199 protein-coding genes and 1 tRNA gene (2 of these 200 running past the window's edge) are annotated in these 230,686 nt (G+C 41.9%); 91 read left to right on the top strand and 109 right to left on the bottom strand.

Features of this window, described 5'->3' with window-relative positions; genetic code table 11:
• Together AC570H_RS17580 and AC570H_RS17575 are read right to left on the bottom strand one after the other, a co-directional pair.
• A protein-coding gene (locus AC570H_RS17580; RefSeq protein ID WP_497357220.1) for a Crp/Fnr family transcriptional regulator crosses the window boundary here: on the bottom strand, positions 1–287 show its 5' portion. The gene continues 277 nt to the left of window position 1, outside the view; only the first 287 of its 564 coding nucleotides appear in the window; the start codon lies at positions 285–287; the stop codon falls past the left edge of the window.
• 177 nt (positions 288–464) lie between these two features.
• Positions 465–989, bottom strand: a complete 525-nt coding sequence (locus tag AC570H_RS17575) for a 5' nucleotidase, NT5C type (RefSeq protein ID WP_497357218.1) — start codon at positions 987–989, stop codon at positions 465–467.
• Between the two features lie 237 nt (positions 990–1,226).
• Here AC570H_RS17575 and AC570H_RS17570 point away from each other — a divergent pair, with 237 nt between their 5' ends.
• The 9 genes from AC570H_RS17570 (at position 1,227) to AC570H_RS17530 (ending at position 8,123) form a co-directional block, all read left to right on the top strand.
• Complete coding sequence (locus tag AC570H_RS17570; protein WP_497357216.1) at positions 1,227–1,874, top strand: 30S ribosomal protein S16; 648 nt, start codon at positions 1,227–1,229, stop codon at positions 1,872–1,874.
• Positions 1,875–1,950: 76 nt separating this feature from the next.
• Positions 1,951–2,478: a ribosome maturation factor RimM gene (rimM, locus tag AC570H_RS17565; protein ID WP_497357214.1), complete on the top strand. Its 528-nt coding sequence runs from the start codon at positions 1,951–1,953 to the stop codon at positions 2,476–2,478.
• A 22-nt stretch (positions 2,479–2,500) separates the two neighbouring features.
• Entirely contained in the window at positions 2,501–3,175 is a 675-nt protein-coding gene (locus tag AC570H_RS17560; protein WP_497357212.1) for a hypothetical protein, read from the top strand.
• A gap of 271 nt (positions 3,176–3,446) precedes the next feature.
• Positions 3,447–4,181, top strand: coding sequence for a hypothetical protein (locus AC570H_RS17555; RefSeq protein WP_497357210.1), 735 nt, complete (start codon positions 3,447–3,449; stop codon positions 4,179–4,181).
• A complete protein-coding gene (locus tag AC570H_RS17550) occupies positions 4,171–4,371 on the top strand; it encodes a helix-turn-helix transcriptional regulator (RefSeq protein WP_497357208.1) in 201 nt (66 codons plus the stop codon). The genes AC570H_RS17555 and AC570H_RS17550 overlap by 11 nt, the downstream gene beginning before the upstream one ends.
• A 78-nt stretch (positions 4,372–4,449) precedes the next feature.
• Entirely contained in the window at positions 4,450–5,124 is a 675-nt protein-coding gene (gene trmD / locus AC570H_RS17545; protein ID WP_497357206.1) for a tRNA (guanosine(37)-N1)-methyltransferase TrmD, read from the top strand.
• Positions 5,125–5,261: 137 nt separating this feature from the next.
• Positions 5,262–5,609 carry a 50S ribosomal protein L19 gene (gene rplS / locus AC570H_RS17540; RefSeq protein ID WP_233165698.1) on the top strand — a complete coding sequence of 116 codons (348 nt, stop codon included), beginning with the start codon at positions 5,262–5,264 and terminating at the stop codon, positions 5,607–5,609.
• Positions 5,610–5,763: 154 nt separating this feature from the next.
• Positions 5,764–6,990 carry a Glu/Leu/Phe/Val dehydrogenase dimerization domain-containing protein gene (locus tag AC570H_RS17535; protein ID WP_497357203.1) on the top strand — a complete coding sequence of 409 codons (1,227 nt, stop codon included), beginning with the start codon at positions 5,764–5,766 and terminating at the stop codon, positions 6,988–6,990.
• Positions 6,991–6,992: 2 nt separating this feature from the next.
• Positions 6,993–8,123 (top strand): mechanosensitive ion channel family protein, encoded by a 1,131-nt coding sequence (locus tag AC570H_RS17530; protein WP_497357201.1) that lies wholly within the window; start codon positions 6,993–6,995, stop codon positions 8,121–8,123.
• Positions 8,124–8,392: 269 nt separating this feature from the next.
• On the opposite strand, the gene AC570H_RS17525 is transcribed toward AC570H_RS17530, so the two are convergent.
• The 5 genes from AC570H_RS17525 to AC570H_RS17505 form a co-directional block, all read right to left on the bottom strand.
• Positions 8,393–8,596: a hypothetical protein gene (locus AC570H_RS17525; protein WP_497357199.1), complete on the bottom strand. Its 204-nt coding sequence runs from the start codon at positions 8,594–8,596 to the stop codon at positions 8,393–8,395.
• Between the two features lie 11 nt (positions 8,597–8,607).
• On the bottom strand, positions 8,608–9,267 hold the full coding sequence (locus tag AC570H_RS17520; protein ID WP_497357197.1) for a phosphatidylserine decarboxylase family protein: 660 nt from the start codon (positions 9,265–9,267) through the stop codon (positions 8,608–8,610).
• 119 nt (positions 9,268–9,386) lie between these two features.
• On the bottom strand, positions 9,387–9,923 hold the full coding sequence (gene hpt, locus AC570H_RS17515) for a hypoxanthine phosphoribosyltransferase (protein ID WP_497357195.1): 537 nt from the start codon (positions 9,921–9,923) through the stop codon (positions 9,387–9,389).
• Between the two features lie 43 nt (positions 9,924–9,966).
• Complete coding sequence (locus AC570H_RS17510; protein WP_497357193.1) at positions 9,967–10,260, bottom strand: hypothetical protein; 294 nt, start codon at positions 10,258–10,260, stop codon at positions 9,967–9,969.
• A gap of 27 nt (positions 10,261–10,287) precedes the next feature.
• Positions 10,288–12,471 (bottom strand): biosynthetic peptidoglycan transglycosylase, encoded by a 2,184-nt coding sequence (locus tag AC570H_RS17505; RefSeq protein ID WP_497357191.1) that lies wholly within the window; start codon positions 12,469–12,471, stop codon positions 10,288–10,290.
• A gap of 119 nt (positions 12,472–12,590) precedes the next feature.
• Here AC570H_RS17505 and AC570H_RS17500 point away from each other — a divergent pair, with 119 nt between their 5' ends.
• The 3 genes from AC570H_RS17500 to AC570H_RS17490 are packed head-to-tail and all read left to right on the top strand — an operon-like array spanning position 12,591 to position 14,642.
• Positions 12,591–13,667, top strand: a complete 1,077-nt coding sequence (locus AC570H_RS17500; protein WP_497357189.1) for an Mrp/NBP35 family ATP-binding protein — start codon at positions 12,591–12,593, stop codon at positions 13,665–13,667.
• A gap of 34 nt (positions 13,668–13,701) precedes the next feature.
• Positions 13,702–13,947 (top strand): NifU family protein, encoded by a 246-nt coding sequence (locus AC570H_RS17495; RefSeq protein WP_497357187.1) that lies wholly within the window; start codon positions 13,702–13,704, stop codon positions 13,945–13,947.
• A 53-nt stretch (positions 13,948–14,000) separates the two neighbouring features.
• Positions 14,001–14,642 (top strand): peptidase associated/transthyretin-like domain-containing protein, encoded by a 642-nt coding sequence (locus AC570H_RS17490; RefSeq protein ID WP_497357185.1) that lies wholly within the window; start codon positions 14,001–14,003, stop codon positions 14,640–14,642.
• Between the two features lie 262 nt (positions 14,643–14,904).
• On the opposite strand, the gene def is transcribed toward AC570H_RS17490, so the two are convergent.
• The 5 genes from def to AC570H_RS17465 all read right to left on the bottom strand — a co-directional run bounded on the left by def (position 14,905) and on the right by AC570H_RS17465 (position 21,158).
• Positions 14,905–15,462, bottom strand: a complete 558-nt coding sequence (gene def, locus AC570H_RS17485; protein WP_497357183.1) for a peptide deformylase — start codon at positions 15,460–15,462, stop codon at positions 14,905–14,907.
• Positions 15,463–15,567: 105 nt separating this feature from the next.
• On the bottom strand, positions 15,568–16,797 hold the full coding sequence (locus AC570H_RS17480; protein WP_497357181.1) for a M16 family metallopeptidase: 1,230 nt from the start codon (positions 16,795–16,797) through the stop codon (positions 15,568–15,570).
• A 27-nt stretch (positions 16,798–16,824) separates the two neighbouring features.
• Positions 16,825–17,259 (bottom strand): hypothetical protein, encoded by a 435-nt coding sequence (locus tag AC570H_RS17475; protein ID WP_497357179.1) that lies wholly within the window; start codon positions 17,257–17,259, stop codon positions 16,825–16,827.
• A 240-nt stretch (positions 17,260–17,499) separates the two neighbouring features.
• Positions 17,500–18,852 carry an alpha-L-fucosidase gene (locus AC570H_RS17470; protein WP_497357176.1) on the bottom strand — a complete coding sequence of 451 codons (1,353 nt, stop codon included), beginning with the start codon at positions 18,850–18,852 and terminating at the stop codon, positions 17,500–17,502.
• 158 nt (positions 18,853–19,010) lie between these two features.
• Positions 19,011–21,158, bottom strand: coding sequence for a S9 family peptidase (locus AC570H_RS17465; RefSeq protein ID WP_497357174.1), 2,148 nt, complete (start codon positions 21,156–21,158; stop codon positions 19,011–19,013).
• A 209-nt stretch (positions 21,159–21,367) separates the two neighbouring features.
• Between AC570H_RS17465 and htpG the strand changes: the two genes are divergently transcribed.
• From htpG to AC570H_RS17430, 7 genes are all read left to right on the top strand, one after another.
• On the top strand, positions 21,368–23,254 hold the full coding sequence (htpG, locus tag AC570H_RS17460; protein ID WP_497357172.1) for a molecular chaperone HtpG: 1,887 nt from the start codon (positions 21,368–21,370) through the stop codon (positions 23,252–23,254).
• A 52-nt stretch (positions 23,255–23,306) separates the two neighbouring features.
• Positions 23,307–24,527: a metallophosphoesterase gene (locus AC570H_RS17455; RefSeq protein WP_497357170.1), complete on the top strand. Its 1,221-nt coding sequence runs from the start codon at positions 23,307–23,309 to the stop codon at positions 24,525–24,527.
• A gap of 115 nt (positions 24,528–24,642) precedes the next feature.
• Positions 24,643–25,332, top strand: coding sequence for a DUF4397 domain-containing protein (locus AC570H_RS17450; protein ID WP_497357168.1), 690 nt, complete (start codon positions 24,643–24,645; stop codon positions 25,330–25,332).
• A 304-nt stretch (positions 25,333–25,636) separates the two neighbouring features.
• The gene (locus tag AC570H_RS17445) at positions 25,637–28,285 is read left to right on the top strand and encodes an outer membrane beta-barrel protein (protein ID WP_497357166.1); all 2,649 of its coding nucleotides are present in this window, start codon (positions 25,637–25,639) and stop codon (positions 28,283–28,285) included.
• Positions 28,286–28,315: 30 nt separating this feature from the next.
• On the top strand, positions 28,316–28,906 hold the full coding sequence (locus tag AC570H_RS17440) for a TlpA family protein disulfide reductase (protein WP_497357164.1): 591 nt from the start codon (positions 28,316–28,318) through the stop codon (positions 28,904–28,906).
• A 27-nt stretch (positions 28,907–28,933) separates the two neighbouring features.
• A complete protein-coding gene (locus AC570H_RS17435) occupies positions 28,934–29,170 on the top strand; it encodes a hypothetical protein (RefSeq protein WP_497357162.1) in 237 nt (78 codons plus the stop codon).
• A 52-nt stretch (positions 29,171–29,222) separates the two neighbouring features.
• Positions 29,223–29,480, top strand: coding sequence for a hypothetical protein (locus AC570H_RS17430; protein ID WP_497357160.1), 258 nt, complete (start codon positions 29,223–29,225; stop codon positions 29,478–29,480).
• A gap of 4 nt (positions 29,481–29,484) precedes the next feature.
• On the opposite strand, the gene AC570H_RS17425 is transcribed toward AC570H_RS17430, so the two are convergent.
• The 3 genes from AC570H_RS17425 to AC570H_RS17415 all read right to left on the bottom strand — a co-directional run bounded on the left by AC570H_RS17425 (position 29,485) and on the right by AC570H_RS17415 (position 32,061).
• Positions 29,485–29,730 carry a hypothetical protein gene (locus AC570H_RS17425; RefSeq protein WP_497357158.1) on the bottom strand — a complete coding sequence of 82 codons (246 nt, stop codon included), beginning with the start codon at positions 29,728–29,730 and terminating at the stop codon, positions 29,485–29,487.
• 455 nt (positions 29,731–30,185) lie between these two features.
• On the bottom strand, positions 30,186–30,983 hold the full coding sequence (locus AC570H_RS17420) for a hypothetical protein (protein ID WP_497357156.1): 798 nt from the start codon (positions 30,981–30,983) through the stop codon (positions 30,186–30,188).
• A 10-nt stretch (positions 30,984–30,993) separates the two neighbouring features.
• On the bottom strand, positions 30,994–32,061 hold the full coding sequence (locus tag AC570H_RS17415; RefSeq protein WP_497357154.1) for a hypothetical protein: 1,068 nt from the start codon (positions 32,059–32,061) through the stop codon (positions 30,994–30,996).
• A gap of 148 nt (positions 32,062–32,209) precedes the next feature.
• On the opposite strand from AC570H_RS17415, the gene AC570H_RS17410 reads away from it, so the two are divergent.
• Positions 32,210–32,575 (top strand): helix-turn-helix domain-containing protein, encoded by a 366-nt coding sequence (locus AC570H_RS17410; RefSeq protein ID WP_497357152.1) that lies wholly within the window; start codon positions 32,210–32,212, stop codon positions 32,573–32,575.
• Here the strand turns inward: AC570H_RS17410 and AC570H_RS17405 are convergent.
• From AC570H_RS17405 to ffh, 4 genes are all read right to left on the bottom strand, one after another.
• Positions 32,572–34,110 carry a YifB family Mg chelatase-like AAA ATPase gene (locus AC570H_RS17405; protein ID WP_497357150.1) on the bottom strand — a complete coding sequence of 513 codons (1,539 nt, stop codon included), beginning with the start codon at positions 34,108–34,110 and terminating at the stop codon, positions 32,572–32,574. The two genes, AC570H_RS17410 and AC570H_RS17405, sit on opposite strands and share 4 nt — an antisense overlap.
• Before the next feature lie 156 nt (positions 34,111–34,266).
• Entirely contained in the window at positions 34,267–34,845 is a 579-nt protein-coding gene (locus tag AC570H_RS17400; RefSeq protein WP_497357148.1) for a toxin-antitoxin system YwqK family antitoxin, read from the bottom strand.
• Positions 34,846–34,872: 27 nt separating this feature from the next.
• Positions 34,873–35,610 (bottom strand): hypothetical protein, encoded by a 738-nt coding sequence (locus AC570H_RS17395; protein ID WP_497357146.1) that lies wholly within the window; start codon positions 35,608–35,610, stop codon positions 34,873–34,875.
• A 171-nt stretch (positions 35,611–35,781) separates the two neighbouring features.
• Positions 35,782–37,116 carry a signal recognition particle protein gene (gene ffh, locus AC570H_RS17390; RefSeq protein WP_497357144.1) on the bottom strand — a complete coding sequence of 445 codons (1,335 nt, stop codon included), beginning with the start codon at positions 37,114–37,116 and terminating at the stop codon, positions 35,782–35,784.
• Positions 37,117–37,323: 207 nt separating this feature from the next.
• On the opposite strand from ffh, the gene AC570H_RS17385 reads away from it, so the two are divergent.
• From AC570H_RS17385 to AC570H_RS17370, 4 genes are all read left to right on the top strand, one after another.
• Positions 37,324–37,686, top strand: coding sequence for a BlaI/MecI/CopY family transcriptional regulator (locus AC570H_RS17385; protein ID WP_497357142.1), 363 nt, complete (start codon positions 37,324–37,326; stop codon positions 37,684–37,686).
• Positions 37,683–39,968 (top strand): M56 family metallopeptidase, encoded by a 2,286-nt coding sequence (locus AC570H_RS17380; RefSeq protein WP_497357140.1) that lies wholly within the window; start codon positions 37,683–37,685, stop codon positions 39,966–39,968. The genes AC570H_RS17385 and AC570H_RS17380 overlap by 4 nt, the downstream gene beginning before the upstream one ends.
• Before the next feature lie 220 nt (positions 39,969–40,188).
• Entirely contained in the window at positions 40,189–42,561 is a 2,373-nt protein-coding gene (locus AC570H_RS17375; RefSeq protein ID WP_497357138.1) for a TonB-dependent receptor domain-containing protein, read from the top strand.
• A gap of 114 nt (positions 42,562–42,675) precedes the next feature.
• Positions 42,676–45,111, top strand: a complete 2,436-nt coding sequence (locus tag AC570H_RS17370; protein WP_497357136.1) for a DUF5916 domain-containing protein — start codon at positions 42,676–42,678, stop codon at positions 45,109–45,111.
• Positions 45,112–45,113: 2 nt separating this feature from the next.
• Here the strand turns inward: AC570H_RS17370 and AC570H_RS17365 are convergent, their stop codons facing one another.
• From AC570H_RS17365 to AC570H_RS17320, 10 genes are all read right to left on the bottom strand, one after another.
• Positions 45,114–46,106 (bottom strand): DUF3078 domain-containing protein, encoded by a 993-nt coding sequence (locus AC570H_RS17365; protein WP_497357134.1) that lies wholly within the window; start codon positions 46,104–46,106, stop codon positions 45,114–45,116.
• A 205-nt stretch (positions 46,107–46,311) separates the two neighbouring features.
• A complete protein-coding gene (locus AC570H_RS17360) occupies positions 46,312–46,638 on the bottom strand; it encodes a hypothetical protein (RefSeq protein WP_497357132.1) in 327 nt (108 codons plus the stop codon).
• Entirely contained in the window at positions 46,635–47,399 is a 765-nt protein-coding gene (locus AC570H_RS17355) for a hypothetical protein (protein WP_497357130.1), read from the bottom strand. The genes AC570H_RS17360 and AC570H_RS17355 overlap by 4 nt, the downstream gene beginning before the upstream one ends.
• Positions 47,400–47,448: 49 nt before the next feature.
• Positions 47,449–48,300 (bottom strand): glucosaminidase domain-containing protein, encoded by an 852-nt coding sequence (locus tag AC570H_RS17350; RefSeq protein WP_497357128.1) that lies wholly within the window; start codon positions 48,298–48,300, stop codon positions 47,449–47,451.
• A gap of 54 nt (positions 48,301–48,354) precedes the next feature.
• Positions 48,355–49,050 carry a glucosaminidase domain-containing protein gene (locus tag AC570H_RS17345; protein WP_497357126.1) on the bottom strand — a complete coding sequence of 232 codons (696 nt, stop codon included), beginning with the start codon at positions 49,048–49,050 and terminating at the stop codon, positions 48,355–48,357.
• A 63-nt stretch (positions 49,051–49,113) separates the two neighbouring features.
• Entirely contained in the window at positions 49,114–49,743 is a 630-nt protein-coding gene (locus AC570H_RS17340) for an O-methyltransferase (protein ID WP_497357124.1), read from the bottom strand.
• Positions 49,744–49,748: 5 nt separating this feature from the next.
• On the bottom strand, positions 49,749–50,165 hold the full coding sequence (ruvX, locus tag AC570H_RS17335) for a Holliday junction resolvase RuvX (protein ID WP_497357122.1): 417 nt from the start codon (positions 50,163–50,165) through the stop codon (positions 49,749–49,751).
• A gap of 206 nt (positions 50,166–50,371) precedes the next feature.
• Complete coding sequence (locus tag AC570H_RS17330) at positions 50,372–52,789, bottom strand: outer membrane beta-barrel protein (RefSeq protein ID WP_497357120.1); 2,418 nt, start codon at positions 52,787–52,789, stop codon at positions 50,372–50,374.
• A gap of 35 nt (positions 52,790–52,824) precedes the next feature.
• A complete protein-coding gene (locus AC570H_RS17325) occupies positions 52,825–53,262 on the bottom strand; it encodes a MarR family winged helix-turn-helix transcriptional regulator (protein ID WP_497357118.1) in 438 nt (145 codons plus the stop codon).
• Between the two features lie 99 nt (positions 53,263–53,361).
• Positions 53,362–54,060, bottom strand: a complete 699-nt coding sequence (locus tag AC570H_RS17320) for a hypothetical protein (RefSeq protein WP_497357116.1) — start codon at positions 54,058–54,060, stop codon at positions 53,362–53,364.
• A 255-nt stretch (positions 54,061–54,315) separates the two neighbouring features.
• On the opposite strand from AC570H_RS17320, the gene AC570H_RS17315 reads away from it, so the two are divergent.
• The 4 genes from AC570H_RS17315 (at position 54,316) to AC570H_RS17300 (ending at position 58,629) form a co-directional block, all read left to right on the top strand.
• Entirely contained in the window at positions 54,316–55,464 is a 1,149-nt protein-coding gene (locus AC570H_RS17315; protein WP_497357114.1) for a DNA polymerase III subunit, read from the top strand.
• 1 nt (position 55,465) lies between these two features.
• The gene (locus AC570H_RS17310; RefSeq protein ID WP_497357112.1) at positions 55,466–56,890 is read left to right on the top strand and encodes a PSP1 domain-containing protein; all 1,425 of its coding nucleotides are present in this window, start codon (positions 55,466–55,468) and stop codon (positions 56,888–56,890) included.
• Positions 56,883–57,350 (top strand): gliding motility lipoprotein GldH, encoded by a 468-nt coding sequence (locus AC570H_RS17305; RefSeq protein ID WP_497357110.1) that lies wholly within the window; start codon positions 56,883–56,885, stop codon positions 57,348–57,350. The genes AC570H_RS17310 and AC570H_RS17305 overlap by 8 nt, the downstream gene beginning before the upstream one ends.
• 82 nt (positions 57,351–57,432) lie before the next feature.
• Complete coding sequence (locus AC570H_RS17300; protein ID WP_497357108.1) at positions 57,433–58,629, top strand: thioredoxin family protein; 1,197 nt, start codon at positions 57,433–57,435, stop codon at positions 58,627–58,629.
• Between the two features lie 337 nt (positions 58,630–58,966).
• On the opposite strand, the gene AC570H_RS17295 is transcribed toward AC570H_RS17300, so the two are convergent.
• Positions 58,967–60,268 carry a UDP-N-acetylmuramoyl-tripeptide--D-alanyl-D-alanine ligase gene (locus tag AC570H_RS17295; protein ID WP_497357106.1) on the bottom strand — a complete coding sequence of 434 codons (1,302 nt, stop codon included), beginning with the start codon at positions 60,266–60,268 and terminating at the stop codon, positions 58,967–58,969.
• A gap of 89 nt (positions 60,269–60,357) precedes the next feature.
• On the opposite strand from AC570H_RS17295, the gene AC570H_RS17290 reads away from it, so the two are divergent.
• The 6 genes from AC570H_RS17290 to AC570H_RS17265 all read left to right on the top strand — a co-directional run bounded on the left by AC570H_RS17290 (position 60,358) and on the right by AC570H_RS17265 (position 73,366).
• Entirely contained in the window at positions 60,358–62,844 is a 2,487-nt protein-coding gene (locus tag AC570H_RS17290; protein ID WP_497357104.1) for a M14 family metallopeptidase, read from the top strand.
• A gap of 397 nt (positions 62,845–63,241) precedes the next feature.
• A complete protein-coding gene (locus AC570H_RS17285; RefSeq protein WP_497357102.1) occupies positions 63,242–66,208 on the top strand; it encodes a SusC/RagA family TonB-linked outer membrane protein in 2,967 nt (988 codons plus the stop codon).
• Positions 66,209–66,222: 14 nt separating this feature from the next.
• Positions 66,223–67,734 (top strand): RagB/SusD family nutrient uptake outer membrane protein, encoded by a 1,512-nt coding sequence (locus AC570H_RS17280; RefSeq protein WP_497357100.1) that lies wholly within the window; start codon positions 66,223–66,225, stop codon positions 67,732–67,734.
• A 401-nt stretch (positions 67,735–68,135) separates the two neighbouring features.
• Positions 68,136–71,204: a SusC/RagA family TonB-linked outer membrane protein gene (locus AC570H_RS17275; RefSeq protein WP_497357098.1), complete on the top strand. Its 3,069-nt coding sequence runs from the start codon at positions 68,136–68,138 to the stop codon at positions 71,202–71,204.
• 11 nt (positions 71,205–71,215) lie between these two features.
• The gene (locus tag AC570H_RS17270) at positions 71,216–72,631 is read left to right on the top strand and encodes a RagB/SusD family nutrient uptake outer membrane protein (protein ID WP_497357095.1); all 1,416 of its coding nucleotides are present in this window, start codon (positions 71,216–71,218) and stop codon (positions 72,629–72,631) included.
• Positions 72,632–72,733: 102 nt separating this feature from the next.
• A complete protein-coding gene (locus AC570H_RS17265) occupies positions 72,734–73,366 on the top strand; it encodes a hypothetical protein (protein ID WP_497357093.1) in 633 nt (210 codons plus the stop codon).
• A 71-nt stretch (positions 73,367–73,437) separates the two neighbouring features.
• Here the strand turns inward: AC570H_RS17265 and AC570H_RS17260 are convergent, their stop codons facing one another.
• Both AC570H_RS17260 and AC570H_RS17255 read right to left on the bottom strand, forming a co-directional pair.
• Complete coding sequence (locus AC570H_RS17260; protein WP_497357091.1) at positions 73,438–73,848, bottom strand: DoxX family protein; 411 nt, start codon at positions 73,846–73,848, stop codon at positions 73,438–73,440.
• 2 nt (positions 73,849–73,850) lie between these two features.
• A complete protein-coding gene (locus AC570H_RS17255; RefSeq protein WP_497357089.1) occupies positions 73,851–74,747 on the bottom strand; it encodes a S66 peptidase family protein in 897 nt (298 codons plus the stop codon).
• A gap of 39 nt (positions 74,748–74,786) precedes the next feature.
• Here AC570H_RS17255 and metG point away from each other — a divergent pair, with 39 nt between their 5' ends.
• A complete protein-coding gene (gene metG, locus AC570H_RS17250) occupies positions 74,787–76,895 on the top strand; it encodes a methionine--tRNA ligase (protein WP_497357087.1) in 2,109 nt (702 codons plus the stop codon).
• Positions 76,896–76,910: 15 nt separating this feature from the next.
• On the opposite strand, the gene AC570H_RS17245 is transcribed toward metG, so the two are convergent.
• Entirely contained in the window at positions 76,911–77,222 is a 312-nt protein-coding gene (locus tag AC570H_RS17245) for a hypothetical protein (protein WP_497357085.1), read from the bottom strand.
• Between the two features lie 125 nt (positions 77,223–77,347).
• On the opposite strand from AC570H_RS17245, the gene AC570H_RS17240 reads away from it, so the two are divergent.
• Positions 77,348–77,419 (top strand) — tRNA-Arg (locus AC570H_RS17240).
• A 138-nt stretch (positions 77,420–77,557) separates the two neighbouring features.
• On the opposite strand, the gene AC570H_RS17235 is transcribed toward AC570H_RS17240, so the two are convergent.
• Together AC570H_RS17235 and AC570H_RS17230 are read right to left on the bottom strand one after the other, a co-directional pair.
• The gene (locus tag AC570H_RS17235; RefSeq protein WP_497357083.1) at positions 77,558–78,886 is read right to left on the bottom strand and encodes an SWIM zinc finger family protein; all 1,329 of its coding nucleotides are present in this window, start codon (positions 78,884–78,886) and stop codon (positions 77,558–77,560) included.
• Between the two features lie 5 nt (positions 78,887–78,891).
• Positions 78,892–81,972, bottom strand: a complete 3,081-nt coding sequence (locus AC570H_RS17230) for a DUF6493 family protein (RefSeq protein WP_497357081.1) — start codon at positions 81,970–81,972, stop codon at positions 78,892–78,894.
• Between the two features lie 156 nt (positions 81,973–82,128).
• Here AC570H_RS17230 and AC570H_RS17225 point away from each other — a divergent pair, with 156 nt between their 5' ends.
• Both AC570H_RS17225 and AC570H_RS17220 read left to right on the top strand, forming a co-directional pair.
• Positions 82,129–82,875 carry a metallophosphoesterase gene (locus AC570H_RS17225; RefSeq protein WP_497357079.1) on the top strand — a complete coding sequence of 249 codons (747 nt, stop codon included), beginning with the start codon at positions 82,129–82,131 and terminating at the stop codon, positions 82,873–82,875.
• 199 nt (positions 82,876–83,074) lie between these two features.
• Positions 83,075–84,055, top strand: coding sequence for an alpha/beta hydrolase (locus tag AC570H_RS17220; RefSeq protein WP_497357077.1), 981 nt, complete (start codon positions 83,075–83,077; stop codon positions 84,053–84,055).
• Between the two features lie 29 nt (positions 84,056–84,084).
• Here AC570H_RS17220 and AC570H_RS17215 read toward each other — a convergent pair whose 3' ends face one another.
• The 3 genes from AC570H_RS17215 to AC570H_RS17205 all read right to left on the bottom strand — a co-directional run bounded on the left by AC570H_RS17215 (position 84,085) and on the right by AC570H_RS17205 (position 87,005).
• On the bottom strand, positions 84,085–84,834 hold the full coding sequence (locus AC570H_RS17215) for a DoxX family protein (protein WP_497357075.1): 750 nt from the start codon (positions 84,832–84,834) through the stop codon (positions 84,085–84,087).
• 23 nt (positions 84,835–84,857) lie between these two features.
• Positions 84,858–85,616, bottom strand: a complete 759-nt coding sequence (locus AC570H_RS17210; protein WP_497357073.1) for an oxygenase MpaB family protein — start codon at positions 85,614–85,616, stop codon at positions 84,858–84,860.
• A 360-nt stretch (positions 85,617–85,976) separates the two neighbouring features.
• Entirely contained in the window at positions 85,977–87,005 is a 1,029-nt protein-coding gene (locus AC570H_RS17205) for an adenylate/guanylate cyclase domain-containing protein (RefSeq protein ID WP_497357071.1), read from the bottom strand.
• 187 nt (positions 87,006–87,192) lie between these two features.
• On the opposite strand from AC570H_RS17205, the gene AC570H_RS17200 reads away from it, so the two are divergent.
• The 6 genes from AC570H_RS17200 to AC570H_RS17175 all read left to right on the top strand — a co-directional run bounded on the left by AC570H_RS17200 (position 87,193) and on the right by AC570H_RS17175 (position 98,429).
• Entirely contained in the window at positions 87,193–87,768 is a 576-nt protein-coding gene (locus AC570H_RS17200; RefSeq protein ID WP_497357069.1) for an RNA polymerase sigma factor, read from the top strand.
• 250 nt (positions 87,769–88,018) lie between these two features.
• Positions 88,019–89,176 carry a FecR family protein gene (locus AC570H_RS17195; protein WP_497357067.1) on the top strand — a complete coding sequence of 386 codons (1,158 nt, stop codon included), beginning with the start codon at positions 88,019–88,021 and terminating at the stop codon, positions 89,174–89,176.
• A 200-nt stretch (positions 89,177–89,376) separates the two neighbouring features.
• Positions 89,377–92,760 carry a TonB-dependent receptor gene (locus AC570H_RS17190; RefSeq protein ID WP_497357065.1) on the top strand — a complete coding sequence of 1,128 codons (3,384 nt, stop codon included), beginning with the start codon at positions 89,377–89,379 and terminating at the stop codon, positions 92,758–92,760.
• Between the two features lie 10 nt (positions 92,761–92,770).
• Positions 92,771–94,372 (top strand): RagB/SusD family nutrient uptake outer membrane protein, encoded by a 1,602-nt coding sequence (locus tag AC570H_RS17185; RefSeq protein ID WP_497357063.1) that lies wholly within the window; start codon positions 92,771–92,773, stop codon positions 94,370–94,372.
• Positions 94,373–94,374: 2 nt separating this feature from the next.
• Positions 94,375–96,408, top strand: coding sequence for a golvesin C-terminal-like domain-containing protein (locus AC570H_RS17180; RefSeq protein ID WP_497357061.1), 2,034 nt, complete (start codon positions 94,375–94,377; stop codon positions 96,406–96,408).
• Between the two features lie 2 nt (positions 96,409–96,410).
• On the top strand, positions 96,411–98,429 hold the full coding sequence (locus tag AC570H_RS17175) for an FAD-dependent oxidoreductase (protein WP_497357059.1): 2,019 nt from the start codon (positions 96,411–96,413) through the stop codon (positions 98,427–98,429).
• Between the two features lie 83 nt (positions 98,430–98,512).
• Here the strand turns inward: AC570H_RS17175 and AC570H_RS17170 are convergent, their stop codons facing one another.
• The 13 genes from AC570H_RS17170 to AC570H_RS17110 form a co-directional block, all read right to left on the bottom strand.
• Complete coding sequence (locus AC570H_RS17170) at positions 98,513–98,986, bottom strand: HAD domain-containing protein (RefSeq protein ID WP_497357057.1); 474 nt, start codon at positions 98,984–98,986, stop codon at positions 98,513–98,515.
• 66 nt (positions 98,987–99,052) lie between these two features.
• Positions 99,053–99,565, bottom strand: a complete 513-nt coding sequence (locus AC570H_RS17165) for a thermonuclease family protein (RefSeq protein WP_497357055.1) — start codon at positions 99,563–99,565, stop codon at positions 99,053–99,055.
• A gap of 228 nt (positions 99,566–99,793) precedes the next feature.
• Positions 99,794–101,068, bottom strand: coding sequence for a hypothetical protein (locus AC570H_RS17160; RefSeq protein WP_497357053.1), 1,275 nt, complete (start codon positions 101,066–101,068; stop codon positions 99,794–99,796).
• A gap of 3 nt (positions 101,069–101,071) precedes the next feature.
• A complete protein-coding gene (locus tag AC570H_RS17155) occupies positions 101,072–102,046 on the bottom strand; it encodes a hypothetical protein (protein WP_497357051.1) in 975 nt (324 codons plus the stop codon).
• Positions 102,047–102,052: 6 nt separating this feature from the next.
• On the bottom strand, positions 102,053–103,075 hold the full coding sequence (locus AC570H_RS17150) for a hypothetical protein (RefSeq protein ID WP_497357049.1): 1,023 nt from the start codon (positions 103,073–103,075) through the stop codon (positions 102,053–102,055).
• 36 nt (positions 103,076–103,111) lie between these two features.
• A complete protein-coding gene (locus AC570H_RS17145; RefSeq protein WP_497357047.1) occupies positions 103,112–104,182 on the bottom strand; it encodes a type I restriction endonuclease in 1,071 nt (356 codons plus the stop codon).
• Positions 104,183–104,185: 3 nt separating this feature from the next.
• Entirely contained in the window at positions 104,186–104,518 is a 333-nt protein-coding gene (locus AC570H_RS17140; RefSeq protein WP_497357045.1) for a YegP family protein, read from the bottom strand.
• A gap of 9 nt (positions 104,519–104,527) precedes the next feature.
• Positions 104,528–104,815 carry a membrane protein insertion efficiency factor YidD gene (gene yidD / locus AC570H_RS17135; RefSeq protein WP_497357043.1) on the bottom strand — a complete coding sequence of 96 codons (288 nt, stop codon included), beginning with the start codon at positions 104,813–104,815 and terminating at the stop codon, positions 104,528–104,530.
• Between the two features lie 2 nt (positions 104,816–104,817).
• On the bottom strand, positions 104,818–105,048 hold the full coding sequence (locus tag AC570H_RS17130) for a hypothetical protein (protein ID WP_497357041.1): 231 nt from the start codon (positions 105,046–105,048) through the stop codon (positions 104,818–104,820).
• Between the two features lie 3 nt (positions 105,049–105,051).
• Positions 105,052–105,279, bottom strand: a complete 228-nt coding sequence (locus AC570H_RS17125) for a hypothetical protein (RefSeq protein ID WP_497357039.1) — start codon at positions 105,277–105,279, stop codon at positions 105,052–105,054.
• A 225-nt stretch (positions 105,280–105,504) separates the two neighbouring features.
• On the bottom strand, positions 105,505–106,167 hold the full coding sequence (locus AC570H_RS17120) for a DNA-binding response regulator (protein WP_497357037.1): 663 nt from the start codon (positions 106,165–106,167) through the stop codon (positions 105,505–105,507).
• 12 nt (positions 106,168–106,179) lie between these two features.
• On the bottom strand, positions 106,180–107,841 hold the full coding sequence (locus AC570H_RS17115; RefSeq protein WP_497357035.1) for a tetratricopeptide repeat-containing sensor histidine kinase: 1,662 nt from the start codon (positions 107,839–107,841) through the stop codon (positions 106,180–106,182).
• A gap of 361 nt (positions 107,842–108,202) precedes the next feature.
• A complete protein-coding gene (locus AC570H_RS17110) occupies positions 108,203–108,442 on the bottom strand; it encodes a hypothetical protein (RefSeq protein ID WP_497357033.1) in 240 nt (79 codons plus the stop codon).
• A gap of 374 nt (positions 108,443–108,816) precedes the next feature.
• Between AC570H_RS17110 and AC570H_RS17105 the strand changes: the two genes are divergently transcribed.
• Together AC570H_RS17105 and AC570H_RS17100 are read left to right on the top strand one after the other, a co-directional pair.
• Positions 108,817–109,788 carry a hypothetical protein gene (locus AC570H_RS17105; RefSeq protein ID WP_497357031.1) on the top strand — a complete coding sequence of 324 codons (972 nt, stop codon included), beginning with the start codon at positions 108,817–108,819 and terminating at the stop codon, positions 109,786–109,788.
• Between the two features lie 39 nt (positions 109,789–109,827).
• Positions 109,828–110,532 (top strand): cell division protein ZipA C-terminal FtsZ-binding domain-containing protein, encoded by a 705-nt coding sequence (locus tag AC570H_RS17100; protein ID WP_497357029.1) that lies wholly within the window; start codon positions 109,828–109,830, stop codon positions 110,530–110,532.
• A gap of 69 nt (positions 110,533–110,601) precedes the next feature.
• On the opposite strand, the gene AC570H_RS17095 is transcribed toward AC570H_RS17100, so the two are convergent.
• The 3 genes from AC570H_RS17095 to AC570H_RS17085 all read right to left on the bottom strand — a co-directional run bounded on the left by AC570H_RS17095 (position 110,602) and on the right by AC570H_RS17085 (position 116,954).
• A complete protein-coding gene (locus tag AC570H_RS17095; RefSeq protein WP_497357027.1) occupies positions 110,602–113,130 on the bottom strand; it encodes a phosphocholine-specific phospholipase C in 2,529 nt (842 codons plus the stop codon).
• 118 nt (positions 113,131–113,248) lie between these two features.
• Positions 113,249–114,046 carry a CPBP family glutamic-type intramembrane protease gene (locus AC570H_RS17090; RefSeq protein WP_497357025.1) on the bottom strand — a complete coding sequence of 266 codons (798 nt, stop codon included), beginning with the start codon at positions 114,044–114,046 and terminating at the stop codon, positions 113,249–113,251.
• 526 nt (positions 114,047–114,572) lie between these two features.
• Positions 114,573–116,954 (bottom strand): TonB-dependent receptor, encoded by a 2,382-nt coding sequence (locus AC570H_RS17085; protein WP_497357022.1) that lies wholly within the window; start codon positions 116,952–116,954, stop codon positions 114,573–114,575.
• 109 nt (positions 116,955–117,063) lie between these two features.
• Between AC570H_RS17085 and AC570H_RS17080 the strand changes: the two genes are divergently transcribed.
• The 3 genes from AC570H_RS17080 to AC570H_RS17070 all read left to right on the top strand — a co-directional run bounded on the left by AC570H_RS17080 (position 117,064) and on the right by AC570H_RS17070 (position 120,976).
• Positions 117,064–118,737 carry a histidine kinase gene (locus tag AC570H_RS17080; RefSeq protein ID WP_497357020.1) on the top strand — a complete coding sequence of 558 codons (1,674 nt, stop codon included), beginning with the start codon at positions 117,064–117,066 and terminating at the stop codon, positions 118,735–118,737.
• A complete protein-coding gene (locus AC570H_RS17075) occupies positions 118,734–119,432 on the top strand; it encodes a LytR/AlgR family response regulator transcription factor (RefSeq protein ID WP_497357018.1) in 699 nt (232 codons plus the stop codon). Before AC570H_RS17080 ends, AC570H_RS17075 begins: the two co-directional genes overlap by 4 nt.
• Positions 119,433–119,512: 80 nt before the next feature.
• On the top strand, positions 119,513–120,976 hold the full coding sequence (locus AC570H_RS17070; protein ID WP_497357016.1) for a serine hydrolase: 1,464 nt from the start codon (positions 119,513–119,515) through the stop codon (positions 120,974–120,976).
• A gap of 6 nt (positions 120,977–120,982) precedes the next feature.
• Here AC570H_RS17070 and AC570H_RS17065 read toward each other — a convergent pair whose 3' ends face one another.
• Positions 120,983–122,653 carry a MutS-related protein gene (locus AC570H_RS17065; RefSeq protein WP_497357014.1) on the bottom strand — a complete coding sequence of 557 codons (1,671 nt, stop codon included), beginning with the start codon at positions 122,651–122,653 and terminating at the stop codon, positions 120,983–120,985.
• A 199-nt stretch (positions 122,654–122,852) separates the two neighbouring features.
• Between AC570H_RS17065 and AC570H_RS17060 the strand changes: the two genes are divergently transcribed.
• Genes AC570H_RS17060 through AC570H_RS17045 form a run of 4 tightly spaced genes read left to right on the top strand, consistent with a single transcriptional unit; the run spans position 122,853 to position 125,308 of the window.
• The gene (locus tag AC570H_RS17060; protein WP_497357012.1) at positions 122,853–123,407 is read left to right on the top strand and encodes a DUF2975 domain-containing protein; all 555 of its coding nucleotides are present in this window, start codon (positions 122,853–122,855) and stop codon (positions 123,405–123,407) included.
• A 4-nt stretch (positions 123,408–123,411) separates the two neighbouring features.
• Positions 123,412–123,618, top strand: a complete 207-nt coding sequence (locus tag AC570H_RS17055) for a helix-turn-helix domain-containing protein (RefSeq protein ID WP_497357010.1) — start codon at positions 123,412–123,414, stop codon at positions 123,616–123,618.
• Between the two features lie 32 nt (positions 123,619–123,650).
• On the top strand, positions 123,651–124,238 hold the full coding sequence (locus tag AC570H_RS17050; protein ID WP_497357008.1) for an ankyrin repeat domain-containing protein: 588 nt from the start codon (positions 123,651–123,653) through the stop codon (positions 124,236–124,238).
• 23 nt (positions 124,239–124,261) lie between these two features.
• A complete protein-coding gene (locus AC570H_RS17045) occupies positions 124,262–125,308 on the top strand; it encodes an acyltransferase family protein (RefSeq protein ID WP_497357006.1) in 1,047 nt (348 codons plus the stop codon).
• 20 nt (positions 125,309–125,328) lie between these two features.
• On the opposite strand, the gene AC570H_RS17040 is transcribed toward AC570H_RS17045, so the two are convergent.
• Both AC570H_RS17040 and AC570H_RS17035 read right to left on the bottom strand, forming a co-directional pair.
• Positions 125,329–126,024, bottom strand: coding sequence for a response regulator transcription factor (locus AC570H_RS17040; RefSeq protein WP_497357004.1), 696 nt, complete (start codon positions 126,022–126,024; stop codon positions 125,329–125,331).
• Positions 126,011–127,471, bottom strand: a complete 1,461-nt coding sequence (locus AC570H_RS17035) for a sensor histidine kinase (protein ID WP_497357002.1) — start codon at positions 127,469–127,471, stop codon at positions 126,011–126,013. The genes AC570H_RS17040 and AC570H_RS17035 overlap by 14 nt, the downstream gene beginning before the upstream one ends.
• 169 nt (positions 127,472–127,640) lie before the next feature.
• On the opposite strand from AC570H_RS17035, the gene AC570H_RS17030 reads away from it, so the two are divergent.
• Complete coding sequence (locus AC570H_RS17030; protein ID WP_497357000.1) at positions 127,641–128,090, top strand: protein-disulfide reductase DsbD domain-containing protein; 450 nt, start codon at positions 127,641–127,643, stop codon at positions 128,088–128,090.
• Between the two features lie 159 nt (positions 128,091–128,249).
• Here AC570H_RS17030 and AC570H_RS17025 read toward each other — a convergent pair whose 3' ends face one another.
• The 3 genes from AC570H_RS17025 to AC570H_RS17015 are packed head-to-tail and all read right to left on the bottom strand — an operon-like array spanning position 128,250 to position 130,378.
• Positions 128,250–129,512, bottom strand: a complete 1,263-nt coding sequence (locus AC570H_RS17025) for an RNA polymerase sigma factor (protein ID WP_497356998.1) — start codon at positions 129,510–129,512, stop codon at positions 128,250–128,252.
• 12 nt (positions 129,513–129,524) lie between these two features.
• A complete protein-coding gene (locus AC570H_RS17020) occupies positions 129,525–129,866 on the bottom strand; it encodes a YciI family protein (RefSeq protein WP_497356996.1) in 342 nt (113 codons plus the stop codon).
• A 50-nt stretch (positions 129,867–129,916) separates the two neighbouring features.
• Entirely contained in the window at positions 129,917–130,378 is a 462-nt protein-coding gene (locus tag AC570H_RS17015; RefSeq protein ID WP_497356994.1) for a carboxymuconolactone decarboxylase family protein, read from the bottom strand.
• A gap of 282 nt (positions 130,379–130,660) precedes the next feature.
• On the opposite strand from AC570H_RS17015, the gene AC570H_RS17010 reads away from it, so the two are divergent.
• Positions 130,661–131,497 carry a M23 family metallopeptidase gene (locus tag AC570H_RS17010; RefSeq protein ID WP_497356992.1) on the top strand — a complete coding sequence of 279 codons (837 nt, stop codon included), beginning with the start codon at positions 130,661–130,663 and terminating at the stop codon, positions 131,495–131,497.
• Complete coding sequence (locus AC570H_RS17005) at positions 131,497–131,889, top strand: bactofilin family protein (RefSeq protein ID WP_497356990.1); 393 nt, start codon at positions 131,497–131,499, stop codon at positions 131,887–131,889. Before AC570H_RS17010 ends, AC570H_RS17005 begins: the two co-directional genes overlap by 1 nt.
• A gap of 283 nt (positions 131,890–132,172) precedes the next feature.
• Here the strand turns inward: AC570H_RS17005 and AC570H_RS17000 are convergent, their stop codons facing one another.
• Both AC570H_RS17000 and AC570H_RS16995 read right to left on the bottom strand, forming a co-directional pair.
• Entirely contained in the window at positions 132,173–132,724 is a 552-nt protein-coding gene (locus AC570H_RS17000; RefSeq protein ID WP_497356988.1) for a DinB family protein, read from the bottom strand.
• Positions 132,725–132,769: 45 nt separating this feature from the next.
• The gene (locus AC570H_RS16995; protein ID WP_497356986.1) at positions 132,770–133,309 is read right to left on the bottom strand and encodes a Crp/Fnr family transcriptional regulator; all 540 of its coding nucleotides are present in this window, start codon (positions 133,307–133,309) and stop codon (positions 132,770–132,772) included.
• Positions 133,310–133,770: 461 nt separating this feature from the next.
• On the opposite strand from AC570H_RS16995, the gene AC570H_RS16990 reads away from it, so the two are divergent.
• The 3 genes from AC570H_RS16990 to AC570H_RS16980 all read left to right on the top strand — a co-directional run bounded on the left by AC570H_RS16990 (position 133,771) and on the right by AC570H_RS16980 (position 139,719).
• Complete coding sequence (locus AC570H_RS16990; protein ID WP_497356984.1) at positions 133,771–134,085, top strand: DUF6660 family protein; 315 nt, start codon at positions 133,771–133,773, stop codon at positions 134,083–134,085.
• Between the two features lie 76 nt (positions 134,086–134,161).
• Positions 134,162–138,526: a CusA/CzcA family heavy metal efflux RND transporter gene (locus AC570H_RS16985; RefSeq protein ID WP_497356982.1), complete on the top strand. Its 4,365-nt coding sequence runs from the start codon at positions 134,162–134,164 to the stop codon at positions 138,524–138,526.
• Between the two features lie 2 nt (positions 138,527–138,528).
• Positions 138,529–139,719, top strand: coding sequence for an efflux RND transporter periplasmic adaptor subunit (locus tag AC570H_RS16980; RefSeq protein WP_497356980.1), 1,191 nt, complete (start codon positions 138,529–138,531; stop codon positions 139,717–139,719).
• 40 nt (positions 139,720–139,759) lie between these two features.
• On the opposite strand, the gene AC570H_RS16975 is transcribed toward AC570H_RS16980, so the two are convergent.
• The 3 genes from AC570H_RS16975 to AC570H_RS16965 are packed head-to-tail and all read right to left on the bottom strand — an operon-like array spanning position 139,760 to position 142,655.
• Positions 139,760–140,473: a LytR/AlgR family response regulator transcription factor gene (locus tag AC570H_RS16975; protein ID WP_497356978.1), complete on the bottom strand. Its 714-nt coding sequence runs from the start codon at positions 140,471–140,473 to the stop codon at positions 139,760–139,762.
• On the bottom strand, positions 140,442–141,545 hold the full coding sequence (locus AC570H_RS16970; protein ID WP_497356976.1) for a sensor histidine kinase: 1,104 nt from the start codon (positions 141,543–141,545) through the stop codon (positions 140,442–140,444). Before AC570H_RS16970 ends, AC570H_RS16975 begins: the two co-directional genes overlap by 32 nt.
• Positions 141,546–141,548: 3 nt before the next feature.
• Complete coding sequence (locus AC570H_RS16965) at positions 141,549–142,655, bottom strand: sensor histidine kinase (protein WP_497356974.1); 1,107 nt, start codon at positions 142,653–142,655, stop codon at positions 141,549–141,551.
• 203 nt (positions 142,656–142,858) lie between these two features.
• On the opposite strand from AC570H_RS16965, the gene AC570H_RS16960 reads away from it, so the two are divergent.
• Both AC570H_RS16960 and AC570H_RS16955 read left to right on the top strand, forming a co-directional pair.
• Positions 142,859–145,222, top strand: coding sequence for a TonB-dependent receptor (locus AC570H_RS16960; RefSeq protein ID WP_497356972.1), 2,364 nt, complete (start codon positions 142,859–142,861; stop codon positions 145,220–145,222).
• Positions 145,223–145,311: 89 nt separating this feature from the next.
• Positions 145,312–146,037, top strand: a complete 726-nt coding sequence (locus tag AC570H_RS16955) for a sialate O-acetylesterase (RefSeq protein WP_497356970.1) — start codon at positions 145,312–145,314, stop codon at positions 146,035–146,037.
• Between the two features lie 95 nt (positions 146,038–146,132).
• Here the strand turns inward: AC570H_RS16955 and AC570H_RS16950 are convergent, their stop codons facing one another.
• The 4 genes from AC570H_RS16950 to AC570H_RS16935 form a co-directional block, all read right to left on the bottom strand.
• On the bottom strand, positions 146,133–147,455 hold the full coding sequence (locus AC570H_RS16950) for a DUF3472 domain-containing protein (protein WP_497356968.1): 1,323 nt from the start codon (positions 147,453–147,455) through the stop codon (positions 146,133–146,135).
• Positions 147,456–147,502: 47 nt separating this feature from the next.
• Complete coding sequence (locus tag AC570H_RS16945; protein ID WP_497356966.1) at positions 147,503–149,116, bottom strand: discoidin domain-containing protein; 1,614 nt, start codon at positions 149,114–149,116, stop codon at positions 147,503–147,505.
• 460 nt (positions 149,117–149,576) lie between these two features.
• On the bottom strand, positions 149,577–150,137 hold the full coding sequence (locus tag AC570H_RS16940; protein ID WP_497356964.1) for a hypothetical protein: 561 nt from the start codon (positions 150,135–150,137) through the stop codon (positions 149,577–149,579).
• A 38-nt stretch (positions 150,138–150,175) separates the two neighbouring features.
• The gene (locus AC570H_RS16935) at positions 150,176–150,655 is read right to left on the bottom strand and encodes a hypothetical protein (RefSeq protein WP_497356962.1); all 480 of its coding nucleotides are present in this window, start codon (positions 150,653–150,655) and stop codon (positions 150,176–150,178) included.
• A gap of 187 nt (positions 150,656–150,842) precedes the next feature.
• Here AC570H_RS16935 and AC570H_RS16930 point away from each other — a divergent pair, with 187 nt between their 5' ends.
• From AC570H_RS16930 to AC570H_RS16920, 3 genes are read left to right on the top strand one after another with little or no spacing between them, the layout of a single operon-like run.
• Positions 150,843–151,016, top strand: coding sequence for a DUF6496 domain-containing protein (locus AC570H_RS16930; protein ID WP_497356960.1), 174 nt, complete (start codon positions 150,843–150,845; stop codon positions 151,014–151,016).
• A gap of 2 nt (positions 151,017–151,018) precedes the next feature.
• Complete coding sequence (locus tag AC570H_RS16925) at positions 151,019–151,204, top strand: hypothetical protein (protein ID WP_497356958.1); 186 nt, start codon at positions 151,019–151,021, stop codon at positions 151,202–151,204.
• Positions 151,205–151,257: 53 nt separating this feature from the next.
• Positions 151,258–151,542, top strand: a complete 285-nt coding sequence (locus AC570H_RS16920; protein ID WP_497356956.1) for a hypothetical protein — start codon at positions 151,258–151,260, stop codon at positions 151,540–151,542.
• A 47-nt stretch (positions 151,543–151,589) separates the two neighbouring features.
• On the opposite strand, the gene AC570H_RS16915 is transcribed toward AC570H_RS16920, so the two are convergent.
• The 11 genes from AC570H_RS16915 to AC570H_RS16865 form a co-directional block, all read right to left on the bottom strand.
• Positions 151,590–152,234 carry a DUF6624 domain-containing protein gene (locus AC570H_RS16915; RefSeq protein WP_497356954.1) on the bottom strand — a complete coding sequence of 215 codons (645 nt, stop codon included), beginning with the start codon at positions 152,232–152,234 and terminating at the stop codon, positions 151,590–151,592.
• A gap of 249 nt (positions 152,235–152,483) precedes the next feature.
• Positions 152,484–153,206, bottom strand: coding sequence for a LytR/AlgR family response regulator transcription factor (locus AC570H_RS16910; protein WP_497356952.1), 723 nt, complete (start codon positions 153,204–153,206; stop codon positions 152,484–152,486).
• Between the two features lie 78 nt (positions 153,207–153,284).
• Complete coding sequence (locus tag AC570H_RS16905) at positions 153,285–153,770, bottom strand: hypothetical protein (RefSeq protein ID WP_497356950.1); 486 nt, start codon at positions 153,768–153,770, stop codon at positions 153,285–153,287.
• A gap of 10 nt (positions 153,771–153,780) precedes the next feature.
• On the bottom strand, positions 153,781–154,374 hold the full coding sequence (locus tag AC570H_RS16900) for a hypothetical protein (RefSeq protein ID WP_497356948.1): 594 nt from the start codon (positions 154,372–154,374) through the stop codon (positions 153,781–153,783).
• Between the two features lie 22 nt (positions 154,375–154,396).
• Positions 154,397–155,332 carry an NHL repeat-containing protein gene (locus AC570H_RS16895; RefSeq protein WP_497356946.1) on the bottom strand — a complete coding sequence of 312 codons (936 nt, stop codon included), beginning with the start codon at positions 155,330–155,332 and terminating at the stop codon, positions 154,397–154,399.
• Between the two features lie 63 nt (positions 155,333–155,395).
• A complete protein-coding gene (locus AC570H_RS16890; protein ID WP_497356944.1) occupies positions 155,396–156,142 on the bottom strand; it encodes a hypothetical protein in 747 nt (248 codons plus the stop codon).
• 184 nt (positions 156,143–156,326) lie between these two features.
• Positions 156,327–156,800 (bottom strand): hypothetical protein, encoded by a 474-nt coding sequence (locus AC570H_RS16885; protein WP_497356942.1) that lies wholly within the window; start codon positions 156,798–156,800, stop codon positions 156,327–156,329.
• 58 nt (positions 156,801–156,858) lie between these two features.
• Positions 156,859–157,533 carry a hypothetical protein gene (locus tag AC570H_RS16880; RefSeq protein WP_497356940.1) on the bottom strand — a complete coding sequence of 225 codons (675 nt, stop codon included), beginning with the start codon at positions 157,531–157,533 and terminating at the stop codon, positions 156,859–156,861.
• Positions 157,534–157,563: 30 nt separating this feature from the next.
• Entirely contained in the window at positions 157,564–158,226 is a 663-nt protein-coding gene (locus AC570H_RS16875) for a hypothetical protein (protein WP_497356938.1), read from the bottom strand.
• A gap of 30 nt (positions 158,227–158,256) precedes the next feature.
• Positions 158,257–158,955 carry a hypothetical protein gene (locus AC570H_RS16870; protein ID WP_497356936.1) on the bottom strand — a complete coding sequence of 233 codons (699 nt, stop codon included), beginning with the start codon at positions 158,953–158,955 and terminating at the stop codon, positions 158,257–158,259.
• Positions 158,956–158,983: 28 nt separating this feature from the next.
• Positions 158,984–159,742, bottom strand: a complete 759-nt coding sequence (locus AC570H_RS16865; RefSeq protein ID WP_497356934.1) for a hypothetical protein — start codon at positions 159,740–159,742, stop codon at positions 158,984–158,986.
• A gap of 327 nt (positions 159,743–160,069) precedes the next feature.
• Between AC570H_RS16865 and AC570H_RS16860 the strand changes: the two genes are divergently transcribed.
• Both AC570H_RS16860 and AC570H_RS16855 read left to right on the top strand, forming a co-directional pair.
• Positions 160,070–162,286, top strand: coding sequence for a tetratricopeptide repeat-containing sensor histidine kinase (locus AC570H_RS16860; RefSeq protein WP_497356932.1), 2,217 nt, complete (start codon positions 160,070–160,072; stop codon positions 162,284–162,286).
• A gap of 92 nt (positions 162,287–162,378) precedes the next feature.
• Complete coding sequence (locus AC570H_RS16855) at positions 162,379–165,450, top strand: ligand-binding sensor domain-containing protein (RefSeq protein WP_497356930.1); 3,072 nt, start codon at positions 162,379–162,381, stop codon at positions 165,448–165,450.
• A gap of 147 nt (positions 165,451–165,597) precedes the next feature.
• Here the strand turns inward: AC570H_RS16855 and AC570H_RS16850 are convergent, their stop codons facing one another.
• Both AC570H_RS16850 and AC570H_RS16845 read right to left on the bottom strand, forming a co-directional pair.
• Positions 165,598–165,756 (bottom strand): hypothetical protein, encoded by a 159-nt coding sequence (locus AC570H_RS16850; RefSeq protein ID WP_497356928.1) that lies wholly within the window; start codon positions 165,754–165,756, stop codon positions 165,598–165,600.
• A 98-nt stretch (positions 165,757–165,854) separates the two neighbouring features.
• On the bottom strand, positions 165,855–166,349 hold the full coding sequence (locus AC570H_RS16845; RefSeq protein ID WP_497356926.1) for a DUF1579 family protein: 495 nt from the start codon (positions 166,347–166,349) through the stop codon (positions 165,855–165,857).
• Positions 166,350–166,431: 82 nt separating this feature from the next.
• On the opposite strand from AC570H_RS16845, the gene AC570H_RS16840 reads away from it, so the two are divergent.
• The 3 genes from AC570H_RS16840 to AC570H_RS16830 all read left to right on the top strand — a co-directional run bounded on the left by AC570H_RS16840 (position 166,432) and on the right by AC570H_RS16830 (position 168,563).
• Positions 166,432–167,046 (top strand): hypothetical protein, encoded by a 615-nt coding sequence (locus AC570H_RS16840; protein ID WP_497356924.1) that lies wholly within the window; start codon positions 166,432–166,434, stop codon positions 167,044–167,046.
• Between the two features lie 462 nt (positions 167,047–167,508).
• Positions 167,509–168,072, top strand: coding sequence for a thiamine pyrophosphokinase (locus tag AC570H_RS16835; protein WP_497356922.1), 564 nt, complete (start codon positions 167,509–167,511; stop codon positions 168,070–168,072).
• The gene (locus AC570H_RS16830) at positions 168,069–168,563 is read left to right on the top strand and encodes a GNAT family N-acetyltransferase (protein ID WP_497356920.1); all 495 of its coding nucleotides are present in this window, start codon (positions 168,069–168,071) and stop codon (positions 168,561–168,563) included. Before AC570H_RS16835 ends, AC570H_RS16830 begins: the two co-directional genes overlap by 4 nt.
• Here the strand turns inward: AC570H_RS16830 and AC570H_RS16825 are convergent.
• From AC570H_RS16825 to AC570H_RS16800, 6 genes are all read right to left on the bottom strand, one after another.
• A complete protein-coding gene (locus AC570H_RS16825) occupies positions 168,560–171,874 on the bottom strand; it encodes a S41 family peptidase (protein ID WP_497356918.1) in 3,315 nt (1,104 codons plus the stop codon). The genes AC570H_RS16830 and AC570H_RS16825 overlap by 4 nt on opposite strands.
• Positions 171,875–172,433: 559 nt before the next feature.
• Positions 172,434–173,750 (bottom strand): M20/M25/M40 family metallo-hydrolase, encoded by a 1,317-nt coding sequence (locus tag AC570H_RS16820; RefSeq protein WP_497356916.1) that lies wholly within the window; start codon positions 173,748–173,750, stop codon positions 172,434–172,436.
• A gap of 34 nt (positions 173,751–173,784) precedes the next feature.
• The gene (locus AC570H_RS16815) at positions 173,785–175,608 is read right to left on the bottom strand and encodes a M61 family metallopeptidase (RefSeq protein WP_497356914.1); all 1,824 of its coding nucleotides are present in this window, start codon (positions 175,606–175,608) and stop codon (positions 173,785–173,787) included.
• A gap of 118 nt (positions 175,609–175,726) precedes the next feature.
• On the bottom strand, positions 175,727–176,854 hold the full coding sequence (locus AC570H_RS16810) for a hypothetical protein (RefSeq protein ID WP_497356912.1): 1,128 nt from the start codon (positions 176,852–176,854) through the stop codon (positions 175,727–175,729).
• 5 nt (positions 176,855–176,859) lie between these two features.
• Entirely contained in the window at positions 176,860–178,491 is a 1,632-nt protein-coding gene (locus AC570H_RS16805; protein ID WP_497356910.1) for an SLATT domain-containing protein, read from the bottom strand.
• Between the two features lie 352 nt (positions 178,492–178,843).
• Positions 178,844–179,959 carry a DUF4407 domain-containing protein gene (locus tag AC570H_RS16800; protein WP_497356908.1) on the bottom strand — a complete coding sequence of 372 codons (1,116 nt, stop codon included), beginning with the start codon at positions 179,957–179,959 and terminating at the stop codon, positions 178,844–178,846.
• Between the two features lie 233 nt (positions 179,960–180,192).
• On the opposite strand from AC570H_RS16800, the gene AC570H_RS16795 reads away from it, so the two are divergent.
• Both AC570H_RS16795 and AC570H_RS16790 read left to right on the top strand, forming a co-directional pair.
• A complete protein-coding gene (locus AC570H_RS16795; protein ID WP_497356906.1) occupies positions 180,193–180,510 on the top strand; it encodes a rhodanese-like domain-containing protein in 318 nt (105 codons plus the stop codon).
• A gap of 120 nt (positions 180,511–180,630) precedes the next feature.
• The gene (locus AC570H_RS16790; RefSeq protein ID WP_497356904.1) at positions 180,631–180,816 is read left to right on the top strand and encodes a DUF6358 family protein; all 186 of its coding nucleotides are present in this window, start codon (positions 180,631–180,633) and stop codon (positions 180,814–180,816) included.
• Positions 180,817–181,288: 472 nt separating this feature from the next.
• Here the strand turns inward: AC570H_RS16790 and AC570H_RS16785 are convergent, their stop codons facing one another.
• Positions 181,289–182,323, bottom strand: coding sequence for a dipeptide epimerase (locus AC570H_RS16785; RefSeq protein ID WP_497356902.1), 1,035 nt, complete (start codon positions 182,321–182,323; stop codon positions 181,289–181,291).
• Between the two features lie 158 nt (positions 182,324–182,481).
• Between AC570H_RS16785 and AC570H_RS16780 the strand changes: the two genes are divergently transcribed.
• From AC570H_RS16780 to AC570H_RS16760, 5 genes are all read left to right on the top strand, one after another.
• Positions 182,482–183,618 (top strand): hypothetical protein, encoded by a 1,137-nt coding sequence (locus tag AC570H_RS16780; protein ID WP_497356900.1) that lies wholly within the window; start codon positions 182,482–182,484, stop codon positions 183,616–183,618.
• A 334-nt stretch (positions 183,619–183,952) separates the two neighbouring features.
• A complete protein-coding gene (locus tag AC570H_RS16775) occupies positions 183,953–188,503 on the top strand; it encodes a DUF5977 domain-containing protein (protein WP_497356898.1) in 4,551 nt (1,516 codons plus the stop codon).
• Between the two features lie 26 nt (positions 188,504–188,529).
• Positions 188,530–192,198 carry an RHS repeat domain-containing protein gene (locus AC570H_RS16770; protein ID WP_497356896.1) on the top strand — a complete coding sequence of 1,223 codons (3,669 nt, stop codon included), beginning with the start codon at positions 188,530–188,532 and terminating at the stop codon, positions 192,196–192,198.
• A gap of 133 nt (positions 192,199–192,331) precedes the next feature.
• A complete protein-coding gene (locus AC570H_RS16765; RefSeq protein WP_497356894.1) occupies positions 192,332–192,724 on the top strand; it encodes a hypothetical protein in 393 nt (130 codons plus the stop codon).
• Between the two features lie 60 nt (positions 192,725–192,784).
• Positions 192,785–193,750 carry a hypothetical protein gene (locus tag AC570H_RS16760; protein ID WP_497356892.1) on the top strand — a complete coding sequence of 322 codons (966 nt, stop codon included), beginning with the start codon at positions 192,785–192,787 and terminating at the stop codon, positions 193,748–193,750.
• On the opposite strand, the gene AC570H_RS16755 is transcribed toward AC570H_RS16760, so the two are convergent.
• From AC570H_RS16755 to AC570H_RS16740, 4 genes are read right to left on the bottom strand one after another with little or no spacing between them, the layout of a single operon-like run.
• Entirely contained in the window at positions 193,733–194,362 is a 630-nt protein-coding gene (locus tag AC570H_RS16755) for a rhomboid family intramembrane serine protease (RefSeq protein WP_497359164.1), read from the bottom strand. The genes AC570H_RS16760 and AC570H_RS16755 overlap by 18 nt on opposite strands.
• Before the next feature lie 4 nt (positions 194,363–194,366).
• Complete coding sequence (locus AC570H_RS16750; RefSeq protein ID WP_497356890.1) at positions 194,367–196,109, bottom strand: M14 family metallopeptidase; 1,743 nt, start codon at positions 196,107–196,109, stop codon at positions 194,367–194,369.
• Positions 196,110–196,169: 60 nt separating this feature from the next.
• Positions 196,170–196,844, bottom strand: coding sequence for a putative outer membrane beta-barrel protein (locus AC570H_RS16745; RefSeq protein WP_497356888.1), 675 nt, complete (start codon positions 196,842–196,844; stop codon positions 196,170–196,172).
• A 16-nt stretch (positions 196,845–196,860) separates the two neighbouring features.
• A complete protein-coding gene (locus tag AC570H_RS16740) occupies positions 196,861–197,580 on the bottom strand; it encodes a hypothetical protein (RefSeq protein ID WP_497356886.1) in 720 nt (239 codons plus the stop codon).
• Positions 197,581–197,663: 83 nt separating this feature from the next.
• Here AC570H_RS16740 and pepT point away from each other — a divergent pair, with 83 nt between their 5' ends.
• The gene (gene pepT / locus AC570H_RS16735) at positions 197,664–198,917 is read left to right on the top strand and encodes a peptidase T (protein ID WP_497356884.1); all 1,254 of its coding nucleotides are present in this window, start codon (positions 197,664–197,666) and stop codon (positions 198,915–198,917) included.
• Here the strand turns inward: pepT and AC570H_RS16730 are convergent.
• Positions 198,914–199,600 (bottom strand): class I SAM-dependent methyltransferase, encoded by a 687-nt coding sequence (locus AC570H_RS16730; protein WP_497356882.1) that lies wholly within the window; start codon positions 199,598–199,600, stop codon positions 198,914–198,916. The genes pepT and AC570H_RS16730 overlap by 4 nt on opposite strands.
• 42 nt (positions 199,601–199,642) lie before the next feature.
• Positions 199,643–199,849 carry a YtxH domain-containing protein gene (locus AC570H_RS16725; RefSeq protein WP_497356880.1) on the bottom strand — a complete coding sequence of 69 codons (207 nt, stop codon included), beginning with the start codon at positions 199,847–199,849 and terminating at the stop codon, positions 199,643–199,645.
• An 86-nt stretch (positions 199,850–199,935) separates the two neighbouring features.
• Here AC570H_RS16725 and AC570H_RS16720 point away from each other — a divergent pair, with 86 nt between their 5' ends.
• From AC570H_RS16720 to tsf, 7 genes are all read left to right on the top strand, one after another.
• Positions 199,936–200,556: an HAD family hydrolase gene (locus AC570H_RS16720; RefSeq protein WP_497356878.1), complete on the top strand. Its 621-nt coding sequence runs from the start codon at positions 199,936–199,938 to the stop codon at positions 200,554–200,556.
• Between the two features lie 10 nt (positions 200,557–200,566).
• The gene (locus tag AC570H_RS16715) at positions 200,567–200,938 is read left to right on the top strand and encodes a hypothetical protein (RefSeq protein WP_497356876.1); all 372 of its coding nucleotides are present in this window, start codon (positions 200,567–200,569) and stop codon (positions 200,936–200,938) included.
• A 42-nt stretch (positions 200,939–200,980) separates the two neighbouring features.
• Positions 200,981–201,625, top strand: coding sequence for a DUF1579 domain-containing protein (locus tag AC570H_RS16710; RefSeq protein ID WP_497356874.1), 645 nt, complete (start codon positions 200,981–200,983; stop codon positions 201,623–201,625).
• A 493-nt stretch (positions 201,626–202,118) separates the two neighbouring features.
• A complete protein-coding gene (gene rplM / locus AC570H_RS16705; RefSeq protein WP_497356872.1) occupies positions 202,119–202,562 on the top strand; it encodes a 50S ribosomal protein L13 in 444 nt (147 codons plus the stop codon).
• Between the two features lie 16 nt (positions 202,563–202,578).
• Complete coding sequence (gene rpsI, locus AC570H_RS16700) at positions 202,579–202,965, top strand: 30S ribosomal protein S9 (protein ID WP_497356870.1); 387 nt, start codon at positions 202,579–202,581, stop codon at positions 202,963–202,965.
• A gap of 18 nt (positions 202,966–202,983) precedes the next feature.
• A complete protein-coding gene (gene rpsB, locus AC570H_RS16695) occupies positions 202,984–203,814 on the top strand; it encodes a 30S ribosomal protein S2 (RefSeq protein WP_497356868.1) in 831 nt (276 codons plus the stop codon).
• Between the two features lie 100 nt (positions 203,815–203,914).
• Complete coding sequence (tsf, locus tag AC570H_RS16690; RefSeq protein ID WP_497356866.1) at positions 203,915–204,760, top strand: translation elongation factor Ts; 846 nt, start codon at positions 203,915–203,917, stop codon at positions 204,758–204,760.
• A 119-nt stretch (positions 204,761–204,879) separates the two neighbouring features.
• On the opposite strand, the gene AC570H_RS16685 is transcribed toward tsf, so the two are convergent.
• Positions 204,880–206,082 (bottom strand): metallophosphoesterase, encoded by a 1,203-nt coding sequence (locus AC570H_RS16685; RefSeq protein WP_497356864.1) that lies wholly within the window; start codon positions 206,080–206,082, stop codon positions 204,880–204,882.
• A gap of 75 nt (positions 206,083–206,157) precedes the next feature.
• Between AC570H_RS16685 and nagA the strand changes: the two genes are divergently transcribed.
• The 4 genes from nagA to AC570H_RS16665 all read left to right on the top strand — a co-directional run bounded on the left by nagA (position 206,158) and on the right by AC570H_RS16665 (position 210,672).
• Positions 206,158–207,249, top strand: coding sequence for an N-acetylglucosamine-6-phosphate deacetylase (gene nagA, locus AC570H_RS16680; protein ID WP_497356862.1), 1,092 nt, complete (start codon positions 206,158–206,160; stop codon positions 207,247–207,249).
• 177 nt (positions 207,250–207,426) lie between these two features.
• Complete coding sequence (gene pyrH, locus AC570H_RS16675) at positions 207,427–208,134, top strand: UMP kinase (protein ID WP_497356860.1); 708 nt, start codon at positions 207,427–207,429, stop codon at positions 208,132–208,134.
• Between the two features lie 39 nt (positions 208,135–208,173).
• Positions 208,174–208,737 (top strand): ribosome recycling factor, encoded by a 564-nt coding sequence (gene frr / locus AC570H_RS16670; RefSeq protein ID WP_497356858.1) that lies wholly within the window; start codon positions 208,174–208,176, stop codon positions 208,735–208,737.
• Positions 208,738–208,920: 183 nt separating this feature from the next.
• Positions 208,921–210,672 carry an ABC transporter ATP-binding protein gene (locus AC570H_RS16665; RefSeq protein WP_497356856.1) on the top strand — a complete coding sequence of 584 codons (1,752 nt, stop codon included), beginning with the start codon at positions 208,921–208,923 and terminating at the stop codon, positions 210,670–210,672.
• A gap of 152 nt (positions 210,673–210,824) precedes the next feature.
• Here AC570H_RS16665 and AC570H_RS16660 read toward each other — a convergent pair whose 3' ends face one another.
• The 8 genes from AC570H_RS16660 to AC570H_RS16625 form a co-directional block, all read right to left on the bottom strand.
• Positions 210,825–212,117 (bottom strand): MFS transporter, encoded by a 1,293-nt coding sequence (locus tag AC570H_RS16660; protein WP_497356854.1) that lies wholly within the window; start codon positions 212,115–212,117, stop codon positions 210,825–210,827.
• A gap of 107 nt (positions 212,118–212,224) precedes the next feature.
• Entirely contained in the window at positions 212,225–212,620 is a 396-nt protein-coding gene (locus AC570H_RS16655; protein ID WP_497356852.1) for a group III truncated hemoglobin, read from the bottom strand.
• The gene (locus AC570H_RS16650) at positions 212,617–213,270 is read right to left on the bottom strand and encodes an alpha/beta hydrolase (protein ID WP_497356850.1); all 654 of its coding nucleotides are present in this window, start codon (positions 213,268–213,270) and stop codon (positions 212,617–212,619) included. Before AC570H_RS16650 ends, AC570H_RS16655 begins: the two co-directional genes overlap by 4 nt.
• Before the next feature lie 37 nt (positions 213,271–213,307).
• On the bottom strand, positions 213,308–213,943 hold the full coding sequence (locus tag AC570H_RS16645) for a thiamine phosphate synthase (RefSeq protein ID WP_497356848.1): 636 nt from the start codon (positions 213,941–213,943) through the stop codon (positions 213,308–213,310).
• Between the two features lie 119 nt (positions 213,944–214,062).
• Complete coding sequence (locus AC570H_RS16640; RefSeq protein ID WP_497356846.1) at positions 214,063–216,447, bottom strand: TonB-dependent receptor; 2,385 nt, start codon at positions 216,445–216,447, stop codon at positions 214,063–214,065.
• A 464-nt stretch (positions 216,448–216,911) separates the two neighbouring features.
• On the bottom strand, positions 216,912–217,451 hold the full coding sequence (locus AC570H_RS16635) for an AAA family ATPase (protein WP_497356844.1): 540 nt from the start codon (positions 217,449–217,451) through the stop codon (positions 216,912–216,914).
• Positions 217,435–218,052, bottom strand: coding sequence for a nicotinamide riboside transporter PnuC (pnuC, locus tag AC570H_RS16630; RefSeq protein ID WP_497356842.1), 618 nt, complete (start codon positions 218,050–218,052; stop codon positions 217,435–217,437). Before pnuC ends, AC570H_RS16635 begins: the two co-directional genes overlap by 17 nt.
• Before the next feature lie 156 nt (positions 218,053–218,208).
• Positions 218,209–218,730, bottom strand: a complete 522-nt coding sequence (locus AC570H_RS16625) for a hypothetical protein (protein ID WP_497356840.1) — start codon at positions 218,728–218,730, stop codon at positions 218,209–218,211.
• A 233-nt stretch (positions 218,731–218,963) separates the two neighbouring features.
• Here AC570H_RS16625 and AC570H_RS16620 point away from each other — a divergent pair, with 233 nt between their 5' ends.
• The 3 genes from AC570H_RS16620 (at position 218,964) to AC570H_RS16610 (ending at position 225,022) form a co-directional block, all read left to right on the top strand.
• A complete protein-coding gene (locus tag AC570H_RS16620) occupies positions 218,964–219,281 on the top strand; it encodes a peptidase associated/transthyretin-like domain-containing protein (protein ID WP_497356838.1) in 318 nt (105 codons plus the stop codon).
• A gap of 258 nt (positions 219,282–219,539) precedes the next feature.
• The gene (gene carB / locus AC570H_RS16615) at positions 219,540–222,437 is read left to right on the top strand and encodes a carbamoyl-phosphate synthase large subunit (protein ID WP_497356836.1); all 2,898 of its coding nucleotides are present in this window, start codon (positions 219,540–219,542) and stop codon (positions 222,435–222,437) included.
• 344 nt (positions 222,438–222,781) lie between these two features.
• A complete protein-coding gene (locus AC570H_RS16610; protein WP_497356834.1) occupies positions 222,782–225,022 on the top strand; it encodes a S41 family peptidase in 2,241 nt (746 codons plus the stop codon).
• A gap of 399 nt (positions 225,023–225,421) precedes the next feature.
• Here the strand turns inward: AC570H_RS16610 and AC570H_RS16605 are convergent, their stop codons facing one another.
• The 5 genes from AC570H_RS16605 to AC570H_RS16585 all read right to left on the bottom strand — a co-directional run.
• Positions 225,422–226,378, bottom strand: coding sequence for a DUF3137 domain-containing protein (locus AC570H_RS16605; RefSeq protein ID WP_497356832.1), 957 nt, complete (start codon positions 226,376–226,378; stop codon positions 225,422–225,424).
• Complete coding sequence (locus AC570H_RS16600; RefSeq protein WP_497356830.1) at positions 226,378–226,935, bottom strand: LemA family protein; 558 nt, start codon at positions 226,933–226,935, stop codon at positions 226,378–226,380. Before AC570H_RS16600 ends, AC570H_RS16605 begins: the two co-directional genes overlap by 1 nt.
• Positions 226,936–227,060: 125 nt before the next feature.
• Positions 227,061–227,522, bottom strand: coding sequence for a DUF4920 domain-containing protein (locus tag AC570H_RS16595; protein WP_497356828.1), 462 nt, complete (start codon positions 227,520–227,522; stop codon positions 227,061–227,063).
• A 529-nt stretch (positions 227,523–228,051) separates the two neighbouring features.
• Positions 228,052–229,428: a DNA repair protein RadA gene (gene radA / locus AC570H_RS16590; protein WP_497356826.1), complete on the bottom strand. Its 1,377-nt coding sequence runs from the start codon at positions 229,426–229,428 to the stop codon at positions 228,052–228,054.
• A gap of 496 nt (positions 229,429–229,924) precedes the next feature.
• Positions 229,925–230,686, bottom strand: partial view of an Rne/Rng family ribonuclease gene (locus tag AC570H_RS16585; protein WP_497356824.1) — the end only. It continues 789 nt past the right edge of the window; the window shows 762 of its 1,551 coding nt (coding positions 790–1,551); its start codon lies off the right edge, out of view; its stop codon occupies positions 229,925–229,927.

Raw genomic sequence — 230,686 nt, 5'->3', positions numbered from 1 at the left:
ATGGCATCTATGTAGTAAATATCCAATTTGCGCTGCATAAAGCTGCGGGGCGAGTTGGTCCACTCTCCTGTGCTACAAAAATACTCGCTTACCTCTTTGCCGTCTTTATAAAAATAGGTTCTTAAAATGCCTTTCTGGATAAAGTAGCTTCGGGTACAGATTTTATCGGCATCATGCACCATCTCGCCCTTTTTAAAGGATTTGATATGGATTCGAGTCGTGATTTCCTGCTTTAGCGCATCGCTCAGCTTAATGTATCGGCTAAAATGTGCTATGATTTCTTCCATCTCAACCAAAAGTAGCGAATTAAGAACGAAATACAGTTTGCAGGTTGTAGCTGGCAATTCACTATCCACGATACCTGTCATCCAGAGCGAAGCGAAGGATCTGTACTTGACATAGATTCCTCGTAAACTCGGAATGACAAATTTTTATAGCGTTCTAATGGCTAATCAACCAATGGACTAATGAACCAGTAACTTATCCAAAACCTGCGACCAGTTATCTACCCTTTCGTACTCGGTAACTAACAGGTTGTGCGGAGAAGTAAACAAAAGCGGACGGCCTTTAAAACCCATAAAGTTTTTGATCCTGTCGTCTATCATCACATCTACATTTACGATTTTATCGCCACAAAAGATGATATTTCTCCAGCTGATGAAAGGAAAATGCTCATTCAGCCAATCGAGCTTGTCTTCTAAAGAATTGCGGAACTCCATGGCGGCCGAAACGATATAAACTTCATGCTGTTCCTGTAGCCTTTTTACGGCTTCTACGCTTCCTTCAATTACTGGCAGGTTTCTGAAAAAGCCTTTTTCGTTAATGTAGTCGAACCATTTGTTGTTGATGTGCTCGGGCACGTGATGGTAGATTTCGTTGCCGGCATCTAATTTCAGGTCTAGCGGAATACCGTAGTCGCGATTGTAGAGTTCTATAAATTTGTGGATGGGATCGGCAAGGACTTCGTCCATATCTATGGCTATCTTCATGGCTCAAAGATGCTTAAAACGGATTAGAGTATTGTTAGCTGAATTTAAAATTTAGTTCCGCGTTATGCGTTTTGGGTATGTAGATGGCGTTCATCGCGGAAGCCAGACTTTTGGACTATTGACTTCGGACTAAGGGCTTTCTCATTAAACTTGCTAGTTATTAGTATTTTACTTACCTTTGCCTCCCCGCAAGCACGGTGCTTCCGGGAACTATGTTGAATACATAAACTTAAAAGAATGGCAACCAAAATCAGATTGCAAAGATTCGGTAAAAAAGGGAAACCTTTTTTCCACGTGGTAGTAGCGGATTCTCGCTCACCAAGAGATGGTAAATTTATTGAGCGTTTAGGTTCTTACAACCCGAACACCAATCCAGCCACCATCGAAATCGATTTCGAAAAATCATTAGACTGGGTAAACAAAGGTGCACAACCTACTGATACTGCCCGCGCTATCCTTTCTTACAAAGGTGTTTTGTACAAAAAACACTTAGAAGGTGGTGTTAAAAAAGGCGCTTTAACCCAAGAGCAGGCAGATGCTAAATTTGCAGCTTGGTTAGAGTCTAAAGGTGGTAAAATCGAAAACAAAAAAGAAAACTTGAGCAACAGCAAAAACGAAGCTAAAAAAGCAGCTTTAGCTGCTGAGGCTAAGAAAAATGCTGATCGCGCTGCAGCTATCGCATTGAAAAATGCACCAGTAGCTGAAGAAGTTGTTGAAGAAGAAGTAGCAGAAGAAGCTCCTGTAGCGGAAACTGCAACCGAAGAAACTCCAGCAGTAGAAGCAGAAGTTGCAACTGAAGAGGCTCCAGTAGCTGAAGCAGCGGCAGAAGAAGCTCCAGTAGCTGAGGCAACTCAAGAAGAAACAAAAGAAGAAGACAAAGCATAAGCATTGTTCTATTCTGATAGATAGCGAAGAACTGCAAAGTCCTTCGCTATTTTTTTAACCCCCACACCCATTCGCCATGCTAAAAGAAGAGGCATTTTATATCGGATACATTACCAAAACCAAAGGATTAAAAGGCGAGGTACAGCTTTATTTCGAGTTTGAAGATTATGAACAGCTAGACCTCGACGTGCTTTTTATAGACATGAACGGCAAGCTGGTTCCATTTTTTGTAGCAGCCCATAAACTGCAGACCAACCAAACCGGAACCTTTTATTTTGACGATGTAGACCATATTGACAAAGCCCAGCCTTTGGTGAAGAAAAAGGTTTACATGCCCCTGAGCAAAAAGCCTGAGCGCGAGGACGACGAATTCTACTACACCGACCTGAAAGGCTTTATCGCCATTGACGAAACCCTGGGCGAGCTGGGCGAAATCATCGAGGTTAACGAATATCCGCAACAGTTTGTCGCAACCGTTCATTACAAGAACCGTGATGTGCTTTTTCCGCTCAATGAAGATTTTATTGTTGAAATAGACGACGAAGAAAACACCTTGCACCTCGATTTGCCAGAGGGATTGCTGGATATTTATTTGGGTAATTAAAACCCTGCGGCTATCTTTAGGCATGATGAGATTTTTAGTCGCATTTGCTCTGATAGCCACTTTTTGCTTTGGTTGCAATAACAACGAAAACGTAAGAAGGATTACCTTGGATTCTTTGGTTGAAGACAAGCCTGCGCCAAAGACCGAATCGCCAAAAGACAGCATCATTGTAAAAGAGCAACCTAATTCTCCGGCAAAAGATTCTATAATGTTGGTGGCAAGCCGGGTGCTTCAAAGCCTCAAAAGCAAAGACTATCGCTCCTTCGCCAGTTATTTTCATCCCAAAGAGCCTGTGCTCTTCTCGCCTTATGGCCACATCAATGCAGCCAATAGCAAGAAATTGTTGGCGAAAGACTTCCTCGAATCGATTGAGAAAAACTGGACCTTAACCTGGGGCGTTTATGATGGCACCGGCGAATCGATGAAGATCAAAGTCGTTCCCTATATCGAAAAATTCATCTATGATGCCGATTACCTCAATGCCAAGCAAAGCGCATTTGATCAAGTCATCAAAAAAGGCAATTCCTTAAACAATCTTTCCGAGGTTTTTCCGAACCTACATTTTGTCGATTATCACATCGATGGAGTTGATCCGCAATACAACGGAATGGACTGGCGCAGCCTGCGTTTGGTTTTCAAAATGTACAACAACGAATATTATGTAGTGGCTATAATCCACGATCAGTGGACTATTTAAGCTCTTTTGTAAAATATTTTAATCTTTTTGTAAATTAAACTTGACATTAATGTCAATTATGCTTTACATTTGTTCAAGCAAGCTTGATATAATTGTTGTTTAACTCAAAAAAATTAAGGTGATGAAAAGTAAATATCTGTTTCCAACATGGGGTAGCTGGGTTGGATACTTGTTAGCCATCCCTGGCTTTGTTTTGGGCTATCTTAATATCATTCAAAAATATGAGATCCCCGGTTTTGGCCTTCGGATTCGGGAACAAAACCGAATATTTATGCCAGCCTTTGAGAATTTTACCAACGAATTGACCATCTTTTTGGTTATTGTTGGCCTGCTCCTTATCGCTTTTTCTAAAAGCAGGCGCGAAGATGAGCTGAATGCCAAACTCAGGCTTAACGCATTGTATTGGGGTGTAATGACTTATTATCTCTTTTATTTTGTGGGACTGGTATTTAGCCTGAGTGTAGGAGAAATCCCCTTTATTGGCGATCACGCTTCAGAGCTTAATCTCTTTACGCCACTTGTTATTTTTATTGGCCGGTTTTATTACCTCAAGTATGTGAAGAAAGACGGTTACCTGATCAGCAAGCCAAGGTTTCTGCCTCATACGCCATTTAGATTTATAGGTGTTTTGCTGTCGCTGGTTTGTTTTGTGCTAGTCATCCTCTTTGTGTTTTTCGATTCCCTAAAGAAATGGGAAGATGTGGCTGGTCCCATCAGTTATTTGGGCTTGTTAATCGGGTTGTTGCTATGGGCATTTTCGAAAAACCAAACAGAAGACGAGATGCTGATGCAACAGCGATTGGAAAGCCTGCAACTGGCGGTTTACGTTAACTGCGGCTTGTTACTGGTCGCTAATGTGTTGCTTTATTCGCTTAGCTTTTTATATTTTATGCTATTTGCACAGGTTTCTTTATTGCTCTATTTTGTGCTCAGGATGGAATATGTGAATTATAAAAATAACAGGTTGTTAAATGCTACAGATGGAGGAATAAGCCATGAAAAATAATATAAGAGTACAACGCGCGATAAAAAATATTACCCAAGCCGAACTGGCCGATCTGATCCAGGTTTCGAGGCAGACCATCAATACCATCGAATCTGGAAAATACGTGCCATCAACGGTACTCTCCTTAAAGATGGCCAGGGTTTTTGAGAAGCCGGTTGAAGAGATTTTCGAGTTGGAAGAGGGAGATTAATTGAGTTTGGAGTGGTGAGCTTGGAGTTTGATCGGCATCCGGCTCCCAACTCCCAACACAAAACTCTATATTTGCCCCATGCGTTTCGATATCATTTCTGTATTGCCCGATTTGTTGACCAGCCCTTTTGCCCACTCTATTCTGCAGCGCGCTCAAAAAAAGGGAATCGCCGAAATTGTGGTGCATAATTTAAGAGACTATGCCACCAACAAGCAAAAAAGCGTAGACGATTATCCTTATGGCGGCGGCAGCGGCATGGTAATGAGCATCGAACCTTTTGCGGCCTGCATAGAGAAACTGCAAGGCGAAAGAACTTATGATGAAGTGATCTTTATGAGTCCGGATGGTGAAACGCTGAATCAGACCATTGCCAACAGCCTTTCCATCAAGCAAAACATCATCATTTTGTGTGGCCATTATAAAGGCATAGACCAACGCATCAGGGATATTTATGTTACCCGTGAAATTTCTATTGGCGATTACGTACTTTCTGGAGGCGAACTGCCGGCTGCGGTTTTGGTAGATGCGATTACGCGGTTAATTCCGGGTGTACTGAACGATGAAACCTCAGCTTTGTCAGACAGTTTTCAGGGTGAACTATTGGACGCTCCTATCTATACCAGACCTGCCGATTGGCGTGGACATAAAGTGCCCGATGTGCTGTTGAGTGGACACGAGGCGAAGATTAACGAGTGGCGCCATGAGGAGGCCTTGAAGCGTACCGAACAACGCAGGCCCGACCTGTTGAAATAAGCCTCTAAAAATGTGGAAAAACCACAATTTGTTAGAAAATAAATTATTTTTAAACTTCGCTTTTATTTTTAAAATAAAATGTCTAATATTGCAATCCGATTTTGAAGAACCAAAAATCGGCTTAATAGCTTAAAATCATGGATTTAGTAAAATTTGTAGAAGAGCAGGTAATCGCGAAAAAAGAACTTCCTTCTTTCAAGTCAGGAGATACAGTGAGTGTTCACTATAAAATTCGCGAAGGAAATAAAGAACGTATTCAGATTTACCAAGGTGTTGTAATCCAACGCAACAGTGCTGGCGCAAACGAAACGTTTACTGTTCGTAAAATTAGTAATGGAGTAGGTGTTGAGCGTATCTTCCCTGTAAACTCTCCAAATATTGATAAAGTAGAAGTTAACGGTTACGGTAAAGTACGTAGAGCTAAATTGTTCTATCTACGTGAACTAACTGGTAAAGCTGCCCGTATCAAATCTTTAAGAAAATAATTAAAGTAAATAAAAAATATAACCTTCACGATTAGCTTCGTGGAGGTTTTTTTGTTTATATCTTTGCCGCACCAAATCATAAATCGAAATGAACCGTTAGGGGCAATTTTTTGAATGCTCCTGATCGTTTCATCCACAAAAAAAGATGAACCAGATGAAAGAACTGTTAAAAAAATACGAAGAGAAACAACCTGAAATTGTTTTCGAATGGAAAGATAAAGAATCGGAAGCCGAAGGATGGGTAGTGATCAACTCTTTGCGTGGCGGTGCGGCCGGTGGTGGTACGCGTATGCGCAAAGGCTTGGATAAACGTGAGGTAGAATCGTTGGCCAAAACAATGGAGGTTAAGTTCACCGTGTCTGGTCCGCCAATTGGTGGCGCAAAGTCGGGCATCAACTTCGATCCGGCCGATCCGCGTAAAAAAGAGGTATTGGAACGCTGGTACAAGGCGGTAATGCCTTTGCTAAAAAGCTATTATGGTACCGGTGGCGACTTAAATATTGACGAAATACACGAAGTTATTCCCATTACCGAGGGTTACGGCCTATGGCATCCTCAGGAAGGTGTAATCAACGGACATTACCAAGCCAGAGAAAACGAACGCATCCACCAAATTGGCCAGTTGCGCTATGGCGTTTCTAAAGTGCTCGAAGATTTAGAATATACGCCAGACATCAAAAGGAAATATAAAGTGGCCGATATGATTACCGGCTACGGTGTTTCCGAATCGATCAGGCATTTCTATGAAATCTGGGGTGGAGCTATTGCCGGTAAAAAAGCCATCATCCAAGGTTGGGGCAACGTAGCGGCCGCCGCTGGATACTACCTGGCGCAACAAGGCGTTAAAATTGTAGCCATTATCGATCGCGTTGGTGGATTGATCAAGCCGGAAGGTTTTAGTGCGGAAGAAGTAAAGGAATTGTTCAACAATCGGGTAAACAATACCTTAGTTGCCGACAACCTTATTCCTTTTGCCGAAGCAAACGAGCAGGTTTGGAACGTAGGTGCCGAAATATTTGTGCCTGCTGCGGCTTCTAGGCTGGTGCAACAGGCAGAGGTTGACCAAATGATCAAAGGAGGTTTAGAAGTGATCGCCTGTGGCGCCAATGTGCCTTTTGCCGATAAGGAAATCTTCTTTGGCAGCATTATGGAATATACCGATAACAACGTTGCCGTAATCCCCGATTTTATTGCCAACTGCGGCATGGCCAGGGTATTTGCCTATTTGATGCAGCGCAACATAGAAATGAGCGATGACGCGATTTTTTCAGATGCATCTTCGATTATCAACAATGCATTAAAGGCTATTTACGCTACATCGAACAAAAAAACGAATTTATCGAGCACTGCATTTGAAATTGCATTGAAACAACTAGTATAATAATGAACAGCGAATTTTTTGGACAGGTTTTTTGGGGCAATACCATTCAAGCTTATTGCCTTTTTGGTGGAATTCTTTTGCTTGGGCTTTTGTTCAAGCGGATTGTTTCGAAGTTGCTCAGCCAACTCCTGTTTAGGCTGTTCAGAAGATTTGCTGACGAAGTAAAAATAGATACGTTTATTGCGTTATTGCTTAAGCCAATAGAAACTTTTATAACATTGGTTTCGCTGTACCTGGCCGTTAATCAGTTAAAGCACCCGCTCGATGTAGGCTTTTGGCACTACCAAAAAGTAGTAGACAAGGTAAAGGTGGCCCAGGTATTTACAGTTGGAGAACTGTTCGATAAGATCTTCCTTTTCTTGATTATCCTGTCGTTCTTTTGGATCATTTTAAGGATCATCGACTTTGTGGCGCACGTATTTATGTACAGGGCCATGAAATCGAACAACAGGGCCGACGACCAGTTGGTGCCTTTTTTAAAGGAACTGTTTAAGTTCATCGTTTATTTTATTGGCTTCTTTGTATTGCTGGGCTACGTTTTCGAAGTCAATGCATTGAGTTTGATTACCGGTTTGGGCATTGGCGGTATTGCCATTGCATTGGCGGCCAAAGAGAGCCTCGAAAACCTGATTGGTTCTTTTACCATTTTTATGGATAAGCCCTTTACCGTGGGCGATTTGGTGAAGGTTGATGGCGTAGAAGGAACCATAGAAAAAGTAGGATTCAGGAGTACCGTATTGCGCAGTACAGATAAAACGACCATCATTATACCCAACAGGGCCATGATTGATGGCGTATTGGAGAACATGACCCGCAGAAACTACCGCAGGGTAAAATTCAATATCGGCATTACCTACGAAACCGATTCGGAAATGATCAAGAAAATTGTGGCTGATATCAACCAGTTTTTAAAAGACAATCCGCATACGACCGATGGAGTGGCTACCTTTGACAGTTTTGCTGATTCGGCATTGAATATCCAGATTTTATACCTGGTAGAGAACATCGAATTTAACGACTACCTTAAAATTAAGGAGGATGTTAATTTTAAACTGATCGAAATCGTGCATCAATATGGATCTGATTTTGCTTATCCAACACAGCGTACAGTAGGCGATACACCTAAGAAATAAATGGTCATTAGTCATTGGTTCATTAGCCATTGGTTCATTGCTGATTAGTCATTGGTAAACTGAAAACTGCAAACTGGAAATTTTCTTGTAACGCAGGCCTTAGGTTTTGCCCTATTAAGCAACAACCCGTCATGCTGGCTGACTGGCCCCCCAAAGAGGAAAGCATAATGCCGATACAAAGCGGTTTACGAAAAAACCCCTCTAGATTTTACATCGAGAGGGGCTTTTTTATAAGGATTTGTCATGCCGAACATCGATCCGGCATCTAACTATTTTGTTTTCTTTGTGGCAACAGGCTTAGCTACCGGTCTTCTTAATGCCGAAAGAGCCTTGTCGTTGCAACAAGATTTTCCTTTGCTCAAACAGGCTTTAGTCGCTTCTTTTTTAACTGGAGCCGTTGTTTTGGCCTTGGTTTGTGCCTGCACGCATAAGCCTGCAACCATCAATAATAAAGCTATGCTTAGTTTTTTCATAGTTTCTTTTTTTAGCTTAACTCTGCCAAAACAGTAATGCCGCCTTTTACTACCTGGTCTAATTGCAGGTTTACTTTGGTGCCGATAGGCAAGAAAATATCTACCCTAGAACCAAATTTGATAAAGCCGAACTGCTCGTTTTGTGCCACCTGATCGCCTTCTTTTACATACCAAACAATTCTACGGGCCAAAGCGCCGGCAATTTGCCTAAACAATACGGGGGTACCGTTTTTATGCTCAACCACTACGGTTGTTCTTTCGTTTTCGGTACTCGATTTAGGGTTCCAAGCCGCCAGGTATTTGCCCGGATGGTATTTGAAAAACTTTACGATCCCCGAGATCGGGTTACGGTTGATGTGTACGTTTACCGGCGACATGAAAATGGAAACCTGTAAACGCTTGTCCTTGAAATATTCGCCTTCTTCGGTCTCTTCAATTACCACAACCTTGCCATCTGCAGGGCAAATCACCAAATTATCGCCATTGGTAAAGGTTCTTTTCGGATTTCTGAAAAACTGAAGTACAATAATGAATAAAGCAAAAGATACGATATAGATTAACCAGCGAAGCCAGGCTAAATCGGCAAATTTATAGTCAACAAAGGCGTTGAGCAAAAAGATAAACAGAACAGTTAACGCAATGCTGGTATAGCCTTCTTTGTGTATGGTCATTGTTTTTAATTTTAATGGGGCAAAATTCGGAAAAAAAACCGGGAATTTAAGATTTTAGATTGACGAATTACAACAGGCGAATTATCTGGGCTCGCAATGTACCAGCCTATAGCGTAAATTTATATGGCTCTGTAAATGTCTTTCAAGTTTCGGCCAAGGCCGTCATAATCCAGTCCATAGCCTACCACAAACTCATTCGGAATTTCAAAACCCACATATTTTAACTCTTCGATAGGAGCTTTCAGTGCAGCGGGTTTCAGCAACAGGCTGCAAATGCTTACCGAGGCAGGTTTTTGCTCATAAACTTTTCCCAAGATGTACTGTAACGTTAATCCGGTATCTACAATGTCTTCTACCAAAATTACGTCGCGATTTTCCAGGTCACCAGGCAGGCCGAAGGTTTCTTTGATTTCTCCCGTGCTTTCGGTGCCGTGATAAGAAGCTACGCGGATGAAATTCACTTCACAGGCAATGTCAATCTCCTTTAGTAAGTCGGCCATGAACAAAAAACTGCCGTTAAGTACGCCAATAAAAACCGGACAGCGATTTTCGTAGTCTACATTAAGCTGAATGCCAATTAGTCGCGTACGCTTGTTAATGGCGTCGTTTTCGAGCAAAATCTCGAAATCTTTGTTGTTTACCTGTATTTTGTTCATCTGGTGGCCTGTTTATTATAGGCTTGTTTTGATTGAGCGGTTTTTATTCTATTTGATTGAGTATATCGGAAGCAATAGACTTTTCATAATCGACAACATCATTTTCATAAGGTGTATTTATAACGTTTAATAGATGTTGTTGGGCTTTTTCTATTTCTCCATTTGAAAACAACAACTCTCCCAAAACACAACTTGCACGGATAAAAAAAAGAGTACTTTTTTCTTTTTGAGCCTCAATGAGTATTTCGTTTAAAATGGTTGAAGCCCTTTCTGATTTTCCAAAATCCAAAAGACGTAAAGCTTTGTTGAATTGATTTTCTATATCAATGTTATCCATATATTTTGCGAGGTTGTTTATTTGAATCTAAGTGCCTCCATTTTCCTTTTTGGCTTTCTCCAATTCGCGTTCCTTTCGGCGTTGTTCCCTGCGTTCTTGGCGGATCTGTTTCTTGGTTTTAGCCGTATCCAGCTTAACGGCGGATTTAACAGCTGCTGTATCTTTTTTAGAGGAACCGCCACCAAATAAACGATCGAAAAGGCTTTTCCCCTTGTCTTGCGTTCCGGCAGGTGGCATCACTGCATCCTCGTCTACATCAACCGCTGCCGTGTCTATCGTTGTAGAATCTGGCAACAGGTATTGTCTCAAGCCTTCACGCAGGCGGACGTTGTAAAAGCCGTAGCCACTGGTATCTGCTGGAGTGAGGCCTCTTCTGGCCATGGTGCCTCCAATAAAATTGAAATAAGGCAACAAATAGCCCTTCAGGCTCCCATCACTCATAAACTTGTAGAGCGCCACTTTAGGTTTCGGAACAATATTGGCCAAGAAAATACCTTCGCCAATGCTCAGCTCCGATGGACTTTTGCCAAAATAATGCCGAGAGGCCTCGCCAATACCGTATACGTTCTGCCCCATTTCGATAATGTTGAAATACACCTCTAACATGCGCTGCTTACTTACCAATTTGTTGTTTTCGATAAGCCAAACAATCAATATTTCTTCCGCTTTGCGCGCCAGGGTTTTTTGCCTGCTTAAGAAAACGTTTTTTACCAATTGCATAGAAATGGTACTTCCGCCTCTTTTAAACCGCTTTTCTTTAAAGTTGACGGCAATAGATTTACGAATGGATTCTTCTACAAAACCATGGTGCCTAAAAAAAGATGGATCTTCTGAAGTAAGCAAAGCATTTTTAAAGTTTGGAGAGATGTCATCCAGCCTTGTGAAATTCGAGTTAGATTGACCAATGGTAATGTTGCGCATCGGCTTGCCATATTCGTATGGCGTATATACAAAATCGCTGTTGATTTTCTGTAGATTGGTTTTGCCCCATTTTACGATCTTAAAATCGGTTGGGGTGAGGGCCGAACTGAATTTTACGCTATCTGGAATAGAAGTATCCAAGTAGAAATTAAGGTTGTAGCGCAGCTTTCCCTTTACTTGTAGGCCTTCTAGCGATTCGAACAAGCCCAATGGAAACGAATCAAAAATAGCCTGGGCGTCCTGCTCTTCGGCGTGGAGCTTCATCTCATAGATTTTGTTGGGCGACAAGGTATACTTGATATAAGGATGGATAGAAGCCTTTTTGAGGAAAACAGTTGAGGTGCTGTCTAAACAGAGGTAATTTTCACCAATGAGCATATCGGCATCGATCTTAGCGTCTGGTACGATAATGTCGGCCGAAGAGATGCGTTTTTGATTGATCAACAGGTTTTTGATGCTCCAAGAGCCAGAAATTTTATAGTCGTCGCCACTGTAATCTGCATCCTTCATCTCGGTTCTTACCGTATCGAAATTGATCTTGGTATTCAGCTTACGCTCAATGTAGGGCAATTCTACCTTTTTGCCATCGGCATAAAGCATAATGTTGAGGCGTTTGCTGCCGGGGTTTAGCTTGCCGTTGATGTGCCAAGTGGCGGCGGTATCGTTTACGTTGATGTTCGATTTGAGTTCGCCCCCGTCAATGGTGGCCGAGGTGGTGAGGAACTTGAGTGATGCAGTATCGTTATCGTTCAGCTGCATCATAAAATTCTTGATCTGCATGTCGTCAGGAATTTTATAGAAGACCTGGTTCAGCAGGTTGCTGGCCAAATCGCTCAGCGCCACTTTGTTCGAGTTGCTGGTGCTGTCTTTCTTTTTTCTTTTGAGAATGAAATCGAGGTTGGTGAGCGAATCTTTGAGCACCACGTTTAATTTTCCTTCGTTCAGGTTGATTTCCGAAAGCTTTACATTGCCAAAAATAAGCGGAAACAATTTTACCCCAACCGTAATGTCTTTAATGGTGGCTAGGGTATCGCGATCTTTAGGCACTACCGAAATGCCTTGCATGTGTACCGAGCTGAGCCCGCTAAAACCTGCCGACCCTATTTTTACCTCAAGGCCATAGTCCTTGTCTGCTTTAGCAATGGCCTTGGCCATCATTTTTTTGAGCAATGCTTCCCGCTTGCTATAGGCCACGGCTCCCAAAGCGATGAGAACGAGTGCAAAAACACCTAAAACCCAGGCGCCAATCTTGATATATTTTTTAGGAATTTTGATTTTGGGTAGCTGCATAAACTAAAGTAGAAATTATTGTTAAACAAACGCTTACTGCAAATGTTTATTTCGTGTTAAAATTACAACAAAAAGGCCTATCACAAATTATTTATGCCTATGTTTTGTTAATTTTGGGGATGATAATTACCGAGGAGCAGGTTTTAGCCGCTTTGCGCCATGTAGAAGATCCGGATCTGAAAAAAGACCTGGTTACGCTCAACATGATCAAAGACCTAAAAATAGAAGATCAAACCATAGGGTTTACGTTAGAGCTGACTACACCGGCCTGTCCGATGAAAGACATGCTAAAAAACGCTTGTACAAATGCAGTTAAGCATTTTGTTGCTCCAGATGCCGAAATCAATATTAACGTTACCGCAAGGGTAACCAAGCCTTTAGATACTACGCAATTGAACGCAATTAAAAATATTATTCTGATTTCCTCTGGCAAGGGAGGAGTAGGCAAATCGACGGTTGCCAGTAATTTGGCTGTTACCTTGGCCAAAGACGGCGCAAAGGTTGGACTGATCGATGCCGACATCTACGGTCCGTCGGTGCCAATTATGTTTGGCCTGGTTGGCGCCAAGCCGAGTGCCCGGGAAACCGAAAACGGAAAGACCTTGATTTTGCCGATTGAAAAGTATGGCATTAAATTGCTTTCCCTGGGCTTTTTTGCAGATCCAGACCAGCCAGTGCCATGGCGCGGGCCAATGGCCTCAAACGCCATTAAGCAACTGTTTAACGATGCCGATTGGGGTGAACTGGATTACCTGATTGTAGACCTGCCTCCAGGAACCGGAGACATCCACATTACCATTAGCCAAAGCTTTCCGATAGCGGGTGCCGTTATTGTAACCACGCCACAACAGGTAGCATTGGCCGATACCAAAAAAGGCTTGGCCATGTTCAGGATGCCAGGCATTAATATTCCGGTATTGGGCGTGATTGAAAACATGTCGTACTTTACGCCAGCCGAGCTTCCAGAAAACAAATACTACATTTTTGGAAAAGATGGAGGCAAGGCATTGGCCGAACAGTACCAGGTTCCGTTTTTGGGAGAAATACCATTGGTGCAAAGCGTAGCGGCCGCGGGCGACAAGGGAGAGCCGATCGCAATGGATATGGAAAGTCCACTGGCTTTGGCCTTTACGGAAATTGCCGGAAGAATGGCACAGCAGATTTCTATCCATAACGTGCAGACCGCGAATTGCTAAAAATTTACTATTTTTATACTTTAAAAAATATAAGATGAGTTTAACGGAACAAGTAGAGCAAGCATTAGAAACCATTAGGCCGTATTTAATTGCCGATGGGGGAAATGTTGCCTTAGAAGAGATTACGCCGGACCACGTTGTAAAACTGAGATTATTGGGCAATTGCAGCTCTTGTAAAATGAGTTTTATGACCATGAAAGCCGGTATTGAGCAAGCGATAATGAAAGCCGTGCCAGAAATTACGGGTGTTGTATCTATTGATTTGGCCGAGCAGGAGTAGTTTTTTAACACATTTTAACTAGCCGATAAGCCTTTTACGAGTATTTTTGTAAAATGAAGTACAGTCTGACCGTCATATTGTTGCTGTTTACTGCGGTTGTTTTTGCGCAAGAAGGAAGCAAAAGCAATAAATTGGTGCAGTTTTCGGGTATCATTACCGAAACTGACAGCAACTCGGTTGTGCCTTATGTTACCATTACCAATTTAAGCAATAAGGAACAGAAATATGCCGCCAATTACCAGGGCTATTTCTCTTTTATTGTGCATCCCGGCGATACCGTGCAATTTTCTGCCGTAGGTTTTACCAGCAGGACATTTGTATTGCCAACCGAAATAGCCGATCATAAGTATACCGCAATGATCAAGCTCAAATCGGAAATCGTGTATTTAAAAACCGTTCGCGTTAACCCTTGGGCCACCATTGAAGAGTTCAATAAGGACTTTCTTTCCATGAAAGTGGCCGATGACGATATGGCGATTGCCAAGAAAAACCTTTCCAGAACCAGTATTCGGGGTATGGCGCTTACCTTGCCTAGAGATGCGCAAGAAATTAGCAACAGTAATTACCGCTATAATTTCGACCGTATGATCAATACGAATATGCGTCAAACCAATCCATTGCTCAATCCTTTTGCCTGGGGCAGGCTAATGCAAGAAATCTTTGCCGGCGATAAAGCCCGGAGCGAGGATAAGTAGTTCATTGTTCATTAGTCCGCTAGATTTGCAGCCCCTTGGAAGATTAGCTGATTGGTCATTGGCTAATTACCACTGTTTTGAAGCGCAATGTTTTTAATACCGATTAAAGGCTGTCCGGCTTTCCGCTGTATCTTTTTTGCTTTGATGGCAAAAAAGGATGTCGCTCCAATCTGGGCTATTTGACTTGGGTTTGTGCAAGCAAATTATAAATGGTTCTTTATCAATCGTATTGACTACAGACTTCAGACTATCGACTAAAAAACTACCTTTTCTTATTCTGTTTAGGGAAACGCATTTTGTAGTCGGTGCGGATGTTTCCTTTCGAAATGTTGTCTAATTTGCCTTTGATCAATTGCTTGCGCAAGAGGCTCAATTTATCGGTGAAGAGCTTGCCTTCAATATGATCATACTCATGCTGGATTACGCGTGCCGGAAAGCCATCTACTTTTTCTTCGTGCAATTGCCAGTTTTCGTCGTAATAACGGATCAGGATATTGGGCTTGCGCATCACATCTTCCCTAATTTCGGGAATACTTAAACAGCCTTCGTTAAAAGCCCAAGGTTCGCCGGTTTCTTCCAAGATTTCGGCATTGATGAATACCTTTTTGAATGGTTCTTCGTCCTCGTCTGCACGGGTATCCACTACAAACAACCTAATGGCCAAGCCCACTTGGGGAGCGGCCAAACCTACGCCATTGGCATTGTACATCGTGTCGAACATGTTGCTGATGAGCGCTTGCAAATCAGGGTAATCTTCGGCTATTGGTGCACAAACTTTCTTTAAAACAGGGTCTCCGTAGGCTACGATAGGTAATTTCATGATGCAAAAATACGAAAAAGATTTTATTTTGCGATTTTGGCGCTGAGTGTTAGCGCTTAATTAGCCAATTGGACTGGCATTTTTCAAACCCCTGCTCTTTGTTCCTTAATCCGTAGGATAGAAAACGAGGGAGCTCAGGTTCTTTTCGTCCAGCATTTCATCGGCAATACTTTTCATATCTGCCGTGCTTACTTCGCTTATTTTCTGAAAGACAGTGGTCAGGCTATCAATGCGGTCGTAATCAATCAGGCTTTTGGCCATCGAAATGATTAGGCCGATCCTGTTTTCTTCGCCCAGGGCAATTTGGCCTATAAATTTATTCTTGGCTTTGTGCAATTGGATCTCGGTAAGCGGATTGTTCCTGATCTTTTTAAACTCTTTAAAGATCAGGTTGGTGGCCTTGTCTACTTTTTCTTTGTCGGTGCCAAAATAAAGGGCAAAAATCCCGGTATCGCTCAAAGGGCTGTAATTAGTTTCGATGGTATAGGCAATGCCATGCTTTTCGCGCAATTGCAGGTTCAGGATCGAGCTCATGCCGGTGCCGCCTAGAATATTGTTGAGCAATAAAAGTCCGGTTTTATAGGGATGGTGCAAGGAGTAGGCCTGTATGCCCATCATGCAGTGCGCCTGCATAATCTGCTTATTGGCTACCGTGTTTTGCACAATGGCCTGGCCTGGCGCAATGCGACTGCGCTGGCCCGTATTGGCAGGGACTTCTCCAAAATGCTTGGTGCCGATTTTTACCAATTTGTTTAAACTGTAATTGCCCAAAACAGCTACCACAATCTGATCGGTGCGGTAGTGCTGCTTTATAAAATCGAAGATATCCTTTTGCCTTAATGCGTTTACGGTTTCGGGCGTACCCAAAATGTTGCGACCCAGGGTGTGGCCGGCAAAAAGCTGATCTTCAAAATCATCGTTAATGGCTTCTTCGGGCTGATCGAGGTAAGAGGTAATCTCATCGAGCACTACTCCTTTTTCCTTGTCCATCTCGTCTTCTGGAAAAGTAGAGTGGAAAACGATATCGTTAAAAAGCTCTAAAGTACGGTCTAGGTACGGGTGCAAAAAAGAAGCGTGGATGCAGGTGTATTCTTTGGTGGTATAAGCGTTCAAATCGGCCCCTACGCTTTCCAATCGGGTTAAAATCTGGTTCGTGTTGCGCTTTTCTGTCCGTTTAAAAATAAGGTGCTCAATAAAATGCGCCAAGCCCATTTGTTGATCTTCTTCATCTCTAGAACCCGTATTAATGATAATGCAGGCATGAGAAATAGGAGAAGCGGCGGGAACGTGCAACAACCTGATGCCGTTGCTTAAAGTATGAACATTATATTCCATTGATGGGCAAAGCTACGGCAATTTAAGTTATAAAATATCGGAGTCCTGTAAACTTAAGGCATCAACAACTTTGCTGGCGGTTGGCCTGCTCGTTACCAAACGAACAAAACTAAGTCCTGCAAAAAGCAGAAAAAATCCATTTCCACCTATTAAAAAAGCAACAATATTGGCCAATGCCCCAGCCTCTAAGAAAGCACACTTTATCAGAAAGGCTGTTTGGTATTGCATCAGCTTATGGTTTGTACTACTGGTCGTTTCGATATTGCCAATTTGTGCACTGAATATAGTCGTTCCCAATATTGTACTCAGCACACCAAATGCAGGTAACAGGAATTCTTGCAAGGCTTGGGGTTTTTCGAATGAAAGCGCATCTTGGTTAATCAATAAAGAAACTAAGGCAAAGCCAAATACAGCCATACAAAAAGAGGCATGGATCAGCTGCATAGTTTTGAGTTTTTGCATGTCGAGGTTTATTTAGGATGTTAAATCTCCCGTAAGGAATAACCACAAAATAGAAATTAATTGTGGTAAACAAAAAAGGGAATATTTTCACGTGCACTAAAATATTCCCTTATCATTAAAAATAAGACTAGAAACTGCTTAAATCTCTGTGAAATATCAAGTAGGCGGTGGAGACACCGCTCGCCAATGCTCGCTAGAGGCGAGTGTCTCTACCCACCTCATAGTGGTTTCTTATCAAATCTATTTTAAGGTCAGTTCTATTACCGGAATTTCGAAGTTTGGCTTTTTCTTTGGCAATTTCAGCACTAGGTTGCTGGTGGTAGATTTATTGGCATCAGTTAGCAATTCTGAGTTATCATGTAAAAATTGGGCATAAACTACCTTATCCCTATAGCCTTCGAGGGTAATGCTGCCATCTTTCGGATATTCAAATAAATGAATATATAGTTTCTTTGCCGCCTTATTATAGGTGAGCTTGGTACCTTCGGCAACTTTAAATTCGTTTGGCGCATAGCTGCAATTGTAAATAGATTTGGAGTTGGCATGCATCCAAATGCCCAAGCTGTCTAAGGCAGTTGTTGCCCTGTAGTCAAACTCGCCACGCGCCGTAGGGCCTACGTTCAATAGCAAATTACCACCATTAGCTACCGATGTAATCAAGAGGTCTAACAGTTGCCTATGCGTTTTCCAAGTGTTTTCATCACGATGGTAGCCCCAAGACCCAGAAAAGGTTTGACAGGTTTCCCAAACCTTTCCTCTATATTTTTCTAATTCTTTTGCGCTTACTTGCTCTGGAGTTTCAAAATCCTGCCCGTCTTCATATTCTTTTAAATCCAATCGATTATCTACTATAATGCCTGGCTGCAATTTCCTGATCTGCTTTAACAGCTCTACAGCGCCCCAATCATCTTTGCCCTTTCCATATTTTCCAGGGTAAGAGAAATCAAGCCATAGGATGTCTATTTTGCCATAATTGGTAAGGAGCTCGGTAACCTGGTTATAAAGATATTTACGGTATTTGGCCATATCTTTGCCTTTGTTTAAGGTCGCGTATTCGGCCTCATCCTCTTTTTGGAGTCGCTGAGGATGTAAGCCATCAATCGTAAAATCAGGATGGTGCCAATCGATTAATGAATAATAGAAGCCTATTTTAATGCCTTCCGCTCTAAAAGCCTCCACAAATTCCTTTACCAAGTCTCTTTTCGCTTGGGTGTTGGTTGCCTTATAATCGGTAAATTTACTGTCGAACAGCGTAAAGCCTTCGTGGTGTTTGGTGGTTAATACGGCATACTTCATGCCCGCCTTTTTAGCTTCCTTGGCCCAAACCTTGGGCTGGAAAAGATCTGGATTAAATTGCTTGAAGTATTTTTCGTATCCTTCGTTATCAATGCGTTCAGCATTCTTTACCCACTCGTGTCTTGCGGGTAAGGCGTATAAGCCCCAATGGATAAACATGCCGAATCTAGCTTCGGTCCACCATTCCATTCGTTTTACCTTGGCTGCAGGGGTTTCGGTGCCTATTTTTTTCTGTGAAAAAGCGCATGTAGAAATGCCGATCAAAAAAAACAGGGATAGTAATGTTTTTCTTTTCATAGTGATTTGGTTAGAGGATGCACTACAAGTATAAACAGAAGCTTCCATTTAAAATTTAATGGAATTGGCAAATGATTACGTGTTATGAGCCAGCATGTTAAAAGAAAAATCCCGACTGTTTTTGCCAGCCGGGATTTACTTTAATGCGATCGAAATCTTTATTTGTCTATTCCTTCGAGGGCGAACAAGAAGGCGTATTCAAGTGCTACATCTTTCAGGTAATCGAATCGGCCCGATGCGCCGCCATGGCCAAAATCCATATTGGTTTTGAGCAGGAGTACGTTTTTATCGGTTTTGGTAGCCCGTAATTTGGCTACCCATTTGGCAGGTTCGAAATACTGTACCTGGCTATCGTGAAGGCCTGTAGTAACCAAAAGATTTGGGTAGTTCTTTTTGGTTACATTTTCGTAAGGTGAATAGCTTTTCATATAATCGTAAGCCGCCTTTTGCTTTGGATTTCCCCATTCGTCAAACTCGTTGGTGGTGAGCGGGATGCTCTCGTCGAGCATGGTATTCACCACATCAACAAAAGGTACTTGAGAAATTACCCCGTTCCAAAGATCGGGAGCAATATTGATCACAGCACCCATCAGCAAGCCTCCTGCACTGCCTCCTTGCGCATATAAATGCCCTTTGCTGGTGTATTTTTGGGCAATCAGGTATTCGCCAGCGGCTACAAAATCGGTAAAGGTATTTTTCTTTTTCATCAGTTTGCCGTCTTCATACCATTGCCTACCCAATTCCTGTCCGCCACGAATGTTGGCGATGGCAAATACAAAGCCTCGGTTTAATAAACTTAGCCTATTAGATGAAAAACCGGCGTCCATGTTTGCGCCGTAAGATCCGTAGCCATACAGCAGCAAAGGCGCATTGCCATTTTTCTCGAATCCTTTTTTGTACACCAAAGAAATCGGGATTTTTTTGCCGTCGCTCGCGGTTGCATATACTCTTTCGGCCACATAATCTTTAGGATCGTAGCCTCCAAGTACTTCACGTTGCTTCATCAGCTTTTTGTCTTTGCTCACCATATCATAATCATAGGTAGATACCGGTGTGGTTAAGGAGGTATAAGTATAGCGCAAGGTTTTGCTGTTGTACTCTGGATTGGCACCAATACCCGCAGTGTAGGTGGCTTCGCCAAAATTGATGTAATGGTTGCTGCCGTCAGGTTTTTGAACACGCAGGTTAACCAAGCCATTCTTGCGCTCTGATAAAACGATATGGTCCTTAAACTCCTCTACTCCCTCTAAAAGCACATCGGTACGGTGCGGAATCAGTTCTTTCCAGTTTGCTTTGGCGGTTTGACCTATCGGACATTCCATTAAGCGGAAGTTCTTGGCATCGAGGTTGGTGAGGATGAGGAATTTGTCATCCAGGGCAATCACATCGTATAACACATCTTTCATGCGCGGCTGAAAACTCTTAAAGCTGCTTTCGGGCTGGTCTGCACTGATGAACAACGTTTCTGAACTCATTGTGGCCTGTGTAGAAATGTAAATCCATTTGTGGTTTTTCGATCGGCCTACGCCAATGTAGTTGGATTTGTCTTTTTCCTCATAAACGGTTACATCGCTTTTTACATCGCCATTTAAGGTATGGCGCTTAATTTTCTCGCTCAAAAGGGTAATTGGATTTTTGGCCGTATAGAACAAGGTTTTATTGTCGTTTGCCCAAATAACACTGCCTGTAGTATTGGCGATGGCATCTTTATAAGTCTCGCCGGTTTCTAGATTTTTAATGTAAATGGTGTATTGTCTGCGCGATACCTCATCAACCCCATAAGCCATTAGTTTATTGTCGGGACTAATGTTAAATCCACTTGCACTGTAATACGAATGCCCTTTGGCCATGGCGTCTACATCTAAGAGTATTTCTTCCTTGGCACTTAAACTCCCTTTTTTGCGGCAGTATTTAAAGTATTGTTGGCCTTCTTCGGTTCTTGAGTAATAATAATAGCCATTTTCAAATATGGGCAAGCTCTCGTCTTTTTCTTTGATCCGGCCCTTCATTTCTTTAAACAGGCTGGCCTGAAAAGCATCGGTACCTTTCATCATCGTATCTACATAGGCATTTTCGGCCTTGAGGTAATCGACCACTTTGGTGCTGTCGGGTCCTTTTTTAAAGTAGTCGATCATCCAATAGTAGTTGTCGGTTACGGTGTCGCCGTGCATTATTCTTTGGTGGGGCACGATGGCCGCTACTGGAGCTTTGGCCGTTGGCCATTGGTAAGGTTGCATTTTTTTTGGTGGATTTGAGCAGCCAGCCGCTGCGGTGAGCAACAACAAGCCTGCGGTAATTCGTTTCATATTTGTGATTTTAGGTTCATGCAATTTAAGAAAGCCAAACCATAGATGCAAGTCAGTTGCATAATAGTGCTTTGATAAACAATATCTTCTGTGAGATTGGCACATTTTTTAACCTGAAAGAAATTTGTTGCTGTCATTTTGGCCTGTTTGCTGTTTTGGAACAAGGCTTGATGGGACATAGCTATAATCAAAAAATTTAGAAATTAAATATGACAACAGAAAAAGGAAATATTTCCATACACACTGAAAACATTTTCCCGATCATCAAAAAATTCCTGTATTCGGATAATGAGATCTTTTTAAGGGAATTAGTTTCTAACGCAGTTGATGCGGTTCAAAAAATTAAAAGATTGGCAGCTTTGGGCCAATACAACGGCGAGCTTGGCGAACCTCTGGTAGAAGTAAAACTAGATGAAAAAGCCAAAACCATTACCATTAGTGATAATGGATTGGGCATGACCGCCGAAGAAATCAAAAAATATATCAACCAGGTTGCTTTTTCTGGTGCCAGCGAATTTGTAGAGAAGTTTAAAGACGCCAAAGATGCCAACGAAATCATCGGTAAATTTGGTTTGGGCTTTTATTCTGCATTTATGGTGGCCGATTTGGTAGAAATCCAAACCTTGTCTTACCAAGAAGGAGCTACAGCAGCCAAATGGACCTGCGACGGCAGTACCGAATTTGAAATTGCGGATGGCAGCCGTACCACCAGAGGTACCGATATCATCTTGCATGTGAACAGCGAATCTGAAGAGTTTTTAAGCGAGCACAAATTGCAAGAGATCTTGGATAAATACGCTAAGTTTTTGCCTGTTCCAATTAAGTTCGGCACCAAAACTACACAAGAAGAAGATGGTCAGGACGAGGAAGGCAAAGCCAAATACAAATCGGTTGAGGTAGACAATATTGTAAATACGACCAATCCAATTTGGACCAAGGCGCCTGCAGATTTGTCAGACGAAGATTACCTTGATTTTTACAAGCAACTTTATCCTTTTTCGGAAGAGCCTTTGTTTTGGATCCACTTAAATGTCGACTATCCGTTTAACCTAACGGGAGTGTTGTACTTCCCTAAAGTGAAAGACGATTTCGATATGCAGCGCAACAAGATCAAGTTGTTTAGCCGCCAGGTATTTATTACCGATGAGGTAAAAGACATCGTTCCAGAGTTCTTGATGTTGTTGCATGGGGTGATCGATTCTCCAGATATTCCGTTAAACGTATCGAGAAGCTTCTTGCAGGCCGATAGCAACGTGAAAAAAATCAACAGCTATATTACCAAAAAAGTGGCCGATAAATTAGCTGAGCTGTTTAATAAAGACCGTAAGGCTTACGAAGAAAAATGGAGCAATATTGGCCTTTTTGTGAAGTATGGCATGATTAGCGAAGAGAAATTTTACGATAAAGCCAAAGACTTCGCCTTGTTGACCAATACCCAAAAAGAGAACTTTACCCTCGAAGAATACAAGGAAAAAATCAAGGCTGAGCAAACCGATAAAAACGGTTCTTTGGTGTATTTGTACACTACCGATCCTGACAAACAAGATGGTTTTATACAAGCGGCCAACAAAAAAGGCTATGATGTATTGCTGATGAACACGGCTATTGATGGCCATTTTGTTAGCAGCTTGGAGCAAAAATTGGAGAAAACCTTGTTGAAGCGTGTGGATGCAAGCGTAACCAATCAGTTGATCGAGAAAGACGAATTGCACGAATCGGTATTGAGCGAGGAACAATCGGCCACGGTTAAATCGATTTTCGAAAAGGCCATTGTAAAACCGGGCTTCAATGTAGAAGTGGTAGGCTTAAGCCCAGACGATTCGCCAGTAACCATTACCATGGACGAGTTTATGCGCCGCATGAAAGACATGGCAAAAATGGGCGGGGGCATGAGTTTTTACGGCAATATGCCCGATAGCTATAAAGTGGCTATTAATGGAAACCACAAACTGGTTGGCAAAATTTTAGCTTCGGCTAACGAAGAAGAACAAAGCAAATATGCTAAACAAGCTGTAGACTTGGCCCTGCTTTCGCAAGGCATGCTCACCGGAGCAGAGTTGACAGATTTTGTAAACCGTAGCGTAGAGCTGATTTAATAATAAGAAAGGGTGTTTTAATCAAAACACCCTTTCGCTTTTAAGACCTTTTATGAGAAGAAGACTTCAACTGATCCCTGTTGCTATTTTTTTGATTATTTTCTGTTTGTTAAACTGGTATGTGCTGGCCGGCTTGCAGGTCGTGGCTCATCAGGCTTATGTGCCGGCGGTTTTCTGTTCGGTGGTAGGCATTGTGATACTGGCACTGGGCCTTTCCATTTTTAGCAGCAGCGGCAGAGAGCTTGGCACCTTCTTCAAGATTTCGGCCCATGCCTTTTTGGTGCTTTTGGTAAGCGAACTGCTATTTGCATTGGTGTTGTTGGCTGGCGATGTTTACCGCCTGTTGGTGGGAACCATTCACCTCATTGGCGGAGAGCGGTTTTTGTTGCCGGTCAGAAATCCTTATTGGGTAGACTTTGGCCTGGTGCTTTTCGGCTTAACAGTCTTGCTGTTTATTTATGGCATGTTGCGAGGCAAATACGCCTACCGAGTAATTAACCATACTTTATATTTCGATGAGCTCCCTCAGGCCTTTGATGGCTTTACCATTACCCAGATTTCAGATGTGCATTCGGGCAGCTTTAATAATCCGGCTGCGGTGCAGCGAGGGATCGACCTGATTAAACAACAGGATTCTGACCTGTTTGTATTTACGGGAGATTTGGTAAACAACAAAGCAGAAGAAATCAAACCTTGGTTAGGGCATTTTTCGCAGATTAAGGCTCGCTACGGACAGTTTTCGGTGTTGGGCAACCATGATTATGGCGATTATGTAAAATGGCCAAGCGAGGCCGCTAAAACGGCCAATTTGAACCAGCTTAAACAATACCATGCCGATTTGGGCTTCCGTTTGCTACTCGATGAACATGTAACCTTGCAAAAAGATGGCGAACATATCATTTTGGCGGGCATAGAAAACTGGGGCCTTGGTTTTGGAGAACGTGGCGATTTGCAAAAGGCATTGGCGCAAACAACTACAACAGAATTTAAGGTGCTGCTTTCGCACGATCCATCGCATTGGGAACAGCAGGTAAAAAACAATCCTTCAAAAATTCATTTGACCTTGGCTGGGCACACGCACGGCATGCAATTTGGCATAGAGGCCTTTGGCATTAAATGGAGCCCAGTAAAATTAAGGTATAGCCATTGGGCCGGTATTAAAGAAGAAAACGGAAGATACCTAAACGTAAACAGGGGCTTTGGCTTTATTGGCTTTTCTGGCCGTGTTGGTATTTGGCCAGAGGTAACGGTAATTACGCTCAAAAAAGGGTAAAATAAAAATTCATAAAAAAATTTAAGGTGCTTGTAGCGTTTCGGCAAAACGCTGCGTATAGGATAGGAATGTGTTAAAAAACATTCACCTATTGTTTACACCTAAAAATTAAATTATGAAACTAGTTAATTACAAAGTTCTTATTGCCGCTATCGCTCTCTCAGTTGGTTTTGCTTCTTGCTCTAAAATCAAGTCTACGCCTTTACAGATTTCGGGTCTAAGTCTTATTCATACTGTGCCTACTACAGAGAAGTTAGACGTCTTTATAGACAATGGAAAATTAACTAATACTGATTTTTCTTATGGAATGAAAACCGATTACCGCGATGTTTATTCTGGCAACAGAAAAATCGATGTGACTAAACAAGGCGCTAACGTAAGTTTAAAGGGAGAGATCGTAACTTTTGAACCCCAAATAGGTTATTCGCTTTTCGTGATTGATAAATTGGAGAATGTGAAATTCCTTTTTTTGAAAGACGACCTGACCACTCCGGCAACAGGAAAAGCCAAAGTACGTTTTGTAAACGTTAGTCCTGATTCTGATCCATTGGATTTGGCAATTGTTGGCAAAACAGATCCTTTAACTACCAATAAGGCATTTAAAGAGTTTGGTAATTTCGAAACAATTGATGCAGCGGCTACAGCAACCTTCAATATTAAAAATAAAGCTACTGGCGCTATTTTGGCTACATTAACCGATGTAAATATCCAAAGCGGTAAAATATACACCATTTATGCCAAAGGCTTAAAAGCCTCTGTTGATGGACCTACCGTATTCGGCGCTGCTATTTTTACACACCAATAAGACCACATAAGCTCCTGATTTGGGAGCTTTAGCCACAGATTAGCAGATTTTAGCCTTAAGTTGTGAAGAGGAAAAATGTTGCTGGTCTGTGGCTTTTTATTTTTACCGTCCCAAGTGAAATAGCCCAGATTGAAGTGTCTGGTATGACGATTATTTTGAGCTTAACTGCCCTTAATCGATGTTTCGGATATTGCGCTCCAAATAAACAGCCCTTAATTATTTAATAAAAAGTTAAAATAGGCAAAAGCTATTTTTTTAGTTGAAACTAAGCATTAAGTTTGTTCAGATAATTGCTTTAAGCTCAATGCCCATCTACAGATTTGCCTTTTTTTTATCAATTGCATTGAGCTGTGGCCTGTTCCAATTGCAGGCGCAAACCGTTCGCAAACTGAGCGGAAGCCTTATCGATACGGCCAAAAGGCCCATCAGCGAAGCCACTATCTTATTGATTGCCGGAACAGACACGCTAAAAACCACCAGTAATGTAGAAGGAAGTTTCGGTTTTAGGGGAATTAAAACAGAAAAGGTTACGCTAAACATCAGTATCCTCGGCTATGAACGCTACAGTGGCAGCTACAACTTAAAGGAGAAATCGGGTGAGCTTGACCCCATCATGCTAAAGGCTTCTGGCGAAATGATGCTGAAAGAAGTTGTAATCAGGCCTAAAGCCCAGCCTATCCGCATCAAAAAAGACACCATAGAGTACGATGCCGGAGCATTCAATGTAATGGAAGACGACAGGGTGACCGAACTCCTCAAACAATTGCCAGGCATGGAAGTTGACGATGAAGACAACGTGAAAACCATGGGCAAAGAGATGACCAAGCTCAGGGTAAACGGCAAGGATTTTTTTACGAACAACGTAAAAGACTTTATTAGCAAGCTACCAGCAAGCATTGTAGCCAAAATACAGGTGATAGATGACTATGGCGACCAGGCTAATTTTACAGGAATTAGGGTTGGCGAACCCGTTAAAATGCTCAATATTGTAACCAAGCCGGGGATGAATAAAGGCGTATTTGGCAATGTAGGCGCTACCGGCGGTACAAACGACCAGTTTGGGATGCAGGCCAACGGAAATATTTGGCAGGAACAAAAACAGATCGGCTTTAACGGAAGGTTTAACAATGCGAACAATGGCGCGGGCCGAAGCAAAACAATTAATGCATCGGGCAGTTATTTGGATAAGATTGGCAAGAACTTTAACAGTAACCTTGATTATAATTTTGGCAACGGCCAAAGCGATAACCAACGCGAATCTTTAATTGAAACCACCAATACCCTGGGCAGGATCTATAACAATACAGGGAGCCAGGGAAACAATAAAAACACCAACCATAACCTCAATTGGGGTTTGCAATCGACCACCAAAAAGCGGTTTTTCATTTTTAACCTTGGTTTGGCAAGCAACCAGAGCAGCAATAATGGCCAAAGCTTTTCGAAGCAAACAGGCGTAATTAAGCAGGATCTTAACGATATCAATCGGTCTTCGAACAGTTCGCCGAGCGTGAACGCCAATTTATCATGGTCGCAAAGGTTTGCCAAGACAAGAAACAACCTTTCTTTTAGCTTCAACGTGAATCGCAACGTAAGCAATGGTGACCAAGAAATTAATAGCCATACCACTTATTATGATCCCAATAGCGGGGCGATGGTGAAAGATTCGATTTTGAACAGGCTCATCGATAGTAAGAACAAAGGAAACAGCCTTGGGGGCGGGCTGAGCTTCAGTCAGATTTTGGGGAAGGCTAATGATACGATTGCTTCAAGAAGCCTGAATATGTCTTATAACTTCTCGGTAAATAACTCCGAAAATACGCTGCTCACCTATGTTTCTGATGAAGAGGGCAATTCGCATTATGTAGATTCGCTGAGCAACCGGTACCATTCTACTTCAATTTCACAGAGTGCGGGGATCAGCTATAGTTACAACTCGAAAAAACTGAGCTATAATTTAGGGATCAATGCGCAGCCCAACCTCATTAAAGGCCAGTACGAAGATAGGGAGCAAAGCATTAAAAACGCTACGCTCAACTATTCGCCTACATTTAACATGAGCTATCGCATATCGCCTTCCAACTCCTTCTCCATGTACTATAACGGCAATAATAGGGCACCGAGTTTTTATCAGCTGCAACCCGTAAAAAACACCCAAAACCTGCAGAATGTGGTGATCGGAAATCCAGACCTCAAGCCTGCATTTAGTCATGCTTTTAACTTGAGCTATAACTTGATTGGCTTAAAAACGGGAAGGTCTTTTCAAGTGGGTGGCGGAGTTTCTACGGTGCAGAACCAGATTGTAACCAACGTGGTTTTGTTGCGCGATACCCTGAACAGTTTGAAGCAGGAAACCCGTTATGAAAATACCAATGGCTCTTACAATGTAAACGGGAATTATTCGCTTACGCTTCCTTTTGGCAACCGAAAATATAATGTTTCTTTACGTGGTAGCCTAGGCTATTCGCAGAGTGTCTCTTTTACGGATAATGTGAAGCTGTTTAATCGTGGGGTTAATTATAACCAATCGCTTAATTCTGGCTACAATAATAAAAAAATCTCGATAAGCGGCAACATCAACTACAGCCTGAGCACCAATAATTACTCGCTGCAGCAGCAAAGCATCAAGAGCATTCAAAACTGGTATTTTAACCTCAATACACGGGCAACTCTGCTTAAGGGTTTTAGCATTGGCCTAAACGGATCTAAACGGATCAATTCTGGTTATGCATTGGGAAATAACAACCCATTGATTATTAATGCCAACCTGAGCAAAACCTTTTTCAAAAAGAAACTGGCTACGCTGAGCATACAGGGCTATGATTTGTTGAAACAGGGCAATAACCTGTCGCGCTTTGTGTCTGGCAACTCGATAGTAGACAGCCGAACCAACCAGCTTACCCGGTACTTTACTTTTAACCTGAACTTTAACCTGCAAAAGTTTGGCGCAAACTAAGCCAAACGAATAATCGTTATATTTGTGATAATGAAAAAGAAACCGGTTTTCTCGAAAAATAACATACTTAATGGCTTGTTTGTCGCTTTGCTGCTGCTCATTCTTTTTGTGCCCTCGGCAAAAGCGTTAGTCATTAGGGGGCTCATGGAAATCGGATTGTTTAGTCCGGAGACAACGACAAAGCCAATTGCTGCGGGAGCCGATTTATCTGGCCTTAAATTCAAAGATGCAAAAGGCAAAACCGTAAGCTTGGCCGATTTTGAAGGAAAGGTTATTTTTCTGAATTTTTGGGCTACCTGGTGTCCGCCTTGCCTGGCCGAAATGCCATCGGTAAACAAGCTCTATGAAAAATATAAGGATGATAGCGAAGTGGTTTTTTTGTTGGTAGATGCCGACAGCGATTTTGCCAAATCGCAGGCGTACATGGATAGGAAGAAATATGCACTGCCGGTATATGCCTTTGCCAGCAACCTGCCCGAAACTATTTTTAAAGGAACTTTGCCAACCACCATCGTGTTTGATAAAAAAGGACGCTTAAGCTATAAAGGCGAAGGTGCGGCAAACTATGCCAGCAACAAGTTTATCGCTTTTGTTGAACAGCTCAAAGCCCTGAAAAATTAAATTCCCCACAAGAATAATTACCTGCACATGGAATCATTTTATGCCAAAATAAACGGCATTATTTACGAAGTTATCCCTGAAGAGAGCGACACCTACACCATATTTAAATGGGGAACAGAATACATGCAGGTGCTTCGCAACAAGAACCTCAAATGGATGCGGATAGATTATAAAACAGACCTACCTATAGTAGAAGTGAACGATGAAGTAGAAGATGTTGGGAAGGCTATCGAAAAATGGCTAGCAAGCAAAGCTGCGCAATAAAAATTAATTAAATTTTCTATTTCTTATCTTTGTTGGCTTAAAAAATCAATTTATGCAGCCATTTGATATTGAAATTGGAGACGCCAGTTATGCGGTTTTTCCAGAAGGAAATAATACTTATACCATTTTTAAAAACGGGAAAGAATATGTGCAGATCCAAAAGGATACCGAATCCATTTGGCTAAAGCTTGATGAAAAGACGGAGGTTCCTATTTTTGAAGAGAATGCTGAAATCAATGAAATAGGGAAACAGATCGAAGCCTACAAAGAATTACCTGTAGAAGGCGACGAAGAGGATTTCGAAGAATAAAACATCATTCCTCCTCTTCCGTATTTCTGATGATGAGGTAATAAATTACATAAAGCCAGCCAAAAATTCCAGCCAAAATTGAAGTGAGTACGGAGTTGGTCCTCGTCCAACAGATTGCAATAGCCAAAGCACTTCCTATGCCGATGCCATTACCAATAGCGGTGTTGGAAACACTATTGTCTTTGGCAAAAAGGGCGGCAATGGAGCCGAAGAAAATTAAAATTGATAAGAGGACTGTTTTTTTGAGCATAATAAAAATTCGTTTAAACTAAGATAGCAGAAAAGCCTGACGAAATTTCGTCAGGCTTTTTTATCAATGCCATTTGCCGGTGCGTTGGTAATAAAGCGACAATGCCAGTAAAAACAGGCAAAGGACCGCGCCACAGAGGTAAAGGCCATACCTGATCAAATCTTTTCTTTTCATAAGCCATGGCAATTCTACTGTTTAACTATTCTGATTAAGTTTGTCTTTTCTTTATCTTGTCTGAAGATTTCGAAAATTTCTGCATAATTTCTTGCGTCTTTTTCTGTCACTTTCCTCATCGAATTTTCCATTACCATTCTTCTAGGTCTTTGCCATCCGATAATGGTGTATCTTTTGGCAACACCTTGAAAACTGCAAGAAACTTTACGAGTTTGCTTTGTTTCTGCTGGTCAAGATTAAGGGCAAAACTAAAGTCAATGTTTTAAATTCTTTAGAAGAATCTACCGCATGCCCTTGACTTCAATCGCTTTTCTATCTCTATCAAACGTGTCGAAAACCGCCTTGTATTTATCTGTATTATTTTCCTTAACCTCGGTTATCGAATGTTCAAACACCATTCTCCTAGGCACATTGGGGTTAGGAGCACCTTCGACGGTTGGAAGAACTTTTACAACGGCCGTAAAATTGACCATTTTGCTTTTCTTTTCTTTGTCCAACACCGGCGCAAAAGAAAATCCAATACCCTTTAACCCTTTGTCGAAGGTCCTATAAATGGAATCCGGATCCTGTGGAACCGTCTTTTTGACAAGGTATTTTTCTGTTAGCCTATCGCTAGACTTAAGAACCTGGCTAGGTGAGCCCCAGTTTAACTGCAGCGACTTGAAGTTATCGTTTGCAAAGCGGAGGGCTTTTATCAGGGAATCTACTTTAAATATTCCGGCTTTCTTAAGCTCTCCATCCTTGTAATCGTAAAATACGCCTTGGTTTTCGCCTGTTCGGAGGGCAAACATTACCCAGGTAGTGTCTTGTCCAACAACTTTTTGGCCTTTGGTCGTACCTTTCTCGTCAAGGTCAAGCTTATAGTATGTATTTGGCTTGTTTACCAAATATGCCATATCTGCTCCGCAATAAATGATACGCGTTGCTATTTCTACCTTCTGGAATGCGTCCTGAGACGGATCATAAAGGTTTGCCTTCCAACTAACATCGATCGCGCGGATAGGTTTTTTATGATTCGATATAAGCGAACATCCAACGAATGCCGTAAAAATCGGCAAAAAAACAAGGGTGTACTTCATTTTCATTAGTTTAATTATTCGTCAATTTCATGAAGTTTTCATCCCACGAGGCAAAACTGCTGAGTTCATCGGTTTCATGTTCTTGATTGTAAACACCGGCACTTATATTGAACTTTAGCTTATATTTCATAGTGGCGGTACCTGTATTATTGTTGATGGTGGTGATGGGAGTAGCACTAGTTAGGTCAACTGTAAAAAAGAAAGTCGATCCCGACTTACCGTGTGATTGGTGTACCAATGAGTGCCATGTCCTCGAAGTACCTACTACCTTAACTGCGCCCCTTTCAATGCTTGTATAGCGATAAATTGCAGCGTTGTGAAACTTCCATTTCAAATTAGAAACCTTAAGCAAGTCGCCGCCATCTGTCACAGTTTCTTCAGGCGTATGTCCCTCATCGACGCTAACAGGTGAACCCATGTCTATCTCTACATTACTGCCATTTCCTTCGCTACCACCGCCGCCACCACCGCCAGATGATGTACAGGATTGAAAAAGAAAGGTTTCAAAAACAGCAACTACATTTCCATCAGTATCACGAATAGTTTCTATTAAAAACCAGTCTGTACAGACAGGCTGTTCGCCTTCGCCTCCTCCGTTTTCTTCAGCCATAATCTTTCCACGTCCGGGATTGTTGTTTGCCTGCCTTTGAATTTCCAGTTTGCGATTGCCAAGATTGTATGCGCTTTGCACCTTGTCTTTAGAAACGTTATTAAAGAACTCTTTTTCTTCGTTATAAACGGTCAGTTTTTTGAAACTGTTGCCATTTTTGCTGATCATTAGCATATAACTGCCCTTGGCAGGATTGCCGTTGGCAAGCTTGAACGAAAGAGGTACGCTTAGCACTTCGGTGCCGTCACTTAGCTGGAAGCTTTTGGCATTGGTCCAATCTGCCTCTTGGCTAACCGGGCGCAGCTGGTTTTTGCTTGAAACAAGCACGAAAGAGGCTTTTGGGATATTCTTTACGTACCAGCTTTTTGCATCGGCTGCAAGTTCTGCCTGTGCCTGATCTTTTTTGCAGGCATAAAGGCTGAGACCCAATATTAAGGCCAGTCCCATCCTCACGAAATTGTTTTTCATAGCTATTTGTTTTTAGGTAAAATGCTGTTTTCCGTTTTTGTCGGGGACGGGACAAAAGTGTCCTAAAGGTTGCGAAGATTTTCCTAAAAACCTATCCATAAAAAGGATATTTTATCCAATAAATTGCTATTTTTAAAAAAAATACAATATGGTTGGTCTTAAAATACGTATGATCAGAGAAATGAGGGGCTACTCTCAAGAGTACATGGCTGATAAATTAGGCATGGCTCAGAATTCTTATTCAAGAATTGAAACTAACCAAACTAAGTTATCTACTGAGCTCTTGCAGAAGATTGCGACCATTTTAGGGGTATCGCCGATGGATATATTGAGCCAACAACCGGCAATTATCAATCTTCAATCCAATCAAGGCACCCAACAGGCTATTGGCCATGTAGATACGATCGTATCTGAAAACAAAGAATTATACGCAAAAATGATGGAAGCGAAAGATGCTGAAATTCAACGGTTGCAAAAGATGGTAGATACTTTATTGGAGAAATTAAAGGGCTAGCCGGCCCAGGTTTCCCGATCTAAACTTCTATAATGGATGGCTTCGGCCAAGTGTTCGATAGCTATGTTTTCACTTTCATCCAAGTCGGCAATAGTTCTGGCCACCTTTAGAATGCGGTCATAGGCTCTTGCCGAAAGTCCCAGCTTTTCCATCGCCATTTTAATTAGCTCTTGTCCTGTTTCGCCGATGATGCAGAGTTGCCTTACAGTGTTCGAACTCATTTGCGCATTGGCGTGCAAGTTCTCCTGGTAGCGAAAACGTTCGTTTTGTATGGCCCTGGCCTTAATTACTCGAGCTCTTATGACGCTGCTTTTTTCAGTTTGCTGATTAGAGGAGAGTTCTTCGAAATTGACTGGTGTAACCTCTACATGCAGATCTATACGGTCTAGCAAGGGGCCCGAAATTTTGCTTAAATATTTTTGCACTACGCCCGGTGCGCAAACACATTCTTTGTCGGGATGATTGAAAAAGCCACATGGACAGGGATTCATTGAGGCTACCAACATAAAACTCGATGGATACTCAACAGAGAATTTTGCCCTCGAAATATTTACCGTTCGATCTTCCAAGGGTTGGCGCATCACTTCAAGCACCGTCCGTTTAAATTCGGGAAGTTCATCTAAAAAGAGTACCCCATGATGTGCCAAGGATATTTCTCCAGGTTGCGGATTGGCTCCCCCGCCTACCAATGCCACATCTGAAATGGTATGGTGCGGCGAACGAAAGGGCCGTTCGGTAAGCAATGCCTGTTTGGCCGATAATTTTCCAGCTACAGAATAGATTTTAGTGCTTTCCAATGCTTCTTGGATGCTTAACGGAGGCAAGATTGTAGGCAACCGTTTGGCCAACATGGTTTTTCCTGCTCCTGGAGGCCCGATTAGTATAACATTGTGCCCGCCAGCAGCGGCGATTTTTAAAGCCCTTTTAATATTCTCCTGACCTTTTACATCAGAAAAGTCATACTCATATTCATTGGTCTGTTTAAAAAAATCTTCGGCTGTATTTACCACAACTGGTTTTGGAAAAGATTTTCCATTAAAAAAATCAATCACTTCCAATAAGGTTTCCATGCCATAAACCGAAAGTTGGCCTACAATTCCAGCTTCACGCTCGTTAACCTTGGGTAATATAAAACCTTCAAAGCCATCGTTTGAAGCTTGTAGAGCAATGGGTAGTGCGCCTTTGATGCTTTGCAATCCGCCATCAAGCGAGAGTTCGCCCATGATAAAATATTTTTCCAAGTCTTGGATTTCTATTTGCCCAGAAGCCGCCAAAACGCCGATGGCAATGGGTAAGTCGTAAGCCGAGCCTTCCTTTCTGATGTCGGCTGGCGCCAAGTTAACCACAATCTTTTGACGAGGCATGCGATAACCCGCTACTCGAATGGCACTTTCTATCCTGAAGAGGCTTTCCTTTACGGCGTTGTCGGGCAGGCCAACTACAAAATATTTGGTGCCACTACCTACGCTTACCTCGATGGTAATGGTGAGGGCATTCACCCCGTAAACAGCGCTTCCATAGGTTTTTACAAGCATAGAACCGAATCTATACAATGCTCCAGCCAAATGCAAAAAACAGCTTAATTATTCGAGAAATTCAATTAATGGCTAATATTTTTAATTATTTGGAGAAGGATTTTTCTTTTTTAGAAAGTCGGGCCTTTATATAATCACGAAAAAATTAAGACGTGTTTACTCAATTTTAGTAGGAATGTTCTTGCCGGTTCTTTGATCGGTGATGCATTTGAGCTTTCCATTTTCGTCAAACACTTCTTGTTTAATATAAACATTGTTGATATAGTAATTTTTGGCGCATATTATTCCTTTGTCGGTGTATAAAATTACAACACCTGAGGGACTGTCGTTAATGAATTCTCCGATAGAGCGGATTTTCCCATTAGAATGGTAATAGATAAATTTTCCGGTCCGTTTCCCTTCTTTATAAGGCTCAATAGATAGAATACTGCCGTTTTTATTGTAAGTTGTCCAAATGCTATCCCGTTTCTTGTCTTTTATAAATGCCTTTAGTTCGAGTACATCATCAACATAAATATAGTATGCTCCATTTTGAATGGCCGATTTTAGCTGATAACTCTGTCCATACCAAACACCCATATCTTCTTGATGAGAAAATTTGATATAGGCAGTGTCGGCAATGTTTATAAACTGGTAATTTTCTCGCCCGCTTGGTGGAGAAGAAAGTTTAATCTGGACCTGTGAAAGGCTTGTTTTGCAACAAAGGCAAAACAATAGGAGCAATCTTGTTTTCATTGTTATAAGAACCAATGTTGTTTAAAATCATTTGTTTTTTATGTCGTTTCTTAGAACATTAACGGATATATTTTCATTTTGCAATACAAATTGTCCGTTAATATATTTAAACTGCCCTTGTCTAATCGTATCAACATCCTTGTTTTTAGAAACGTAATAGTTATTTCCATAGTTGTAGGTAAGCAGTTGTTGTTTCTGATTGTATCTGATGTAGGGCCCTTCCTCCATCTCTATGCCAATTTCTTGGCAGAATTCAAAAGAATTGCCTTGTCTGTATTTAATGGGGTGCGCAATTAAAGAATCTGCAGTAAACGATAGAAGTCTGGCTTCCATACATTCAATTGTCAATACAGAGATAGGCTTTCCCCAGCTCCTGCCTATCAGCAGGTATTTACTGTCGGGGAGCTTGTAGATGGTATCTATGGTTTTGATTTCGGCTTTTTTGATCTTTTCTTCTCCATTGAGATTAAAATGCACCCAGGCGTACCATTCGGTATTGCAGTAGACTCCGCAGCTTTCTACCTGTATAGAGAAAACCTTGAAAGATTTATCTGGAGCATAGACCACGTTGCTTTCGGCAATGTTCATTGTGCTCTCCAAAAAAGCACTATCTAGTTCTTCGTTGGTTAGTGAATCTGCATTGTCGACATATTCTTTTTTGATTTCAGATTTATATTGTTCTAAAGTAAGCGAATCCGAATTAATGAAGGTTTTGGTTGGCGTAGAAACTTTAGCAGGTTTCAGCGAGCATGCAAATGCAAGCATTGAGGATATAAAGAATAAGAGATTAAGCCTGTTCATAATGGTGCCCGAATTTAATCAAATTTAAGTGGTGATGGCTTAATCTATGCCTAATTAAGTAGACCAAAAAAGATTTAATATAACAAAACCCTCAAAGCATGGCCTTGAGGGTTCGTTAATATGTTTAGCCTAAGCTTAGCGCTGTGGCATTTTTGGCATGTTGCGCATCATTTTAGCAGCGGCGGCAGGGTTAGAGAATTGCTTCATCACCTTGCGCATGTCTTCAAACTGCTTGATGAGCTTGGTTACTTCTTCAACCTTGTTGCCCGAGCCTTTGGCAATGCGAAGCCTGCGGCTTTGTTGTATGCTGTCTGGATTTTCTTTTTCAAACGGGGTCATCGATTGGATAATGGCCTCTACGTTTTTAAAGGCATCATCGTCAATATCTACGTTTTTCATCATTTTGCCTACGCCAGGAATCATGCCCATCAAGTCTTTCATGTTACCCATTTTCTTGATTTGTTGGATCTGGTTGTAGAAATCGTTGAAATCGAATTTGTTCTTGCGGATTTTCTTCTGCAACTCGGCGGCTTCCTTCTCATCAAACTGCTGCTGTGCGCGTTCTACCAAGGAAACCACATCGCCCATGCCCAAAATACGCGAAGCCATCCTGTCTGGATAGAACACGTCTAGGGCTTCCATTTTCTCGCCGGTACCAATAAACTTGATCGGTTTGTTAACTACCGATTTGATAGAAAGCGCCGCACCGCCACGGGTATCGCCATCTAATTTGGTGAGCACCACGCCGGTAAAGTCTAAGCGATCGTTAAAGATTTTGGCCGTATTTACCGCATCCTGACCAGTCATCGAATCCACTACAAAAAGGATTTCGTGTGGCTTGGTTTGTGCCTTAACCTCCGAAATCTCATTCATTAGGCTTTCGTCTATTGACAAACGGCCCGCAGTATCGATAATGATAACGTTATTGTTGTTCTTTTTACCTTCGGCAATACCTTCTAAGGCAATGGCAATCGGATCTTTGGATTCTTTATTGGCATAAACCGGAACGCCAACCTGCTCGCCCAATACCTGTAACTGGTCTACGGCAGCCGGACGGTAAACGTCGCCAGCTACCATTAAAGGCTTTTTGCCTTTGCTCTTCAGGTGCAAAGCCAATTTCCCAGTAAAGGTGGTTTTACCCGCACCGTTTAATCCGGCAATTAATATAATGGTTGGATTGCTTTTCAGGTCAAGATCGGTCACTTCGCCGCCCATTAAGGCAGTTAGTTCGTCGTTCATGATCTTGGTGAGCAACTGGCCAGGAGAAATAGAGGTCAGTACGTTTGAGCCCAGCGCCTTTTCTTTTACCTCGTCGGTAAAGGTTTTGGCAGTTTTGTAATTTACGTCGGCATCCAGCAAAGCTTTCCTGATTTCTTTCATGGTCTCGGCCACGTTGATCTCGGTAATGCTTCCTTGTCCTTTTAAAACCTTAAACGCCCTGTCTAGCTTATCCTGTAAATTTTCAAACATAATTGGTTACAAATTTTTGTAAATGCAAAGATATTGTTTTTTTGCCTAAAAGCGAGTTCAATCGTAATTACAAGGCAATTTTCCGGCCTGATTTTCAAAAAACTACCTGCTTCAAATTTAAACGTAATATAAAAGTTACATAAATACTAATCGATTAGTTTGACTATTAATCAATTAGTAGTACATTCGTTTATCAATTATTACAACATGATCAAATTAGCAAAAAGAGAAGAGCAAATTATGCAGGTGTTTTGGGAAGTAGAGAAGGCATTCATCAGGGACATCATCCCTTTGTTGCCCGATCCTAAACCTCATTACAACAGCGTAGCTACCATGGTAAAAATTTTGGAAGAAAAGGGCTTTTTGGGTCACGACGTAATTGGCAACATGTTCTGCTACTTTCCGACTATCGGAAGAGAAGAATACCAGAAACATGCGCTAAAAGACGTGGTGAGCCAATATTTCGATAATTCTTATCCACGCATGCTTGCTTTCTTTGCCAAAGAACAAAATCTATCTGAAGACGAATTAACCGAAATTGTTAACCTCATTAAATCGAAGAAACCATGATGTTCTACGTGTTGAGCGTGGCCCTGATTTTGGCGGGCTGCCTAGCGTTTTATAAGCTGTTGCTACAAAACGAAACCTTTTTCCCGTTAAACAGGTATGTGTTGCTGATTTGTTTGGCCTTGTCTTTTAGCCTGCCCCTTATTCCGGTGCCAGAGCAATGGTCGTTCAGAAAAGCAAATGTAGAGGTACCCATCCTCATTAACGAGCCCACGGCGACTGCGGTAGACGTACCGCAACAAAAGCCAACGGTACAGGCAAAAGCCACAATCGACACGGAAAGCAAACAGACAAGTTCTTTCTTTAAGGATGTTTCTATCTTAAAAGTGGTTTTATGGGCCTATTGGCTAGGGGTAATCGTATTTGCCGTAAACTTTGTTTTTCAGCTCTGCGTTTTGCTCTACCGTGCCTACTCGAGGCCTGTAATTGTTGATGGCCGTTTCAGAATTGTTGAGCTGTCTGGCAACCAGGCCCCCTGCTCGTTTGGCAGCAACATTTTTATCAATCCCGAAAAATACGATTGGGATACCTACAACCAGATTATCCTACACGAAAAAATCCATATCCAGCAAGGACATAGCTATGATATTTTGATCGCCGAGCTGGCTTTGGTTTTTCAATGGTTTAATCCCTTTGCCTGGATGTACCGCAAGGCGATGGAAGACAACCTCGAATTTCTGACGGATAACGAACTGCTGGCCAACTCTGATATTGAGCCTGCCAGCTATCAAATGAGCTTGGTAAAAGTGTCGGCCCCACATTTTCCAGCCAGTTTGACCACTAACTACAATCAATCAATACTTAAAAAAAGATTAGTTATGATGAACGCAAAAAAATCTAACGTAAACTCTACGTGGAAATATCTATTTATTGTACCCTTATTATTGGTATTTATCGCTTTCCTGAATGAGCCTGTGGCCTACGGAAAGAACGATCCGCAAGTAAAAAAGAATGAAAGGTTAATCAATGCGAAATTCCCAACGGAAAAATTCCAATTGATGGACAACGAAGGCTCTTGGTTTGCCACCATCAAAGACGATAAGGTAAACATCCGTTTCGAATCAGGCGAAAATGGGAGAAACAACACCGGAAGCACAACTTTTTCATTGGAAGAGTTTAAAAACCTGCCAAGGGGAAATGAAGGAACCTTTTCGTTAACCCGCGAAGCAGGAACCATGAACTTTACCGGTAAATTTGATGGCAATAGTGGCATGGGAAGTTATAAATTCAGCCCTAACGCAGAATTTACAAGCTTTTTGACCAAAGAAGGCATAACAGGCAGTACCGAAAAAAACAGTATGGTATTTTTTCTCATTAACGTTAAAAAAAGCTATATCACCTCGCTCAAAGCATTAGGATACGACCATATTACAAGTGGCGACCTTATTCCTTTGGTTGCTTTAAATGTAACTCCCGAGTATATCAAATCGTTAAAAGCAGCGGGCTTGAGCAATGTTACCTTAGGTGAACTGATCCCATTGAAAGCTTTAGATGTTGATGCCGATTTTGTTAAAGGCATTAAAGAGTCGGGTTATAGCAAAATAACACCAAGCAAAATGGTGACATTTAAAGCGCAAGGCATTAATGGCGAATACCTTAAAAGCGCAAAAATGGCCGATGAAGAAAGCCGTGCCGCAAACAAGCAAGAAACTACGCCAGCCAGCAGAACCAGATCGACCGATAAAACAGCTGCAAGACGCGATGACAAAGACGATGAGGATAGGGTTGTTGGAAACCTGATTGCCAAGAAAGTACTTAACGTTACTTCTGAATATGCCAAAGGTTTCACAGATAAAGGCTTGAAAGTTACTGATGATGACCTGATTGGAATGAAATCAATGGGCATTACACCTGAGTTTTTTGACAGCTTTAAAAAAGCAGGGCTGACAGATATTACCGCCCGCCAATTGATGTCGCTTAAATCGGTAGGAGCTACACCTAATGATCTTGACGAATTCAAGAAATTGGGCTTAAAAGTTACTGATAAGGACCTGATTGGAATGAAGTCAATGAGCATTACACCAGAGTTTTTCGATAGCTTTAAAGAAGCAGGGCTGACAGATATTACAGCCCGTCAATTAATGTCCCTTAAATCGGTAGGGGCCACGGCCAATGATTTTAGCGAGTTCAAAAAATTAGGCTTTAAAGACATAAGCATCCACAATTTGATTGCTGCCAAAACAACGGGAACTTCGCCTGTTTTTGTGGCCTCGATGAAGAAAAAAGGCCATAACTACAGCACGATCCAAGACTATATTAAAATGAAAGTGTTGGCGGTAGACTAGTTAGACCAAAATAAACCAAACAACTATTTTTGGTGCCTAAGGCGCCAAAAATAGTTATATCCTTCCAGCAAAACATCCCCCAATTTCCTAAAATAACCAGCAAGCTGCCTAATATTGAGCAGGCAGGTTCCTTATTGCCCTTTATCAAAATATCAACCTGCCAAGCAATGCAACAGCTGCTTGGAAAGGCTGTCCCTTGACCAAACCAATCAAACACAAAATGAAAACAATTTTGCAGGCTTTCTTGTGCCTTATGCTGTTATTTTTTGCCGATCCCCTGCAAGCCCAGGTATTTAAGGTTAGCGGAAAAGTTATAGAAAACAATCAACAAAAGGGTTTAGATTTTGCATCGATAACGCTTATACAGTTGGCCGATTCAGTTACCATTGGCACCCAATACAGCAACGCCCAGGGCGTGTTCGAGTTTAATAATATCAAGCCGGGAAAGTATTATATTTTAGCTTATTACCTAGGTTACGAAAAAGCAAAATCTGCAAGTTTTGAAGTGGCTAATGCTGATTTTATCGTGCCAACTCTGTTGTTAACCAGTAGCACCAGCACGCTTAAAGAAGTAACCATTAAAGGAAGCAAACCTTTGATAGAAAGAAAGATAGATCGCATGGTGTTTAACCTCGAAAATTCGATCGCAGCCAAAGGCACCGACCTTACCCAGGCCTTGGCATTAACGCCCATGGTGAGGGTGGAGGAAAACGGAATTTCTTTGGTGGGAAAAGGTGGCGTAGCCGTAATGATCAACGAGCGGATGGTACAGCTTCGCGGCAGCGACTTGATCAATTACCTTAAGTCGCTACGGTCTGACGATATTGAAAAAATAGAAGTAATTACTACGCCCCCAGCCAAATATGAGGCGCAAGGCAATAGCGGGCTCATCAACATTGTGATGAAAAGCAACCCGAACCTAGGCTGGAGCGGCAATTATAGCCCTTCGTTTAACCAGAACACCTACTCTTCTTATGCCAATAACTTTAACCTGAATTACCAGTCGCAAAAGCTGGCCAGTTCTATTAGGTTGAGACAGTACAAGAGCCAATCGCATATAGATGAACAAACTGATAACATTGGTGTCAATTCTATTTTGACCAGCGATCCGAGGAAAACCATTTCCAACGGGATAGGCACCAACTTGAGCCTCGATTATAAGGCAAGCAAGATGGCTAATCTAGGTCTGATTTACGATTTCGGCAAAACCACCTCAGACATGGATATTGACAATGTTACGGTTTACCAAACCAAAGGCCTTACCGATTCGGTACTTCGTACGGTTTCGCATAACGAAAATCCGAACCTAAACCAAACACTTAGTGTTTATTACGACCAGAAACTAGATAGTTTGGGGAAAAAGCTGAGCACAAGCTTCAATTTTTTTGAGTCGCAGCCAGAAACGACCAATAACTTTCAAACCACTTCAGACCAAACTGGGCAAAGCCTTCGCGTGCGGAATTTTAACGGCTCAAAATTCAATGTTTGGTCGGCACAAACAGATTTGGTACTGCCCTATAAATGGGCAATGGTTGAAGCAGGCTTAAAGTTCACCAATTTTGATCAGGATGCCGAAACGGTTTATTCCAATTTTGTACAGGACGCATTTCGGCAAGATCCATTGAGAAGCAATTTGTTCGAGTACAACGAAAAGAACATGGCTGGCTACATCAGCCTGCAAAAAGAACTAAATAAAAAGTGGGAGGCTAAAGCTGGCTTGCGTTATGAATATACCTTGGTCGACGGCTATTCGCCAACCGTTAACTCACGAACCGAATCAACATACGGAAAGCTTTTTCCAACGGTTTACCTCAGCTACAAGCCAAATTCCAAGAATACCTTTTCTATCAACTATTCAAAACGGATCAACAGGCCAAGTTTAAGGGCAATCAATCCGGCCAAATGGTACTCCAATCCTAACACTTATTATACTGGAAATCCATTTTTAAAGCCTTCATACAACCATAATGTGGAGCTCTCTTATTTACATGGCAATTTGTCTTTAACGGCTTATGGTCAAAAATTAGTCAATGGATATGCCTATATCATAGAAGTTAAAGATGCCTTTAAGGTTGTAAATGCGTATAATTACCTAACCCAATACAGTACTGGGGTAACGGCAACCTTCAACCAAAAATTCTTCCCTTGGTGGGAAAACAGCAGCTATGCTACTTACAGTTATTCGAATTCGAAATCTGCACTGGCGCAAGTGCTTGCGCAAAACGGATCGGCCTTTTACTACAGCATTAACAACACCTTTAAAACCAGTAAACAAACCTCTACATTTGTCAATTTTAGGCAATCATTGTCTTCAAAACAAGGGAATGCGTATAATGCGGGCCGATATGTGCTTTCGGCAGGGGCCAGGGTAACGTTGGCTGAAAATAAATTTCAGATCAATGCCTCTGTTAACGATATCTTGAAAGGTGATTTACAGAAGACCAGGTTATACTATGCCGATGGTATCCAATACTCCAGTACTTATTACGATACCCGACTTTTAAACCTGAATTTCACCTATACCTTTGGCAAATCGAAAGTAAAAGGCAACCAAAAACAGGTTAATTTTAGAGAAACACAAAGAGCCAATTAAGTTTTAGCATGGAAACGTGCCACACAAAAGATACGACAAAACAAAGTAAAATATTTTTCATTTAGTGCAACATTACGAACTTTAACCCCGTCTTATCACCACCAGACAAATCAAATGAAACTACTATTAACATCCCTAATTTTCATTTTTTGTACGGTTGCCAGTTTTGCACAAAATACGCAGCCCGTCAAGAAAAAACTCCAAGCCAAACGTACTTCGGCAAGCCCAAAAATTGATGGCTTATTAAACGATGCCGTTTGGGAAGGCGTTCCAATTGCTACCGATTTTATAGAAAACAGGCCTGTTCCGGGCCGTATAGAACCAAAAGAAAGAAGAACCGAAGTAAAAATCCTGTATGACGATTATGCCATTTATGTAGCTGCCCGCATGTACGACAAGCGCGATAGCGTAGTGCACGAGCTGGTATCGAGAGACGACATTGGCAACGCCGATTTTATTGGGGTTGTATTCGATACCTTTTTAGATGGGGTAAACGGAAACGGATTTTATGTAACCGCTGCGGGCGTGCAGTTCGATGCCAAATACTCGCTGATTGGCGATGAGGATGCCAACTGGAACGCAGTTTGGGAAAGCGAAATCAATATTGACGACAACGGCTGGACTGCCGAGTTCAAGATCCCTTATTCGGCCTTGCGTTTTTCGAGCAGGGATATCCAAAACTGGGGCCTCAACTTTGTAAGGAAACGTACGGGATCTAACCTGCAAACGTTTTGGAACTTTGTAGATCCGAGAGTGAGCGGCTTTATCAATCAGGAGGGTATTTTGGAAGGTTTGCAGGGCATCAAAGCACCTTTGCGCCTCTCTTTCTCGCCTTATGTTTCTACTTTGGTAAGTCATTATCCTTATAACACGCCGGGGATTAAAAACACGCAAACCACTTTTAACGGCGGTATGGACGTAAAGTATGGCATTAACCAGAGCTTTACCTTGGATATGACCCTGATTCCCGATTTTGGTCAGGTGCAGAGCGATAACCGTATTTTAAACCTAACGCCATTTGAAGTAAAGTTTAATGAAAACCGACAGTTCTTTACCGAAGGAACAGAGCTGTTTAATAAAGGCGATTTGTTTTACTCAAAAAGGATTGGGTCCATCCCTTCTTATTTTGACTACAGCGATTTAAAGCCGGGCGAGAAAATCGTAAAAAGCCCGCAGGAAGCCAAAATCATTAATGCCACCAAAATATCGGGTCGTACGGCTAGTGGATTGGGCTTGGGCATATTTAATGCCGTTACCAACAGCATGTATACCGAGGTGGAAGATGCACAGGGCAACAAGCGCAACTTTAAGAGCCAGCCTTTAACCAATTACAATATTTTTGTGTTAGACCAATCGCTAAAGAACAACAGTTCGGTAAGCGTGATCAATACAAATGTGCTGAGGCAAGGCAGTGCCTACGATGCCAATGTGAGCGCGGCGATGTTCAACCTCAATAACAAAGGCAACAAGTATTTTGTAAGCGGGGCGGGAAAAATGAGCTACGTTACAGCAGCTCCTGTTTCAGCAGACCGTACCGGCTATGCCTATGATTTTAGCCTGGGCAAAAAGAGCGGAACTGTTACCTACGACTACCAGCAAACATTTTCAGATACAAAGTTCGATCCATCTGATATGGGCTTTTATACCAACAACAACTTTTTTGACCAAGCGTTAACCGCCCATTACGATGTTTATAAGCCTAGTTCCTGGTACAACAAATGGTTCAACTATTCGAGGGTCTCTTACTCAAGGAGGTTTAAGCCGGGCGATTACCAGAACCTGAGCATCGAAGGCGGACCTTATATCGAGTTTAAAAACTTCTGGTCGGCAGAGCTGAACTTCTTTTATGCGGCGAGCGGCAATGATTTTTATGAAGCAAGGAATGGACAAGTGTTTAAAACCCCTTCGCAATTTAAGTATAGCGTATTCATCAATCCCAATAGGGCTAAAGCCTATAATTTTGGTGGCAACGTGCAAATTACCAAGCTTGATCTGTTTAAGGGCCAAATCTATAACTTCTATTTCTTCCAAAACCTGCGTGTAAACGATAAGCTGGCTTTTGGCTTAGACCTTACTTACGCACCAAGCTATGATTTGGTAAACTGGGTGGCCACTCAAGGCACACAAGCCATTTTTTCGAGATACAACAGAAATACGGTAGAAAATTCGATGGATGCCAAATACAGCTTCAGCAATAAAATGGGCATTAACCTGAGGGTGAGGCATTATTGGTCTGACAGGCGAAACAAAGAGTTTTTTGTATTGAACAGCGGAGGCCGATTAGACGCCTACAACGGCGCCACACTGCAAGATGTAGACCGCAATTACAACGTGTTTAACATCGATTTGGTTTACCAATGGGTATTTGCCCCTGGAAGCGAGCTGAGTATAACTTACAAAGATGCCGCAGAATCGAATGAAATGTTTTACACCAAGCGTTATGGTGCTAACTTCGATAAGGTTTTATCAGGACCGCAAAACAACAGCCTTTCGGTTAAGGTGCTTTACTATATCGATTACCTAAATCTGGTTAAGAAGAAAAACAAATAAACCTATCTGGGGAAGACAAACATGAGGCCAAGGGCCAGTGTTTGGCTTCCCTGTATTTTGAGGTCTGTATCTCGATCGTATAAGCCTACGCCAGTAACAGATACATTGATGTAACGGTTAACCTTGGCGGTAACATTAATATCCAAACGATGGTCGATATGGCCAAAGTTATCGTAGGGAATAAACATGTTGTACCTGGTTTTGAGCATGATGTTGGTAACCACCTCTTTCTCAAAGCTGCTCACAATCTGAAAAGCCAATTCGTTTCTGAAACTCTTGCCCTTTTCTACCCCAAAGTTGTTGGCATTGGTGCGCCAAAGCGCGGTATCGAGCACAAAAGTCTGACGGGCCGTACCTGTACCAATTCGGGTAGAGAAAAATTTGTTGGGCTTGTATTCAAAACCGATAGATTCGGTTAAATAGCCTGGCGACATGAACTTAGACAAGAGATTTTCAGTTTCGTTTCCCTGTGCATCCCTGCTATAAGAAAAGCCTTTGTCAAACTGCGATTCGAAGTTAATGGAACCGAAAAAATACCAGTTTTTCGAAAGCTGTACCGCGGCTTTGTTATCCCAATAAATACGGTCTGTGGTTTTCTTTTGCAGCTGGTCTTTGTTTTTCACCTTGCCATACTGTAAGATGACTTCGCTTACGTAACTATAGCTTTCTTTACTGTATTCGGCTTTGTAATTGATCAATCCGCCAATGGCCAAAGAGTTTACCCCGCCACCTTTCCAGTTGTCGCTAAAGGCGGCCTGGTTGATGTTGATGCCTACAGAAGTTTTGGTTTTCCAGTAGTTTACCCTGGCGTTAACCGAGGCTGGCTTAAGGTTTACAGACTCGAATTGTAAGGTGCCCATCCGCGACGGAAGTGGACTGCGTTTGAGCCTAATATCTAGATCTTTGGTAGAGATAGGAATGGTGTCTGTCTCTTGGGCTACAGCAGGAAACGAAAGAATAATGACGAATAGTAGGCTAAGTAGTATGTTCTTCATTGTTTTACAAAGAAAAAGAAAAATAACAGCTAATAAAAGTTTTTATGGCGATTGGCCTTTAACTGCCGAGCCAATTGGCTAATTAGTTCATTGGTCATTAGTCATTGGTTCATTTGGTGGTAATGTTAATGAAAACAGCCAGCCGAACGGTCTAAGGTGGTGAGCGTGCATTTACCCTAAAGCTTTTTACTTCTATGTATCTTAATTAGTTGAAGAACCTGACCCAACTATAAAACTTCCGTTTCTTTAAATAATCCAAATCAAGCTCATGGGCAAAAGCCTCTCGCTCAAAACAGATGTGCATATAAGCTTGGTAATGGTTGCGAAACCTGATGAGATTAACTAGGTAATTGAACAGGTAAAACAGATAAAAAGGAATAATCAACAGTTCCAGTTGCTGCTTTAAATGTATCTGTTCGTGATTAATTAATGATTGATCGGCTTTTAGCGCCTTGGTTTTAACCAATATAAAAGGAAAAAGGGCCATTCCACTGGCAGGAAGTTTTGGCCAAACAATTAGCCAATGCCTCATGGATTGGAGGGGTTCGATTGGATGCTTAGCCTAGGCAGTTTAGGAAGCCTAAATGCAGCCGGATTACGCTTGTATGAAGCGTAGCTGTTTTTCACAAACTGTACAAACGAATAGTCTGATGCCGTTAATACAAACTGATAAGTTGGGCGGTACTGCACCATAAAGTCATTGATCTCGGTATCATCTTCTACACCGATCACAGCCTTCACATAGTCTGGCCTAAACCTGTGGTCGATAATCGCTTCGTGGTAATCGCGCTCTAAAATGGCCTGTAGCCTACGCGCATTGCGACCCTGTCGGCTCAAAAGGTTAAAAATAACATCGATGCTTAAGCCTGCGCCCGATGGTCCCAAGGAAAAAGGATCTTTGGTACTGCCTCTGTCTATCGCATATTTATATTCTTTCAAGGTTTTGGCATATTGCTCGCTTGGAGTAGGCTTTTTGCCCAAAATCTGTACTTCCTTAAGTTTGATGCTGAGAGATTTGAGCTGAAACACGATCGCCGACTGGCCCTTGTAAACTACGGTATCCATGGCATAGCCAGTCAATGCGGCAAAAAGGGTATCGCCTACTTTTACATTGGTTAGAAATTCGCCTTTGGTGTTGTTGTACAAGCCCTCGTCATCGCTGGAATTGTAGATGTACACCTTGGCCAACCTTAATTTGCTGTCATAATCAACCACAAAACCCTGTACTGCCTTGTTTTGGGCAAACAGTTTAGTGCTGCAGAGGATCAAAAATACGATGACCGAAAATCTCATGTGTTAACAAAGCTACGATTTATGCCGATAGCTTCATTTGCTCTTAACATTATTTAACTACCAAAAGTTTTTGTCCAACTTTAATGTTGTTATCGCTCAACTTGTTCAAAGCCTTCAAGTCGTCTACGCTCAGCTTAAACAGTTGCGCAATGCGGAACAAAGTATCGCCTTGCTTTACGGTATAATAACTATCGGTACTGCCTGGCGTTGTTGCAGGGCTTGGTGGATCTTTTGGTGCTACATCAACCGGTGTAAATTTTTTCTTTTCTAGCGGGATATTGGCATTGATTTCTGAAAAAACGCGGTCTTCGCGATTGATTTTTTCGCGCTCGCTTTCGGGCTGGTCGTATTGGTACAGCTTGTATTTTTCGATGGTCGAAATCAACATGTCTGGATATTTGGGATTAGTGGCATAACCAGCTGTTTTAAGGCCCAATGCCCAGTTTTTATAATCGTTTTTATCCAACTCGAACAAAAAGCTATAGCGTTTCCGCTTTAAAAACTCAGAATGGTCTTTGTACGATTCGCGGGCATCCTTATACACCCTAAAACAATCGTTCGCCTGATCGTCGTCTTTGTAATAAGCCTTGCCTTTCCAGTCGGAAGTACATTTAATGCCAAAATGATTGTTGGCATATTTGGCCAAAGAGCTGTTGCCACTGCCCGATTCAAGGATGCCTTGAGCCAAGGTAATGCTGGCGGGTATGCCATAGGCATTCATCTCCTCGATGGCTACGTTTTTATAGGTTTCGATATAGCTGATGGTGGTATAATTGGTGAAATTTGGGTTTTCTTTGTTGGCCGCTTTTTCAATCTGTTTGTTGTTGCGGCTGTACTGCCTAGACTTACAAGCACCTAACAACAAGGTAGCAACGGTTAATAAGAGGATGGTATTCTTCATTAGGGTCTATTGTTTTTTATTGGTATTCATGAGCGCTCTTCGTTCGATTGTTCATTAGAGTTTGATTTTTTGTCCGGGTTGCAGCGCTGCCGATGTCAGTCCATTCTTTTTCATTAATGCACCCGCAGTGGTACCCAGGCGCTCGGCAATTTTATTCAGGTTATCGCCTTTTTTAATGGTATAGGTTTTTGATGATTTTGATGTTGTTTTTTTCGCGCTGCGCGATTTTTTTACCGTTGCAACTACAACTGGTTCTGGTTCTTCTTCATAGTTTTCAGGCCTCTCGTCGTAAAGATAGAGTTCGTACTTTTTAATGAGGCCGATTACCTGTGAGGCCCAGGTACGGCTGTGGGCATAACCTCCCCGCTGGATGCCTCGTGCCCAATTCTTATAGTCGTATTGATTGTATTTTTCAAAAAGCACATCAAAATAAGGCCTGCTGTGCAAAAAGAAAACGAAATGGTTATAAGATGAGTCTACAGTTGGATAATCGCGGTAAGAAGAACGGATTTCGGTACTGCTGTTGGAGCCCTTTACCCCGAAATGGTTGTTCAGGTAACGGGCAATCTTGCTTTTGCCGGCGGCAGATTCGTGAATGGCCACGGCCAAGATAATGCTGGCCGGCAGCTGATGTTCGCGCATCAGTTCCTGCGCATGCTCTACATGTTCGGCGATATAATCTTCGGTAGATTGTGCTTTGCTAAAAAATGCCGATAAGAGCAACAGGCATAAAGTAAGGATTTTCTTCATTGTTAAATTGCTTGATTAAATGTTAGACGATGCTAACCGTCAATTGACAATTGCCAACTCGAATTATTTTTTTCTGATCACAAATAGTCCATCGCGAACAGGTAGGATTAATTTTTCTACCCTTTGGTCTTTCGCAATTTCATCATTAAAATTACTAATGTTTTTGGTGTCTTTGTCTTGTGCGCCACCCAACACTTTTCCACTCCACAGCACATTATCCACAATAATGATCCCGCCAGGCCTTACCCGATCGAAAATCAGCTGGTAATAAGTGCCGTTGTTCTTTTTGTCGGCATCTATAAACACCAAGTCAAAAACCTCGTCAATTTGCTGGAGGCTTTGCTGGGCATCGCCAATTATATAGTTGATTTTAGAATTTAGTGGCGATTTGGCAAAGTTGCCACGCACCATATCTTCCAGTTCGGCATTGATATCGAGGGTATAAATGATCCCGTCTTCGCTTAACCCTTCTGCCAAACACAGCGTGGCGTAACCTGTAAAAGTGCCTATTTCTAAAATCCTTCTGGCGCCTATCATCTTGCTTAATAAGCTCAATACCCGACCTTGGTAGTGGCCGCTCAACATGCGCGGCATCAATACTTTGAGGTTGGTTTCGCGGTCGATATGTTGCAAAAGCTCATCTTCGGGCTCTGCATAATTTAACAAAAGGCTTTGTAGTTCTTCGCTAATCATTGTGCTTATAAACGGTGTTGTTCCATAAAATATTGCAGAATTATGGTGGCCGAAATCGTATCTACCCGCTCTTTATCACGGCGATCGCTTTTTTTGAGGCCGCTTTGCATAATGGCTTGGTGCGCCAGTTTCGAAGTAAAACGCTCGTCGATCCAATGCTGTGGAACACCCGGAAAATTCTTTTTTAAGATGGTAGAAAAACCCTTCACGTGCTGTGCCGATTCAGAAGGCGTGCCATCCATTTGCTTCGGATCGCCAATTACAAAAGCCTCTACCTGCTCGCTCAGCATGTATTTTTTGAGGTAGTCTACGATGTCTTTGGGGTGGATGGTGTCCAAGCCGGTAGCGATAATCTGCAGAGGATCGGTTACGGCAATGCCGATACGTTTGGTGCCATAATCAAAAGCCAGGATACGTGCCATATTCGAGGCAAAGATATAGATTTATCTCGAGAGCGCCTGTGGCGCGGTTAGTAGGGAGTTCGAAAGTCGGGAGTCGGGAGTCCGAAGTCGAGAGTCAATAGTTTTTGAAGCGATTAGACTTTCCTACTCCAAACCCCAAACTCCCAGCTTAAGACTGGCCTTTTAGACTTCTGACCCAGACTTCCGACTGCGGACTTAAGACTTTTTCAAGAACCCGCCCTGTTCATCTCATCGTTGGCACCACCAGTTGAGCGCTTGGCTGCTTTTAAAGGTTTGCCAAAACGGTAGCTGAAACCTACGTTCAACACTTGGCTGTCTCTCCATAAAATGAAATACTCATTAGCGCCAGGGAAATCGGTTAAACCCTCCATCGATTGGGTATAGAAAATATCGCGTGCGCTTAGCCTCACCGTACCCTTGCCTTTTAAAATGGTTTTGGCAATACCTGCAGAAACTTGGCCGGTTGGCGAAAGCAGCTCCTGCAAATCGTTACGGGCCTTGGTGGTATAAAATCCAGAAAGTTCCGCATTTAAGGTTTTGCTGATCCTGAACTGGTTGTTCATGCTGTTGTGTAGCTGTTTGACCGAAGAACGGTAATTCACGTTTTGATAACCACTCAGTTTTTTATAGTTAAAATTGCTCTGTGCCGTAAGCGACCACCATTTAAACGGCGACACCTGCAAAGTTACCGCTACGCCAATATTGTGCATTTGGCCAACATTGCCATCGGTGTATACCAAAATGTCATCGCCTTCTGATAGAAACAATTGTGAAAAATAATTCTTGATCCCACTGTAAGAAACAGCCGTTGTCAACAAATCTTTGTACGAATGGCTCAGCTCAAAATTCCAGGTATATTGAGGCAAAAAGAATGGATTGCCTCGCTGGTAGGTGTATTTGTTAATGATAAACACAAAAGGATTGAGCTTCTGGTAAGCCGGACGGTCTATCCTCCGTCCGGTAGTGAAAGAAAAGGAATTGGCCGAATCGGCTTGATAGGTAAGGTAGCCCGAGGGGAAAAAATCCTGATAGGTTTTGGTGTAACGGCTTCCGGCTTTCACCGCATTGCCCAACTGGTTGGCCACATAATGCGTATTCTCATAGCGTACACCAACTTGATAACTCAACCGGCCCAATTTATGCTCTAGGCTGCTGTAAACCGAGTTGATGTTTTCTTCGTACAAAAAGTGATTGCTTTTGTTCAAGTCGGCATTCCAATTGTTGCCATCAAAAAGCTCGTAATTGGCCGTATTATCGGTATTAATGGTCGATGATTTAGCACCAGCTTCCAATTTGGCTGTTTTGCCCAATTGCAATACATAATCGGCTTTGGCTGCAAATATTTTCAGTTTGGATGGAATGGTGCCCCTTGAACCTTGATTATAGGCAACGGTTCCGGTACGTACGTTGTTAAAAAACTGATCATTGTCTATGCCATAGCGCAGGTAGTCTACATCAAAGCCGATATCTTGCGTTTTGCTGATGTTATGGCGGCCATACACATTGATGGCTCCGTTTTTCAGGTTAAAATCACTGGTGCTGTTGGTGGTAATGGCTGAATCAACCGCGCCTTTGCTCAACCAGGTGGCAACGGCATTGCTGGCGCCGTCTCTGGCTACCAAAGTACCAGTAAGCGTCAAGCCCAAAGTGGTTTTCTCGGAGGCATAAAAGTCCAATCCGGTTTTAAGCACATGGCTGTTGTTGGTGCTTCCCAAATAAGAAGGCTGGTCTAAGGCCGAAGTAACCGCGCCTTGGTTATCAAAATATTGCCTGTAGGCGTAAATAGAAGTAAAGCCCTTGTTATAGCCATAGCTATAGTTTACAAAAGTGTTGAACTGTCCAGATCTCAGGTTGAGCAAAAGCGAATTATTGTTCTTCAGGTATTTGCCTTGGCCTACATTGGCAACTAAATTGCCGTTAAAGCCTTCCTGTTTGTTCTTCTTGGTTTTAATGTTGATGATCCCTGCGTTTCCGTTGGCATCGTATTTGGCCGATGGACTGGTAATCAATTCGATCTGGTTTACCTGCGACGAACTCATGCTGCTCAACAAATTGCTCAGCTCGGTGCCCGAAAGATAGGTGGGTTTATCATCGATCATCACCAAAACACTGGGTTTGCCCTGCAAGCTAATGCCCCCGTTTTTATCAACCATTACACCCGGCGATTTCTCGAGCACTTCTAAAACCGTAGTTCCTGCATTGGTTACGGCCGCATCTACATTTACAATGGTTTTGCCTTGGCTGCGCTGTACAAAAGGCTTGCGCGAGGTAATGGTCACTTCTTGCAGGTTCTTGGCACTTGTGCTCAGGTTTATTGCAACTGTTTGTGTGGTAGGCAACTGAAAGGTGTTGCTGTTTTTGCTGCCAAAACCTACAGCAATAACCGTGGCATAGTAATCGCCTTGTGCGATGGCCTTAAAATCTGCCTGCCCCTTTTCATTGCTGATGGCTGCTTTAACCAAGGCTTTGTCTGTCGCTTTGTGCAGTTCTACCGTAGCGTTGGCAATTGGTTTTTGTTGCTCGTCAAGTACCGTAACAAGCAGGCTTGGCGATGTGCGCTGTGCATAAAGCCCTAGGTTGGCTAGTAGGCAGAGCAATAATAAAAATAGTTTGTTTGGTTTCATCTGTGGTTTAGTTTGCTGTTTTTCTAGGTATTGGATCAACTTTGCTGGCAATTGGCCATGATTTGCTGCATAAGCTTCCGCATTTGTTCGATGCTGCTGGCCTCTATATTCTTCAAGGCCTTCGCTCTATTTTGAATGGCAATTTCATTTACCTCTTTAGTTACCTGGTAGCCACTGTCGGTTAAGATGAGCGTTACCCGTCGGCGGTCTGAAGGATGGGCTTCGCGCACCAAATAACCTGCGTTTACCAGCAACTGGATGATTCGGGTAATGGAGGCATTGTCTTTAAAAACAATTTTGCTGATGTCGTTCTGTGTAATGGTCGGGTTTTCGGCTACGCTCTTTAAAATGAGCCATTGGTCGATGGTAATATCGTAGCCCTCTTGGCGCACATTGCGTTGTGCAAACTGGTTGTAGGTTCTAAAACACTTGTCTAAAGTGTAGAGCATCGTATCATTAAGGTTCTCCATCATGATACAAAAATATAAATGCAAAATCAATTATTGATATATCAATTAAATTTTTACAATTCGTTCCAAAACAAAGTAAGCATGAAGGTTTGTTTGGGAGGTTTATTCCTTTGGCCTGTTCACGTTATCAAAAATAATGGTGGCCAGCTTATTGTTTTTGAAGTACATCGTAATAAATTGCTTTTTCTCGTCAATCAATAACAAATCCTTCTCATCTGTTGCCGGTTGTTTGCTCACTTGTGCACCAACAGGATTCCAATAACACTTCTCGAAACCTTCCACTGTTTTTACGCTGTCAGGCTTGCCGTATTGTTTGATCGCCTTTTCCTTGGGATCGCCTATTTTAAAGCCCTTGTTAGAAGTGAAATATTTGGTTTCTATCTTTTTTGCTTTTTTGAAAAACTCCTTAAAATAAAGCAACTTGTCTTCGGAAGATGCGGTGTATTTGTGCGCATCGTTAAGATCCATCTTTTCAATTACTTCGTTGGGTACGTTATCATTATCAAAACACGAAGTAACTAATCGTTCATTGTCAGAGAACAAGATAAACGACAATGTTTGTTTTAAGCTATCGTTTGTAAACCAAGCCGTATTTTGAGACTCGAGGTGTTCCGTTTTAAAAGGCCTGCTTGCGGTTCCTTTTCCAAACATTTTATCGGTAACCGGATAGTTGTCTGCAAAATAGGGTTTTACCATTTGCTCTGGCGTTGGAAGGTCGTCTGATACGGCTTCTTGTTTTTGCTGATGGCACGAACTGATCAGCACAGCGATGAATAGGGCTGCAATAAATGGTTTTTTCATGGTACGGATTTGTTTTGCTGAAATACAAAATGCGAATATATTTTTTGAATAACAGTTTAGAAGGCAAAATTGCTGTGATTTTTTAAATAAATCTTTTTAGATCCAACCTTATCATTTAACAGCACTATCTTTTGCCCTTCCGCCTTCTACCTTTCAACCCATCCCCAAACGCTTATCGCCACGCTATACCCAGTACGCAGTGCCAATCTCACATCTAATGTCTCATATCTCACATCAAATTCTTATTTTGCGCCTATGCAGTTTAAAGAGATTATTGGACAGGAAAACGTTAAGCAACAACTGATACAAACCGTTGTAGAAAACCGGGTTAGCCACGCACAATTGTTTTTGGCGCCATCTGGAAGCGGAGCGATTTTGTTGGCCATTGCCTATGCCCAATACATCAACTGCCAAAACAAAACGGCAACAGACAGCTGCGGCGAATGTTCTTCGTGTCGCAAGTACGAAAAATACATTCACCCTGATCTGCATTTCTCCTATCCTTTTTTTGCATCGGCTTCGGTAAAAATTGCCACCGATGTACTTGAAGAATGGCGAAGCCTATTGCTCGAAGAGCCTTATTTTGATTTGGATATTTGGCGGTCGAGATTAAGTGCCGACAACAAGCAGGCAAATATCAATATTGCCGAATGCCATGACATCATTAAAAAACTGAGCTACAAAGCATTTGAGGCCGATACGAAGGTGCTCATTATGTGGTTGCCCGAGTTTTTGGACAAGGAAGGCAATGCTTTGTTAAAAATTATCGAAGAACCGCCTGCAAATACGCTGTTTATCTTGGTGGCTCAAAATCAGGAACAGATCTTGTCTACTATTCTATCGCGAACACAAATTGTGAAGATTCCCAAACTGGCCGATGAAGTGGTAGAAGATTACCTCATCAACAAAGCACAGCTATCGCCACAGCAGGCTATAGAATACGGCTTTTTGGCCGACGGCAACCTGATCGAAGCCAATGCATTGCTCAATGATGTAGCCAACAACAACGCAGGCCTTTTTGCCGAATGGCTCAGGATGGGATTTGGCAACCGCGTGCCGGCCATGATTGCCTTTACCGACCAGGCTGCGGGCTGGGGAAGAGAGAACCAAAAGAATTTTTTAAAGTATGGCATCAATTTTTTACGCGAGTGCAGCTTGTTGCTGAGCGGTGCCTACGATTTGGTTAAATTACCGCCACAAACGCTGGAGGTGGCGCAAAAGCTGTCGGAAAAAGTATTCAACCTGGCCATGGTAGAGGCGCTGATCAACGAGTTGGAGCAGGCACATTACCACGTAGAGCGCAATGCGAATCCGAAAATTCTCTTTTTAGATGTATCTTTACAATTAGTTAAAATCATAAAGTTTAAAACGCTCCCTCAGGGGACTCAATATATATACAACTAATATGGGATGTGGAAGTTGTTCAACAGGAGGCGGTTGCGCCCCTGCGGGCTGTAAAAGCAATGGTTCCTGCCTAACAGGCGGCTGCCAGAAAATGGAAGTACACGATTGGCTGTCTAATATGGACATGCCTTCAAATTATATGCCTTTTCCGATAGTGGAAGTGAAGTTTAAGGGCTCCAGAAAAGAGTTTTTTGTTAATCACGACAACATTTATCTCGAAATAGGCGAACTAGTGGCCGTTGAAGGTCCAACAGGCGGTTATGATGTAGGCCATGTTTCCCTAACCGGAGAACTGGTGCGCATGCAGATGAAACGCCGCAAAACACATTTAGATCAGGTTACCCGCAAAGTATATCGCAAGGCTACAGAAGCCGATGTAGAGAAATGGAAACTGGCCAAGGGAATGGAATGGGAAACCATGCATAAAGCCCGTACTTTGGCATTGGATCTGCGTTTGTCTATGAAAATCAGCGATGTAGATTACCAAGGCGATAAAACAAAAGCTACTTTTTTCTATACCGCCGAAGGCCGTGTAGATTTCAGGGAGCTCATCAAAAGAATGGCCGAAACTTTCCGCATCAGGATAGAAATGCGCCAAATCGGCATGCGCCAAGAAGCTGGCCGTTTAGGTGGTATTGGCTCTTGCGGACGCGAATTGTGCTGTTCTACTTGGCTCACCAATTTTAAAACCGTTTCTACCGCCGCAGCCAGGTACCAAAACCTTTCGTTAAATACCCTAAAATTGGCTGGCCAATGTGGCAAACTAAAATGTTGCCTCAATTATGAGCTTGATACCTATCTAGATGCCCTTAAAGACATTCCAGACCGTATTGAATCATTGCATACCGAAGTAGGTGTGGCACGCCACCAAAAAACAGATATCTTCAAAAAGCTGATGTGGTTCAGTTATGCCAATCAGGAAGATTGGATTCCGCTAAAAGTTGATCGCGTGAAAGAAATCATGGCGATGAACAAGCGGGGAGAAAAACCGGTAAACCTTAAAGAAGAAGCGGTAGCGCTGAAACCAACGGTAGTGGTAGAAAAGGTATACGATTATGAAAATGTGGTAGGTCAGGATAGTTTGACGCGCTTAGACGAGAAAGCCAGAAACCGTAACAATAATAACCGTAACCGCAATAAAAACGGCAAAGGTGAGCATAACCGTGGTGGCCAAAACCAAGGTCAGCCACAACAAGCCAGACCGGCACAAGGCAACAAACCTGCACAGGGGAAAAACCAGCAGCCTAAGCCAGCGCAACAAGCGCCAAAACAAAATCAGCAAACGCCGAAGCCTGTAGCCGAAGGAGCTGGAAGTCAGCCACAACAAGCGCAGAAACAAGGCAATCGCCCTAATAAAAACCGGAACAAGAACCGCAATAAAAATAAGCCCAACAATCCATCGGGCACAGCACCAAAAAATGACTAAGCTTACCTCTGCGCTCTTTTTTTTGGCCATATTGGTCCTCTTTTCGGGTTGCATGAGCGACGAATTGCTCGATGTAAACCAAAGCGTTGACGAAAATAGCTGGGCCTATGCCAAAAGCCTAAAGGCAACGGTAGAAATCAAAGAGCCAAACCAGGCCTATCAGGTTTACTTTAGGCTGCGCCACACGGTCGATTATCGCTACGCCAATCTCTACGTAGTAATGCACCTGAAGGGAGCCGGACTGCAAAAGCAAACGCGCTACCAATTTAAGCTGGCCAAAGCAGATGGCGAATGGCTAGGGCAGGGATCGGGAGATATTTATACCCATACCTTCCGTTTGTTGAGCGATTATCGCTTTCCGAAAGCCGGCAAATACGAAATCGAAATAGAACAGAACATGCGCGACAACCCTTTGCTGGGCATTAGCGATATCGGTTTGAGCGTAAGCAAACAACCATAAAATTTACTCATTTATAGGTATTTAAAACCTTAAGGTTAACACTGATTTTTACAGGCATTAAGGGAACAAGAAAGAAAAACAGATGAAGAAGTTAGCATGGGCATTGAGCCTCCTCCTGATTACCACCTTTGTCCAAGCGGCAGAAATTACCTTCATGGACAATCCAGCGTGGACCAGCGTATTGGAAAAGGCCAAAAAAGAAAATAAAATGATTTTTTTAGATGGCTATGCCACTTGGTGCGGTCCCTGCAAAACCATGGATGCCGAAACCTATAAAAATCAGGCGGTGGCCGATTATTTCAATGCCAATTTTATCAATGTTAAATACGACATGGAAAAAGGCGAGGGTCCAAAACTGGCCGAACAATTTCAGGTGACGGCCTATCCAAGCCTCTTGTTTATCAATGCCAATGGCAATATCCTGCATAAAGGCGTAGGCTTTCATGAAGCGGCGGATTTTGTAACGCTGGGTCAAACTGCCAAAAATCCGGAAACCCAATTTTTTACCTTAAAGACCAAGGCATTAGAATTAAACAATGCCCAGTTTGTAAAATTTGCGGCCATGGCAGCCGATTTCGAAGATGAGGATTTTGAACAGATCAGCAATGATTATTTGGCAAAACAGGCCGATATTTTGGGCAATGCCGATTTGATCGATTTGTTGATGAACCATGTAGAAAGTCTGCCCGATGAAAAGGCATTGGCTTATATTATTGCCAATAAAGCGAAAATCACAAAAGACGGCAAATATACGCCTGAACAAGTAGACGAACGCATTGTGGGCCTAACCTTGGGCTTCGCCGTTTCTAATTCGATACAAGAAGGTGCCGAGGAACCAGATTATGCGGCGGTTAAAAATATGCTGGATAAATACATTCCACAAAAATCTTTTTTTGTTTACCATTTCTTCAGGACGCAATTTTTCATCAATACCAAACAAACCGACGAAGCCGTAAAGGAATTCGATATTATTTTGGCCAATACGCCATCAAAAATAGATTTCGAATACTTGTGCAACGCCATGATGAGCTTTGGTCCGGTATTGGCCGAAGAGGGTAAATTGGCTCCGGTTTTAACCAAGTTCGAAAATATCATCATCCCTGCCAAGGATGCCAAAAAAGCTTACCTAAAAGATTATGTAAAAGCCATTCTCTTCATCAAAGGCAAAGAATTTGACAAGTTTAGAACGATTGCAAAAGGCATGATTGCTAGTCCAGATACCCCAGAGGCGGTAAAGGAAGACTTGAAAAGTGCTTTGACGCAAGTTGAAAAAATGTAAGAGCCAGTTGACAATTTTCAGTTTATAGCTAGGGTGACTTGGGAAGCAAAAACAGTATTCCTTTTGATTGTTATTCCCGCTTTTTGCTTAAGCTTTCGCTTTGCTCAAGGCTATCGCTGTCAATCGGGTTTAGGTAACAGCTGTTCCTGCTACTCTGTTCTATTGCACAGGCTAAAGTAAAATAGCCCAGATTGGAGCGACATCCTTTTTTGCTAACAAGACAAAAAAGATACAGCGGAAAGCAGGACTGCCTTTGATCCGTTTCACGGTTATTGCGCTTCAAACTTAGTCAGTTGGCAATTTTCAGTTAGCGATTTACAGTCAAGTAGCGTCTTAGCTATAGCAAAGGCATCAGTTGTTCCAATGCCATGCCCCTACTTCCCTTTAACAATACTAAATTTCCTTTAACCGGGTTCGCCGTAAGATAGGCCGATGCCTCGGCGGGCGTGCTAAAGAAATGGCCTGCGTACCTGTCTTTAAGCGGATAAAAATATTTGCCGATAAAAACCAGGTGCTCAATTTTGTTTTCTAGGGCAAGTTTAACTACTTTTTCATGTTGTTCTGGAGACTCTTCGCCCAGCTCGAACATATCGCCCATAATAGCCGTTTTATGTGCGGCACTCAAGGCCTTGAGGTTGTTAAGGGCGGCGCTCATGCTGCTCGGATTAGCGTTGTAAAAATCGCAGATCACGGTGTTGTTCTCGGTTTGGGTAAGTTGGGAGCGATTGTTGGTCGGGTAATAATTGGCCAAGCCATTGTTAATCGCCACGGCGGTTAATCCGAAGAAATGTCCGATGCAGATAGCCGCCAATATATTCTCAAAATTGTAGGTGCCTGTTAAATTGGCTTTTGTTCGATGGGTTGCATTAACAGCGGTCCATTCCAATTCAATAAATGGATCGCTATGCAATAATTGGCCTTTAATGCTGTTGCCCTCCTCCGTTCCGTAATAAACCACCTTGCTCAACTCGGCTTTCTCGCTCATTTCGATCAGGTAGGGATTGTTGCGGTTAACAAAGGCATAGCCATGTGTTTGCTTAAGGTAGGCATAGAGTTCCGCCTTCCCTTTTTTAACGCCTTCAAAGCCTCCAAAGCCATCCAAATGCGCCATGCCCACATTGGTGATCAGTCCGTGGGTAGGCTGCGCAATTTCACAGAGCATGGCAATTTCGCGTTGGTGGTTGGCGCCCATTTCAATTACGGCTATTTCAATATCCTTGGTTAAGGATAAAATAGACAGTGGCACGCCTATATGGTTATTCAAATTGCCTTTGGTGGCGAAGGTCTTATATTTTTCGGCTAAAACAGCCCTGATCAGTTCTTTGGTAGTGGTTTTGCCATTGCTGCCAGTTAAGCCAATTACCGGAATTTGAAGCTGCTGGCGATGGTGTTTGGCCAAATCCTGTAAGGTGGTCAATACATCGTCAACCAAAATGCACTGTTCGTTTTTGGCATAGTCGGCATTGTCTACCACGGCAAACGCAGCCCCTTGTTCCAACGCTTTTTCGGCAAATACATTGGCATCGAAATTTTCGCCTTTGAGGGCAAAAAACAGGCATCCGGCACTAATGGAGCGGGTATCTGTACAAATTATGGGCTGCTGTAAATAATGTTGGTAAAGCTGTTCGATATTTGCCATTGCAAGCGGATAAAGTTCAGGTAAAATTACAAATGCAAAGCTAAAAAAAGCATTCTTTTTAGTATTATTGATTATTAATCGCCATTTGTATGAAAAAACTGCTACACTGTTTATTTCTTTTTTGTTTGGGTGTATCTGCTGCTTGGGCCCAGATTCCTTCGCCCGATGAGTTTTTAGGCTATCCATTGGGGAGCCACTTTACACCCCATCAAAAAGTGGTCGATTATTTCAAAAAAGTAGCAAATCAAAGCAAGAATATCAAACTGCAGACCTACGGCAAAACCTATGAGGGCAGAGAGCTCTTGCTTGCCGTTGTTTCTGATCAGGATAACATAGACAAGCTGGAGCAGATCAGGACCAATAACCTCAATTTTTCGAGCATTAACAAAAGTGCATCTAAACTGAGCAAACAGCCTGCAATTTTATGGCTGAGCTATAATGTGCATGGCAACGAGGCCAACTCTACCGAAACCGCTATGAAAGTACTTTATACATTGGCCCAAGGCAGCGAAAGCGGTGTAAAGGATTGGCTGAAAAACACCGTTGTGATTATAGATCCCTGCCTCAATCCCGATGGCAGAGAAAGATACGTAAGCTATTTCAATATGGTGAGCGGCAAAGTGCCTAATCCAGATCCTTCGGCAAGGGAACATAGCGAGCCTTGGCCGGGAGGCAGGCCCAACCATTATTATTATGACCTTAATCGCGATTGGGCTTGGCAAACGCAGATCGAAACCAGGCAACGCCTGGTGGCTTATCACCAATGGATGCCACAGGTGCATGTAGATTTTCATGAGCAGGGCTATAACGAACCTTATTATTTTGCTCCTGCGGCAGAGCCTGTACATCAGGATATCACCCCATGGCAGAGAGAATTTCAGGTGATAGTAGGAAAAAACAATGCCAAGTACTTCGATGAAAACGGCTGGCAGTATTTTACCAAGGAACGTTTCGATTTGTTGTATCCATCTTATGGCGATACCTATCCGCTATACAATGGGGCAATTGGCATGACTTACGAGCAGGGAGGCATTAGAGCCGGCTTGGCGGTGGTAACTGCCGATGGCGATACGCTTACTTTAAAAGACAGGATCGATCACCATTTTACAACCTCTATGGCTACCATAGAAACCGTAGCGGGCAATGCCGATAAATTGTTGAGCGAATACAAAAAATACTTTGAGCAAAGCACCACCAATCCGCCAGGAGTTTATACCACTTATATTGTAAAGGCCCAAAATATTCCGCGCCTGCGCAAACTGGCAGAGTTGCTGCAGAGCAATCATATCGCTTATGGCTTTGGTGCCGATCGCACGCTGAATGGCTATAACTACGAAACGCAAAAGACAGAGAGTTTTAAGGTTGAGCGCAACGATTTGATCGTGAACCTGCAACAGCCACATTCGGTAATGGCTAACGTGCTTTTTGAGCCCCAAACAAAAGTAACGGATTCAAATACCTACGATATTACGGCTTGGGCCCTGCCTTACGCCTATGGCTTAAATGCCTATGCCGTTAAAGAGGCGGTAACTGGCAGCTTTAATTTTATTGAAGAGAAAAAAGAAACCGTGCCCAATATCTCTAAACCTTATGCTTGGGTAATTCCATGGAATTCGGTGGCCGATGCACAGGTACTTATCGCATTGCAAAAACAAAAGGTAAAAGTGAGGATTGCCGAAGAAGGGTTTACCATTGGGGGTAAAGCCTATCCTGCAGGTTCTTTGCTGATTTATCGCAACGAGAACGAACGGAATGTAAAAGATTTTAACAGGTTTCTAAGCGAAACGGCGAAAGGATTTAATGTTTCCTTCTTTCCTATTGCCAGTGGCTATGTAGAAAAGGGAAAAGACTTCGGGTCGTCGGTTTATCGTTTGTTAACGGTGCCGAAAATCGCGGTGATAGCCGGACAAGAAGTTTCATCGGGTGGCGTAGGCGAAGTTTGGCACTTTTTTGAACAGGAATTAGGTTATCCAATTACCATGATCAGTGCCCAATCTGCCGGTTATTTAGACATCAACAAGGTCAATGTGCTGATTATGCCCGATGGTTCCTATAGCGATAAAATGGGTGATCAGTTGAGCAATTGGCTGAATGCAGGCGGCAAGCTTATTTTAATGGAAGATGCCATCACCTCCCTGGTGGGCAAAAAACCTTTTGAAATCAAAAAGAAAGAATACCCTAAAAAAGACGAAAAGGAAAGCGCAAGTCGCAAATATTCGGAAAAAGATAAAGATGATCTGCAAAATTCCATTCCTGGAGCTATTTATAAGGTAAGCCTCGACCAGAGCCATCCATTGGCGCTTGGCTTGGGCAAGTATTACTATACCTTAAAAACTGACGAGAAAATTTACGAGCCGTTAGAAGATGGCTGGAACGTGGGTTCATTAAAGCCCAATAGCTACATGGCGGGCGTGGCTGGAGAGAAAGTGAAAAAGAAATTGGATACCGGCATGCTTTATGGCGTACAAGAAGTAGGCAGGGGAACCGTAGTTTACCTGGGAACCGATGTGCTGTTTCGCTCGTTTTGGGAAAATGGAAAGCAACTGTTTACCAATGCGCTTTTCTTGGTTAATTAAATTCTAATTATATCAGACTTCACCGAAGGTAGAAGTTAAAAGCCCTGTTTTTTTACAATGAGCGTTGTGAAAAAATAGGGCTTTTCTGTGTCTTGTTATGGCAAAGCAATTGATGGTAATTGTTTAAATAGGCATGTCTTCTCAATAAAATTAACAAGCAAATAATTCTTTGCGTTTTCCTCAGATTTCATAACTAAAGTTCTCGTAAGAAATCTATTCCTATCGTTCTTAACGCTTGTTTCTGTGCAAAAAAGAGCTCCTTAAATAGGCTTCAGGACAGTCAAATTGACCATATGTCAGAATCACCTTTGTTAAAGTTTTGTTAACAAAACCAACGTAGCAACGCTAAATTCATCGAATCCAATTCGGAAAAATTTAACTAAAACTAATTAATCTTATGAAAAAACTTGTACTAAGTTTATTCATTTTATGTGCACTAACTTTGGTGGCGTTTGGTCAAGAACGTACCATCACAGGAACTGTTACATCAAATGATGACGGGCTTCCGATTCCGGGAGCAACAATTAAAGTAAGGGGTGCAAACGGCACCACACAAACTACCGCCGACGGCAAATACACCATTAAGGTTACGGCCACGGCAACAGCGCTCGAATTTTCTTATCTGGGTTTTGCAACCGTTATTAAACAACTTGCAAATGCAGGCAGTACAATAGATGTCTCCTTGCAAACCGATGCAAAGGCTTTAAGTGAAGTAGTAATTACGGGATATGGAAGCGTTTCTCGTAAATCCTTTGCAGGAGCAAGTTCGGTCATCCCTGCTGGAGAAGTGGCAAAGCAAACTTATGGTTCGTTTGATCAGGCCTTGCAAGGTGCTGCGCCAGGCATCTCTGTAATGGCCAACGGTGGTCAGCCAGGACAACAAGCCGTGGTAAGGATCAGGGGTAATGGCTCCATTAACGGCTCAAATACCCCACTTTATATTTTAGATGGGATCGAGATATCTGCAGCTGATTTTCAAACCATGAACCAAGGCGATTTTGAAAGCATCGATTTATTAAAAGATGCGGTAACAACAGGTATTTATGGTTCGAGGGGTGCAAATGGGGTTATCGTAATTACCACGAAGAAAGGCAAAACAGGCCAGATCCAGATTAATTACGATTTGCAGCTTGGCCGAAGCAAGATGCCAGAAGACAGGCTGATCGTAATGAACAGCAAGCAAAAAATCGACTATGAAGTTGATATCAGAGATAATCCTTACGGCTGGACGCCTGAAGAGGCAGACGAAAAAAGAGCGGTTGATTTTAGCTGGAAAGATGCCCTTTTCCAAACCGGAAATACGCAGCAACATCAGATCAGTGCCAACGGAGGAACTGAAAAGAGCAAATTTTATGCTTCTTTGTCTTATCTTGATCAAGAAGGTATTGTACGAACTACAGGCCTTAAGCGCTACACTGCCAGGGTTAATGTAGATAATGTAGTAAATAATTTCAGGTTTGGCTTAGGCGTTCAGGGTGGTTTTTCAAAACGTTCAAATACAGGCGAAGGATCTGCATTTGTTAATGACCCATTAAATGCAGTTCGTTGGAGCAATCCTTGGGAAACCGCTTATAATCCTGATGGAAGTTTTAATCAAATTTTTGAAGATGGAATAGGCTTGGGCCAGTTGAGCTCTGGGCAGCCTAATGCCTTGATGGAACTGTTGTTGAACTATAACAACGGACGCCAGATCAAAGGAATAGCTACATCGTATTTAGAATATCACATTCCTCAGGTAAAAGGCTTATATGTGAGAACAAACTGGGGTGTAGATTATACGCAAGATGAGGTATATGCATTTAATAGCCCTTATACTACTGTTAGTTTTGCGAAGAACGGTTCATTAACCAGAAGCTTGAATAGAAATTTCCGTTATACAGGAACGACTTCTATCAACTATTCCAATTCGTTTGGCAAACATGAAATAAGTGGAGGCCTATTTACCGAGGTAGTTAAAAACGATTCGAGATTCTTTAATTACACTGGATACGGGTTTACAAATGGCTTTAACAATGAAGCCGGTATGACTCCAGGTTCTGCTACCTCAGAAAATTATATCCCAATAGTTGGAGGTAATGGTTTTCAAAATGGATTAATGTCGTTATTTCTCACCGCAAATTATGGTTATGATAATAAGTATTTCCTTAACCTGGTGGGAAGAAGAGACGGTTCTTCAAAATTTGGAACAAATAACAGATGGGCAAACTTTGGATCAATTGGTGTCGCTTGGAATATGAGCGAAGAAGATTTTATGAAGGAAATAACCTTTGTAAATAGCTTGAAATTAAGGGCCAGTTATGGTTCTACGGGTAACAATGCCACCCCAAACTATCCATTGGCTCAATTTAACGCCATTACCTATGCTGGCAAAAGAGGGTTTAGTCCAGGAGTTGCCGGCAATCCTTTCCTTACTTGGGAAACCAATATTACGGCCAATCTTGGCTTAGATTTCTCAGTTTTGAAAAACAGGCTTTCTGGAACCATCGAAGTTTACAACAGGAAAACAAAAGACCTGTTTTATGATGTGCCAGTAGATCCTGCTGCAGGTGGTTTTGTCAAGATTCCAAGTAATTTCGGCTCGCTCAGAAACAGGGGAATTGAATTGGCGTTAAACGGAGATATATTCAGGTCAACAACCGGTGTTAACTGGACATTAGGCGCAAATATTTCTTATAATAAAAATGAAATTTTGAGCCTTCCAGCAAATAATGTAATCGATGGCGTGACGAGACTATCGGTAGGCAAGCCGGTAAATTCATTGTTTTTAGTTCCTTATGTTGGTGTTAACCCAGACAATGGCCACGCTTTATACCGTAAACTTGATGGAAGCATTACCGATATATTTGATACAGCCGATAAGATTATGTATGGTACGTCTGACGCACCATGGTTTGGTGGTTTTTCTACCCGCGTAGCTTATAAAGGCTTTGACCTGAGTGCGCAGCTGAACTTCTTCCTAAAAAGACAAATGTTTAACAATGACTTGACCAACCTCACCAATCCGACGTATTATTTTGATAACATGCATATCTCAATGCTAAATGAATGGACACCAAATAACAGAATAACAGATGTGCCAAGTTCAGATCCGAGTGGTGGAAACTCTTTCCAAACTGAAACCAGCAGATTTTTGGATAATGCTAATTTCTGGAGGCTGCGTAACGTTACGTTGGGTTATACTTTCCCTAAAGCGATGCTAAATAAAGCCAAAATTAGATCGGCAAGAGTTTTTATTCAAGGTCAAAATTTATGGACTTCTACCAAATTCAGAGGCTTTGACCCAGAAGCAACTGGAGTAAGCTTAGTTGGTGCTCAATACCCGTCCCTAGTTCAAGGATCTATAGGTTTAACCATTGGTTTTTAACATTTAATGTACAAATGATGACAAATAACATATTTAAACGTACCTCAGCTATCATACTGTTGAGCGCGTTAACGATAGCAGGGTGTAAACAAGATGATTATATTAATCTTGTGCCCGAATTTACCTTAGATGGTTTGAATAATCCATCATCCATCGACCAAGTTGAGCAGGTGTTAACCGGCGCCTATTCAAATTTGAGGGCTGCCGATTATTATGGCTCGGCAAGTGGTACAGGTGGTGGTGCGGCCTTAATGCCAGATATAATGGCTGATGATCTTTATGAATCAAGGCAGTCGCTTTCTAACTCGCAAGTAATGTCAGACTGGGTGTATCAAAAAAATACAGATCAAGTTACAGATATTTATGCGGCCATGTATAAACCCATTTCTACTGCTAATATCGTATTGAGAGATATAGGTAAGTTTACTACAGCAGCAAATGTGAAAAGAGCAAACCGTATCAAAGGTCAGGCATTGGCCATTAGGGCATTGGCTCATTTTGATTTGTTCAGGTATTTTGCCAATAGTTACGATCGGAACAGTACTACTTCATTGGCCTTATATTATAATAAGGATTTTGTGGTATTAACAACAGAAAAACCTGCGAGAATGAACAATAAAGTGTTTTATGACAACCTGTTTGCAGACTTGGCCCAAGCAGAAACGCTTTTAGGCGATATTGATGTGCCTATCAATCCAGAAGATGGCCTAACGATGCCTAAATTGAGCTTAGCCGCTGTATACCTATTACAAGCAAGAGTTAATTTGTACGCCGGACTATATCCTGCAGCAATTACGGCAGCGACAAAAGGTATGGCCTTAGCACCCGATTTGGCAAATACACAAGCAGAATTTAGTGGCATGTATAATGAAACAGCCGCTGGAGAAATTATTTGGAATGTGCAATTTGATGCAGGTCAAGGCGGTCCAACCAACTTGGTGTTTTTTGCAAGCTCAAGCAGGAGTTATTACAGGGTAGCAACTGAAGTGGTGAATACTACGGGAACAACCGGATTAATCAGAAACAACGATTTGCGATATAGAGCCTACTTTACTGCTCAAACAAATAGCCAAAACCCAACTTCAATGGCATTGACCAAATACAAAGGCAAAACCAATACATCGAATGCAAATGCCAATTTTATTGCCATGAAAACAGGTGAGCTTTACCTGATACGTGCAGAAGCTTATGCAAGAAGCACGCAAGATGGCTTGGGTATGACTGATTTGAATACTTTGAGGAGGAGCCGCATTACAGGATATGTAGATGAAAATCTAACTGGAGCGCCTTTATTGGAAGCCATCGCGAATGAGAGAAGAAGGGAGTTGGTAGGAGAAGGCCAGCGCTTTTTCGACTTAAAACGAACCACCCGCGTAATTAATAGAAGTACACTAACTTGTGGAAACTCAGCAATTTCACCTGCAGGTAATTGTACATTGCCTACAAATGCTAGAGAATGGACATTTCCTTACACAGACTTTCTTACAAACGCAAACCCTAATATAGTTCAGAATCCAGGCTGGTAATCCAGATGGTTTTAGCTATTAAAGTCCTTATTGAGCAATCAATAAGGACTTTTTGTTTAAGGATATTTATTCTCTGATTAAGGCATAGGCTAAAAGGTGGGGAACCTTTTATTGAATTCGATATGTTCAGCCAAGAATTACTTGTTGTAACACCTAATTTGGTACACGTAATATTCTTCCTGTTTTTTCGAAATTCTAGGCAATATTTTTCATAAGAACTAACCTCAATAATTCTTTAAACGTGTTTACGGGTAGAAAAAGAGATTCGTAACAGGTTACAAAACAGCCATATGTGCATTGTGCCAAAATCACCTTTGTTAAAATTTTGTTAAGAAAACCCACGTAGCTGTGGTACTTTCATGGAATTTCAATTCGGAAAACTTAACTAAAACTATTATTTTATGAAAAAACTTGTACTAAGTTTATTCATTTTTTGTGCGTTTTCTATAGCTGTGTTTGCCCAAGAGCGAACAGTTACGGGAACGATTACATCAAGTGAAGATGGATTGCCAATTCCTGGCGTTTCTGTCAAGGTTAAAGAAGTACCCAACCTTGGGGTATTAACAGATGGAAACGGAAGGTATTCCATCAAAGTGCCTTCAAATGGCAAGACATTAGTAATTTCTTCTATTGCTTTTGTTACTCAAGAAATAGCAATTAACGGCAATGTTGCCAATGTTGCTTTAACATCGGACTCAAAAGTCTTATCAGAAATCGTAATTACTGGTTATACCCAAACCACTAAGGCGAGAAACGTAAGCGCAGCGAATGTAATCAGTGCCAAGAACATTGAAAACGTTCCTCAGCCTAACTTTCAAACCCGTTTGCAAGGACAATCTCCAGGTATCACTGTTTTATCAGGATCTGGACAACCGGGTACCAACGCAGCCATCAGAATTCGTGGTGCAAACTCTATTTCTGGAGGTACAACTCCTCTGTATGTGGTAGATGGTATCGCCATAGACGAGGCCACATTCTCAACAATCAACCCGAACGATTTTGAGTCGATCAGTATTTTAAAAGATGCGGCAGGTACGGCATTGTACGGTTCGCGCGGTGGTAATGGTGTTGTGGTAATCAAAACCAAACGTGGTGTAAAAGGAAAGCTTCAAATTGGCTACAATACCCAATATGGTAGAGATGTACGTACACAGGATAAATTCGACATGATGAATAGCTCAGAGCTATTGGCTTTGCATGAAAAAGGAAAAGCTGGAATTGGCTGGACCTTATCTCCTAACAATCCATCATCGTCAGTTCCTGCGGCACAAAGAGCAGCCATTAGAGATTCGATCAGTAGAATCAATACAGATTGGTCTGATATCTTCTTCAGAGATGGAAGTTTTCAAAGCCATGAAGTAACGGCAAATGTTGGTAACGACCAAACGCGTTTTTACGGAAGTTTCAACTATTATTCTCAAGATGGTATTGCGCTTCGTTCAGGATTAGATCGTTATACTTCAAGGTTTAACCTCGATCATAGTTCTGGCAAATGGACATTAGGTTTGCAGACCAACTTAGGCTGGTCTAAGTCAGATTTTGTTGAGTCGGAAGCAGCTGTAGCTTTGGCCAATCCATTTGCAGCGGTTTATCTGGCTGTGCCTTGGGAGAATCCGTATGGTCCTGACGGCAGAATTATCACCTCAAATAACACAACAAACGGCTTTACGCCTTTTAATCCATGGTCTGCCAAATATGGTACCCTTGCCGATAGCCGTTTGGGATCTAATGCATTAGACCGGATTTACAATTCGACACTTAAAACAGATCAAACTAAAATTACTACAGTTGCAAATGCAACATATGAGCTTTATGATGGCTTAAAACTAACAACTAATCTTGGTTTGGATTATCGCCAAACCGTTCAAGAAAGAAGTATCTTCCCTGGATCGCATGCAGGTATATCTGTACAAAGCGGTAACCAAGGATCTTTCCAAGATGCGGTTACAAGGGTATTGAATTTGACTTCAACTTCTGGCCTTACTTATGCCAAATCGTGGAATAAACACCAGATTAATGCGAATGCTTTGATTGAGGCAGTAAGAAACAGATTTAATACGTTCAATTTTACAGGCTTTGGTATCAATCCAAAACTGTTGAATACTCCAGCTGGTATTACACCGGGAACAAACACCAATGGTATGATTCCTACAGTAGGAGGAAGCAAAACTGAGTACGGATTCACTTCTTACATTGGTTTGGTTAACTATACCTACGATAATAAATATACCATCCAAGGTACTTATAGGGTAGATGGATCATCAAAGTTGCCTAAGAAAAACCGTTGGCAAGACTTCTATTCTGTTGGTGTAAACTGGAATGCCAAAGAAGAGGATTTCCTAAGGAGTGTAGAATTTCTAAATGCCTTAACAGTTAGGGCTAGTTACGGAGAAACTGCAACTGCACAAAATCAATCTAACTTTGGTTACTTGCCGGCTTATGGAAACGTATCATATGCAGGTGTAGCCGGTATTGCTCCATCATCACCGGGTAATCCTGATTATGATTGGGAATATACTAGTGTATTTAACTTTGGTGTAGATTTTTCAATGTTTAAAAACAGATTGAGAACTACATTGGAGCTTTATCATAGTACGACTAAAAACTTGTTCATTTCTCAAGAACTATCTAGAACATCAGGATTTGGTTCGCTTGAAATTAATGCAGGTAGCTTGAGAAACAAAGGTATTGAAGCTGATGTAGCATTCGATGTAATTTCTAATTCAAACTTTGTTTGGACATTGAACGCGAATATTGCCTATAACAAGAATGAAATCACCAATTTGGGTCAGGCTACAGAATATCCTTCAGGAACTTCGATCATTAGAGTTGGTCTTCCTGTAGGTTCTCACTATATCCCAGGTTATGCAGGTGTTGATCCTGCAAATGGTAACCCATTGTATTACAACAGGGATCCTCAAACTTTGCAAATGAACGGAACAACCACATCAGTTTATAATAGTAACTTGCAAAGTGTAGCACAGTGGGGTACCTATATTCCACCAACTACCGGAGGTTTTGGGACGAGCTTGAGGTACAAAAATTTCAATTTTAGTACTTTATTCGCGTATTTCCAAGGTTATTCAATGTTTAACAACGAATCGTTCTTCTTGTCGAGCACCAGCCAGTTCACCGCTTATAACCAGCAAAGAAGAATGGCAAACGCTTGGTCTGCCCCAGGTCAGGTTACTGATATTGCCCGTTTGGGAGCACCAAGAGAGTTTACCTCTTTCGATATCGAAGATGCTTCGTTTATCCGCTGGAGAAATGTAACCATCAGTTACGACTTGCCTAAGAAATGGTTAGATGCAACGAAATACATTAGTGGTGTTAGGATTTATGCAATGGGACAAAACTTAGCCACTTGGACGAAATGGAGTGGATTTGACCCAGAGAACAGCAACAACATTGCACAATTTAAATATCCGGCACCAAGAAACTTCTCTATCGGAGTTCAGGTTAAATTTTAATTGATAAAGAAATGATAAAGAGATTCAATAGATATTTAGGGGCGATGTTGCTTGCAAGTACACTCCTATTCTCGTGCGAAAAGAATATAGATCTGAAGCCTACAGATAGTATCTCGAACGAGACTGCGATTACAAAATATGACGATTTAGATAAGGCCGTGATAGGTGCGTACCAGTTTATGCAATATCAACAAGCCTTTTATATCAATACCATTATGGCCGATGAAGCCAGGTGGGGAGTAGATAACCTGACCAGGAATTTTGGTTTAGGCCATAGGTGGAGTTTCGATAGCAGCTATGGTGATGCAACAGCGGCCTGGGCCACCATGTATACGGTAATTGATCGTGTAAACAGGGCATTAGAAGCCTACGATGCAGTAACCACCAATAGCCCTACAGAAGAGGCAAATAAGCCGAGGTTAAAAGGAGAGCTTTTGGCCATCAGGGCATTTGCTCATGCTGAGTTATTAAGATGGTTTGCGCCAACCTACGATGCAAATTCTTTGGGCGTAGTAATTATGCTCAAATCAGATATCTTGGGTAAGCCGCAACGTAGTACTTTTGGAGAGGTCATGCAACAGGTGAATGCCGATTTTACTCAGGCAGACGCCCTAATTCCGGCAACCTTTACAGACATCTTTAGGCTTACGAAACCTGCGGTAGCCGCTTTAAGAGCCAGAGCAGCTCTTTATGCAAAGGATTACCCTAATGCAGTTTTATATGCAAATCAAGCCATTGCAGCTAAAGGAACTTTGGCATCGGGAACAGCGTATACCAATATTTGGAACGATTCGAATACTGGCGAGACCTATTTCCAGTTGAGAAGAAATGCAAATGCTGGATCGGTACGTACGCTTTGGACCGATGATAATACAGATGTATTCTTCTCTCCTTCGCTAAAATTGAGGTCAACCTATAACCAAACAACCGATGTGAGATATAATGCATTCATCTTGAATGACACTTCGGTTCCTTCGACAAGAGAGAACTGGAAAGTAAACAAATATCCTGGACAAAGTTCGACAAATAGGTTCAACAACATCAAGGTAATCAGAACCTCTGAGGTTTACTTGATTCTTGCCGAAGCCTCAGCTTTACTGCCTACTCCAAATCTTATTGCAGGGGCAGGAGCTTTAAATGCGGTGAGAACCGCTAGGATAACTGGCTACGTTAACGAAACTTTTGCAACACCGCAAGCACTGGTTGATGCAGTAATTTTAGAGCGATATAAAGAATTGGCATTTGAAGGGCATAGATTTTTCGACTTGAGAAGAAAAGGATTGCCCATCGTAAGGGATGATGCAGATATTGCTGTTGGTGCGTCGGTTCCTAAAACCTTGCTTCCTACCGCAAGAAACTACGTGCTTCCAATCTTAGATCGTGAAAAATTTGCAAATCCATCGATCCAACAAAATCCAGGCTATTAATTTTATACGATAGCCGTACAAAAAAGCTTTAAACATTATGTTTAAAGCTTTTTTGTTACAAATAATAGCAATTCTGGTTATCTTTAAAAAACATGTCTTGATATGAAAAACATATTTTTAGTTATAAGCCTTTTTTTTAGCAGTTATGCTTTAGCGCAAACAATAACGCTTCCAATGAGCTATGGTTTGCCCATACCAAATAAATCTTATTCCGAAATAAAGGGATCGGCATTTTTATATGAAGATTGGAGGAGCGGCACCATTTACCTGTCCGATGGAGGTGTGTACAAGAACGTACAGATCAAATACAATCAGATAGATGATGGCGTTACTTTTAAAAGTGGTGATAAAGAGCTTTTGCTTAATCACCTCCTTAAAGAATTTGTGATAGGTGAAGGAGAAGCTGGCCGAATCTTTAGGAATAATTTTCCGGCAGTAGACGGCAATACCAACAAAACATTTTATGAGGTTTTAGTAGACGGGAAAACACAGCTTTTAAAGAAATTGAGAAAAAGAATAATAGAAACCAAAGGTTATAGTCAGGATATCGAACGAAAGATAGGAGAAGATATAACCTATTTTGTATTTGATAAAAACAGCATCTACGAAATAAAACCCAATACTAAATCTGTTGAAAAGGCTGTTAAAACAAATGGCCTTACCCTAAAATCAGGCACAGTTCCGTCAATAAAAAATGAACAGGATCTGATTGCCCTATTTAAAGGAGTTAATTAATTGGGAAACTAGTAATTATAAAGAAAGCCCAAGTTTGAATTAACTTGGGCTTTCTCTTTTTGCAATGAACACTACTTCTTATCAATGCTATACTTTCCAGGGCCAATAAACAGCAGGCTGAAAAATACAATAGCCAATTCTATGGCATGAGAAGCGTCGCCCAATCCTTGTTTTGGGTCTGATAAGTGAACCAGTGCGGCGATGATCATTGTAAATACCAACAAGATATTTACCGGACGGAAAAGCAGGCCAAGAATTAACAGAAAGCCTCCAAAGGTTTCGGTAGCTGCAGCCATAAAGCCCCAAAGTACGGGAGCAAAATCAATTCCGATCAGCTTCATGCTGCCCCCAATTTGGGTCCATGTTTCTTGTCCGCCACCTAGTTTAGGATAGCCATGCATAATCATCATGCCACCTAGGCCTAGCCTTAAAAGAAGCAAACCCGTGTTACGGTATTTACCTAGTTTATCGAAAACTGCCATTTTTAAAATTTTAATTGAACGTTAGGGTGATCTATCCGTAAAGATACATTTTTACCCAATACCATGGCACGGTTGTCGTCAATATGGCCCGTTGGAAAGTTGAAGCAAACTGGATAATCGTATTCCTTAACCAGGTCCCAAATTACTTCTTCCGGACTTTGTCCAAAAGGAATGCTTTCTTCGCCAACCTCATTAAATGCACCCACAATAATCCCTTTTAAATTGGCTAATTTGCCTTTGCGTTTTAAGATCCGCATCATGCGGTCAATGGCATATTCATGTTCACCAACATCCTCGATAAAAAGGATCTTGTCGGTATAATCCATCTCAGAAACCGAACCTTCTACCGCAATGAGCAAGGTTAAGTTGCCACCAATTAACAATCCTTCAGCGTTTCCGCTTCTGCCTTCAAAACCGCTGGCGTAAGTATAGTTAACAGGTTCGCCAAAAAGCACATTTTTAAGGCTTTCTAATGCTTCTGGTGTGCTATCTTCAAAAGTATAGGGCATTTGCGCATGGATGCTCTGTGTTTGTAGCTGGGCAAAGGCATGCGAAAGTAAAATCGTAATGTCGCTAAAGCCGATCAGCCATTTTGGATGTTGCAAAAATGTGGTAAAATCCAATTCGTCTATAATCCGGAGGGTGCCATAGCCACCCCTGCCTGCAATAATAGCCTTGATGTTAGGATCGTCTAAATACTGTTGCAGATCGCTCTTGCGTAAGGCATCTGTACCCGCAAACTGATGGTAAGATGCGGTAACCGTTTCACCCACTACCACCTCCAAGCCCCAATCCTGCAAAATGGCAATGGCCTTGTCAATACCTTTGGGCAATTTCTTGGCTGGGCATACAATTGCAATCTGATCTCCTTTTTTTAAATGGGCTGGCTGTTTAATCATAGGTAAAACACTTATCTTTGCCAAAATAAATAAATAGTTTTGGATAACAGTAAAATTAAAAGATATACCGTAACGGCAGCTTTGCCTTACACGAATGGTCCGGTGCACATTGGCCACTTGGCGGGTGTTTACCTGCCGGCAGATACCTATGTGCGTTACCTTCGCTCTAACAAAAGAGACGTGAAATTTATTTGCGGTTCTGATGAAAATGGCGTTCCCATTACCTTAAAAGCTAAAAAAGAAGGCATTACGCCACAAGAAGTGGTGGATAAATACCACAAGATCATTGGCGATTCTTTCAAGGAATTTGGGGTTTCTTTTGATATTTACCATCGCACATCATCCCTAACACACCACCAAACTGCTTCAGATTTCTTCGAGAAGCTGTATGATAAAGGTGTGTTTACAGAAGAAGTTACCGAACAATATTATGACGAGAAGGCGCAAACATTTTTGGCCGATAGGTACATTACTGGTACCTGCCCTAAATGTGGCAACGAAAATGCCTACGGCGATCAATGCGAGAACTGTGGCAGTACGTTGAATGCAACCGATCTGATCAATCCAAAATCGACCTTAAGTGGCGAACCTCCGGTACGTAAGGAAACCAAGAACTGGTTTTTGCCATTAGACAAATACGAGGATCAATTAAGAACCTATATCGAAAGCCATAAAGAATGGCGCCCGAATGTTTACGGCCAATGCCAAAGCTGGCTCAATGCGGGCCTACAGCCACGTGCCATGACCCGCGATTTAGACTGGGGCGTAAAAGTGCCTGTTAAGGGGGCAGATGGCAAGGTTTTGTATGTATGGTTCGATGCACCAATTGGTTATATTTCGGCCACTAAAGAGCTTTGCAACTATCCAAAACTCGACGTGTGGAACCCAAAAGCCGAAGAATATTATATCAGTCAGTTTGAGGTAGATAAATGTGGCTGGGAAGAATATTGGCAAAGCGAGGATACCAAGCTGGTGCACTTTATTGGGAAAGATAATATCGTTTTCCACTGTATTATTTTTCCGGCGATGCTCATGGCACATGGCGATTTTATTTTGGCAGACAATGTGCCTGCAAATGAATTCCTGAACTTAGAAGGCCAAAAAATATCGACCTCTAAAAACTGGGCGGTTTGGCTTAACGAATACCTGATCGAGTTTAAGGATAAGCAGGATGTATTGCGTTATGTACTTACGGCAACCGCACCAGAAACCAAAGACAATGACTTTACCTGGAAAGACTTTCAGGCACGCAATAACAATGAGCTGGTTGCCATTTTAGGCAATTTTATTAATCGCGTAACCGTACTTACCCAAAAATATTTTGATGGAAAAGTGCCTACGCTCATGGAAGTAACCGAGCAGGATCAGGCGGTAATCGATGAGTTGAAAAGCTATCCTGCAAAGATCAGCGCTTCAATAGAAAATTACCGCTTTAGAGAGGCATTGGTTGAGGTGATGAATGTAGCCCGTTTGGGCAATAAATACTTGGCCGATACCGAGCCTTGGAAAGTAATTAAAACTGACGAAGACCGTGTAAGGACCATTTTGTATATCAGCTTGCAGATTGCAGCTAACCTCGAAATCCTGATCGAACCGTTCTTGCCTTTTACTGCAGATAAATTGATGAAAATGCTCAACTATGGCGGTCATGTTTGGGAAGATGCCGGATCGATCAACCTGCTGAAACGTGGCCATCAATTAAACGAGCCTCAATTGCTGTTCAGTAAGATTGAAGACGAAGAAGTGCAGGCGCAAATAGACAAGCTGAACAATAGCAAGACTGCAAATGCACAGGCGAACGCTACGGTTGTACCAGCTAAGGAGAATATCAATTTCGATCAGTTTGGCGCGATGGATATCCGTGTGGCTACGATTACGGCTGCTGAAAAAGTAGAGAAAACCAAGAAGCTGTTAAAATTGACCGTGAATACGGGCTTAGATGAGCGTACCGTAGTTTCGGGTATTGCCGAATATTATCAGCCAGAAGAAATTATCGGTCAACAGGTAAGCTTATTGATTAATTTGGCACCGAGAGAAATCAAGGGCATTGTTTCGCAAGGCATGATTTTAATGGCTGAAAATGCAGATGGCAAATTGACTTTTGTGGCGCCGAGTGCCAAATTCGACAACGGCAGTGTGATTAGATAAGCTCTATTTACAGTTTTAGATAGGCGAATTATTATCTTGGCTTTGGATGGGAGCAATACGGCTTGGGAATTCAGGGAGCTGGGTTTGCTTGACTTTTTTGAAAGGCAGTTTCACCCATTTTATTCCGTAAACGAATAAAAAGATACTAATGATCAAAAATAGGCCCATTCCTATGAGGAAACCCACAAAGGTGCCTACTTTAGTGCCGTTAGACAAATTGCTTATTGCATTTTTGAAATTGTCGATTGCTTCAGGAATTAGGGAGAGCTCGGCTAATGCCAATAAACTCCCAATTAAGATGAACAAGATGCCGAACGCTTTTTTCATGGCCAAATATAAAACAGTGCAGGAATAGTTTCAACTAAATTGCCGATACATCTTATAATTTTTATATTTGTGCGCTTAGAAGAGATTTTCAATCTACAGTCGTAAATCTCCAACCTAAATATATTGGTCCCGTAGTTCAACGGATAGAATAGAAGTTTCCTAAACTTTAGATATGAGTTCGATTCTCGTCGGGACCACAAAACTGATAAGCCTTTAGATAAATTCTAAAGGCTTTTTGGTTAATATCTATTTTACTCTTATTTAGTTCAAAATATTTTTACCGATCTATCGGAGAGAAGAAAGACAGTTCACATCATCTCGATAGAATTGAGTGATTACCCAAACATCATTTTAACAGCCAAAATGTGTTTGCAAATGCCTCTCTTGCCTTGATAGGTCGTAAACCATTCACAAGTACAACGGTGCTCATCCGGACTTATCACCACCTTATGCCAAACATTGGTTCCTTTAACATTAGCTTCCAAAAGGGTATCTTCCTTTTTGATTAACTGTACATCTGCAGCTTCTACTAGTTTTTTGGCATTTTTTAGACGTGGATTTAAGCTGAGGATACGCTCCGTTTTAAATGGCAATTGCCTATAAAAATGATTTCTGTCCATAACATCGTAGCCCAAAAGCCCAATAGAGGATAAAGAAGAGGTGAGCTGATCCATTGTGGCAAAGTCGATATCATGCTCTATTGAAAGCAGCGTAGGGTCGAAAGTCTCGTTAGATTTGAGCAAACTGTTTAATCCATAAATCCATTCCATAGGAACATCTTCGGTCATTTGCTCCAGAACTTTTCCTTCCCCAGAAAAACCGCGGTAGGCATCAGGAGAAAAGGCCATTAATAATTGCATTTTGCCAAATTCACACACGATGGCAAAGGTTTGTTTATCGATCGATTCGTGGATATATATTTTTTCGGCAATAGCCAATAGATTATCCAATAAACGAAGTCTATGGATTCCACCAATACGAATGCTGCCTGGGGTTTCTAAAGCGGAGAACATAAACTTGCCTGCCCTTTTTGAAATAAAAAAATCACCTTTTACTGCTCCTTTTGGAAGGCTTTGAAAAAGCTGAATGGTTTGGATTTTATTCAGCTCAAACTTCAGCTCCATATCGGCCAAATAAAGCTGTACGCTGGTTAGGCCTTTTATCCATCGCGTAGGCAAGGTAACTTTCCTCTCTGTAACCTTGGCCTTGCTGGTGATTACCTGCATATCCTGTTGGCCAACAGCTAGAGTTACTCTTTCATTTTTTTGAATGCTGTTTAAGGCATTGAGCATGGAGTCGTTAAAATCTACATTAGTGGTGCCTGTGGCAATAAACTCACCATCTATTGCTTCGGGTTTCATATCGAGCCTTACATAAACACCATTGCAAGAAGAGAAGCCTTCGAACCTCATCTTTTCGGTCCCGGAAGAAATGATCGGATCACGCAAGCTTGGTGGTATTGGACCAAAACTGCTACGTACTACCTTGGCAATGGTAGTCCAGCATTTAGCAGTAACATAAGGATCGGTTAAATTTCCCCAAAAAAAGCAGGGAATATCGTTCACCGCTTCAATTTCGGTTTGGTGTGCCAATACTAGGCTATTTATACCCTTGGTTTTGGTATAGGTAGAAATGTTGCTATAGCTATATTGTAAATCAGTCATTGCATTTAGTTTAGAATTTGTTTGATCAGCCCCTTTAATGAGGAATTATCCTGCCACTTTTCAAAAAAGGCAACAGTAGTAGACGAGGGCTTTTGTTTGGTTTTGTGCAGGAGGTCTACATAATGTTCTATCAATTTCTTGAAGTTTACTGGTAGCTTTTCTACGTTTAGTTCTTTTAGTATACCTTCGAGCAACATAAAAAATGCCGAATTGTGTTGCGGTGATACATCTTTGAGCAACTCAAGGCTTTCTATCAACCTTGAAAAAGGGCCATATTTGTTAGATGCCAAAAAGGTAAGCGCGGCCGCCAAAAGATTCGAATTGATGGCCTGCTTTTCTACGAGATTGATGAGCACTTCTGATGCGGTAAGCCTGATTTCTTTTTTGTCATTGAAAAATGTACAAGCAAACACCAGCATAGATAGTGCCGTAAATCTGAAGCCCTTGCCGTTAACCACATGTAAAAAACCTTTCAGGTTTTCTCCTCCATTGCTTGCGCGAAGACAGGCACCACGCAGCAGGAAACAGCTTAGTGCATCGGCATTTTGTGGCATCAAACTATGCCAGTAATTCACATCGCCATCGCTACTTATGCTGTATTCCCAGCTATTTTTACGCCCATAATGGTCTAGGGCATAAAGAAACTCGTTAGGTACTGTATAATAGCTTGAGGTGTCGTAGTCTAGTTCATACCACGAAGGAGTTCTCTCCTTTTGCTTCGTCTGATAATTCATATACTCATTCCACTTTTCATTGAAACGAAACTTAGGTCTAAAGGGAAAAACTGCAAAAGGATAATCCTTAACCGCAGTTGTGCTAAATTCAGAAAAAATGCCTTCAGGATAGTAAGTTCTGGCGGCTACGGCCCAAGCACTTGTTAACCCCAAATCTGTAGGCTTGTTTATTTTAGATAATAATTTGTTAAATACAGAAGCTGGTTTAATGGAGATTATTTTGGTTTCGCCCAAACAAAAAGCCATTAATTCTTTAAGCTCGCCACTTAGTTGATCCAATAAGGCAACTGCATCTTCGGTTTGCTCTCTAGGCATCCTGCCAATGGCTATGCTCAGGTCTAATTTATTAATTTCCTCGCCACTGTTTTGATAGGCGATTAAACGTTTCATCAAAACTTTTGGGGCCACCCAATGCGGATGGTGGGTAGGGAACGACAGCATGGGCAGGATAGATTTTCTGGCCATTTTATTATCTGCCAAATGAAGATAGGGCTTAATCAGCAAAAGTGTTTTAACCTTGTGGTATTCGTGTATATTAACCTTAAAACCATAATTAAGATCGTGGATTTTTTGTTGCAGAAAAACACTGGCATAAGTTTTATATAAAACACCAAAATATTTTTTTTCGAGCTGCTTGGCATAAGGTTGCAGCTGTTTGTTATAATCTTTAGGAAACAGGTTTTGCTGTGTAATGTAAGTGTTGAGCAAGAGCTCCATATCGATGACTTCATCAGAAGCGATAAATTTTCCGAATAAGAAAAGAACATCGTTCCAGTCTTGTGGCAAAACTACAGGTTCGGTTAAAACTGCCTCAACTCTTTCGACATATTGATAGCTGGCTACTTCCTCTCCTATACTAACATTTTCATCTAAGAAATCCGTTAATGAATTTCGTACATTTCCCAACATCAAACTGCTATAGCCTGACAATTTTTCTATGAGGTTTTGGTCTTTTTTAGTAGCGATTTTTTGAATGAGCTTTACTGCTCTTTCTTGCAGGTTCAGATCGGGGACGACAAAACTATCGGCCACAAGTGCTGTTATTTTTTTGTTAAATTTAGGATGGTTTTTGTTGAGCTTTTCTAAAACAGGCAATAAGTTTTTGATGGCTGTTTTATTGTCCTTAGCCATCATTAAGGGCTCCAGCCAATCGAGAAAAGAATTGACGTTGAATTTTTTGTCCTCGTAGATTTTTTTAACCAAATCTGTAGAGGCATTTACAATGTGTGGATTGGCATGTTGCAAGCCTGCAAAAATATTTTCCTGAAATGGAATGAGGTCTTCGGCAACAGGATTCAGGTCGGTTAACCTTTTTCTGAAAAAAGATTTAAGGTTGTTGTTCCACTCTTTGGTTTGTATTAAGATCGATTGCTCAATAAATAGCCTACGGTCTATTTTTTTCTCGCTTAATAGCTGATTGAAGATGAGTTCCCAAGTGGAGAATTCATTATAAGCTTGTTTATCATTATCTCTGAAATGGAGATTTTGGATCCCGGTTTCATAATTGAATAGTTCCAATACGTCGCGGGTATAGGTTTTTTCATCGTTTACAACATATGCGATGAAATCTCTTATTTTTATTTTTGATCGCCATTCTATAAATGACGAAAGGCTTAATGCAAATAGCTCAGGATGATAGGTAATCAATCCTTCATCTTCCAAAAAGCGCAAAGTGAAATAATCGAGGCTTTGCCACTGGTCTCTTTTTCTCCATTCAAGGAGAATTCCTGCAAGCCAGATTGGTTTGGCCCAATGTAATACCTCTAAAATTTGGGGTACCTTGGCCTGGTTAAGTAAGCTTAAGGCTTCGGTCCATGAACCGATATCGCTTTTGCTAAAGATTGCAATGGCGCTTAAGGTGATGATGTCTTTCTGCCTGTCGTCACCCCTTGTTCCCCAATGATAATTGTCACGCCTGAATTGTGGTTCTTTTTCCAAGTCGATAAACGACATCCAGTACTGCTTTTGTTTTTTGATATGCTTTTTAAGCAGTTCAATATTCCCCTTTGCATTCTCCTCTAAAAAAGGAAGTAGTTTATGTATGTCTCTGCTGTTAATTATATCATCATAGGCATCAAGTATTTCCTGGGTATTTGATTTGGAGCTATTTTTGGTTTTTGTAGCGTGGTTACCAGCCGCTACTTCCCCGGTTTCTGAATAGCCTTTTTTGATTTTTTCGCTCAGTAGTTTTTCGGCCACCTTTAAGCATTCAGTGGAGTCTGCAAAAGTTTTACTTTGCGAAGCTCCACTCGTTCCGTTTCTGCCATAGGTAACCGTATAGGTCTGATCCATTACCTCAATCTGCCAAAACTTGTCAGAATTGCCATCAATGTATTTAAGGTGTTTTTTCATTTCTAGAGCGTAATGCAAGAAGGTTTGTTGTTGCCGTTTTCCAATTGCTAAACTATTATTTTTCAATTAATATTTAGGCTATTGATATGAATTTATCGTTAAGCGTTTGTATTTCTATTATCTTCATCCATCGTTCGCTATTGTTAACTTTAATTAATGAAAATACAGATCATAAGCGATTTACATCAAGAGTTTGGAATATCAGATCTTAATTTTAAAAATGCCGATCTGGTTATTTTGGCGGGCGATACCAACCTAGGAACAAAAGGCATCGAGTGGGTAAAGCAAAGCATTCCTGATCGCCCCGTGATCTATGTGCTAGGAAACCACGAATATTATAAGGGGAGCTATCCTGGCACATTGCGAAAGATTATACAGGCATCGAACGATTCAAATGTAACAGTACTGGAAAATAATAGTGTTGAGTTTAATGGAATAAGATTTCATGGCGCTACTTTATGGACCGATTTTTCTTTGCTCGGAAATCCTGTTGAATATGGAATTATCTGCCAAAGCAAGATGAACGATTATAAACAGATTCGCAGAGATCCATCTTATTCAAAATTGAGAACGATCGATACTTATAAAATCCATCAGCTATCCAAATTATGGTTGCAGGAAAGCCTTGAAGGATCGAGCAGCTATAAAAATGTGGTCATTACCCATCACGCGCCAAGTATTAAATCGGTGCCCGAATCCCATCGAGATGATCCTTTAAGTGCAGCCTATGCTTCCGATCTTGAAGAGTTGATTTCAAAATATAAGCCTATGTATTGGATTCACGGTCACATTCATACACCGATAAGGTATCAGATCGATCAGACCGAAATTATATGTAATCCACACGGCTATATCGACGAAAAATATAATGGCTATACACAAGAGCTCATTATCGAAATATAAATCTCTACAATCAAACAAGGGAAAAATGTACAATCAATAAGGAAGTATAGTCATTTTTTGAGGCCTATAGTCATTGCATCTTTGTAGTGTAATCATCACCACAAAAATTAAACTTTAAAACACTAAGGCAATGAAAACGTTAAACTATATCCCCAAAGCAATTTTAATCCTTATTCTATTCACCCTAAATACTAATATCATGGCACAAGAAAGACCTTTCAAAGGAGCAAACGATCCTCAGATTTTTACAGGTATTCAAGCCTTCTTAAAAGCATTGAATGCTGGAGATGGAAAACCATTGGAACAATTAAGTCCGGCAGATGCCCGCCAGGTATTGGTTGGCGCTCAAAAATCGGTAACTGTAGATTACTCAGGTATTGAAGAATCAGAACGCACCATTAACCAAAATGGCTTGGCTGTAAAAATCCATGTAGCCAAACCAAAGGGAGCAAAGGCAGATGCACCTGTATTCATCTTTATCCATGGTGGGGGCTGGGTTCTCGGTGATTATCCAACCCACAGAAGATTGGTCCGCGACCTTGTGATTGAAAGTGGTGCAGTAGCTGTTTTCCCAGATTATACCCCCTCACCCGAAGCCAAATATCCAACTGCAATCAACGAAATTTATGCAGTAACCGAATGGGTAGCTACAAACGGCAAAGAGATCGGTGTTGATGGTAAAAACCTGGCCGTTGTTGGAAACAGTGTTGGCGGCAATATGGCTGCGGTAACTACTTTGATGGCCAAAGATAAAAACGGTCCCAAAATTAAACTGCAAGTTTTGTTATGGCCAGTTACTGATGCCAACTTTGAAACCGAATCTTATAATTTGTTCGCCAATGAAAGGTTCTTAACCAAAAATATGATGAAATGGTTCTGGGACAATTACCTGCCAGATCAAGCCAAGAGAAAAGAAATCTACGCCTCTCCTTTGCAGGCAAGTTTAGATCAGCTGAAAGGATTGCCACCAGCATTGGTGCAAACCGCAGAGAATGATGTATTGAGAGATGAAGGTGAAGCTTATGCCAGGAAATTGGATGAAGCAGGTGTTCCAGTAACCTTAACCAGGTATAATGGCTTGATCCATGATTATGGTTTGCTGAACCCAATTGCCAATGTGCCAGCCGTACAAACCGCAATTTTACAAGCTGCAGCTGTAATCAAAGCAAGCTTAAAATAGTTCTTAACCAGCTTAATTTGAAGCCATCTCTATTTATTGGGGATGGCTTTTTTGGTGTTGTTTTTTTGCTCGTTAGCCTTTAATGCCTTGTGGTATTCGTCGAGGGATTGAGTTAGTGGCTGACCTTTTTCATGGATACTTTTGCAAAAGATAAGGCAAGCTTGTGGGTCGGTGCTATGCTTACATTGTTGTTCGCAGTCTTTCAAGGTATTAAAGGGTTTTAAATCGAAAACAGTGACAAGGATAGCTATTACTGTTGCAACGGCCAAAAAGGCACCAAAAAAGAAAGCGAATGGAAACTTGTTGCTAATGGTTTTTGGTTTTAATTCTTCAGGTGTACGGTTAAAAGGCAGGATATATTTAAGCTTGTCGTAATACCAGAAGAGGAGATATAAATTAGCTAAGACCATTAATGGCGATGACAGCAGCGAACCGTCAAAACGTACTGCCAAAGAGAGGATACAGATATTTAAAATAATTGGAAAATAGAGAAGCGCACCAAGCACTGCAGTTCGCGGAATGAGGAGCAAAATAGCGGCAGTAACCTGAAATATACCGATAAAAGTATAATAGTAGCCAGTATGGTGTAGGGCTTCTAAATATTGGCCCATTGGATGGTTGTTGGACAAAGACGTAAAACGTTCGCCCATAATCTTTACAAAGCCCGATGGCAAAAAACCTGCCGCCAAGGCTATGCGATTAAATACGGCAAAATATCGAAGCCAGCGGTTAGCCTTTGCTTCTGAATGTAGCTGATCAAGTTTAACAGAGAGGTTCATCACAGTATTTTTGAGCAGTTGAATTAATGAATGTCAAGTGCCATGATTTCTTTCTTGTAGGCAACTGGCAATAAGGCATTTTTTAGTGTTGATTTGATGCGAAATAGCTGGCTCAACTTGTAGAGCTCCAAAATGATTTTGGCCAAAGGACTTTTGCCCAGGCCCAATAGCTCGTTTACTTTTTGAGGAACCAACAATTGCTGTGCCTGCTTCAGGATCCAAAACCTGAACCAGCCTAAATGTTTTCGGTATTGTTGGTAGAGATCTTTGGTAAAATCGCCGTTTAATAAGTTTTCATGTAATGCCGATTCCCTCGTCAGCAACCACTGGTTATAGCTCGAAGGCAGTTCTTTGATTTGCATGCGCATGCCCATCCTGTAAAAGACATTGAATACCTCTTCCTTTTCGCTCAGGCTCAGTTTCTTTTCTAAGAGTTCATAAGAGCGGATCGAATAATCCATGAGCATGTATAACACATCACGGTAGGCCCAATCGGGGATATTTTGGCCACGCGCCGCCTCCACGCCTTTGTGGATACCCGAGATTTTATCTATGGCATTCATGGCGTCGTCATAGCCCGAAAACACAATCTGTCGCGCATAAGAAACCGTGGAGAACAGTCGCTTAAGTGGATCTGAAGGCAATCGACCTGTAAAGTACAACCAGTCAACTGCTTTGTTCAGCGCAAATTCTGCCGCTGCACCCGCGAAGATGAACAAGATGGTGTCTCCGCTTCCCCATATCTTGCGCACTATCGAATCCTTACTCACAAAATATTCCATTATTTTTTCTCCTCTAAAAAATTGTTTCGCTCTCTTTCAGGCAATTACTTAGGCAAAGGTATAGATTTATATTTTACTTTGAAATAAAAAGTACTTTGAAATATATAATAATTTTTCAGCCTATAGATTTTTATACCTATCATATAAGGCATTAAGGTCATTTAGTAATATTGGGCATCATGCTGTCCGCTCTTGAGGAGGAAATTTACCCCTTACTTTACCACATAGGCACATAGAATTGAACTTTTGGTGGTCTTCGTGACTTTGTGGTTTACTATCTAAGGCAGTTAATGTCCTCGAAGAAGGTTGCCTATTTCTTAGCTTTTCTAAGGTTCCTTAGATGATAAACCGATGTGCTGATTAATTAGATTTAACCGCTACCAGCGACATTTCCTTTTCCTTGCCCCTTAGTTTAATAGAGCCTAAGAGCTGGGTGCTGTAGTTTTTGGCCAGTTTGAGCTCGTCCATCAAGTCGATAGAAACGATCAGTTCTTCTTGAAATTCCTTGCACATGCCCTGAATTCGGCTGGTGGTATTGAGTACATCGCCAGAATAGGTAATGTCTCTTTTGATGATGCCCACTTCGCCTGCCACTACCTGTCCGCAATGGATCCCGGCTTTAAAAGATGGCAATAGCTTATATTTTTCGAGGTATTTGGCTTGTAGGCTGTTCAGGTGTTCCTTGATATCAAAGAAACATTTGATGCATTTGTTGTTGGCAATGCCATCGGTCTGGCGCCAGGCAATGACTACTTCGTCGCCCACATACTGATAGATTTCACCTTTGTTGTCGAGGATGGGATTGGTAATATCTGTAAACAGGTCTTTGAGCAGTTCATGGTATTTCTTGTCGCCCATTTTTTCGGCAATAGCAGTTGAAGAATTAAGGTCAAGAAACATAAAAATCCTTGATTCTACTTTTGGCGTATTGTATTTCCCACGGATAATATCCCAGAATATTCCTTGTCCGAATTTGCTGTTCACCTGAAGCAACAATTGCGTAAGCGAAACCACCACGGCCCAAACGATGCCGTTTTTCTGAAACCGCTTGATATCCCCCATGGAGAAAAAACCGAGGATTTCATTAACGATCACAATGACGCACAGGAACGATACAGCTACGATAAAAAAGGTATAGGCATAAGGCTTGTCGTTGTATTTTACATTAACAAAGAATACCAAAAGACTGCCACCCAATAAGGCGCCAAAGATCCCAATGGTCATATTTAATAAGATGGACGAAAACAGCGAATAATTGGGTGCAAAGCCTAAAGAATGATTGGTTTGCAAAACCATGTGCTCATAAACCGCAATAACCGCCCCAATAATCATCCAGCAAATGATGATCACAATGAGCTGCTTCAGCTTATATTGGGTTCTGCGGTTCATGTGAACTAAGTTATTTACTTTTTTTTGGACTCAAACAAATATATTTTGTTGGGCCACGTAGTGTGCGATTGCATTGATTTGGAGCGGCTTAAAAAATAATTCGAATGAATTTCACATGATAATGGAAAAAAATATCTAAAATTGATTCCTTGATTTAAGAATTCCTATTGATCGGGTTATTTTACTAATGACTGAGAAGCTTGTACTTAACGACCCTGAATTGACTGAACTGCTCAAAAACGACGATCAGGAAGCTTTTACCATCATCTATAATGCCTATTGGAAAACACTATTTCGCACGGCATACCATATTTTAAACGACAAATCGGTCGCCGAGGATATCGTGCAAAACGTGTTTGTAAGCTTATGGAATAGACGAAAAGAAACAACGATCCTGAATCTGAAAGCTTACCTGCAACAGGCTACCCGTTTTAGCGTATATCAGGCCATCCGTGATAAAAAACATGACGATTCTTTTTACGAGCGTCTGGCTTTGGTTACCGCCGATATCATCACAGATAATCCGTTGCTGTTTAAAGAGCAACAAGAACTGCTGCAAAAAATCATTGATTCATTGCCTGAAGATTGCAAGACTGCATTCCGCTTGAGTCGCGAAGAAAATATGACCTACAAACAAATCGCGGCCTTGCTGAATATCTCCGAAAAAACCGTCGAAAAACGCTTGAGCAAATCCCTCAAACATATTCGCGAAGGACTGAGCCTGAGTGTTTGCATTGCGGTACTCACCAAAGTATTAGATTAATCATTCTTTGCGACAAGAAAGCCATCTCCTAATTAGAAAAGCAGGGGCTTGGCGGCGATTAATGCCAGTCCTTCTTTCCGCTTTAATCTTTTTTGTGAAAGAACAAAAAAGGATGCCGCTTCAATAAGGTTTATAAAACAATGTGTGTGCAATCTAAACTTCGCAGCAAAGACTTTCAACGGGTTTAAAAAATATTTTCAATTTACCGTAGGGTACCGGGCTCTTTTTTACACTTAGTTAAAACGGCCCAATGGAAAAGCAGCATTTCTTAAATTTAGTAGACAAATACCTCCGCGGTAAGAGCACGCCAGCAGAACAAGCGCTGTTGGAAGAATATTACAAAAGGTTAGATGAAATTTCTCCGTTGCAATTGACCGAAGAAGAAGAGAATGTGTCGAAAGAATTAATCCTGCAAAAAATTAGCGCGAGTATTGGTACGGCAACACCTGAATTAAAAATAAATCCCAAGCGTTCTTATCAAATCTGGTATGCAGCGGCAGCGATCCTGCTCATATTAGGTATTGGCAGCTATTTTATGCGCTCTCCTAAGGACCAAGCGCCAGTTAACCAGGGAACCCTTGCACAAAAAGAGCAGATCCAACCAGGGTCGAACAAAGCGGTACTTACCTTGAGCAATGGAAAGCAAATTACCTTAACAGACGCAAATAATGGACTTTTAGCCAGTCAGGGCGAAACCCAGGTAATCAAAAAAGCCAATGGAGAATTGACCTACCAAACTCAAAACAATGCATCTGGAATAGATGATCCGGTAACATACAACACCATTACTACCCCAAAAGGTGGCCAGTATCAGGTGGTGCTGGAAGATGGGAGCAAAGTTTTGCTGAATGCGGCCTCTTCGCTAACCTATCCTACGGTGTTTAAAGGCAAGTATAGAAATATTGAACTTAAGGGCGAAGGCTATTTTGAAGTGGCGAAAAACAAGACAATGCCATTTGTGGTGAAAGCCAACGATGTAGAGGTGCGCGTTCTCGGAACCCACTTTAACATCTCGGCCTACGCTGATGATCAAAATATGGCCACGACCTTAATTGAAGGCTCGGTGAGCTTGAATAAGGGAAGGGCAACAACCCTACTCAAACCGGGGCAACAAGGAATTACCCGACCTGATTTTAATGGAATTGTGGTACAAAACGCCAACATAGAACAGGTGATGGGCTGGGTAAACGGAAACTTTGTATTCAGAGATTTGAACATCAAAGAAGTGATGAAAATTGTAGGCAGATGGTATGACGTTGAAGTAGAATACCGTGGCAATGTCCAGTCCAAAAAATTTGGAGGCATCACTTCCAGACAAGGCAACATTAAAGAAATGCTTGATTATATGAAAAAAACGGGCGGTGTGAACTATAAAATAGAAGGAAGGAGGGTTATTCTTACAAACTAAACAAAACGGGTAGGAATAACAGAAAGCCAGGAGTGTACCACCACCCCTGGCCGAACAGCTTTTAAGCTGCTGTTAAGATTCCTATATGATCACTTTCAATTAACCAAATATTTACGAAACCTAACAACCAAATGTATAAAAATTCTACTGCAATTAAATGCGGGAGGCGTTCCTATATTCACTCCAAATTATTGCTGATTATGAGACTATCCTACTTCATATGCCTGATTTCTTTCATGCAGGTTAGTGCTTCCTCGGTTGCTCAAAAAATTACTTTAGAGAAAAAGAACGCCCCACTCAAAGAAATACTAAATGACATCCATCGCCAGAGCGGCTATAGTATTTTCTATGATGTTGATTTAATCAATAAGGCCAAACAGGTTGATATTTCTGTTAAAGATGCGCCGTTAAGCGAAGCTTTGGAAAAATGTTTTCTTGGGCAGCCCTTTAGCTACCAGATCGATAAAAAAACAATTTTGGTCACGCCAAAAACTTCTTCCGATCCGCCAATGCGGCTCATCACCATCACAGGCAAGATCAGAGACCAAGAAAACCAGCCTTTGTCCAATGCCACGATCAAAGTAAAAAATGCCCAACTCACCAGTTTTAGCGATATAGACGGGCTTTATAAGATAGCGGTCCCCGATCAAAATGCAGTGCTTGTTTTTTCGATGATCGGCTTCGAAACCCAAGAAATACCTGTAGGCTCAAAAACCATAATTGATGTCGTTTTAAAAGCACAAAACACCAATTTAAGCGATGTGGTTATTGTGGGCTACGGAACTGTAAAAAGAACGGATTTAACGGGCTCGGTGGCCGAGGTTAATATGGGAGATTTTAACAAAGCTTCTATCAAATCTTTTGACGAAGCTCTTGCCGGCAGGGTTGCTGGGGTAGCTGTTTCTGGAAACGATGGACAGCCTGGGGCAATAAATAACATCGTGATCCGGGGATACGGCTCTATCACCCAAGATAATTCTCCTTTATACGTAGTTGACGGCTTTCCAATGGAAGACGGAATGAACAATTCCATCAATCCGGCAGACATCGAAACGATCAATATCCTCAAAGATGCTTCGTCAACGGCCATTTATGGGGCAAGGGGAGCCAATGGCGTAGTGATCATCACCACCAAAAAGGGAAAAATCGGCCTGCCCGTGATTACTTTCAATGCCTATTATGGTGTACAAAACATTGCCAAGAAAATGGATTTGCTCAGTCCGTACGAGTTTGTTAAATATCAGCTGGAACTTAATCCAACGTTAGCCCCGCTTACTTATTTAACTAATGGAAAAACCCTAGAATCTTATCGGAATGCTCAAGGAATAGATCTGCAGGATCACATCTACCAAGCAGCGCCCATGCAAAATTATGCACTCTCGCTAAGGGGTGGCAACGACAAAACAAAATATGCCATTTCGGGAAATGTATTCGATCAAAGCGGCATTGTGATCAATTCTGGTTTCCATCGCTATCAAGGCCGAATGAACCTAGATCAAACCATCAGCAAAAACCTAAAGGCAAGTGTCAACATCAATTACAGCAATAGCAAATCTTCAGGTGTAAACCCTGCAGAACCTGGATCCAATACTTCCTACAGCAATAATCTTTTTTATTCTGTTTGGGGCTACAGACCGGTTACTGGCAACGATGATAACGGTGATTTGTTGGATGAGCTGATCGACCCCGCCTTGGCTGGCAATACTTTTGGCGATTATCGGGTTAACCCTATCATCTCTACCAAAAACCAGATCCAAAACGTCATTACCGATAACCTGATTGCCAATGGCTTTATAGATTATACCATTATTCCCAACCTGAGTTTGCGCATCGCGGGTGGCGTAACCAGAAACACAATAAGGTCGGAAGGCTTTTATAACTCCAAAACCAGCCGGGGAAGCATTTATAGTGCTATTGGTGTAAACGGCTATATTTATACCGCCCCCACCAACTCATGGCTCAATGAAAATACCTTAACCTATAAAAAAGCCTTAAAGAGCGGCCATAACTTCACCGTATTGGCTGGTTACACCATGCAGGCCTTAAACTCGGCCCGTAGCGGCTTTAGCGCCACGCAGGTGCCCAACGAATCACTTGGATTGGATGGTTTAGACCAATCGTCAACGTTAGCAGCAGTATCGCAAAGCTCAAGATGGGGATTATCTTCTTTTTTGGGCCGGATCAACTACGATTACAAATCAAAATACCTCGTAACGGCCTCGATCCGTTCGGATGGGTCTTCTAAGTTTGCCCCCGGTCACCGCTGGGGAACATTCCCTTCAGGATCCATCGCCTGGAACATGGGCAGAGAGTCCTTTTTGTCAAAATTCAAATTCATTTCAGAAGCCAAGCTTCGCGTGAGCTATGGCTTAACGGGTAACAACAGAATTGGCGATTTTAGCTACTTATCCCAATTGCTTTTAGGTCCAGGCCCAGCCTATTCCTACAACAACGGCACGGCTTCTACCGGTGCCCAGCTTTTATCTATAGGCAATCCCGACTTAAAGTGGGAAACCACTGCCCATACCAATATCGGCTATGACCTGAGCTTGTTTAACAACCGGATCAATTTAACGGCCGATGTATACAGAAAAACCACCAAAGACTTGTTGTTGCTGGCCAATCTACCTTATACGCTGGGGATTGGTTCGGCCTATAAAAATGTGGGAAAAGTGAAGAACGAGGGACTGGAACTTTCGTTAACTACGGTAAATATCAGTAACAAAGATTTCATTTGGAAAACCAATTTTAACATCAGTTTCAACAGAAATAAGGTTTTGGAATTGGCCGAAAACCAGCAGGAAATCTTAAGTCCTGTATTGTTTGATTTCTCCTACAATTCGCTATTTGCCTATACGGCGCAGTTAGGACAGCCTATCGCGCAGATGCGTGGCTATAAATGGGAAGGCGTTTATCAGTACAGCGATTTCGATCAGCCTACGCCAGGCAATTATGTGCTGAAAAGCAATGTAACAACGAATGGCACAGCCAGGGCAAATATTAAGCCGGGCGATATCAAATACAAAGACTTGAACGGCGATTTGGTAGTGAATGCATCCGATATTACTACCATTGGCAGAGGCATACCCATCCATACCGGAGGTTTTGTAAACGATTTTACCTATAAAAACTTCGACCTGAACGTCTTTTTCCAATGGTCGTATGGCAACGACCTGATTAATGCCAATCGATTGGTGTTTGAAGGCAATGGCAAAAACACCTTGTACCTCAACCAGTTTGCCAATTGGAGCGAGCGTTGGCAATCTGATAATCCATCCAATACGTTGTTTAGAACTGGCGGACAAGGGCCCTTTGCCTACTCGAGCAGGGTGATTGAAGATGGATCTTATTTGAGGCTGAAAACCGTTACACTCGGCTATAAACTGGATGAAAAATTTGCGAAGAAATTGAAGATCCAGTCGCTCCGGGTATTTGCATCTGCGCAAAATCTCGTAACCTGGACTAATTATTCGGGTCCAGATCCTGAAGTGTCTATTCGCAACTCGGCTTTAACGCCAGGCTTTGACTATTCGGCCTATCCTCGTCCCAGAACCTTAACCTTTGGATTAAATCTTATTTTTTAACCTGAACATCATGAAGAAAATATTTATTATCCTCTTTGCAGTGTTGTCTTTTCATACTTCCTGCCAAAAAATATTGGATACCAAACCAACCGATTTTATTGATCCAGACGCTTTTTACTCAAATGCCGCCAATTTGCAGATTGCACTCAATGGCATTTATTCGCAATTGATCGATGCCGATTGCTATGGCAACAATTACCTCTATCTATTCAATAGCAATACCGACGAATCTTATGGCTTTAGTGTCGATTTGGTGGCTTCCTATCAATATGGTCCTACAGATGCCAAGGTGAACTTGCTTTGGAACAGCAGCTACATCGGTATCGAACGTGCAAATATGCTCTTGGCCAATATCAATAAGCCCACTATGGACGAAACAAAAAGAGGAATCATCAAAGGCGAAGCACTATTTCTAAGGGCTTACTTCTATTTCTTGCTGGTAAGCAATTATGGCGATGTTCCTTTAAAATTGACCCCCACCACTTCTGTAAATGATGTAGACTTGGCCAGAACACCCACCAAAGAAGTGTATGAGCAAATTGTAAAAGACATGACTACGGCAGAAACCCTGTTGCAAACACAAACGGCAACCTCTCTAGGTTATGGTGGCAAAGTAACCAAAACGGCTGTGGAGGGCATGTTGGCCAGGGTATGTTTATACATGGCGGGCTTTCCATTAAACCAAACCGAAAAATATGGAGAAGCCTTGTCATGGGCTAAAAAAGTAATCGATTCAAAAGAACATGCCTTAAATCCGGATTATAGCCAGATCTTCTTAAACTATGCCACCAACAAATACGACATCAAAGAAAGCATTTGGGAATTGGAATTTTTTAGAGACAACAACGGCTTTGCCAACAAAGGCGGAACCTACGCGGGCAGGTTCTGCGGCATTAGGTGCTACGATACTTCTTTAGGCTACAGTACGGGCAGCGTTGTGGCCACCAGAAAACTGTTCGATCTTTATCAGCTTAACCCAAGCAGTACCACTACCCCTAACAAGGCCTCGTATGATTTGCGTCGTGACTGGAACTGCGCGAACTACACCTATGGTACAGCAGCTGTGGCAAAGAAAGCAACAGTGACCAATGTATGGCAGATGTGTGCCGGAAAATGGCGCAGGGAGTACGAAGATGTGTTGCCTAAAAACTCGAATTATACACCTCAGAATTTCCCAATGTTGAGGTACAGCGATGTGCTTTTGATGTTTGCCGAAGCAGAAAATGAAGTAAACGGACCTAGCACCATCGCCTATGATGCGATTAATCAGGTTCGTACAAGGGCTTATGGTTTGTTGCTGCCTGTGCCACCGGTACCGGGGGTAAATGCGAAGCTTGCAACCGGTTTAAATAAGGACCAATTTCGGACCGCTATCAAAGACGAAAGATCGAGAGAACTTTGTTTTGAAGGCTTAAGAAGATTGGACCTGATCCGTTGGGGCAATTTTGTTGGCGATATGAAAACCTTTTTAAATTATGCCATCGCCAATGGCGGCAACAATACCACCATCACTACGGCAGCAAGGATGGTAACCGACAGAAACCTGCGCCTGCCTATTCCAAGCTACGACCTTTCCCTAAACAAACTTTTAACCCAAAATCCTGGATATTAATCATGAAGATCAATCATACACGAAGTGGGAAGATTATTCCTGCTGTCATCTTTATTGCCTTAGTTTTTTTATTAAGTCCTGTCATGCTTTTCGGGCAGCAAACGCCTATCACTATCGAACAAAAAGTGCCTGGAAATATCTTTTACGAAAGCGATCAAAAAGGATTTGTAATCCACAGCACAGCTGACTCCATCAACTGGGCCTGCTATAACTTTTGGGACCAGCAAATACTTTCCGGAAAAAGAGCTGTCTATGCAGATACCGTGCAACTTAATGTGCAACCCAACAAGCTTGGCTGGTTTAAGTTGACCATTCAGGCCAGAAAAAATGGTGCCAATACAGGTTACAAAGAAACCTCGTTTGCCATTGTTTCCAATTTCGATTTGGGTACAGTTAGCCAATCTGCTTTTATCGGCCAAACGCATGCCTGGCAAAATACCGACATCCTGATTCCGATTGCCAAGAAATTGGGCGTCAAATATGTGCGCGATGCGATAAGATGGGATGCCATAGAAAAGCAGAAAGGAGTTTATACCTTCAGTGCCAAAGAAGATGGCTTCATTTCGCAACTCGCATCGAACGGTCTCAAGCCTTACCTGGTTTGTGCCTTGTATAACCCACTTTACGATAACGGAAAGGCGCCGGTAAGCACAGAAGGCAAGCTGGCATTTGCCAATTATGTCAAGCAATTGCTCACCAAATATCCGAGCATTGAAAATATAGAAATCTGGAACGAGCCGGATATCGGTACTTTTTCGCAGGGATTGACCACCGAAGATCAAAAAACAACTTTTTATTATAACCTTTTAAAAGCTTCTTATGATGAGGTTCATCCAACTTTTCCAAATGTGAAAATTATAGGAATGGTGGTAAGCGATTTGGCTACGGAGAGTTTTTTAAATAAAATTCTACAAAAAGGTGCCTTGAGTTCAATGAACGAGTACGCTTTTCACTCTTATATCCCGGTTCCAGAATCTATTGTTGTGGACCTCGATAAGCAAAAAAATGCCATCAGAGCGCATAACAACAACAACCTGATTCCGATTAACCTTTCAGAAACGGGCTTTACCACTTTTACCTTCACAGAAAAAGAACAGGCCAATAATTTACCAAGAAGAATTGTCAACTCTTTGGCCAATGGAATCCAAAAAATAGGCATTTATAACCTGCAGAATAAATCGATCATTCATGATTCTGAGGGCGAATTTGGCTTAATCAGGCATCAGGATGATACTTTGGGCGCTTACGTGCCAAAACCTGGTTTTGCAACCTATGCGGCTTTAACACGCCAATTATCGGGCGCAACATTTGTTGAAGAAGAACAGCTATCGCCGGGTTTGATCAACTCCTATAAATTTACAAAGGGCAGCAGCGAAATCAGGGTCATGTACTCGCTTTCTGGCACCGGAGTTCGACTTTACACGGCATCGCCCACACTCGAAGTAGTCGATGTTATGGGCAACAGCACCACTTACAATGTAGTAAACGACACTGTTTCTATCAGGCTCGATGCCAATCCTGTGTACATCAAAGGGAACTTAAAAACACCTTTCGCCGAAGAAAAAGTGATGAATCCAAGCGGACCTATCGATTTAAAATATGGCTTCTATATTGGTGGGTATACCGAAATAACCAATGATAGCATCGCGGCAGCCAAATGGATCACTGCAGTAGCCGATATTGTAGGCCACGACGGAAAAAGAACAAGGACGGTGGCTAAGCCTGCTGTACAAAGCAAGGCCACATGGAAGGCCGCCATTACCGTTGGCGGAAACTATAAAATTTCAGCTTATCTTCCGGCCAATGCCACCCTCAATGCCTACACTACGCCACAGGCAAAATACACCATTTTTATAGGCGGAACAGCTGCGGGTTCGATCATTGTTAATCAGTTTACACAGCAGGGAACTTGGGTTGATTTAGGCACTTATCAACTGCCAAGAGGAATCCATAACTATGTGGAACTTACCGATAATCTTCCGGCTCACGACCGTCCATTACGTGCCGATGTTTTAAAATTCACCTTAATCCCGTAACCATGAAGATGATTTCGCTTAAACAACTGACGCTCGTTTTGATAATCCTGCTATTGAACAGCTATGCAGCAATGGCGCAAAAACCAGACGCCTATACGGTAGATGTTTGCATTTATGGTGGAAATTCCGCAGGTGTGATGGCCGCTTACAGTGCCAAAAAAATGGGCAAAACGGTTTTGTTAATAGAGCCCGGCAAAAACTTAGGAGGCCTGTCATCTGGTGGCTTAGGTTTTACAGATATTGGAAATAAATATGTGGTAACTGGTCTTGCGAAAGATTTTTACCGCAGGATTGGAACTCATTATGGAAAGCTGGAACAATGGGTTTTTGAACCACATGTGGCCGAAGCTACTTTTAACGGCTATATCGACCGGGCAAAAGTAGAGGTGTTGTACGAATACAGACTTGCTGCGGTGACCAAAAAGGAAAATGCCATTCAATTGATTACGGTCGAGCCCACTTCAAATACTGCGCTCAAAAATAAAACGGTTAATGCCAAGGTATTTATAGATTGCAGCTATGAGGGCGATTTAATGGCCAAGGCAAATGTTTCCTATACTGTTGGCCGCGAGTCGAATTCGACCTATAACGAAACCTACAATGGCGTTCAATTATTAGATGGCCATCAATTTCCAGATCACATTGATCCTTATCTTGTGCGAGGTGATTCGACCAGTGGACTGATCTGGGGCATTAATAAGGGCAAGCTGATGCCTCGTGGCTCAGGCGATCGCAAAGTCCAGTCATATAACTATAGGATTTGCTTAACAGACGATCCGCAAAACCGTATCACCATTACCAAACCAGCAGGATATGACAGCACGCGTTATGAGCTGTTGTTGAGATTGATGGAAAAGCAAAAAAATAGCCTGAGCCTGAATGATTATTTTATTTGGAGCGAAATGCCAAACCGTAAAACGGATATCAATAACCGGAACGGATTTTCTACAGATATGATCGGCACCAATCACGCCTATCCAGATGGAAATTATTCATCGAGAAAAAAATACATTGATGACCTTACTTCCTATACCAAAGGACTGCTTTACTTCTTAGGACATGATTTGAGAGTACCTGTTGAACTGAGGAAACAGCTATTGCAATGGGGCTATCCGAAAGATGAATATAAGGGCAATGGCAATTGGTCGTTTCAGCCTTACATCCGCGAAGCGAGAAGAATGGTGAGCGATTACATCATGACCGAAAACAACTGTACCGCAAAGGCTGTGGTTACTGATGGAATTGCTTTGGCCGCCTACAATATGGATTCGCATAACACCGATCGCTTGGTGGTTGATGGCATGGTGAAAAACGAGGGCAATGTCGAAATTCCTGATATTGTTCCTTATCCGATTAGCTACAAATCAATCGTACCGAAAGAAAAAGAATGCAGCAATTTATTTGTGCCAGTTTGTTTATCTGCCAGCCATATCGCCTATGGTTCTATTCGCATGGAACCTGTGTTTATGGTCCTTTCGCAAGTAGCGGGTGTGGCCGCCAGCATGGCCATTGATCAGGCAGTTGCCGTACAGCAAGTCGATTATAAAAAAATTAACGAAAAGCTGCTCAAAGATCCTTTATTGGATGGTAGTATTCCCGATTTTATGATCGATAACCTCTCGCCAATGGTGAAGACAGAAGGGAACTGGGACCTCAAACCAGGCCATATCTTTGGTCCAAATGCGCTTTTCAATAACAAACAAGATCAGGTTGCAACAGTTACTTTTAGTGCAAGCGACTTAAAAAGTGGCGAGTATGAGGTTTTTAGCTACTATCCGGTGCTGGAAGGTGCTTCTAATGTAACTTCTGTGCAGGTTTTTGATGGTGAAAAAAGCCACAATCACAGCATTGTTAAATCTGAGATCAAAGTAGTTGGACAAACCTCAGGTGAATGGGTTTCTTTGGGCAAATACCACATCAAAGATGGCGCTAAGCCCTATGTGCGCATCAGCAACCTTAAAGCTGATGGAATTGTGATTGCAGACGCAGTATTGTTTAAGCCTTTGGAAAGCAAAAAATGATGAATGCTGTTGGATTTTATCGAGATTATTAAGCAAAAAACCACCGAACAGGTGGTTTTTTGCTTGTTATACCATTTGAAATTTTAAGTATAAGTTAATGCGTTATTATTAAGGATTGAAATTGCATTGTTCGCAAGCTCATCCGTTAAGCCAACCAACGAACTCGTTAAAACCAAATGCTCTTTTAGATGGTCTGGAAGTGCATTTAAGGATTTGTCATCGTCCAAAATCACAAAATGTTCATCTAAATGCTGATTCGATCCATACCAATCTAGGATCTCTTGCTTTCTATTTAAGTTTGAATATTGATCAGTTAGTCTATCAATTCGATCTATTGCTATACCTCTAAGCTTAAATATTTCAAGCCATTGTTGTACATCATAATTTGATTTGTGAGATGTAGTTAATAGAATACTAGCATTAGTCTCAAAAATAATTTTATTGAGTGCATTAACAGACTTCATACTGAATGCTGAAAAGCCATCATTAAGAAATTCTGGTCTTTTCCAAGAGTTAGCAGGAACCATTACGCCGTCTATGTCTAACAATATCAGCATGATACAAATTTAAGAATTATTTTGCAAAGCGTTTGACAATACCTACATCATATTCCAACAGGACTTTTACTTTACTATATTCTGTTTCTGTTTCCGCCATTCCCAAGGTGGGGTGGGATTTAGATCTTTCCACAGACCAATTTTGTGCTTTCTGGCATCGATTTCTAATTGGGCATAAAGAGAATCGTTGGAATACTTTTTGAAATGCCAGGCCATGCCTTGTTTGAGCATTTCCTGATTAACGATTTGTTTTTTATGGTTCACCACCACTGCAATGAGCCTGCGGTAACGATCATACTTCTGTCCAAAAACCACAACCTCTTTTCCAAAACACAAGTCGGCCAATGCTTTTTTGGCGTTGCTGCCGAAAGGCTGTGATTTTCTTTTCTCCGGACAATCGATATGGGCCAAGCGAACTTTGATGGTTGTATTTTTATAAAGCACTTCCATCGTATCGCCATCTATAATCCGGACTACCTTGGCTACGAAGGTTAGGTTTTTTAGCTTTGGCTGATCGTTGCTTTTGTGTTGTAAAATCGGATTCAGCAAAAGGAAAAGCAAAAAAGCTACTTTTCCCATCCACACAATGTTTTTCCGTCTTTTTTAGCTTTTTCCAAGGTTATTTTTAGGGTTTTATACGTACAGCTGCTTAGTCCACGGCAATTGGATTTAAGATGGTATTTTTTGGTTTTACCGTTGTTGCAAATATAAACATCTGTTGTTTCTTCACACTTAAGATTCATAAAGATAAACAGGAACAATAGGAGAGGTTTCATGATTTGGGGATGTTGAGCGTAATTAATTCTATTAAAGAGGGTTAAAGTGTTTAATTTCGTCAAAGAATAGAAAAAAAACGATTGTTAGGATCCAAAGAATAAATAAAATTATTGCTACAGTTTGATAGGAACCTTTTTCAGAATCCTGTTCGTCAGATCTATAATGATCATCTTTTCTATTATTAGCGTTCGAATGATAAAATGGTTTTATAGAACGATTGGTGTTTTGTGAGCCCGACAGCCTTATAATATCTGGAATCCTGAAATTGTTTTTTTCTTCTTCGAGCTTTTTCCACTGATCTTGAAGTCTTTTAGCATTTTTTTCAGGAGAAATAATTTCCTCTTTAAGTTCCTTTATGGCTGTATATAAATTTGCTTTATATTGACTAAATTGATTTTGTACGCTTTCAAAATGATTATTTATAGCTTGGACTTGTTCTCTGTCTTTTTGATTTTGCTTGGCATAGTCATCAATTAATTGCCTATTCTCCTCGATGTATTTTTTATTTGATTCGATTTGCTGATTGCCTCTGTTAATGTATTCTCTTTGGTTTTCTTCAAGCCTCAAAATTTCTCTTTCAACTTGCTCTACAGCTTGTCTAATTCGTCTTTTTCTGTCTTCTTCAATTTGTGCTTTAACAGCTTGAATTTCGCTGTCAAAATCCTGCTCGCTTTGAATAAGCTTAATTAGCTGTTTATCAAAAACAAATTTGGCAATCTCATCACTTGTGGTAAAAAAGATGGTATCGTAAACGCTAAGCAGCTCCAATGATTTTTCGAATAGCTCTGGTTTGATTCGAGTATAAACAAGCAGTTCTTTATTCGTTGGAGTAAAGCTTATTGCTTGGGCAGATTCCTTCAAATGTAAACCTAACTTATCGAAACTTCTTTTTTCTTTTGGGAGTTTAAAATTATCAGAATGATTTACCTGGATAATATTATTTTCTATGTTCCCCCTTTCGGTAATTAGATCTTTATGAAATTCATTTAGACAATTTATAGTTAAGCTTTCTTTTGCAAGCTTTTGGTGAAACAGTATGCTTGATCCAATAAATGTCCCGCCACGATCGGAATTTTTTTCTTTCGCAAATGAGTAAAGGGTGTAAGCGATTGTTTGATTTCCATCTATCAGTTGTTTTCTAATAGAATAGATAGTTGCGTTTGGAAACAGTTTTACCGCATTTGTATTTAAATCAAAGGTTTTGATTTTGTCAAAAGTAGCCTCGTTGCCATATACTAGAGTCTGTCTAAATCCATTTGGAATGCCAAATGTTCCAAAGACAATAAAATCTATATTGTTATTCATCGGTTAAGAGTTAGATATACTGAATTTGATACGTTCCCAAAAAGTTCCCTCATAATCAATATCGTATCCAGTTATGCTTTTGTAAAGCCATTTTGAGAGCAATTCAGCGGTCTGAAGATTTAAGGAAGTTAGGCGTTCTTCGCCAAAACTGCTTTTTTCGAGATTTCCAATGGTGTAATATGTTTTATTCAGTCCATAGGTATCCAATCTTTGGCTGGTCATAGGTAGGCGTTCGTTGATGAAGCTCTCTAAATGTTCTTCACTTGAAACCGATGTTGATCCTGATTTATCCCATTTTGAAATTACGAGAATGGCATTGGCCGACTTTAAACTTTTACCTTTTCTTTCTAGTTCATTTAAGAAAGTAAATATCAAGGCATCTTCTTTATGGGCCGTGTCATAGCCAGTAACTATAATAAAGTTTAACGGAATGTTTGCACTCAGATACTCTTCTATGCTGCCGTGATAGCTTCCGCCTCTTTTGATATCGTTATGATTTTCTCCAGACGTCTCTAAAAAGGTTAAATTTATAGGGTTTACTTTTTTAGATTTATTGTTAGGTTCGAAGACCAGATCAAGTCTTATAACTCTATCTCTAGTTGTCCGATTTGGCAAAGTACCCTCTCTTAATTTCTCCAAAAAATCATATAGCAAGCCTTCTGCCTCTTTGGTATTTGGCGTTCCTAGTTTTGGTCTAACGGCTCCGGCTTGAGAACTCAAATAATAAAGCATAGTCGATAAGATAACTGATTTCCCAGACTCAGATGTTCCAAAGAAGAAGACGAAGTTACTGTCTCGATCTTTGATAGAGCTGGTGTTTGGTGAAGGAGCAATAGGGACAAATGAAGGGATGTCACTACTTCTATCATTGGTAGGTACAAATGGTTTTGGGTCTTCAATATGGTTGCTGCCAAATGTTAATGGTGGTAACGCTCCTTCCTCATCAGTTGAGAAGGGTTTTAGTTCTTCGTTATTCATGATTTTTTATTTAGGGAGTAAGGTTGTTCCGCTACGTTTGCTGGTGAAAACACTTCTGGTGGTATTGCTACCTGAGGGATTTGTTACCAATAAAATGATAATCACAATCACAAAATCCAATAAAATACAGCCTGCCAATACTACAAATTGATACATTCCAAAATTTTTGATGGCATGCTCAAAAGCATAACCAATTTTTCCAACATCCTGTGTTTTGGAAAGTAAAGGCTCGAACTTGAGCTTGTCTACACCTAGAATTGACTGGGCTTTATTTCCTAATTTGTTGTACTCTGTTAAAGACTGGTCTATTAAAGCTTGAGCTATTGCGTCTTGGTCTTTTTTTGATAAGGAAAGAAAATCCTGCATTTTTTCATTCCAATGATCGACGGCTTTATTGATTTTTGATTCCAAATCTTTTTCACTGGGAGGCAAGGCGTTTAGCATGGCGTCAATTTGCTGACCCATTCTTTCAGCTAAACCTTCGTAGTCTTTTCCGGAAGCATAGAGATCGATCTTTTCTCCAGTCATTCTTTGTATATCTTGGATCAATGACATTGCCTTAATTCCAATTCCAGGATCTTTGGGGTCTTTGATCTGTTCGATTAACTGATTTTTCTTGATTTCAATATTTTGTCTCGTCCCTTTGTTAGCTATCTTGTAGCTTAATTTCGATTCAACATCTGTTTCTAATTTGTTAAAGCCCTCATTGATATCTTTTAATTCTTGTACGTAGATATCAGTTCGCATAAATCTTGTATAGAGTGCATTGAAGTTGGAAATGAAACAAAAGGAGGCGATGAAAATATAAATCCAAATTAAACCACTTGTTGAACGACCCTCGATCTTTGCGGATCTTAACATCCAACATAAGAATAGAAGTAGTAGAGAAAGCACTAGTGCAATGACAAAAGAAGCTTGCCCAAAAATTTGCTGGAGTCCAACCCAAGTTTGATAAAAACTGACACTTATTAATAGCAATGCGAGAACTGCTAAAAATAAATCGGATAAAGTAATAGGTTTAGTATTCATGTTTTATGTTTGTTTGATGGCATATTGAGATATAAGTTAAGCGTAGTTCTCTAGCGCTTGATGCAACTGAATTCTATAATTATAGATTTCGTCGATATTGTTCAAAAGCGTTTTCTCTCCGGCATCTTTGCCTTTGTGGAAAACCTCTAGGTATTTCTTCGAAGAGTTGAAATGGAAACGGCAGATCGGCTTCCTGTTATTGTCGTCGAGCAGTACGCCGAAATAAGATTGCGTGTCGCGGGGAGCAATCCTTTCCGAATTGGTTTTTTCTCTCAGAATGGCCTTTACAATTTGAAAAGCTTCCAGTTCTTCTTCGGTCGTAATGATTTTTGAAGTGTTATTGTTGTTTTCGTCGATGGATTCTACCTTCGGATCGTCCTTTTTTTGGATCTGGTCGTTAATGTTTAAGGCTGATTTAAGCCTGAGGCTAATGGATTCATTAATAGAGAGCGCTAATGCTTTTTTGGCATACTCTTTAAAAGCAAGCATCCGATTCGCAGTTAAAGTCTTATCAAAGAACCTATTCACTAATAGTTTTACAAGCTCGTCGGATGGATTATCGATCTCCTTTTCAAACTCAATCCTAATGGCCTTAATGTATTTCAAGGCCTCGGCCGAATCGAGGATGTGCTCTAAGTTGTATTCGTTCTTGGTAAAACTTTCCAATATTTTAATGGAACTATCCTTTAGGTCTTCCAGATCTATGGTTAAGAAAGGCTTTTCGTCCATAATGTTGGGCTTTTCTAAATCGGCATAGAAATTATAAACGGTGCCGTTGGTTAATACCCCAAACCTTGTTTTAGAAACATGGTAATAACGATGCAGTTGAGAATTGTGGGCATCAGCACTTTCTTTCCAATGCTTGCATTCGAAAATGAGGATAGGCTCGTCATTCTTTTTGATCACGTAGTCTACTTTTTCGCCCTTTTTGGTGCCGATATCGCAGATATGCTCAGGAATTACCTCTGTAGGGTTAAAAATATCATAGCCTAGGAGTTGGATAAAAGGCATTACAAAGGCATTTTTGGTAGCTTCTTCGGTGTTGATCTGGTCTTTTAGTCCAACTACCCTTTGGTGAAGCTGTTCGAGTTTAAGTTTAAGGTCCATGACTTAAAGTGTTTCGTCTATAATTATAGCTTCAGATGCATTGTTCTTTACAGATTCGATGCCGTTTTCGCGACTAGATATAGTCGTGTACATTTGGCTTGTACCAATGATTTCGCCATTGCCAGCCTTTAGGTTGAAATAGTATTTTTCGTTTTTGGCAATCTCGCGTGCGTATCTTGAATCTAATGGCGCATTGGCCTTTACAGATTCGATGCCATTTTTACACGAAGACTTGGTGGCGTAGCCTTCGCTGGTTAAAATAATCTGTCCGTTTGTGGCTTCAAGATTGAATTGAAACTCGTCGTTTTTTCTTTTGCTGATTACAAATTTTCCCATTTTGATACGTTAATGTTGTTCGATAAATCTTGTTGCTATTTCGTGTGTTTGAAGTACTTGCCTGTTAGGCAGGATCATCATTTTGTTTCCATCAATTGGGTTCTCGAAAAGCTGAAATCCACTTCTGCAGTTTTGAAACCGATAACGAAGCACCATCAAACCCTTAAAAAAACCCTGCTCTTTTGTTTGCTGATAGACATGTTTGGAGCAAGAAACTCTGAATATGCATTGGCGCCTTTTATATTTGGGAATAATAGCCCAATAGAGTCTGATGGTAAGAAGAAGGATCAGCTTCATGCCTAATTTTTGCTAAAAACAACCATCTGATAAGAGGTCATGCGACCCGGTTGTCCACCGATTCCAAAGCATCCAGAGTCAGGCTGAACGTAGGTAGAAACACTTTCTAATCTGATGTACGTCCAGCCCTCTTCTGTGAATTGAGCGATTAATTGTTCCAATTGTCTTGCAATCACGCTGGTTGACTCCTTTTGATTAAAGGTTGCGATGAAGGGTACTACTTTATATTCCATCTTTTATCTTATTTTTCTAGAATAGTTCTTGCGGACATTTTTCATTATAAAACTATTTAAGCCACTTCCCGATATTGCAAGTGACTTCATCATTTCTATATTGCTAGAACCTGCACTTGAATAGCTATATTCATAAATGCTACCTGTTGTAAATTGCACCAAGATATAGTCGTTCCCAAATTCATATCCTGCAACTCCGGAGCTCCCACTGTAATTTTTATATCTTTCCATTTTTAAAGAGTTTTAAATGTTTAACTCTCCAAAAGTATTGCGATTAAATAAGGGTTTTTTACGGGAAACCGTAGAGGGTATATTTTTTCAAATAATTGATATTGAGTGAATTGTGAAGTATTTTTAGCTTAAAAAATAAACACAAAAAAGCCATCGCCGATTTCGGAATCAGGTGAGATGGCTTGCAGGATAGAAAGATGGCTTTAGTCTAAAAACAGACTGAAATCAGATGATGTAATGCTCTTTACAATAGGCAATCAATTGGCCGTTGTTGTTAAAGTCCAGATCTGATCGCATTACTTTGAGGCGTTTCTCTACGCTGCTCAAACTCGATGCGCCAAACTTCATTTCTTCAAGATGGTTTGGAATCTGCTTTTGCGATTTGCCTTCGAGCAACAGGCGGATAATGGCCTTGTCTAGATCGGTAAAATCGTGCGACTTTTCTTCTTGCCTGAGGTTGGGCGAAAGGTATTTTTTATCATCAAAAATTTGGGCAATGGCCAGCTTCAAATCTTGTGCATCGCGACGCGCCTTGGGTACATAGGCATCGATGCCCAAACTGTTCATCAGCTCCTTGGCTTTTGTTATTCTGTTTTCGATCGAGAATACCAAAACCTTGATATCAGGCTGTAATTGTTTAACGGCCTTGATGAGGTCTGTTCCATTGGTGATGGCCGCTTGATGATGGTCTTGGTCAAAGGAAAGATCAGTGATGAGCAGTTCATATGGGGTTTCGCTGTGAACCGCCTTTCTAATTCGTGCCAATGCATTGTCGCAATGGAAAACGTAGTCGGTATCATCTAAGCCGATTTCGAGTTCTTTTAAGGTAGTGCGAACAGAAATACTGGCTAATTCGTGGTCTTCGGCAACTAATACTTTTTTAAACATAAGATAGTTTTTTTATGAAACAGGAAATGAGAGATGGATTTTTATTCCTTTCTCTGTCTTGGTTTCAAAAATAAGTTGCCCCTCCAAGTTTTTTATACGGGTTTCCGCACTCTCTAGCCCATTGCCAGATTTTACAGCGCCGTTAATGCCAATGCCATTGTCTTCATAAGAAATGTGGATTTCTTCTTGCTTTTCTTCAAACTCGAATGTGACCTCGCTTGCTTGGCTGTGCTTGTCCATGTTGACTAATAGCTCCTGTAAAATGTGCCATATTTCATCTTTTGCTTCGCGATTAACCTTTTTCCATAAGTCTTCGGTATTTCCAAGAACAATTACTTTGATGTGATCAGAATTAAATGATTTGAGCAATTCGGCTATTTTTTGATGAAAATCTATGCTGGTGATCACGGGTCTTTCGTAAGAGATGTTACGTGTTTTTTCATACAAATCTTCCATATCATCTAACAAATGCTCCTTGTCTATTTCTTTTTGATGCTCCACTTTGGTCATTAATTGATATACGCCATTAGCCAACACATCGTGCACTCTTTTATAAGTTTTAAGCTTGTTTTCCTTGATGGTGTTTTCGGCTTCCATTTGGAGTCGTTGTTTTCTTTTGCGGTACCAAAACACGCCAGCACCTAATAAGATAACTAGCGTGATAACCACATAGGTTTTTTCGGCATTGTCCTTTTGTAATTTTAGATTGTCTGCCCTATGTTTTTCTATTTCATATCGAATTGGGGCAAATTGGTTTTTATCATTACTACGAGCGGTTTCTAAGCTATCCCTCAAAGGCTGATATATCTGAAAATATTTGGTCGCTTCGGACGGACTAAGCTTAATTAATTTTTCAAGAGCTTGGCTAAGGTCATCAGGGCTATTTATTTCTTTAGCTGTGGAATACATTTTACGTGCATAGAAAAGAGCGGAATCGGGCCTTTTTTTAGTGTAAAAGCTTGCTAAATGTGCATAACTTGAATGCAGACTTAACGTATTATTTCCCTGTTCTCGAAGATGTAATGCTTTTAAAAGTTCTGGAGCAGCATTATACTTAGGGTTTTGGAGCCATTTAGTAATACCATTAATCGTTATAATACGAGCATATTGGTCTTTGTCATCAATTTTTTGTGCTAGAAGTTTCTGGTAAATGTTTAATGCTTTTTTGTATTCTCCTTTTTCACGGTATGCATTCGCTATATTGTTCTTGAGTTTAATGGCCGGTAAAGAAATGCTGTCTTCTGTAAAGGCTAGGGACTTATTGTAGAATTCAATAGCCTTTGCGTATTCTTTTAAGTTGAAATAAGCGAGGCCAAGGTTATTAAAATTAGATCTTATAAGAACACTGTCATCTTTTCTCCCGGGATGAAAATAGGGAATAGCACTTAGGGATAATTCTTGACCACCGAAATAATCACCTTTATCAGTTGAAATTATAGCCATATTTACTAAGCACTTGCCTGCTCTCAAGCTATCATTCTGTTTTAAAAAGACATCCTTGGCCTTATTGAAATAGTAATAAGCACTATCGTATATTACTAGCGTATCTCTAAACTTATAAGCTTTGTCGTAAAATACATTGTCTATTTTCCTTGGTTTATTTTGCTCTGAAGGATTTTTTGAGCAAGAGAAAATGAATAAAAAAGAAAATGAGAGAAGGGTGAGGCGTTTCATTGTTTTTCGTTTAACCTAAGGTAGATAAATAAACCGCAAGAATATTATTCAAAATTTTGTCTTTTAAGAGCAAAAAAAAATAGGCGATTAGGATCGCCTATTTCTGTTATGGTTTTGGAGGAGGAGTTTGACCGTTGTCACCACTAGGGCCGCCTGGTCCAGTACTGTCATCATCCTGCTCGCCACTAATTGTGTTTACATTTACAGTTTCCCCACTGTTAGAGCTGGTATTAATGTTTGGAGATGCCAATCCTAAAAGAATAGCAATGATAATTGGAAGATACATAAGGGATAATTTCTTAAGGTTAAGTTCCAAATATAAAAATTAAGGCAAGATTATCTTGCCTTAATTAATCACGGCCTATGGCTTTGGTGGGGGTAGTTGACTATTGTCGCCACCTGTACCATCATCACCTGAACCACCGCCAGTTCCTGGGTCACCTGTGCCCCCATTGCCTGGGTTGTTTGGGTCGTTTGGATCACCTGGATCGTTAGGATCGCCATTGGTGGTATTTACGGTTACGGTGCCGCCACATTTTGAAGTGTGCGTGCTAGGGTTTACCAATCCCAACAGGATGGCTATGAAAATAGGAATTATCATTTTGACAAAAATTTTAGAACATGAAATACTTGGGTAGGTCCCAGCGAATCCGATCGCTGGGGTTGCTACAGTTTGTAAATCAGAAGGCCTTCTGAAATTTTTGGGAAGAGGTTTTGAGTTTCAATCGCGGGAGCAAGTCACTGCTTCCCAAACCAGGTTCTAACCACCGCGATATCGGCTCATTGTTGTTATCAGTTTTCTTGTATGAAGGATGATTATAAACCAACCTTCGAACTGATGACGATACAAATGTAGATGGGTAAAGGGCTTATAGTTAATTAATTCCGCGAATTCCGTAAATTCATTCAGAATTCCGGAAAGCCGTAAAAATTCCGAAAATTCCGCTTTAATTTTATCGAATTAATTCTCTTAAAATGTCTGATCAATACAAGAAGGTAGTACTAGATTCTTACTATGAAAAAAAAGAAGACGGTACCTTGTCAATTAATTTAATTAACCTAGCGCCTGGAAGTTTGTACGAAGAATGTAGATTGGTTTATAGAGAGAGGCCGTTGGAAGATGACAATGAAATACTGAGATCTTTTTTCGGACCCAAGGATGAGGTGACAGGATTTAGTCGTGCTATTGAAGCTATCGATATTGACAAGTTTAGACCAGTTAAAAAATTTGTACTCAGAGAAACAGCTAATCCAGATAAAAGAATTATTGAGCTTTTGGCTTGGCTGATAGATTTTAAGCCTAGGCCATCTTTGACTTGGGAAATAGCACAGAAAAAATTAGAGAAAAAAGGAGAAATAACAACATCTACAACAAATCCACCACCACCACCACCACCTCCTCCACCACCTCCAAAAATCCCATTTATAGCATTTGTTATTCTCGCAACCCTATTAATTGCAGAAAGCACAATCGCCTATTTTACTTTCTATCATGATAAAGCATTCTCGCGAATTCCGCCAACAAAAAAAGAATGTATGTATTGGGCAGGCGATCATTATGAAGCTGTTTCTTGCGATCTGGCAATCGGTACCGCACAAAACCGACTCCCTTTTGATGATTTTGAATGGAATTACTTAAGGAAGATTACTCGCCCAGATACACTTACAGAGAACGACATAGGCAAAGTCTGGTATATCAAAATAAAGAACGACCCTGAGATTTTTACAGTCAATGGCCGTTACCCTTTAGATACCAATCGTGTATTAAAGCCATTGAGCCAACACATGTATGATACGTACATCCCAAAAAAGAAAGAGGTGGCCTTGCTCAAGCAACAGTTAAGGGCTGGAGGCATAGCTCTTGTAATGCTATTTAGTGTTGGACTGTGGTGGTTAGTGGTAGTGCGGGTGATGAGAAAGAAAAGGAAAAAATGGCTTCATCACTAGCGTTAGTTTATTAAATTAGCTTCAAACATTTTGTTGCTCATGAATAAACTATTTAACCTCGCTATTATAATTACCCTCGGATTAATGATGAGCTGTAAGCAAAAGCCAAAAAGCAACGGCAATATCTACTTTACGACTGCCCCTGAAACAGATAAAAGAGTAAAAGACCTGGGCCTAGACAAGGCCTCTGAAGATGTTTCGTATGTTTTGGATGCGGGCAAAATAAAAATACCCAGTAACAGAGAAGAAGAGGGAGATACAACAGTTAAAGAAAAACCAATTCCCGAATTTGATCAGGATGCGATTATTATTTTAGAGGGCGACAAGCCCATAAAAGGAGCGCTGATGTGGGATGCATTACAGAGCTTGGGATTAAAATGGGGAGATGGCGACCTGTTCCACTGGAACAATAAAAGCGACTATGGCGACCAGCAGCTCTTTAGCGTGTGGACCAGCACCGAGCCTGGATATTTCTTTCCAGAAAAGGTGAAGAGCGGAGAAATGAACCCGAGAGATTTGATTTTTGGATTTGTTATACCAAGAAACGCCGATCCCGAAAATGTTTTCGACGCAATGATCGCTGCCGTAAAGTATAGCCAAAAACGATTAGGCGGAAAGATCCTTGACAAAAACCTAAAGCCATTTAACGAAACTGAAGAGAAGAAAGCTTTGAAATTGCTTGTAGATCAGATGAAAAGCAAAGGAATGATCCCAGGTTCGAGTAGATTGTTGAAGGTTTACTAACCGTTCATAAAAAAGCCACAGTCTCGATATAAAATCGAGACTGTGGCTTAAATGATAGGGCATATTTTATTAAACCCGTCCCATTACCGGATCGGTAAAGCTTTCTTTGCCTGTTTCTATTCGTCCGGCAAAGCGTTGGAAATAGGGATTGTTTGCACTGGTTTTGATCTCAAAATCATACCAGCCATAACTAGCTTGAAGGTTGAGTATCAATACTTCCTCGCTTTTGGGTTTGATCGTTTTTTGCAGGTTATTGGTTTTATAGCCCAAATCAGTGATTTGAATATTGACTGCATTCGCACTCGCATTTTTGATGCTTAGCTTGATGTTTCCGGTTGGCGCTTTGGTTAAACGGTTCAGTTCGTTTTCGATACCAATGGTTAACAATGGATCGTTGGTTGTACCCGAGAACTCACGGAAGAAACCATTCGGACCATTTAAACGCAAGTGATATTTCCCGTCTTCAAAAGCGTTTAAAGGCCAAGTATATTGCAGTTCGTCATTGGCTTTTACGGCAAAAGACCAATTCCTGCAAATTTGCGCAGGTTCTTTATCGGTTTTAAAACTTCCAGGGGCATATACCGTGAAAGGCGAACCGGCAGCCTGCTTATTGAACAGCTGATTTTTAGCTGCCATTTTAATTTGAAAACTCTTTTTATCGGCTGCCAACATCCCTTCGGCCGCCAGCTGATAAGGCAAAGCGCAAGATTTGCGAATGCCTTTTTCTTGTTGCGACATTAAGCCTGCATATTGACCGGCCTTCGCATTTTGGAGTTCCTGATCTGAAACTGGCTTAAATCCCCTTGGTTCTTCCTTAAATTTTGCATTAAAAATGGTTTCTACAAAAGTATTCCGATTTAAGAAAGGCAGTTTTTCCGCTTTTGGATCGAAAGGCGTAAAGGCTGAAGTCAGGTTTCCTGAAATGGTCCTGCGCCATTGGCTAATGTTGTCAAGCCTGATGTTTTTGCTGTATTTTTTATTCACAAATTCCTCTAAAAACTGGAGCGTAGAAGTATGGTCGAACAACTGGGAACAAACCTTTCCTCCTCTGGTCCAAGGCGAAGCGATTAACATTGGTACCCTAAAACCTAGGCCAATCGGTGCTTCGCGGGCCTGTTTTTCTGCGATGCCTTGTTTAAGCTCATTGGCCAAACGAACATGTTCAATTTCTGTATCTATTCCTTCAGAAACCTTTCCTGTTTCGGGCTTTTTGCTGTCTGGAATTGAAAAAGGTGGCACGTGATCGTAATAACCGTCGTTCTCGTCGTAGGTGACAATGAATATGGTTTTCTTCCACACTTCTGGATTTTTGGTCAGGATGTCCATCACCTCAGAAATATACCAAGCTCCATACCATGGTGCACTTGGATGGTCCGAAAAATTCTGTGGTCCGGCCAGCCACGATACCGTAGGCAATTTGCCAGAATCCACGTCACTTCTAAATTGATGCAACACATCGCCTTTTGGCACAGTTACTTCTCGTTCTTGAGCGCCATCGTTATATTTGATTTTAGCAATCGATCTGTAGTCGGGATCATTTTTGTTAACTACAAATGCACTGTAGAACAAGGTTTTTTGCTCGTCAGATAGCTTGTCAAAATTCTTTTGGTTCCACTTTTCCAGTTCGGCCGTAGCGGTTTCCAATGCCTTCGATTTGTTTTTAACATCGGTTTTTATTTTTTCCGTTGCTTCTTGGCTTGATGGACTTGCTTCCTGAAGTTTAGTGATTTCTGCAGGCAAAGTTTCCACCTGTTTGATCAGACTTTCTACGTATTTATCTTTAAACTTTACGTTATAAGCGCTAAAAAATTCCAGCAGATTACAGCCAAAATTGGCTAGCCAAGCCCGCTCTTCGCCCTTAAAGCCACCGCCACAACTCGTTTCGTTTTGATAGAATTTCCAGTTGATCTTATTCTCTCCCAGCAATTCTGGAAAGGTTTTCCAGGTATGTTTGCCATAAGAATAATCGTCGTTTCTGATGTTTGCTTTCGGAATGCCATCCTGGTCTTGCGTTATTTTGCCTGTCCAAAAGAAAGATCTATTTGGTGTAGTACTGGTCATCGCCGAACAGAAATTTTGATCGCAAATGGTAAAAGCATCGGCCAAGGCATAATTAAATGGCAAATCTTCGCGCACGTAATGGCCTAAAGTAAGTGGCAGCTGCGCATAGGTTTTATTACCCGATTTTTTGGCCGGCAGCCATTGGTCGTATTTGCCATTGTTATAGGCATCTACCTGGCTGGCACGCGAGTGTGGCAAATCGCCCATCCAAGTTACTTTTGAGTCTTTGATGTTTAAACGAAATGGGGCGTAGGTGTTTCCCAGCGCATCGGTTTGAAACCAAACAGGCTTTTGATTGGGCAAGGTAATTGCCCTTGGATCGTTAAAGCCGCGTACGCCCTGCAAAGAACCAAATGCATGGTCGAATGACCTGTTTTCCTGCATTAAGATCACCACATGTTCCGCATCCAAAAAGGTGCTTCCCGGAGCTGGATTGATGGCTAAAGCTTTTTGAATTGATGCTGGCATTACGGTAGCCACACCTGCTGCGCCCGAAAGCAACAAAGATTTGCGGAGAAATTCTCTTCTGGTATCCATGATTTGGAATAATTGTTATCGAGCTTGGAAAATTGCTCGCCTGATATAAAGTTAATGGTTCGCGAAAATAATAACATTAACTATCCAAATCTTTACGGGACTAAATCATAACAAAAACTTAATATTCCGGTCTTTTTTTCTTCATTGCATACTTTAACAGCAACACTGCAATTACGGCACTGCCGAACCTCAACAGATTGCCTTCCCAGCCTGTGGCCGCCGAATCAGAAACGGTAAATACGTTCCAGGCCGCGTTGAGCGAAACGTGGAAAATGAAACCACTCCATAAGGTATAGTCATCTAAATGATTAAGCACGGCGAATAAAATCCCTCCAAAAAAGGTAATCCAAAATACCTGTAGCGCAATTGCCGTACCGCCACCCATACCCAGCCAATGGATGCCTCCAAATACCAGCGACTGGAATAAGATAGCAGGAACAATATGCCAGCCCAGGGCCTTGCGCACAAAGATGAATCCGAAGCCCCTAAACACTAGCTCCTCGGCAAAAGGAAATACGACCGAGAGGTAGAGAAAATCTGCAATGCCTAAATCGTGATTTAACTTGTATTGCATGCCCAAGCCGATCCAAAAAGGCGATGTGGCCGCCAGCGCCAATAAAGGTCCGCGAAAGCCATTCCAATGCAGGCCTAAAGCTCGCCAAAAACCGCTTTTGGGTTTGGCCAGTAATAAATACGCAACCACCAAGGCCAACAAAACCGCCAACAAATTATCTGCAATAGCTCCACCATAAGGAATAGGGAAGCCCGGGATTTTAAAGCCTAGCCATTTGGTTATATCGCGGATTTGTAAGGCAGCTGCCAGCGTCAATACCACCATAAGGGCTTTGAGGATTGTACTGCCCATGCTTGGTTTTTCGCTGGCCAGCAATTCATGTTGTTTGATAATTTTCATCATTGTTGTTGGGTTTTCCTTTCACAAGATGAAGCTACTGTTTAAAAGGTTGCAAGCATGTGCAATTCTGCTCTTTAATTGGAAGAGGGAAATATAAGATGTGAAAGGTAAGATGGAAGATGTGGCGTTCAATTGTTTTTATTGGGAAAGCAAAAACACCATTTCATTTGAGGGTTAGTCCCGCTATCCTTCCAAGTCCTCGCCTCCTACCTCGGCTTCGGGCTTTCCATCCTATCGGGTTTGAGGAACAGCGGTTTCTGCTGCTATGTTTGCACTGACTCTGATTAAATAGCCCGGATTGGAGCGGCATCCTTTTTTGCCATTGAGGCAAGAAAGATACAGCGGAAAGCCGGAGTAGCTTTCCTTGTTGTAGCACTGTTGCGCTTCAAAGATGGCTCACAATTTTGGTTTTTAAAACTTCGCAAGTGTTTAAGTTTGTTGGTGAAGAACACCAACAAGGGCTTAAGTCAAAATGGATTACAAATCCATAGTTAAAAAGGTCGGGATGACACATCCCGACCAACCATGATTAATTTCGGTTACCGGTTTTTGCCTGCCTGATTGCCTGGTTTTCTTTAAGGTTAAGGCGGTAAACAAAGGTCAATCGATAACGGGCTGCATTAGGGTTGCTCATTTGGTTAATTACATAATCCGCACCAGTGGTGGTACTTTTAAACTTGCGGAGGTTAAAAAGATTGGCCACATCGAACAATAAAGTAGCCCTATCTTTAAGTAGGTTTTTACTCGATCCAACCTCCAGGTAATGGATTGCCTGCGTATGCGTTTGGGCATTGCTTTGTGCACCTGTAAAACTGTAGCGGGCCTGGAAGTTGAGCTTGTTGGCAAACTTCAGCTGGCTGCTCAAACGTCCGGTAAGCGCGTCGCCCTCGTAGTTGAAGTTTTGCGATAGGTATTGCCCCTTTTGCTTAAAGCTAAAAGCATTCATCTCCAGGTTCAATTGCAGCCATTTGATGGGATTGTAAAGCAAAGAAAGTTCTACGCCTTTGCGCACTTCGCTTTGGATGTTAACCGGCGAGGTAATAAACACCTGGTTCTCGTTTCTAAAAGTATAATCGATAATAATTCCATTGTTCTGTTGGTAATAAACCGATGGATTGAAGGTAAGCGAACTCCAGTTTTTGATGTAGCCCACCTCAAACACATGGGCATAGGAAGGGTTGAGTTCGGGGTTGCCCATGTAGCGCGAGTTGTAGTCGGTAAGCTCGTTAAAAGGATACAGGCTGTTGAGCGACGGCCGGTTGATGCGTTTGCTGTAGCTGGCCTGAACAGCATCGCCTTTGGCCAAGCGATAGCTCAGGTTAACCGTAGGAAACAAGCGGGTATAATTTTTACGGTCGTTATAGGTGCCAATACGGTCTTCGATTTTAATACGGGTAATTTCTGTGCGCAAACCCAATTGATAAGAAAAACCACCCAGCTTACTGGCTACTTGGGCATAGGCAGCGCCAATCAGTTCGCGGTAAGCCAATTTGTTGTCAATGTTCTCGAGGATGTTCCACGCATCGCCAGCCTGCTGTTCGGCCTTAAAATCGGAAGTAACGCTGCGGTTTTCTACCTTTAGGCCTACTTCTAATCGCGAGTTGCTGTCTAACGGCTGTACAAAGTCGGTTTGTACCATCAAATCTTTGCTGGCCCCTATAGAACTGGTGCGAATTCCAGGTAAGTTTTCCAATGCGGGAAACGTTTTTTGTGTGTTCAAATTCCATTCCTTGTCGCTGTTCCAGAAATCGTACTGCATGTCTATCGTGTATTTTTTGATGGGTTGCTTAAAGGTTTTGGTATAGTTAAACTCTATCTGGTTATAGTTTCTGTTCTCAAACGATTCGCCATTGCGATGCAGGCTGCTATCGAGGCTGCTGCTTGCATAATTGTAGCCCAATCCCACTTTGTCATGATCTTTGGTGGCATTTTTTAAAAAAGCAGCGGTGAGTGTGTTGTGTTCATTGAGCTGGTAGTCGGCACCAACGTAGAGCAGTTTGCCATCATCATGACGCTTTTCGTCGTTGCGCTGGTTTAGGCGAGTGGTAACGCCGTTGTTGCGAACCGATTGATCGGTGGTATACAATCCCACATAATCAGATAAGCGGATGCCGAAAGTAGAGAAGATGTTCAGTTTTTCAGATTTGTAATTGATGCTGGGCATAATGCGGGTTTCGTTCGGAATGCCACCCACCAATCGCAGCTGTCCGTTAAAACCAGCGGCTCGGTTTTTCTTTAAAATGATATTGATGATCCCTGCCGATCCGGTGGCATCGTACCTGGAAGAGGGATTGGTAATCACTTCAACCTGGCTAATCTGGTCGGCCGGCAGTTGTTCTAGTGCATTGGCTGCGGTAAGGCCGGTTCTTCGGCCATTAATCAGCACCAAAACATTGCTGTTGCCCCTCAAGCTGGCTACTCCTGTTGGACTTACGCTTACCGAAGGCACGCCGTTCAACAAATCGACAGCCGAACCTGTTTGCGACAGCACGTCTTTTCCGGCGGTAAAAACCTTTTTGTCCAATTGTAAACTTATGGCCGGCCTATCGCCCACAATGGCTACTTCTTTTAACAGTTTAGGATCGGGTTCGAGGTAAATCGTACCTAAGTCCATTCGGCCTCCACCTGTCGCTACCTTCAGGGGCTGGATAATAGGCTGGTAGCCCATAAAACTAAACTCGATGGTTAAGTTGCCTGTTGGAATAGAATCTAATGCAAAGGCACCTTTATCGTCGCTAATGCTTCCGGTTATTATTTTAGTGTTTTCGTTTTTTACGGTAACGGTTACATAAGGCATAGCCGTTTGAGATGATTTTTCTTTAATGAGGCCATGTACTACCTTTTTGGTAGTTTGGGCCATTAGTGAGGCGCAAGAAAACAGGCCTATGCAGAGCAAAATTATTCGTTTCATGAAGCAAGATTAGCCCATGGAATTTGTCTGGCCTAAGAAAAACATGCCAACGGCTCCATATCCTTTTCAAATGCACTTGTTGCCTCTATCTTTATGCTAACTTTACATTATGAATAAGCTCTTCCTTATCGTTGCCTTGCTTTTGTTTGCCTCTTGCAAAAGGCAGCTAGTGATTCACGAGGCATCGGAACCCAAGTTTCGTATAGGCGATGACAGGCAATGGGCCAACAAAAACTATATAGATACCAATTGGGAAGATGCCAGAGGCCTTACCAACGACAAAGTATTTTGGGTACGTTTTAAAATGGACCTGCAAAAACGGCCAAACAAAACAGAAGCCATAGGCCTAGAAGTGCATGCCTTTGGCGCCTTTGAAGTTTATTGGGATGGCATTTACCTTGGCCGTAACGGCGAATTGGCACAAGCCGGAAAGCCAGAGGTTGCCGGAACAGAAGGATCTTGCTATATGGTGCCCGATTCGCTGGCTAGCGAAGGCCAGCATGTGGTAGCTTTAAGGGCAACCCAGGCCTACCAGCAGGCCGAGCAGCGAGGTGTCGACATTAAGCTTCAGGTTTATACCGAGATGTTGAAGCTGCCTTTGATGGGGGCTGCCTTTATGAACCTCATCGCAGGTGCTTTTTTGATCGCGGCGATCTACTATTTCTTTATCTATATCAGCAGCAGGCGCAAGCAATTTCCTGTGTTGATCTTTGCCCTGATCTGCTTCTTGTTTTTTGCGCTGCTCATTTTAGAGTACTTGAAATTCTATGTAACCATTCCCTACAATTATTTTTATGCACGGCTCGAGGGGATCGGCTGGCTTACTTTTCTGCTTGCCTTTCTGGTGCCTTTGTACTTTTGCCTGCAGTTCGGCTTTAAAAAAAAGCTTTGGCTATTGGGTTTGTTGCTTTGCGCACTGGTTGCCATATACCTGCTTAATTTTGGGCATTATGATATTACTGCTGTTTATTACAGTTACACAATGTGGATTACTACCGTTCTGGTAGTAATCGAGGCTATTGTTCGAAAAGAAAAAGGCGCTTGGGTAGTGTTATTTTGTTTAATCGCACGTGTGGTGATCAACTATTTCTTTTATTATGATTTTAGCTTGTTTATCAGTTTTGCAATCATCGTATTGTGTATGCTCTACCTGTATGCCATACGCGCCAGAACCATAGAAGAAGAGCATGAGGCCTCCTTGTTGCTTTCGGCCCGTTTGCAATTGGACCTGGTTAAGAAAAACATCCAGCCACACTTTCTTAAAAATACGCTGATGTCTTTGATCGACTGGGTAGAGGAATCGCCCCAACAGGGTGTAAAATTTCTGCATTCGCTCTCCAAAGAATTTGACATCATGAACAGCATTGCCGAAGAGGCCTTGATCCCCATCGGTAAGGAAATCGAGCTGTGCAAGGCGCATTTGTCTGTGATGCAGTTTCGTAAGGAAATTGCCTATGAATGGGAAGAAGAAGGCATCGTGCCCACCGAATTGGTTCCGCCGGCCATCTTCCATACGTTGTTAGAAAACGGCATCACCCATAGCATGCCGCGTGATGGCCGTATCCTTTTCAAACTGAGCTACTCGGTGGCCAACGGCTTTAAGGTATATGTGTTTGAAACCTTTGCACAGAACAGGATAAAATCGAAAACACGGATTGGGGGCAACGGCTTTAATTACATCAAGGCCAGGTTAACCGAAAGCTACGGCCAGGATTGGGAATTCACATCGGGCGCGACCGAAACAGGCTGGCAAAGCAACATCAAAATTAAGGAAGCCAAATGAAGATACTGATTATTGAAGACGAAGAAAGAATTGCCAAAAGGCTGCAACGCATCGCCACCCAGTTTTTTGCGCAGGAACTGGAAACATTGGCTGTTTGCGATTCGCTGCAAAAAGGCTTGGCCTATATTGAAAGGCATCCGATAGATGTGTTGCTGCTCGATCTGAATCTCAATGGTGAAGATGGATTTGATATTTTAGGCGCCGTGGTGGCAGGCGCATTCCATACCATTATTGTTTCGGCCTATACCGATAAGGCCATTACGGCCTTTGCCTATGGCGTAATTGATTTTGTGCCCAAACCATTCGATGAAGAAAGGCTTTTTCAGGCATTTAGAAGGGCAATGGCCAGCGACAAAAAAACAGGTGGTCCTATTAAATACCTGGCAGTAAAGAAAGCAGGCAATATCAGGCTGATTGATATCAATGAGCTTCATTACATTAAAGGTGCCGGGATCTACAGCGAATTGCATTTGCGCAATGGCAAGCAAGAACTGCATGACAAATCGCTCGAAGCCCTTGAGCAGCTGTTGCCCAGCTCTTTTGAACGCATCCATAAATCCTACATCGTTCCCTTAAATCAGGCCGAAAAAATAGTAGTAGAAGCCGGTGGGCGCTACAATTTGTTATTGGCCAATGGCGAAACGCTGCCTATCGGCCGGTCGAGGTACAAGGAATTAAGGGAAAAGATGATCTGATGCCTTGGTAAAATTAAACTTACCTTTCGCCGATGATTAAGCTTATTTTGTATAATTGATGTCGATTCCCCTTATGGTTTATGAAACGGATCCTGCTCCTCTTTTTTCTTTTTTTGAATTTCTCGCTTGCTTTTGGGCAAGCTTCCAGCGCTAAATTAGATCAATATATCAAAACCATCATGCAAGAACGGCATATTCCGGGTTTGCAATTGGCCGTGGTACAGCAGGGGAAAATCATCAAGCTCAGCAATTACGGTTTGGCCAATATCCAGGATTCGATAGCGGTTACCAACAGAACTTTGTTTCCAATTAACTCGATTACCAAAGCCTTTGTAGGGATAGCTGTAATGCAATTGGTAGAACAAGGGAAACTAGATTTGGATAAGCCTGTTGCCACTTATTTAGATAGCTTGCCCGAAGCTTGGCGCGCCGTAAAAATCAAGCAGCTGTTGAGTCACCAATCGGGCCTGCCCGAAATTTTTGGTGACGATGCGGTACCCGAAGGAATGGAAAAAGCAGCCTGGCAAAAAGTACAGACGATGCCCATGGAGTTTAAAACCGGAGAACGTTTCAGCTATAACCAAACCAATTACCTGCTCATCGGCAAAATCATCGATAAACTAAGTGGCAAACCTTTTGCCGAATTCATCAAAGCAAAACAGCTCGATGTAATAGGTTTAAAAGGCACCTGTTTTGGCGATGCGCACACCGTTATTCCGCATCAAGCCAGGGGCTATACCTTTTTTCACAAAGTGGATGGCGAAATGACACGTACCAGAGAGATCGGCAATGTTTTCGAAGAGGTACCTCCATTTTTGCGTACAACCGCAGGCATGAATTCAACTTCCGAAGAACTGGCCAGATGGATCATCGCCCTGCAAAAAGGCCAACTGTTTCAGCAAAAAAACAGCCTACAAACCTTATGGACGCCTGGTTTATTGAACAATGGAAAAACCGCAGGGTTTAGCTCTTTTTTAAATGGTTATGCCTTGGGTACACCAGTGATCCAACGCGAAGCGCACCCCGCAATTGCCCCTATTGGCGGAGGCCGTTCAGGTATATTTGTTTATCCCAAAGATGATTTGACCGTGATTGTGCTCACCAATATGCTGGGCTCAAGTCCAGAAAGTTTTATAGATGAAATTGCTGGCCACTATATTCCAGACCTGCTTGCCGAGAATGGTTTTGGCTTGCCTCCCACAATTAAACAACTAAGGAGCGTTTTGCTTAAGCGAGGTTTTACGCACGCCATTGATGTAGTGAATGAGGAGAAAAGAAAAAACGCTAATTATGCATTAGCTGAGAACGAAGTTAATGCTTGGGGTTATATGTTGGTTTCGCAGCAAAAGCCGGCAGAAGCCCTGGAGATTTTTAAGCTGAATGTTTACCTCTATCCACAGAGTGGCAATGCTTTTGATAGTTTGGCCGAAGCTTACCAAAATGCAGGCAATAAAGAATTGGCAATTTATAACTATCAGCAGTCTTTAAAATTTGATCCCAAAAACAGCAATGCCGTAAAGCAGTTGGAAGCATTGAAAAAATAAACCAGCTTATAATTGGTATTTCTCTCGCAAGGCAGTACTGATTTCGTTGGCATTGGCTACAATTTCTGGCGGAAAGCCCAGTGAGGATAAAATAGCAATGGCATTTTTGTTTTTGAGCAAGCCCGGTTTGATTTTATAGTCGAATACCAAACGTGTATCGGCCACTACCTCTTCAAAAGAATAAACCGCATACTCTTCGCCAAGCAGTTCGGCCAATTCCAGATCGTGGGTTGAGACGAAGGTAAAATTCTGATGGGCGTTAAGGTAAGACAGAATAGCTTTAGCGCCAGCCACCCTTTCAATGGTATTGGTGCCTTTAAAAATCTCGTCGATAATAATCAGGTTACGGCTTTGCAAAGCCTGGCTGTTTTCTATAATGTGCAGCATGGCCATGGCTTCGGCCTTAAAATAGCTTTTATGTTCTTCTAAATCATCGCTGTTGCGCACGCTGGTAAACAGCTGCATAAAAGGTGCTTCGTAATGTTGGCTGCAAGAAGTGTATAAAGTTTGAGCCAGCAAGGCATTAATGGCAATGGAACGGATAAAGGTAGTTTTGCCCGACATGTTCGAACCTGTAATCAGCACGCCTTGCTTGGTGCTGGCTGTAATGGAGTTGGCTACGCAATCTTCGATTAAAGGATGATAAAGCTCTTCTACTTTTAGCTCCTGTCCATTTTCAATGAGTTTGGGTTTGCAGTAATAAGGCAATCCCGCTCTTAGCGATTGGATGGAAATGGCCAAGTCTATTTCGGCCACATAGTTGTACAAGGTTTCAATATTTTGGCGTTGCTGGTTAACCCGATCTACCGAAATCAAAAACATCAAAGGTTCGATAACCAACAGGGTTTTGATCAACTCTAAAACTCCGGCACTGATATCGGTTGGATCACGATCAACATTGTTCTGAAAATTGACATAGCTTAACGAACGTTGCAGCGGCTTTAAATTGTTGAGGCTTTGTGTTACCTGATCGGCCTTTTGTGTAGCCGTTAATTTAAGGAGTTTTTTGGTGGTGTTAATCAGTGTGTAAAGCTGCGGGAGCGAATGTACATAGCTCGAAATCTTTTTCTTGTTGTTGTAATGCAGGTAAAAATTGAAAAGGGTTAATCCCAATAGGCCCAAAAAGAAAACCTGGCTCTGGTAGACAATGAGCAAGGCTAAAAAGGCAAGCCATAAAATACCCGCTACTCTTACATATAAATTCAGTCCTTTGCTATACAACGACTGGTAGCTGCTGGTAAAAAGCTCGTAAATATAATAGGCATTTTTATGGCCAAGCTTATCCAGTTCTACGGCGACATCAAGGCGGAGTTTCTGGTCGTTCCCAAATTTCTCGCTCAGCGCATCTAGTGCTTGCAAAGCATTGATGTCTTGCTTGCTCCTTAATTGATGGTAGAGGTACTGCCGGCCCAAACTGCTGTGGTTGCGGTCTACATATTCGAAAAGATTTTCTAAGTCGATATCCGCAGCAATGGTGTCGGATAGATTCGTACTGTGCTCATTGTATTTAGAAAAATGATAAGCCGAAATGAGATTGAAATTTCTTGAAACATCGAGCGGCTTTCCCCATTGACTGAGCAGTTCCTCTTTTTTCTTCTGTTTGTCTTGTTTGCTTTTATAATTAAAAAACAAAACCACGAGCGCCAATAGAACAAGGAGTACAATTAAGTAGGGCATACAAAAGAAATTACCCAACAAAGCTAAAAACTTTGGGCAATCGGACTGTTGTATCACAAAATTATTATCCCGCAACGAAAAAATTTTTTCTGCGCTGGCATTATCAATTTCGAAGATTTATCGAAAATGAAAAATAATTTATTGTTTTTCGATAAATAATTATCTATATTTGATTAATGATTTATAAAAATTAACAATTATGGAAATCAAAATTACAACTCAGCACCTGTTAAAAGTATTGTATGTGATCTCGTGGATTATATTTATAGGGGTATGTTTTGATGCAGGCTCTTTCATCGTCAATACTATTTTAATGCTAACTGTTGATGAAAGCAAGATCAAGTTGCTTTGGCAACCGACTAATTTAGAAGCCCTTCATGCATATGATCGGGTTTGGTATTTGATAATAAGCTCAATCATGTGTATCGTAACCGTAATGAAGGCTTTGCTGTTTTACCTCATCGTAAAACTGTTGCACAATAAAAAACTAAGCCTGTCTCAACCTTTCAATAACGATGTAAAGCGCTTTATTTTCAATCTGTCTTATATCGCCCTGGCCATTGGAGCATTGGCCAATTGTGGTGTTAACTATGCCAGATGGATGGTTAAGCAGGGTGTAAAAATGCCCGACATCGAATATATGCGTTTGGGCGGGGCAGATGTATGGCTGTTTATGGCCGTGATACTTTTTGTAATTGCACAGATTTATAAGAGAGGCATAGAGATCCAGTCTGAACACGAATTAACCATATAACGCTATGCCTATTGTTGTAAATTTAGATGTAATGATGGCCAAGCGGAAAATGTCGCTGAACGAGCTTTCGGAAAAAGTGGGACTAACGCTGGCCAATCTTTCTATACTCAAAACCGGCAAGGCAAAGGCCATTAGGTTTAGCACGCTCGATGCCATTTGCGATGCGCTCGATTGCCAACCCGCAGATATTTTGGAGTATTCCAAGAAATAAAATCTAAAACTTTTAATTAAAAAAACCTGATTATGAAAACACAGAAAGGCATTTTATTAAATGCATTGGCTAAGGCTATGGTATTGGGCGTACTGCTATTTGCAGTCTCATGCAACAACAATACGGATCCTAAAAAGGATACTGCTTCCACAAAAACAGGAGAGAAACCCAAAATTGATATTCATACCGCTGTGCTCACCAATAACCTCGAAGCACTAAAGCAACATATTGCAGCCGGAAGCAACCTGAACGAGAAAGATCCAATAGGTGGCTCTAGCCCATTAATTACCGCGGCTTTATTTGATAAGCCAGACATGGCCAAAGCCCTGATCGATGCTGGTGCCGATATTAATTTTCAAAATAATGATGGCTCTACTGCCCTTCATACAGCCGCTTTCTTTTGCAGGCCTGCAATTGTGAAGATGTTATTGGAAAAGGGGGCTGATAAAAGTATCAAGAACAAGTATAGCCAAACTGCCTATGAGACTGTAGCTGCTCCATTTGCCACGGTGAAAAGTACTTATGAAGCACTTGGCAAAATACTCGAACCAATGGGCCTTAAATTGGACTTTGCCTATCTGGAAAAAACCAGGCCAGAAGTTGCAACCTTATTAAAATAAGCGTGTCTTATTAAAAAAACGAAATGTTGGCAAATAACAGAAGATACGATATTGATTGGTTAAGGGTAATTGCCATTGGCCTGCTCCTCCTTTATCATGTTGCCATTAGCTTTCAGCCATGGGGAATAATGATCGGGTTTATCGTTGCCAAACAGTCGTGGCAATCGTTATGGATTCCCATGACTGCGCTTAACATATGGCGGATACCGCTCTTGTTTTTCGTATCTGGAATGGGCGTGTATTTTGCGATTCAAAATAGAAGCTGGAAACAACTGCTCAAAGAACGGACAAAACGAATACTTATCCCCTTTCTGTTTGGTGTTTTTACTATTGTTCCACTGCACATTTACCTGTTGCAGGGTTATTACCAACATGAGTTAAACTATAGTCCCAATCCGGCACATTTATGGTTTTTGGGCAATATCTTTATTTACGTACTTCTATTCTTGCCCGTTTTCTTTTACCTCAAAAGAAATGAAAAATTGATTAAAGGCTTGCAAAAATTATGGCGTACACCATTCGGATTAGTTGTGGTTGTTCTTGCCTTTGTTATTGAGGCGTTTTGGCTTAATCCAAATTTATACGAATTGTTCGCCGTGACTTGGCATGGCTTTTTCTTGGGGCTATTGGCATTTTTCTTTGGATTTTGTTTCGTGCTGAGCGGGGCTGTTTTTTGGGAAATGCTTTTAAAATGGCGATGGCTGTTTCTGGTAATTGCCTTAGCATTGTATGCGCATAGGTTCTTGCAACCCTCTATGCGTGTGCCCAACTATCAATTGGCCATCGAGTCAAATTTCTGGATATTTTCCGTATTTGCTTTTGGATATAAATACCTTAATCGGCCAAGCAAAGTGTTAAACTATTTAAGCCAAGCGGTATATCCAATTTACATACTTCATATGTTATTTCTTTTTTTGGGTGCTGTATTGTTTTTTCCCTTAGCTATTGAGGTTCACCTCCAATTTATACTGGTTTTTCTGTTTACGATCATCGGAAGCTTTGTTACTTATGAGTTCATTATTAGAAGAGTAAAATGGATCAGGCCTTTATTTGGACTGAAAATGAAATGATGCGACCCCTGCACATTTATCTATTCTAGCAGTTTATAACCTTTGCCACGGATATTTAAAATCTGGATGTTCGGATCGTGTCTAAAATACTTGCGCAGCCGGGTAATGTAAACATCCATGGTACGGGCGTGAAATGGACTATCATCGCCCCAAATTTTTAGCAAGGCAACCCTCCTGTCGAGCAGCAAGTTTTTATGCGCTAGCAGTATATGCAGCAAATCTGCTTCCCGCTGGGAAAGATTAACCACCTCGGTGCCGTAGCACAGCTGCAACCGGGTATAGTTAAGGGCGTACTGGCCAATGGTGGTGCCAGTAAATTGGGTCGGGCTGGCTGTGCTTTCGGCGGTTTGCGCCTTTCTTACCAATCGTTTGATCCTTAAAATGAGTTCTTCAATGCTAAAAGGTTTTTTGATATAATCATCGGCACCAGTTTCCAAACCTTTAATTACATCTTCTGTTTTGGCTTTTGCGGTTAAAAAAATGATCGGGATATCTTCGTCTACTTTCCTCATATCAGCCACCAGCGAGAGGCCGTCTTTGCGGGGCATCATTACATCAACTACGCAGATATCGGGTTTATCTGCATGAAATTTACTCCATCCTTCTACACCATTTACAGCAACGTTTACCTCAAAATCCCTGGTTTCGAGGGTTTCCTTGATTATTTGGGCCAAAATTTCCTCGTCTTCAATAAGCAAGAGCTTAATTTTTTTCATAGTGCTTAAATTTTAGGGTAAACGTAGTGCCTTGCCCCGGCTCGCTGCTTACGTTAATTTCTCCTTTTAACATTTCTACCAGTTTCTTAACGTAGTTTAAGCCCAAGCCGTAGCCTTTCACATTGTGCAGGTCGCCGGTGGGTACGCGATAAAACTTGTCAAAAATAAAGGGCAGGTATTTGGGCTGGATGCCGATGCCATTATCCCGTACCTGCAGCTGCCAATAATGAGGAAAAGAATCGATCTTAACCCACACTTCGCTTGCCTTATCCTTCGCATATTTCAGTGCATTGTCAACGAGGTTAGATACGATGGTATCAATGGCATAAGCTTCCGTAACTACCGATTCGTTTTCGGCATGGTAACTGAAGTTGATCTTGCCCTGGCCGTTCAGCGCAAACCTAGCCACAACCTCTTCAATAAGCTGCTTAAGGTTAATTGTAGCTAAGGATGGAATAATCTCCTGTTTTTCGTAATCGCTGATATCGAGTATGCGGATTACATCTTTGGACAGTTTATCAATTACCGTCATGTTCATTTTCAGGTAACGACTGGTTTTCTCTGCATCTTTTGCTTCGCCAAACTCGCTGAGCGCTTCGTGGGTCGATCTTAAAATGGCAATTGGTGTTTGCAATTCATGGGTCATGTTGTTAATGAAGTCGTTTTTCATATTGTCTAGCTCCCTTTGGTGCATAATGATATGCAGCAAATACCAAAAGCCGCCTACAGTTAGGCAAATCAAGATGAAGGAAATGATAATCGGACTTAACGTACGCCACAACAGCCATCGGAAACTGTTTGGAAAAGAAGCCAGTATCTTATCGTTATTGCCCGAAAAACCTGTTTGTCCAATAATAGGCGGCACGTCTGTTTTGGGTTGCCCTTTAAGGAAGGAGAGGTTAAACGATAAATCGATATTCGATTTTACAAGTTCCTTTTGATAGATTTTGGCCAGGCTATCTAAAGCAATGGGTTCATTCTTAGCTTGGGCAATCAAGCGCAAGAACATTTTTGAAATCGTGCTATCGTTATTTAAGTCAAACTGGGAAAAGCTTTTATTGATTTGGCCAGACTTTCCTCCTTTAGATTTTATCTGAGAGGAGATGTGGATGGTATCGTGTATAACGACCTGTCCATTTTTGGAGAAATTGCCTTTTTCCATTTCTTCTTGCAGCTTTTTCAGCTGTTTTTTCACCTGTGGCGGAATAGAATCATCATTGGCTTGAGTATAGGTTTTTGTAACGGTTGCTTCGGGCATGCAGTCGCAATTTTTCAAGCCGGTCAATTGGTAGTTGTCGATACTGCGTTGCAAGGCAAGCGATGCGGTTTTGTTAAAGCTGTCTTCATTTACCTTATAGGCATTAAACATCCAGAACAGCTGGAAAGAAATAATCCCTCCGCCGGCAAGCGAAGCTATCAAGATGACTAATCGGAGTTTTCTTTTCATTTTTTAAAGGCAATCAATAGCCAGAGCGGTTGGTTCATTGGCTAAAGATAAAGAGATCTTAACCAAGATGTTCAATAATTAACACTGGTTAACACTGATTAACAGGGGGGTTAACACTTCAGGTTTGTTTTCACGATAATTTTGTTCAGCACAACAAGTCAAAAAGAATATGAAAAATTGGTTCATCATCATGGCAATGTTCATTAGCCAAATTTCCCTGGCTCAGGTGATAAAATCGCCAGTTAGTTGGGACTATAGCGTAAAGAAAATCAGCAATACAGAAGCCGTAATTACATTTACCGCCAATATAGAGTCGGGCTGGCATATTTATTCACAATTCGTGAAAGATGGTGGCCCAGTAAAAACAGCTTTTACCTTTACGCCTTCCGAAGGCTACGAGCTTGTAGGAAAAGCAACAGAATCAGCGCCCTTGATAGCATATTCAAGTGCTTTTAAAATGGATATAGGCTACTTCGAAAAAACAGCCAGCTTTCAGCAAAAGATCAAACTGAAAAATGCCTTGCCCATCACCGTCAAATGCAAGGTAGATTATAGCCCTTGCGATTATAAAGTGTGCTTAATGCCAGAGAATATAGCCTTCGACATCAAAATAGATTAATCATCTACCTACGCTTTTCCACAGCTGCGCAGGCTATGATAGTTGGTTGTTTAGGGACAATTCAAAGACCTGTGCATGCTGTGGTTTATCATTAATCCAAACAAATTAACAAATCAAATGAAGCAGGAGGCGGTGTAGCAATACATCGCCCTTTTGTGTTTAAGGATGTTGGTTAAGCAAACCGATTTTCTCTCTGATCTGTATTTTCTCCCGATCTGTCTGGGTCAGCGTATAGGCTTTTTCCAACTGTTGCTTAGCCTTTTCTTTGTCGAAATCCTGGTAAAGCTCGGCCAATAGCACAAAATAGAAATGATTGTGTTCTAGCTTGAGTTTCTCGGCTTCAATGAGCGCCTCTTCCCGCCCATTGGCTTTGTAAAGCGCAAAGGTTCTGTTGAGGGCTACGCTGGGCGAATAGTTAATCAGCAGCAACTCGTTGTACAGCTGTAAAATGGCTTCCCACTTTTGGGGCGTATCTTCTTTTTGGCAATGCCAGTGTGCAATTTGAGCTTCCAAATGATAGGAACTTAATTCGTTTCCCTGTGCCGATTGTGCCAAAAAGTATCGCCCTTGATTAATCAGGGCCATATCCCAGTGGGAAGGGTCTTGCGCCTCATACAGCACCTGTAAATTGTCGATTCCAGTTCTGGCGCCAAAACGCGAAGCATGAAAACACATCAAGGCAATGAGCGCATTGGTTTTGGGCAAATTGGTGCTGGGCTCTTCAATTAAAATCAGCCCTAGGCGCAATGCCTCCAGGCAAAGGTCTTGTCGCAATATTTCGTTTTGCGTATTGGAATAATAACCTTCGCTAAACAAGAGGTAAATAACATGCAACACATTGTCTAACCGTGCATTGATTGCTATGGCTGGCGGAAATGCCAATTGAATTTGTTCACTTCGCAGTTTTTCTTTGGCCCTAAACAGCCTTTTGTTGATGGTTTCTTTGTTGGACAGGAAAGCGCCTGCAATTTCATCGATGCCAAAGCCACAAAGGATGCGCAGGGCGAGTCCAATTTGGGCTTCACTAGCAATGGCCGGATTGCAAATGGCGAATATCATTTGCAACTGGCTGTCTTGAATGTGTTTTGGCGAAAAATCGAGCTCCATCTCCTGTACTTCTTCCTGTTGCAAACTGACTTCGGGCATTACCTTTTCGGTATAGATTTTATTGCGCCTAAAATGGGCCAGTGTTTTTTGTTTGGCCACAGCATACAGCCAGGCTGCAGGATTTTCGGGCATGCCTTTCGTGGCCCAAGTGGTGGTGGCCTGCAAAAAGGTTTCGCTCACCAAATCCTCCGCCAGTTCAATGTGCTCCAATCCGAATAGCTTACTGATTACAGCTACCATTTTGGCAAACTCCTGCTTAAAAAGCTGTTTTAAACGTTCTTCGTGTTGCATGTCAATAGGTCCATAGCTGCCCATGGACCTTGGTTTTTAATAAACAAATATGGGTCTGATTTCTACGCTGCCACCCGCATCAATGGCAGGGCAGCCATGGGCCAAGGTAGTTGCCTCGTCTAAACTATCGGCTTTAACTACTACAAAACTGCCCAAACGTTCCCTTATTTCTACAAAGGGGCCATCGGTAATTACACCGCCGGCTTTGAGCACTTTGCCTTCCATGGCCAGGCGCGATCCGTTGTTGGCCAATTTGCCTTGGGCAGCAATACCGCCTATCCAGTCTTGCCATTTTTTGCCTAATGCCTGCATTTCTTCGGGCGTTGTTTGGCTATAATCATAACTTGGTTGTCTGAACAATAAGAGAAACTCTTTCATTTTTTTTAAGATTTAAAAGGTGGCTGAAGATAAGAATTAATGTGATTGGGTTAGCCATGTTGGCCTACTTGGTAAGTGCCTGCCGGTGGGCGAAAAGCAATGTTAATGCGGTTGTAGCTGTTAATGGTGGTAACAGCAAGGGTAAGGTCGATGATTTCTGCTTCGCTAAACTGTTGCTTTGCTTCATCGTAAATGACATCGGCTACCTGGCCATCCTTGATTTTGGTTAAGGCCTCGGCCCAAGCTAGGGCAGCGCGTTCGCGATCGGTATAAATTGGAGCCTCGCGCCAAGCATCCAACATGTAAAGGCGTTGCTCGGTTTCGCCTTTGGCACGCAGGTCTTTCGAGTGCATATCTAGGCAATAGGCACAGCCATTGATTTGCGATACCCTAAAATAGATCAGGTTTAAAAGTGGCTGCTCTACCGGCGATTTAGCCAGGTACATTCCTAAACCATACATTGCTTTCATGGCGCTTTGGCCTTTTTCGAAAAAATTGATTCTTTGTTCCATTGTCTTTAAGATTTAAATTATACCTCAATAATGATCGAGCTCTGGACAATTGGACATTCGACAACAAATTTTTTTTAAAATATATCAGGTATGGCAAAACTTCCGTTTAAGAAGACAGATTTAAAGTAATCAGAATATTAATTAACTATTAATTAAATTGCCGTTTTCGCTGTCAGGGCTATTTCTCTGGCAACATTTAGGCGACTAAACAGGCAAGTGTTTTTATATGAGTCTGAAAACCATATATTTGCAACCTGACCAAAAAAAACAAACCAACAAACTATGACAAGGAAGAAGGACAAAACCACCATCATCTTTGTAAACAAGAACCAGAATATCAGCAAACCCATCCATGTGCCGAGTACGTATATCCAGCATTGGAAAAAATATGTATTGGCGGTGGTGGCTTGTTTTGTATTGCTCTTGGGTACGATTTTTTACCTCACTTACAGCAGGGCATCGGTTCAGTTATCAAAAGATCAATTGGCAAAGGAACTCACGCATGCCAAAACCCAAACAGCCTCGTTAGACACCTCGCTTATCAAAAGATATTACCAGTCTATAGACCAGAAGCTAGGCAAGATCAACAAATATTTAAAGGCAAGGGGCATTAAGCCGCTTACCAAAGATGCTGGCGGAGAAAAGAGCGACGAAATTCTTTCGGTTGAAGAAATAGGCCAGTTTTATGATAGCTACTTAAACAAAATGACCAATTATGTAGCGTATACCCCATTGGGTTATCCGCATTTGGGAGCTATTACTTCGGGCTATGGCCACCGCGAAAATCCTTTTACGGGCGAGAGCGTCGAATCGCATAAAGGTCTAGACATAAAGGGCAACTACGGCGAAATTGTACGCAGTACTGCCAGTGGCCGAGTGGCTTTTGCGGGCAGAAGAGGCGGCTATGGCAATTGCATCGTGATTAACCATGGCAATGGCTTCGAAACCTATTATGGCCATTTGTCGAAGATACTGATTGAAGAAGGCCAAAAGGTAAGCGTAGGCGATCAAATTGGCAAAATTGGTTCTACAGGCAGGTCTACAGGACCACACCTTCACTACGAAGTACATAAAAACGGCAAAGTTATCAATCCGCGTTCCTTTTTAACCTTAGAATAATGTTCAAGAAATCCAAACAAACACAGCTGGCGCCCATAGATCAACAAGAAATATCTACTTTAATTGGAGAAGGATTTGTTTTAACCGGAAATGTAAGCGGCCAGTCGGTCATCAGGATCGACGGTAAGATTAACGGCAATGTGAAGGTTGAAGGCGGTATTATCTTAGGCGAAAAGGGAAGCATTGTCGGCGATATCGAAACTGCATCGGCCATTATTTACGGAACGGTTAAAGGTAATGTAAAAAGCAAGCAGCTCGAAATCAAAAAAACCGGCGAGGTAAATGGCGATATCAAAACAGAAACCTTGGAAATCGAATTTGGCGCCCAGTACAACGGTAAGCTCGAAATGAAACAGCTGATTAAATCGGAAGAAAAAGAACTTCAAGCATAATAATTTGTTGGTTCATTAGTCATTAGTTTGTTTGGGCTTGCTGCTTAGATTTGTCATTCCGAGTGCAACAAAATCTAATTCTAGAATAGATCCTTCGCTTTGCTCTGGATGACAAAGTGTTCATTGGTTCATTGTTAAAACGTTGGAAGGTTTGAATGCTTAAAAGCTCAATACGCCAACATATAATTTTCCCAATAGGATGTATTTCTATGTGCCTATGTGGTTTTAATATGTGAGGCTTAATAGTATTAACGGAGCGCTGAAAAGCGCTAACTGAAAACTGCTAACTGAGCATTGTTCTTTCCGCTTGGCAAACATGCCTTTCGTTATGGTAAACCACAAAACGTAGGGTGTCGCCTAGTTTTAGCCTGATTAATTTACTGATAGATACAGGCGTTTTTATCCGCCCTAGGTCAAGCACTTGTGCATGGGCAAGCAGTACTTTCAAATGTTCCTGTTGTTTTAAAAAGCGGTCGATTGCGGTAATTGTAAGCGCTGAACTTTGTAAGCTTGGATTTTTATCCGGAGTGGTATTCATTTTCTTCTGCTTTTCCCGTACGCGGATCAGCTTAACAAAATAGTTGCCCATTATGCCAGGCCTAAAGCTACTGGCTTCATGTTTAGGCTTGGCTAGTATTTGCTTTTCTATGGCCGGCAAATAAAAATCGCCATACAGGTTAAGGTGTTCGAGGCATTCTAATATGTTCCATTGGTTTGGCCTTTGTTTAAAATGGAGTTGGGCTAAATCCAGCTCGTTAAACCCTTTTGCCACGAGGATCAGTCGTTCGGTAATTTCTAAGAGTTCGGTAATCAGTTGTGTGTTGTTAATCTTCATGAAGGCAAAGATGAAAACTGGCAATTTGCTGGCTCTTGATCCTAATCAAGAATTTCGGATACGGCTTAGCGTTTCAGGACTCATGCGCAAGTAAGACGCGATGTATTTGAGCGGGACATGCTGGAAAAGATTCGGGCTCCTTTTCAATACCCTTTGCAAACGCTCCGTTGGTGAAACCGTTAACAAGTCTACTTCTCTTTCGAGCTGTTGCGCAATTACATTTTCAAGCAAATGGTTATAGCCTTTTAAATTGGCAAGGTTGGCCTGGCTAACTTCGATAACCTTTTCTTTTGTGATTACGTTCACCACGGTTTTGCGAATGGCTTCGATATAAAATTCAGAAGGCTGCTCGGTTAAAAAAGAACCCAGCGAATTGATAATGGAACCTTCATAGCCTAACCTAATGGTTTGTTCTTCGTGTGCCGAAGGGAGAAAAACCCGTACAGCGCCTGAAACGATGAAATAAAGATTTTTTTCTGTTTCGCCTTCTCTCAGCAGGTATTGGCCCTTGGCATAGGTTTTTTGAAGCCCTGCAGTTTGCAACGAATGGATAAGCTGGGGCAAAAAAGATGATTGATCGGGCATTGCTCGAAATTAATGGTTTTTTGCTAAACTTGGTTGATTCGCTGATTGGTCATTGGCTTATTGCTGAATGGTTAACTGAAAACTGCCAGCGGGATTATTTTTTAGGAGCACAATTCTTCTGCAACAAATCAAAGCCAGTCCCGCTTTCCGCTGTATCTTTTTAGCCTTGCTAAAAAGGATGCCGCTACAATCAGGGCTATTTATTTGGGGCAGTGCAACAAATGTCGTTAACCACTCAGCTTGTCTCGAGGTAGATCCTTCGCTTTGCTCTGGATGACAAATCGTAGATCCTAATCAAGAACGTTGTGCCATTGTAGTTAAACTAAAAACCATCAGCTTTGAATTATATTCCATCTTCCATCTTCCATTTTACCTTTTACATCTTCCATTAAAATAGGCGCTCTAACAGACTTCTGACTATCGACTTCCGACTCTCAACAATCTTTCCTACCTTTGTCTCAATGAGATACCTCACCATCATCTGTAGCTTATACATGTTTATGCTGGCATTTATGCCTTGCGCAGATGCTTTGGCTATCTCGTTTCCACAAAATCAGCAGACCATCCAAAAAGATGCAGGCGATACCTCGCATTGCAATCAAGAAGCCTGTCCGCCATTTTGTACCTGTGCCTGCTGCTCGGTAGTAAGGCATTTTTTGAGTGCCGATTTGGGTAGCTATATCGAAAAATCGGTGCTAAGAACCTACCTTCCGGCTCAAGTTTCGGCCATCCAGAAGCTGAGCATGCCTATTTGGCAACCTCCGCAAAACGCTTAATACGATTTTATCCCTATTTCCTGTTGCAGGCCACAAAAGGTCCTGCTATTTCGTATCGTATTAATTTTTTCAACTTATGTTTGATCGACTTATTTCGTTCTCTATCAAGAACAAAGTAACTATCGGGCTGTTTACGCTGGCACTGGCATTGGCTGGTGTGTATGCCATCTACAACCTTCCGGTTGATGCGCAACCCGATATTACCAATAACCAGGTGCAGGTAATTACCCAAGCCCCTAATTTAGGTGCACAAGAGGTAGAGCAGTTCATTACTGCACCTATAGAACTCTCCATGGCCAATATTGCCGGTATCATCGAGAAACGCTCCATTTCACGCTCCGGCATTTCGGTAATCACCCTTGTTTTTAAAGACAATGTAGATGTGTATTGGGCCAGGGCGCAGGTAAACGCACAGCTCAAAGAAGCCGAAAGTTCCATTCCGAAAGGCTTGGGCGAACCCATGCTGGCCCCAATTACTACCGGCTTGGGCGAAATCTATCAATATGTAATCCACCCTAAAAAGGGCTATGAGGATAAATATACTGCTACAGACCTCCGTACTTTACAAGATTGGTTGGTGCGCACCCAGTTGGCGGGCACGGCAGGTGTGGCAGAGGTTAGCGGATGGGGAGGCTATGTTAAGCAATATGAAATTGCTTTGGATAACGACAAGCTCAACGCCCTAGGATTGACCATTCCCGAAATTTATACCGCCCTCGAAAAGAACAACGAGAATACAGGTGGTTCTTACATCGAACAGCAGCACAATGCCTATTTTATTAGGGGATTGGGACAGATCCAAAACCTAGAAGACATCCGGAAAATTGTGGTCAAAAACCAAAACGGATCGCCTATTTTGATCCGTGATATCGCCACGGTGCAGTTTGGCAGTGCTACCCGTTATGGAGCCGTTACCCGTAATGGCAAAGGCGAAGTAGTGGCCGGCGTAACACTCATGCTCAAAGGCGAAAACTTTAGCCAGGTGATCAGGCATGTGAAAGAACGCATGATACAGATCCAAAAATCGCTACCCGAAGGCGTGGTCATAGAACCTTTTATAGACCGTACGGAACTGGTGGGCAGGGCGATGGGTACTGTAAAGAAAAACCTGTTAGAAGGAGCGCTCATCGTTATTTTTGTGCTGGTGCTCCTACTGGGTAACTGGCGGGCAGGATTGGTAGTAGCTTCCGTAATCCCCTTGGCCATGTTATTTGCCTTTTTCATGATGCATTTGTTCGGTGTATCGGGTAATTTAATGAGTTTGGGTGCCATAGATTTTGGACTGATTGTAGATGGTGCCGTGATCATTGTAGAAAGCGTCGTGCATCATATTGCTACAGGCAAATATCGACAACAAGGCATTTTAAAGCTCAGTTCGGCACAAATGGACGAAGAAGTAAACAACAGCGCCAGCAAACTGATGAAATCTGCTGCATTTGGTCAGCTGATTATTCTCATTGTATACCTGCCTTTGCTTTCTTTAGTAGGCATTGAAGGGAAAATGTTCAAGCCAATGGCCCAAACTGTAGCTTTTGCCATTTTGGGTGCGTTTATCCTGTCGTTAACCTATGTGCCCATGGCTAGCGCCTTGTTTTTGAGCAAAAAAACAGAACATAAGCCCAATATTTCCGATAAACTGATTGCCTTTTTGCAAAGGATTTATCAACGGGCATTGGTCGGGGTACTCAAAATTAAGGTAATTGTAGTTGTTGCTGTGTTTGTATTGTTTTCGATAGCGATATGGGGTTTTAGCCGGATGGGTGGCGAATTTATTCCCACTTTGGAAGAAGGCGATTTGACCGTAGAAATTTCGATGATGCAGGGCACCTCCCTTTCTGAAGCGGTAAGTACATTTAGCAAAGCCGAAAAACTGTTGAAAGACAAATTTCCAGAAATTAAGCAGGCCGTTACGCGTATCGGAAGTTCCGAAATTCCGACAGACCCCATGCCTATGGAAAGGGGTGACATGATGCTCTCCATGCTGCCCAAAAGCGAGTGGAAATCGGCCACCAGCCGTGAAGAAATGATGGAGAAAATGGAAGAAGTATTGTCCGTTATTCCGGGAATCAAGGCAGAAATTTCACAGCCCATGCAGATGCGTTTCAACGAACTGATGACGGGCATTAGACAAGACGTAGCCATTAAGATTTATGGAAACGACTTGGATGTACTGGCCCAAGAAGCCAATAAAATTGCCAAATTGATTCATGATGTGGAAGGCGTAAACGAACCTTTTATCGAAAAAGTGAGTGGCTTGCCACAAATTCAAGTGGCTTACGATCGGAATAAAATGGCGCAATACGGATTGAACATCAGTGATGTGAATATGATCTTAAAAACCGCATTTGCAGGCAGTGTAACCGGCGTAGTTTTTGAAGGCGAAAAACGCTTTGACCTGGTGATCCGATTAAACCGCGAATTGCGGGAAAATATCTCGAGCGTAGAAAACCTGCTCATTCCGCTTCCCTCTGGCAATAAAGTTCCTTTAAGCCAAGTGGCTGGGATCGAATTTAAAGATGCACCAGCCCAAATTTCAAGAGAAGAAGGAAATCGACGCATTTATGTTGGCTTTAACGTAAAAGACCGCGATGTAGAAAGTACGGTAAAGGAAATCCAGCATAAACTAGATAGCGAACTGAAGCTCCCAAGTGGTTATTATTTAACCTATGGCGGGCAGTTCCAAAACTTGCAGGCCGCCAAAGCCAGGCTATCTGTTGCAGTACCCATGGCATTGATTTTAATCCTCCTGCTGCTTTATGCAACCTTTAGAAAGGTAAAAGACAGTCTGCTCATTTTTACAGCCGTTCCATTAGCCTCAATTGGAGGCATTGCTGCCTTGTTTTTACGGGGCATGCCTTTCAGTATTTCGGCTGGGGTTGGTTTTATTGCCTTATTTGGAGTTGCCGTGCTCAATGGGATTGTATTGATCGGTTATTTTAACCAGCTCAAGAGCGAAGGAGTTGATAATATTTATGACCGCGTGCTCGAAGGGACTAAAACCAGGCTTAGGCCCGTGCTTATGACGGCTGCGGTTGCATCTTTAGGCTTTCTGCCCATGGCGCTTTCTACCAGTGCAGGTGCCGAAGTACAAAAACCATTGGCCACCGTAGTTATTGGGGGTTTAATCACTGCCACCTTGCTTACCCTGTTTGTGCTGCCCTGTCTCTATCTTTTGTTCAATAAAAAAGAAACCAAAAAACTAAAAATGCCCAAGCTGATGAGCCTGCTTTTTGTATTGTTTTTAGGGACTGTGGGCACAGAAGCAAAAGCCCAGCAAAAACCTTTGCGCTTGGATAGTGCCATTGCCAAAGCTTTGCGCAGTAACCTTGAGCTCCGTTCTTCGGGCCTAACCGTAGAACAGGCCAAGGCTTTGCAAAAATCGGGCGTAGATTTGCCAAAAACCGAATTGGTACTCACCCAAGATCCAACCAGTGGTGGCAACATGGACAATGCCATCGGGATTACCCAAAACATTGCCTGGCCGGGACTATATGCCAAACAGCGTAAACTGCTAAACCAACAAAGCACCTTGGCCCAGCGCGGCCACTTGGCCACACAAGCCAATATTACGAGGGCTGTACGCAATGCCTGGTATACACAGGCACTGTTTCAGGAAACCTTACGCATTTTGAATTACCAAGACAGCTTGTATGCAGGTTTCGTAAAAAAAGCAGAGGTAAGATTTAAGACCGGAGAAACCTCCAACCTCGAATTAATGAGCGCCCGAAACAAATACCAAGAAATAAAAGCGATGAAAATTGGGGCTTTGGCCGACTTAAAAACAAATGAGCTGGCCCTGCAGCAACTGCTTAATACGCAAGACGCTATTGTGGTAGAAAGCAGTTCACTGCCTCTCTTTTTAACGGAAGCAGTCCCGCTTCAAACGGGTAAAAATGCTTCTTTGGGAGTTGCCCAGCAGGAGATAGAAGTAGCCAATGCCAAAATTGCGGTAGAGCGTTCTAAAAATAGGCCCGATTTTATCTTGGGCTATAACCAGCAATTGGTGGTTTCGGGGTTTAATCCGGCTAATATCAGCCGAACCTATTCTCCAGGAACACGCATTGCAGGCATTCAGGTAGGTGTAGCTTTGCCACTGTTTAACCAGGCGGGCAGAGCGAAAGTAAAGGCCGAGCAAATTGGGGTACAGGTAGCCCAAAGTAATTTTGAAAATGCACAATCGCAGCTGAAATTGGTTTACGAGCAAGAGCTGCAACACTACCAAAAATATAAGCAGCTGGTAGACTATTACCTCAACACTGGTCTTAAACAGGCCGACGAACAGTTGCGTATTGCTCAAGTCTCATTCAACCTCGGTGAAATTGGATACATCGAATACATCCAAAACACCAGCGCTGCAGTGCAGGCTAAACTGGCTTACCTCGAAGCTGTGAGCCAACTCAATCAATCAGCCATTCAAATACAATATTTAAAAGGAGAATAATCATGCAAATTCAGAAATATAAACAGCTCATTTATTTAACAGTGCTTAGTGTTGGCTTTTTAGCCTCATGCAGTAACGAGCAAACCAAAAAAGAAGCGCCCATCGCTCCTGCCGAAGCCAAAAAGGAGGCCCTCGAGCTAAGCGCAGCACAATTAAAGGCTGTAGGCATTGAAATTGGTCCGCTGGAACAGCGAAACCTCAGTGCTGTAGTCAAAGCCAATGGCCAGTTAGCGGTACCACCCCAAAATCAGGCTGATGTAAGCGTACTGTACGGTGGCATTATTAGTCGGATCCATGTGCTCGAAGGTCAACAGGTAAAACAAGGACAGGTGTTGGCCACTGTTAAAAACCAAGACCTCATTAAGCTGCAACAAGACTACCTGGCCAATAAAAACAGCTTCACCTATGTACAGGCAGAGTACGAAAGACAAAAACAACTGAGAGAAGCCGGCGCCGGAACGGGGAAATCCTTCCAAGCTTCGGAAGCCAATTTTAATGCCGAATGGGCGAGGCTCAAGGCCTACGAAAGCCAATTGAAGCAGCTGGGTATTTCGGTAGCAAAGATAGCTGCAGGAAATATCGTTTCACAATTTCCGGTATTGTCGCCTATTAATGGTACTGTTGGACAGATTACGGCCAATACTGGCGCTTTTGTACAGCCGGGAACTTCGATTATGGAAGTGGTGGACAATTCGAAAATCCATTGCGATTTAACGGTATTTGAAAAAGACCTCATGGCCGTAAAAATTGGGCAACAGGTTAATTTTCAGTTAACCAATCAAAATAATCAGGTAATTACCGGAACCATTAATGGCGTTAACAAGTCTTTTGAGAACGAAAGCAAAGGCGTAATTGTGCATGCAGTTATCCATAATCCACAGCACCAAAACCTGATCCCTGGCATGTACGTAACCGCATTGATTAATGTGGGTAGCCAAAAAGATTGGGCGGTACCTGTTACGGCATTGGTACAATCGGGTGGGCGTTCCTATATTTTTGTGGTGGAAGAACACCACGATGCCAAAGGCGATGATTATAAATTCAAAAAGATAGAAGTGGCCACAGGAGTGAGCGAATTGGGCTTTACCCAAATCAAACCGCTTGTTGCGTTGCCAGCTAAAACTACCTTGGTAACCAAAGGCGCTTTTTACCTCGAATCGAAAGTGGCCAGTGGTGCCGAAGAGGAAGAATAATTTTGTCCCCCTTTGGAGGGGGTAGGGGGAGGTGACAAATCTAAATCGGGTTCTTTAAAATCTTGAACACATATTCTTTGTAATTGGTGCCAATGGGAATTTCCTTGGTGCCAATTTCAATATCGTGCGGGGTAAAGGCCGTTATCTTTTTAAGGTTTACAATAAAGGAACGATGGATGCGCAGAAAATTTTTGCCTTCCAATTCCATTTCGATATCGCTGATTTTATATTTCGCATTGAGCTGTTGTTCGGTGCAATGGATAATGATGTAATCCTTAAAACTTTCTACGTACAGGATATCGTTGGTATGGAGCTTCCTGAATTTGTTGCCGGTTTTAATGTATATGAAATCGGTTTCTGCCGTTGGAGTAGCGAATGTGGGTTGTGGCTGTGCCTTTAGCCTCAGGTAACGGTCAATGGCCTTAAAAAAGCGATCAAAAGTAATGGGTTTTAAAAGGTAGTCTATAATGTCGAGATCGTAGCCTTCTACTGCATATTCTCGGTAGGCCGTGGTAATAATTACTGCCGGCGGATTTTTCAAGGTCTTTAAGAAATCAATCCCTGTAAGCTGTGGCATTTTGATGTCCAGAAATATCAAGTCGACCTGTGTTGTGCGCAAAAACTCTAAAGCTTTAATGGCGTTGCCACAAGTGCCGGCCACTTCAAAAGTATCCAGCAAGGCCACATGGCTCTTCATTAGCTGGATCGCCAATGGCTCATCATCAACTAATAGACACTTTATTTTTGAAGACATCTGGGTCTAAGTTTATGTTTAATAATACCGTAAATATATCGTTAGCTGTCGAAATGCTAAGCTCGTAGTTTTTTCCGTAAATCAAATCCAATTGCTTTCTGATGTTGTTGAGGCCTATTCTCTCTGATGGCTCCTGATGGGTTTTCACAAAAGAATTGGCAATGGCGAACTTGAACAGGTTGTTTTCGAGGCTGAGCGCAATATTAATCATCGGATTGCCTATGTCTTCTCCGGCTCCATGTTTAAAGGCATTTTCGGTTAGCGACAATAAGATTAAAGGTGCAATAGGTGCATCGCGATCAATTTGATGCCTGAAATTTACCTGTAGGCGATCGGTATAGCGCAGTTTTTCCAGGCCGATGTAATTGTGCAACAATGCAATCTCGCTTGAAACAGGGACGTAAGTGCCATTGCAGCGATAGAGCACATGGTCTAAAATTTCTGAAAGGCCTGCAATAGATTTAGAGGTAACGGGCGAGCTGATCACCGAAAGCGAATAGATGTTGTTGAGTGTATTGAACAGAAAATGAGGGTTGAGCTGGGTCTTTAATACCTTGAGTTCGGTTTCTGTTTTTTCTTTTTCGAGCAAAAGCGTTTTTTGCTGGGCCAAGTACTGTTCTTTGATCAATTTGCAAAAGCCGAAAATACAGGCAATGGTAAAGTTGTGTATAAAGTATTCTTCAATGAGCCAAGGTATATCGGTCAAGATTTCGAGCAGCGATTCCTTTTCAAATGGATGCGGCCTTACCAATTCCTCAAGTAGATATATGCCTGTAGCGCGGGTAAAAACAGTGATGATATAGCTTCCTACAATAAAATAAAGAATGACAAAAAGATAGTTTTTTGCCGTCATCAATTTGGGGATGATCAGATAGGCCATGAAATAGGCCAAAATCATGTAATAAAATACGCGGAAGGCACTTTTTATCACTTCTGTCGTAAAAGATTCGCGGAGTTGATAATTGTGGTCGTAGCCACTCACGGTCAGCACAAATACCACCAGCCAAAAAAGAAAATGGCTCGCCATACGGTTTCTGCTGCTCCAGCGTACAACTTTTTCGAACAATGACATAAATCAAATATAAGGTTTGGCTAGGTTATTATCCTTTTGGTGCGTTTCGAGGTTGATCATTAATAATACGGCAAACATTTTGTCTTCTGTAGAGATATGGAGGCTATAATGGCTACCATAGATCAAATCAAGCTGTTTTCTAATGTTGTTCAATCCTATTCTTTCAGATTGCACCCTAGTTTTGTCTTCTACAAAGGTGTTGGCTACTAAAAATTTGAATTGATTGTTTTCAAGACTAAGTTTAATATTGATGCTTGGGCTGCCAATGTCTTCCCCTGCTCCGTGCTTAAAGGCATTTTCTGCTAAAGAGAGCAGAATTAATGGGGCAATGGCTACGTCTTGATCTATCTTGTGCTGAAAATCTACCTGTAAACGATCGTTGTAACGCAATTTTTCTAGTCCGATGTAATTATGGAGCAAGGTAATTTCTGTTGATACGGGCACATAGGTTTCGTTGCAACGATTGAGGATATGGTCTAAAATTTCTGAAAGCTCTGTAATGGATTTAGAAATAACCGGCGAGTCGATGAGCGAGAGCGAATAGATATTGTTGAGCGTGTTAAACAGAAAATGCGGATTAAGCTGTGCCTTTAAGATATGCAGTTCGGCTTCGGTTTTTTCTTTTTCTAACAAAAGCTTGCGTTGCTGCATCAGGTATTGGTCTTTAAGCAGTTTAAAAAAGCCAAAAATCCAGGCTACAGAAAAGAAATGGATAAAATAGCGTTTGATCAGCCATGGAATATCGGTAAGGATTTCGGCAATCGATTCTTTTTCAAAAGGCGGAATCCTGACAATGGGTTCGAGCACATGAACGGTAAGGATGCGCAATAGAGCAGTTATCGCATAGCTGCCAATCAAGAAATAAACTATGGCTGCGGCGTATCTTTTTTTAGTAGTCAGTTGCGGAATAATCACATAGGCTACAAAGTAAGAACCGAGCATGTAAAAGGAAACATAGAAAGAGGTTTTGATCAGCTTGTATTTCCAGATCTCATCGTAGGCCGGATCAAAGTCAGAAACGGTAATGATAGACACGGTCAGCCAAAAAATAAGGTGGCTAGCTAATCGGTGTTTGCTGCTCCAGCGTACGGCTCTTTCAAATAATGACATTGTTTCAAATATAAGATTAGTAGCCAGGCAATCGGCCAATTAGCGACGAATAAGTAAAAAATGCCTATGGATAGCAGCAAAACATCGACGGACTGGCTTGGTCTTTAAGAATTGCCTATCAGGAGGTATAATCCCCCTATTTGTAGGTACTTTATTTTTGGCCTGGTCTAATTCCTCATTTTCGGATTTATAAACCCAAAATAATGAAGAAACTGAAGAAACTGCTTGTGCTGTTGCTGTGTTTGTACAGCTTGCCGAGCTTGGCTCAACAAAGCCCAGAGATTACCTTAAAAGGCAAAGTACTGGAAGAAAAAACGAAACAGCCTTTAGGACAAACTGGCGTAGCAATTATTTCTGCTGCTGATAACAAGATGCTAAAAAGCACATTAACGGATAGTGCCGGCGTTTTCTCAATCGCAATCGCTCCAGGCAAATACCGCATTAAAATAGAATTTATCTCTTATAAGCCTTATATTTTAGAAAACCAGCAACTAGATAAAGATACTGATTTGGGTACTGTGCTTTTAAAGGAAGATGTAAAGCTGCTTAAATCGGTCAGTATCATCGGAGAAAAATCTACAGTTGAGCTTAACCTGGATAAAAAAGTATTTAACGTTGGCCAAGACTTGATCTCCAAAGGAGGTACAGCCAGCGATATCCTCAACAATGTGCCTTCGGTAAGTGTAGATGCCAATGGAACGGTCAGTTTAAGAGGTAACACTGGCGTGCGCGTGCTCATTAACGGCAAGCCTTCTACCTTGGTTAGCAACAATGGCTTAGATCAGCTATCAGCTGGCAACATCGAAAAGGTGGAGGTGATTACCAATCCATCGGCACGTTATGAGGCGCAGGGTGGAGCCGGAATTATTAATATCGTACTCAAGAAAAACCTGTCTTCGGGACTGAATGGGTCTGTACAGGCCACTGCCGGCGATCCGGCCAATTACGCAGGCAACCTGAACCTGAGCTATAAAACCGAAAAATTTAACCTGTTTTCTAACCTAGGTTATCGTTACCGTAATCAATATGGCGATGGAAGCATTACACAAAAAACAATAGCAAACGGCCAAACCAATCAATTGCGCCAAAATTGGGGCGTAGGCCGCAACGACGATTTGTATAACATTTATTTAGGGGTAGATTATTACATCAACGAAAAGAATACGCTTACTGGAAGCTATAACCACGAACTGCTTAAAAACAAGGATACAACCAGTTATAACTACAATTATTTTAATGGAAGCAATGTGTTGGACAGTGCCATCAGCCGTTTCGAAAATTACCGGGAGCCCCAAAAATATAACCGCCTGGATTTAGATTACGTGAAAACCTTCGATCGCAAAGACCGCAAGCTGACCGTTAGCCTGCGCTATGATTTTTGGAACGATGATGAAAACCAGGACATCCGCCAGCAAAAATATTTTCCAACGGGCAACCCGATTTCACAACTGCTCACCCGCGATATCGAAAGCAGCGACGATATCTACATCCAAAGTGATTATGTAACCGGTTTTGGAAAAAACGCACGTTTTGAGGCGGGTGTCAGGGCCGATTTGCGTGCCATTAGGAGCGATTATTGGTCTAAAGCTGATGGTGTATTGCTCGAAGCTTTTACCAACAAGCTCAAATACGATGAAAACCTGTACAGTGGCTATCTTCAGTTTGGCAACAAGATGAATAAGCTGAGCTATTTGTTGGGCTTAAGGGCCGAACTATCAGACATTGGGATTGCTGATCGTAAAGAAACATTTAAGCGCGACAAAAACTACCTGAGCCTATTTCCTACCATGCACTTGACCTATAGCCTCAAAGAAAATGTAGACCTGCAATTGAGCTATAGCAGAAGGATTGACCGACCTAGTTTTTTTCTGCTGAACTCTTTTTCGGGTTTGTCTGACACCAGAAACCTGACCACGGGCAATCCAGATTTGGATCCCTCTTTTTCCGATTCGTTCGAATTGGCTTTCCTGAGAAAATGGGGCAAGTTTACCATAAATCCATCCATTTATTTTTCACATAACAAAAACTACATCCAAAATATCTTGAAACAAAGCGATGTAGGATTTGTAAGCACACCCGTGAACCTTGATTACGAAAACAGGTATGGTTTTGAACTCAACACCATGTATAATCCGCTAGCCTGGTGGCGCTTGTCATGGGATTTCAATTATTATGGCTACCGGCAGCACGGGTCTTATGAAGGGGTCGATTACAGTTCGAACAACAACACCTGGACCACACGGATAAGCTCTAGGATGCGATTTGCCAAAAATCTAAACATAGAAGGTACGTTTAACTATCGCGGAAGGAACGAAGATGTACAGGCTGTAAACAAGGGCCAGTATCGTGTAAATGCCGCCATCAGTAAAGATTTCTTTAAGGAAAAAATGTCATTGACCATTAGTGGTGTCAATATTTTCGACTCCTTCATCAATCAGCAGAATTTTGTCACGACCAGCTACCAGCGCGAAACTATATTCAGGCCAGTTGGCCGGTCGGTTTTGGCCACGGTAACCTACAGGTTTAACCGCAAAAAAAGCGAACAAGATCGTTTGCCCGACGAATAAATCTTAACTTAGGTGTTGTTAATCATCCTGTAATGAAATTATCGATCACACTAGTCTGCTGTTGCCTGTTTCTCGTTTTGGGTTTTAAAATGAAACCAATTGAGAGGCAACAGACCAAAGGAAAGGCACAAGTTTATTTGCTCATGGGCCAATCTAACATGGCTGGCAGAGGGCCACTAACCGACGAATACAGAAACATGCATTTCGATAGGGTTTTTATGCTCGATGCTGAAGGCAATTGGGTGCCGGCCAGGCATCCAATCCATTTTGATAAGCCTAAAGCGGCGGGTGTGGGCCCGGGTTTGGCTTTTGGTGCCGATTTGGCCAAAGCCTATCCGCAAGATACCATTTACCTGGTGCCTTGTGCGGTTGGAGGCACATCGATTGCAAAATGGGAGCCTGGTGCCTATGATGAGGCCACCAAAACCCATCCGTATGACGACGCCTTGCTGCGCATCGAAGCCGCTATGAAGAAGGGACAAGTTGTAGGTGCCATTTGGCTACAGGGAGAATCGGATAGCAATCCAAAAAGTGCAGCGGTTTATTTGGAAAAATTAACCGCATTGATTGATCGTGTACGCAAGGTTACCCACAACCCTAGGCTTCCTTTTGTAGTGGGCGAGCTGGGTACCTACCGCGAAAGGTATGAACTCATTAATAAAGTGATCCGTCAAGTGCCATCAAGCATTAAATATACCGGTACAGTTTCTTCAGAAGGTTTAGTACATAAAGGCGATACCACACATTTTGATAGTCCATCAGCAACCACTTATGGCCATCGTTTTGCCCAGGCTATGCTTAAGCTAAAGCAATAATACGCAGTTGGCAATTTTCAGCTGATAATTTCAATTAGAACAAGCGCAGAAAAAAGCCCCAGCCAATTGACATGGGGCTTTTTTTATTTGTTAATTTAAGGAAGTGTACTCAAGTTAACGGTAGGGGCTGTACCGGTAGCAGTACGTGTAAAGCTTGCTGGAGTAGCGGTGTAATTGGCAAAGAATCCGCCGTTTTGCAAGAAGAATTTTCCACTCTCCACACCGCCTTTATAATCCATTCGCTGTTCGTTGCTTCCCGTGGCATCTTTGCTAAAAGAAGCATTGGTTACTTCGGTCCAACTGCCAGTTGCCGTTTTATACCATTGGTTGCCATACAAAGCCTTACGGCCTAAATAGCCATTGTAATCCAAAAAGTTCTCTAAAAACGAATACATGCCCGTAAGATAAGTGCTGGTGTTAGGTTTATGCCAAGTGGCCAGAAAACGCCAGGTACCGCTTTCAGGCGTATATACCCAAGCAGAATAATCTGTACTGCCAGCACCATCAGGTTTGCCTTGTGTTAAAAATTTATAGGTATTGCCTGCAACCCAGTTAAAAACAAGGTAAGATTGGCCTCCTTCACCTTCTCCGCCAAAACGGCCTGCGGTAACCCCGGTTCCGGTACGGGTAACCGTAGTTTGGCCAGTGCTGGGATCCCAAACCGAAAACAGGAATTTTCGTTGGGTAGCCGAGTTTACCTGCATGCCAAAATAACCCCCAGAAAATCCATTGGCCATGTAATACGAGCCGATTTTATCTTCGCCGGTTGGTACGGTAATCTCGCTGTAAAACCATTCTGTATTAGTGCCCACGCTGTAATTAAGGTGAACCGATGGCCCTCTGCGCGACCAGTAGTAATTAGTGGCATCGTTGGCGTATTGTACACCAGATGCTACGGCTGGTCCGCTGATAACCAGATCAGACACATCGCCAAAGTAAGATCCCGTTTTGCTTAGTCCTTTGATGTCCACTTTTACATAACCCGGGCTACTTACCGTTACCGTTCCAATGGGATGGGTAGTGGCCGCGGTACCAGTAATGGTTTTGGTAAATACCGTACCGTTAATGGTTACCTGAATATTGCTGCTGCCCGATGGTACGGTTGCTTTTAAGGCAACAGTTACATCGCCGGTTAAACCTAGCCTAAAATACACGCTGGTAACGGCATTGGCCGATGTCCAGTTGTGCAGGCCGGTAGAATTGATGAGCTCTGCACCGCCATTGGCAGTGATAAAGGCATTGCCACCCAAGCCTACGGTTAGCGACGAACCGCCCAGGCTATTCGCGGTATTGGTATTGGCCGGGGGCAATAGTTTTTCGGGTGTTTCATCGGCACCAATGCCGGCTTGTTTTTTACAGGCTCCAATAGCCAATAACAGGCAAATGCCCATGGTAACCCTTAAATAATGCTTTTTCATAGCTGTTAAGTTTAAATAGGGATGATTGGGTTATATATAGATTTGGTTTAATACAAGCCCAGTTCGGCCAGTGCGGCAAATTGCAGCCCATCTTGTGCCGAGTTGGCAATTACCTTGAGGTACCTAAACGTTTGCGCACTGCTAAAATCAAAATACTGTGGTCCATTGGCATTTTGTGCTACGTAATTTCCGCGCGAAGTAAAGGTGGTGCCATTGGTACTGGTTAGTATTTCGAAGTTCTTAATCGCCCTGCTCAGTCCGCTTCGCTGCGTTAGGCTCAACCCGCTGGCTGTTTTGGCCGAACCTAAGTCGATCACCACATTGTGCGGATAAGAAGTAGCTGTGCCTGTCCAGCGCGAATGCCAATAAGTACTGCCATTGCCATCAATCAGCCTGGCTGCCCTGCCATTGGTTGCCCCTTCGCCACTGGTTTCTTCAGAGCTGAAAGAGTAGATGCTCCATCCGGTTTTGCTCAACTCGTTCTTGGTGCTGAAAGCAAGGACGGGAACACCACCAGCAAAGGTATAAGAATAGATTTGTTCGGTTACCGTACCGTTATCATGTACCAGTTTTACCTTCAATTCGTAAGGAATGCCATCGGCTTTTTCTACCAGGTCGGCGATAGGCATCACCACCCTAAAACTGTCGGTTCCGATTTTCTTCGATTCCCAGGTGATGGCATTGTAATCGTGGTTTACACCCGTGCCTTCGTTGTTTACATTCGGGTCATTGTAGTACAAAATGCTGGTTACATTGCCCGTTGAGGTAAACTTGCCCGATACCACAATAGCCGCCAAAGAAGTAGAATAGCTGGCATATATTTTATTGATGTTCGAGGTAACCGATCCATAATACGTATTGCTATTGTTGTTAAATACCTGATTGGTGTTTAAAATCGCGGCATCCGCTGCGGTTAAAAAAGTTGGGCTTTTACCTAGGGTGCCATTGCCGGCCCACATCAAAGCCATGCCCAATGCCGAGTCGGTGCTAGCTCTTTGCCTATTGTGTGGCAAGTTGAGGCCGTGGCCCAGCTCGTGTACCAAGCCACCAAACCATACGCTGAAACGATTGCCTACCGCATCGGTCTTACCCAGGTTTTGGATGTCCATTTCTTCGTAGTCTAAGGCATAGCACCATCGGCCTGTGCCATAAAACGGACCACCACTTGGGGTGCCGTTCGACCCAATGGAATAGCGTGGAATAATAATCAACGTATGATCGCTGGTTTTATCAGCCGGATGTGCTGCGAAATAGGCGTTCACCTCGCTGGCTACCGCACCCGAACCGCCAGAGTAAGGATAGCCGCTTTTGGGCAGACTGCCTCTAATGGTTAGGATTTTTACGCCACCCGAACCATCATTAGCTAAGCCAAAAGTTTTGTTGCCATAGCCATTGCGGTTCATTTCTTGTTTATACCAGTCTTGGGTCCACAATAAAAGGTCGCTCAATCTTTTTCGGTAACCGGATAAGGTATCGAGGTCGTTGGGCACGAAATACACAATATTTACATTACGCGTTTGGGTAATGATGTTGGCCAAGGCCGACTTGTTGTTGATGGTAAAATTCTTGTCTTCGGGTTGGGGTGTTTCGGTCTTTCTGCAGGAAAGCATAAAGAGAGCAGCACAGCAAATGCCCGCCAAGAATAGGTTGGTTTTTTTCATAAGATAAAAATTTAGTCTAGGTTATAGGGTTTAGCATTGTTTCAATGTATTTGCTGTAGCTCAGCCTCTTTTCAACCTTGATTGTACCGGAACAAAACGGTACATTATTTGCCAAACCAGGCCTCTTTCCAAACTTTTAGCAGAAAATGGAGCGTTCGAAAATAGATTTGTTCATCGTTTTCTAACAATTAAGTTACAGACAAATTGAACGGATGGTATGCAACAAAGCCACGCAAACGTTTGACTGGTTTGTGCAGGATAGCGGATGGGGCAAAAAGCCTATTATGCGCTTAGGCTACCAAGTTGATCGTTTTTGTAGATTGAGAATCAGGGCTTTAAAAATTTAGATCGCGCAAACGTTTGATTGGAGGGTAATTCAGGCTTAGGCCAAGAAAAGAGAAGCAAAATGAATTTAGCTTATATCAATTTTACGATAGAAGACATATAAGAACAGAAGGTTTCATATGATCCGAGTACTTGCGATAAACATTGAGTAGAGATCTTTTAGCAACGAAACAATGGTGGTGTTGTTAAGATTTCCAACTTTATACTCCTCGTCTTTTTTCCAAAAATGATTGTAATAAATATAATCCTTTAAATCTATCATTTCTTGTTGCCCAAACAAGTGGAGCGCATTAGCATTGTCCAGCTGAATAAAAAGATCTTGAGCAAGATTGATGCAATCTAACAACTCTAATGATTGTTCCTTGTCATTTAATGTAGCTTCATTGAAATTGTTAAAAACCGAGAAGTCGTTAATGTTATAAGCTTCGCTAAAATCATTTTCGTTTATCCAGTTTTCATAATTCTTTACATCAAGGTATGGAGAAACGAAAGATCTAATAGAATTTTTAAGTTTTTCAATCGACGAAAACAGGAGTAGTTTTCCATCTACAACGAATAATTTGTCTATTTCGTCATCTGCCATATCTGTACCCCAAATCGTATAGCCTATCCTTTCTTTTAAATGAATAGAGATCAGGTATTTTCTATATTGTTCTGATTGAGGGAAGTCTCGCATTTTTTTAATGACGTTATACCTGAAAGATAAGATTTTGATTATATCCTTACTTTATAATAGAGCTGATTGTTCAGTTTAATATTGCTGCGCGATAGGACCGTGATATAGCAGGGGTCGGGTATTTCTTTCGGCTTGGGCTCTTTCATCTCTCTAATCTTTGAGTCTGGGCCAAACTGCAATAAGCTAGAAGTTATCGCTTCGCTACCCATTTCTAATTCCCCTTCAATATATACTTTAGCTAATATTGTCAGGTATAATTCATTCTCATGCATGCGATAACGGCCTTTTAACGTTATTAAATTCCTGGCATCATCACCATCGTTATATAAGTTTAGCACAAAAGTTCCATTTTTGTTAAACACAAAATTTTGATTCAGTCCACTGCCAACTATTTTGCTCCCTATTTGCCAAGTTCCAATCAGCTCTTCTTTTGTGAGGTAGGTACTCGTCTTTTTTTGCTGTGCAAACACAGAAGAGTTGCCTACAATAAGCAAAATGATTAGAAGTATTTTTCTCATAAGAAGTATAAATAGGTTGTGTCTGGTGTTTGAAATGGTTTATCCGCCGGGCTACATTTAGCATTTTAATTTCCTAAAATAATAAAATCTAGTCGTTTAGGTTGTACCAATCATCAAACCTTTTAGTATGACAAGTGTTTTATACTATACCATTTACATGCGCCAATTCACTTAATACCTTATTATCATGACAAAGTATTCGGAAAAAGCTGGCGAAAAAGTAGAAAAAGCCATGCACGAGAGAAAAGAAGGCACCTTAAAAAGCGGCTCGGGCAAAAAGGTAACTTCTAAAAAACAAGCAGTGGCCATTGGTCTATCAGAAGCCCGAAAAGAGGGCGCAAAAGTTCCCAAAAAGAAATAGCCATGAAAATCATCAGGAAAGGAGAAGTCTTCGGAATGTTCCTTTTGTTAGCCATCGGTTTGCTTGCCTGCCATGCTGATAAACAAGAAAGAACCCAATCCGATTCGGCCCTTGTTACACCTGCAGATACACTGAGCGCAGATACAACAAGGAAAAGCTCGCTAGCCGATACGACTAAACACAACTAGATGAGCCTGTGCGCTAAATAATAGATTCAATTTTAAATTAAAACCATAAAATCATGAGCACCGCAAAACAAACACATAACCATGCAGAAATTAAAGCTTGGGTAGAAGAACAAGGCGGCGTACCTGCCATTATTAAGGATACCCATACCAGAAATAGTGATGGTTTGTTAAGGATTCATTTCCCCAAACACAGTAAAGACCAAGATAGCTTCGAAGAAATTACTTGGGATAAGTTTTTTGAAGCGCTAGATTCCAACAAGCTGGACCTGCTTTACCAGGAAGAAAAGAAAAATGGCGAAGAGAGTACCTTCCACAAGTTTGTGGAGCGGCAAAACTAATCTTTCAAAATCTTGTCAAATGGCCATTGAACAATGGCCATTTTTATTTAATTGCCAGGTACTGGAACCAATTTCGGTGCGGTAATCCCTTTTTTCTCATAGGATTCCTTGTTCATTTGAAAATGCATTTCAGACATGCTGTTGAGGTATTTTTCCAACACATCCATGCCCATTTTTTTGCGCCGTTCATTTACGGTTTCAGGATTTTCTAAAGACCTGGGCACTGCTTGGCAGGTTTCCAAATTATAAGTAACCTGTGTGCCATAAACCTGTTGCTTCCCGGTATTTAATCGAACCCTGTCGGTGAGGTAGGCAAAATCGGTTGGCGAAGCATTATTCTTGGCAACTTCCTTCTCCATCGCTGCCAATATCTCTTGCTGAAAAGCCGGCCATTTATCCAGGTGCTGTACGAGCAGCCAGAAATTTTTAGAGCCTTCCTTGCCTACCCGATCATAGCCCGGATATCCCGTTTGCGGGAACATCGCCTTGAGCTTTTCATAATGATTGGTAAAAGTACTATCCTTCAGTTTCTGCCAAGCAGGCGAGTTAAAATCTATGCCTTTTGGAGGCAAACCAGCGGCCTTTTGATCGGCAACAACCATTCTGGCCAAAGTATCGGCTAAAGCCTTGTTTTGCTGCGCACGGGCAACAATTGTAAAAAATAAGAGGATAAAGAGCAATCGAATTTTCATGGACTAAATTTAGCTAATTTACCGCTTCTGACCATTGGAAAATAAAATTGTTACAAGTTGTAGCGTAGCCTTAAGTTCTGTGCATTAAAAACGATGGATGTTTTTGATTAGAAAAGCAAAGACAGCATTTCATCGTTAGTCCCGCTTTCAGCTCAAGTTTTTTCGCTTTGCTCAAAGCTATCGCTGTCAATCGGGTTTAGGAAAAAGCGGGTTCTTCTTCTATGTTCCGTTGCAAGAAACCGGTTATTTCTAAAACAATTTCTGCATCAACAAATCTTTCCGCTGTGGCGATACCTCAATTTCAGCGCCGTCGCTTAGTTCCAAAGTTCCCCCGTCGCCCTTGCGGTATTTCACTACGTAATCTAAATTTACGATCACCGAACGGTTGATCCGCATAAAGTGGACATCGTCTAAAGCGCTTTCGTACTCTTTCAAGGTTTTAGAAACCACGATCTTTCTGTTTTCCGTCAGTAAAAAAACACTGTAGTTGCTCATGGCTTCTACCCTAATAATGTGCGATTTGTCTATCAGATAAACGCCTTCTGCGGTGGGCAATGCAATCCTAGGGCTCGATGGCTTTTCAGACTTGAGCGATTTGAACATGGCTTTTTCGGCCACCCTTTTCCTTAAGCGGGTAATGGCGGTTTGCAGGTCTTCCTCGTCAACAGGTTTAAGCAGGTAGTCGACGGCACTTAGGCGCAAAGCCTCTAGCGTATAGCTATCGTAGGCTGTGGTAAAAATAACCTCAAAGTTGAAACTGCCCAAGCGTTCTAAAAACTGAAAGCCGTTCATGCCGGGCATTTCTACATCCAGAAACAACACATCGGGTGCCAGTTCGGTAACAGCATCGAGGGCTTTCGCGGGTTCGTTAAAAACACCGATCACCAAGAGTTCGTCTTCAAATGATTCGAGTTTATGGCTCAGCAGTTTGCTGCCCCTAATTTCATCGTCTAAAATTACTGCTTTTAACATGGCTGAGTGAGGTTGGGTTCTATAAATTTCGGGTTTTAATTGCTGATTGGCAAACATAGATTGAGGGCGTTGGTTTGATTAGTTGACTTGACTCTTTCTGTAGGGCCTAAAATTCTTCAGGTAGAGGTTGATTTCGCGACCAAAATCGCTTTCCTTGCTGATAATGGTCTGTTTTATGGTTTGTCCGGCTTTGCCAAAAACAGTTTTCCAGCCGTTAAAGCCTTGTGCTGTGGCTGCCATGCTATTGGCTGCTACTTCTATAGATCCGGCTTCCTTAAACTGGATTTCGATCATGAGGTAACGCACTAAACCATTGGTGCCACGGTCTAAGAAAAGCATGCCTCCCCGATAGGATACCGGAAATGTAGCCGAGCCTGACCAATTGCTGGGCCCTTTCTCCCAGCCACCGTCATCATGTACTAAGGGCGGCTGGGTAAAGGGTATCTTAATTTTTTCGGTAGTGCTGATGGGTTGCACGTTCATCGGCTTTTTTTGCAAGGTAATTTGGGCCTCGGCGGCAAGACCTGCAAAAGCGAACAAGAAACCTATTAAAATCTTTTTCATCTACTTATGGTTAAAAAGTGTATTTGATACCAATTCCACCGTTTTCGGCTGAAAAGCCACTGTTTTCGTTTAAGATGTAAACGGGTTGCCAATCGGCGCTGATGGCCAAGGGAATGCCTTTAAATTTGTATTCGAGGCCTAGTACGCCTACCACGCCAAACATGGTGGTCGCCTCAACATCGCTATCGTCAAAAGAAAAATATTGGAAATGGCCTCCGCCACCTACATACCACTTTAAGCCAGGTACGCCCTTAATCGGATTATGGTATTCGTAGGCTATAGTTGCCCCGAATTGGGTGCCAAGGCCATCAAATCCGCGGTAGGTGAAAATACCTTCTAGTGCATGCTTCTCTTTTAAAAAATGTTTGGCCGTAACAGAAAGTCCGTATAAAAACTTTACTCCGATGGCAGTTTTGTAATCGTCTGTGGCCGCCAAACTAGCTTGTTGCTGTACAGGTTTAGGAGCTGGTGCACTGGTGGCCGGTTTCGGAGCAGCTGGCTTGGGCGTACTGGTTTTGGCAGGGGCCTTCGTCGTTTTTTTGGTTTGTGCCTGCGTGCTGATCATCACAGACACCAAGCATAAAATTGTCAATAGTTTTTTCATGATTTTTAGTTTAATTGGTTTATCAAGGCTCGTAGAAAACCACCTTGTTTTGTGTGTAATGGGCAGAAAGAAGTCCATAGCCTTTTGCTGTTTTAACGAAGGCGAGGCCGTATAAATCGCCATTGCCCTTGAGCTCTTTTGAACAGCCAGAATAAGTTGCTTCTGTATTTTGGATCTGATTGGTATTTAACAGCTTGATGGTACTGCTGCCTGGCGCTGCAATAGCCACAATGTTGCCGTACGTAGCCACGTCTACAGGTTTTGTAGTGCTCACAATAACTCCTTTTCCAAAAGAGCCTGTAGCGGTCAATTCATATTTGAATAGCCTGTTGGTGTTATATCCGGTTATGTAGAGCGTGTCATTTGCTATGGCCAATCCTTTGGGGTTGCCAAATACGGCTGCAACTACCGTGAGTGCGCTGCTGTTAAGCGGATCGTTAAAACGCAGTAACCTGTCTTTGCCGTCATCGGCCAGGTACAACCTGTTTTTGCTGTCAAAGGCAATGCCTCTTGGGTTGATGAATCCTTCTTGTATAACCCGCAGGTATTGGTAGGTATCTACGCCATTTACCGTGTTCTTTTTGTAGATTACAATCCTGGCATTTTGCTCGGTTTCGGTTACATACAGGTTCTCGTTATTGTCGAAGGCCACAGCTTCGGCACCTACATTTACAAAAGTTTGAACCGGAGCTTTTTGGGTGAGCAGGTCGCTGTAGCTGTTCCATATTTTCGTGGTACCGTTAGAACCATAAGGCTGTTTATATTCGGTAATGGCTACTTTTCCGCTAGCAGAAACAGCAATGCCACAAGGATTGGTTACCGTTGCAGAAGCAGTCATTTTAAGCTCTGGAAGTCCGCAGGTATCTAAAGGACCTTTCTTTTTATCCTTTTTGCAAGCCGTAAAAATTACCGCCAATAGCAGCGTAAAAATTTTGAGGTTGGTTTTTAAATTTTTCATTGGAAATAGTTTATTTAACAGAATTTCTAATCTTTCTTTAATCGTATGTGTTCGCATTTTGCCTTATTGCTTGGTGGCAACCAATACGGCATCGGTTCTTTCTACCAGCATCACAGGGGTATTTACGCCTTTCCAATTCGGAACGGTAACACCCATAAATTCGTCGGCATTGGTTTTAAAAGCAACGGTTGTTAAGCCATAATAAGGCAAGGTCACCTCTGGAACGTTATCGAAGATTGGAACCGGCTGCGAACCCGGAATTTGTATTTCGCCGGTTTTTCTTAGCCTGATGTCCCATTGTAGATTTGTGCCGGCAAACTTGAAAAGGATATCGCCCGTTTTAAAGGATGAATTCGCAAATGCAAAAGCTTCGGTTTTTTTGGCCAAAATGGCATAGTTGAGTTGGCCTCCCACTCCGTTATAGGTAAAGTCGTATGCGCTTAACTTTAATTTTCCATCGGCATCTTTTTCTACCGTAAAACTATATACCGATTTGCTATCGCCATTATAATCAAGGTTAAATTTAGCGCTGTTCATGGCTACTTGGTTAACTCGTAAAGTACCTTGCAAGTGTCCATTTGCCTTGATCACATTTCCTTCCTGCGTAAAGTAAACTACCAGTAATTTATTGCCACCGGTTTTATGCTCGGCAACCAGGTAATAGTCTGTCAGTTCTGTCGCGGCAATGCTTTTGCTTCCGTCGGGGTTTTCGCCATCAGGTGTTGGTGTGCTATCCTTTTTTTTGCAACTGGCCAATACCAGCAAGAGCAGTATGGGCATCAGTTTTAAAGTGTTTTTTAAATTTTTCATCGTATGAGGGTTTGAATAATTGTTAATCAAATGAACAACCTTTATCAGTCCTTTTTTCTGCAAACGAGTGGATGGGTTATCTTAATGAGCAGACAAGGCTATGCATGAGCGAAGCCGTTTTTTGAAAACCCGATATTTGCATCTCCCTTAAAAAATGGGGTACAAATATCAGGTTGGAAAGAACTTAAATCTTCTTCAATGCGCCTTTGAATTCGCCGTTAATGCTGCCTCCCGGCGTAGTAACATTTTGAAGAGAAATGGTATAGGTATCTCCATTTTTTGAAATGACTACCTTGCCGCCATTCATCTCATCTACCACGTTGTTTACGCTGATGAAACCACCAGGAAAATTAGTTGTCGTACTGTAAGGCAGGCCAGATTTATAGGTAAACGTACCTGTTGGGATTACATAATTGCCCAGGTTTTTGAAGCGGATCTGGATGGTATTGAAATCTGAAGTCATCAGGTAAAGCCAAGCGCCATCGCCATTGCCTTCACGGTAGTCGGCACTAGAGATTTTGAGCGTACTGCCCTTGTATTCGAAAGATCCCATTGTAGCGCCGTTGTCGGTTTCGTCTTTGTCTTTTTTGCAAGAAGCAAATACAAATAAAACACTCATGATCATAAGTATTTTAGAAAGGGTTTTTAGGTTTTTCATTGTTTAGAGAATTAAGTGTTTATAATAATGATTTTTGAGAGCGCAATCTTGATAAGGGTTATTGCGTTTTGGTAAAGCTGCCGTAGGAAATAACATCTATATTGGTCCGTGACACTTCTAATTTGCCGTTGATCATTACAAAAAAAGTAAGTACACCATTGGCGCCAGTATTGCTCGTAGCGGCTTGGTTATTAATGAGCGTATAATCTTTGTTGGGAGCCGGATCGCCAATGCTGCTTTCGGCATATTGCGTAGCGTTAAATTTAAACTTGGCCACGGTGAGCAGGTTTCCAGCTGTACTTGCAAAAGACCCATTAAAGGTATGGCCGTTAAATTGGTTCTCGCTTGGGTTTTTTTGCAGGATGTAGGTAGTTAGTCTTGCATCGAAATTCTCAGGCATATAGGATAAGTTGTTGTCCTTATCGATGGTAAAATTCATAAATTGGTTACCACTGATGTTTATTTTTAACAGGCCTTTTTCTAAGGTATAATTAGCTGGTGAGCCCGCAACCCCATCATAAACCACGGCCTTTGCATTCGCTGCAAACGTAATGAGGTACGGACGAGAAACAGTTTTGCCAGAAATGGTATTGTCATATTTGCCCACTATGCTGTAACCTTTGATGTCGATGGTTTCGTTGTTGTTTCCGCCATCCTTATCCTTTTTGCATGCGGCAAAGCTGAGCAACAAAAGGATGGAGCATAAGCTGAATGTAGTTTTCAATGTTTTCATTGTTTTAGTTTTGAATATGAACTGAATTAATTAATGCTTTGTAAAATTGCCGAAGGAATAAACTCCGGCTGGAGGTCCGGGCTCAATCCGCGCTACGGCCAGTTTATCGCCAATAACCACGAATATGGAAGAAATGGTATTGTTGGCAGTTTTGCTGATCGCCGCCAAATTGCTGATCAGCGTATAGTTGATGGAGGGTTCTGGATTGCCAACAAAAACCTCCCCGTATTTTGAAGGACCGAATTTGAGGTTCACAAACTGGCTGCTGTTAGCTTGGGGCTTAAAGAGTTCTCCCGAATAAAAGGCTCCATCCAGTACATTTTGAGCCGGTATTTTTTGCAGGATAGTCTGCACAAAACGCAACCCGTTTTTATGGCTGACGATCGCTCCATTTTCGATTTGAAACTCCCAAGGCGTGCTCAAAAAACTGATGCTCAGTTTGCCATCAACAAAAGTATACGTGCCATCAAAAGCAGCATCTACACTTCGGCAAGATGCCTTTGAACCTGCCGAAAAAGAAATGATAAATGGCTGTTCTTGTTCCTCCACAATAAACTGGTTGTATTTTCCGATAATGGTATACTCGGTTAAGTCGATCTCTTTTTTGGAAGCGTCGTCTTTTTTCTTGCAAGACCATAACAGGCACAGCACAAGCAGCCATGCTATTTTTGGAAGGTGGATTAAGGTTTTCATAACGTCAGATTTTAATTAGTGATTGGCACATTATTCGTCCTTGCTTAAAGAGGCAAAGAAAAAGCTGGCGGTAGACGAGGGATCATCTTCAAAATCGAACCTGCTTACCGTTAACTTGCCATCCATTGCCAGAAAATAGGTTTTAAGGCCGGCTCGAGACGATATGCCCATTACGTTTTTAACAAGAGTATAGCTTTGGGTATTTGGTGCATCATGTACGGTTTCCTGGTACTGCGTGCTGGTAAATTTGTAGGCAAAATACATCCCCGAATTATTGAAGCGGTTGAGCATTACGCCACTGTACCAATTGTTGGCCAACTGGTTGCTGCTGGGCACCGGATATAAGGCGTAGTTCAGGATATTTGATTGTGGTCCGCTTGCCTTGGTGATGCTTTCATTGTCAATGGTAAATTTCCATACCGCAGTTCCTCCAAAGTTGATGTTTACGATATGGTTGTTGAAGGTATAGGTGGCAGGACTATAGTTTGCGGCACCAAAATCGTACAGAACAGCCGTGCCATTTTCTTCAAAAGCAATGATATAAGGGTGTTGGTAAGACTTGCCATTCTGAGGAAAAGTAAGCATGCCCTTGATGATGTATTTAGATAGGTCTAATGCAACCGGTTCTTCTTTGTCTTCTTCTTCGGGCTTGGCATCCTTGCTCTTTTTGCAGGCTACAAAGCAGGTGGCTAAAACCACTATCAGCAGGGTAATGATGATGTTTTTCATGACAATTTGATTTTGATTATTTGCAATTCTAGTTTAGCCAAGCCACCATTTTAGTGTACATCTTGTCGGTCCAGCTGCCGCCACAATGCGTATTGCAACTGTTATCGGTTACGCCTTCACTTTTGGCCTTAATGGGCGAATTGGCGGGAATTTGATCGTAAAGACCTTTGCCATAATATTCGCCTTCGTTATTGCCGCTACAGTTAATGGCATAAATGGGAATTTTAAAGTTTTGGGCGTTCCATGCACCGCTGCCACCACAAGCCGCCAACACACCCTTGCAATAGCTTAAAGTGGTATTGGCCGAGATATCGGTAAAGAGCATATAAGAGGCAAAAGAATAGCCGCCAACTACCGACTTGTTTTTGTCTATGCTGTATTTTCCGGCAATGGCTACAATGCATTTGTCATAGTCTTCGCCAATCATCTTGGCGCTTCCGTTCCAATCGGCATTGCCAGGGGTTTTGCGATACTTAACAATGGCTGCCGCATAACCATTGGCTGCCGCTTTTTTGCAGATCTCGGTTTCGGCAGCTCCATTGATATCGCCTTCGGTAGGGTTGGCTTCGTTATTGCCGCTGCCCATAACCAAAATACCCTTAAATGTAGTGGCACCTTTTGCGGTAAATAGTTTATAGGTAATCCCATTTACCGTTTCTACTTTGCTGGTTAGCTGGCCATCAATTATCTCCTGCTCTTTTTCTTTTTCCTTTTCTTGGTCTTTGTCCTTTTTACAGGCAATGGCCAACGTGAATAGGCAGGCCATCAGTAAGAATAATTTTTTCATGTCTTTAAGTTTTTATGTTGATGTTTTTCTTTAGCGCTTTGCTGATACAATATTAGCCGGCCCTTAAGCACGAATTTTTGATAATGATTGAAGGAGAAGCTTCAATGAGCGAACTTGTTTTTACAATGAGTGAAGGCTCAAACCCCTGTTTTTAGAGAAATAGTCTTGTTTTCTTTGTGGCTAAAACCAAGCAATACGCGCAATTTTTAGAGGGTCAAATGCCAATGCCCAGTTTCAATGAGCGAACTGGGGTTTTGAATTAGTAAAGGATAGAAATAGCAGCTTGCCGATCTTTTATTTTTGAAAAGCTAGCGCTACAAACGCACGATGAAGAATCTCACTCGCTTAATTTTTATCCTATTGTTCTTGTTGCTGCAGGAAAAAGCCAAAGCGCAATCGGCCAAAGTAGACTCTTTGGAGAAGGCGGTAGCCGGCAATTTGGCAAACGACGACAGGAAAGCGCGCGACTTGTTTTTTCTGGCCACCAGCTACATCAATTCCAAGCCTCAAAAAAGCCTGATTTATATCGACCAGATTTTGGCATTTGAAAACAGCATCAAAGGAAGGGGGATCGTTGCGAGTACCTACCGGATAAAAGGAATCATCCTTAATATGGTAGGAAGATTTCCAGAAGCCATATCTAACCTCAATATCGCACTCATTAAAGACCGTGCAGAAAAGAACAATTATGGAGAAGCGGGCGATTTATCCAATATCGCGAATATCTATCTGTATCAATCCAACTTCCCCCAGGCACTCAATTACTACCAGCAAGCGTCCAAGATTTTAAAAGGTATTACGGTATATGAACAAGGCATAAACCTGATCAGAAAAGATGAAGCAGCTGTTTATAGCAATATTGGTTTGGTGTATATGGAAACCGGCGATTATTCAAAAGCCATCATGCATTTTGAAAAAGCCATGGAAACTCATCAGCGCCTCAACAACCCCAATGGCATTCTTCCTGTGCTTTCCAATATCGGACTGATTTATGGCAAGCAAAAAAGCTATGAAAAGGCCTTGTTCTATGCCAATAAGGCTTTAAAACTTTCGGATTCTATAGGCGACAAAATCGGCTATGCCCGAGAAACCGGGAACCTATCGGGATATTACAGCGCATTAGGCAAATACGATCAGGCATTAACCTACGGGCTAAAGGCCATACAGCTCAATAAAGAATTGGGAAACAACAAAAGCATCGGCTTTAACATGCAGAATACGGCAACGGCCTACTTCTATAAAAATAATTTCGAACAGGCGAAACTTTATGGCCTGGGCGCCTTAAAAATTGGGCAGGAAATAAAGATGCCAGAAATACAACGCGATGCCAGCGAAGGCCTGAGCAAGGTTTATGAAAAAAGAAAAATGCCCGACAGTGCCTTGTACTACTACAAGCAATATGCCTTGTTTAGAGATAGCATTGGCAATAGCAAAAAGAGAGATGAGATTGCCCGCCTCAGCATCCAATATGAGTTTGACAAGAAAGAAGATAACTACAAGCAGCTGAAAGCCCTCGCCGATGAACAACTCAAGCAGCAACGCCTTGAATTGGCTCTCAATACCGAACAGCTAAACGCAGGCATGCGCCTCAGAAGATTGCAGCAAGTACAGCTGCAAAACGAGAAGTTGCAAAAAGAAGAAAAACAGAAACAGCTGCTCATTGCCAATAATATGGGCAAGCTTCAGGCCATTAAGGTAAGAGAACTTTCGCAACAGCAGCGACTGGACAAGTTAGAGCTCAAACAGTTGTGGCTGTACACCATTTTAATAGTGGTGGTGCTCTGCTCGGTATTGCTGTTTGTGTACAACAAATACCGCATCAGGCAACTGAGGTTTAAAAACACGCTGCAGCAGCAACAGGCCGAACAGCGCAACAAAGAACTGAGCTACCGGAGCCAGCTTTCAGAAAGCGAGCTCAAGGCCATCCGCTCACAGATGAATCCACACTTTATCTTCAATGTGCTCAATTCTATCGAATCGTACATTATGGATAACGACAAGAAAATGGCTTCGCGACTGATCCAGAAATTTGCATCGTTAAGCAGACTCATCTTAGAAAATTCGACCAAAAGCCTGGTTACGGCCGATCGAGAATGGAAGGCCCTCAAGCTGTATACCGAATTGGAAGCCATGCGCTACAGCCATTCTTTTACCTATAGTTTTACAGTTGATGAGCGCATTAAGCTCGACGAACTGTTGCTGCCCCCAATGCTCATCCAGCCCTTGATCGAAAACGCAATTTTGCATGGCCTCATTATCGATACCCGTCCCGATGCAAATTTGGAGGTGAAATTGGTGCAAGACAATATCGGTATATGCATCACCGTGAGCGATAACGGCAAAGGCTACCATCCCCAAAATAAAACACAGCCTAAAATCGGAGTTAAAGAGAAATCCATTGGTATCCAGTCTATTCGAGAAAGGGTAGAAATGATTAACTTGCAGTATGAAGGTGGAAAAGCCCGTTTCGATATTAATAGTGGTCAGGGCGGAAGAGGAACCATTGCAACGCTATGCCTGCCCAACTATTTTAAGGTGGCCTAACTGATGTATAATAGATTATCATTAAACACATAAGGGATGATTATTTAATCAGGATAAGGAACATCTGACCACTAAAACAAAATTATAAACAGATGAGATTGCGAATTAGCCTGTATGTTGTATGCTTTATCCTCTGTCGTTTTTCGGCCATTGGGCAGTCGTTTCCTAACCTTAGGTTTAATCAGCTCACCGTAAAAGACGGACTGAGCACCAATGCGGTAAGGTGTACTTACGAAGACCAGAACGGCATTATCTGGATTGCCACCAGCAAAGGATTAAATCGTTATGATGGCACAGGAATCAAAGAATTTAGGCATAACGACAATGATAGCACTTCTATTGGCAGCGATGTAATCGTTTCTATTGCAGCCGATCGCGAACAGCAACTTTGGCTGGGCACTTTAAATGGCTTATCGAGGTTTAACCCGAGAACAGGTAAAGCGGTTAATTTTTTTCATGATGAGCAGCAGAAAAACAGCTTGGCCAGCAATTGGAACTGCATGCCTTTTGTCGACAGCAAGGGCAGGCTATGGCTGGCCATGGAAACTGCAATCCAGCTGTTTGATTACCAAAAAAATAAATTCACCACCTACCAATTGCCAAAGGTTGGAGAGGCACAAAATTCGTTTAGGCAAGTGCGTGAAGATAAGCAGCACAGGTTGTGGGCCATAAGTGCCAATGGCTTGTACCTGATTGATGAAAAGCATCAAAAACTAATACCTTCCGGACCGCAAAAGAACAATGACAACCTCTGCTTTTTTCAGGCAGGCAACGGCACGATTTATCTTGGTCAAGGCAAAGGCGGATTGAAAAGCTTTGATCCCAAACGCATGGACTACCAGCCAGTGGTTGCTAATTTCGCACAGCTGGTAGACGTGAGGATAAATGACATCATCGAATGGACAGACAATGAGCAACGCAATTGGCTTTGCATGGCGGTTAACGGAGGATTGGTGCTCAAAGACAGCAAAAGCAGCCAAATTAAGGCCTATGTTTCTGATGTTTTAAATCCCACATCTTTAAATGCCTTCAGTATTTATCACATTAATAAAGATCGGCAGAACCGGCTTTGGCTGTCAACCGATAACGGGATCAGCATTCTCGATCCCAACCTGCAGAATTTTGAGAATATCCCCTTGTACCAACAGCTCAAGCTTAATAATCCCAAGCTGTTTGGATTGCCCAATAATATGCTCGAAACCAACGACAAATTTTACGTAACGGGTTATTATGCCAAAGGTGTTTATGTGTTCGATAAAAACTGGCAGTTCCTGTCGCATATTTTGCAGGTGCCAGAAAATTCAAAAAGCAAGCTGAGCAAATCCATCAACAGCATTTATAAGGACGAACAAAACAACCTTTGGTTCAGTACCGATTCGGGTTTGGTAAAGAAAACAGGAGCAAGCTACAAGCTTTATTTTCCGCCAGTAGATTTGAGCATCAAGGATAATTTAGCGGTATCAAAAGTCTATAAAAGAAAAGATGGTCTATTTTGGATCAGGGCCAGGCAGAACGGGATTTACCTTTTCGATCCTGTTCATGGAAAATTCTTAAAACAGTATAAACCTGATGGGAAGCAGATCAATGGCGTTGTCTATTCATGCCTCATGGATAGGGAAGGCGATTTTTGGCTTGGTGCTACCATGGGCATCAGCAGGTACCTGCCGGCGAAAGACCGCTTTGAAAAAATAACCGTAAAGGGAATTGACGGCAAAGAGCGGAACATCAGTTGGGTAACCGATATTGCCGAAGATAGGGAGCAAACCATATGGGCTGTTTCTGATGTGGGACTGGTAAAAATAAACAAGGCAAAGGGAACAGGTTTGCTCATAGACAACAAATCTGGATTGCCTGAAAATTACCTGAAAAGAATATTGATCGATACCCTGGATAATTTATGGATCCCCTCTCAACAGGGAATTATCAGGTACGACAGGAAAAAGAAATTCACCTTTTTTAATATCAATAACGGACTTCCCTTTCAGTATGAAGGGCACGGCTTTTTTGAAATCGACCAATCAAACAATTTTTTGCTCAGCTATAGCGGTTTTGTAACCAGGTTCAATCCCTACCATGTCAAAACAAACCTCAATGTGCCCAAGGTTATTTTTATGGACGTAAGCGCCGACGGTACAGCGATCAGTCCGCAAGGCCAGAACATTGAACTCAAGGCCGGTACAAAAATCGTGAACATCCATTTTGCGCTCACCAATTACACGGCCCCACAAGAGAATCGGTATTTTTATAAAATAGGCAAAAAAGCTCATTGGCAAGAAGTTAAGAATGGCGATATCGCACTGGGCAGCTTGGGCAATGGCAAGTACGAACTGTACATCAAAGGCAGCAACAACGACGAGGTGTTTAGCGCCGAAGAACGTTTGCTCATCACCGTTATGCCCCATTGGTACGAAACCAATTGGTTTGCGGTTTTGTGTATTTTGGCCATCGGGGCACTGATCTTCTTTTTATGGCGAAGAAGGATTACTTTTATCCGTGGACAGTTTCTGTTTCAGCAAAGACTTTCTGAAAGCGAACTCAAGGCCATGCGCTCGCAGATGAATCCACATTTTATTTTTAATGTGCTCAATTCTATCGAGTCGTACATTATGGACAACGACAAGAAAATGGCATCGCGGCTGATCCAGAAATTTGCCGGACTGAGCAGGCTGATCTTAGAAAATTCGACCAAAAGCTTGGTTACTGCAGATCGCGAGTGGAAGGCGATAAAACTATATACCGAACTTGAGGCCATGCGCTACAATAATGCATTTGCCTATGATTTTAAGCTCGACGAAAGCATTGAGCTGAAAGAACTCTTGCTGCCTCCAATGCTCATCCAGCCTTTAATAGAAAATGCAATTTTGCACGGCCTCATTATCGATAACCAACCCGATGCCAGATTAGAGGTGAGCCTGACCAAAAAGGACAACGGCATTTGTATTACGGTGAGCGATAATGGCAAAGGCTATCATCCAGGAAGACAAAAAGGCTTGAAGAAAGGGATCAAGGAAAAATCGATGGGAATTGAATCTATTCGCGAAAGGATAGAAATCATCAACCTTCAAAACCATGGATGTTTGGCTTTCTTTCAGATCAGCCTGGGCGAAAACAGCCGAGGCACGATTGCAACATTAGGACTGCCGGCTAGCGGATTAGTTCATTAGTAGCTTAAGTTTGTTATTCCGAGTACAATGAGAAATCTAACTCGGGAATAGACCTTTTACTACATTTTGGATGACAAACTAATCCAGGCCTATTTTCAGTCCTTCCCTTGATCTATTCCCTTTTACCTATTCTCTTGCAAGGTTATTTTAATTGGCTTTGTTTTTCGGTGCCGTTTCTTGCTTAGCATGTGTGGCCGGCATCCTGCTTTTAAGAAACAAGGCAAATCCTACACCAGCAAGGGCAATGAGAACGGCAATAATTTTAAGCCAAGAGCGCGTCTTTTTTGGGGTAGGTTCTATCATCATGGTCTTATAACGTATTAAGCCTATTTGTCTTTTTACAAAAATAGCTTAAATAAAATGCTTGGACAAAAAGCATTCAACAAGATCCATCCTTTTAAGCTTTAAATCCGATGATAAATGGTTTCGGTAGCCTTGGCTTCCTCTCCTTCGGGAGAAATGTTATAGGCCCTGAGGATAAACTGGTCTGAGTTGATGAGCTCGAGCTCGGTACGCCAGCCCCAAGGCTCAGCAACACCCGGCCAGCTATATTGGCCAGTAACCGAAAAGCCAAAACTGGTTTCCTGCCCTATCGATTGCAAAACTCCTGTACCCATATGAAAGGTATCTATCCAGCTGCATTGGCATCTCGAATTATCGAGGTCGTAGCCCCATATCATCTTTCCTTCAAATGGCTTTCCATTAATTTTGCCTACATACTCGTAGCTTAAAAAACGGCCGTCTAAAACCAAGGCCATGCGGCCGCGCATCGGCGATTCATCAGCCAATACGTCCTTTTCAAACCAGGTACGGGTTAGCCCGTCCCAGCTGCCTACCAAACCCGCCATCCGGAGGTGTGGACCGCTTTCTTTGGAGATTTCGAATTTACTTTTGCTCATCCTAACTAAAATACGGATTTTAGTTAGATTTACAATCTGTAAAATGATGGTTTCATAACCACCACAAAACAATTATATCCTGATGAAAATAAAATCCTTGCTTATTTTATGGTGCGCCATGGGTTTATTGGCTTGCAATTCTTCGTCAAAAGAAGAAAAGAAAACAGAAAAAGAAGCGCTCCAAACCTATAGCAATAGCGCCATAGGCTGGACAATGACTATCCCGCAAGGTTTTAAATTATTGAGCCAAACCAAAATCAAAGACAGCGAAGAAAAAGGAAAAGAAGCCATAGGCAAAGTGTACGATGGCGAGGTGAATACAGACAGTTTGATGCACCTGCTGAACTTCCAGAAAAACCAGTTGAATTTGTTTGGTTCTACCATCGAAAGGTATACAGAAAAACATCCTGGCGATTATCAGAAAAACAACGAGCAACTCAAAAAACTGCTTTATGATACCTATGCCAAACAAAAGATAAAGATAGATACTTCATCGGCTATCGAAAATATTCAGGGCTACCAGTTCCATACTTTTTACATCAAAATTTACGGACCAAGCGGCACCTTGCTCATGAACCAGATTTTATACGGAACCTTGATCAAGGGCTATGATTTTGGCGTAAGCATCAATTACAATAACGAAGCCGATAAGAAACTAATGCTCGATGCTTTTAAGCAATCGAAGTTTGAGCAATAGGATATAATCGCTTGTCATCCAGAACGCAGTGAAGGGCTTTAGTGGGCTTTACATAACTAGTTTTGAAAAGCAAAACCCATGCTTCTCTGGGTAAAATCAGCCCTGCTTTTCACTACAAGTCCTCTCCCGAAACGAGTTCGGGTTGCGGGCTTTCCGTTTCAATCAGGTTTAAGAACGAGAGTCGATTCAGCTATGTTGCGTTGCACTGTCCCAAGCCAAATAGCCCGGATTGAAGCGGCATCCTTTTTGCCGTTCGCGGCAAAAAGATATAGCAAAAAGCCGGATTAGCCTTAATCTGTGCCAATGCGCTGCGCTATCAAACGCAAAAAATATTAAATGGAATAGGTGCTGTCTTCAATTTCCATTCCCCTCCACTGGATTAAACAATAAGCTAATGACCAATGAGCCAATGAACTAACGGCACTTGCAAAGTTTTTAAAAAAATCATTTTATCTTAGCCACATGTCGTCACACCATATTGTAAGAGAAAAACAGGAGCCAGCACTTTACATCCATAGCCTGGGCAATTTTAGCGAAGAGTATTTGGGCCAATTGCTCGAATGGAGCCCGACGGTAATCGTGGCATCCAGCGAGTATGAAAAGGTAATTTCTTTGGGCTTAAAAATAGACGTGGTGATTGGCGAGACCAAGCCAGAGCAGGCACAGGAAAACACCAAATGGCTTAACTTGGGCAAAAACGATTTGGCCGCTGTAACAAGATACCTGGTAAATGAAGAATACCCTGCGGTAAATATCATCAGCGAAGAGAGCAAATTCGACGATCTGGTGGATTTTCTGCCCCGCATTAATGTGGTACTCTTTACCGAAACCAGCAAAAGCTACCCAATTGAGCCCGGCTTTAGCATTTGGAAACCGGCAGGTACTGTTTTTAAGATCGACATTATCAATTACTTTGAAACCGATAACCTGAAACAAGAAGACAATGGTGATTTTGTAGTGGTCAAAGATGGCTTCGTAAACTTTAATTTTACCACAGATTACATGTTTTTAAGCGAATTATTATGATTTACCTAAGAAAAGCCAAAGAAGAAGACATGGCCATTATTGCCGATCTGGCAGAAAAAATATGGCCGCAAACCTATAGCGAATACATTAGCGAAGAACAATTGCGCTACATGCTGGATTTAATGTACAACAAAGGCGAATTGTTGGGGCAATTGCGAAAAGGGCATATCTTTTTAATTGCCACAGAAGGAAGCAAAGACGTGGGTTTTGCAGGCTTCTCGCTCATCAATCCAGAAGAATATACCTACAAGCTGCACAAGCTTTATGTATTGCCCGAAATGCATGGCAAAGGCGTAGGCAAAATCCTGATCAACGAGGTGGTCGACATTGCCAAGCACAACCAAGGCAGGGCGCTGCAATTGAACGTTAACCGTAACAACAAGGCCAAAGATTTTTATGAAAGGGCAGGCTTTTTCATAAAAGAAACCGTTGACCTTGATATCGGCAACGGTTTCTATATGAATGATTATGTAATGGAGAAAACCCTTTAGTTTACCCTAACTGGGTCTTTGGGCTTTGCTACATTAGGATATTTATAGGTTTTCATTTCTTCTTGCAACAGCTTGATGGTTCTGTCTAGCTGCGGATCCCTGCCTTCTAGCAAATCTTTTGGTGTTTGCTCCACAAAAATATCTGGGGCTACACCTTCGTTTTCGATAATCCATTTGCCGTTGGTATCGTAAATACCAAAGTTAGGAGAAGTGATTCGGCCGCCATCCAATAAGCCAGGATAACCGCTGATACCTACCAAAATACCCATGGTGGTACGGCCTACCAATTTGCCCAAGCCTTTAAACCTGAACATGTAAGGCATGGCATCGCCACCAGAACCCGCATTTTCGTTAATTACCATTGCTTTTGGACCGAAAATTCCATTGCCTGGAGTGGTAAAGCTTTTACCGTCTCTAATTGCCCAATAGCTGATCAGTTCGCGGCTTAAGAGGTCAATTACGTAATCGGCAACTGAACCACCACCATTGTTACGCTCATCGAGCAACAAGGCTTTTTTGTCCATTTGCGAGAAATAATACCTGTTGAAGCTGGTATAGCCTTCTTGGCCTGTGTTTGGCATATATACGTAGGCAATCTGGCCATCGCTCAATTGATCAACACGTTTTCTGTTTCTTTCTACCCACTCGGTTTTGCGCAAGTCCATTTCGGCAGCTGCGGTAATAGGCACAACCACTACTTCTCTGGCGCCAGTTAAGCTAGGCTTGCTGTTTACTTTAATGGCTACCTGTTTGCCTGCCCTGAAATCGAAAAGGCTGTAGATCGAGGTTTCCGAAGTTAACGGAACGCCATCAATGGCTACAATATAATCGCCTTCGTTAATGTTTAATCCAGGTTCTGCCAATGGCGCTTTAAAGCCCGGGTTCCAATCTAAACGGTTAAAGATTTTGCTGATTTTGTAGAAACCGTTTTCTATCTGATAATCGGCACCCAACATCCCTACTGAAATAGATGGGGCACTAGGCTCGTCGCCAGGATAGATATAATTGTGTCCAACCACCATCTCGCCCATCATTTCATTAAATAGATAAGCCAAATCAGACCTGTGGTTTACATACGGCAAGAATTTTTCATATTTCTTCTTCATTGCAGGCCAATCGGCACCGTGCATGTTTTCGGCGTAGAAATATTCTTTTTCCATGTGCCAAACCTCGTTAAACATCTGTTTCCACTCGGCAACCGGATCTACAAAAACCTTAATGCCTTCGAGCTTGATTTTTCCTGCTTCAGAAGAGGCTGGTTTTTGGGCAGCGGCAACCACATAATAATTGCCACGGGAAGTATACATCATCGATTTTCCATCGCCGCTAACGGTTATGCCATAAACACCAGGAATTAGACTCGTTACTTCCATTTTGGCCAAATTCAAGGTGTTCAATTCGCCATTGCGGATGAATAACAATTGGCCATCTACACCACCGTCGATGCTCGATAAGCCATTGGCAGGAATAGGCAACGCAATAATGCGGTTGTTTAAGTCTTCGAGGTCAATTTCGGTAGGTTTTACCACATCGGCAGGCTTGGCTGGACTTGTAGCCGCCTTGTCCTTGCTGTCTTTGGCATCTTTATCGCCTTTTTTAGGTTCCTCTTTCTTTGGCTCGTCCTTTTTTGGAGCGGGCTCGTCAGGTTTTACCGTTTCTTCATCACTTTCTGTTTTGTATAAAGACGGCGTTTTTTTAGAAAGGATCAATGCATAGGCCGTATAGTTTGGCGAACGCTCATAAGCCGACATGTGCAAGCCGCTATTGGTCAATCCAACATTGGTACTGGCCAAAAAGAACAGGTATTTGCCATCTTTGCTAAATTGAGGGCCAACAGCACTGCTCATGCCATCGGTTACTTGCGTGTGCGTTTGTTTCTCTAGGTTGTAAATGAATATTGCACTTACCGTATTTGGCAAAGTGGCTTGGTAAGCAATCCATTTTGAATCTGGCGACCATGTAGGCTGCAGCGCATTGTAGGTTCTGCCGGTTTGTGAGCCTAGCTTATCTTGTTTCACCAAAACAGGCTTGCGCGTATTGATGTCGATATAGAATAGGTTCAGGTGGCTATCGCCATAAAAAAGCTTCTTGCTGTCTGGCGACCATGTAGGCTGGAAATAGAAATGAGAATCGCCCAAATCTATGTACTCTGGAGCGCCTTTGGTCACTTGGTTAAGCAACACCAATTGGTATTTTCCATTCTTGTCTGATAGGTAGGAAACATATTTTCCATCTGGCGACCAGCCTGGATATTTCTCATAGCTTCCCGGCGAATTAGACAGGTTTCTGGCATCGCCTTTTTCTTTTGGTACCGAGAAAATCTCGCCGCGGCTTTCGAACAATGCCCTAACGCCTTTTGGCGAAATCTCAAAATTGCGCACGTCGTTCGCCATGTCTACATAATGGGTACGTTTGTAAGGTGCGTCTGCCTGTATGCTGATGCTCAGCGTGCTTACCTTGTTGTTGCTCGGGTCTAGCAAATTAATTCTGCCAGCCTGCTCAAAAGCCAAGGCGCCATCGCCAGCGGTTAAAGCTTTGATGTCGTAATCTTTGTAATTGGTTATTTTGTCTACTTTTTTGCTTTTGGTATCGTAGCTGTAAAGGTTTAAGGTCAAATCTTTATCGCTTAAGAAATACACCTTGTTACCCAGCCATTGAGGTTTCACGTTGTTGGCACCAGTACCAGGAACAATTTCAATGTCGTTGGTTTTGGTGTCAAAGATCCAGATCTGTGGCATGCCACCACCGCGATAGCGTTTAAAGGCTACATTAGAACGATCGGTTGGGTCGGTGTTTTTAATGTAGGCCCAATAACGTTTGTCGGCCGATGGAGAACCCTGAACAGCTTCAGGCATTGCCAAGGGCTTTTCGTCTTTGCCGTTGATGTTGATGCTGTGCATACGCGAAGTCAACGCATATTTATAATCGCGGGTAGAGGTAAAATAAACCTCGTTGTTGTTGAGCCAACCCCTTACCAAATCGGCATTCGGATGGTAGGTTACTCTTTTGGGTTCGCCACCATTAATAGAAATGGTGTAAATGTCTGTGTTGCCATCGTAGTTTCCGGTAAAGGCAATCTGCTTGCCGTCTGGCGAAAATACAGGGCTTTGTTCAACGGCCGGATTAATGGTTAGCCTACGGGGATTGCTACCGTCCCTGTTTGCGATCCAGATGTCGCCGCCATAAACGAAGGCCAAATTGTTGGCGCTTACGGCAGGACTACGGAGCAGAAGGGTTTCTGATTGTTGGGCAAATGACGAAAGGGATAGCAAAGCTCCGCCAATAAATGCACCAAAGGTTTTGATGTTCATGTTTAAATAGATTGTTTTAATTTGTGGTCTTATACAAACATAATGTACTCTTTTGAAAAATGTTGTGCAGCCGTCATCTTTTTATCTGAATGACGCAATTCTGATCTTTTTCGCAGCAAGATAGTTTGTATTTGTATTCGACTAATTTAATGCAACTTTGTTACAATAAATAAGTGTGTTTGCGGAAATTTTTAAAATCGCAAGTTTTAGGAAAGCCGGATTTGCTTTTTAATTAATGCAAGGATACAGTGCTCCAAAAACGGTTGACCTATTGTTGTTTAATGAAAAGCAAAGACTGCGTTTCATTTGAACGTTAGTCCCGCTTTTTGCTAAGTTTCTTCGTTTCACTCAGAAATACCGCTGCCAATCGGGTTTAGGGCAGATTGGTGGGTGCAAATAGAAACAGCCGCTTATTAAGCACAAAGCTTTGTTCCTGCGTCATAAGACCTCCAAGGCCTTGAAATCTAATTCAAAGATAGATGCCCAGCATGGCTCTCTCAAATAAAAAAGCGTTTACCTTTTTATGGGTAAACGCTTTTCTGTATAAAATAGGGCTATTTTATTGGTTCAATTTAGGGATACGGCTTGGCGTATCGATGCCTTTTACAATGCTTACCGCACTTTTGGCAATGGCTTTAATGGTCGATAGGATATTTTCAACATCTAAAGTCGAATATTCGTCGCTCACCTGGTGGTAGTGTTTATCAATATCGATCTGGTCGGTACTGATGGTATGTGCCGGAACGCCCAATGCGGCTAAAGTGGCATTGTCACTTCTGTAAAAAAGGTTTTGCGAAGTGTAGGGATCAGGATGGAAAGTAAATTCAGTTCCTTCCAGGTTTTTCTGCAAAATCTTGCCAAAATCAGACTTGTCATAGCCGGTAATGAAGGCGGTATTTTTGCCAAACTTGCTGTCTTTGCCAATCATTTCGATGTTGAACATGGCTACAACCTCATCAGGGTTAAGCTGCTGCGAAAAATAACGGGCGCCGTAGCCTCCAATTTCTTCGGCAGTAAAAGCCACAAAAATCAAGGTGCGCTCATTGTTGTTCAGTTTTTTGTAATACTTGGCCAAGGCAATCATGGCTGAAGTGCCTGATGCATCATCGTCGGCACCGTTCATAATGCTGTCGCCATCTTTGGCTTTTACAATGCCCATGTGGTCATAGTGCCCAGAGAAGATTACCAATTCTTTGGCTTTCGATTTGCCTGGAATTACACCGGCAACATTAAACAAAGGCATTTTGATGGCTTCGTTCTTTAAGGCAACCTTAAAATCTTTAGCCACGGTATCTTTGTCTAATACAAATACCATTGCTGGTGCTTTTTGGTTTTTCAGGTCCTTTTCGTCAACTGTTGGTGTTCTGGTTGCCACCATGCTCTTAAGGTTTTTAAAAGCACTTACAAATTTAACATCAACCAACACCAATTGTCTTTTGCCGGTTCTGGCCAAGGCACGGTATTGCGCCATGAATTCTTTTTCCGGATCAAGCTTGATCCAGCCATCACTGTTGCTTTGGTCGAAGGTCAATTCTTCGGCACTGTTGCCCAATACCAAAATATTGTCTTTGTCAACGGCCTTTCCATCAATGCTTACCTCAGCCGAAACAGGTTTTAACTGGTATTTGTTAAACGTTTGGCGGAAGCTGGTTCCTTCCAAAGGTTTCAAACCGATTTGCTTAAACTCGCTTTCGATAAACGAGGCGGCTTTGTCAATACCAGGTGTGAAGGTTCTACGTCCTTGCATCTCATCGCTGCTCAAGGTTTTGATCAGGTGGTCTACATAGTCTTTGGTAATGATTTTATTAATGTCTTGCGCCGATGCTACAGTAGCGGCAAACAGCAAGAATAGGGTGTAAATTGTTTTCTTCATCATTATATAGGTTGTTGATTTTGGCCAAGGCCAATTATTATTTTACTTGCGAATTTAACCAACTATCTCTAAAAGCCTGCATAGCTGGAGTTAAATTGCCTCCTGTTTTTTCGATGCTCACCACTTCTAGTGCCGGATTTTCTCCAAAAGTCAGTTTGGTGGTTTTGTCCTGGCCACGGTAATTATAGGTAACCGTTACTACATCGCCTGGTTGGTGGCTTTCGGTAAGCTTGGTTAAAGTTGCTTGATCTTTGATTTCGGTGCCGTCGATGGTCAACAAGATATCGCCCAAATCTAAGCCAGCATCATAGGCAGGTGAGCCTACCGAGGTTTGTGATAGGGTAGCCTTGCCATTCTCGAAGGTTGCCCTTAAGCCAGTGTAGGCTTTGCCCGCATTCGATTTGCGCAATACAAAACCGGCATTGAGCAATAATTTGGCATAGTCTTCCTTGTTGGTGCCGTATACATAATTTTTAAAGAAGTTAGCTGCAAAGCTTGGGTTTTTGGTCAATTGGGCCAAGGTTTTTTCTAAATCGGCCATGCCATAGGCGATTTCTGTTTTGCCATAAGCTTTCCATAGCGCACGCATATAGTCGTCGAGCGTGAGTTTGAAATCGGCCCTTAAGCGAAGATCCAAAGCTAAAGCCACCGCTGCGCCGTAGGTATAGTAAGAAGTGAAGATATTGGTCTTGTTGGTTAGGTCTATGGCTACGCCAGCATCGGCAAATACCGCATAGCGACTAGCTTGGATAGGCGAGAAATTTTTGGCGCCTGGTGAATTAAGCACCTGATTGATCAATCCGTTGAAAGTTTGCGCCGCGTTATCTACTGATCTAAAGCCTGAGCGGGTTAACAGCAAACTGCCATAATATTGCGTAAAACCTTCGGCCACCCAAAGACCTTCTGTTACATTCGAGTGCTCGAAATTAAAAGGTTCAATACCTTTTGGCCTCAAACGCTCTACATTCCAGCTGTGGAAATATTCATGAGAAAAAGTACCTAAAAGACCCGATTCGTAACCTGCAATTTTTGGTGTACGCTGTACAATGGAGGTAGAGTTTCTGTGCTCCATGCCATCGCCTGCGTTGTCTGGATAAACATCCTGCAAAAAGTAATAATTGCCATAATCGTAATTGGGAAACTCGCCCCAAACGGCCAAATGCTCTGCCACCATTTTTTTAAGCATTTCTGCATAATTGTCTATGGTTTTTTGGTCATCTTTCGAGTGTGAAACCAAGTGGATCGTCTGTACTTTTCCATCGGGATTTTTAACCTGCCAGCTAGCCGTTTTGTAATCGGCAATTTCTGTTGGGCTATCCATAAAATACTGGAAATTTGGTGCATAGTAAGTGTCTTTGCCCATTGGTTTGAGTTGGGTAGCCACTTTCCAGTTTTGTTTGTCTGCGTAGTTGAATTTTACCAATCGCGGCCTTTTATCCATGCCTACCGGAAAGGCAAAAGTTGCCGGAATGTTCATGTGAGCGTGAGTTTCGTCAAAGCCTGCATAGGTACCGTCTATCCAGTTGCCAAACAAGGTATAAGTTACTTTTACGGTTGGTCCGTGCGTTGGGATTTCGTACACATCACCTTCTGGCTGATTTAAAGCCAATACTTTTCCATTGGCATCAAAGGCTTTTAAATTATACACGTTTTTGCCAAACTCGTGCGTAGCGTACCTGCCAGGCGATGAACGGCTCATGCGGACTTTTAATGGTCCGGCCGGTACGTTTGGAATGGTCATGCTAATTTGTGCCTCGTGATGGATGGCATTGGGGAAACTCACTTCATAGCTGATTTCTTGTTGCGCCTGTGCCGAAGCACACACAGCCATACAAGCGATGGCCAATATAATCTTCTTCATAATTAAAAATAGTTTCTCAAGTTAAGGCTATTCGGCAAAATGCACAAATTGTGTGAAGATTATTACCGAATAGCCTTAAAGATTGATGGTTCTATTTTAAGCTAGCGAACACCAAAACTTATAATCCATGATGAATTACAGGCGGCCTGCCTCTTTTTTGGCTACTTGCCGGGAAGACATTGCTGCCAGAAAGCTCCAAAGTTTTTCTAATTCCCAAGGTAAGTATCCGCGTATTGCTAAAATCAGCATAGCTTTTGCTATTCAGGAACGTTCTCCATTCGAAAAACAAGTAATTGGTGCTTTTTTTGCTTTTTCCCAAGATGGCAAACTGTCCATTTACATTGAGATAGGTAATGCCGGTATTGTTCTTGGTAAATATTTTATTGAAATTTTCTGCCGACTGGCTGGTTAAATTATGCCAGCCACGTACAATTTGCGAGCTGATTAAAAATTTATCATCAAACTTAATGGCAAGGCCAAAACGCAGGTTGTGTTGAATAATGGCCATGCTTGAGTCTTGAAGGTTAGGGATGAACTTTAATCCAAAGCCAACAGGCATTACCGTTAGCGTTAATTTGTCTGAAAGGTCAAAATTAAAATAGTTGTTAAAGATGAGCCCTGCACGGCCGTTGAGCATCAGCGCCGGAAGAAAGGAAACCGAATCTTTGGTGTCTATTTCTCCACCCAGGTAAGGGTTAATGTCGAATTGCCAAGAAAAATTTCCTTTGCTGGCTACATTAACAATACCTCCAAGATTGACAATGGGCGTTAAATTAGCCAGGAATTTGTTGTTGCCAATAAAGTTGGCTCCAGCCATGGCTCCCAGGTAAGTTTTAAAGTCTGGATCTTCCTCCTCTTCATCCTCCTCGGCTTTGGGATCAGCTTTTGTAATCGAGAACTTAATTTGGCCTGCCGGGTTTCCATTGTAAGAAATCAAAAAAGTATCTTCATCATCCGAAATGACCAATGCATCGAGCTTAAAAACAGCCTTGCCGTCATTGGCATAGGGTTCTACGGCAACGGTCTTGCTACTTTTTTCACCTTTAATAACAATAAGCGGGAGGTCGCTGGCTACTACGTTCGTAAACACTACCGTAGCTTCTTTTTCCCAATTTTGTTTTTTCTGGTCTATTTTGTTGTCTTTCTTGTCAATTGATCCAGCGGTGAGTTCGGCTTTTGTAAGTTGATATTGTGCAAAAACACCTATCGGCAACAAAGCGATAAGCAAAATCATAATCGTTTTCATGAGCATTAATTTAAGGTTATAGATAAGGTTGAAAATATTCTTTTGATGGGCAGTACATAGGTAATATAAGTAGAATTGGCTATGATGATGCCTACAATATTGTTGTGTGTATCGAAAACCGGAGCACCAGAATCACCGCCCATCGATTTTAAGCTGGTAGAGATCAGCCCGCTAAATTTTATCGGTTTTAATTTGCCCCCTATTTGGTAATAGATATTTGGACTTGCTGAATGATGCAGTACTTTGCCTTTCATCAAACCTGAAGTGCGGCCTACCGCGCTCAACGAATAGCTGTTGGAAGCATGGTTGCCTGTAATTTCCAAAGTGTCGGCAGGTTTTTCGCCTACTTGGCATAGCGTACTGGTTACCTCTTCACCATTTTCTATCAGGGCAATGGCACAGTCTAATTGTTCGCTAAACTTGCCAGCAGTTACTCTTCCAAGCATGACCCGATGTCCGTTTGGACTATCTTCAATGCTTGGAGAAACAATTTTGGTGCTTCCAATCGATCCGGTTGCGCTAAATTCAAGTTGCCCATCGTCTAATTCGGCGCCACACAATACATGATAGCAACTCAGGATATGTGCCTGGTTGTCTTTATAGACTTTTAGTCCCAGGGTACCCGATTTGTTGGTATCTCTTTCTCTCGAAATAGAACACCCCGGACGTTTAATTGGCATATTATCGCAAAGCAATGCCGGATCCGTTGCAGAAGCATAGATTTCGCTGCCACCTTCTTGCACATCTGTAGGGATCAGGTAGGTGCGGCCATCGGCAGAACGAAATTCGATATCGGGCGGTATACTGTGGAAGTGCCTGGTGCCCGCTTCTATTTTTTCTGCAGGGATAAAAACCAGGCAATTCGTATCCGTTTGATCGCCATTGGCTATTTTTTTGCCACAGCTAATGGCCGTTACCTTATAGGTGCTTATCCATTCGTCGAAATTCTTTTCTATAGCTTCGATGATGACGCGCTCGGGAACTTCCGCAGCCTGCGTTTCGGCTGCTGTAATGGCTTTGAGGTTTCTTTCTTTGATTTCTTCCTTAAGCGAGTCGCTCTGGCGCTTCATAGCCTCAACAAGTGCCTTCAGGTTTTCCTGAAATTCTTTGGCCCATTGCTCTGTTTCCGTTTTTACAATGCCATTAAATGTCTCTTGAAAAGTCATCAGCGCATTAACCATATAGGCAAACGAAGCTTTGGTAAGCGGATAGTTTTCGAAACAGAGCAATTGCCAGTTTTCGATAAAGGCGTTTCGAATGCTCTCCAGGTTATTTCCTGTCAATACAAACCTGACCCAACTGTTGGTAAAGCCATAGTACTGGTCAAACAGCAATAAGCTGCCACCTATTCCGGCCAATATATAGCCTAAATACAACAGCTTGCCCGATGGATCTAAGGCAGCAGTGAAATAAGGAACCAAGGTGCTTAAAGCCAAAAGAACAATTGCCGACAAGCGGAAAAACCTTGCCCACCATCCCTTTTTCTTGCGGTAGCTATAATACCAGGAAATGGTTTCGTCGGCCGATGCCAAAATCTGACGATATAATTCATCAAGCTTTTCGCCGGCCTTTTGTTGGTCCCAATTTTTTAAAGCTTCATAGTTAATGAGCTTATAATTTGCTTTTGGCTTAGACATGGAATAGAGATGTGGAGCATTAGAAAAGAATACTCCCTTAAGGAGTAAAACCATTGCTTGAATATAAGAAATAATAGGTTAAGATTCTTACTCTCAATGTTATATGTTTTGTTTTGTAAAAAAACAGAACATTTTGAAGGGCCTCAGGCAAGCTGAATCTATCAGCCAATAAGGCATGGTTGATCAGAAGCCGAGCAATTAATAGATTGTTTGGAGCGCTAGGATAGGAAGGCTGTTAAAGGCAGTCCGACTTTACGCTGTATCTTTTTTGCCTGATCATCAAAAAAGGATGTCGCTTCAATTCGGGCTATTTGACTTGGGTAAGTGCAAGCAACAGCAATGTAATGACCACTTATCCTTCGCCGTGCAGATCGCGATGGGCCTGGTTCCTGATCTGTGCCTTTCGTTTTTCAATTTCGGTACTTACCCGGGTTTCGTGGATGCCATCGGCTACTTCTACTTCAAACTCGCGTTCTTTGTTAGATAGGTGTACCTGGCTAAATTCTATATTTTCTATAGCCTGGTCATAAGGTCCGCGGCTGCTCATCAATTTTACAAATACGGGCAGACATTCGAAGAAAATAAACAACAAACCAATAAAGGTTACCGCGAGCGCAGTGTTGAGGTCGCGGGTACCGTCAACGTTAAAACCCAATTGCCCTAAGGCCCAGTTGCGATCGGCAAAACCTGCAATGCTGCTTAGGCTATCCAATTGCTTGGTGGTGTAGAGCTTCTCGGTCATCAGGCCATCAAACTGTTTACGGCCATCCACAAATTTTTCCATCTGGCGGATATCCGTATTTAAGGTATCGAGGTTTTGCTCTCGCTGTTTCAGCTCCGCTTCCTTACGCTTGGCATAAGGACCATAGCCCATAATGCCCGATGTTTCGGTGGTTTTGTTGCCAAAGATTTCGAAATTAAGTTTTTGACGGTCTGCCTTTATTGCAGCAGCCAATGAATCGCGTTGTGCCTTGGTTTCGTTCAGTTTGCCAATTTCGATGGTGTATTTTTTCTCGAATGCCTTGTTGAGCGTATCTATTTTAGAACGTTGCCCGTTGAGGTAGCTCACATGTAAACGTTCTTTGATTTCCTTGTCGAAGATTTTGAGTTCCAACGGCCTGGAGATTACGATACCGATCATAATGGCCAATAAAATCCGTGGCGTTGCTTGCCAAACCTGTTTGCGGCTGCTTGCGTTTTTATTGATGCTCGATACGATGTAGCGGTCCATGTTAAAAATGGCCAGCCCCCAGATAATGCCAAAAAGCATGGCAAAGAACCAGGCAAAATCTGCCCCTTTAAATACAAAATACATGGCATAGCCTCCAGATAGGGCTGCAAACAGACCTGTAAAGAAGATGGTGGCACCAATGCCTAAATATTTATTGTGTTCTGTGGGGTGTTTGTCTAAAGTATCGATATGCGCTCCAGAACAAAACCAGAAAAAACGAGAGATGCCACTATTCATGTTGATCCAACCAATTAATCGAGATTTATTATTAAACGCATTTAAAGGCAAGTTGTTACAGTTGCCGAGACAAAATAAATGTAGAAAATATTTTGTTTGGAGGCCCACCCTTAACCTTCATCCTTCTAGCCTCCGCCTCCAACCTGCTAGCTTTCAGAAAATCGAGATTGGCATGACGGAGCCGAAGACCAAGCAATCGTGTTTTTTGTATATTTGTAAAAAATATAAAAATCATGAAAGAGATTTCAGTACAAGAACTTAAGCAAAAAATTGATAATAACGAAGATTTCCAATTGATCGACGTAAGGGAAACTTTCGAGTATGAAACCTCTAACCTGGATGGCTTGAACATTCCATTGGGAGGCATTTTGATCGAAACAGATAAAATTGCGACCGATAAACCTGTAATTGTTCAGTGCCGTAGCGGAAAAAGAAGTGCCGCTGCCATTATGCAGTTAGAGCAGGCGCATGGTTTCGACAACCTTTACAACCTTAAAGGCGGCATCTTAGCTTGGCAAGAAGCTTTTGATCCAAATATGCCAGTTTATTAATGATTGAATTAGAGAATGATAAATGACAGAATGAAAATGTGATGAGGAGAGTTAAATCCGACAATCATCTTGTTTCTTCTATTCAACCATTCAAAATTCAACCTTCAAAATTTAAATATCGTGGGTAAGAAAATCGCCATTAACGTATTTTACAATATAGGGCTTATTGCTTCCGTTTTCGGAATGATATGGGCCTTCAACAATAACAGTCCGCTGATTATTGCCTTTTTCGGGGCAACATTTGCAGCCTTTCTTTATTTTAAGATCCAATTGATTAAGGATTTTAGAAAAAGCATCAAAAAATAATGAACCTTCCGGAGCGATAGCGCTTTGGAAGGTCTCTTTTGCTACCCTTTTCATTTATCTTTTCTCTAGCTGATTTTCGGGTATTAAAATCCTTGTTTTCTTGGATTAAAAAATGCTGTCTGGGCAACGTAGTTTGTTTTGGTCGAAGCCGAAAAACCAGAACAGAGTAGGCAATCATCAAAAGAGAAAGACATGAAAAATTTGTTTAAGAAGGAGCAAACAAGATCTGTAAAGGAAACAGGAAAAAATATGCCCATGGGCGTAGCACTTACTAGAGAAGAAGCTCGTGCTATTATGGGAGGCTTTGTACCCTATTATTTGAAGCCAAATACGGGCAATCCATTTGAAGGTTGTAGGATTCCTTTAAGATGTGGCCCTCTTTGATCTGAATTTGTAGATTAATTACCAGTTCTGCAAACAACGCCACCTAGGCTTATGAAGTTTCAAAAGCTTTGTAAGCCTGTTGGTTCTTCTAAAAATCGAATAAATCCTGATGCCCTCCTGTTAATCCTAATCCGGGTAAATTATTCAATATATATTTTCCGTTTTCCATTATTGGCGTATCAAAGGGATTGTTTTTGGTCAGCCAAGGGCCGTCTAAATCTGCCCAATCGCACAGAGGCGCCAGAGCAGCTCCCGCCAAGGTGGCGATGGAAGTTTCGCTCATGCAACCAATCAATATTTTCATGCCGAAGCTTCGCGCTTTTAAAATCATCTGGTGCGCTTCGTACATGCCTGCACTTTTCATCAGCTTGATGTTAATGCCATGATAGGCGCCTTTTAAAGTTTCCATATCGCCAATGCGCTGTACGGCTTCATCGGCCAGAATAGGAATCGGACTACGCTGGGTAAGCCAGGCGTTGCCATCCAAATTGTTTTTGTCCATAGGCTGCTCAATCAGCACCACGCCTTGGTCATGTAGCCAATAGATCATTTCAATCGCCTGCTTCCTGTCGCCCCATCCCTGGTTGGCATCTACGTACAAAGGCAGGTTGCTTACGCTCCGAATGGTCTGGATCAGTTCTTTGTCGTTGTCTCTTCCGAGTTTGATCTTCAATACCTTAAAATCCTTTGCATCGGCCACTTTTTCTTTGATCACTTCTGGCGTATCAATGCCAATGGTATAAGAAGTAACAGGCATTTTTGTAAGGTCGGCACCATAAATCTCATGGCAGGGCTTATTTTGCAGCTTGCCGTTGATGTCGTTTAAAGCAATATCTATAGCTGCCTTAACAGCAGGATTTCCGGTTTCGAGGCTATCTAAATATTGGTGGATGGCGGCAAAATCAAAAGGGAATTTAAATTGGCCCCAATCTACCTTAGCCAAAAAAGCCTGCGCAGTGGCGTGGCTTTCGCCCATATAGGGTACCATACTGGCCTCGCCATAGCCTATGATGCCTTCGTATTCGGCTTTTAAAAGCAATAATGGGGTGCTGGTGCGGGTAAACTTAGAAATAGAAAAGGGATGTTTTAGTTCAAGCTCAAATTCCTTGCTGCTTATCTTCATTATCAATCGTCTTATTAGTAAAAAGGTAATTTACCTGAGTATATTTGTAACGCTAATTCATAATGCCATGAAACCATCATGATTTTCAAAAACCCACAAGGGGCAGAACTATAAAATCATGATTGCTTCATCACAAATGAAAAAAAATTATTCTCCATATGAAAACTATTTCAAGATTACGGTATTTTATTTATTTCTCCATACTAATTGTTGCATCGTGTACCACCGGCAAAAGAGCATTGCAGAAGGGAAATTATGATGCTTCGGTTTCTAAATCGGTTGATCGATTAAAAAGTTCGCCAAAAAATGCCGAAGCCATGAAGGTTTTGCCAGAGGCTTACGGCTTTGCGCTGAACGATCACTTGAGAAAAATAGACGAGGCTAAATCGTCGTCAGATGTGTTCCGCTGGGAATCGGTTTTGTATCATTATCAAACCTTGAACCAATTGGCAGATGAGATTAATGGCTGTCCTGCTTGTTTAACTTTGGTGCCAAATCCACAAAGATTTATTAAAGAAGAAGGAGATTCTAGGTCTAGGGCCGCCGAAGCACGCTATGTGCTTGGTCAAAAACAACTGAACGAACGCAACAGGGCAAGTGCTAAAAATGCCTACTTCAATTTTGAAAAAGCGCAGCAGCTTGATCCAAACATTAAGGACATCAAAACAAAAATGGACGAAGCTTATTGGGCTGCGGTAGTAAAAGTAGTGGTACAACCAGTGGTGGTAAACAGTTCTTATTATCAATTGAGCAACCAGTATTTTCAGCAGCAGGTGAACGATTTTATGGCCAATTACCAAAGAAACCGGTTTGTGCTGTTTTATTCGGAGCAACAGGCCAGTAGCCAAAAGATTGTTCCAGACCAGGTACTCAGCTTAAATTTCGACGATTTTGTGGTGGGACAAACCTATGTAAAAGAGCGTGTAGAGAAATTAAAGAAAGACAGTGTGGTGATTGCCAATCCTCGTGGCAAAGCGCCAGTTTACGGTACCGTAAAGGCTACATTGAGCATCTTCGAAAAGAAAGTAAGTTCATCAGGCCTATTGGCCTTGACCATTACCGATTGGCAAACCCGCAAAGTATTAAGACAACAACGCTTAGCCGGAACTTATGTATGGCAAGACAGTTGGGCCAGCTACAAAGGCGATGAGAGGGCATTGACCAAACAGCAATTGGCCATGACCAGCAAGAGAGAGGTAATGCCTCCTTCGCCAGCCAGTCTTTTCTTAGAATTTACCAAACCAATTTATGGTCAATTGGTAGATGAAATCAATTATTTTTACAATAAGTATTAGCAACTTACCGCCTGGAACATTTTGGGGAGTAATCTGAAGAAAATTCGAAATTAAAATCATCGAATGCCCTAATGATATTGATTAACGAACTTATCGAATATATGATTTAGACAAAGACATTTGGTAAAAGAATACTAAGGAGGCCCAAGAAATTTCTTGGGCTTTTTTTATTTGTAGTATACATAGTCAAGATGGCTTTAAGATGGGTAAAATCAAGCAATGTTCAATATTTTTACATACAAAAAAGTAATGGAAATTTTAGCTAGATTTAACTTCAAAACCAAAACAAACAATTTATAGACAGGGCAGTCTCTAGCCCAATTAACGCCTAACTATGAGAAAATTCTATTTTTCCATCTTTTTTGCTATAGCTTTTTCTTTCTTTTGGCAAACTGCGCATTGCCAATTTGATAAAGCGGCCACCAACATATTGCCTTCAGCCAATGCAACGTCTCTTGCTTCGCAGGTTAATTCGCCAGTTAATTTATTTAACGGCCTGCCTCTTGTACAAGCAGACCTCGGTATGGTAAGAGCCAGGGGAGGATACAGTATTCCGATCTCTCTATCCTATAAAACTGGAGGAATTAAAGTCCAAGATGTATCTGGAGTAGTGGGGTTAGGCTGGTCTATCAGTTCCAATTGCCTAATTACACGGATAGTGAGAGGTTTGCCAGATGAAGATGCCTCAGGATATTTTGGCAGCGATATGGGAGCCAAGATCGAAGGAGTTTTAGATGTACAAACCCTAAATGGGATAAGAAATGGCAATTTAGATGCAGAACCAGATTTATTCATTTTCAATATCAATGGAAATACAGGAAAATTTGTCTTTGATAAAAACAAACATGCCGTTTTTTTAAATAGTAAAGACATCAGGGTTATCAATAGTCCATTTTTACAAGAAATGGGTTATGCCTATTGGATTCTTTCAGACATTAATGGTAATCAATATCATTTTGGTACAGACCAGACAAGTATCGAAACTACTCAGTCTACTGCCTATGGCGAGTCGCAGACTAAAACACTGAGTTTCACTTCCGCATGGTATTTGAAAAAGATCATTTTGGCCAATGAAACCGAGGTCATTAATTATAACTATGAAACCGGTGCCCAAATTAAAACCACTTATTATGGAAGAACCAAGAGGTCGACAGAAAAACTTACCATCTCTGAAAGAGAAGAAGTCAGGTTTCTTGGTATAAAATTAAGAAGCAGAAAAGTAAGTTCTGTTAGAGAGGTTGTAGATATTAGCGAATGGAGCAATAATACAGAACAATTAATCGTGGCCCCAAGGTATTTAAGCGCTGTTGTTACTTCCGATCAAAGTGCCTTTTTTGAGTACGATACTCAAAATACGAGGCAGGACCTGACTAATGGCCTAGCTTTAAAAAGAATTACTGTTAAAAGTTATACCGGCGAAGCGTTAAAAAGCTATGTATTCAACTATAATTATACTTTTTCTCAGGATAAAGATAATCCTCAAGATGTATCGACAACCAATCCGGATAAGTATAGGCTTTTTCTAACCAGTATACAACAGGCTCCGGGCAATGTGCCAAGTTCCTATAGTACACTATTTGGGTTTCAATACGAAGATGGCTATAGTATGTTGCCACCTCGATTCTCGCGAAGAATAGATCATTGGGGCTATTACAACGATCAGGAGTACGGTTATTTCCCAGATCTCGAATATGCCCAGGCCTCGAGTAAAGATCCACGAAGCTGGATAGCTAGTGCTGGTACCCTCAAAAAAATATTTTATGAACTAGGTGGGTCTAAAGAATTCCTCTACAATGGGAATTATTATTTTGATGCCAAATCAAAAAGAAACATTCCCATAGGTGGCTTGCGTATTGCAAAAATCACAACGTCTGATGGTGGCGGCGGAAATAATATTGAAGAAAATTATAGCTATGATGATACAGAAGGGCATTCAACCGGTAAGCTTAAAAACGCCATGCCCATCTACAATACATATATTTCAAATAGCCAAAAAAGTGCCCTTAATCAACAAAGGGTTTACCTTCCTGCGGATAATATCTACGGAAACCCAATCCAAATGCCAGCGGTTCCAGCATTTATAGACAATTTTGGCGGAGTAACCGGTAATGTCTATCCAAATGGCGTTTCGCCAATGCCGATTAGCAATGGTTTGGGCGGAATATTGGTTAATTCTGTAACTACGATTTATGATCTTATCTGGCCAACCACTACTACCATAGAGTTTTATGGGCCAACATTGGTAAGGAGTTTTAATACGATCAGCAGCATATTCGATGTTGATGGAAATGCGATAGGATATAGCCAGGTTGGGGTAAAACGTGAGGGTGAGGGAAAAACTGTATATGTTTTTACAGATATTGCCGACTATCCAGATCTTTCGGCTCAATTCTCTATCACTGGAGGTTTCAAAACACTTAGAAGATTGGGCCCTGACGAGTTTCCCTTTACGCCAAGTAGCTCATTTGCATTTGCCAGAGGGCAGGTAAAAGAAAAGCTGATTTATAGTGAATATGGTTCGCTGGTAAAGAAAATAAAGAATACATATGCTTTAAACAACGATGCCGAAACAGTAAAAGGGTTTAAGTGCGAAACAGCTTCTATAAATACGGTGAACGGGGGCTTTACAGGCACAAACAGTAATAATTTCTACATAGGCTACTATGATATGATCCCAAAATCTATACAGCTTGTAGAAACAAATGAAGAAACTTACGGTGTCGGAAATACGCCAATAATAAATACGATTACTTATAGCTATAATGATGTTGTTCCATCATTGTTAAAATTCCAAACTACAAAAAATAGCGACGGCGAATCTTATTTGTCAGAATTTAAATATGTTTTAGACAAAGCCCTGGTTGCCTACAGCAATCAGTCTGAAACGGATGCGGCAAATAACCTATATGCAACAGGTAATTATGCGGCCTTACTTGAAAATACTATAAAAAACGGCAATGAGATTATTGGTGCAAAAAAAATCGGCTATAAAAAATGGACGATAAATAACAAAGAACTGCTTTTGCCTGAAACGGTTTATCAAGGCAGAGGAACAGCTGTTGAACCCCAAGTAAAATATGAATCGTATGATCAAAGCGGAAATATTTTACAGTCATCGGCAAAAGGGGGTGTAAAAAATGCTGCAAAATGGGATCAAAATCGATTGTATCCTGTTCTCGAATGTACCAATGCCAGCCAAGAAGAAATCTTCTTCGACAGCTTTGAAAATACCGTAAATGCGACTAGCGGGAATGCACATTCAGGAACAAAATATATGAATGGAGATTACAATGTTAGTTTTAATGTGGCTGCCGGAAAAGCGTTTAAGATTTCTTATTGGTTCTATGAAAATTCAGAATGGCATTATTCGGGTTATTTGGATTATACCGGACCAACGATGATGCTTTCAAATGGAGATGCAATAGATGATGTTATTATCATACCGCAAGATGCTCAAGTGGTGATAAAAAGCTACCAGCCTTCGGTTGGTATTGCCAGTGTTACCGACACAAAAGGGCTAACAACCTATTATGAATATGATAACCTCCAAAGACTAAAATATGTAAAAGATGATCATCGAAATATTGTGAAGAGCAATGAGTACAATGTCCATCCTCCTTATTTTTATAACGACTTTGTGAGAGGAGAATTTACAAAGAACGATTGCGATTTTGGATATATCGGGGAAACCGTAAACTATTACGTAGGCTTCAATAAATTCTATTCTATCAACTCAAAGGCAGAAGCTACAGCCATTGCCACAAATTATTTAAACTCAACAGGACAGGCATATGCAAATAGTGTAGGTAGATGTAGGCTGCCATCTTTTGAGGTGATGTATGCCTACTCTTCGCTAAAATATGAGATATGCAATTTTATGTCGTCTCCTATTGCCGTTCAGGCTATTAGAACCTATCAGAATGATGGAAAACTGTACGAAGACGAATACCTTACCACCTTGGCTCGAACTGGTTATTATGCGCAGCAAAATTCCACTGTGCCGGTCAATTACATTTATGTAGTAGATGGAGAGATTAAATTTACAAATGCTTGTGGGCAAGACGACCCGGTTGATTTTATTTACAGCAGTACTTATCCAGCAAATTCAAATTGCGAATCTGTTGCTCCGATTACTAAATACGCTTTTGTAAATAATTCCTATCAAATAATCAATGTAGGAACTATTTTGTCATCCCCGTTATTTCTAGGAGTGCCAGACGGTTATTATATAAAGAACGGGATGATTTATACCGTGTCTGGAGGAGTGGTAACAGAAGAAAATGGTTGTGCATTTATACCTCCGCCACCCATGTCGGTAAGCATGACCAGGCAAGATGCCTCAATAGTAGGCATTTGCCAATCTGACAATTACAGCACTTATTATTATACCGGAGGTTTAATCACAGTAGGAACCATTCTTTATACCAACCCAGCTTTAACGATGAAGGCTCCTCCTGGTTACTACTATGGCGGGAGCACTATTTTTATCATAGTAAGTAATGGAGAAGTTTATGGCGGGCAAACCTGCCAAGAAGTACAGGATGGGATTTTTCTTTCGCACCCGCCATTTGGACCATCTATCGATCCCGTTGCGGCCGCTATTGATGTAAGTTACTCAACGGTGAGGTCGGATATGGGCAATACAACCAGTGTATTGCTGAGTATGGCACTTTATTGTCCAGGTGGATCCTTTAATGTGCCTGTTACATTGGGCGAGCCTGAACGTATCTATTTTACAGAGCCTACAATGACGATAAAGGCACCAGATGGCTATTATACTTTGCATGAAACAGATCCTGCGCATTCTGGATACAAATTTTATTACCTAAAAGATGGGAAATTGTTATTCAGTAATTTCTTCGACCAAATAGATCCAGCACATTGATGTTTATAAACGGCATGATTAACGTTATGAAAAATAAAAAACAATTCCTTTTTGCGATCCAGGCAACATTGGCAATTTTGATGGCTGGCCACACGGTTTTTGCGCAAAAAGACATTTACCTGGATGCTTACAGCGACCAAACCGAAATCAGGGCAAGCAATAGTGTTACTTTGGGTAACGGGTTTCATATTCAGTCTCCAATCGGGCCTGTGCGCATATATACTAGTCCTAGTTTTTTAAACTGTATGCTACTAAATGCAACGCCGAGCCAAAGCCAAAACTATATACTAAGTAGGGTTTTTAAACTGCCAGGAGTTAATGAAACGAATATTGCAATCAATCGCAATGTTTGCGAAGAGAGTGTAAGCGTCCAGTATATTGATGGGTTAGGCAGGCCATTACAAACGGTTATTGTGCAGGGAAGTCCAAGTTTTGCCGATATTGTCAAGCCTATGGAATATGATGCCCTAGGAAAGGCTGATAAGCAATACTTACCCTATACATTGGCAGGAAACAATGGAGCATACCGTTTGGATGCACTACATCCTGGTGCCGGGCAAAATGCCTTTTACAATGCTCCGCCTCCAAATGTTGCAACCAATAGCGTGCCTTATTCGAAAACCATGTTTACAGACGATCCAAGGAGCAAGATTTTAACGCAAATTCCTGCGGGTTCTGATTATTTTCATGCAATTAAAACAGAATATGGCAGCAATAATAATATAGCCGACAGCAATGATCCCAACTATAAAAGAGTAAAAAGATATGTAGCGAACAGTACGATCAACCAACTTACAACTTTAACAGATAATGGATGGTATGGGGATAGCGAGCTCTATTTGACCATTAAAAAAGATGAGAATTGGCAATATACAGATGGACGGGCAGGAACGAACGAAAGCTACGTTGATAAAGCCGGAAGAATAATCTTAAATCGGATTTGGAAAGATAACACTACACCTTTGTCAACTTATTATGTATATGATAAATTTGGGAATCTATCTTTCGTTTTACCTCCAAAGGCCGAGCCAGATCAGTCTAATACCATTACGCAAGATGTAATCAATACCCTGTGCATCCAATATAGATATGACCAATATGATAGGCTCGTTGAAAAAAAATTGCCGGGTGTTGGCCCTGTATATTTTGTTTACAATAAACTAGGTCAGTTGGTAATGAGCCAAGATGCCAATCAACGGATAAAGACACCACAAGAATGGACTTTTTCTAAGTATGATGCCCAAGGGCGAACAATTATTAAAGGAATCTATCAACATATAGGTAGCACATCGAACGGCGATGTAAATGGCGCTGATAATACCAACAGGATTACACTGCAAGCAAATTTTGCCAACCAAACTGGCATGTGGGAAAGTAGAGAGCTTAGCGGAATAGGCTATACCAACGTGGCTTTGCCGACAAATAATATCGCTTATCTGATTATCAATTATTTTGATAATTACAACATTCCAAACTTGCCGGCTTTATATGACGATAGAAACAACCACAGCAAAAAAACAGGTGGACTTCCTACAGCTCAGCAAACTGCTGTTTTGAATGACCCGAGCAAAATGCTCTGGTCTGTAAACTATTATGATAAGGAAGGCCATGTAGAAAAATCATTTTCACAGCATTTTATAGGTGGTGTAATTGACTTAAACAATTATGATGAAATAGATAATGCATACAGTTTCATTGGAGAACTTACAACAAGTACAAGAAAGCATAGAGTGGGCAATATGGTAACCACAATTGCAGATCGGTTTGAATATGATCACATGGGCCGTAAAATAGCTGATTTTCAAGATATAAATAGCCAAGGTGAAGTGGTGCTTAACAAAATAACCTATAACGAATTGGGTCAGCTCGCTGCAAATCAGCAGCACAGTACCGATGGCACAAACTTTCTAAATCAAACTACATACGGTTATACCAATAGGGGCTGGTTAGGCAAAAGCGAAAGCCCGCTTTTTAAATTAAATCTTAAATATAATGAAGGCAGCCACCCACAATATAATGGCAATATTAGCAGTATCAATTGGGGAAGCAACCTCGAAAAAACATTCAGTTATGAATATGACAAGTTAAACCGTCTTACTTCAGGATCCTCTACGGGCATGGTAGAAAACGGGATTGCCTATGATAAGATGGGAAATATAAAAACATTGAGCCGCGACGGGCAGGTAATCAGTTATAGCTATATCAACAATGGAACAGAAGGCAATCAACTTCAGTCTGTATCTGGCAATGGATTAAGCTCAGGTACTTATGTTTACGACCTTAATGGAAATACAGTTACCGATGGCTCTAAAAATAGCGTACAGCTTGGCTATAATCTCCTGAACCTTCCCCAATCAGTTAGTGGCAGCCAAAACGTTAGTTATACTTATGATGCAGCTGGAGGCATGCTCAATAAACAAAGTTCTGCTACTGGCTTAAGTGAATATGTAGATGGAGTACAATACATAAATGGCAGCCTCGAGTTTATCAAAATTAGTGGCGGAAGAGCAGTAAGACAATCAGATAATAGCTACCTTTATCAGTATGATATCACAGATCATTTAGGAAATGTGCGGTTGAGCTATGATAGAGATCCGAACAGTGGTTTAGCCAGAAGGATCCAAGAAGACGACTATTATCCTTTTGGGAAAAGAAAAAGCATAGCCCCTGTTTCTTTAAACAACAACTATCTTTATAATGGCAAAGAGCTACAAAATGAATTAGGGGAATACGATTATGGAGCCCGGTTTTACAATCCAGAAATAGGGCGATGGAATGTTCAGGATCCCAAGACAGAAAAATATGCCGGCGCCAGCCCATATAACTATGTCTTGAACAATCCTATAGCTTTAACAGATCCGGATGGAATGGACCCCTTCCCGATGATCAATCAAAATACAAGAATTCCCTATCCAGATGGCTTAACGCTACAAGCAAATATTACGCCGTCGTTTTCTTTTTCTCCGTTGCGTGGAAGCTTTACTTTCGGTTTGGGAGGCTCAATTGCATTGGTCGCAAGAACGCCGATCGGGCAAGCTGTTTATGAATGGTCTGGCAGGGTGTACAACAATGGAGGTTTAGGTACGTCTGCTTTCACAAAAGGCTGGCAATATGATCTTACAGAGTCTAAATATTTCACTCTCGGAACAAATAAGGATAAAGAAGAAGGAGCAGGCATGTCTACCTATACACTTAACTACCTGACTAGATCAGCCGTAACAAACCCTTATAGGACTTCTATTACCTATGGTGTTTTGCATACCTATAATTCGGCAACAAATGCTACTACTAAACAAGGGCTTTTTGGAATCAGGATCGGGAACTTTTCTTTGAGTACCAATAACGACGTCCACAAAAGATTTCTTTACTATGGTGGGGGAACTGATCAAGGGTGGACAGGGGGCATTGTACTATCGCTGTTAGAGAAGGGGAATTTATACGAATTTGGTTTTCAGGATTTTACAAGTAGCGCTGTTGGCGATCAAGTAATATATGATGATGCATATGATGGCCACTATGTCCAAAATGAAGAAAAAACATCGCTAAATAGAGCAGATACATTTTTTAGGATCAACGGTTATCGCTTAAGTCTTTATGGGCCGGGGTGGCTGCAGAATTTTATTCACAATACAGTTAGTCCAACTTCGAAATTCAATTATAACTTTAAGGATATTCAGTTTGGGTATGATTTTTAGAAGAGGTTTATTTTATGCTTTATTGTTGCTGTGCCTGGTGTCTTGTTCGTCACATTACTATCGAACGGGCAAAGACGGCCGTTACCTAAGACCGGAGACCCCGGATTTTCAATTGGCAAAGCCTCCATTTTCCTTGAAAGGTAATTCGGCAATTGACACGGCAGCCGTCTATGTCTTAACCGTTCCAAAAAGTCCAAACTATCCAGAGATGGATATGTTCTTGAGGTTTTTTTCTAACGGTAGAGTGATAATGAGTACATTGGCAGAAAAAGGAAAACTTAACTTTAATGATCTTGTAAATGTTCGCATTGGATACTTTAAGCTATCGAATCGAGAAATTTCCGTTGAGGTTTTTCAGGCTATGCAAGGAGCAAATTATTTGCTGTTTAAAGGGTATGTAGAAAATAACAGAGTGATCATCAACTCTCAAAAACTAAGGAGTGCCAAAGACTTTACTTTTTTTGATGAACCAAATAGCTACTTAAAAACAAAAATCGATACCTTAAAAGGCAGGCCCGATTGGTGAGCTAACTCTTTTGACTTAACCCTGATTGCCTGCACCTGAAATATTGCTAGTTTTGCAACAATGAATGGCTTATACCAACCCTTTAAGAATTTCGATTTTAGAAACGACAAATGCTTTTTAAGTGGCGATACTTTTACGACGCCCCTAACGAGTTTAAATGTATTGCCTGATTGGCTATTGTCTATGGCCAATTTGAGTGGCAACGAGCAAATCAAATTGCTGGATGAAAGCATCCGTACCTACAAAAGCCTGATGGTGCCTTGCAACGTAACCGTATTCGACCAGTTTGTATCACCATTGGAAGACCGTGTGGCACTGGCTTTTGGCAAGGGTTACGTAGGCGTAGCTGCTTTACCCGAAATCGATTTGTTCAATTGGATTGGCAAACTGATGTACAGCATTCTGTATATCGAAATGCAGGGCGCTATTCGCTTGCAACAACTAAGTGGCGACGGCATGAACATGTCGCAGGGACTAATGCACAAATTTGGCAACCTGCATGTCATGCTGCAAAGCATTTACCGCGAAGTGGTTTTCGAAGATTTTTCACCATGGTCTATTTTGGTGGTGCCTTTGGAAGAAAAAGAAACTGCTTTTAGCTTCAGGGATGAGATCAATACGCTTACTTTCTCCCTCAAATTTAAAGACTTTGGAATCATTGCCTGTTTGCAGGACAATGGAACCAACAAAAGATATCATCAAGAGTTGTTGGATTCGATACAAGGCCAAACACTTTCCGAAAAACAGTTTGAAGAAGTGGCCGCTCGTTTTTTTTATTCAGCCTATCTGTTTAACCGCCTGCCAGAGTACACCATTATGCCGGTAGAAAACGTGGTCTACATTGATGCCATGCCTTTAAAAGGCACCATGAACAAGGCACTTTTTGATGTATGGGCTCATAAAACCTACGGCCAGGTACTCGAAAATTTTTGGAAGCCCTGGGGGCATACCCTTTTCGAGATCATCAAAGATCCGACAGCACCAATGAGCTACTTTGAGGAGCCCTTTTTACCTGCCACCAGTTAAGGCTTGTATCCCAAGCTTAATTGCTTCAAGAAAATGAGGGATAATTCCCGGAACCAATACCACCGTAAAAATCAGTCCGGTTAAGGCGCCAAAAAAGTGTGCATCGTGCCCGATATTATCTAAGTTGCGTTTAGACATGTACCAAGAATAAACAAGGTACAACACGCCAAACACAACAGCAGGCATTGGAATGAACATTATAGCCAACATAGATGTTGGATCGAACAGAATATAGCTAAACAGTACCGCGCTAATGGCTCCTGATGCCCCTAGGCTATTGTAGCCAAAATTATCTTTATGCTTAATTACGGTTGGAATATCGCTTAAAATCAAACTGCCGATATAAATCAGTGCAAACTGCCAATGCCCAACCAACATTTCTAACCTAAAAGCGAAGAAATAAAAGGTAAACATGTTGAAGAACAGGTGCATCCAATCGGCATGGATCAATCCGCTGGTAATAAAAGTATACAGGTTTTTACCCTTGCTTACGGTATAGGGATGCATCATGAACTTGCCAAAAACCTGATGGTCGTTAAAGGCATAAATGCTGGTCACCAGTGTAAAAATGAATATGATCGATGCAACCGGCGTTGCGTTAAGGTATTCCATCATGTTACTTGAGGTTGAGTTTGGTATCTTGTTGCAAACGTGCTATCGGGTAACGCATGTGCGTTTTTTCGTAATAATCGGAATTTTTGTATACAAAATCTAATTGCTCCCTTGCGCTTTTCGCCAAATCAGGGTTTTTGGCTTTCTCGGCTTCGAGTTTTTGTTTCAATTCAGGGTTTTTCTTAAGCAATTCTGCTGCGGTATCTTCAAAAACATAAGAAGAGTAACCTTCTTTTTGGCCCAGTACCGAATCGAAAAAGTTCCAGTTAAAGAAAGAATCTATCGCCTGCGGCTCTAAGGTTTCTACAATATAACGGTTGCTGGGCTGGTTTGCGTACACTACATAATCGCCTGCATAAAACTGGATGTCTTGCGTAACCGGATTAACCTTTACGGCCGAATGCTGGTAATGGCCTTCGTAAGGGCGAGTACCAGTTTTCATATCTGCAATGTAGTACATTTCTACCTTCACTTTGGTGTCGGTGGCCAGTTGTTTCATTTGTACATTATTCAGCTTTAAAAGTGCAATTACCTTATCCCAGGCTTTCGGAATAATGTAGGCCACAGGCTTGGTTACATTGAGGCTAGATTCGAATTGATCCCAGTACTTGATCATTTTGGTATAAGGCGCATTTCTGTCATAGTATAAACGATCCATTCCACTAATTTCGCTGGGTTTGTATTTGGCAGTAAAGCCTTTGAATTCTATACTGTCATAAACCGATCGGTTAAGCTTCCAATCAAGTGGAAAATCTTTTTGCTGCGCCACAAATTCATCGGCTTTGCGCTTGTTTTCGCCAATCACCTTTGCATCGCGAACTATAATATCTACATAGGTTTGCAATAGTTTATAGGTAGATTCTACACGCTTATCAAACGATTTCAGCATGTGGGTTTCGGGCATAAAGCCGATGGTATTGTGCAGGGCGACATAACCTGTAGAATAGCGTGGCGATTCGATGTAGCCAGTAATGCCGGCATCAGGTGTTTCGTTAATAGAGTTTACATAGGGAATAAGTTCATAGCCTTTGCCTTTCATCTGTTTATACAGATCGGGCACCATGGTTTTGGTCAGGTAATTGGAAAGGATACCGTTAAGCTTGTCTTTTTGTGTTGGGATCAGCGTCATGGTGTACTGATAGTCGGCACCATTGCTGGTATGGGTATCTACAAAAATCTCAGGTTGCCAAGTATTAAAAATTTGCTGAAAAGCCTGCGAATTTTTAGAATCGGTTTTAATGAAATCGCGGTTCAGGTCGTAGTTTTTGCTGTTGCCTCTAAAGCCGTAAGCTAACGGTCCGTTTTGGTTGGCGCGCGAAGTGCCCGTACGGTTATGGCTCCCATCGATATTGTAAACAGGAATAATTGCGATCACCACATTTTCTGGCAGTTTGTTGTTTTTTAGCAAGTCTCTGGCAAACATCATGCTGGCATCAATGCCTTCGGGCTCGCCCGGATGTATGCCATTATTGATCAAGAAAATAGGTTTGTCGCTTTTTCTTAAGGCTGTTGGATCGAAAACTTTATTTTTAGAAAGAACCAGCAAATGCAAGGGCTTGCCAAAATCGGTGCTGCCATAGGTAAACAGCTTGGCCTGCTGCGGATAGCTTTTAGCCAGGGTTTCATAAAACGAAATGGCTTCGGCATAGGTTGTGGTTTCTGTTTTATGGCTTCTCTCAAATGGAGTTTCTTGCGCAAAAACACTAAAAGAGCCTAAGAAGGCGAGCATTAGGGATAACTTCTTCATAAAATGAATTAAAAATAAAGTCTCCTAAATTACTTTTTTTATTTGACTAGAAAAGTAACACTATCGTCTCCTATCCAGGCCCAAAATGCCGAAATTGTATCGTGCGCCTACCGAGAAATAGCTATAAATATCGTTCTTGCTGCTCGAGCTATAGCCGTCTAATCCCTCGCCCATGGCCATGGTGCTTTGCAAATTAAGGTTAATTACCAAACGATCGCGACCCCATTGATCGGGAATATAAAAATTGATGCCCAAATTAACCGGAACAATCATTTCGTTGCTTTTATCTTCGCCTGGGAAAATCACATCACCGTAATAACGCACGTTAGAGAGTTTGTTTTTGATGCCACCAATTCCTGCGCCAAGGTAAAGTCCGCGTATGCTGTTTAAAAAAATGTTCTGGCGATCGTAACTGGTCAGGAATTCGCCCAACTGTACTTTTAAATTAAGGCTTCCCGACAGGTAGGAGTTAATGAACTGTCTATGGTTAGGGTCGGTGGTAATGTCGCCACCGGCTAGTTCGCCCTTTTGTATTTCGAGGCCGAAACTTACATATGGGGTAGGGTAGTAATCGATTACGCCGTAACCGGCAAAAGCGTTGGTTTTTTTGTCAAGATCGGCAAAAGCCAAGGTAGTACCTGCTCCGCCACCAATGCTTAGTTTAAAGTAATTGGTTTGGGCAAAAGCGGTTACACACAATAGAAAAGTAGAGAGGAAGAGCGTAGTTCTTTTCAATATGATAAAATTTAGACTAGAAGATTCTTTTTGAAATGCCAACGGGACCGAAATTATATTTAATACCTACTGAAAAGAGCGTATAGAAATCGGGATTATTATTTTTAAAAGTAGCCATCGGATCGTCATAGCCATCCAAGCCTTCGCCAAAGGTAAAATTGCCTTGATAATTGAAGTTTAGGATGTAACGCAACTTGCCGTAATCGTCTCTAAAATAGAAGTTCATGCCCAAGTTAACCGGTAACAAAACATTGGTACTCTGGTCTTCGCCAGGAAATTTATAGCCCAACGGATTCTCAGGTGTTTGTGTATTTGGTTTATAGCGAACAACGTAGGTCATTTTGTTTCTAATGGCCCCAATTCCGGCACCCATATAAAGGCCCTTGATCACGCTTAAAAACTTGCTGTCTGAATAGTCGATAAATTGTCCCAAAGCTATCCTGCCACCAACCGAAAAGGCCTTGTAGCTATTTACAAACTGGCGGTTGTGCGGATTGGTAATGATGTCTCCGCCTTTGATCTTGCCCATTTGCAGCTCTAGCTCAGCTACTATATAAGGCGTAAAGTTGTAATTGAAGCTGCCATATCCCCCATAGCTCTGGCTGTTTTCGCGTACATCGGCATAAGATACCGTAGCACCAAAACCTCCACCAATTGAAAGTTTGTGAAAGTTCACTTGGGCATAACTTGTAAAGGCTAAAAGTAGTAATGCAACGGCTAAGCTAAGTCTTTTCAAATCCTTGTTTTTTACTGGTTTAGCAACAAAAGTATAATCTTTTTTGCATTTGTTTAACTTTTATTTAATAATTTTCGCCACATATGGCCACTTACGAAAACAAGGAACAACAGCTGCAGGAACGATTTATCCGCTATGCAAAAATAGATACACAATCTGATCCAAACTCACCAACATGTCCGTCAACCCTAAAGCAAAAAGACTTGGGAAAGGTACTGGTGGCAGAGCTATTGGAACTGGGTATTAGCGATGCCGAGTTAGATGAGCACGGTTATGTATATGCTACGCTTCCGTCAAATACAACGAAGCAGGTTCCGGTCATCTGTTTTTGTTCGCACATGGATACCTCGCCAGACTGTAGCGGTGCACAGGTGAAGCCTATCATCCACCAAAACTATAAAGGCGAAGATTTGGTATTGCCGGATGATCCAAGTGTGGTGATCAAAATGAGCGAACATCGTGATTTGAAGGATCAGTTGGGCAATGATATCATTACTGCCAGCGGTACTACGCTATTGGGTGCCGACAACAAAGCCGGATTGGCCGAAATTATGGAAGCCGTGAGCTTTCTTTCTAAGCATCCTGAAGTTAAGCACGGTACGATTAAAATTCTGTTTACACCTGATGAAGAAATTGGACGTGGTGTAGATAAGGCCGATCTTAAAAAACTTGGTGCTGATTTTGGCTATACCATTGATGGCGAAACCCTAGGTTCCATCGAGGATGAAACTTTTTCTGCAGATGGGGCAACCTTAACAATTAATGGAGTAAGCTCACATCCAGGCTTTGCCAAAGGGAAGATGGAAAGCGCCATTAAAATCCTTTCGGCGATAATAGATGCTTTGCCCAAAGAGGAGTTAAGCCCGGAAAGTACGACGCTTAAGCAAGGATTTATCCACCCGGTAAGTATTCAGGGCCATGTAGAACAGGCCGAGGCACAGTTTATACTAAGAGATTTCGACGACGAATTGTTAGCACAACATGCAGTTACGTTAGAAAATATAGCCAAAACTGTTTTAAAATCTTATCCGGGTTCTAGTTACGAGCTTAAAGTTAAGGCGCAGTACAGAAACATGAAAAAAGTGCTTGACCAGCATCCGCAAGTGATCGCCTATGGGGTACAGGCTATAGAAAGGGCTGGCATGGTAGTTAAAAAACAAAGCATCAGGGGTGGTACCGATGGATCGAGGCTATCTTTCATGGGCTTGCCTTGTCCCAATGTTTTTGCTGGCGAACATGCTTTTCATGGCAAGCAAGAATGGGTTTCGGTACAAGACATGGAAAAAGCAGTGCAGACTATTATCAATATTGCAAATATCTGGGAAGAACAGGCTTAAGCGCCTAATTCCAGTTTCGCTAAATATTGATCTTCGCCATCATCATAACAAATGGTGCATTGCCAGCCACATTGCTGGGCCGTACGCTTTAACGTTTCTTGATCAAGGTAAAGCCAGTTGAACCAATTGCCTTTCTGTTTCTGGTATTCATAGCAATAGCTTACTTCTCCAAAATAATGGTCGCTGGGCATGGGCAGGTCATCGTACAGATAAGAAATGTCTGAACTGTCAAAAATAAGTCGTCCTTTAGGATTGATCAGGATTTTGGCTTTCTCCAAAAAATCAATAAATCCTGATAAGGTGCCTGTTAGCCCTATTCCATTCATCATGAAAAGAAGGGTGTCGTATTTTTGGTCCAGCTTAAAAAAGTCTTGAACGAAAGCTTTTTTAACACCCCTGTCTTGCATAATTTCAACTGCTGTTGCAGAGATATCTATCGCCGTAACATCAAAGCCTTGTTTTTGCAATACCAATGCATGGCTTCCCACGCCGGCACCTACATCAAGTATTTTCCCTTTGCACAATGCCAAGGCCTTATGCTCCAGTTCGGGCATATCATCTTCATCCCGAAAAAATACGTCGATGGGCATTTCTTCGGGTTCGTCATAAGAATTATGTAGCCATAAGGTGCTTGCTTTGCCTTTTTTATGATAATCGGCCAATGCCTTTCCAAAAACGTCCATGGTTCAAAGATAGGCAATGGACCAGGCAAATGCCTAAGGCAACTAAGCTTTTGCTCTGCTCAGGGTATTTTTTACCAATTCGCCAACGCCGCTCAGTTTGCTTTTCGAATTGTCTAACAAGTCGCAGAACCAATCGCCTACTTTTCCTTTGATATCATCTGTTCTGTCTGATGAAACTACCAAGGCCACCACAGCACCTAGGGCTGCTCCGGCCAGTACACCTGCCAATATTTTTGTTTGCTTTGTCATGATCTTAATATTTACTCTATTTAACGTTATACGGGCAAACTTGTTTTTGGTTTTCTATATTTATGCCACTATAAAAATAAAATTCCATGAAGAAAGCCTATTTCATTGACCTCGATAACACGGTTTATTTTACCAAGCCCAACGTTGATCAGTTGTTAGGTCCCCTATATAATTTGTTGGCAAATGAAGATTTGGGCATCGGCGCCGAAGAGTTTGAAAAGGCGAAGGCAGAAATGCTGCGGACACCATTTCAGAAAGTAGCGTCGCTTTATCAATTTAAGGAAGCTGCTATAGCCAATGCCGTGGCTTATTTGCAGCAAGACGAAGTTAAAATGCCACTCAGTGTTCACGACGAATACCATTACCTAAAGGCCTTAACAGGATTGAAGTTCATTGTAACAGCCGGCTTTGAAAAGAAACAGCGCAGCAAGGTGCAAATGCTGGGCATAGCCGATGATTTTGTGGAGGTCTTTGTGGTTGATGCCACCAAAACAAAAGGCAATAAGAAAGATGCCTTTGTAGAAGTGATGCAAAAATATAAGCTAAAGCCAGAAGAGATATTGGTTATTGGCGATGATGCCGAATCGGAAATCAAATTTGGTCTGGAGCTAGGCATAGAAACCTTTTTGTATGATCCAGGTAATAATTTCCCGGAAGCAGAAACTACTTATCGCTCTACTAGCCTCAAAGAGATTGGCCTCATTTAACTAACAGCAAATGTTGCAGAGACTGTCGTATTTTAATTTGTTTTTAGCCATCATTTATGTGACAGTTTACCTGAGGAGCGGCACGTTCACCTCTACTTCAGGTATTTTGGCCATTGTTGTTTTCAATTGGTTGGCTTTGAGAAGCTTTCAGTTGGATAATTATCGATGGGAAATTTGGCATTATCCATTTGCTTTGTGGAGCTTATATTATGTGGGCTTGCTTGCTTATGGCTTATACAACGTTATAGGGCCAGCCATCACCTACGGTTTTATGAGCAGCGATAATGAGCTTTATGTAGTGCTAACAGTTATGCTCATTGTTGGAGTGCTTTGGCATATGGTAAGCTACTTCATTAAGAATCTGAAAACGCAAAAGCCTTAATTTTGTTTATATTTATGTAACCGAAAACTTAAAATAATAAAAATGAGAAAGTTAAGTATTGCGTTAAGCTTCGTTTTGTTGCTGGCAAGTGCCTGTAACAACGAGAAAAAAGACACAGGAACAAATGACTCTACAGCTAGCAGCGCCGTTGCCGGAACTGATTCTGCCGGTAAGCCTGTAGACACTGCCGCCATGAATAAGGCTTGGGCAGCTTATATGGCACCTGGCAAAGTACACCAGATGCTGGCGAAGGCCGATGGCAAATGGGATGCCGAGATTTCTTTTTATCAAAGTCCAGACCAGCCTCCAGTGGTAAACAAAGCAACTTGCGAAAACAAAATGATACTGGGTGGCAGGTACCAACAGACTATTTATAAAGGAGTGATTGATAATATGCCTTTCGAAGGCCAAGGTACATTGGCTTACGATAATTCTAAAAAGGTTTTTATCAGTACCTGGATAGATAATATGGGAACTGGTGTAATGCAGCTTGAAGGAACTTTTGATGAAGCAGCCAATACTTTAAACCTAAAAGGGCGTGCCACAGATGCGGTAACCGGGAAAGACATTATTGTTAGGGAAACCATGAAAATTGTTGACGACAATACCCATCAGATGGAAATGTTCGATAACAAAGATGGCAAAGAGACCAAAACTATGTCTATTTTGTTGAAGCGCGCTAAGTGATAAGTGTTTGGCGCTCGGTGTCAATGTCAATAGGAAAGATATTTTTTTGCGATCGTTGATGTTCTTCACCAACGAAACAGGTTTGATTTCGATAGTTATTTTTTATAAATCTTGGAGCTTGTTGGTGAAGAGCACCAACAAGAACATGGATACTTCAAAGGTCCGGCTATTTGTTCGGACCTTTTTTATGATCTTCATATTACCTAATTGAAGCTAAGATGGCAAAATCAATACAGTCGCGTAGGTAGAAATAAAGACTGGTTTCTGCCTGGTTTTATGCCTCAGTTCACCGAAGAAGAATGGAGAATCTTTAAGTGGCAATTCGAGGCCTTAAACTGAGGACTAAGAGAAAATTCCTTCACGAGTCAGCCATCTCTTGTACAAGGCTTAATTTTTTTGCTTCAACTATTTGGTAATTAAAGTATTCTCCCTATCTTTGCAGTCCCTAAAAACTAGGGTAATAAATATTTTTTAACAAATTAAATAAAAGCAAGTGAATACGTTAAGTTACAAAACTGTCTCTGCCAATGCAAAAACTGTTAGTAAACAGTGGGTTGTTGTTGATGCACAAGGAGAGATTTTGGGGCGCTTGTCTTCTAAGATCGCAATGATCATCAGAGGAAAACACAAGCCTGAGTTTACCCCAAACGTAGACTGCGGCGATAACGTTATCGTTATTAATGCAGACAAGGTAAAACTGACCGGAAACAAATTCAGCGAAAAAGAATACGTTTCTTACACTGGATATCCAGGTGGTCAAAGATTCATTTCTCCGAAAGAGTTAATGGCAAAGCACCCAACTCGTGTGATCGAGAAGGCTGTACGTGGTATGTTACCTAAAACCAAATTGGGCAAAAAATTGTACACCAATCTTTTTGTTTATGCTGGTGCCGAGCATCCACATGCCGCACAATCACCAAAAACCATTACACTTTAATTAAAGGAGAAAAGAAATGTCAGTTACAAATACTTCAGGAAGAAGAAAAACTGCAGTTGCCCGTATCTACTTAAAAGAAGGCAACGGCACGATCACCGTAAACGGTAAAGATCACAAAGAATACTTCCCTACCTTGCCTTTACAATATATCGTTAACCAATCGTTCGAAGTTTCTGAACTAGTTGGCAAATACGATGTAAACGTAAACGTGAACGGTGGTGGTGTAAAAGGCCAGGCAGAAGCAGTTCGTTTGGCTATCGCAAAAGCTATTGTTGAGTTAGATGCTGAGAAAAAACCAGCATTGCGCGCTAAAGGGTTAGTAACCCGCGATATGCGTATGGTTGAGCGTAAGAAACCAGGACGCAAAAAAGCACGTAAGAGATTCCAATTCAGTAAACGTTAATCTTAAGGAGACAAAACAATGGCAAGAACTACATATCAAGACTTATTGGATGCAGGTGTACACTTTGGTCACCTTACCCGTAAATGGAATCCAAAAATGGCTCCTTATATTTTCATGGAGCGCAATGGAATTCACATTATAGATTTAAATAAAACTTTAACTAAAACTGAAGAAGCTGCTTCGGCGATTAAACAAATCGTGAAATCAGGTCGTAAGATCCTTTTCGTAGCTACTAAGAAACAAGCTAAAGAAATCGTTGCCGATCAGGCAAAAAAAGTAAACATGCCTTTCGTAACCGAGCGTTGGTTAGGTGGTATGTTAACTAACTTCGCAACTGTACGCAAGTCAATCAAAAAGATGGTAACCATCGATAAGATGACTAAAGATGGTACTTATTCGATCCTTTCTAAAAAAGAGCGCTTGATGATCCAACGTGAGCGTATCAAATTAGAAAACCTATTGGGTGGTATCGCAGACCTTAACCGTTTGCCAGCTGCAATTTTCTTGATCGACGTTAAAAAAGAGCATATCGCTGTAGCAGAAGCAATGAAATTAAACATTCCTACTTTTGCAATGGTTGATACCAACTCTGATCCTTCTAACATCGATTTCCCAATTCCAGCTAACGATGATGCAACAAAATCAATCTCATTGATTACAGATGTGATTATCAAAGCAATCGAAGAAGGTTTGGACGAGCGTAAACGCGAGAAAGACGAAGAAGCAGAAAAAGAAGCCGTAGCTGTTAAAGCTGCTGCCGATGCTCCTGAAGCTCCAGCAAAAGACGCAAAAAAAGCAACCAAAAAAGCAACTGCTGAAGCAGAAACTTCGGAAGATACAGAAGCTTAACCCCTAGCCCCTAAAGGGGATCTAAAGATTCTTAAAATAATAAATTTTATAACTCACTCGCAAGCCCCCTTTAGGGGGTTTGGGGGTTAAAAATTAAAAAATGTCTACAGTACAAATTACTGCCGCAGATGTAAACAAATTACGCCAACAGACCGGTGCCGGTATGATGGATTGCAAAAAAGCATTAGTAGAAGCCAATGGCGATTTCGAAGCTGCTGTTGATTTATTGCGCAAAAAAGGTCAAAAAGTATCGGCTGCTCGTTCGGGTAATGCTACTTCAGAAGGTCTAGTATTAACCCATGTTTCGGCAGATGGTACAAATGGTAAATTAGTTGCTTTAGCTTGCGAAACTGAACCAGTTTCTAAAGTTGAAGATTTCCGTAACCTAGCTCAGGCAGTTTTAGCTGCTGCTGTTGCTAACAGTCCTGCTTCTGCTGAGGAATTATTAGCGATTACTTTGGAAGATGGACGTACAGTTGCCGAAACTATTACTGAACTAACTGGTAAAATCGGCGAGAAAATCGTTATTCAAGATTACGCAAATATATCTGGCGAGAAAATCGTTTCTTATATCCACTCTAATGGTAAAATGGGTGTTTTAGTAGTATTTGCAGGCGCTAACGGTGCAGATATTACTGAAGCTGGTAAAGATGTTGCCATGCAAATTGCTGCGATGAGCCCAATTGCTGTTGATAAAGATGGCGTTGATCCTGCAACTATCGAGCGTGAAATCGAAATTGCCAAAGATGTGATCCGTCAAGAAGGCAAACCAGAAGAAATGGTAGAAAAAATTGCTGCTGGTAAATTGAACAAGTTCTACAAAGACAGCACTTTGTTGAACCAAGAATTCGTTAAAGATTCATCAAAAGATGTTCGTAAATTCTTAGACGAAACTTCTAAAGGTTTAACCGTTACTGCTTTCAAACGCGTACAGTTAGGTTCTTAAGAAAGTAAGATAATTATAAGAAGCCCCGTCCCGATTTTACATTAGGATCGGGGCTTTTTTATTTGATGGCGATAGTTCAGCGCTTGGCGTTACGAGCTTATCGCTTAGCCCCTAACGCTCTACGCCTTCACTTCCACTCTCCCCACTTCTTTTCCCGAATCATCAAACATAACGGCACTTAAGCGCTGTTTATTTGCTGTAATCTTAGTCAATGTTCTGGTGCCCTCTTTTGGTCCGCCACCAATAATCAGTGGGTAGTTGTTTAAGCCCTGCGCAGGCTGGTGTACCATGTATTTATGCGTGTGTCCGCTCAATACCAAATCAACCTTGCCTTTGTTCAGTAAAGGTTCAAAAACCTCGGTACAATGTTTTGGTCCATGGGCATCGCCTGAGTAGCGTGGCGGAATATGCATCATCACCACCCTAAAGGTTGCTTTTTTAAAAGCTTTGCTTTGCATTTCCTGTTGCAACCATTGTGCCTGTTCTATTCGGTATTGGTCAAAATCTACAATGCCGGCATAAACCGGATGCGCATCTTCCTTGTCTTCGCCAGTATCTAAAATAACGAACCTAACCGGACCCAAGGTAAATGCCGCGCGGCCAACATTCTGAAAATAGGATGGAAATTCCCTGCAAAACTTACCCCTGGTTTCGTGGTTGCCCCTTACATAGATAAATGGTGTTTGCTTGGCAAAAGCATCTACACAAGGCTGTAGCATGTGCTCAATGATTTGCTTTTCGTCGGTTTGATAATCGAAAATATCGCCGTTAAAAAAGATAAAATCGTTTTTCTTTTCCTTGTCCAAATCCAAAAGAAAAGGAATAGATTTAGGCCTGTCGTGAATATCGTTCAACATTAAAAAACTGATGTTCTCTTTGCTGCTGTCTGTATTTACAAAAGTCCCAACATCAGTTATGGTAGCGCCGTAGGTGAGTTTATAAGGCTGAAAATCTACCACTTCCTTACTTACAATTTTATAGTGATAAGTAGTTCCGGGTTTCAGGTTTTTTAAGGTTACGCAATTTAACCTGCCCTCTGGCCTTAGGCCTAATTTGCTTTCGCCATAGGCTTTTTGACTTAATGTTTCTGGAGTTTCTCCGTACTCTACCCAACTGGCGGCATCTTTGCTGGTAATCCATAAGATGCTCATCTCATTGCCAAAGGTGGTTTGTAGGTAAGGGCCAACGCTAATGCGAAATGCTTCTTCTTTAACTGTGGTACTGGCAATGCTGGTGGCTGGTGCAATCAATGTAGCCGCACCAAGGGCTAAACTGCTTTTAAGAAAGTTTCTTCTCTGTTGCTGAGGATAGTTGTTTTCCATGAAATTGTTTCTCTAGGGTGATGGGCTAAATATAGCATACAATAATTAACTTTGGCGGCAAGTAAAATAAAATTTATGCTACAGAAACTCGATAATTGCGCTTATTTTCAGGGAGATGGCTTTAATGAACATTTCGATATTGAATTGGCAGATGGAAAATTAACTAAGATTAATCCTTCGCAAAATACCGCCAAAGTCGAGAATTTTATTGTTCCTGGATTTATAGATCTCCAGATTTATGGTGCCGGTGGCAAGCTGTTTTCGGCCGAACCTTCTGTAGAATCATTAACACATATTGAGGATACCCTGCTCAAAACAGGCACAACCAGTTTTTTAGCTTGTATAGCCACCAATACACCAGCTGTTTTTAATCAATGCATAGCGGTAGCCAAAGCACATCGGGCAAGGGCCAAGAACTGTTTGGGTTTGCATTTAGAAGGGCCGTTTATCAATGCCAAACGCAGGGGTGCGCATGTGTTGGAGTATATCCGCAAAGCGAGTTTAGATGAAATTAAAGCTCTTTTGGATTTTGGCGATGGCGTAATCAAAATGATGACCATTGCACCCGAACTGCAGGATGATGAAGTGATCCAATATTTGTTGGATAATGGCGTGGTGGTATCGTTAGGCCATAGCGATGCCAGTTTTGACCAGGCCACCGTAGCCTACAATAAGGGCATACAAACCACAACGCACCTGTTCAATGCCATGAGCCCTATACATCACCGCGAGCCGGGGATCCCAACGGCGGTTTTTAACCACGATAAGGCCATGGCCAGCATCATTGCAGATAACCAGCACGTGAGCTTTGAGGTAGTTAAAATGGCACAAAAACTATTGAAAGAACGTCTTTTCCTCATCACCGATGCAGTTACCGCTTGTGCAACCGGACCTTATCAGCACCAAGCGCAAGGCGATAAGTTTGTGATGCCTGATGGAACGCTTTCAGGTTCTTCGCTCACCATGCTTCAGGCCGTTAAAAACTGTGTTGACCACTGTGGCATTGCGCTGGCAGATGCATTAAAGATGGCCACAGCATATCCTGCCAAGTTAATTGGATTAGAAGGAATGCTTGGAGAAATCACGCTTGGTGCAACAGCAAACCTTTTGGTGATGGATGAAACGCTAAATCTTAAAAGCGTCATCTTCAAAGGAGAAGCTATCTAAAACTAAATATTTAAACCAATTGTTAATTCTATAGCCAGGTATTAAAAAAATGTTAATATTTTTGGGGTCATAAACCATCCGTGATTCAATGATCATAGGAATGTGTCCTGCAAGTTTGAGGGGAGTTCATTAATCATGGTAAGCTCCATCTGACAGCTGAAAATATAAAATAAACAGATGAAATATAAACGCATCCTGCTAAAACTAAGCGGAGAGTCGCTAATGGGCGAGAAACAATACGGTATTGATAATGAGCGTGTAAGACAATATGCCGAAGATATCAAAGCTGTTCATGACAAAGGCCTAGAAATAGCAATCGTAATTGGAGGAGGAAACATTTTCAGAGGTTTAAGTGCCGAGAAATCCGGAATGGACCGTGCGCAGGCCGATTATATGGGTATGTTGGCCACTGTAATCAATAGCATGGCCCTGCAAGATGCCCTTGAAAAAGTTGGTTTAAAGACCCGCTTGCTTACCGCAATTAAAATGGAACAGATCTGCGAACCTTTTATCCGTCGCAGGGCAGTACGCCACTTAGAAAAAGGACGTATCGTTATTTTTGGAGCAGGTACCGGAAATCCATATTTTACTACAGATTCGGCTGCGGCATTAAGAGCAATCGAGATCAAGGCCGATGCCGTTTTAAAAGGAACACGTGTTGATGGAATCTATACCGCAGACCCTGAGAAAGATCCAACCGCAACAAAATATACCGAAATCTCGTTTAGAGAAGTATATGCCAAAGGATTAAACGTAATGGACATGACGGCCTTCACGCTATGTGAAGAAAACGAATTGCCGATTATCGTATTTGATATGAATAAAACAGGTAATTTCATGAAAATTGCCAGTGGCGAAGAAATCGGAACCTTGGTTCAGGGCTAAATTGAACCATTTTTATATTTTTGTATAAACATTAGATATATGAACGACCTCATAAAGAAACAGTTAACTGATGCGCAAGCTACAATGGATAAGGCAATTATCCACTGTGAATCAGAATTAACGAAGATTAGAGCTGGTAAAGCTTCAGCAGGTATGCTTGATGGAATTATGGTAGATTATTACGGTAATCCAACTCCACTTGCCCAAGTAGGCAGCATCAATACACCTGATGCACGTACCTTGATCATCCAGCCATGGGAAAAAGCATTATTGGTTCCGATTGAAAGAGCAATTATGGAAGCTAATATTGGCATCAATCCACAAAATGATGGTGTCATCATCCGCTTGGTAGTGCCACCTTTAACCGAAGAGCGCCGCAAGGATTTGGTAAAGAAAGTAAAAGAAGAAGCAGAAAGAGGCCGTATCACCATTCGTAACATCCGTAAAGATGCCAACGAAAAGATCAAAAAACTAAAAGGAGAAGGCATTTCTGACGACGAAGTAAAAACCGGCGAAGCCGAAGTACAAAAAATTACCGATGCCTATATCGTGAAGGTAGACAAACACGCAGAGGCGAAAGAAAAAGATATCATGACTGTTTAGGAACTTACCTAATATAGTCTAAATGTAATATAAAAGGGAATGTGGTTCAGCTACATTCCCTTTGTTTATTTTTGCAATCCCAAACATAAAAATAATGAACCGACCATGATTAAACACTTAAAGTTTGATTATTTGATCATGGTAAGGAACATTTGACCAAAAAAAAAACAAAATTATAGGCAAATGAATTTACTACTCCAATACTTAAAACAACATAAGTGGGTAGTGGTTGTGGCGCTGTTTCTAGCAGCCATTAACATTGGCTTTTCGCTAATGGACCCCTACTTCACAGGAAGAATCCTAGACAGGTTTATCAATAAGAGACATGAATTTGGTAGCGAAAACGATTACCTCTGGGGTGTACTTGCTTTGGTAGGCCTATCGATTGGCGCGGCCATGGTATCGCGTATTGCGAAAAACTTCCAGGATTATTTTACCAGCATCATTGTGCAAAAAGTGGGCGCCAAAATGTATGCCGATGGATTAAAGCACTCTCTTGAATTGCCTTATCAGGTATTTGAAGACCAGCGAAGTGGCGAAACTTTGGGCATTTTGCAAAAGGTGAGGCTAGACAGTGAGAAATTTATCACCTCTTTCATCAGCATCTTGTTTGTAAGCTTAATCGGGTTGATTTTCGTGATCGTTTATTCGCTTTCGGTAAGCTACAAAGTGTCGTTGGTCTACGCGGCCTCAATCCCGATCATCAGTTTCCTGAGCTGGTTTTTGAGCCGTAAAATTAAAACCATCCAACGTTCTATCGTGGCCGAAACCACTTCCCTGGCAGGTTCAACTACCGAATCGTTGCGCAACATCGAATTGGTAAAAAGCTTAGGCTTGGCTACACAGGAAATAGACCGCTTAAATAAAACCACCTATAAAATCTTAGGCTTAGAATTGCGCAAGGTAAAATATGTACGCAGCATGAGTTTTGTGCAGGGCACAACGGTAAATTTGGTGCGCAGCACGATGGTGGTGGTACTCTTGATGCTCATTTTTCACGATACCATTTCGCCTGGTCAATATTTTTCGTTTTTGTTTTATTCCTTCTTCCTATTTGGTCCTTTGCAGGAGCTAGGCAATGTAATCTTGGCTTGGCGCGAGGCGGAAATCTCTTTGGGCAACTTCAAAAAGATCCTGAATACGCCTGTAGATCCAAAGCCAGCTAATCCGGTTAAATTGGAGAAAGTAGAAACCCTAGCCTTTTCAAATGTGAGCTTCAAGCACTTGTCTGGAAAGAACAATGCGCTGAACAACATTACCTTTACCACCAACAATGGCGAAACGATTGCTTTTGTTGGACCATCAGGATCGGGAAAAACCACTTTGGTTAAGCTTTTGGTGGGCTTGTACCAGCCAATTGAAGGGGAGGTTTTTTATAACCAAACTTCTAGCAAAGACATTGATTTGGACCAGTTGCGCGAGAAAATAGGTTTTGTAACCCAAGATACGCAACTGTTTTCGGGTACCATCAGAGAGAACCTGCAGTTTGTGAGGCCAAATGCTACCGACGAGGAATGTATGCGTGTGTTGCAACAGGCGGCCTGTCAGAATTTGTTGGCTAGGGCCGATAAAGGCTTGGATACCGTAATTGGTGAAGGTGGCGTAAAGGTTTCTGGTGGAGAAAAGCAACGCTTATCTATTGCGAGAGCATTATTGCGTAATCCGGATATCTTGGTGTTCGATGAGGCTACTTCCTCCTTAGATTCGTTAACTGAAGAGGAAATTACGGCGACCATAAGAGATGTATCTGTGTTGACAAGCCATGTAACCATTTTAATTGCCCACCGTTTATCTACCATCCGCCATGCCGATCGGATTTATGTGCTAGAAAAAGGCCATATCATTGAGCAAGGCAAGCATGCAGATCTATTGGCCGAGAAAGGTCTTTATTTCGCCATGTGGAGACAACAGGTAGGCGAAAGATTCGATAATTAATTTTAGACCGTAACATTGTCCCCCTCATTGAGGAGGTAGGGGTAGGATGTAGAAATATATTTTAACACATAGGCACATAGGATATTTCTATGTGCCTATGTGTTTTATAGCGCTTGACGTCTTTGTGGTGAAATAACTATGAGTTAAAAATCCTAAATCTGGTCCTCTATTTTATCTGCCGGCTTAATATCGTTTAGTGTTAAAGGCAACAGGTTTTTCGTTTTGAGATAGGTAATAAATACGATGCCTATCGTCATGCTGCCTCCGAATACCACTGCTGGTACTACACGCATCAACTTGGCCGTCAAGCCCGATTCGAAAGCCCCAATCTCATTAGATGAGCCGATAAACATACTGTTCACCGCCGAAACACGTCCGCGCATCTGATCGGGCGTAAGCAATTGCATAATGGTAGAACGGATAATTACACTCACACTATCAAAAGCGCCTTCACAAAATAGGAAGAAAAGCGTAAGGTAAAAGCTTTTCGAAAGGCCATAGCAGATGATGCTCAATCCGAAGCCCGTTACGGCAATCAGCAGGTTGCGCCAAGGCTTGTTCATGGGCGAGAAGCGGGTCATGGCCAGCATGGTGATTACGGCTCCGCTAGAGGCCGCTGCGCGCATGAAACCCAATCCTTCAGAACCTACTTTTAAAATATCGTTGGCAAAAACAGGCAATAAGGCAACTGCTCCTCCAAAGAAAACCGAAAATAGATCCAGGCTCATCGCGCCCAGCATCATCTTGCTCTTAAATACAAAATTGATTCCTTCTTTAAGGCTTTTGGCAATGCTTTCTTTTGGAATAAAGGTTGGCGGATGCGCTTTCAAAAAGAAGATACACACCAATGAGATCAGGATAAACGTAATAATGACGATATAGGTAGGCGTAATTCCATAAAAGCCATAGATCAATCCGCCTACTGCCGGACCTAGAATAGAAGCCAATTGCCAGCTTGAACTGCTCCAGGTGCTTGCATTGGGGTAAAGTTCTTTGGGCATAATCTGTGCCATCAGCGAAAAGGTTGCAGGACCAAAAAAGCCCCTTGCCAAGCCAATGCCAAATACCATGGCATACATTATCGGTACAATGTAGCTCGTGGGCACATAAGCATGCATCTGCTTGGTTGTAACCACCAACATGGTTAACGAACAGATAAATACCCCAAAAAAGATTTTGAGCAATAAGCCTCTTTTCTCCGATTTATCAGCTACGTAGCCCCCATAAAGTGCAATGCCAATTGCAGGAATAGCTTCCGATAAGCCAATAAGGCCCAAGGCAAGCGGGTCTTTTGTTAAATGGTAAATGTGAAAGCCGATGATAACGGCCTGCATCTGATAGGCAAAAGTAAAGAAGAAGCGCATGCCCAAATAAGAGCGGAACTCTCGGTAACGTAAGGCTGCAAATGGATCTTTTTTAACGGGTGTAACGGATTCGTCTTCCAAAGCAATGGGTTTTAAGCAAATGTAAGCGTTAGCGATTTAAAAAAGGAAAGAAGAGTTGTCTTTAAAACGCAAAAATTACATTGTTGGCATTTGATTGTTGCAGTGTACTAGATTAATGGTTGAGCCGGATTGTTTTTGTAATAATCTAATTTGTATTGGAACATTTCGCTCATACGGGCTGCCCGCCATTTGGCTTCATCGGCTTTTGCACCTGCGAAATGACTGTCAACTGTTTCATTGAACAGGCTTATCCAGGTATCAAAATGTTCGGCTTGAATAGGAAGTTTGGCGTGCTTTAAAAATGGGCTGCCACTGTAGGCCGGCGTATCCAACAAAAGCGTTTGCCAAAAACCATACATTTTTTCGAGGTGCACCGGCCAGTTATCGCCAATTACTTCATTAAAGATAGGAGCCAGCAACTCATTGTCGCGAACTTTGTTATAAAAATCGTTAACCAATAACTTTACGTCGTCTAGGTTCAGGATATCGGTTGTAGTGCTCATTTGCTATCGGAAATTAATTCAAATATAAGCGCTTGTATTTTGGCAACCTGATTTACGATCATAAAATGACCTCCATTTGGTATTTCGACGGCCTTTTTAATAGGTTTAATAGGAAAAATACGATCGGCCGTGCCATGGATATGTGTTAAAGGGGCAACTAGGCCATCGTGTTGCCAGTTCATGAGCTGAACAATTGCCCATTTTAAAAAATGCGGATCGGTATCCTTAATAATTTGATGGAGCAATGTTGATTCTGTTTTGTTTGTAGTCCCGAAATAATAATCGGCGGTAAGTTTATTGCTCAAATGCAATAGCCAAAAAGGAACGATTTTATAGATTTTAGTCTTGCTGGCCAGTTTGAGCTGCCAACTGAATTCTTTTGGAGATTTAACGCTTGAAATGATGATGACCTGTTTACAAGAGATAAGCTTGGCAATTTCCTGGGCTACCATGCCACCAAACGATAGGCCAATCAATATCACTTCTTTGTTGGTGTCAATTTGATCGCTAATGAGTCTTTGGGCATAATGGCTTAGTACTTCTTTCTTTTCTGGCTTTAGCCACTTCATAAAAAGATGCTCCGTGTTTCCCAAATCAAGGAATTGAAACACGCGTTCATCTGCACCTAAGCCACTGATAAAGTAGACCATTATTTTTGCGATAAATTAAGTTATTGTTGTTGCCATTTCAAGTCAATAGGGCTTTGTAAAAATCATCATAAGCCTCCATTAAATCGGGTGCTTGGTTAATGGCTGCAGAAACCGCAATTCCATAAACACCTGTTTGCATTAATGGTGTCACATCGCTTAAGGTAATACCTCCAATTGCGAGGATGGGCAATTCAACCTGCTGGGCTTTTAGTATTGCCGTGGCATTTGCATATTGCTTCAGATCCAATAAGGAAAAATGATTAGGCTTGGTACTGGTAGTATTAAATGGCCCGAAACCTGCATAATCTGCACCTTCATTAGCCAAGCGGATCAGCCCATCAATGGTGTGTGCCGAACCTCCTAAGGTAAACTCATCACCCAACTGCTGGCGCAATGCAACAAAATCGGCATCCATGTCCTCAATATGAAAGCCCTGGATATCGGCCTTGCCTTTCAAATGGATATGATTGGTTACAATGAGCGTGCTGCCCCAATCGTCGCAAATGGCAGCTATTGTATTGATGTCTTCTAGCAAAGCTAAATCTGTTTTGCTCAAACAACGGTATTGGATCCATTTGGCGCCTGCTTCACAGGCCAGTTGTGCCTGTTCTACGTGTGTCCGCTGAGGAATATCGTGGGTAATAAAATGCAACTTTTCGATGAATTTCTTCATGGTACAAATATCAACAAAAAGTGGGCAAAAGGTGAATGGTCTCCCTAAGCAATTTTGTCATTCAGCACTAAGCGATGAATGACAAAATTGTAGGAGATTAATATGAACAGCCATGTTTATTAAAACTTCACGTTTAGGCTCAACAAGAAATTTCTAGTCGCCTGCGGGAAATAGTAATTCGTTCTGCTCAAATCTCCGGAAAACAAATAAGGATAGGTACCGCCATTATTTTCGTAAAGCGTGCTAAAAACGTTGTTTACCAAAAGGCTTAGACCAACATTTTTAATTCCTGCAATAGCGGTGTTGTAGCTTAAGCGCACATCGTTTACAAAAAAGCTTGGCAAAATACGTGTAGAAGCTCCGGTATTGTCAAGCTGCTGTTTGTCCACATATTTGCTTATGAAAGCGATCTCTGCATTTTTGATCGGGCTGTAGGCGATTTCGCTTGATAAAATGAGGGCTGGAGAATAAGAAATAGCCGTGTTTTTATAGGTATTGGTGATGAACGTTTTGCCAGTGACATCGGCTTCATCATAAATATACTCCGTAAATTCTTTTATCCTGCTTCGGCTCAAAGTAGCGGCAGCACTCCACGACAGGTTTTTGAGGATCTGCCAACGACCATCCAATTCTAAGCCCATACGGTAACTGTCGGGCACGTTCTGACGGGTTTGTCCGCCAACATCATTTTTCTCTCCGGTATTGATCAACTGGTCCTTGTACAACATGGCAAAACCATTTACCCCAACTGTAAATACGTCCTGTTGGGTACGGTAGCCAAATTCAATATCGGTGAGGTGTTCTGATTTAGGACGGGTATTGATATTCGAATCGGTAAAATCCCTTCTGTTAGGTTCCTTATTTCCAATAGCTACAGAAGCATATACATTGCTTTTCGCATCAATGTTATAAGTTAAACCTAATTTAGGGTTGAAGAACTCCAATCTGGCATTTTGCTGTGCCGGATTACCCGCTTCGTCTTTTCCAAAATAAGAGTAATATACGTTTCTGTATTGGAGGTCGGCAAAGATATTGAACTGTTCTATCTGGTAATTGGCCCTGCCGAAAATATTGAAATCGCTTTTAAAGGCATCGTTATCGTTGTAAATATGCCTTGCCGATTGACTGGCATCGTAATTGGCAAACTGCGCCCAGGTTACTTCGTCAAAATGGCGGCCTTTGTATTCGTTATAGGCACCCCCTAAGGTAAAGCTCAGGTCGGTTTTTGGGGTATAATTTAAGGAATAGGTTACGCCATAAAAATCATTGTCAAGCCATAGACGTCTTACCAAATCAGATTCGCTAATCGGGGTACCGCCACCAACAACTACAGGCTCAATTTTATAGTCGGCCAGGTTCTGGTCGTCTTTGTACTCTTCGTAATAGCCTCTGCCATAGGTATAATGTAGGGCGGCGTTTGCGGTTAGTTGTTTTCCGAGGTTGCGGGTATAGAACAATTGATAATGGTCTTGCTGGTAATTATCGGTTTGATTCTCGTAGGTAAAGTCGTTGTGCCTGCGGTCTGTTTTTAATAGATCTTCGGTAACGCCATTCCAGGCTTGGTAGGTTTTTTCCGTTCCGCTGAATACATTGGCACGCAAAATATCATTCTTGCCATAATAGGCGCCAGTTACAAAAAAAGATTTCAGGTCTGAAGAAGCACGGTCAATGTAGCCGTCAGATTTGATCCTAGATAAACGGCCATCAAAGCTGAATTTGTTGTTGATCAGTCCCGAGCCTACGCTCACCGTGTTTTTCCAGGTCTCATAAGAACCGTAAGTGTTGTTCAGCTCTGCGTAGGCCGAATCTCTTCTGGTAGTGGTTTGTATGTTCAAGCTTGCTCCAAAGGCACCTGCACCATTGGTAGAAGTGCCCACGCCACGCTGAATTTGAATGTTATCAACAGAAGAAGCCAAATCTGGCAAATTGATAAAGAAGCTGCCTTGGCTTTCTGCATCGTTTAGCGGGATGCCATTGAGGGTTACGTTGATTCGGGTCGCATCGCTGCCCCTAATTCTGATACCGGTATAGCCTACGCCTGCTCCCGCATCAGAACTAACCACTACAGATGGAGTTTGATTAAGGATGTAAGGCAGGTCTTGGCCTACGTTCTTTTTGGCAATTTCGGCCCTGTTCAGGTCTTTGTAGGTTGTTGCCGTGTTTTTAGAGGCCCTTGTGGCACTGACTACTACTTCATCGGCTAAGAAAGAAAGCTGACTTAAATTAAAATCAACTGTGGTGTTTGCCGTTAGGTTAACTGTTTTCTCCTGTGTGGCATAACCCACGTAGCTTACTACCAAAGTATAGCTTCCGGCTGGTAAATTGGTGAATTCGTAGCGCCCATTGGTACCGGCAACTACGCTTTGCCCTTTGTTTTTTAATTTGATGCCTGCTCCGGGTAATACGGTGCTGTTCTCGGCCACGGTGCCCGAAATGTTGAGCTGTGCCATAGAAAGAATTGGGCACAACAGCGCAGCGAATACTGCGATTACTAATTTTTTCAATTTTGTTTTTTGTTTTTAGTAAAACCTATCGGCAGTAGGGGTACTCCCGACTTTAGTTAAACTCCATAAACCATTCCCTACGCCAGCATTACCTGGATCAGGTGTATTTAAAGTTGAATGTTTTGAGTTAAAAGTTTAAAATTGGCCAAATGGCGACTTTTCACTTTCTGCTTTCAACTTTAAAATGGGTATGTTCTCAGCCTGTATTTGTGTTTTTACAAAACAAGGCACCCCTTATTGATGGCACAAAGGTATAAATTTTTTCGAAATGCAAAATCGGGAGTGTTTTTTGATTGGCCTTCTTTATTTCTTGCACAGCCCGAGGTGAAATAGCCAGTATTGAAGCGGCATCCTTTTTTGACCAGTTGGCAAAAAAGATAAAGCGGAAAGCCGGACTTTCTTTAATGTGGAGCAGGTACATTGCGCTCCAAAATATGGAGGTGCGCAATTTGGTTTCAACGGGTTTATTTTACGGCATCCAACAGAAAATCGTCGATAGCCGCAACAGCATTGTCCAATCTGGCCTCGCCTGTGTCGCCAATCACTTTGTAGTTGGCATTAAGGTTCTTCAGCTCTTCGTGCCAAACCTGCATAAAGTGTTCGCGCTGGTTAGGGAAATCGCGAAGCGGGTCATCCTGCCAAGGCAAGTCTATATCCAACAACAGGTAAAAATCGTAAGTGTATTGGCTTAGGGCATCTAAAACTACCTGTGGGGTTTCGCCAAACATGGCATCGCTCCAAATCTTAACCGTCACAAAAGTGGTATCGCAGATCACAAAATCGGTTTCGGCCATCGACAATACAGAATCTTCGAGGGCAACTTGTCCGTGAAACATATTGGTTTCGTCTTGCAAAGTGCAGGGAACAGTCAGGTTGGCACAATAGTAACGGGCGTATTCGGGTACCCAAGGCACATTGTAGTATTGGGCCAATTGCACAGACATGGTCGATTTGCCCGTACTTTCGGGACCAACGATCGCTATTTTTTTAATTTGCTTGTTCACGATAGGTTCTCTTCCAATCTAAATAACCCATAGCGGCTATGGGGGTTAAGATAATGTACAAAACTGCATACACATATAGTTCTTTGTAGAGCAGCAGGGGTACGTAGCAAATATCAACAATTACCCATAAAATCCAATTCTGCAGAATTTTTCTGGTCAGCATAATTTGTGCTACAAAGCTTAATGCGGTGCAAAAGCCATCTTCATAAGGCACATTGGTGTTGGTGTACCTGTCTAGCAAAAAGCCTAATACCACGGTGAGTACGGCTACAGCTAATACAGCAAGTGGCCATTGGTTTTTGGTAAGGCTTACTATGGGCTTGTTGTCGGCAGCCTTATTGGTCATCCAATAATACCAGCCATAAAAAGCGGTAAACAGAAAATAAAACTGTAGGGAAAAATCGCCATAAAGCCTGCTTTTGTAATAAATAACAGCGCTGATAACGATACTGATAATAGAAACGGGCCAGTTCCAGATGTTTTCTTTGGCGGCCAGATAAATACAGCCCAGCGTGGTAATTAGTCCAGCCAATTCAAAAAATGAAGTTTGCCTAAATTGATCAATGATCGATTGCCAAAGCGGAGCCTCCAAAAGTAACATAATCCAAAATTATAAAAATATCCAGTAATCAGTACAGAAGCGCCGATGGCCTTAAAACAAAAAATCCGATAGGGAACAACCCCTACCGGATAATAAACCAAACAAACTATTTATGAAGAATACCCTCAGGCAATTAATGCCGAGGATGCTTTAGATCTATTTTTTATTGGGCGATGAACTAAAATTAATCGCCGCTCTTATGCTCACCTCGCTGGCTAAACTATTCCTTAGCATATATTCCATTCGCACTTTCAAATTACTTCCTCTGATGTAATCATCTACAAAACGCGAATTGTCTATGTCTAGTACAAGATTGTTGCCAATATTTTCAGACACATCACTTCTTGACGCTACCATGACTTCTGAGCCGTTTGCGTTGACCACAAAGAGCTTTACCGACCTGAAAATGCCTAAGCTTTGTTTGGTCGGATTGCTGGCATCAAGCCTTACAGAGGCCACTCTCACATCTTTTATATAGTCTGCACCATTCTGATTGCCAAAAATCTCGTCAAAACTGCTGGTACTGCTTGAGGCAGTCTGCGGTGTATCACTTTTCGTATTGGCAGGTATGGTTAAAATTGCCGTGTATGGAAAAGTAGACTTAATGATGGATTGCATGGTGGCGCAACCTGTTACAACTGTACAAATAACGAGTAATGAAAGCACTAATCTTTTCATTGTGTAATTAACAAATCTGGAAATGATTTGGTTTTAAAATTTATCTATTAATTAATTTTTTTTCGTCTCTTAAATAAGAGCACTCGAAACTGAAACGTAAAAAAAATTAAAATATTCTTTAAAACAATTTTCTAAGGATGATGTTTTTTAGGAGCAAACCATCTAAATAAGAAGAAATTGACAGGTAACAAGCTTACGCTCAATTAATAAGTTAAACTAAAAAAATTAATATCATGAAAAGAGCGAGTTTAAATTTTTTAGCCGTTGCAGGCCTTTCTATAGGATTATTTGCATTCGGATCAATTAAACAAGGCGGCATACAGGGAAAAGTAACCCCAGCCGAAGGTGCTAAAGAAGTAGTGGCGGTAGCCGGTTCAGATACGTTGAGAAGCCAAATCAGCAATGGTGCTTTTGTATTTAGCAACGTAAAAAAAGGAACTTATACCGTATGGGTTAAAGCTAATGCGCCTTACAAAGATGCTTCAGTAGAGAACGTAGCGGTAACAGATAGTGCCACTACCGATATTGGAGAAGTTAAATTGCAACAGTAATAATAAAAATAACGTTGTGTGTGAAAACAAAAAGAGGGCTTTAGTCCTCTTTTTTTGTGTTTAAAGAGAATGCTTTTTTCACAGTTGGGGCCAGGAAACAAGCCTTAAATATTTTTAAAATAATCGTCCTATATTCCAGTCAAAAAACCTATCTTTGCATCCCGACAGCGCAGTTGGGATTATCTATATCGTAGCAGAGGAGTTCTCCCAGCTAACAGTCAGATTGACTTTTACTTTAGACTTTTTTAAAAACCCCACATGCCTAAAGACACCTCGATACGTTCAGTACTTATCATCGGATCTGGACCAATTATCATTGGCCAAGCTTGCGAGTTCGATTACTCAGGTTCACAAGCTGCACTTTCTTTGAAAGAAGAAGGAATTTCAGTTGCTATCATCAATTCAAATCCCGCAACCATCATGACCGACAAGGTAATTGGCGATCATGTTTACCTGCGTCCGTTGACCATTGAATCGATAGAGCAAATTCTAACTGAACATGCCAACTCTCCAGATTTGCCAACCATTGATGCAGTATTGCCAACCATGGGCGGCCAAACTGCATTGAACCTTTGTGTTGATGCCGAAGAACGCGGCATTTGGAAAGCCCATAACGTGAGGATTATTGGTGTAGACGTTGCAGCGATCGACAAGACCGAAAACAGAGAGTCGTTCCGCCAGTTAATGGTTGATATCGGCGTTGGCGTAGCGCCTTCAAAAATTGCCAACTCTTACTTAGAAGGCAAGGAAGCGGCCCAACAAATCGGTTTTCCATTGGTAATTCGCCCTTCTTATACCTTGGGTGGTTCAGGTGGCGGTTTCGTACATAGAAAAGAAGATTTTGATCTTGCCCTTAAACGTGGCTTAGAGGCTTCTCCAACACACGAAGTATTGGTAGAAAAAGCGGTACTGGGTTGGAAAGAATATGAATTGGAGTTATTGAGAGACGGTAATGATAACGTAATCATCATTTGCTCTATCGAAAACTTCGATCCAATGGGTATCCATACTGGCGACTCGATTACCGTGGCGCCTGCAATGACCTTATCAGATCGTTGCTACCAGGAGATGCGTAACCAAGCCATTAAAATGATGCGCGCCATTGGTAATTTCGCAGGTGGCTGTAACGTACAGTTCTCTGTAAATCCAGATAATGACGACATCATCGCCATCGAGATCAACCCTCGTGTTTCGCGCTCATCGGCTTTAGCCAGTAAGGCAACAGGTTATCCAATTGCAAAAATCGCAGCCAAGTTGGCCATAGGTTACAACTTGGACGAAATAGAAAACCAGATCACCAAAACCACTTCGGCTTATTTTGAGCCAACGCTTGATTACGTGATCGTAAAAATCCCTCGCTGGAACTTCGATAAATTTAAAGGTGCCAACCTTGAGTTGGGCTTGCAGATGAAAGCCGTAGGCGAGGTAATGGCCATTGGCCGCAGCTTTATCGAAGCCTTGCAAAAAGCTTGTCAGAGTTTGGAAATCGGTCGTGCAGGCTTAGGTGCCGATGGCCGTCAAAAAAGAAATATCGAAGAAATCATGTATGGATTGGAGCATCCGAGCTGGAACCGTTTGTTCTTGATCAAAGATGCCATGAGCATGGGCGTTCCATTAGAATCGATCCGTAAGGTAACCAAAATCGATAAATGGTTCCTGATCCAAATCCAGGAATTGGTGAACATGGAGGTGGAGCTTAAGCGCTATTCTCTAAACAATATTCCTAAAGATTTCTTCTTCAACTTAAAACAAAGAGGTTTCTCAGACATACAGATTGCCTACGTATTGGGCAATGTAACCGAAGACGAGGTATACAGCCGCCGTAAAGAATTAGGCATAAGGAGAGTTTACAAAATGGTAGATACCTGCGCGGCAGAATTTGCGGCACAGACGCCATACTTCTACTCTACTTTTGAAGAGGCACCAATCCAAATCTCTTTGGTAGGCAACGAAATCCTCTCTAACGGTGATGAGTTGGGCGCCAACGAATCGGTAGTTTCAGATCGTAAAAAAGTAATTGTTTTAGGTTCTGGCCCTAACCGTATCGGTCAAGGTATAGAATTCGACTACTCATGTGTACACGGATTGTTGGCCGCGAAAGAAACAGGTTTCGAAGCCATCATGATCAACTGTAATCCTGAAACGGTATCAACCGATTTCAACATGGCCGATAAGCTTTATTTCGAGCCCGTATTCTGGGAGCATGTGCGCGAAATCATCGAGTTAGAAAATCCAATTGGCGTAATTGTTCAATTAGGTGGCCAAACTGCGCTTAAAATGGCAGAGAAGCTTCATGAGAACAACATCAGGATCATTGGTACTTCTTACAATGATATGGACATCGCCGAAGATCGTGGCCGTTTCTCAGACTTGTTAAAAGAACTAGATATTCCTTATCCAAAATATGGGGTGGCCGAAAATGCCGAAGAAGCTATTGTGGTAGCTAATGAGGTAGGTTATCCGGTGTTGGTGCGTCCGAGTTATGTATTGGGTGGCCAGGGCATGAGCATCGTGATCAACGATGAAGATTTGGAGAAAGCCGTAGTGAAACTGTTGGGCGATTTGCCGGGTAACCGCGTACTGATCGACCACTTCTTAGATAGAGCCGAAGAAACCGAATCAGATTCGATTTGCGACGGAACAGACGTGCACATTGTAGGTTTAATGGAGCACATCGAACCTGCAGGTATCCACTCTGGAGATTCGAGTGCGGTATTGCCTCCTTTTAGCCTGTCCGAAAAGGTAATTGCCGATATGGAAGCCTACTCTAAGAAAATTGCAAGAGCCTTGAACGTAATTGGTTTGTTAAACATCCAGTTTGCGGTAAAAGACGATAAGGTATATGTGATCGAAGCCAATCCAAGAGCATCGAGAACGGTACCTTTCATTGCAAAGGCCTACGATGTTCCTTACATCAATATAGCGGCCAGAATTATGCTGGGCGTAAACAAATTGAAAGACTTCAACATTGTGCGCAAGTTAGAGGGTTATGCCATCAAAGAACCGGTATTCTCTTTCGAGAAATTCCCTGAGGTGACCAAGGAACTGGGTCCAGAAATGAAATCGACCGGCGAAGCCATCCGGTTCATCAAAGACTTGGAAGACCCTTATTTCCGCAAGCTATACAAAGACAAATCAATGTATCTGTCTAAATAGATTAAAGAGCAAAGAACAAATCCCTTAACATCATGTTGAGGGATTTTTTTGTTTAAAGTTATTTGGTAAATCATGAGAACTGTAAACTGAAAATCGCCAACTTTTAGAAGCGCAATGTTCTTTTTAGCTTTTAAAGTCAGTCCCGCTTTTCGCTCTATCTTTTTTGCTGTCCTAAGCAAAAAAGGATGTCGCTGCAATCAGGGCTAGGTTACTTTAGTCTGTGCTGGTAAACCGTTGTTGCCTTCTAAAACATGTTACGTTGTAAACCTCTTGTAGGTTAAACTATGTTAAATAGGCCATGCAAGCCTTAAATAACAAGAAGCGAATCATATATTAGCTCAACCATGCCTAAAAATAACCGATACCTGCGTGTTGCTATTTTGCTGATGCTGCTCTTCGTTTCATCAAAAAACTATTCGCAATCCCTAAAGCAGCAACAACGTAATTTAACTGCCTTTAGCAAGCTTTATGGCTATGTGCAGTATTTTCATCCATCAGACGAAGCAGCCGGTATTGATTGGGCCGCTTTTGCCGTTTATGGCTGTAAAAAGATGTTGACCATTAAAGATGATGTGGCATTGGTCAGATCATTAAATGAGTTATTCAAAAGCATTGCACCAACCACATCTGTTTTTTTAAATGAAGAAAAACATCAATTTGATTTAGCTCAACTAAGCCTGCCAGATACAGCCGGTGTGGTACCTGTGTACTGGCAACATTATGGTTTTAAGCTTCCCTATTGGACGAATATTTATAAAAGCATCAGAATAAACCGGATCAATCCCTTAACAAACGGACAGATTGCCGGCAGTACGTTTGCTATAAATGCGCCATTGGCGAGTGATAAACTAAGGGGCAAAAAGTTTAAATTAAATGTAGCGGTTGATGCCGCTGCTCCCCAGTTATTGGCCTTGTCGTTATTCAACCTGGAAACACGACAAACGTACAATGCAAAAGAGGAAGCTGCTCTAAAGAACAAGGAGAGCAGGTACAGTTTTGAAGGAACTTTCAGCGATCAGCAGGATTCGATCACTTTTGGGATCTTCTTAAATACCACAGCAAAAGCTAACTTAACAGCAGTCAAGCTTGAGGTTGAGGCCAATGGAAAATTTATTGATGTTCCCTTCGGCAAGCGGGTTGTTCCGCTTTCCACAATAGGCGATAGCCGCGGGAAATACATATTGGAAATAAAAGACATCAATCATGTTGATCGGCCTCTTTTTAATAAACAGCTTAAAATTGGGGAATACGTGTATAAGGAAATTGTGCTAGGCATAAGCACCATTGTTCCTTTGGTTTTATATGGCACGAAAGATCATACTTTTCCGGTTGTTGATACGATATTGCTCAAACAAACAAAAGACAGCTTGCTGACGGCTTGGCCAAAAGATGCACACGGTGAATTTGAAATAGGCGGCCATCAGCTGGTAACCAGGTTGGCCTGTTTGGTAATGAGCTGGAATGTGGTGAAGCATTCTTTTCCCTATTGGGACGATGCCAGCGAAAGTCCGGAAGAAATATGGAACAAGGCGCTTGCAAAATCATTTGTCGACCAAACAGCGGCCGATTTTTTGAAGACCCTAAAATTGATGTATGCTCCACTAAATGACGGACATGTATTTATTGATGTAAATGATCCAGCCGTAAAAAACAATTGGAAGACCGTTCCGCTGCTTTTTGCTTTTGCAGAAGGTAAAATAGTAGTAAAGAAAATAAGAGATTCTACATTGGCCGGCAAAATTAAAATTGGCGATATCCTCGAAACCATCGACGGCAAAAATGCAATAGCGCTTTTAAATGAAGAAGAAAAATATTATTCTGGCTCTGCGCAATGGAGGAGGAACAAAGGCATCATCAATTTTTTAAATGGCGATGAGCAAACAGCAGTAAATGCCAAATTCTGGAGAGAAGGCAAAAGCTTCGAGGTTGGGCTTTTAAGGAATTATAAGGCAGACGAATATATTCCCGGCTCTGATCGGAATGGAAGAGAAAGCCATAAATGGCTAGATAACGGAATTTTTTACATCAATTTAAACCAAACCACTACAGCGAAACATTTGGAAGAGCTGACCAAAGCCAAAGCCATTATTATAGATATGCGTGGCTATTTAAGCGAGATGACCGAAGAATTTGCCCAGCACTTGACCCAAACGACGCTTCAATCTGCCAGTTCGTTTTCCGTTCCGCAGCTTTTATATCCTGATTATGAGAAGGTAGGCTTTGATGGAGGCAAGAACACGTTAATGTCCAAAAAGCCCTATATCAAGGCGAAAGTTTTTTTGCTTTTAGATGGTACTGCACAAAGCGCGTCGGAGAGTTTTGCCATGTTGTATAAGCATTTTAAGTTGGCTACAATTGTAGGAGAACCGAGTTCTGGCACCAATGGCAATATCAATTATATCAATTTAATAGGCGGGTATCGGGTTTCTTATAGTGGCATGTTGGTGAAAAACGAAGATGGAAGCAGGCATCATTTGATTGGCGTTTTGCCCGATGTGGTAGTTAAACAAACCATTAAAGGCATTAAGGCTGGCAGAGACGAAACTCTAGACAAGGCCATTGAATTGGCAAGCAAAAAAGAGTAAGGGAGATCGTCATTGCGAACTTAGTGAAGCAATCTCTCTCGAGTTAGCTCCCGGATCCGGTCGGGGATGGACGAATTGTGTAGCTATTAAAACCGTCAACTGTTTTAGGAGCGCAATACCTGAATTGTATGAAAGGCAGTCCTGCTTTCCGCTCTATCTTTTTTGCTTTTGCAGCAAAAAAGGATGTCACTACAATCAGGGCTATTTAACTTCGGTTGGTGCAACAAGCCACTGTTCTCTAAACCTGATTAAAACGAAAAGCCCGCAGCCCGATTTTCATCGGGAGAGGACTTGCAGTGAAAAGCAGGGCCAACGATCAAATGAAATGCTGCCATTGCTTTCTAATTCATCGCAATTAGATTGCTTCGTCGCTGAGCTCCTCGCAATGACGATAACAGTTTACTGCTTGGTCCAAATTCGGGTATTCAGATCGAGTTCCTGTACAATGGCATACATAAAATGCAACACGGAAAGGTCGTCGCTTAATACATCGGCACTTAACAGGCTTTTAAAAAGCGGCGCCTCAAAGTAATTTTTAGTTAGCTGAAAGGCAATGTACATGCTCGAACTTACAAACGATACCGAAACGGCATAGGCCGCACGTTGGTTAAGCTGGCAGATGCGGTCCATTAGGGCAGGAGTAAGGATATAGCGCGCTTCGATCTGATCGGTGCTATAGGTAACAAAGTCTCGGTTAAACCCTTCATTTTCTAGTTCAACTACGTTTTTGTCGCCAAAGGCATACACGTTTTTAGAAAACCAGGCGCCAAACCTGTTGCCTAAATCCTTTGGCCTTACTACGGTGGTTCCGTTAAAGTTTTTATTGAAATCGGCTACAAAAATAATCCCTTTCAAAATGTCATGCCAATGCTCCTGCCGGCCGTTCTTTCCATTGGTTTCGGTTTTGTATTCGGCATGCACCTCTGCAAAATAGATGCGCGTCTTGCCAATTGTGCCACTAATGAGGTCTTCGGTGCTATAGCGGTCTGGATCTTTTGTAAAAAGCTGCGACTGTATAAATTCGCCCTCCGAAATGCCATAACTGGGCTGAATGGTTAGGCTTTGATCAACATTGCTGAGCATGGCACCTACCACATCCATTTTAAAGCGGCTTTTATAGGCGCTAGATTCGTCGCTGATGCGGTAGAGGATCACCCCGCCAAAAATAACAGCGGCTAGTCCTACGACAATTCCTGCAATCAAAAGGCCCATGATAGACAATACTACGATAAGCACGATTCCCAATACAATGGCGCCATAGCCTTGTGTATTTGCCGATAGGATTTTCTTGCGTTGGAGTTCTAATTCGGCAAGTACAGCCTGCAGGCTAGCGTTTTGCGTATAATTGGCATCCATTAGCTATTGAAAAGCTCTTTTGCACTTACATTTTTGCGTTCTTCTTCGCTTGCCTCCAAAACCTGCATCGGCTGATAGCCCAACATGCCGGCAAACATATTGCCTGGAAACATCATTACGGCATTATTGTAAGTGGTTACACTGGCATTGTAGTTTCTTCTGGCTGCGGCAATCTGTTCTTCGCTTTCGGTCCAGGTGCTTTGCAGGTTCAGGAAATTGGTGTTGGCTTTAAGGTCTGGATAGTTTTCTACGCTCACCATCAGGCCTTTTACGGCGGCACCTAATTGTTGGTCTATGGCCAGTTTATCGCCTTCAGTAACATTGCTTCCCATGGCCTTGCCGCGCAGTTCGGTAATCTTGGTCAGCGTATCGCCTTCATATTGGGTATATTGTTTCACTACTTCAACCAGGTTTGGAATAAGGTCGAAACGTTTTTTAACCATTACGTCAATTGCAGAAAAGGCATTGGCTACTTGGTTCTTTTTGCTAATTAGCGAATTGTAAATTCCGATGCCGAAAATGAGAACAAGTCCGGCAATAACAGCTGCGATAATCATAATTAATTTGTTGTTGGTTTAGGTAAATATATAAATTTTAGCCTTTTGCATTGCAAAAAAAAAGAACCCCGCTCCGGAGAGAGCAGGGTTCAACCAATCAATATTAAAAAGGAGAACCTTTCTAATTAGTTCAAAATTACGACTCCTTTTGCTTCGAACACAATTTCTTTTTTAGGTTCTGTAATTTTTGCTATTTCCTCTGCCGATTTTTTGGCATCTTCTGCATAGTGTTTCAAATCTTCTACCGAAGTAGTTTTTCTTTCGGCAAAGCCGTCAATTACTACTTTTTTGCCAGCAATATCTTTAGGCATAAAGAAAGCATAGTCTTTAAAATTAACGAACATGGTTTCGCCATTGGTCAGTTTTAACGTCATAAAACATCCTTTTTTCTTGCAAACGGTTACCACTTCGCCACTTACCTTCATGTCGGCTTTGGTTTTGTCGCCCAGTTTGCCGTCAACCTCAGCTGCGGTAATTACATTTCCTTTTTTAACGCCTTCTCCAAAAGACTGGCCTTCGTAGGCATCTTGTGCAAAAGCAAATGCTGCAAATAGGCATAATGCCAAGCTTAAAACTAATTTTTTCATCTGTTTATAATTTATCAATATTTGGTGTAAACTCTTATCTGTCACAAAAATATTTAAAATCTTTCTAAATACTGAATGTCAAGCAGCTAATATTTTAAAAGCACAAAAAAACCCCACTGCTCTTAGCAGTGAGGTTAATCATCCCTATTGTTGTTTTACCCATTACTGGATAAGAACGATATCAGTAATACAACAAACTGTCCAATTTTGAGTTTTTTACAAGAATAGGAGTTAAATAACTGAAAATCATATGCTTAAATAGATTGTTTTTTGCTGTGCCATTTTTTTTCTGGAGCTAGAGTGTAGAGAAAAATGCCAATTTCCCACAAAAGTGTAGAGAAAATTACCACCCCACATGTGTTTCCCCATAAGCCATGTACTGATTGCCTACTGCTTTTGGAGCGCAATGCTTGTGCCTATTTTAATGGCAGTCCCGCTTTCCGCTCTCTCTTTTTTGCTGTTGGCAAAAAAGGATGGCGCTCCAATCTGGGCTATTTTACTATAGCTTGTGCTATGGGATTTGGCACGATTAACCAAAAAGCAAGGAGAATACCTCTTCAATCTTGCTCACCGTAACCAATTGGATCTTGAATTTGTCGCGGTCAACACCTTTCAGGTTGTAACTGGAAATGATGATCTTCTCGAAACCTAGTTTCTCAGCCTCAGAAATGCGCTGCTCTATGCGGTTCACCGCCCTGATCTCTCCCGAAAGACCAACCTCGGCAGCAAAACAAATTTTAGAAGAGATGGAAATATCTTCATGCGAGGAAATAATGGCCGCCATAATGGCCAAATCAATTGCTGGATCTTCAACCTTTATTCCCCCGGCAATATTGAGGAATACATCTTTGGCACTTAGCCTAAAACCACACTTTTTTTCGAGCACAGCCAGCAGCATGTTCATTCTTTTGGTGTCAAAGCCTGTAGCAGAGCGCTGAGGCGTGCCGTATGCGGAAATGCTAACCAATGCCTGTGTTTCTATGAGCATCGGTCTTGCGCCTTCTAAAGTGGCGCCAATGGTAATGCCACTTAGTTCTTCATCGCGTTGCGAGAGCAAAATTTCCGATGGATTGGATACCTCCCTCAATCCGTTGCCCTGCATGGCATAAATGCCCAGTTCGGCAGTGGCGCCAAAACGGTTTTTAATGGAACGGAGAATACGATAAATGTGGTGGCGATCGCCTTCAAACTGCAAAACGGTATCTACCATGTGCTCTAATATTTTCGGGCCAGCAATAGCGCCATCTTTGGTAATGTGGCCAATCAGGAATACCGGTGTTGCCGTTTCTTTGGCAAAGCGTAAAAGTTCTGCGGTGCACTCCCTCACCTGCGAAACGCTACCGGGCGTGGATTCGATATGGGCAGAATGCAGGGTCTGGATCGAGTCGACGATGACGATCTGAGGCTCCAGCTGTTCGATCTGCTTAAAAATATTTTGGGTGGATGTTTCGGTAAGGATATAACAATCAGCTTTTGGACTATTGGTGATGCGCTCTGCGCGCATTTTGATCTGCTGTTCGCTCTCCTCACCAGAAATGTATAAGATGCGCTTGCCGGTCATGTTTAAGGCCAATTGCAACATCAGGGTAGATTTGCCGATGCCCGGTTCTCCGCCAATTAAAACTACCGAGCCCGCTACCAAGCCTCCGCCGAGCACGCGGTCTAATTCTGCATCGCTGGTTGAAGTCCTTTCTTCGGCAGTGGCCTCAATTTGCTCTACTCTGCTTGGCTTGTTGAGGCGCTGCGTTCCCGAAGCCGATTTCCAGGTAGGGACATTTGCTACGCCCTTATCGATGATTTCTTCTACAAAGGTATTCCATTGGTTACAAGATGGACATTTGCCGAGCCATTTTGGCGACTCATAGCCACAGCTCTGACAGAAATATGCTGATTTAGTTTTAGCCAATTGATTTTAGATTATTGATTGACGATTTTAGATTTTTTGCGCCAACTAAATTAGCTAAAATATTTAGTATTTCGAAAGGCTAATCTTGAAGAAGAATATAGCCAATTAACAAATTCTGATCCTTATTAAGATCTTATTCCTTATGATTAACAATTGTAAAGTTAAAATCGTCAATTCAAACTACAGCTTATTTTTTGGTATTTATCTTTTGAGCAATATTTAGTAATTTAAGGTTATTAAAAACAACCTAACCTAAAATTTAAACTATGAACACAAAAAACCTGCTTAGCAAAGCTGAGCTAAAAAAAGTAATGGGCGGAGACGGTCCACCTCCGGAGTCTTGTCTTGGCAAACCCGAATGCAAAGAGTGCTGCAGAAACACATCTAATGTAGGCCGCTGCGAAATGTTGTGCGACATGCATCAAACCACTTAACGCCAATAAAAAAGCCTGGGTTCATTATAAACCCAGGCTTTTAAATATTTTGAATCATCAGCTTACATCTTAATTTCTTCGTCTTTTGAAGAAAGAAAGTGGAATTCTGTAAGGTGATAAGAAGATACTGCTCTTACCTTAACACGTTGGCCAAATTTGAAGAACCATTTCCATTGCAGGGAAACTAGTCCTTTTTTAATGAAGGCCGCTATATAGGGGTGAACACACAAAGTGATGTTCTTCTCGTTTTGCTCTTGTAGGATATAGGTCAAATTGCTTTCAATATCGTCCATCAGTACGATACTGGCTTTGATCTCGCCCGTACCATCGCAGGTTGGGCATTTCTCTACCGTTACAATATTCATTTCTGGGCGTACCCGTTGGCGGGTAATCTGCACCAATCCAAATTTGCTCGGAGGCAAAATGGTATGTTTCGCCCGGTCAAGCAACATGAGCTCGCGCAGGTAATCAAAAAGCACTTTACGGTTGGTTGGCTTGTGCATATCGATAAAATCGATGACCACAATTCCGCCCATATCCCTTAGCCTTAGCTGACGGGCAATTTCTTTAGCGGCTTCCTTGTTTACCTGAAGCGCATTCTCTTCTTGATTTTCCTTGCTGGCTGTTCTGTTGCCGCTGTTTACATCGATTACGTGTAAAGCTTCGGTATGTTCAACCACCAAATAGGCTCCTCCAGCTAGATTTACGGTCTTGCCAAAGGCATTTTTAATTTGTTTCTCTACACCGAAGTGTTCGAAAATGGGCTCCTTATGCTTGTAATGCTTCACGATTTTCTCCATCTCTGGCGAAATTTCGTGCACATA

This window comes from Pedobacter sp. B4419, assembly GCF_059693725.1.
This window is presented reverse-complemented; position numbering and strand designations above follow the sequence as displayed.

Bases quoted from the DNA above. Each gene is read 5' to 3' on its own strand.
- AC570H_RS16605 (WP_497356832.1), bottom strand. From the start codon at position 226,378: ATGGATGCCAATTATACGCAAAACGCTAGCCTGCAGGCTGTACTTGCC.
- AC570H_RS17555 (WP_497357210.1), top strand. From the start codon at position 3,447: ATGCCAGCCTTTGAGAATTTTACCAACGAATTGACCATCTTTTTGGTT.
- AC570H_RS17400 (WP_497357148.1), bottom strand. From the start codon at position 34,845: ATGAAAACAAGATTGCTCCTATTGTTTTGCCTTTGTTGCAAAACAAGC.
- AC570H_RS17525 (WP_497357199.1), bottom strand. From the start codon at position 8,596: ATGAAAAAACTAAGCATAGCTTTATTATTGATGGTTGCAGGCTTATGC.
- AC570H_RS16840 (WP_497356924.1), top strand. From the start codon at position 166,432: ATGAAAATAAAATCCTTGCTTATTTTATGGTGCGCCATGGGTTTATTG.
- AC570H_RS16895 (WP_497356946.1), bottom strand. From the start codon at position 155,332: ATGAAAAATTTAAAAACCAACCTCAAAATTTTTACGCTGCTATTGGCG.
- AC570H_RS17025 (WP_497356998.1), bottom strand. From the start codon at position 129,512: ATGGGCAGCTATGGACCTATTGACATGCAACACGAAGAACGTTTAAAA.
- AC570H_RS17285 (WP_497357102.1), top strand. From the start codon at position 63,242: ATGAAAAAACTTGTACTAAGTTTATTCATTTTATGTGCACTAACTTTG.
- pepT (WP_497356884.1), top strand. From the start codon at position 197,664: ATGGCCACTTACGAAAACAAGGAACAACAGCTGCAGGAACGATTTATC.
- AC570H_RS16845 (WP_497356926.1), bottom strand. From the start codon at position 166,349: ATGAGCAAAAGTAAATTCGAAATCTCCAAAGAAAGCGGTCCACACCTC.
- AC570H_RS17120 (WP_497357037.1), bottom strand. From the start codon at position 106,167: ATGTTTAAAAAAGTATTAGTTGCCGAAGACCACGAATTAGCCAGTATT.
- AC570H_RS16960 (WP_497356972.1), top strand. From the start codon at position 142,859: ATGAAGAAACTGAAGAAACTGCTTGTGCTGTTGCTGTGTTTGTACAGC.
- AC570H_RS17095 (WP_497357027.1), bottom strand. From the start codon at position 113,130: ATGGATACCAGAAGAGAATTTCTCCGCAAATCTTTGTTGCTTTCGGGC.
- AC570H_RS17560 (WP_497357212.1), top strand. From the start codon at position 2,501: ATGATGAGATTTTTAGTCGCATTTGCTCTGATAGCCACTTTTTGCTTT.
- AC570H_RS17050 (WP_497357008.1), top strand. From the start codon at position 123,651: ATGAAAACACAGAAAGGCATTTTATTAAATGCATTGGCTAAGGCTATG.
- AC570H_RS16860 (WP_497356932.1), top strand. From the start codon at position 160,070: ATGAAGAATCTCACTCGCTTAATTTTTATCCTATTGTTCTTGTTGCTG.
- trmD (WP_497357206.1), top strand. From the start codon at position 4,450: ATGCGTTTCGATATCATTTCTGTATTGCCCGATTTGTTGACCAGCCCT.
- AC570H_RS17255 (WP_497357089.1), bottom strand. From the start codon at position 74,747: ATGATTAAACAGCCAGCCCATTTAAAAAAAGGAGATCAGATTGCAATT.
- AC570H_RS17505 (WP_497357191.1), bottom strand. From the start codon at position 12,471: ATGCAGCTACCCAAAATCAAAATTCCTAAAAAATATATCAAGATTGGC.
- AC570H_RS17020 (WP_497356996.1), bottom strand. From the start codon at position 129,866: ATGAAAGAGTTTCTCTTATTGTTCAGACAACCAAGTTATGATTATAGC.
- AC570H_RS17490 (WP_497357185.1), top strand. From the start codon at position 14,001: ATGAAGTACAGTCTGACCGTCATATTGTTGCTGTTTACTGCGGTTGTT.
- ffh (WP_497357144.1), bottom strand. From the start codon at position 37,116: ATGTTTGAAAATTTACAGGATAAGCTAGACAGGGCGTTTAAGGTTTTA.
- AC570H_RS16835 (WP_497356922.1), top strand. From the start codon at position 167,509: ATGTCGTCACACCATATTGTAAGAGAAAAACAGGAGCCAGCACTTTAC.
- rplS (WP_233165698.1), top strand. From the start codon at position 5,262: ATGGATTTAGTAAAATTTGTAGAAGAGCAGGTAATCGCGAAAAAAGAA.
- rimM (WP_497357214.1), top strand. From the start codon at position 1,951: ATGCTAAAAGAAGAGGCATTTTATATCGGATACATTACCAAAACCAAA.
- AC570H_RS16925 (WP_497356958.1), top strand. From the start codon at position 151,019: ATGAAAATCATCAGGAAAGGAGAAGTCTTCGGAATGTTCCTTTTGTTA.
- AC570H_RS17040 (WP_497357004.1), bottom strand. From the start codon at position 126,024: ATGAAAAAAATTAAGCTCTTGCTTATTGAAGACGAGGAAATTTTGGCC.
- AC570H_RS17155 (WP_497357051.1), bottom strand. From the start codon at position 102,046: ATGAATAACGAAGAACTAAAACCCTTCTCAACTGATGAGGAAGGAGCG.
- AC570H_RS17300 (WP_497357108.1), top strand. From the start codon at position 57,433: ATGAAGAAGTTAGCATGGGCATTGAGCCTCCTCCTGATTACCACCTTT.
- AC570H_RS16710 (WP_497356874.1), top strand. From the start codon at position 200,981: ATGAGAAAGTTAAGTATTGCGTTAAGCTTCGTTTTGTTGCTGGCAAGT.
- AC570H_RS16770 (WP_497356896.1), top strand. From the start codon at position 188,530: ATGAAAAATAAAAAACAATTCCTTTTTGCGATCCAGGCAACATTGGCA.
- AC570H_RS17065 (WP_497357014.1), bottom strand. From the start codon at position 122,653: ATGCCCTACTTAATTGTACTCCTTGTTCTATTGGCGCTCGTGGTTTTG.
- AC570H_RS17320 (WP_497357116.1), bottom strand. From the start codon at position 54,060: ATGAAAAAACCATTTATTGCAGCCCTATTCATCGCTGTGCTGATCAGT.
- nagA (WP_497356862.1), top strand. From the start codon at position 206,158: ATGCTACAGAAACTCGATAATTGCGCTTATTTTCAGGGAGATGGCTTT.
- AC570H_RS16945 (WP_497356966.1), bottom strand. From the start codon at position 149,116: ATGAAAAAAACCAACCTATTCTTGGCGGGCATTTGCTGTGCTGCTCTC.
- AC570H_RS16875 (WP_497356938.1), bottom strand. From the start codon at position 158,226: ATGAAAACCTTAATCCACCTTCCAAAAATAGCATGGCTGCTTGTGCTG.
- AC570H_RS16890 (WP_497356944.1), bottom strand. From the start codon at position 156,142: ATGAAAAATTTAAAAAACACTTTAAAACTGATGCCCATACTGCTCTTG.
- AC570H_RS17495 (WP_497357187.1), top strand. From the start codon at position 13,702: ATGAGTTTAACGGAACAAGTAGAGCAAGCATTAGAAACCATTAGGCCG.
- AC570H_RS16645 (WP_497356848.1), bottom strand. From the start codon at position 213,943: ATGAAGAAATTCATCGAAAAGTTGCATTTTATTACCCACGATATTCCT.
- AC570H_RS17325 (WP_497357118.1), bottom strand. From the start codon at position 53,262: ATGATGGAGAACCTTAATGATACGATGCTCTACACTTTAGACAAGTGT.
- AC570H_RS16975 (WP_497356978.1), bottom strand. From the start codon at position 140,473: ATGTCTTCAAAAATAAAGTGTCTATTAGTTGATGATGAGCCATTGGCG.
- AC570H_RS16915 (WP_497356954.1), bottom strand. From the start codon at position 152,234: ATGAAAATTCGATTGCTCTTTATCCTCTTATTTTTTACAATTGTTGCC.
- AC570H_RS17435 (WP_497357162.1), top strand. From the start codon at position 28,934: ATGGAATCATTTTATGCCAAAATAAACGGCATTATTTACGAAGTTATC.
- AC570H_RS17045 (WP_497357006.1), top strand. From the start codon at position 124,262: ATGTTGGCAAATAACAGAAGATACGATATTGATTGGTTAAGGGTAATT.
- AC570H_RS16985 (WP_497356982.1), top strand. From the start codon at position 134,162: ATGTTTGATCGACTTATTTCGTTCTCTATCAAGAACAAAGTAACTATC.
- AC570H_RS16805 (WP_497356910.1), bottom strand. From the start codon at position 178,491: ATGTCTAAGCCAAAAGCAAATTATAAGCTCATTAACTATGAAGCTTTA.
- AC570H_RS16715 (WP_497356876.1), top strand. From the start codon at position 200,567: ATGTTGCAGAGACTGTCGTATTTTAATTTGTTTTTAGCCATCATTTAT.
- AC570H_RS16760 (WP_497356892.1), top strand. From the start codon at position 192,785: ATGAATGGCTTATACCAACCCTTTAAGAATTTCGATTTTAGAAACGAC.
- AC570H_RS16775 (WP_497356898.1), top strand. From the start codon at position 183,953: ATGAGAAAATTCTATTTTTCCATCTTTTTTGCTATAGCTTTTTCTTTC.
- AC570H_RS17345 (WP_497357126.1), bottom strand. From the start codon at position 49,050: ATGAAGAAAATCCTTACTTTATGCCTGTTGCTCTTATCGGCATTTTTT.
- AC570H_RS16950 (WP_497356968.1), bottom strand. From the start codon at position 147,455: ATGAAAAAGCATTATTTAAGGGTTACCATGGGCATTTGCCTGTTATTG.
- AC570H_RS17100 (WP_497357029.1), top strand. From the start codon at position 109,828: ATGAATAAACTATTTAACCTCGCTATTATAATTACCCTCGGATTAATG.
- AC570H_RS16810 (WP_497356912.1), bottom strand. From the start codon at position 176,854: ATGAAAACGATTATGATTTTGCTTATCGCTTTGTTGCCGATAGGTGTT.
- AC570H_RS17215 (WP_497357075.1), bottom strand. From the start codon at position 84,834: ATGAACCTCTCTGTTAAACTTGATCAGCTACATTCAGAAGCAAAGGCT.
- AC570H_RS17015 (WP_497356994.1), bottom strand. From the start codon at position 130,378: ATGGAACAAAGAATCAATTTTTTCGAAAAAGGCCAAAGCGCCATGAAA.
- AC570H_RS17275 (WP_497357098.1), top strand. From the start codon at position 68,136: ATGAAAAAACTTGTACTAAGTTTATTCATTTTTTGTGCGTTTTCTATA.
- AC570H_RS17415 (WP_497357154.1), bottom strand. From the start codon at position 32,061: ATGAAAAACAATTTCGTGAGGATGGGACTGGCCTTAATATTGGGTCTC.
- AC570H_RS17395 (WP_497357146.1), bottom strand. From the start codon at position 35,610: ATGCTTGCATTTGCATGCTCGCTGAAACCTGCTAAAGTTTCTACGCCA.
- AC570H_RS17035 (WP_497357002.1), bottom strand. From the start codon at position 127,471: ATGAAAAGAAAACTCCGATTAGTCATCTTGATAGCTTCGCTTGCCGGC.
- AC570H_RS16595 (WP_497356828.1), bottom strand. From the start codon at position 227,522: ATGAAAAAATTAGTTTTAAGCTTGGCATTATGCCTATTTGCAGCATTT.
- AC570H_RS16625 (WP_497356840.1), bottom strand. From the start codon at position 218,730: ATGAAAAGATTAGTGCTTTCATTACTCGTTATTTGTACAGTTGTAACA.
- AC570H_RS17315 (WP_497357114.1), top strand. From the start codon at position 54,316: ATGCAGTTTAAAGAGATTATTGGACAGGAAAACGTTAAGCAACAACTG.
- AC570H_RS17445 (WP_497357166.1), top strand. From the start codon at position 25,637: ATGCCCATCTACAGATTTGCCTTTTTTTTATCAATTGCATTGAGCTGT.
- AC570H_RS17220 (WP_497357077.1), top strand. From the start codon at position 83,075: ATGGCACAAGAAAGACCTTTCAAAGGAGCAAACGATCCTCAGATTTTT.
- AC570H_RS17010 (WP_497356992.1), top strand. From the start codon at position 130,661: ATGACAAGGAAGAAGGACAAAACCACCATCATCTTTGTAAACAAGAAC.
- AC570H_RS16980 (WP_497356980.1), top strand. From the start codon at position 138,529: ATGCAAATTCAGAAATATAAACAGCTCATTTATTTAACAGTGCTTAGT.
- AC570H_RS17455 (WP_497357170.1), top strand. From the start codon at position 23,307: ATGAGAAGAAGACTTCAACTGATCCCTGTTGCTATTTTTTTGATTATT.
- AC570H_RS16655 (WP_497356852.1), bottom strand. From the start codon at position 212,620: ATGAGCACTACAACCGATATCCTGAACCTAGACGACGTAAAGTTATTG.
- AC570H_RS16900 (WP_497356948.1), bottom strand. From the start codon at position 154,374: ATGAAAAAACTATTGACAATTTTATGCTTGGTGTCTGTGATGATCAGC.
- AC570H_RS17470 (WP_497357176.1), bottom strand. From the start codon at position 18,852: ATGAAAAGAAAAACATTACTATCCCTGTTTTTTTTGATCGGCATTTCT.
- AC570H_RS17165 (WP_497357055.1), bottom strand. From the start codon at position 99,565: ATGGGAAAAGTAGCTTTTTTGCTTTTCCTTTTGCTGAATCCGATTTTA.
- AC570H_RS17185 (WP_497357063.1), top strand. From the start codon at position 92,771: ATGAAGAAAATATTTATTATCCTCTTTGCAGTGTTGTCTTTTCATACT.
- AC570H_RS17125 (WP_497357039.1), bottom strand. From the start codon at position 105,279: ATGGAAAGATATAAAAATTACAGTGGGAGCTCCGGAGTTGCAGGATAT.
- AC570H_RS17265 (WP_497357093.1), top strand. From the start codon at position 72,734: ATGAAAAACATATTTTTAGTTATAAGCCTTTTTTTTAGCAGTTATGCT.
- AC570H_RS16750 (WP_497356890.1), bottom strand. From the start codon at position 196,109: ATGAAGAAGTTATCCCTAATGCTCGCCTTCTTAGGCTCTTTTAGTGTT.
- AC570H_RS16940 (WP_497356964.1), bottom strand. From the start codon at position 150,137: ATGCGAGACTTCCCTCAATCAGAACAATATAGAAAATACCTGATCTCT.
- AC570H_RS17425 (WP_497357158.1), bottom strand. From the start codon at position 29,730: ATGCTCAAAAAAACAGTCCTCTTATCAATTTTAATTTTCTTCGGCTCC.
- pnuC (WP_497356842.1), bottom strand. From the start codon at position 218,052: ATGTTACTTTTGGAGGCTCCGCTTTGGCAATCGATCATTGATCAATTT.
- AC570H_RS16935 (WP_497356962.1), bottom strand. From the start codon at position 150,655: ATGAGAAAAATACTTCTAATCATTTTGCTTATTGTAGGCAACTCTTCT.
- AC570H_RS16830 (WP_497356920.1), top strand. From the start codon at position 168,069: ATGATTTACCTAAGAAAAGCCAAAGAAGAAGACATGGCCATTATTGCC.
- AC570H_RS17350 (WP_497357128.1), bottom strand. From the start codon at position 48,300: ATGAAGAATACCATCCTCTTATTAACCGTTGCTACCTTGTTGTTAGGT.
- AC570H_RS16795 (WP_497356906.1), top strand. From the start codon at position 180,193: ATGAAAGAGATTTCAGTACAAGAACTTAAGCAAAAAATTGATAATAAC.
- AC570H_RS16965 (WP_497356974.1), bottom strand. From the start codon at position 142,655: ATGTCATTATTTGAAAGAGCCGTACGCTGGAGCAGCAAACACCGATTA.
- AC570H_RS16610 (WP_497356834.1), top strand. From the start codon at position 222,782: ATGCCTAAAAATAACCGATACCTGCGTGTTGCTATTTTGCTGATGCTG.
- AC570H_RS17115 (WP_497357035.1), bottom strand. From the start codon at position 107,841: ATGAAACGCCTCACCCTTCTCTCATTTTCTTTTTTATTCATTTTCTCT.
- pyrH (WP_497356860.1), top strand. From the start codon at position 207,427: ATGAAATATAAACGCATCCTGCTAAAACTAAGCGGAGAGTCGCTAATG.
- AC570H_RS16885 (WP_497356942.1), bottom strand. From the start codon at position 156,800: ATGAAAAACCTAAAAACCCTTTCTAAAATACTTATGATCATGAGTGTT.
- AC570H_RS17070 (WP_497357016.1), top strand. From the start codon at position 119,513: ATGAAACGGATCCTGCTCCTCTTTTTTCTTTTTTTGAATTTCTCGCTT.
- AC570H_RS17000 (WP_497356988.1), bottom strand. From the start codon at position 132,724: ATGAAGATTAACAACACACAACTGATTACCGAACTCTTAGAAATTACC.
- rpsB (WP_497356868.1), top strand. From the start codon at position 202,984: ATGGCAAGAACTACATATCAAGACTTATTGGATGCAGGTGTACACTTT.
- AC570H_RS16685 (WP_497356864.1), bottom strand. From the start codon at position 206,082: ATGGAAAACAACTATCCTCAGCAACAGAGAAGAAACTTTCTTAAAAGC.
- AC570H_RS16910 (WP_497356952.1), bottom strand. From the start codon at position 153,206: ATGTTAAAAGCAGTAATTTTAGACGATGAAATTAGGGGCAGCAAACTG.
- AC570H_RS17130 (WP_497357041.1), bottom strand. From the start codon at position 105,048: ATGGAATATAAAGTAGTACCCTTCATCGCAACCTTTAATCAAAAGGAG.
- AC570H_RS16620 (WP_497356838.1), top strand. From the start codon at position 218,964: ATGAAAAGAGCGAGTTTAAATTTTTTAGCCGTTGCAGGCCTTTCTATA.
- AC570H_RS17160 (WP_497357053.1), bottom strand. From the start codon at position 101,068: ATGAATAACAATATAGATTTTATTGTCTTTGGAACATTTGGCATTCCA.
- AC570H_RS17205 (WP_497357071.1), bottom strand. From the start codon at position 87,005: ATGAACCGCAGAACCCAATATAAGCTGAAGCAGCTCATTGTGATCATC.
- AC570H_RS17175 (WP_497357059.1), top strand. From the start codon at position 96,411: ATGAAGATGATTTCGCTTAAACAACTGACGCTCGTTTTGATAATCCTG.
- AC570H_RS17235 (WP_497357083.1), bottom strand. From the start codon at position 78,886: ATGACTGATTTACAATATAGCTATAGCAACATTTCTACCTATACCAAA.
- AC570H_RS17245 (WP_497357085.1), bottom strand. From the start codon at position 77,222: ATGAAAAAAGCGTTCGGCATCTTGTTCATCTTAATTGGGAGTTTATTG.
- AC570H_RS17085 (WP_497357022.1), bottom strand. From the start codon at position 116,954: ATGAAACGAATAATTTTGCTCTGCATAGGCCTGTTTTCTTGCGCCTCA.
- AC570H_RS17200 (WP_497357069.1), top strand. From the start codon at position 87,193: ATGACTGAGAAGCTTGTACTTAACGACCCTGAATTGACTGAACTGCTC.
- AC570H_RS17145 (WP_497357047.1), bottom strand. From the start codon at position 104,182: ATGGACCTTAAACTTAAACTCGAACAGCTTCACCAAAGGGTAGTTGGA.
- hpt (WP_497357195.1), bottom strand. From the start codon at position 9,923: ATGAACAAAATACAGGTAAACAACAAAGATTTCGAGATTTTGCTCGAA.
- AC570H_RS17310 (WP_497357112.1), top strand. From the start codon at position 55,466: ATGGGATGTGGAAGTTGTTCAACAGGAGGCGGTTGCGCCCCTGCGGGC.
- AC570H_RS16880 (WP_497356940.1), bottom strand. From the start codon at position 157,533: ATGAAAACATTGAAAACTACATTCAGCTTATGCTCCATCCTTTTGTTG.
- AC570H_RS16870 (WP_497356936.1), bottom strand. From the start codon at position 158,955: ATGAAAAACATCATCATTACCCTGCTGATAGTGGTTTTAGCCACCTGC.
- AC570H_RS16785 (WP_497356902.1), bottom strand. From the start codon at position 182,323: ATGAAGATAAGCAGCAAGGAATTTGAGCTTGAACTAAAACATCCCTTT.
- carB (WP_497356836.1), top strand. From the start codon at position 219,540: ATGCCTAAAGACACCTCGATACGTTCAGTACTTATCATCGGATCTGGA.
- AC570H_RS16995 (WP_497356986.1), bottom strand. From the start codon at position 133,309: ATGCCCGATCAATCATCTTTTTTGCCCCAGCTTATCCATTCGTTGCAA.
- AC570H_RS16815 (WP_497356914.1), bottom strand. From the start codon at position 175,608: ATGAAGAAGATTATATTGGCCATCGCTTGTATGGCTGTGTGTGCTTCG.
- AC570H_RS17405 (WP_497357150.1), bottom strand. From the start codon at position 34,110: ATGCTTGTAAAAACCTATGGAAGCGCTGTTTACGGGGTGAATGCCCTC.
- def (WP_497357183.1), bottom strand. From the start codon at position 15,462: ATGAAATTACCTATCGTAGCCTACGGAGACCCTGTTTTAAAGAAAGTT.
- AC570H_RS17385 (WP_497357142.1), top strand. From the start codon at position 37,324: ATGATCAAATTAGCAAAAAGAGAAGAGCAAATTATGCAGGTGTTTTGG.
- AC570H_RS17410 (WP_497357152.1), top strand. From the start codon at position 32,210: ATGGTTGGTCTTAAAATACGTATGATCAGAGAAATGAGGGGCTACTCT.
- AC570H_RS16725 (WP_497356880.1), bottom strand. From the start codon at position 199,849: ATGACAAAGCAAACAAAAATATTGGCAGGTGTACTGGCCGGAGCAGCC.
- AC570H_RS17170 (WP_497357057.1), bottom strand. From the start codon at position 98,986: ATGCTGATATTGTTAGACATAGACGGCGTAATGGTTCCTGCTAACTCT.
- AC570H_RS17105 (WP_497357031.1), top strand. From the start codon at position 108,817: ATGTCTGATCAATACAAGAAGGTAGTACTAGATTCTTACTATGAAAAA.
- AC570H_RS17550 (WP_497357208.1), top strand. From the start codon at position 4,171: ATGAAAAATAATATAAGAGTACAACGCGCGATAAAAAATATTACCCAA.
- AC570H_RS16855 (WP_497356930.1), top strand. From the start codon at position 162,379: ATGAGATTGCGAATTAGCCTGTATGTTGTATGCTTTATCCTCTGTCGT.
- AC570H_RS16820 (WP_497356916.1), bottom strand. From the start codon at position 173,750: ATGATGAAGAAAACAATTTACACCCTATTCTTGCTGTTTGCCGCTACT.
- yidD (WP_497357043.1), bottom strand. From the start codon at position 104,815: ATGAAGCTGATCCTTCTTCTTACCATCAGACTCTATTGGGCTATTATT.
- AC570H_RS17480 (WP_497357181.1), bottom strand. From the start codon at position 16,797: ATGGAATATAATGTTCATACTTTAAGCAACGGCATCAGGTTGTTGCAC.
- AC570H_RS17190 (WP_497357065.1), top strand. From the start codon at position 89,377: ATGAGACTATCCTACTTCATATGCCTGATTTCTTTCATGCAGGTTAGT.
- AC570H_RS16665 (WP_497356856.1), top strand. From the start codon at position 208,921: ATGAATTTACTACTCCAATACTTAAAACAACATAAGTGGGTAGTGGTT.
- AC570H_RS16730 (WP_497356882.1), bottom strand. From the start codon at position 199,600: ATGGACGTTTTTGGAAAGGCATTGGCCGATTATCATAAAAAAGGCAAA.
- AC570H_RS16720 (WP_497356878.1), top strand. From the start codon at position 199,936: ATGAAGAAAGCCTATTTCATTGACCTCGATAACACGGTTTATTTTACC.
- AC570H_RS17365 (WP_497357134.1), bottom strand. From the start codon at position 46,106: ATGAAGAACATACTACTTAGCCTACTATTCGTCATTATTCTTTCGTTT.
- AC570H_RS17080 (WP_497357020.1), top strand. From the start codon at position 117,064: ATGAATAAGCTCTTCCTTATCGTTGCCTTGCTTTTGTTTGCCTCTTGC.
- AC570H_RS16970 (WP_497356976.1), bottom strand. From the start codon at position 141,545: ATGTCATTGTTCGAAAAAGTTGTACGCTGGAGCAGCAGAAACCGTATG.
- AC570H_RS16990 (WP_497356984.1), top strand. From the start codon at position 133,771: ATGAGATACCTCACCATCATCTGTAGCTTATACATGTTTATGCTGGCA.
- tsf (WP_497356866.1), top strand. From the start codon at position 203,915: ATGTCTACAGTACAAATTACTGCCGCAGATGTAAACAAATTACGCCAA.
- frr (WP_497356858.1), top strand. From the start codon at position 208,174: ATGAACGACCTCATAAAGAAACAGTTAACTGATGCGCAAGCTACAATG.
- AC570H_RS17355 (WP_497357130.1), bottom strand. From the start codon at position 47,399: ATGAGATTTTCGGTCATCGTATTTTTGATCCTCTGCAGCACTAAACTG.
- AC570H_RS16780 (WP_497356900.1), top strand. From the start codon at position 182,482: ATGAAAACTATTTCAAGATTACGGTATTTTATTTATTTCTCCATACTA.
- AC570H_RS16865 (WP_497356934.1), bottom strand. From the start codon at position 159,742: ATGAAAAAATTATTCTTACTGATGGCCTGCCTATTCACGTTGGCCATT.
- AC570H_RS17030 (WP_497357000.1), top strand. From the start codon at position 127,641: ATGAAAAATTGGTTCATCATCATGGCAATGTTCATTAGCCAAATTTCC.
- AC570H_RS17575 (WP_497357218.1), bottom strand. From the start codon at position 989: ATGAAGATAGCCATAGATATGGACGAAGTCCTTGCCGATCCCATCCAC.
- AC570H_RS17510 (WP_497357193.1), bottom strand. From the start codon at position 10,260: ATGGATAACATTGATATAGAAAATCAATTCAACAAAGCTTTACGTCTT.
- AC570H_RS17380 (WP_497357140.1), top strand. From the start codon at position 37,683: ATGATGTTCTACGTGTTGAGCGTGGCCCTGATTTTGGCGGGCTGCCTA.
- AC570H_RS17260 (WP_497357091.1), bottom strand. From the start codon at position 73,848: ATGGCAGTTTTCGATAAACTAGGTAAATACCGTAACACGGGTTTGCTT.
- AC570H_RS17330 (WP_497357120.1), bottom strand. From the start codon at position 52,789: ATGAAACCAAACAAACTATTTTTATTATTGCTCTGCCTACTAGCCAAC.
- AC570H_RS17305 (WP_497357110.1), top strand. From the start codon at position 56,883: ATGACTAAGCTTACCTCTGCGCTCTTTTTTTTGGCCATATTGGTCCTC.
- ruvX (WP_497357122.1), bottom strand. From the start codon at position 50,165: ATGGCACGTATCCTGGCTTTTGATTATGGCACCAAACGTATCGGCATT.
- AC570H_RS17150 (WP_497357049.1), bottom strand. From the start codon at position 103,075: ATGAATACTAAACCTATTACTTTATCCGATTTATTTTTAGCAGTTCTC.
- htpG (WP_497357172.1), top strand. From the start codon at position 21,368: ATGACAACAGAAAAAGGAAATATTTCCATACACACTGAAAACATTTTC.
- AC570H_RS16650 (WP_497356850.1), bottom strand. From the start codon at position 213,270: ATGGTCTACTTTATCAGTGGCTTAGGTGCAGATGAACGCGTGTTTCAA.
- AC570H_RS16800 (WP_497356908.1), bottom strand. From the start codon at position 179,959: ATGAATAGTGGCATCTCTCGTTTTTTCTGGTTTTGTTCTGGAGCGCAT.
- AC570H_RS17360 (WP_497357132.1), bottom strand. From the start codon at position 46,638: ATGAGGCATTGGCTAATTGTTTGGCCAAAACTTCCTGCCAGTGGAATG.
- AC570H_RS17530 (WP_497357201.1), top strand. From the start codon at position 6,993: ATGAACAGCGAATTTTTTGGACAGGTTTTTTGGGGCAATACCATTCAA.
- AC570H_RS17295 (WP_497357106.1), bottom strand. From the start codon at position 60,268: ATGGCAAATATCGAACAGCTTTACCAACATTATTTACAGCAGCCCATA.
- AC570H_RS17440 (WP_497357164.1), top strand. From the start codon at position 28,316: ATGAAAAAGAAACCGGTTTTCTCGAAAAATAACATACTTAATGGCTTG.
- rpsI (WP_497356870.1), top strand. From the start codon at position 202,579: ATGTCAGTTACAAATACTTCAGGAAGAAGAAAAACTGCAGTTGCCCGT.
- AC570H_RS17450 (WP_497357168.1), top strand. From the start codon at position 24,643: ATGAAACTAGTTAATTACAAAGTTCTTATTGCCGCTATCGCTCTCTCA.
- AC570H_RS17290 (WP_497357104.1), top strand. From the start codon at position 60,358: ATGAAAAAACTGCTACACTGTTTATTTCTTTTTTGTTTGGGTGTATCT.
- AC570H_RS17420 (WP_497357156.1), bottom strand. From the start codon at position 30,983: ATGAAGTACACCCTTGTTTTTTTGCCGATTTTTACGGCATTCGTTGGA.
- AC570H_RS17225 (WP_497357079.1), top strand. From the start codon at position 82,129: ATGAAAATACAGATCATAAGCGATTTACATCAAGAGTTTGGAATATCA.
- AC570H_RS17230 (WP_497357081.1), bottom strand. From the start codon at position 81,972: ATGAAAAAACACCTTAAATACATTGATGGCAATTCTGACAAGTTTTGG.
- AC570H_RS17180 (WP_497357061.1), top strand. From the start codon at position 94,375: ATGAAGATCAATCATACACGAAGTGGGAAGATTATTCCTGCTGTCATC.
- AC570H_RS16955 (WP_497356970.1), top strand. From the start codon at position 145,312: ATGAAACCAATTGAGAGGCAACAGACCAAAGGAAAGGCACAAGTTTAT.
- AC570H_RS17075 (WP_497357018.1), top strand. From the start codon at position 118,734: ATGAAGATACTGATTATTGAAGACGAAGAAAGAATTGCCAAAAGGCTG.
- AC570H_RS17570 (WP_497357216.1), top strand. From the start codon at position 1,227: ATGGCAACCAAAATCAGATTGCAAAGATTCGGTAAAAAAGGGAAACCT.
- AC570H_RS17535 (WP_497357203.1), top strand. From the start codon at position 5,764: ATGAAAGAACTGTTAAAAAAATACGAAGAGAAACAACCTGAAATTGTT.
- AC570H_RS17500 (WP_497357189.1), top strand. From the start codon at position 12,591: ATGATAATTACCGAGGAGCAGGTTTTAGCCGCTTTGCGCCATGTAGAA.
- AC570H_RS17280 (WP_497357100.1), top strand. From the start codon at position 66,223: ATGATGACAAATAACATATTTAAACGTACCTCAGCTATCATACTGTTG.
- AC570H_RS16920 (WP_497356956.1), top strand. From the start codon at position 151,258: ATGAGCACCGCAAAACAAACACATAACCATGCAGAAATTAAAGCTTGG.
- AC570H_RS17430 (WP_497357160.1), top strand. From the start codon at position 29,223: ATGCAGCCATTTGATATTGAAATTGGAGACGCCAGTTATGCGGTTTTT.
- AC570H_RS16825 (WP_497356918.1), bottom strand. From the start codon at position 171,874: ATGAACATCAAAACCTTTGGTGCATTTATTGGCGGAGCTTTGCTATCC.
- AC570H_RS16850 (WP_497356928.1), bottom strand. From the start codon at position 165,756: ATGATGATAGAACCTACCCCAAAAAAGACGCGCTCTTGGCTTAAAATT.
- AC570H_RS17465 (WP_497357174.1), bottom strand. From the start codon at position 21,158: ATGAAACGAATTACCGCAGGCTTGTTGTTGCTCACCGCAGCGGCTGGC.
- AC570H_RS17370 (WP_497357136.1), top strand. From the start codon at position 42,676: ATGAAACTACTATTAACATCCCTAATTTTCATTTTTTGTACGGTTGCC.
- AC570H_RS17210 (WP_497357073.1), bottom strand. From the start codon at position 85,616: ATGGAATATTTTGTGAGTAAGGATTCGATAGTGCGCAAGATATGGGGA.
- AC570H_RS17110 (WP_497357033.1), bottom strand. From the start codon at position 108,442: ATGATAATTCCTATTTTCATAGCCATCCTGTTGGGATTGGTAAACCCT.
- AC570H_RS17055 (WP_497357010.1), top strand. From the start codon at position 123,412: ATGCCTATTGTTGTAAATTTAGATGTAATGATGGCCAAGCGGAAAATG.
- AC570H_RS17375 (WP_497357138.1), top strand. From the start codon at position 40,189: ATGAAAACAATTTTGCAGGCTTTCTTGTGCCTTATGCTGTTATTTTTT.
- AC570H_RS17005 (WP_497356990.1), top strand. From the start codon at position 131,497: ATGTTCAAGAAATCCAAACAAACACAGCTGGCGCCCATAGATCAACAA.
- AC570H_RS16600 (WP_497356830.1), bottom strand. From the start codon at position 226,935: ATGATTATCGCAGCTGTTATTGCCGGACTTGTTCTCATTTTCGGCATC.
- AC570H_RS16905 (WP_497356950.1), bottom strand. From the start codon at position 153,770: ATGAAAAAGATTTTAATAGGTTTCTTGTTCGCTTTTGCAGGTCTTGCC.
- AC570H_RS17270 (WP_497357095.1), top strand. From the start codon at position 71,216: ATGATAAAGAGATTCAATAGATATTTAGGGGCGATGTTGCTTGCAAGT.
- AC570H_RS16930 (WP_497356960.1), top strand. From the start codon at position 150,843: ATGACAAAGTATTCGGAAAAAGCTGGCGAAAAAGTAGAAAAAGCCATG.
- AC570H_RS17520 (WP_497357197.1), bottom strand. From the start codon at position 9,267: ATGACCATACACAAAGAAGGCTATACCAGCATTGCGTTAACTGTTCTG.
- AC570H_RS17090 (WP_497357025.1), bottom strand. From the start codon at position 114,046: ATGATGAAAATTATCAAACAACATGAATTGCTGGCCAGCGAAAAACCA.
- AC570H_RS16755 (WP_497359164.1), bottom strand. From the start codon at position 194,362: ATGGAATACCTTAACGCAACGCCGGTTGCATCGATCATATTCATTTTT.
- AC570H_RS17140 (WP_497357045.1), bottom strand. From the start codon at position 104,518: ATGGGAAAATTTGTAATCAGCAAAAGAAAAAACGACGAGTTTCAATTC.
- AC570H_RS17475 (WP_497357179.1), bottom strand. From the start codon at position 17,259: ATGCAAAAACTCAAAACTATGCAGCTGATCCATGCCTCTTTTTGTATG.
- AC570H_RS17195 (WP_497357067.1), top strand. From the start codon at position 88,019: ATGGAAAAGCAGCATTTCTTAAATTTAGTAGACAAATACCTCCGCGGT.
- AC570H_RS17060 (WP_497357012.1), top strand. From the start codon at position 122,853: ATGGAAATCAAAATTACAACTCAGCACCTGTTAAAAGTATTGTATGTG.
- AC570H_RS17340 (WP_497357124.1), bottom strand. From the start codon at position 49,743: ATGATTAGCGAAGAACTACAAAGCCTTTTGTTAAATTATGCAGAGCCC.